Source organism: Pseudomonas sp. CC11G, from assembly GCF_056174845.1.
Genome location: NZ_JBWBZC010000005.1, coordinates 115,343 through 346,028, shown reverse-complemented (window position 1 = coordinate 346,028; position 230,686 = coordinate 115,343). Strand labels below are relative to the sequence as shown.

Sequence of the window (230,686 nt, the reverse complement as noted above, 5' to 3'; positions counted from 1 at the left end):
CCAACAGCACCAGCAGCGAGGTGGCGATGGCTTCGGACAACCGCAGCCCCACCAGAAAGTAACCCGCCATACACACCAGCAGCAGGCCTTCGTAGGGGTAAGTGGTATCGACCGTATGGGCGATGGCCACCACCGCCGCCGCGCCCAGACCGAGGCCCCCGATGCAGGTGAGGCTGAGCGGCACCAGCAGGTGCACATGCTTGCGTTGCACCACCAGAAAACCGCAGATCAGCAGCATGGCCAGCACGCTAAAGCGCACGCCTTGCATCCACCACAATTGCGGGCCCTGAATCAGCGAGAAATCGAGCACGGCGAAGGCCAGCCAGAGCACCATGCCCACGCTCAGCGCGATACGTTTGAGGTCGAAACTGTCTTCGCTCATGTACTGGCGGTATTCGATTTCCAGCGGCCGCACGAAGCGCAGCAGGCGGAAACCTAAAGACAGTTGGTCGGCATAAGGATTGGGGCGGACATCGTCCAGCCAGGCGTGATGGAGCGGCACCCGTTACCTCTTCTCTTGGTGGGGAGGCTTTTTGACACCATAGCTGCAGTCAGTTCAGGGAACAAGTTCGGCGATTTGTTGGCGCCAAATAGATGCCGCAAGGAATTGCTCTGGCGCCTGAACGATTTATCGAGGCTGAAGCCTCTCCCACAAGGTACGGAAATCTACTGTGGGAGAGGCTTCAGCCTCGATGCTTTTGATCTGAATTAAACCTCGAACTCAGCCTGCAACGCCGCACGCACGCAGTACAGAACCCCCTCCGACACCCGCCCGGCGAACTGCTCGGCGATGGCGGCAACCGCAGGTAATTCCCCGTCGGCATCGAGGAATGCGTCCTGTATTTCGCCGAGCAATTCCATCGGCAAATCCAGCGCCTGCTCCAACGATAGCTGCTGGCGACCAATTGCTTCGGCCAATAGGCTATACACGTTTTCTCGGTGCATTTGAGCTGGCCGGCGATCTGCTGCGGGGTCATGCCGGCGCGGGCCAGGCTAACCAGTTCGTGACGGATATCGACCACCACCGGCACGATCTCCGCCGCGCCGCTGAGCACTTCGAGGAAGGCCGCACCATAACGCTCCAGCTTGCGTGCGCCCACGCCGCTGACTTCGCCCATCTCGGCCATCGAACCGGGCTGGCTGCGCAGCATTTCCAGCAAGGTGGAATCGGGAAAAATGACGTACGGCGGCACCGCATGTTCTTCGGCCAGTTTGCGCCGCAACGCACGCAGGGCTTCCCACTGGTCGCGCTCGTCCGCGCGCACCAACTGGCTGGCCGAGCTGCCGCCCGACTTGGAGCTTTTCGCCGCCAGTTGCGGTTTCAGGTCGCGGCGCAGTTCCAGAGTGACTTCGCCGCGCAGCAGCGGCCGGCACGCTTCAGTCAGGCGCAGGCCGCCGTAGCCTTCCAGGTCGACGTCAGCCAGGCCGCGCGCCACCAGTTGGCGGAACAGCGAACGCCATTCGCCTTCGCTGAGCGCTTTGCCCATGCCGAATACGGACAAATGCTGATGGCCGCTGCTGCGCACTTTGTCGTTGTCTTTGCCCAGCAGCACGTCCACCAGATGGCCGACGCCATAGCGCTGGCCGCTGCGGAAGATTGCCGAGAGCGCCTGACGTGCCGGCTCGGTGGCGTCCCAGGTCTGCACGTTGTCGACACAGTTGTCGCAATGCCCGCACGGCTTGGGCAGTTCTTCATCGAAGTACTGCAGCAGCGCTTGGCGGCGGCAGCGAATCTGTTCGCACAGGGCCAACATGGCGTCGAGCTTGTGTTGCTCCAGCCTCTTGTGGCGCTCGTCGCCCTCGGAGCCTTGCAGCATCTGTTTGAGGGTAATCACGTCTTGCAGGCCGTAGGCCATCCAGGCATCCGCCGGCAAGCCATCACGGCCGGCGCGACCGGTTTCCTGGTAGTAGGCTTCGAGGGATTTGGGCAGATCGAGGTGGGCCACAAAACGTACGTTGGGCTTGTCGATACCCATGCCGAACGCGATGGTCGCGACCATGATCAGGCCTTCCTCATTGAGGAAGCGTTTCTGGTTCCCCGCTCGCACTTCGTACGGCAGCCCGGCGTGGTACGGCAGCGCCGGGAAACCTTCGGCACTGAGGAACGTGGCGACTTCTTCAACCTTCTTGCGCGACAGGCAGTACACGATACCGGCATCGCCTTTGCGCTCCTTGAGGAACGCCAGCAACTGCTTACGCGGCTGCTCTTTGGGCACGATGCGGTAGAAAATATTCGGCCGGTCGAAGCTCGACAGAAAGCGCTCGGCCTCCTGCAGGTGCAAGCGCGTGACAATTTCCTCGCGAGTGCGCATATCCGCCGTGGCGGTCAGGGCAATGCGCGGCACATTGGGGAACAGTTCGGCGAGTTGGCCCAGTTGCAGGTATTCCGGGCGGAAGTCGTGGCCCCATTGCGAAACGCAGTGCGCTTCGTCGATGGCAAACAGGGCGATATCCAGGTCCTGCAGAAACTCCAGCATGCGCGGCTGCACCAGGCGTTCCGGGGCCACGTACAGCAGTTTGATTTCATTGCGGCGAATACGGTCGGCAATCTGCCGTTGCTCGGCGGCGCTCAGGCTAGAGTTCAGGGCTACGGCGGCCACACCGAGCTCATCGAGGGTGGCGACCTGGTCTTCCATCAACGCGATCAGCGGCGAAACCACCACGGCCAAACCGGGGCGCAGCAAGGCCGGCACCTGGAAGCACAGCGACTTACCGCCACCGGTCGGCATCAATACCAGGGCGTCGCCGCCATTGGCCACGCGCTCGATGATTGCACCCTGACGCCCACGAAAACTGTCGTAGCCAAAGACGTCTTTAAGGATGCGCAGAGCCGGTTCGAGCATATAAACCCCAAGCTGTTGCAGAAGGTGCAGGCGGAAAAGCGCCGCAGTATACGTCAGCGCCCCACACCAAGGGACGACGCCCATCGGTGATTGCCCCGCGAAAAATCCCGCTGGCCGCGCGTCTTTGCGAAAAAAAATCAACCGAGAGCGCCGCGCCCGCAGGCTATACAGGCTAAAATCCTGCGCATTCAGTCCTATTAGGTAGTGCCGTAATGTCCTTCGCCGCGCAATTGACCCGCCTGCAAGCCTTCCTCGACGCCGATGAGCTGCATGAGGAAGCCCTGGACTACGTAGCCGCCCACGGCTTTCTGACCGCGCTGTCGATTTGCACCGTGGACGTTCCGGAGCGCGAATGGATCGATGCCCTGTTCTCCGAAGCGCCGCAATACCGCGATGACGCCGAGCGCGACGAAATCGAAGCCACCCTTATCCAGCTCAAAGCCCATATCGCCCGCATGCTCGCCGCCGACGACGACCTCGAGTTGCCGTGCGACCTGGACCTGGGTGAAGAGCCAGACGATTCCGATATCCGCGGCTGGTGCATCGGCTTTATGGAAGGCGTGTTCATGCGCGAAGCGGCTTGGTTCGAAACTGCCGAAGAAGAAGTAAGCGAGCTGCTGCTGCCGATCATGGTGGGTTCGGGCTTGTTCGATGAAGAAGCCGAGTTCGCCGATATCGCCAAAGACGCCGACCTGATGGACGACATGGTCGAGCAAATCCCGGAAGCCCTCACCGCCCTCTTCCTGCTCTGCCAAGCCCCGGACGAAAAGCCGGCGCTGCTCAAGCCACGTCATCACTAAGGTTTTAGCGTGACGCGTCACGTCCACGAAAACCGCAACCCCGCCATTCGCTACGCGCTGCTGACTCTCGGTTGGCTAAGCGTGGTGCTGGGCGTGGTCGGGATTTTTCTGCCGGTGTTGCCCACCACGCCGTTTTTGCTGCTGGCGGCGGCGTGCTTTGCGCGAAGTTCCGAGCGGTTTTACAACTGGCTGGTGAACCACCCCAAACTCGGCCCGTGGATTCGCGACTACCTGGACGGCAACGGCATTCCGCTCAAAGGCAAGGTGTACGCCATTGGCTTGATGTGGGTGAGCATCAGTTTTTCCTGCTTCCTGGTGCCGATGTTCTGGGCGCGCACGTTCATGCTCACCAGTGCGGTGTGCGTGACGATTTATATTCTGCGGCAGAAGACGTTACAGCGCTAAACCTGTGGGAGGCTTCAATCTCGATTCCTGGAAACGCAAGAGCATCGAGGCTAAAGCCTCTGCCACAAAAGCTCAGCAACACCCAACGAAAATTCTCGTTTCCCGTAAAGCAAATTCCCCCTCAACTGCCTAGAATCACTCCATCCTCGGCGGAGACGCGACATGCAGCTTCGGCAGCGCATTCAAGGACGACACAGGCGCCTGCCTCTGGCACGCGTCGGCCTGTCGTTTTTGTTTGCGTTGCTGGTCGGCATTGCCAGCGTGTATGCCAACTGGGACTTCGCCGTCATCATCAAGACCGCCGAGACCCGCTACGGCACTCTGGGTGAAGCCAAGGAACGGATCCTCGCCTGGAGCGACCTGATCAACGCCAGCGGCGACCTGCCGGAAAACGAAAAACTCACCGTGGTGAACAAGTTCTTCAACCGCCAACTGCGGTTTGTCGACGACCTGCGCAACTGGCACCAGGAAGACTATTGGGCCACGCCGCTCGAAGCGCTCATCAAAGGCGCCGGCGATTGCGAGGACTATTCCATCGCCAAATACTTCACCTTGCGCCGCCTGGGTATTCCCAGCGAAAAACTGCGCATCACATACGTTAAAGCGCTGAACTACAACCAGGCGCACATGGTGCTCACGTACTACTCCAGCCCCACGGCGCAGCCGCTGGTGCTGGACAACCTGATCGGCGATATTCGCCCAGCATCGCAACGCAAAGATCTATTACCGGTGTATTCCTTCAATGCCGAAGGTCTGTACCTGCCAGGTTCCACTGGCAAACGTAGTGACACCAAAAAGCTTTCGCGCTGGCAGGACTTGTTGAAAAAAATGAATGCCGAAGGCTTTGCCGTTGGTGAGGGTTAGGAGAATTTTATGTCGTTACTCAAGCAGCTATTTCTCGCCATCTGCCTGTTCCTGGTGGTGGCCTTTACCGGCAGTTTCATCGCCAGCGTAGAAAGCTCGCGCGAGCAATTGCTCAGCCAGTTGCGCTCCCACGCCCAGGACGCTGCCACCGCCCTGGCGCTGTCGATGACCCCGCATATCGACGACCCGGCGATGATCGAGCTGATGGTCAGTTCCGTTTTCGACAGCGGCTACTACGCCACCATTCGCGTGGTGCGCGTGGACAACAACGAAACCATGGTGGAGCGCCGCACCACGACCACTGTCGACAACGTGCCGAGCTGGTTCGTCAAACTCATCAACCTGCAACCCGAAGGCGGCGACGCCATGATCATGCGCGGCTGGGACCAGGCCGCCCGCGTCGAAGTACTCAGCCATCCGCAATTCGCCCTGGCCAAGCTCTGGGACAGCGCCGTCGGCAGCGCCGCCTGGCTGCTGCTATGCGGGATCGTCAGCTCGATTCTCGGCGGCTGGCTGCTGCGCACCCAACTCAAGCCGCTGGACAACATGGTGCAGCAAGCCCATGCCATCAGCCGCCGCGAGTTCTTCACCCTGCCCCGCGTGCCGCGCACCCCGGAACTGAAACGGGTGGTGCTGGCGATGAACCAGATGGTGGAAAAACTCAAAACCCTGTTTGCCGAAGAGGCCGCGCGCAGCGAAAAACTGCGCGAAGAAGCCTACCAGGACACCCTCACGGGCCTGGCCAACCGCCGGTTGTTCGACATCAATCTGGTCAACCAACTCAGCGCCCACGAGCAGAACGCCGAGGGTTATCTGATCATGCTGCGGGTCAATGACCTGGGCGGCCTCAACCAACGCCTGGGCGGCCAGCGCACCGACGCCCTGATCGCCGCCATCGGCGACCAACTCAAGCGCCTGCTTGAACACCCGGACCGCAGCGACTGGCTGGCCTCGCGCAGCCGTGGCGGCGAGTTCACCTTATTGGCCCCAGGCCTCTCCGGCGAAGACGCCGACCGCCTGGCCCTGCAACTGATCGACGGTTTGGAAAGCCTGCGCCAGACCGGCGCCAGCGACGTCACACCAGTCGCTCACCTGGGCGTTGCCGCCTTCCGCCCGGGCGAGGAAGTGAGCGCCGTGATCAGCCGCGGCGACCAGGCCCTGGCGCAGGCGCAAAGCAACAGCGCCAAGTTCTGGGAACGCCTGGACGACTACAACTCGGCGCCCACCCAAAGCCTCAACGACTGGCGCGGCTGGATTGACGAGGCGCTTAACAAAGGCAAGCTCGAGCTGTATTTCCAGCCGGTGGTGGACTGCGCCGACAGCCGCCACGTGCTGCACCACAAAGTGCTGGCGCGGCTGATCGATCCGCAGGGTGAAGCGATTGCCGCCGGGCGTTTCCTGCCGTGGATCGAACGCTTGGGTTGGACCGCGCGGTTTGATATCGCGATGGTGAAACATGCCCTCGCCCACTTGGCGGCGCATCAGCAGCCGATTGCCTTGAGTCTGTCGGCGGCCACCTTGCGTGAGGCCGAAGCGCAGGCGCAGTTGATTGCACTGCTCAAGGAAAACACCGCGCATGCCGCGTTGATGACGCTGGAAGTGGACGAGCGTCATCTGCCGCCACCGGCGGAGTTGGAGCGGTTGAGTCAGGCGGTGCATGCCGCTGGGTTTAATCTTGGGCTGCAGCATTTTGGTGGGCGGTTCAGTTTGATTGGCAACCTCACGCACCTTGGGTTGGCTTATCTGAAGGTGGATGGCACGTATATTCGGGCTATCGATCTGGAGAGCGATAAACGGATGTTTATTGAGGCGATGTTTCGGGCCACCAATAGCATTGATTTGCCGTTGATTGCGGAGATGGTTGAGACCGAGGGTGAGCTTACGGCGCTTAAGGAGTTGGGGATCAAGGGGGCTATGGGGCGGCTTATTGGGGCGCCGGCGCCTTGGGTTGCATGAAGGTAGTTTTTATATCGCGGTCTTATTCGTTACCGCGTGTGCTGGGCGTTTTGTTTCGCGCCTTACGCGCGAGTTTCTTTTTCCAGTCGCCGAAAAAGAAACCAAAAAGGCTTGCCCCCACCTGGGGTTTTCACTGCGTGAAAACTCCCGTCGCTACGTCGCTGCTCCAGGGGCCGGGCTGAGGGCCATCCATGGCCCCATCCCTCTGCGCGGCTCCCGGCCGCTACGACCCCTTACGCAACGACTACGCTCGGCCTGGCGCTAAAGGGGCGGGTAAATCAAAAGCGGTAGATCAAGATCAAAGGCCCCTCTCCCCCGGCCCCTCTCCCGCACGCGGGCGAGGGGTGACGTAGGGCGAAAACCACACTTCGATCAGCCCCCTCTCCCGCTTGCGGGAGAGGGTTGGGGAGAGGGGCCTTTGATCTGGCTTTTGATCTTGATCTGCCCGCCCCTTGAGCGCAGGCCGAGCGGAGTCGTCGTGGAAGGGGTTGAGCGGCCGGGAGCCGCGAAAGGCGTGAGGGCCATGGATGGCCCTTCTCGCCGGCCCCTGGAGCGGCGACGTAGCGAGGGAAGTTTTCACGCAGTGAAAACCCAAGGTGGGGGCTTGTACGAGACAACCACATGGGTAACAAAAGTGTTCAGTCACATGGGTGACACTTTCAAGGATAGATATCCATCCTTCTGCTCCCTTTCGTCCAGCCTACCGATCACTACCGGGCCGAAATGTATGGCCCAAAGATCATCGCCAATTTGCTCCAGCCCAACTAGCTCGTGCTTCAACAGGTGCCCCACATAGATGCGCATGCCGTGCCGATTGATGATTCCGCTGCAGTCGGCACGGTGTGGTTCGACATAGCCAGGATAGGCCGGCTCCGGCAACCGTTCAGGGTATGGGCGTGGCGAACTCTGGTAGTGCGATTTGGGCGTGCTCTGGTTTAGCGCTTCGTGCGGCCGCTGCTCATTGTAGTTGTGACGAAACAGGTCGAACTGCTTTTGCTGCTCTGCCATATGCGCAGAACAGGGGTGAGTGACGGCGCGTTTCAACGTGCGATGCATGCGTTCGTGGCGCCCATTCTGTTCGGGGCGACCAGGTGCTATTCGCTCAGGAATGATGCCCAGCCGTAACCACCAAATGGACAATTGGCTTAGGCCGGTTTTGCCAGCGCTGGCGAAAGGGGTTCCGTTGTCTGTTCTCAGGCGCGAAGGTAATCCGTAGCAGCGAAACAGGTGTTCAAAAGCCGACTGGGTTTCCTTCAATCGCGTGCCAGACATGCCTTCGCAAGCCAGCAGAAAGCGGCTGGCGTGATCCATCACCGTCAACGGATAACACCACTTCCCGTCCTGAGTCAGGAATTGGCCTTTGTAGTCGGCGCTCCAGAGTTCATTAGGTTCGTTGGTGGATTTAAGCGGCTTTGGATAGCTGGGCACCCGCTTACGAAGCCGGCGGGGCGTGACCAACCCCGCCTGCTTAAGGATGGTGTAGATCGTGGTCCGGGAAGGACTCTGCCCAGGGTATCGCTGCTCCACCAGTGCCTGGATCTTCTTCGGTCCCAGCTCAACGGCAGATCGGCGCCTCAGATCGAGGATGTATTCACGAATAACAAAGGGGGTGCACACCTGTTCGCGGCGGCGGCGACTTTGCTCAGCCAACCCCTCCATACCGGCTAGGTTGTAGCGTTCCACCCACTTGTAGCCGGTCTTTCGACTGATGCCGAAGTGCTCGCACAACGCAGTGAAGCTGCTGACCTGCCTGAGGTAGTCAGCAATAAACAACACTTTCTCGTCCATAGGTTTCAGTTCTCGCCACGGCATGGGGCACCCTCCTGAGGAGACCCCACTAGGTTAAAAACTGTTACCCATGTGGTTGAACTGATTTGTTACCTATGTGGGTGAGTCGTACCGGCTAGACCTTTTGGCTTCTTTTGGGGCAATGCCAAAAGAAGCTCGCGCGTAAGGCGCGAAACAAAAACTCCCAGCACACGCGGTAAAGAAGACCAATACCTATCCAAAAAAAGGCCCGCCAAAAGACGGGCCAAGTCAGGAACAACCGTCTAAACGGTATCAGTCTTCAACGCATGATCACTGATCATCCCGTTAATCACCGTAGCCGCATCAGTACTGCCGTAAGTAGTCGCCAAATTCACCCCACTCAACGTCACATCCTGCGCCGCAGGCCCACCCGCCGTCGTAGCAATATGCAACGTAGTGCTAGCCCCAAAACTGAAGCTCAGGTAGTCATCCAACGCCGTGCCGGTTTGCGTCACCCCGGAGAGCAACTGCGACAGATCCAGCACATCCGCATTGGCCCCGCCATTGGCATGGTCGACCACAAAGTCGGTGATGGTATCGGTACCACCGCCCAACCCGCCTTTCTCCCAGATGAAGGCGTCTTTACCAGCCCCACCCGTCATGGTGTCTGCACCCAGCCCACCGACCAGGAAGTCAGCCCCGCCGCCACCGTTGATAGTGTCGTTACCCGCCCCGCCATAGAGGTAGTTGCTGTTGTTGTCGCCCGTCAGGGTGTCGTTGTAGTCCGAACCAATCAGGTTTTCGATGCTGCTGAAGCTATCCGACAGCCCGCCAGATCCCACCGCCAGCCCCGGGGTTTCGGCATGGTTGGTGGTGAGGTTGGCCACCACCGCACTGTGGGCGTCGACGTAGCTCGCGGTGTCCACCCCGGCGCCGCCGATGAGCATATTGGTGCCCGAACCACCGGCAAGAATGTCGTTGCCGTTACCACCGTCCAAGGTGTCGTTGCCACCCAGGCCTATCAGGATGTCGTTGCCGTCGCGCCCTTGCAGGATGTCGTTGGCACCGTCGCGACCGAGCAAAATTTCGTCGCGGAATGTGCCCTCCAAGGTGGTTTCACCGGCTTGCCCGCGATCAATCGTTACCACCGAGGTATCCAACGCATGCACGCCATCGATGGAGGCGGTGTAGGTGAAGCTACCGCCGTCTTTGGCACTGGGGCTTTCTTCGTTGAATACCGGCACTGTGGCGTCGTGGGTGACGGTGCCGTCCACCCCGTTGCCCGAGGCGATGATCGACAACAGGTTGTGGCTCGGCCCGGTGTCATTGGCCAACAGGGCCCAGGCCGGAATGCTGATGTGGTCGATGCCGGACTGGGCATCGGCATTGGTCAGCACCAGGTCGTCACGCACCACCATCGGTGCCTGGCTGGCGCTGATGGCGATGTTCAGGGCCGCGCTGGCGGTGTCGCCATCGAGGTCGATCAGGGTGAACAGAATGCTCGCCGCAATCGCCGTGCTCACCATGCTTGGTGGGGAGTACGAGTACGCGCCGGTCGCCACATTTACCGCCAGGCTGCCGCCGGCACTGAGGCCGAAGCTGAGGATGCCGCCACTGTAGGTGTAGGTGCCGCCGCCGGTGGCCGTCACGCTGTTGAGGGTTTTGTCGTAGGTGTAGGTTTTGCCATCCACAGTCAGCGAGCGCACATAACCGCCGTCAGCGCCGAAGCTGCCGCCGGTGGTGAGGTTGCCGTTGAGTGGTGAGGCTTGAGCGGTGCTCACCAGCACTTGAGTCAGGTTGTTGAGATCCGTCACCACGGTGCCGTTGGTGTTACCACCGCCAGCTGTTCCGTTATAGGCAATCGGGTTCAGCTCGGTGAGGCTCACGTTGGTGCCCATGCCCAAGGCATACGCCCGCACGTTGTTTGCGGTGAGGAAGTTGATCCACGCCTGCTCTTCGGAAATCCCGGCGCCCCCGGTCGGCCAGTTGCCCGAGCTGTTGGGGCCTGTGGAAATACCCGAATCATTGGTTGGCGCATTCGGCGCACCGTCGGAAAGGAAGTACGCCACGTTCTGCACATTGGCGCCGGCCACCTTGCCGCCGTCACTGCCGGTCTGGCCATAGGCGGCAATCGCCTTGATCAGCGCGTCATCGTAGTTGGTGGTATCGGTCGGCTGCAGCGCCAGAATGGCGGCCTTCGCGTCGGCGATGTTCACCCACACTTCCTGCACGGTGGCGGTGGTCGAGAACGACACCACACTCACCTTCACCTCACCCAGCGCGTCGTACTGCTCGAACACTTCCAGCAGCGCGTTTTTCGCGATCTGCATGCGGGTCATGGTGCCGACCCCGGCGCTTTCACCCATGCTCCCGGAGTTGTCCAGAATGATCATCAGGTTGGTATTCAGCGCCGTGGACGCCTGGCCGCTCTGGCTGATGTTGGCCGCCGTTGGCGCATCGTCGCGGAAGCTGATGGAGTTGCCCAGGTTCAGCGTGGTGCTGGCCGAGTCACCGTCGTGGTCGATCACGGTGGCCACCAGTTGCACTAGGTTGGCAGCACTGAGGCCAACCGCCTGATCCGGCCCGGCATTGGGCAGGTGCAGAATAGAGCGGTCCTGATTGAGCGTGACCTCGCCAGTGGTGGCATTCACCGAGAGGGTGAACGACACCGCCCCGCTGCTGCTGCCCACTTTGCCGACGATGTTGTTGCCATCCTGGTACAGCAGAATAGTGCTACCGGTGGCGGAGTCTTTCAGGCCGCTGTCGGCACCTGTGCCGCTTACTTTCAAGCTGTAGCTGGTGGAGCCCGCGCCATCGGCGCCGTACTGGCTGGTGAAGGAGCTGGCGAAGCTGCCGCTGCCGTTGAGGCTCAGGTTGCTTTCGTCCACTTGCACCAGCGCTGGTGTGGCGTTGCTCAGCGACACCGTTGGTACATCGTCTTCGATCTGCACCAGGAAGTTGCCGGCCAGGGTCAGCGGGTTACCCGCCCCCGCGCCGCTGGCTTGCAACAGGCTGGCGAAGTTGAGGGTTAGCGCTTCCGTGTCGTCGCCATTGGCCAGTGGGTGGTCCAGTGGCGCCTTGAGGGTGAAGGTGTAATTGCCGCTGGCCTCCACTTTCAGGGTGAACACCTCGGTGCTGCCGGCCTTGGCGGTCAAGGTGTCGCCCACCACGCTGTACACCACTGCCACGCCGTGCGAGGTCGCCGCCGCCAGACCGCTGGTGTTGGTGCCCAGGCTGAACACGCCGGTAGCCGGGCCAACGACCAGATCGTTGAGGTTGCCGGTGGCCACGGTGTTGAAGGCATCGCCATCGGTCACGCCGCCAGGCAGTTCGTCTTCGTCGACCCGCGCAATAACCGGCGCGGAGTCTTCCACGAAGACCGTAAGGGTGGCCGAGGATGGATCGCCGTCATGGTCGATGATGGTGTATTTAAAGCTTTCCACCTTGTCGCCCACCACCGTGGTGGGTGCGATGTAGCTCCAGGCGCCGGTACTGAAGTTGAACGACAGCTTGCCGCCTTCGGCCGTGGCGATATTGCTCAGCGAGTTGCCACTGATGTTCGTGCCCGAGCCGCTTGGGTCGATGGTGTTTACCCCGTCCCAGGCGTAGGTGATGCCGTTGATTTGAATCGACTGGATATGCCCCGGGCCGTCGGCGCCGTAGCCGTCGTCATCGCCACCGCCCACGGCGTTGTCATTGCCCAGCAGCACATTGCCAGTGATCAGGCCACCCGTGACTTGCGCCACCAGGGTGTTCACCAGGCTGCCGAAGTCGGCCACCAGAATCGGCGAGCCGCTGCCATCGACATCCACTTGCTGCAGGTGGGCCGTATCAATGCCGTCACCGATACCGATGGTGGTAACCGTGAGGTGGTTGCTGTTAACGAATGCATTCCACTCGGCGGCACCGGCCGTTGTCAGCGAGTTGCCGCCAGGCCCGGTGTTTTCGGTGGGGTTGCCGTCACTGATAAAGAACACCTGGTTGCTGGCCCCGGCAAGCGGGGTGAAGTCGGTAACCACCCGGTGCACCGCCTCGGTGAAGTCGGTGTTGCCGCCATACGGCCGAGTGCCGCCGGTAGCCGGGTTGAGCTGGTCGATCTTGGTCGCGAAGTCGGCGTAGTTATCAAAGCTGGGGAACGCCGACGCGCTGCCGGAGAACGCCACGATCTGCGCATGCACATCGCCGCTGGTGCCGTTAAACAGCGCTTGAGCAGCAGCCTTCACCGCCACCAGCATCTGGTTCAGCTCGGTGTCACTGATGCTGCCGCTGAAGTCGAGCACAAACACGGTGTTGAAGTTTTGCCCCTGGGCTTCCTGCACCACGGCCTGATCGGATTTGGCCAGCGGGGTGTCATCGTCGACGTTGATATTCAGGCTGCCGGTGGCCTTGTCGCCGTCCTTATCGGTGACTTGATACGTCAGGGTAAAGGGTTGATTGTTTTCGCTGTTGCCATCGGCATGGTCGATGGGTGCGTTCTGCACCACGTTGTACGCACCGGTCGCGCTGTTGAGGTTCACGGTCAATACCGTGGTCGCGCCCTGTTTTACCAGCAGGTTGGTGCCGGAGGTTTCATAGGTGAAGCCGCTCGGTGCGCCGTTGGTGAGCCAGGAAACCGACCCTGTGCCATCGGCACCAAAGCTGTGGCCGAGGGTGCCGGAGGCATTCGCCGAATCCACGTCATCGCCAATCCCGCTGGCGTTGCCGCCGGCCAGCGCGTCGTCGTCGAGCAACACGGTCGCGTTGCTGGTAACGGCCGGGCCGTCGTCTTTGAAGCTGATGGCGTTGCCCAGATTGAGGCTCGCGCTGCTGCTGTCGCCGTCACCGTCGGTCACGGTCGCCACCAGTTGCACCAGGTTCGCGGCACTCAGGGTCGCGGCCTGATCGGCGCCGCTATCGGGGGTGTGCAAGATGGCGCGGTCCTGGTCCAGGGTGACCACACCGCTGGCATCGACACTGACGGTAAAGACCGTCAGGGCGCCGACCTTGCCGACGATGCTGCTGCCTTCTTTGTACAGCAGGATGTCATTGCCGGTGGCGCTGTCTTTGAGCCCGCTATTGGCGCCGCTGCTGCTGATATTCAGGCTGTAGGTGGTGGTGCCTGCGCCGTCAGCGCCGTACTGGCCGGTGAATGAACCGGAGAAGTCATGGGTGGCGTTCAGCGCCAGGTTGGTTTCGTCCACCTGCAAAGCGGCCGACGTCGCATTGCCGACCGCGACGGTCGGAATGTCGTCCTCGATATGCACCAGGAAATTACCGGCCAATGGCAGCGGATTAACGCCGTCGGTGGCCTGCACAATGCTGGCGAAGTTGAGGGTCAGCAGTTCGTTGTCGTCGCCACTGTGCAGTGGATGGTCCAGCGGGCCTTTGAGGGTGAAGGTGTATTCGCCGTTGCTGTTCACCTGCAAGGTAAACACCTGCGCTCCGCCGGCACCGGCCGTGGCCGTCAGGGTGTTGCCTACCACGCTGTACACCAGCGCTACGCCATGGGACGTAGCCGCGCCGAGGCCACTGGTGTTGCTGCTGAGGCTGAACTGCGCGGTGCTGCCGGCAGCGCTAAGGTCGGCCAGGCTGCCGGTGGCGATGGTGTTGACGCTGTCGCCGTCGGTAATACCGCCAGGCAACTCGTCTTCGTCCACCCGCGCCACGATCGGCGAGGCGTCGTCTACGTACACCGTGAGGCTCGCCGACGACGGATCGCCGTCATGGTCCACGATGGTGTAGGTGAAAGTTTCCACCTTGTCGCCTGCGGATTCGGGCGCGCTGTAGCTCCAGGCACCGTTGCTGAAGTTGAACGAGAAGCTGCCGCCCTGCGCGGTGGCCACGTTAGTCAGCTGGCTGCCGCTGGCACTGATGCCGTCCCAGCTGTAGGTGACGCCATTGACCACGATGGACTGGATATGGCCCGCACCATCGGCGCCATAACTGTCGTCGTCGCTGTTGCCGGCCACCCCGTCGCTGCCGCTGAGTACGTTGCCGTTCACGAAGCCGCCGGTTACCTGATCCACCAGGGTGGTGATCAGCCCGCCAAAATCGTCCACCAGAATCACTGTGCCCTTGCCATCCACATCCACCTGTTGCAGGTGAGCGGAGTCGATGCCGTCACCGATGCCGATGGTGGTCACGTTGAGGTGGTGGCTGGCGACAAACGCATTCCACTCGGCCGCCCCGGCGCTGGTCAGCGAACTGTCCCCAGGCCCGGTGTTTTCGGTGGGGTTGCCGTCACTGATAAAGAACACCTGATTGCTGACCCCGGCAATCGGGGTGAAGTCAGTGACTACGCGGTGCACGGCTTCGGTGAAGTCGGTGTTGCCGCCATACGGGCGGGTGCCGCCGGTGGCCGGGTTGAGCTGGTCGATCTTGGTCGCGAAGTCGGCGTAATTATCCACGCTGGGGAACGCCGACGCGCTGCCGGAGAACGCCACGATCTGCGCATGCACATCGCCGCTGGTGCCGTTAAACAGCGCTTGAGCAGCAGCCTTCACCGCCACCAGCATCTGGTTCAGCTCGGTGTCACTGATGCTGCCGCTGAAGTCGAGCACAAAGACGGTGTTGAAGCTCTGGTCCTGCGCCACTTGCACATGGGCCACGTCGTTTTTCGCCAGCGGGGTGTCGTCGTCGACGTTCACCTGCAACGTGCCATTGGCCTTGTCGCCGTCCTTGTCGGTGACCTGGTAGTTGAAGGTAAAGGCCTGGTTATTTTCGTTGTCGGCGTTGGCGTGATCGATGGGGGCGTTCTGCACCACGTTGTACGCGCCGGTGCTGCTGTTCAGGCTCACGGTCATCACCGTGCTGCCGCCCTGCTTCACCAGCAGGTTGGTGCCCGAGGTTTCATAGGTGAAGCCGCTAGGCGCACCCGTGGTCAGCCACTGGATCGAACCTGCGCCATCGGCGCCGTAGTTATGCGCCAGGGTGCCGGCAGCATTGACCGAGTCGGCGTCGTCACCCACTCCGCCAGGAATGCCATGGGCCAGGGCGTCGTCATCGAGCAGCACCACGCCATTGCTGGACACACTGGGGCCGTCGTCTTTGAAGCTGATCACCTGGCCGAGGTCTACCGAAGCGGTGGCAGAGTCGCCGTCGCCATCCACCACGGTGGCACCCAGGCTGATATGCCCAGCCCCCAGATAGGCAGCTTCGTCAGGGTCCAGGGTTGGATGCACGATGCTGCGGCTCTGGTCGAGCGTCACGGTGCCGCTGGCATCCACGGTCACGGTGAAGGACACAGCACCGGCAGCGCCGCCGACACGGCCGACCACCGCACTGCCCTCTTTGAACAGCAGGATCGCCTGCCCGGTGGCGGTATCCAACAGGCCCGAATTGGCGCCGGTCACGTTTAGCCCGTAAGTCTGGCTGGCCAGGCCATCGGCGCCGGCCTGCACGTTGAACACGCCGCTGAAGCTGGCGTGGGCATCAACCGCGAAGTTGCTTTCATCCACCTGCAATTGCACCGACGAGCCCCAGGTGACATTGGTGGCCACGTCGTTGTAGTCGTAGTCAGACGCCAGAGTGAGGTCTTCCCAGTTCTGGTTGCCGGCGTTGCCGGTGTCCTGCAGGTGCGAGCCGCCCGGATTGAGGGTGGCGTCGTTGAACAGCACGTTGGCACCGTCCGAACCCACCAGCGGCACGCCGCCTACGGAGGCGACCCAGGCGGTGCCCACCTGGCTGAAGGTGACCGTCGCGCCGTTGATGAGGCCGGCGTTATTGGTCGCGCCATTGGGGATGATAAAGAAGCCGGTGTGGGCCGGGTCCAGACCGCTGATATCGGCGGTATCGCCCACGCTCTGGTTGTGCACGTTGGCCCAAATGATTTTGCCGTCTACCGGCGTGCCGTCATCGGCCTTGATGTAATAGCCGTAGCTATTGCTGTAGCCGGCGCTGGTGCCTTCGAAGGTTACGAACGAACTGCCGCCCAGATCAGAGGCCTGAATGGTCGGGCTATCGTCGTCGATGTTCACCGCAATGGTGCTGGAGACGGCGTCGCCATCCTTGTCGGTGACGGTGTAACCGAGGTTGAGCTGGATGTTGTCTTCGGTCGTGGTGTCCGGGTGCATCAAGGGCTGCAGCAGGCTCACCACGTAGGCGCCGGTGGCCGGGTTCAAACTCACGGTCATCAGGTCGCCACGGGCGGAACTGATGGTCAGCGTATTGCTGCCGGCATTCCACACCGAGCTGACGGTTTCCGTGCCCAGGGTGGTCGGGCCGGTCAAGGCAATGCTTTGCAGGCCATCGGCGCCGGCGTTATAGCTCAGGGTGCCAGTGGTGCTGGTGTTGGCCCCCGCCACATCGCCTGGGCCGCCGTTGATGCCGCCTGACAGCCCTTCATCGTCGAGCACCGCAATCGCCGTGCTCGGCGCCGCCGTTGGTGCGTCATCGTGGAAGCTGATGGCATTGCCCAGATCAAGGCTGGCGCTGCTGCTGTCGCCGTCTTTGTCGGTGATGGTCGCGGTCACCTTGATCAGGTCGGCGGCCAGGCCGGAGTCCTGATCCGGCCCGGTGTCCGGGCTATGGATAATTGCCAGTTGCTGGTCGAGGGTCACCTCGCCAGTGGCGCTGTTGATCGACACCACAAACGACGTAGCGCCAGCGGCCCCGCCTACCTTGCCGACAATATCGTCGCCCACTTTGAACAGCAGAATATCGCTGCCGGTGGCGGTGTCTTTCAGCCCGCTGTTGGTGCCATCAGGTGCCGCCGTGAGGGTGTAGGTCGTGCTGCCGGCGCCATCGGCACCGTAGTTGCCGGTGAAGTTGACGCTGTAATTGGTATGCGCATCGATGCCCAGGTTGGTTTCATCCACCACCAGGCTGCCCACGGAACGCTCGCCGACACTGATGGTCGGCGCATCGTCGAGGAAACTGATGTGATCGCCGATATTCAGGCTGGCCGTGCTGGTGTCGCCATCCTTGTCGGTGATGGTGGCACTCAGTTGAATCAGGTTGGCCACCAGACCGCCGGTGGACTGGTTCGGGCCGGCTTCCGGGGTGTGCTCGATAGCGCGTTGCTGGTCGAGGGTCACAGTGCCGGTGCCGGCATCGACGGTGACCTTGAAGGAGATGGCACCCGAGGCGTCGCCGACCCGGCCGATAATCTCGCCGCCTTCCTTGAACAGCACAATGGCCGTGCCCGTGGCCGTGTCCACCAGGCCGCTGTCGGCACCGGCGGCGCTGACGTTGAGGTTGTAGACGATGGCACCGGGACCGTCGGCCCCAAAACTTTCGCTAAACGCGCCACTAAAATCGGCACTGTTGTCGGTGGCCAGGAAGGTTTCGTCCACTTGCAAGAACGGCAGCTGGCCTTCGCCGGGGGTGATAACGGGCGCATCGTCATTGAAGGTGATCGCGCTGCCGATATTGAGCGAGGCGGTGCTGCTGTCGCCGTCCTTGTCGACGATGGTGGCGCTGAGCTGAACGAGGTTGGCGACCAGGCTGCCGCTCGGCTGGTTCGGCCCGGTATCCGGGCTGTGTTCCAGGGCGCGTTGCTGGTCGAGGGTGACCACGCCGGAAGCATTCACCGACACGGTGAAAGAAACGGCACCAGCCTGGCTGCCTACGTGGCCGACGATTAGACCGCCCTCTTTGTAGAGCACAATCGCATCACCACTGGCAGTGTCCACCAGGCCACTGTTGGCCCCGGCAGCGCTGACATTCAGGTTGTAGGTGATGGTGCCGGCGCCATCGGCACCGAAGCTCGACGTAAAGGCGCCGCTGAAATCACCCGAGGCATCCACCCCCAGGTTGGTTTCATCGACCACCAGGGTCACCCCTTCGAAGCTGCCGGCGCTGATGCTCGGGCCGTCATCACGGAAGCTGATTACGCCACCCAGATCGAGGGTGCCGGTTGCGGTATCGCCGTCGTTATCGGTGGCGGTCGCCACCAGATTGACGTGGCCAACGCCAAGGAAATCGACATCGTCGGGGTTGCTGCCATCGGCATGCACTACGGCGCGAATCTGATCGAGGGTCACCTTGCCCGTGGCGTCGACAGCCAGAGTAAACACCAGGTCGCCAGTACCGTCGGTGCGGCCTTCAATCACCCCGCCGTTGAGGCTGAGCAGCACGCTTTCACCGGTGGCGGTATCCACCAGACTGGTGGTGGAGGTCGTGCCCAGCGCCAAGTCGTAGGTCAGGCTTTGCAGGCCATCGGCACCCGGCTGCACGTTAAATGCGCCGCTGAAGTCGGCTGAGGCATTCACGTCGAGATGGGTTTCATCGACCTGCAACTGCAGGCCCGAACCGAAGGTGACATTGGTGCTGACGTCGTTGTAATCGAAGTCGGAGCCGTTGGTGAGGTCTTCCCAATCCTGGTTGCCAGGCCCGGAACCGTCGGCCAGATGCGAACCACCGGGGTTGAGCGTGGCATCACTAAAGAGCACGTTGGCACCATCGGAACCCACCAGCGGCACGCCGCCCACCGAGGCAACCCACAGGCCGCCCACTTGGCTGAAGGTGACTTCCGCGCCATTGGCCAGGCCCGCGTTATTGCTGGCGCCGTTGGGGATGATAAAGAACCCGGTGTGGCTGGGGTCTACGCCGCTGATATCGGCGGTCTCGCCTGCGGTCTGGTTATGTACGTTGGCCCAGATGATCTTACCGTCGACTGGCGTGCCATCGGCGGCTTTGACGTAGTAGCCGTAGCTGTTGTTGTAGCCGGCGCTGCTGCCTTCGAAGGTGACGAAGGAGCTGCCGCCGAGGTCAGCGGTCTGGATGGTCGGGCTATCGTCGTTGATGGTGACAGTGAGGTTGCCGCTGGCTTGGTCGTTATCGCCATCGGTAACCGTGAAGCCGACATTGAGGGTGATGTTGTCCTCGGTGTTGGCGGTTTCATGCATCAGCGGTTGCAGCAGGTTCACGGAATACGCGCCGGTGGCGGTATTGGTGAGTTCCACGGTCATCAGCGCGCCACGGGCGGAGCTGATGGTCAAGGTGTTGGTGCTGGCATCCCAGGTGGACGTGACGGTCTCGCCGCCTAGGGTGGTGGGGCCAGTGAGGGCCACGCTTTTCAGGCCATCGCCGCCGGCGGCGTAGTCGAGGTTGCCGCTCACGGTGGTGGCTGCGCCCGGCACATCGCCAGGGCCGCCGTTGATGCCGCCGCTCAGGCCATCTTCGTCGAGCACCACAGCAGCCGTGACGTTTCCGGCCACTGGCACATCGTCTTCGATGTCGATGGTGAACAGCCCATTGGCCGTATCAAAACCCACCACCGGGTCGCCGTCGAAATCGGTGGCGGTCAGCAGGTGGGTGAAGTCGATGCCGAGAATTTCGCCGTCGCCAAAGAGCTCGCCGTCATTGCCGTCGGCAATCGGGTGGTCGAGCGGGCCTTGCAGGGTAAAGCTGAAGCTACCGTCGGCGCCTACCTGCAACGTGAATACGTCATAGCCGGGCACGCTGGCGGTAAGCGTGGTGTAGCTGCCATCGCCTGCCACGGTAACTGTGAATTCCAGTGCCACGCCGCCGGAGGTCAGGCCTTGGGCCTGCATCAGGGTATTGGCGGTGGCGGTATTGACCAGGCCGAAACTGCCGATGCCATCAGCACCGAAATTCACCAGGCTGGTGAGCGAGCCAGGACCGGCTTCAAAACTGGCATGCACGGTTTGCGCTGGGTCGTTATCGGAACCTTGCGGATCGCTGTCTTCGTTGTTGCCCTCGTAGGGCGCGTTCAGTGGCGGCTCGGCCGGCAATGCCAGCAGCGTGGGGCCGTCACCTTCGCCTTTTGGTGTTTGGGTCAGGGCATCTTCATGCACGGTGCCGCCTACATGGGGGAACGCCTGCACGCTGACTTGGTCGCCATTGCCCTCGCCTTCGCCTTGGAAGTTCACCAGCTCCGGGCTGTCGTCGTTGACGCTCACGGCCAGGTTGCCGGTGGCCGGCGTGCCGTTGCCATCGGTGATGGTGTAGCCGAGGTTCAGGTTGAGGGTGTCTTCGGCGCCGGCTACCGGGTGGTCCAACGGCAGCTCAAGCTGGAAGTTGTACTCACCGGTAAGCGGGTTGGTGTTGGTGGCGGTAAACACCACCGGGCCATCGGCGCTGCCCTGGTGGGCAGTGAGGGTCAGGCCATCAGCGCTGATCACCGCAATGAGTGGCAGGCCGTGGGAGCTGAGGGCGGACAGATCCACCGCATTCCAGGCAAAAGTGCCGGGGCCATCCAGGCCGTAGTTGTAACCCAGATTGCCGCTGAGGCCGGTAGGCACACCCAGCACGTCGTCACCGTAGGCGCTGCCTTCGATGCTGCCCGGCAGGCCGCCGTCTTCGTCCAGGGCAATGGCCGTGGAGCCAGCAGCAGGGGCGTTGTCGACCGCGGCGGCTACCCGGTTGGCAGGTGGCTCGGGGTCTGGGAATTCTGGGCCGCGTTGCAGGCCTTCGGTAGGGAAACCAATCGTGGGGTCGACCGCACCACCGACCTCGGTCAGCAGCACAAAGGAGCGACCGCCACCGGCGCCGCCCGCGCCACCCGCACCGCCGGCACCTGGGCCTGCAGCAGTGGCTTCACCTTCTTGGGTCGGGTCGACGCCCGCCTCGATGGCGGCTTGCAGTTTTTCGACGTCGGTCAGTTCTTGCTGGCTGGGGGTCGCGGGCGCAGTGGGGTCTGCGGGGACGGGCGTGGCGCCATCGGAGTGGCCGGCCAGCAAGGTGGTATCCAGATTCAGGCTGCTGTCGCGGCCCAAGGTGAGTTCACCGCCGTTGGTCAAGGCCACGGCCACGGCGCCTGTCGCGCCCGTATCCAACTGCTCGCCGGCGTAAAGCCGGTCACCTTCGCTCAGCGCGCGTCGCGATCCATCGCTCGCTACCGCAAAGACCTCGCCGATTACCTTACTGACGACACCGATCAACGTAGCCATGATTCCTTCCTCACTACCGCGGCCGACCCATGTCGACACGCTATTTCAAAAGGGCCAAAAGCCTTTCAAAACCTGAGGAATACCGTGAACCCGCCGAAAGTTAGGCAGTGATGATTTACATCAAAAAGCCATGACGTCAAAAAAATATCGCCCTAGCCTGCTCGAACTACCAGCAGAATTCACCCCGTTCCAAACGCTCTAAATCAGCAATCAGCCATACTTGACAAGTCCCGCCGTGGTCAAAGACCCCGCAAAACGTGACCTGCAGGCAAAAACAATGTGCTCGTTCTCACATCTTGCATAAGATTGTTTATTCATAAGTCTTGTTCCAAAAATTTCTTAGCTTTGTCTAAAGATGTTCTTAGCTGGAATGTTACAAGCCTGAAACGGTCTAGTAGGCGCATAAGCCAATTTATTGGCATACACAACACAACACACACATCTGGAGAAGTACCCATGCCTGCACTAACGCCCCTGTGGAGTAGCGTGCTGCTGGCCTTGGTCTGCGCGAACGCGCAGGCCATGAGCCTGTCCGAAGCTATCCAAAGCACCATCGATACGCACCCCGAACTCCAAGCCAGCATCAATGACCGTCGTTCCAGCCTTGAACAAGTGGGCGTGGCCAAAGGCGGCTACCTACCGGCTGTCGATGTGATTGCCGGTTACGGCCGTGAGGAAACCGATAACCCCACCACCCGGGGGCTGACCGGCCACAACAAAGAACAGCTCACCTACGGCACCTCGCAACTGCGGTTGCGCCAGATGATTTTCGATGGCTTCAACACCCCAACGAAGTGGCCCGCACCGAAGCCGTGGTCGACTCGCGTGCGTATTACATTCAAGGCACCGCCGAAGACCTGGCCCTGCGCACCATCGAGGTGTACCTGGACGTACTGAAACGCCGCGAGATGGTGGCGTTGGCGAAAAACAACCTGCAGGCCCACCAACGCATGGGCGACCAGATTGGCCTGCGCAGCGAACGTGGCGTCGGCAGCGCGGCCGACACCGACCAGTCCGCCGCTCGCGTGGCCCTGGCTGCCAACAACCTGTACACCGAAGAAGTGAACCTGGCAGACGCCGAAGCCAACTTCTTCAGCGCCGTGGGCCGCATGCCCGACGAGCTGGAAGCCCCCGCTTCGATCAAAGGCCAGATTCCCGAAGACCTTCCCTCCGCGCGGCAAGTCGTGATCGACAACAACCCGCTGCTGAAATCGGCGCAGTCGGATGTGAACGCCGCCGAGAAACAATACGAAGTGGCCAAGTCGCCCTTCTACCCACGCTTCGATGCCGAGCTGGCCGCCAACGCCAACAACAACACCGCCGGCGAAGAAGGCCACGACAACTCCTGGCGTGCCGGCGTGGTGATGACCTACAACCTGTTCAACGGCACGCGCGACAAGCACAACCTGCAATCGGCGGCCTACAAGATCAACCAGTCGATGGACATCCGTAACAACGCCCTGCGGGTGATCAACGAAAACCTCTCACTGGCCTGGAACGCCCTGCAAAACGCCCGCCTGCAAACCCCCAAAGCGCGCGACTACGCCGACTACACCAAGCGCGTACGCATGGCCTACCAAGACCAGTTCGGCCTTGGCCAACGCACCCTGCTCGACTTGCTCGACAGCGAAAACGAGCTGTTCACCGCCAACCGCCGCTACGTAGAAGTGCGCTACACCGAGGAGTTCTCGATGTACCGCCTGCAATCGGCCATGGGCGACCTGCTGCGCCACCAAGGCACCGTGCTGCCGGCCGAAGCGACCGCCCTGAACGACGTGAAAAGCACAGCGCAACTGCCTGCGATGAAATAGCAAAGAGTTAGCCCACGGACCGAGGTCCGCCTTCGAGATACTGGATCCCAGCCTTCGCTGGGATGACGGAGTTGGACTGAGTTCCTCCGTCATCCCAGCGAAGGCTGGGATCCAGAAGATCCAGTCGAACGCGTACCTCCAGCAACCGTGAGGCGCATGCCTAGGCTGTATCAGCCCCAACAGTAGAAGTCCGGCGAAAAGATTGTCTGAACGCGTCTATAACGGCGTGTTCACACAGCAGTCAGCCGAGTTCTCAAGGTCTGAATCAGGAGTAGCGAGACTGTGACCACCATGGAAAGGACCGGCCCCTCCGGGGACCCGCGCTTGGACCACGACGACCCGTTGCTCGACGGGCTGTTGATTCTCTGCAACCTGCACAATTGCTCCGCCAGCCGCGGCAGCCTGAGCGCCGGTTTGCCCCTGCCCGAACAACGCCTGAGCCCTGACCTGCTCGCCCGCGCCGCCGCCCGCGCCGGCCTGCAAGCGCGCTTGCTGCGCCGCGAACTCAAGGCTATTTCCGGGCTAAACCTGCCGGTGCTATTGCTGTTCAAAGGCGGCCGCTGCGCCGTGCTGCGCGAATGGGGCCCGGATAACAAAGCGCTGATTCTGCCCAGCGAAGCCGAAGGCGGCGAGCAATGGGTGACGCGCGAAGAACTGCAAGAGGAATACGCCGGGCAAGCCCTGTTCGCCCGTCCCCGGCATGAACTCGAAGACGTCCGCAAACCGCTGGTTCCCCGTGTAGAAGCCTGGTTTCGCGACACTCTGAAACTGTCGCGCTGGCTGTACGCCGACGCCATTCTCGCCAGCCTGCTGATCAACATCCTGGGCATGATGGTGCCGCTGTTCGTGATGCAAACCTACGACCGCGTGGTGCCCAACCAGGCCACCGCCACCTTGTGGGTGCTGTCCATCGGCTTGCTGCTGGGCACCATTTTCGAACTGCTGCTGCGGGTGCTTCGCTCGCACCTCTTGGACGTCGCGGGCAAGAAAACCGACGTGGTGCTCTCGGCCACCCTGTTCGAACGCATCACCGGCATGGCGATGATCGCCCGCCCCGCCAGCATCGGCGGATTCGCCCAAAGCATTCACGACTTTCAGGGCCTGCGCGAGTTCCTCACCGCCGTGACCCTCACCAGCATCATCGACCTGCCCTTTGCGCTGCTGATGATCGTGGTGATCGGTTTGCTCGGCGGCTGGATCGTGATCATTCCGCTGCTGGCCTTCCCCATCACCATCGGCTTCGCCTTCATCATCCAGTCGCGGCTGCGCGACACCGTGCAGAAAAGCCTGGCCCTGGGCGCTGAACGCCAGGCACTGCTGATCGAAACCCTGAGCGGCCTGGAAACCCTGAAAGCCTGCAGCGCCGAAAGCGAGCGCCAGCACAAATGGGAAACCACCCACGGCGCCCTCACCCGCCTCGACGCCCACGCCCGCAACCTGTCGGCGCTGGCCACCAACGGCACCCTGTTTCTGCAACAGTTCTCCGGCATGGCCACCATCATCGCCGGCGTGTACTGCATCATCGACGGCAACCTGAGCGTCGGCGCCCTGGTGGCCTCGTACATGCTCGGCAGCCGGGTAATGGCGCCGCTGGGGCAGATTGCCGGGTTGATCACCCGCTACCAGCAAGCGCAGATCACCATGCGCAGCACCGACGCCATGATGGCGATGCCCCAGGAACGCCAAGCCAAACAGCGGCCCCTGGAACGCACCCACCTCAAGGGCGCGCTGGACATGCACAAAGTCAACTTCACCTACCCCGGCGCCAGCGCACCCGCGTTGGTCGGTGCCAGCCTGCATATGCACGCTGGCGAGCGCATCGGCATCATCGGCCGCAGCGGCTCGGGCAAAAGCACCTTGGCGCGGTTGGTGATGGGTTTCTACACCCCCGAAGAAGGCCAACTGCTACTCGACGGCCTCGACCTGCGGCAACTCGACGTTGCCGACCTGCGCCACCAGATCGGCTATGTCGCCCACGACCTGCCGCTGCTATCGGGCAGCCTGCGCGACAACCTCACTCTGGGCGCGCGTTACGTGAGCGATGCCCGCATGCTCGAAGTGGCGGAAATGACCGGCGTAAACGAGCTGGCCCGTTCCCACCCACAAGGCTTCGACCGGCCGGTGGGCGAACGCGGACAACTGCTTTCCGGCGGCCAACGCCAAGCCGTACTGCTGGCCCGCGCGCTGCTGCTCGACCCACCGATTCTGGTGCTCGACGAACCCACCAGCGCCATGGACAACGCCAGCGAAGAAGCCCTTAAAGCCAAGCTGCAACCCTGGGTACAAGGCAAGACCGTGCTGCTGATTACCCACCGCACCTCAATGCTCAGCCTGGTCGACCGCCTGATCGTGCTCGACAACGGACAAGTGATGGCCGACGGGCCGAAAGAAGCTGTCATCGACGCCCTGCGCAAAGGCCGTATCGGCCAGGCCTCGGTGTGATGTTCCCGCAGATTGCCTAACGGAAAAACCATGGACCTGAGCCAACCCCCACGCGGCTACTTCTCAAGCCTGCGGCAGAAAAAACAAGACACCGAATTTATGCCCGAGGTCGAGGGCACGGTGCGTGAAGACTCGCCCTGGCTGTCGCGCCTCACCTTGTGGGTGACCTGCGCCCTGCTGCTCACCGCGCTCGGCTGGGCGAACTTCGCCGTGCTCGACGAAGTGACCACCGGCGAGGGCAAAGCCATTCCCTCGAGCAAAGTGCAGGTGATTCAAAACCTCGAAGGCGGCATCGTCACCGAGATCTTCGTGCGCGAAGGGCAAATGGTGAACAAGGGCGACAAACTGATGCGCCTGGACGACACCCGTTTTCTCTCCAACCGCGGCGAAACCGAAGCCGACCGCACCGCGCTGGTGGCGCGAGTAGAACGTCTTTCCGCCGAAGCCGAAGGCCGCCCCATGCAGTTGTCGCCCGACATTCTGGAGAAAGCCCCACAGCTGGCCGCCGACGAACTGGCGCTATACAGCTCGCGCAAAAAACACCTGGAAAGCGAACAGCGCACCCTCAACGAACAGCTGCGGCAGAAGACCCAGGAGCTGGCCGAATTCCGCTCCAAGGAAGCGCAATACCGCTCCAGCCTGGGCCTGTTGCAACAGGAACTGAACATGTCTGAGCCGCTGGTGGGCACCGGGGCAATTTCGCCGGTGGAAATCCTCCGTCTGCGCCGCAGCGCCGTGGAAATTCGCGGCTCCATGGACTCGACGTCGTTGGCCATTCCCCGTGCGGTCGCGGCCATCGACGAGATCAAAAGCAAGATGCAGGAATCGGACTTGGCCTTTCGCTCCGACGCCTCGAAAGAACTCAACGAAAAACGCACCGAGCTACAGAAAATCACCGCCACCAGCGTGGCCATCGACGACCGCGTGACGCGTACTACGGTCGTCTCGCCGGTGCATGGGATTATCAAGACGCTGAAGATCAACACCATCGGCGGCGTGGTGCAGCCGGGCAGCGATATGCTCGAGGTGGTGCCGTTGGAAGACAACCTGCTGATCGAAGCCAAAGTGCGCCCGCAAGACGTGGCGTTTTTGCATCCGGGGCAGAGTGCGATGGTGAAATTCACGGCGTATGACTACACGATTTATGGCGGGCTAAAGGCCAAGCTGGAGCTGATTTCGGCGGATACGGTGACGGACGACAAGGGAATAGTTTTTATCTGATTCAGGTGCGGACCGATAAAAACCACCTGGGGACGGATGAGCATCCGTTGTTGATTATTCCGGGGATGGTGGCGAATGTCGGGATTGTGACCGGGCATAAGAGCGTGTTGGATTATTTGCTTAAGCCGGTGTTGAAGGCGCGGTCGGAGGCGATGCGGGAGCGGTAGGTTTTTCTTACGTAGGGTGAACGTATTCATTACCGCGTGTGCTGGGCGTTTTTGTTTCGCGCCTTACGCGCGAGTCACTTTTCTCAATCGCCAGAAAAGTAACCAAAAGCGCTTGCCCCTACCTGGGGTTTTCACTGCGTGAAAACTTCCCTCGCTACGTCGCCGCTCCAGGGGCCGGGCTGAGGGCCATCCATGGCCCCATCCCTCTCCGCGGCTCCCGGCCGCTACGACCCCCTACGCAACGACTACGCTCGGCCTGGCGCTAAAGGGGCGGGTAGATCACAAGCGGTAGATCAAAGGCCCCTCTCCCCCGGCCCCTCTCCCGCAAGCGGGCGAGGGGTGACGTAAGGCGAAAAACCCACTCCGATCGGCCCCCTCTCCCGCATGCGGGAGAGGGTTGGGGTGAGGGGCCGTTGATTTGCTGTTGATCTGGCTTTTGATCTTGATCTGCCCGCCCTTTGAGCGCAGGCCGAGCGGAGTCGTCGTGGAAGGGGTTGAGCGGCAGGAGCCGCGAAAGGCAAAGACGGGCCATGGATGGCCGCGTTTTGCCGACCCCTGGAGCGGCGACGTAGCGAGGGGAGTTTTCACGCAGTGAAAACCCAAGGTGGGGGCTAGACCTTTTGGTTACTTTTAGGGCAATGCTAAAAGTGACTCGCGCGTAAGGCGCGAAACAAAACGCCCAGCAAACACGGTAAAGAAGAAAAAACGCCAGCTTAAAACCCCTCAGCCACCAACGCCTGCTTAACCGCCGCCCGCTCTTTAAACGCCTCACGAAACTTAGCCAAAGCCTGCAGCTCGTCAAGCTTGCCCCCCACCCGCCCAGCCCACCCGGCGAACACACCGAGGTACGCATCAGCAATGGTGTACCGCTCCCCCACCAGAAACGGCGATCCCTGCAAGTGCCGATCAATATGCGCAAACGCCGCATAAAGCTGCTCCAACGCCTGCGCACGAATCCCAGGGTGGGCCCCCTCATCCGCGCTATACCGCTCCGGCCGATTCAACGGCCGAAACCCACCCACATGCACCTCAGACGCCAAATACCCAATCCAACTCTGAATCTGCGCCCGCTCCACACTGCCCACCGGAGCGAACAACGAAGTGGCCGGCTTCAGGTCCGCCAGAAACGGCAAAATCGCACTGTTCTCGGTAATGATCCGCCCATCATCCAACTGCAACACCGGCACCCGGCCCAGCGGGTTGATCTGGTGAATCGGCGAATCCGCCGAGCGCAATGCCACACGCTCCACCTGAATCGGCAAATCCAGTTCATGTACAACAACATGGGCCGCAAACGAACAGGCGCCGGGAGAGATGTAGAGGGTGGTGGTCATGGGGGGAGTTCCGAGGACTGTTCTAGGGTCCGGGCCCCGTGAAACGTAGCGAGCGAAGGGTAGGCAAGGCGAAAACGGGTGAACAAGCGGAGTTGGCTGTAGCCAATGAGCATTGTGAAGCCGTTTTCAACGCCGCCTAACCGAGCGCAGTAGTTTCACGGGGTCCGGGGACGAATAAAAGTGGCCGCCCTGCCCCTGCCTGAAGAAGGGCGACCGAAACTGGTTTCTAGCGCGCTGTAATCACCGACAACTTGGTAATCCCCGCCCGCTCAATCGAGGCCATGGCCTTGGCCACCTGGCCGTAGTCCACTTTCTCGTCGGCTTGCAGTTGCACGCGCAGCTCGGCGTCTTTGGCCTTGGCGGTTTCCAGGTTGCTTTGCAGCAGATCCAGTTGCACCTCGTCCTTGTTGATAAAGAACTTGCCGTCGCCGTCGATGCTCACCACCAGCGGATCTTTCTGCTCGACCGGCGCCACGGCTTCGGTCTTGGGCAGGTTGATCGGGATGGCGTTGGTCAGCAGCGGCGCGGTGACGATAAACACCACCAGCAGTACCAACATCACATCCACCAGCGGCGTTACGTTGATCTCGCTAAGGACTTCATCGCTGTCTTGTGTGGAGAAGGCCATTACGACGCCTCCTTCACTTTCTGCGCAGGGGCCGCTTTGCCGCCAGGCAGTTGAATCAGTTTGAACGCCGACTTCTGCGCCAGGCTGTAGAAGTCATGGGCGAAATCGTCGAGGTCGGCCGAGTTCAGTTTCAGGCGACGCAGGAAGTAGTTGTAAACCAGCACCGCCGGTACAGCGACAGCGATACCTACACCGGTGGCCACCAGAGCTGCACCGATAGGACCAGCCACAGTTTCCAGGCTGGCGGAACCGGCGGCGCTGATGCCTTTCAGGGCTTCCATGATGCCCCACACGGTGCCGAACAGACCGATAAAGGGCGAGGTGCTGCCGATGGAAGCAACCACGGCCAGGCCCGATTCCAGCGAACGGCGCTCACGTTGAATCTGCTGACGCAGGGCGCGTTCCAGACGGTCTTGATGGTTGATCGCCTGGCTCAGGTCTTGAGCGTTTTCGTTTACTTGAATGGCACCGAAACCGGCTTGGGCCACACGGGACACGGCGCCGGGCTGGGCATTTACCAACTCGGCGGCGCCGTCGAGGCTGGAGGCGCCCCAGAAGAGCTTCTGAAACTTGCGGTCCTGGGCCTTCAGGCGGCCGAACTGCAGCGCCTTCAACAGGGCCAGGCCCCAGGTCAGGACGGAAAAGCCAACCAACAGCCAGATAACCGCGGCTTCAATGGATTCGAGGGGGGATGTGGCCAGTAAGCTCATGGTTCGACTCTCTCTGTAAATTTGTAGTGACGCTTAATTCGTAAAATGTGCGGTTAACGGGGCATCTTGAATTCAATGGGTACGCTGACCCAGCCATCAATCGCATTGCCGCCCTGTTTCGAGGGCACAAACTGCCAGCGCTTAACCGCCTGTAGTGCCGCGTTATCCAACAGGTCGCGGCCGCTGGAGGTTTGAATCTGAATCTCTGCCGGGCTACCGCTGGCCAGTACATGCACCCGCAACAACACCGTGCCTTCCCAACCGCGACGCTGGGCCAACGACGGGAATTCCGGCGCCGGGTTTTTCAAATACGCCGCGTTGGCGGACGGCGGTGTAACCGGTGCCGGCGCCGGAGGTGCTGGCGGTGCTACGGGAGCGGGTGCCGCTACCGGCGGTGGTGCTGGGGCCGGTGGTGGCGGCTCTACCGGTTTGGGTACCGGCTTGGGCGGCGGTGTCGGCTTGGGTTTGGGAATCGGTTTCGGCGCCGGCTTGGCCGCCAACTCATCCACAACCGGTGGTGGCGGTGGTGGCGGCTCGACCACAGGTGGTGGCGGCGGCGGAGGTGGCGGTTCCACCACCGGCGGTGCCGGACGGGTGAACTCGATTTCCATCGGCGGAATTTCCGGCGGCACTACCGGCAATGCCGGCGTCGGCTGCTGGTTCAGCCAATAGATCAGGCCACCGTGGGCAACCACGGCCAGAATGGCCAGCAGCACTTTTTCGCGACGACTCAGTGCCCCTACGGGCGCCACGTGATGCCGACGGCTGTGGGCCAACGGCTCGCGATGGCGATGACCGAGGTCAACCAGGTCGGCGCTGGCCGGTACCTGCCACTGCCGCTGCGATGTCGCCGCGGTTTGTACATTGCCCATTAAAAACTCCTTGGAATTACTTGCTCCCGGTGGCCTGAAGCGTTGGCCAGCGAGTACTCAACAGGGCAAAAAGGCCATTGCAGAGCGGTCTTCGGTGTTGGGCGCAATGATTGGGGAATGGGCTTATCTAAAAAAGTAACTTTTAAGCATTTTTTAATAACTTAAAAGAATTTTAAAATCTATCTTGTTGATATTTAAAGTATTTTTATTTTTTAGGATGTGAAAGGCATAAAAAACATGCTTTTTAGGCATCACCCTTAGGATGGGTAGAGCAACTGTTATGCAAACAGTGCGTTTGGCCGGGCAACTGCTGTGTTGATGTTCTCCAACTCTGTACGGCAGACCGGCGTGGTAGTCGGTAAATACTGGCGCCTTCGCCACTCTCCGCCCGGAACCTGTATGACCGAACTCGACCTGCTCGCCGCCGCCGACACGCGCGCCCTTAGCTACACCGCCAGCGTGGCCACCCGCCGGGTGTTTCCCGACGCCGAAGCGTTAGCCGGGTTGGCGGCGTTCGATGAGCCATTGCCCGAGCAGGGATTGCCGGCCGAGCAGACGTTGCAGCTACTTGATGAGCGCGGCTCGGCCGCGACGGTGGTCTCCAACGGGCCGCGCTATTTCGGTTTTGTGATCGGCGCGTCACTGCCCGCCGCCGCAGCCGCCGAACGCCTGATGCTGGCGTGGGACCAATGCGCCTCAAGTTTTGATAATTCGCCGGTGGCCGCCACGGTCGAAACCACCGCCGCCCGCTGGGTGTTGGAGGCACTGGATTTGCCGCGCGAAAGCGCCGTAGGCTTCGGCACCAGCGCCACCGCGTGCACCCTCGCCTGCCTGGCCGCCGCTCGCCGCGCACTGCTGGCTCGCCATGGCTGGGACTTCGACCGCGATGGGCTGATCGGTGCGCCAGCGATCAAGGTGGTGGTGTCCGAGTTGGTGCATATCACCGTTAAAAAAGCCCTGCGCGTGCTGGGTTTTGGCACCGCAAAAATCATCTACGCGCCAGTGAATGCGCTCGGCCAAGTCGACCCCACTCGACTTCCCGCCCTGGACGACCACACCATCCTCTGCCTGCAAGCCGGCGAAGTGAACACCGGCGAGTTCGACCCCTTCGCTCAGCTCATCCCCATGGCCAAAGCAGCCGGCGCCTGGGTGCACGTGGATGGCGCCTTCGGCCTCTGGGCGCGCGCCTCCAACCTGGCACCGTTAACGGCCTGTGTGGAGTTGGCCGACAGCTGGACCACCGACGCGCACAAATGGCTAAACACCCCGTACGACTGCGCCATGGCTATCTGTCGCGACGCCGATGCGTTAGCCAGCGCCATGAACAGCGACGCCGCGTACTCCAGCGCCAGCGCCGATGCGCAGAAAAACCTCACCCTGGAATTCTCCCGCCGGCCGCGTGGCATTCCGGTGTGGGCGGCATTGCGCAGTTTGGGCAAACAGGGCGTGGCGCAGCAGGTGGAACGCCATTGCCGGCAAGCGCGGCGCGTGGCGGACGGGTTACGCGCAGCGGGGTATGAGGTGCTTAACCGCGTGGTGCTGAACCAGGTGCTGTTTCGCGCAGGCAGCGATGAGCAGACGGTGGCCGTGCGCGAGGCGCTGCAAGCTTCGGGGGAAGCGTGGTTTGGTGGCACGGTATGGCAAGGGCGGCCGGCGATGCGGATCAGTGTGTCGTCGTGGCGGACCGGGGATGAAGATATTGAGGCGTTGCTGCGTTTGATGGGTGAGCTGCGCGGGTAGACCGAGGCGCCTTTGCCCCCTCACCCTAACCCTCTCCCCGCTGGGGCGAGGGGCCTGAATCGAAGTACGCTTTGGCTCCCCTCTCCCGCGCGCGGGAGAGGGGCCGGGGGAGAGGGTTAGCAGCAACGCCCTACTCCGTCCGCCACCGCTTACGCGCATGCAAATACGCGGTCAAATCGCTATACCCCAACTGCCCCGCAATATCCGCCCGACTCTCCCCTTGCAGCTGCAGATACTGCTCGATATCCGCCCGCACCAAATCGAGCAGCTGCCGAAAACTCATGCCCTCATCATCCAGCCGCCGGCGCAACGTGCGCGGGCTTTGGTGCAGCAGTTCGGCCTGGCTATCCAGGGTCGGCACTTGCCCCGGGCGAAGCTGTGGCGAATGCTTTGCGCCACCTTGGCCGACCAGCCGCCCAGGCGTTGCTGGCGAGCAATACAACGGTCCAGTTCCTGTTTCAACACAGCCAGCATGCCAGCGTGGCGATTGCGCATCGGCACAGTGAGGCTCGCGTGGTCGAGGTACATACGGGTGCGCTCGCAGTCAAAACTCACATGGCTGCCAAACAACTCGGCGTATTGGCTGTGGTAGACGGGCTTGGGGTACGCCAGCTGCACACGCGCCGGCACCACCGTTTGCCCTGAACCTTGGGTGCACACGGTCAACGCCATGACGAAGTAATGCTCGGTGAGGTAGCGCACCAGGTTGATCGGCGCATCGATATTCAGCTCAACGCCAATGCCATTGGCGTCCTCGATCACGCTCACGGCGTCCATGTCCGACGCCAGCCCGGCATAACGCGCCCAGTTCTCCATGGCGGCCTGCACGTTCTCGCAGTACTGGCCGATCAGGGCGATCACGTGCCAGTCCTGCGGGGTAAAGGTGGCGAACAGGTGCAGGCCGATGGCTGGGTCATGCGTGGCGGCTTCTTCCCACAATTGCTCCAGGGCCAGGGCGCTGTAGTCCGCCTTGCCCTGGCGTGAATGGCTGCTGAGGTAGCGCTGCAGCACATTGCCCAATGGGCCGCGGTGAAAGCGCTGGATGGGCGTGGCTTTCAAATTGGCCACTTCTCCCAGGTTTCTGTCCGGTTCGCGCATGTCGTTGGTTGCAGTCATGGTTTCTCATAGTCGGGCATTGGCCTTAAGGGGCCTGAACGAGAGAGTGCCATGAATATAACAATGATCGCCAATAGCCCCATCGCCGTCGTCGCCCTGATCTTCCTTGGTTTTATCCTGCTGGAACTGGCCTGCGCGTGCTTCCGCCAACCGGCCGGTGGCCGCCGTGATGTGATGATTGAAATCATCGGTTCCAGCCTGTTGCTGGGGGTGACCTTCCCGCTGGTGATGTTCCTCACCAACACCCTGCTCGACCACCTCGCGCCGCACACCAAAGACAGCCTCGCCACTCTGCCCTGGTGGGCGGGCCTCGGTCTGTTCCTGCTGTTCGATGACATGACCCAATACTGGTGGCACCGCCTGACCCACAAGGTGCCGTTCCTTTATGCCCTGCACCGTGCCCACCATTCGGCGCCGTATATGAGCATTCGCATCGTGTACCGCAACAACAGCTTCTACTACCTGCTGATGCCGGGCCTGTGGTTCGCCGGCATGCTCATCTACATGGGCCTGGCGCAAATCTACTACCCGTACCTGATCGTAAAAATGCTGGTGATTTTCGGCGCCCACAGCAGCGTGCTCTGGGATGCCAAGCTGTACAAAATCAAAGCGCTGCGCCCGCTGATGTGGGTACTGGAACGGACTATCTCTACGCCGTCCACGCACTCGGCCCACCACGGCCTGAACGCCACCGACGGCGTGACGCACTACAAAGGCAATTTCGGCAATTTGCTGTTCCTCTGGGACGTGATTTTCGGCACCGCCAAGATCACCCGCCGCCGCCCGGAAACCTTCGGCATCGAAGACCTCAACCCCGTGAGCTGGCAGGAAGAACTGTTCTGGCCAGTCGTGCGCAACCGCGCCCCCGCCCTCCAACAAAAGCCTGAAAACGAGTTAGCTCAATGACCCTGCCGCACTCCAACCTGAACATTGCCTTGATCGCCGGCTCCAGCCGCGCCAATAGCCAGACCGCCAAGGTCGCCGCCTTCCTCGGCCAGCGCCTGCAAGCCCTGGGTATCTGTGCTGCGCCGCAAGTGATCGACCTGGCCCGCTCGCCCCTGCCGCTATGGCCGGGCGAAGACCAAAACGGCGTCTGGGCCGACCACGCCCAAGTGCTGCGCGACGCCGACGCGGTGATCGTGCTCGCGCCGGAATGGCACGGCATGGCGGCACCAGCGATCAAGAACCTGTTTATGTTTGCCGGGTACAACGAGGTGGGCCATAAGCCCGCCTTGCTGGTGGGCATTTCGTCAGGCCAGGGCGGGGCGTATCCGCTGAGCGAATTGCGCGCCTCCAGTTACAAGAACAACCGCGTGTGCTATCTGCCCGAGCACTTGATTGTGCGGTACGTGGAGACGGTGATGAACAGCGGCGAGTCGCAAAACAGCGATGACTTGCGCATTCGTCAGCGGGCGGATTGGACGTTGGAAACGCTGGGCCATTACGCCAGGCGATGCGGCCGTTGCGGGGGTTGATTGCGATGGATAATGCGGAGTTCGCTAACGGGATGTGAGGTTTTATCACTCCCCCCACCACTCACCGTCATTCCCGCGTAGGCGCGGTCGGACGATTCGGAATCCAGACTTTCGAGGGTTATTTGAAGATCGAGCCTGGCGCCGAATTCTGGATCCCGCCTTCGCGGGAATGACGGTGTTGGGGGTGATGTGTCGGGTGTTGGCGATGGAATCACCTAGCCCTCAACTCCCCTGCGGCACTTCCCCCGCCGCCAACCGGCGATTGATATCCGCCACCACCCCCGGTAACTCGGCAATCGTGTCGATCAAATAATGCGGGCGGCTCGGCGCAAACATCTCGCCAATCCGCTGCCGCTCAGCCGTCAACTGTGCCGGCGTCAGCGCCAGGTATTGCTCATACGTCAGCCCCAGCGCATTGCCCGAGCAGGTCAAGGCCACCGTCCACATCCCGGCACTGCGCCCTTCCAGAATACCCGGCCAGGTGTCGTCTACTTTTACGCATGCCGCCACATCATCAATGCCCAAGGCAATCACGTTGGCCAAACTCTGCGCCGGATACGGGCGGCCATTGGGCACTTCATCGGTCGCCACCACGTGGTCCGCGACATAGCCGTTCTGCTTGGCCAACTCCACCACCTTGGCCATCACCACCGCCGGATAACCGGAGCACGAGCCGATTTTCAGACCCTGTTCACGCAAGGCACTGATGGCCTCCAGCGCACCAGGAATCAGCGAAGAATGCACGGCAATCTTTTCGATCTGCAGCGGCATAAGCGGTTGTAGATGGCGGTGACATCGTCGTCGCTCGGGCGCTTGCCCAGCGCACGTACAAAGCGCTCGGCAATGGCCGGCTGGTCGCACAGCGTGCGGATATGGTCCCACTTGCCCATACCCATCGGGCCGCGGGCTTCTTCCAGGGAAACCTCAACGCCGAACTCGGCGAAGGCTTCGACAAAAATCTGTGTTGGCGCGAAGGAGCCGAAGTCGACCACAGTGCCGGCCCAATCGAGGATCGCGGCTTTGAGTTGGCGGGGCGATTGATAGTGCATGGCAAAACTCCTACGGGGCGGTAATAGCAGTGGTGGAGCCGATAAATTCTGCCCGCGCGCGCCTTTGATGGCGTCGTCGAGCAACGTTTGCGCTTGTTCGGCACTCACGCCGTAGTCGGCGAATTCGGTTTTTACCGAGAGGCTATGCAGGAACGTGCGCAGCCATGCCTGGGCCTGGTTAAGGTCGCTGCCAAATACGCGTTGCAAGGTGCGGTCGCGTTCAGCGTCCTGGCCCCAGGCCAAGCCCAATACCAGCGGCAAGGTGAACGAGCAGGCGATGCCGTGGGGCACGCCGTGGCGCAGGGTCATTTCGTAGGAAATGGAATGGGCCAGTGCCGTCTTGGTATTGGAAAACGCCATGCCGGCCTTTAGCGCGGCCAGCGCCATGCGGCTGCGCAGTTCGCGGCTACCGAGGTCGTGCTGCAGCTTGGGCAGGCACTCCAGAATGTCTTCGATGGCGGACACGGCAAAGGTGTCGGAAATCGGATTGGCGTTGTGGTTCCAGATCGCTTCCAGCGCGTGGGACAACGCGTCCAAACCGGTGGACACCGTCACGCCCTTAGGCACTGTCACCATCAACTCGGGGTCGATTAACGCCACGCTGGGCCAGGTGCAATCCAGATGCAGCGAGTATTTCTTCTGCTGCTCGGTATCCCAGATGGTCGCCCACGGCGTGACTTCGCTGCCGGTGCCGGCTGTGGTCGGCGCGGCGATCAGGCATTTGCAGCGCGCCGGCACAAAGGGTTTGCCGCTGGCGAGCAAGGCCAGCAGGTCATCAAAACTACCGCGCTCGGTGCCGACGATCAGCGCCTTGGCGGTGTCGATGGCGCTGCCGCCGCCGACCGCAATCACCGTGTCGCACTCACCGACTTGCTGCCAAAACTGCTCATAGGTACTGCGCAAGTGCGCCACATCGGGGTTGGGCTGCACGTCTTCAATCACATACACCAGACGCTCGCCGAGCAACGCTTGAATACGGTCCACCAAGCCCAGGCCGCGGGCTTCGGGAAAGGTCACCAGGGCTACACGTTGGCCTTCGGTCAGGCTGGCCAGCTGTTCAAGGCTGCCCCAACCAAAGCGGGTGTCGACCGGGTTAAAAAAACGGGAAATCATGGCAACTCCTGACACACGGGCGAGCACCGCCCTGCCCGGCCTGCGCCGGGCAAAAAAAGAATGAAACGAACTAGTGGCTGGTGCCGCGCTGAATCGCATTGCGCAGGCGGCTGGAGATCGTGTCGGCGGCGACCACCATCACGGTGATCACGATGATGCAGGTGGCTGTCTCGGTGTACTTGAACAGCTTCAGGCTGCTCACCAACTCAAAGCCCAACCCGCCAGCACCGACCATGCCGAGCACCGTGGCCGAGCGCAGGTTCACTTCGAAGCGGTACAGCACCACGGCAATCCAGGCGGTGAGTACCTGCGGCAGTACGCCGAACACAATCACCTGCAACGGCCGGGCACCGGTGGCCTGCAAGGCTTCGATCGGGCCCTGGTCGATTTCCTCGATGCTCTCGGCGAAAAACTTGCCGAGCATGCCCAGGCCATGGATGGCCAACGCCAGCACACCGGGGAACGGCCCCAAGCCCACGGCCGACACAAAAATCAGCGCAACAATCAGCTCGTTGATGCTGCGGGTAATGTTCAAAAACTGCCGGGTGCCGTGGTACAGCACCGGGTTGCGGCACAGGTTGCGCGCCGCCAGAAACGACAGCGGCACCGCCAGAATCACCCCGAGCAACGTGCCCCATAAGGCAATCTGCAGCGTCTCCACCGCCGGCCCCCACAGGCGCGGCAGAATGCTCAGGTTCGGCGGCATGGTGCGGCTGAGGAAGTCGGCAATCTGCGGCAGGCCGTTGGCCAATTCGCTGAGGCTCAGCTGCGCGCCCTGGGCGCTCCAGTGCAGCACCATCACCACGGCCAGTACCAACGCCGCCGTGCCCAACCAGCCACGGGCGCTTTGTGGCGTGTCGACGGTCCAGAGGTATTTACGCGCCTGCATGGCGTCACTCCTGTTAATTGGCATAACGCACCTGCAAGCCCGCCGTTGCCGGCTCGCCTTCTGCCTCGGGCTCTTGGCCGGGGTAGATGCGGTGCAGTACGTCGTCGGTCAGCCCATCCGGGCCGCCGTCGTACACCATGCGCCCATGGGCCAGGCCCACGATGCGGTCACCAAATTCGCGGGCGTAGTCCACCTGGTGCAGGTTGCACACCACGGTGATGCCCAGTTCGCGGGTTGCATCGCGCAGGTATTGCAGCACCAGGCGCGAGGTTTTCGGGTCCAGGCTGGCCACCGGTTCGTCGGCCAGAATCACCTTCGGCCTTTGGGCCAGAGCGCGGGCAATGCCCACGCGCTGCATCTGCCCGCCCGACAATGAATCGGTGCGTTGCTGGGCTTTGTGCGCCAGCTCCACACGTTGCAAACACTCCATCGCCAGGTCGATATCTTCGCGGCGAAACAGTTGCAACACCGACGCCAGGGTGCTGACCGCGCCGAGGCGGCCGGTCAGCACGTTCTTCAACACCGACAAGCGCGGCACCACATTGTGGTGCTGGAAAATCATCGCCACTTGTTGGCGCAGGGCGCGGGTGTCGCGGCAAGCGATGGCATCCATGCCGGCGACCGTCAACGTGCCGGCATCGGCCTGCACCAGGCGGTTCATGCAACGCAGCAAGGTGGATTTACCGGCGCCGGACTGGCCGAGAATCACCACAAATTCACCCGGTGCGATGTCGAGGTCGATGCCGCGCAGCACGGCATTACTGCCGTACTGCTTGGTCAGTTGACGGACGCTGATCATTTCATGCCCTTCAGATCAAGGTTCAGCACCTTGGCGGTTTCACGCACCACGTTGTAAGCGGCGTCGTCGGTTTTCTGGAAGCCGTCGAGCTGGCCCTGGTCGCCCCATGGCACGTCTTTCATGCCAGCCAATGCGGTGGCGATTTTCTTCTTCAGCTCAGGGTCCAGCGCCTTGCGCCATACCATCGGCGACTCAGGGATTGGCTGCGAAGTCCACACCACGCGGAAGTCGTCTTGCTTGACGATATCTTTGGCGATAGCGCCGGCCAGAATGCGGTCCGCGACGGCGGCGGCGTCGACCTTGCCGTTGGCGACAGCGAGGATGCTGGCGTCATGCGAGCCGGAGAAAATCACCCGCGAAAACAGTTTTTCCGGGTTGTAGCCGGCTTTCTCCAGGCCCGCTTTCGGGAACAGGTGGCCGGACGCCGAGCTTGGGTCTACGAAGGCGAAGGTGTGGCCCTGCAGGTCGGCGAGGTCTTTGATGCTGCTGTCTTTGCGGGTGATGATCAGGCTCTTGTACGCGCTCTGGTGAGTCTTCTGGGTAACGGCTACGGCGAAGGCTTCAACGTCTGCTACCGAGGTGGCCAGCACATACGAGAATGGGCCGAGGTAGGCGACGTCCAGCTTGCCAGCGCGCAGTGCCTCGATGATGCCGTTGTAGTCGGTGGCCACGAACGGCTCGACCGGCATGCCGACTTGTTTTTCAAGGTTATCGAGCACCAGCTTGCTGCTCTCGATCATGGCTTGGGAGTCTTCGGACGGGATCAGGCCGATGCGCAATTTATCCGCCGCTTGGGCGTTACCAATGCACAGCAACGGCAACAACGCGAAACCGGCAATACGGAGGAGCGAGGCAATGGAGGTCATGACATTTCCAGCAGTTGTGGTTGGAGTACGCACAATTTAGAAACGTCACGTGACAGTCATACGATCAATTCAATATGGGTTTTATCGAATGACTATTGATAGGACCTATGGATGTCGACCGCCCGTATTCGCGCCTTTCTCGCCGTAGCCCGGCACGGCAGCTTTAGCGCCGGCGCCCGCGCCCTGGGCCTGAGCCAGCCCACCCTGACCACCCAGGTGCAACAGCTGGAGCGCCAATACAACGTGGAGCTGTTCCACCGCAAAGGGCGGCGCATCGAGCTTTCGGATGTTGGCCAACAACTTCTGCCGATTGCCCAGCGCATGGCGCTGCTGGAACTGGAAGCCAACAACCTGCTGCACGACTCCGGCCGGCTCGACAGCGGCCAACTGAAGCTCGGCGCCGTGGGGCCGTTTCATGTGATCGAGATGGTCGACCACTACCGCCAGCGCTACCCGCGAATCGACGTTTCCATTCGCGTCGGCAACTCCGCGCAAGTGCTGGCCGACCTTGAGCAATACGCCACCGATATCGCCGTACTCGCCGGCCGCCACGACGACCCCAGCCTGTGCGCCGTGCACTACGCCCGTCACGCCATCATTCTGTTTACCAACGCCGACCACCCCTTCGCCAACCGCGAAAGCGTGCGCCTGCAAGAGCTGGAAAATCAGCCGCTACTGCAACGGGAAACCGGCTCCACCACCCGCCTCGCCCTGGAGCGCGCGCTGGCCGATGCCGGCGTAACGCCGCGCAAAGCGATGGAGATAGGCAGCCGCGAAGCGCTGCGTGAGGCGGTGGTGCGCGGAATAGGGATTGGCGCCGTGTCCGAAGCCGAATTTATCGCCGACCCACGGCTGCGGGCGATTCGGATTGAGGGGGAACCGGTGCATACGGAAACGTATTTGTACTGCTTGGCGGAGCGGCGTAGTAGTCGATTGATTTCGTCGTTTTTTGATATCGCGCAAGATCAAGAGCATCGAGGCTAAAGCCTCTCCCACAATGGACGGTGAGCCCTTGTGGGAGAGGCCGGTCCGGCGCTCCGGTTAGCCTCGATTGGCCAGACCTGCAAACGCATCAACTCGCTTGCGGCATTTCTCCCGCGGCCAACCGCCGATTGATGTCGGCGATCACTTGCGGCAAATCGTTGATGGTGTCGATCAGGTAATGCGGCTTGGAGCCGGCAAACAACGCCTGAATACGCTTGCGCTCGGCCGCCAACGTCTCCGGCTCCAACGCCTGATACTGCTCATACGTCAGCCCCAGCGCATTCCCCGAACACACCAGCGCCACTGTCCACATGCCGGCGCTGCGCCCTTCGAGAATGCCCGGCGTGGTGTCGTCCACCTTCACGCAACTGGCCACATCGTCGATGCCCAAGGCAATCACGTTAGCCAGCGCCTGCGCAGGATACGGCCGGCCATTGGGCACCTCATCGGTCGCCACCACGTGGTCCGCGACATAGCCATTCTGCTTAGCCAACTCCACCACCTTGGCCATCACCACCGCCGGATACCCCGAGCACGAGCCAATTTTCAACCCCTGCTCACGCAGCCCGGTAATGGTTTGCAGCGCCCCCGGAATCAACGCCGAATGCAGCGCAATTTTCTCGATTTGCAGCGGCATAAACCGGTTGTAAATCGCCGTCACGTCATCATCAGTAGGCGTGCGGCCAAAGGTTTTTTTATAGCGCGCGCTGATCGCCGGGATATCGCACAGCGTGCGGATATGGTCCCACTTGCCCATGCCCATCGGCCCACGGGCTTCTTCGATCGTCACCTGCACATCGAACTCGGCAAAGGCCTCGACAAAAATCTGCGTCGGCGCAAACGAGCCGAAATCGACCACGGTGCCAGCCCAGTCAAGAATCACGGCCTGGGTTTTTTGCGGGGTGTTGTAGTTCATAAAAAGGCTTCCGAATTAAAGGTCGATTTACAGCGCATTCATCTCGTGCAGCGCTTGGCCGATCGCATCCACGGCGCCTTGCATCCCGTGGCTATCCACGCAGCCAATGCAGCCCACGCGGAAGGTTTCCACCTGAGTCAACTTGCCCGGATACAGAATGAAACCCTTGGCCTTCACCCGCTCGTAGAAGGCCTTGAACTCATAGTTCGGGCTGTCTGGCGCATGAAAGGTGACGATGATCGGCGCCTGAATCGCTGCCGGAATAAAGCTGCGCAAACCGAGTTGCTGCATGCCTTCGAGCAACGTCTGGCAATTGCCCTGATACCGCCCCTGGCGAGCGGCCAACCCGCCCTCCTCGGCGTACTGCAACAGCGCCTCGTGCAAGGCGGCCACCACATGGGTCGGCGGGGTAAAGCGCCACTGGCCGGTTTTGGCCATGTACACATGCTGGTCGTAGAGGTCCATGGCCAGCGAATTGCTGTTGCCTTCGGCCAGGTCCAGCGCCTGCTTTTTCGCAAACACAAAGCCCATGCCCGGCACGCCTTCCAGGCATTTGCCCGAGGCGGCAATCAAGGCATCAAACGGCACTTCCCGGGCATCGATCGGCAAGGCGCCGAACGAACTCATGGCATCGATGATCAAGCGCTTGCCATGGCTGGCCACCACCTGGGCGATGTCCGCCAGCGGGTTGAGAATGCCCGTGCTGGTTTCGCAATGAATCAACGCCACATGGGTAATGGCGCTGTCGGCGCTAAGCAGACGGTCCACATCGGCGCCGGTGGTGGGCTGGTCTTCCGCTGTTTCAAAGGTGCTGAACGCACGGCCCAACACCTTGCAGATTTTCGCCAGGCGCTGGCCATACGCGCCGTTCACCAACACCAACACCTTGCCGTCGCGCGGCACCAGGGTGCCGATGGCCGCCTCCACTGCAAAGGTGCCACTGCCCTGCAACGGCACGCAGTAATGGCTGGCCTGGCCATGGATGATGGCCAGCAATTGTTCCCGCACGCTGGCGGTCATCTGATTGAAATCGCGGTCCCAGGAGCCCCAATCCATCAGCATCGCATTGCGGGTGCGGGCAGAAGTAGTGAGTGGGCCTGGCGTGAGCAGGATTGGCGCAGTCGGGTTCATAACGTTCTCGCGGCGGTGGCTGGAAGCGAGGCACAGGTTGCAATCGGGCCAACCATCAATCAAATTGTTTGTTGTTATCCCAGCCATAAGTGCCGCCGATATGAACCTGTTCCAACTCCGCGCCTTCGACGCCGTCGCCCGCGAAGGCAGTTTTACCCGCGCCGCCGCCCGCCTGTTCATCAGCCAACCGGCCGTAACCGGGCACGTAAAAATGCTCGAAGAGCACTACCAGATCACCCTGCTACGGCGCACCGCGCGCCGCGTAGAACTCACCGAAGAAGGCACCCGCCTGGCCGCGATCACCCGCGCCATGTTCGGCCTGGTGGAAGAAGCCCAGGTGCTGCTCGAAGCCAACCGCCAACTGCTCACCGGCCGCCTCGAAGTAGCCGCCGACGGCCCGCACCGGGTAATGCCGATGATCGCCCGCCTACGCGCCAAATACCCCGGCGTAGTCGTAAACCTGCGCCTGGGCAACGCCCAGGAAACCCTCGCCGCCCTGCTCTCCGAACACGCCGACGTGGCCGTGATGACCGAAGTGGAACCGCGCAAAGGCCTGCACCTGCAAGAGATGTCTCCGTCGCAGATCTGCGCACTGGTGCCTGCCGGGCACCCGCTGGCCGGCAAGCGCATCGACCTCAAGCAACTCGATCAACAAATCATGGTGCTGCGCGAACCCAGCTCGATTACCCGACGCACATTCAACCAGGCGTGCGAACAAGCCGGCGTGCAACCGCGGGTGTTGTTGGAACTGGATAGTCGGGAAGCGGTGACCGAGGCAGTGGCTGCGGATTTGGGGATTGGGATTGTGTCGTCAGTAGAGCTAAGCCACGACCCACGGGTGGTGGCGGTGCCGCTGGTGGGCGATGGGCTGACGAATCGGCATATGTTGGGGTGTTTGGAGAGAAGGGTGGAGTCGCGGTTGATTGCGGCGTTTTTGGGGATGGGTGGCTCGGAGAGTTGAACACAGATAGAAATTTTATTTCTGGCGCCACTGGCCAGTCTCTCGACGTTGCAAAGATTAATCTTGCAACTTATATTCGACAAAGGCTCTAGCCAAATATAACAACATTAACTTGCTTCAAAGGTGAAACTTTGACTATCCCCACATACTCCGAACGCGTTGATGAATATTTCAAGAAGAAAGCAGACTCCGCCCAGCAGTATTTTGACACTACAAATCAAATCTTGGGAGTGCTTGGCTTCTCTCTTGGCCTAGGGTCTCTGGGCACCAAAAATCCGACGCAATTCGCTTTGATGAGCTTGATCCTGATATCAATATCTTGGGGATCAAGCATAAAAAGACTTAAAGGTGACTTAGATGAACTTAGGTATGTGAACCACCAGTCTGTTAGACCCTCTAACATTATAAAGAACACTTGGCAAACCGTAGCTTCTTTGCTTTTTCTAGTAGGGGTGGCTACAGGCCAATTGACTAGTCACGGAATCTCCTTTTGAAAGAAATAATTTTTCTGCTTTTCGCTCTGCGTCTTTTTGCTCGCTAAACCAGTTGAATGCCACTTCTATGCAACCGCCAAAAACACATAAAATTAATACATCAAAACGCCATCACTTTATCCCTGAGTTTTATCTCAAGAGCTGGACAAAAGAAAGTGGAAAACTCTTCATCTACCACAGAAATAAGATCGGAGAAATCAACCACAGAAGAGGCGCTCCGAAATCAGTCGCTTTTGAGTTTAACCTGTACTCCTTAAGAGCCGCTGCAGACTGGCTAGGTGCGGAGTCTGACGAAATCGAAAGCCAATTACTCTCCAAAATTGACAATGACGCAAAACTTGTTTATGAGATAATTTTAGAAAAAGGTGCATCCTCGCTAAGCGTAGATGACAAACTAACATTCTCTTTATTTATTAACTCTTTAATTGAGAGAAACCCCAAACAACTGGAAAAATATAGAAAAATCGTAAACGATATCGACATGACCGAGAATCTAATACTTATCAAAAATCTAGAAGCCACCGGAATAGATTTTGATACCCTTAAGCACAATGAAATACTTAGCCTCATGGCACGGAGATTACTTGACAAATCCCTAGCCACAGAGCTTTCAAAAATGCTGTGGACCACTATAAGTCTAAACAATATCCCAAATGACCACTATATTATCGGCGACTCTCCACTATGGATCAACGGTGATAATTGGAATGATGAACCCATAGCTATGCTAGCTCTAGCACTATCACCGAAATCCTTGCTAATCATATATAAAGACTCATCGTATTATGACAAGGATTTTTTTAATAAGATCGCAATCATGTACAGTATTTCTACAATTAAGCGTTCTAAGAAATACATAATTTCGCACACCCCAATAGAGGACAGCCATTACATAAAATACTCGAAAGCCATGCAACACTTTCTCTCGAGTCAATAGGGGAGGAAAAGGGGACAGGAAAAGGGGATAGACTTATTTAACCGCTGTAATTCAGAGCCTAGTAATAAACCCTCCCCTTTTCTGTGCAGAAAAAGCGAAGAAACACATCTCAGTCCCGTACGAGCTCCGCATACTGATCGTCAAACGAAATCCTTGCTTCCAATCGATAACTCGCACCGTCCACCGCAATTAATTTCCCGGTGCTGCGAATCTCATATATCCAGCCGCTATCAACCGTACCAGTGATCTCATAGTTAACCGCACCTCTGGGGACCGTAACTTTTAACGTGCGCTCGGTCGCCCCCGACGGGAGGTCAATCGTCCCCCCTGGAGTACCATCGAACCTCAGAGTCCAGTGTTCAGAGGCAGTAGCAGATAAAGCGGTACGCCGCACCAGTAAAGCTGCTTCATCAGCAGTAGGCCTAACATTTCTGCCGTCACTGCCTAGCATCCAAAGCCCAAGTAAAGCAGTACCAGCGAAACCAGCTATAACGCGAGGAGCCCCTGTCACCGGAGGGATACTCCCGAGCTTGGTTTTTATATCGCCGCCCAGAATTGCCACGATGAGCAGCAATACACCTCCGCCCACCAATATGATGTCTACTGATACCCCTTCCACTCCCCCCTCCTTGAGCAACCAATGCGTTACCGACTGGAGCTTATATAAGCAGAGCGTACTCACTCCCGCTTTTGCCACTCCAACAAAGACTACGACTTCGTCCAGGCAATCTATGGGTTTCGCCTTCGGCTCTACCCATCCTACGAATTCTCCTCTAGTGCGTTTCGAGCCAATTTCACGGCATACATCCTTCGCATTTCCCCGCCGCAGCCGACATTTTTAATCCCGCTCCTGGCCTACAGTTTCCCTCGCTGAATCTTCAGCGACGCCGGCTTGGCCGCCGGTTTATGACACAAGACGCGTCAGCGTCAGCTATAAGGGTTAGGCGCTTTTTTTATGCCTGCTTTATGGCGGCTGTGCGCGGGACACCTTCGGGTGTGCCGGGTTTCTTGTGTCCGGTCGGCCAACCTGCGTACAGCTGCCTCCCTTCTGCTTGGCCGCGGAGGGAGGTAACTCTTCAATCACACAAGAGATTTAACTTATGAACAAAGCAACCGCTGTAACCACCCGCCAAACCTTCGACAACGTCGAAACCGCCCCGCTGTTTTCCGTTAACCCTGGCGTGCCCATCGATGAAGCATTGGAACGCGCCGCCGACCTCACGCTGTACGTCGAGTCGCTGGCCGCTGCAGATGCGTTTATCAATAAAAGCCTGGAGGCGGCCATCATTCAGACCCTGAGTGAAATGGCCAAGGCGTTGATCAACTCGGCTAAGCAGGGAGCTGGTGGCGCCGCGTCTTAAGGGCGATTTGTCTGGCGTGCAATGAAGGGGGCTTATGAACTGGTCAAGTAATAGTGGACACCAGTTAAGGTTTCACGCCGCGAGTTTTTCTCTCATGACTGGCGATTGATATCCGTTGTAGCTGTGGAGCCTGGCGGTGTTGTAGCGAGTAACGTAGCGCTGCACATCTAACCGGGCTTCGTATTCTGTTGCGTAGCCTGCTTCGGGCACCCACTCGGACTTCAGGCTTCCAAAAAAACGTTCTATCGGAGCGTTTGTCCCAGCATTCGCCTTTACGACTCATGCTTTGTCGGTGTCCATACCTTGCCAGCTCATTTCTGAATTTATGACTGGTGTATTGGCAACCCTGGTCTGAGTGAAACAGTACGCCATCAGGACGGCCTCTTAGGTCTGCCGCCATTCGCAAGGCCTCGCATACCAACTCGGCGTCGGAAACCATCGAGAAGGACCAGCCCACAATCCGGCGAGCAAACAAGTCCATAACCGCTGCAAAGTACATCCAGCGCTTCCCCACCTGGATGTATGTGACGTCACCACACCACACTTGGTTGGCCGCCGAAACGTCAAATGCTCGCTTAAGTACATGCGGTGCCACCAACGACTCCACACCAGATGATGTGTACTTATGACGTCGGCGTTGCCGGCTCACAATGCCTGCTTCTCTCATCAGACTGCGAGCCATAAAACGGCCCACACGATGACCTCTGGCTTGAAGCTCCTTGGCCAAGGTTCGAGCGCCTGCCGACGCTCTGGAGGCTCGGTGATGATTGATCAGCAAGGATTTGAGCTTTTCTCGTCTGAGATTCACCTTGGTCTGCCGCCTACGCCACGCGTAAAAACCACTACGACTGAGCCCGAACACCCGACAGCAATCCTTTACGCAAAAACGCTCACCCAACTGCTCGATCAGCGCGAACGACCGTTGGTGTCCCGCAGCAGGAGAGCGCCAGCCTTTTTTAGGATTTCAATATCCAGGTCTTTTTGCCTAAGTAAGGCTTTGAGCTGTTGGATTTCGAGCTGTTCCGCCGTAATCGCTTTGGCCCCAGACGGGGTCGAGCCTAAACGCTCTTGGCGGACCTGATCGATCCAGCGACGCAATGCGGTGGGCCCAATATCTAGGCTTGTACAGACATCGGGGACGCTCTGGCCTTCATCCAACACCATGCTGGCAGCCTTGAGCTTGAACTCACCTGAATAGGATTTACGCATTCAAAACACCTCAGATTTGGGCGCCATCATAGCGCCCGAGTGAGGTGTCCAAAATCATTAGGCCAGTTCATTATGCCTCCTTCTTTATGGACGTTGTTTCGTGGATGCCTTCGCGAACTGAGGCGCCCTCCAGATTCTGGGTCCCCGCCTACGCAGGCACGACGGTGGAGGGTTTACGTTCTCTGTCCAACTACGCCTCCACCCTATTCCTACCCCCCTCCTTCGCCCGATACAAACGCTCATCCGCTTGCTTAAGCACCGCCTCGGCCGTTTCTGTTCCTGGCTGCTGACACGCCACTCCAATCGACACCGTCAACCGCCCAACCGTCGGCACTTCTCGCACTTCAATACTCGCTCGTATGCGCTCGGCAATGGCGGCTGCCGTGGCTTGCTCGGCATCGGGCAATATCAGGGTGAATTCTTCCCGCCGGCACGGCAGGCCAAATCTCCGCTGCGGGAGTTTTCTTGCAGGATGGCGGCGATCTCGCGCAGGGCCACGTCGCCGGCGTCGTGGCCGAAGGTATCGTTTACGCGTTTGAAGTGGTCGATGTCCAAGGCCAGCACGGCGTAGGGCTGGCCGGTTTGTTCGAGCAGTTCCAGCAACTGGGTCATGGCGCGGCGGTTGGCCAGGCCGGTGAGGGGGTCGCTTTGTGCTTCTTTGCTCAGACGGCCGAGTTTTTGTTGCAGCAGTTGCACGCTGCTGAGCAGGGCCTGGCGAATGGCCGCGGCGTCGCGGTACCAGGCGTTTACGTGTTGCAGCTGCTCGGTGGTGTGCGGGGCGGCCAGGTGTTCGGCAATGGTGCTGAGTTGGTGCAGTGGCCGGGCGATGTACAGGGTGCCGGCCCAGATGGCGATCAGGCCGACAAGGCCGGCGGGGAGCAGCCCCAGGAGCATTTCCAGGCGCAGTTTGCGCAGCGGTTCCAGGGCGATGTTGCGCGGTTGCTGGGCCACCACGGCCCAGTTGGCTTCGGGCACGAAGGCGTAGCCGGCGAGCATGGCGATGCCTTTGTAGTTGGGCACCACCATGGCGCCACTTTCTTTGCGCAGTGCGGTGTCGACGGTTTTGCTCCAGTCGAGGGTTTCGCCGATCCGTTTTTCGTCGGGGTGGTAGAGCAGTTGGCGTTTGCTGTCGGCGACAAAAGCGAAGGTACCTTCGTGGTAGAAGTGGCGGCCGATCAGGGTGTGCAGTGCGCTTTCTTTGCGCAGGTAAACCGAGCCGCCGATAACGCCGAGAAAGGTGCCGGCGGGGTCGAAAACGGGTTGCGAGACGAACACCACCAAGTTGCCGGCTGACGACATATAGGCCGAGCTGACGAAGGGCTGGCGGGCCTTCAGCGCGTACTCGATGCCTTCGGTGTGTGGGCTTGAGCGGGTGATTTGCGCCGCATCGGGGTAGGCCTCCAGTACTTGGCCGGAGGCGTCGACAATGGCGATGGAGTTGAAGTCGTCGTCTTGGCCTTGCAGGCGTTCGGCTTCGGCGCGTAGCCAGGCGGCGTCGGTCCAGTGGTGCCCTAACTTGTCGGCGCTAAAGGCCAGGCGGCGTTGGGCGGACTGGAGAAACTCGCCGATGCTGGAGGCCACTTTCGCGGCGTAGGCGCGGTTTCTTTCCAGCGCTTGTTCGATAAGCGTATCGCGCTGCACGAGGTTGGCCACCATCAGGCTGTTGCCCAACGTCGCCAGTACCGACAGCAGTACAAACCCGAGAATCAGCCAGCGCAGATCAGGGCGAAAAGCTTTGAGCCGTTGCGATCGGGTCGGTTTTTCCAAGGGCTACTCCTGTCGGTTCAGTGCAGTGCCTTTGCCGGCACTTCACCGGCGTCGTCGAGCAGTTCCAGGGCGCGGTCGAAGTCGAACTGGTCGACCTGCTCTGCCACCAGTGACAGGCGCTTGGCCAGGGCCGAATCAAGCGGCAGGTTACGCAGTTCGTTTAGCGCGTCGAGGGCGGCGGTGTCGCTGTCGGCTAGCAGGGCTTTGAGCCGTTTTAGTTGCGCGGTTAATTCGGGGCCCTGCTGGCGGTTCTCGGCTGTGGGTTTCGGCGCGGTGGTGGTCAGGCCGGCCAACGCGGCCAAGGTTGGCTGCAGGCACAGGTCCACTTGGGTCATCAGGCTGTGCAGCACGGCAGTTGCCGCGCCGGCTTTGCAGGCCTGTTCCAGCTCGGCGGCGGCTTGGGCCACGGCCTTGGCGCCGATGTTGCCGGCGGTGCCGCGCAGGGTGTGGGCCAGGCGTTCGGGGGCGGTGCGGTCGGGGTCGGCCAGGGCGGCCTTGAACTGGGTGGTAAAGCCGGTTTGTTTGTCGCGGAATTTGCCGAGCAGGCGCAGGTAGAGGTCGCGCCGGCCGATGCAGGTGGCAAGGCCGGCGGCCATGTCGATACCGGGCAAACTGGCAGGCAGGCCGTCTGCCGATAGCTCGATCGCTACCGGGGCGACGGGCTGCGCGGGCGTTTGCGGTTTGATCCATTTGGCCAGCGTGGCGAACATGTCGTCGACGTTGAGCGGCTTGGAGATGTGGTCGTTCATGCCGCTGTTCAGGGCGCGCTCGCGGTCGCCGTCCATGGCGTTGGCGGTCATGGCGATCACGGGCATGGCGTCGAATTTGGCCTGCTTGCGGATGTTTTCGGTGGCGGTGTAGCCGTCCATCACGGGCATTTGGCAGTCCATCAGCACGCCGTCGAAGCGGTCGTCTTCGGCCAGAATGTCGAGCGCTTCCTGGCCGTGCCAGGCCACGCGCAGTTCAATGCCGACGCTGCCGAGCAGTTCGGTGGCCAGTTCCTGGTTCAGTTCGTTGTCTTCCACCAACAGCAGCCGCGCGCCGTTCAGGCCGGCCAGGGCGTTGGCGCTGTGTTGCGAGCGTTCGTCGGCACGGGTGTCGGTTTGCGGGCCCTTGCCGAGCACGGCGCCGATGGCTTCGAGCAGTGAAGACGGGGTAACGGGTTTGGTCAGCACCACGGGCAAGGGAATGCCTTGGCGCTCGGCTTCTTCACGGGCTTCTTCGCGGCCGAAGGCGGTCACCATGATCACCGGCGGAGTGTGCCGCAGGCTGGCTTCGTGCATTTTGCTGACGGTTTCCATGCCGTCCATGCCGGGCATGCGCCAGTCCATCAGCACCAGGTCGTAGGGCAGGTGTTTGTCTTCGGCTTCGTCGAGTAGGCGCAGGGCTTCGTTGCCGCTGGCCGCTACGTCTACTTCCAGGCCGAAGCTGCGCGCCATTCCGGAAAGGATTTCGCGGGCGCTGGCGTTGTCGTCCACCACCAGCACACGGGTGCCCAGTAGCTCATCCGCTTTGAACATGCGCCGGGGTTGCACGCCGACCTGCACGCCGACGTGGATCTGGAAGTGGAAGGTGGAGCCTACGCCCGCCTCGCTTTCAACCCAGATGCGCCCGTCCATAAGCTCGACCAGTTTTTTCGAGATGGACAGACCCAGACCCGTGCCGCCGTATTTGCGCGTGGTGGAGCTGTCGGCCTGGCTGAAGGATTGGAAAAGGCGCGTGCATTGTTCGGCGGTCATGCCGATGCCGGTGTCGTGTACCCAAAAGTGCAGTTCGACGTTGTCGCTGACGGTGCCGACCGCTTCCACGCCGACCACGATCTCGCCGCGCTCGGTGAATTTGGCGGCGTTGTTGCCGAGGTTGATCAGGATCTGGCCCAGCCGCAGCGGGTCGCCGAGCAGCGCGGTGGGCAGGTCGGGTTGGGTTTGAAAGAGCAGTTCCAGGCCTTTGTCTTCGGTTTTCAGGCCGATCATGGCCGATCATGGCGGCGAAGCTGTCGAGCACGTCTTCCAGGCGGAACGGGGTTTGCTCGAGGGTCATGCGGCCGGCTTCGATTTTCGAGAAGTCGAGGATGTCGTTGATGATGCCCAGCAGGTTCTCGGCCGAGCGGTGCACTTTCTCGATGTAGTTACGCTGGCGGTTGTCGAGGTCGGTGCGCAGGGCCAGGTGGCTCATGCCGATGATGGCGTTCATGGGGGTGCGAATTTCGTGGCTCATGTTGGCGAGGAATTCGCTCTTGGCCTGGGTGGCCTCCTCGGCTGCGGCGCGTGCCTGAATCAGCGCCGTAAGGTCGATATTCACGCCCGTGGCGCGCAACGGCGTGCCGTCTGCGGCGCGGGTAAAGCGGCTTAGGGATTTGAAGGTGCATACGGCGCCGTCGCCTTTGCGCACGATGCGGAAGTCGAATTCCACGCGGTCGCTGCCGTTGTTGATCGCGTCGTCGAATACCTTGCTGGCGTACGCCAGGTCATCGGGGTGCACCAGCGCTTCCCAGTGCGCCAGCGTGCCACCGAATTCACCGGGTTCGAGGCCGAACATTTTTTCCAGCTGGGGCGTCCAGTAGTTGGTGCCGTTGACCAGGTCGACGTCGAACAGGCCGATGTCTCCGGCTTCCTGGGCCAGGGTCAGGCGGTCGCTGGCGGTGCGCAGTTTGCTTTCCATGGCGCGCCGTTCGCTGACGTCGCGCACCGAGGCGCACACGCACACGCCACGCCCTTCCAGACGCGGCAAATGGGACAGACCGATTTCGACCGAGAACAAGCTGCCGTCTTTGCGCACGCCGAGCAGGTCGTCGGCGTCGCCGCCCATTTGCCGAGTGCCGCCATTGGCGATAAAGCCGTTGCGCAGTTCCACGTGGCGGTCGCGGGCGCCTTGCGGCACCAGGCGTTCGATGCTGGCGCCGATCAGCTCGCCGGGCTGGTAGCCAAACAGGCTGTCCAGTTGCGGGTTGGTCATCAGAATGCAGCCGTCGGCGCCGAGCACCAGCATGCCGTCGGGCGCGGCTTCGATAATGCCGCGGTACCAGGCTTCGGTGGCGCGCAGGGCCACTTGCTGGGCTTCCAGTTCATGGGCCTGGTGTTCCAGTTGCAGGGCCTGCGCGCCCATTTCGTCGGCTTGGCGGCGGGTTTCCTGCAGCAGGGTGTGGGCCGCGTCGCTGCGCTCCATGATGGCGATAGCACCGGCCAGGCGCGGCAGCACTTCTTGCAGCAGCAGGGCCTGGTGTTCTTGCAATGGATGAAAGCCGGCCATTTCCAGCACGCCGAGCAGACGGTCGCCGCGCAGCACCGGCTGCACCAGCACGTGGCTGGCCGGCGCGGCGCCGAGTTGCGCGCGCACGTGCCAGAAGCCTTCGGGCAGGTCGCTGAGCTGGCGCGGTTGGTGGTCTTGCGCGCATTGGCCCAGCAGCCCTTCGCCGAGTTCAAGTTCGGCTGGCAATGGGCGTTCGCTGTCCACGGCGTAACCGCCGAGCAGGTGCAGGCGCGGTGCGCCTTCGTAGAGGGCGTAGAGCGCGCCTTGGCACATGTCGAGTTGCGGGGCGATATGGCTGAAAAAGGCTTGCGCCAGCTCTTGCGGGGTTTCGGCTTGCTGCAGGTCGATTTGCAGCGCGGCGGTATGGGTTTTGACCCAGCGCTGGCGCTCTAATTGCCGGGCTTCCAGTTGCAGCAGCGCGATGGCGCGGGCCAGGTCGCCGGTTTCGTTGTTGAGGTCGGTGTGCGGGATTTGCCCGTCGAGTTGCCCGGCCGCCAGTTCGTCGACGGCGGCACGCACGCGGTTCAGCGGCACGCGAATGGAGTGGCTGACCAGCCAGGCGAGTATCAGTGCCAGGGTCGAGCCGCCGAGCAGCAGCGTGTAGGTGCGGCTGGTACTGCGTTGCGCATATTCGGCGAGGTTTTTTCGCCGTGTCGTAGATATCGGCTTCCTTGTTTTTCTCTATATGCAGCAGCTGTGCATCGCAGTCCTGTTGCTGGGCGAGAAATTCGTCGCTGTTGAGCAGCGTAATGGCTTGGCCCAGATAGCCTTTGCCGGCTAGCTCCAGCGCATCGTCACCGTTCTTCAGCAGACGCTGCAGCACCACTTCGAACGTGGCCAGGCTGGTCAGGCTGCTTTCACGCCGCAGCGTGGGGCGCACCAGCTCCAGGGCTTGGTGCAGCCGCTGTTGGGCGTCGTCCATCTGCGCGCGGGCGCTCACGCGGGTGTTCACGTTGCTGGTGGCCACCGCCCGTTGCATGGCTTGCACCAAGTGCGGCAGCTGCACCCGCGCCTCTTGCACGTGCTGAATACCCACCAGGTCTTGCAGGTAGAGCTGCTGCATTTCGTTGCGCAGCGAGTATTGGGTGCGCAGGCTTTGCAGGCCCAGCAGCAGAATAAGCGCCAGCAACGCGGCAAAGCCGATGATGAGTTTGCTGCGCAGGGACAGCCGTTCAATCAAGGCGAACAGTCTGTTCATTTACCGCCTCGCTTTAGCGATGGATGCAGGTGGGTGCGACACGAAGAGGTTGGCGCCTCAGGGCGTTTCTGCGATGTGTTCGAGTGCTTCGCGCTGTTTGGCCATGTCCTGATCGGTGTCAGCGAATTTGTCGGCGATGGCTTGGAAGCGTTCGGCGTTGGCCAAAAAGGTGTCGCACACGTCCGGGTCGAAGTGCACGCCGCGGCCTTCACGGATGATGGCCACCGCCTGCTCGTGGGGCATGCCGGGTTTGTACACGCGGCGGCTGATCAGTGCGTCGTACACATCGGCTACGGCCATCAGCCGGGCGCTGATGGGAATGGCGTCGCCGGCCAGGCCTTCGGGGTAACCGCTGCCGTCCCATTTTTCCTGGTGGCCGTAGGCGATCTCTTTGGCCAGGCTAGGAAGTCGACGCCGATACCTAGCTGGTCTTCGGCGTGCTGAATGGCGTCGCGACCCAGGGTGGTGTGGGTTTTCATGATTTCGAATTCTTCGGGGTAAAGCGCCCCGGCTTGAGCAGAATGCGGTCGGGAATGCCGATCTTGCCGATGTCGTGCAGCGGCGCCGATTTGAACAGCAGCTTGATGGTGTCGTCGTCGAGAAACTGGCGAAAGCGCGGGTGGTCGCGCAGCGCCTCGGCCAGCAGCTTGATGTAGTGCTGGGTACGGCGAATGTGGTTGCCGGTTTCGTTGTCGCGGGTTTCGGCTAGCGAGGCCATGGCGTGGATGGTGACGTCTTGGATGGCGGTTACTTCGCGGGTGCGGCGTTGCACTTCCTGTTCGAGAAAGTCGTTCTGGTCACGCAGAAAATCGGCGGCGGCTTTTACTTTGATTTGTGTCTCTACGCGGGCCATCAGCACGGGTGGGCTGATGGGCTTGGTGATGTAGTCGGCCGCGCCCAGGCTCAGGCCGCGAATCTCGTCTTCGGTGGCGGCCATGGCGGTAAGAAAATGATGGGGATATCGCGGGTGCGCGTGTCGTGCTTGAGCTGCTCGGCCACGTCGTAGCCGGACAGGCCGGGCATCATGATGTCGAGCAGAATCAGGTCGGGAAGCGGGTCGCCTTGCAGCAGGCGCAAGGCTTTTCGCCGCTGTTGGCGGCTTTGACCCGGTACAGGTCTTTGAGCAGGTCGGCGATCAGCATCAGGTTGTCGGGCGTGTCGTCGACTACCAGCACCGTCGCGGCGGGGCGAACACTCTGCTGGCTCTCCATTCGGCTACCTCCCTGGTTTTTGGTGTAGGAGCGCCTGCACATGTCCGCTCCCTTGGGGGCAGCGTAGCTAGAAAATGGGTGAGTGCTGGGAGGAAATACAAACGATAGGCGCAGCGGCCGAATCGCTTGAACAGCGCAGCGGTGTCGGTGCACATGAGCGTTAGCCCACATGGCTCCGCCGGTATCGCGCTCGCTGCCCGGCGCCTTGCAGTATCCTGACAGCCCGATGATTTCAGGTAGAGGTGAGCTGTGGCCAAAATGACGTTTGCGTATGGGTGCGCACGCTTGAAGGAATATTTCTACCCGATGGGTTTTGCGGCTCAATTGGATACGCCTGAGTCGATCACGGCCCGCGTCTTCGATACGAAAACCGGCGAAGACTTCGCCGTCGTAGCCGGGCTGCCCTGGAGCGCGTCGGCGACCGACGCTGACCTCGCCGAGATCATCGACGCGTTGGAGGAGGAAATGCATGTGCAGGAGTTTGTGCATGTGCCGATGACGAAGGACACCGAGGATGACTAGCTGCCCAGACGTCACCCCTCTCCGTTTGCGGGAGAGGGGCTGGGGGTGAGGGGCTGTTGATCTGGCTTTATGCAGCACTCCCCCACTCCGCTCACCCCTTACTGGGTCCCTTACTTGGGCTCCGACTTACCGTCATACCGCGAACGCCATTTATCCAGCACGGCGGCACGCTGAGCGCCGGCCTTGTCGAAGTCTACGGTGATCAATCGCTCGTAATAGGCATCCGGCATTTCTTTCATTTTCACGTTGAACTCAGGCCGAGCCAGTGCGGCAGCGTCCGGCTGGTACAGCAGGAAGGCTTGATCGCTCACGGCGAAGTCTTCGAGCTTTTTCGCCGCTTCCAGGTTTTTACTGCCTTTGATCAGGGCGACGGAGTTGATGTCCAGGCCCAGGCCTTCGGTCGGCAACACGATTTCCAACGGCGCGCCTTGGCGTTTCAAGGTCACGGCGCGGAAGTCGAGGGAGATACCGATGGGTATTCACCCATGGCGGCCTGGGTGCAAGGCTTGGAGCCGGAGTGGTGTACTGGCCGATGTTGACGTGCAGTTTGTCCATAAAGGCCCAGCCTTTTTCCTCGCCCATGATTTGCAGCCAGGCGTTTACGGCGGAGTAACCGGTGCCGGAAGACGCCGGGTTGGGCATCACGATTTGCCTTTGTAGACGGGCTTGGTCAGGTCTTCCCAGCTGGTGGGAATGGGCAGGTTCTGCTTCTTGGCTTCGACGGCGTTAACGCAGATGGCGGTAGCTTCCACCCCGTTACCGACCCACAGCGGCGGGTTGCGGGTGTCGCGGAACTTCGCGTTCACTTTATCCAGCCCGGCCGGTGCATAGGCTTCCAACATGCCCTCTTTGCCCATCAAGGCGACGCTGGAGGCATACAGGCCCCAAATCACATCAGCGCGCGGGTTGTCTTTTTCGGCCAAGAGCTTGGCGGTGATGATGCCGGTGGAGTCGCGTACCCATTTGATTTCGATATCGGGGTTTTTCGCTTCGAAGGCTTTTTTGTAGCCGGCCAGTTGTTCGTTTTCCATGGCGGTGTACACGGTCAGTTCGGTGTTGGCGAACACAGTGCTGACGACGCCGAAGCTGAGCACAGTGGCGGCGAGGGTTTTCCAGGCGTTAATCATCGTTTGCCTCATGCAATGAAGTGGAATGTTGGTTTAAGTAGGAAGAGCGGCAGTTTTAAGCGGGAGTGGATCGCCAATGCTGGGTGTGCCTTAGCAATCCACGGGAACCAGGAACAGCACCAGCGACACGCAGGCTGAGGTGACCAGAATCAGGCTGGCCAGCGCGGCAGCCGCGCCGACGTTGCCGGAGTCGTCGAGGTTCAGCACGGCGACGGCGGCCAGCACGGTGTCGGGGCTGTAGAGGAAAATCAGCGCCGATACCGAGGTCATCGAGGAGACGAACAGGTAGCGAACACCTCGATAAGCGCCGGCAGGCAGATCGGCACGGTCACCCGGCCAAACGTGGTCAGCAGCGGTACTTTCAGCGACAGCGAAGCGGCTTCGATTTCATCGTTGAGCTGGCGCAGCGCGGTGGTGGCGGTCATTTGTGCGGGGGTAAGAAAGCGCACGATGCAGCACACCACCATCAAGGCGATGCCGCCGTACATACCGCCCAACGGGTTGCCGGGGTGGTTGAAGAAAAACACGTAGCCCAGGCCCATCACCAAGCCGGGCACAGCCATCGGCAACAGGCACAGCAAACGCAGCACGCCGTCGAGCCAGCCGCCGCGGGTTTTCTCCATCAGGTAGGCGCAGGTGAAAATCACCGGGGTGCCGATCAGCGCGGTAAGGCTGGCCAGGGTCAGGCTGTTGCGGTAAGCCAGCCAGCCTACGTCGCCACTGGCTTCAAAGTCGTAATGGCGCAGGGACAACGACAGGTCGTAGGGCCAGAAGTTGATCAGCGAGGCGGCTACGGCCACCACCACCAAACTCAGCAGCGCCACGCCGATGGTGCCGGCGATGATCAACAGGATGGCGTCACGGGAGCGGTTGCGCGGTGCGACATAGGTAGCCGCCTGGCTGCTGACCTGGCTGCCGCGCAGGCGACGCATCCAGGCATCTACTGCAAAGCTGATCAGCGCCGGCCCAGCAGAATGCTGCCGATAAGCGCGCCTTCGGAGAACTTCTGCTGGCCGACCACCGACTTGTAAGCCTCCATGGCCAGCACCTGATAGTCGCCGCCGATAACCACGGGAATACCGAAGTTGGTGATGGTTTGGGTAAACACCAGGCAGCAGGCGGCAAACACGGCGTAACGGGTGCCCGGCCAGGTGACGTTGACGAAGGTTTTCCAGTGGTTGGCGCCCATGCTGATGGAGGCGTCGTACAGGCGCGCATCGGCCATGCCGAGGGCCGACACGAGAATCATCAGGGCCATGGGAAAGTTGTAGAACATCTGCCCCAACACGATGCCGGAAAGCCGTAGATGCCGTCGGCAAACCAGGATTTGAGCATGCCCTGGTTGCCGAACAGGTAGATGAGCGCAATGGCCGACAGCATGGACGGCGCCATCAGCGGCAATAGCGAAATGCTGCGCAGCAGGCGTTTGCCGGGAATCCAGCTGCGTTGCAGGGCGTAGGCGAATACATAGGCCAGCGGCACCACCAGGGCCACGGTGCTGAGCGACACGTTTACGCTATTGCCCAGCAGCCACAGAAAACGCTCGCTGGACAGGTACGCCCACACGCCGGCCAGGCCGTTCTCCACGCCCACCACTTTGCTCAGCATGGCCAACAGCGGCAGCGCCAAACCAAGCAGCAGCAACAAGCCCATCAGCAGTTTTACGCCGCGGGTAAACAGCAGGTCGAGCAAGGCGGCCTGCGGGCCGCGCGGTTCGGTGTGGGCCACGTCGCTGGCCGGGCGCGCGATAGGCATGCTGGTCATAGCCCCGCTCCTGGAAACGCTTGCAGGCTATGGGCCGGAAAGGTCAGCCAGACGCGGTCGGCGTCCAGTGGGGCGGTCATCAGGTCGGCACTGATATCGGCCACCAGCGACTGGCCTTGCAGCTGGTCCAGCTCCATGGTCAGGCGGTAGCGGTTGCCGAGAAACAGCTTCTCTTTAATCTGCGCGGCCACGCTATTGGCAGCTTGCGCCTGGCCATCCACCCGCAAGGCTTCGGGCCGGCAGAACAGGCGGCCGGGGCCACCGGGTGCGACGTTGTGCAACTGCAGGGAAATGGGCCCCAGGTGCACCTGGCCGTCGCTCACGCTCTGGTAGTCGAGCCAGTTGGCCTGGCCAATGAAGTTGGCGACAAAGGGCGTGGCTGGGTAGCGGTAGATGGCTTCGGGGGCGTCGAACTGTTCGATGCGGCCCTGGTTCATCACGGCGATGCGGTCGGCCATCACCATGGCTTCGTCCTGATCGTGGGTAACCATCACGGTGGTGATGCCCAGCTGCTTTTGCAGCGAACGCAGTTCGTGGCGCAGGTGTTCGCGCACTTTGGCGTCCAGTGCCGACATGGGTTCGTCCAGCAGCAACAACGAGGGCGACGGCGCCAGAGCACGGGCCAGGCCGACGCGCTGCTGCTGGCCGCCGGACAACTGGCCGGGGTATTTGTCCGCGATGGCGGTGAGCCCGACCAGCTCGAGCATCTGCTCGACCCGCTCACGTATTTGCGAGCGCAACAGGCTGCGGGTGCTCAGGCCGTAGCCAATGTTCTGGGCAACGGTAAGGTTGGGAAACAGCGCGTAGGACTGAAACAGAATGCCGTAGTCGCGCTCTTGCGGGTGGGCTTTGGAGATGTCGCGTGGGCCGATCAGCAGGCGGCCGCTGTCTTGTTTTTCCAGGCCGGCAATGATGCGCAGCAAGGTGGTTTTGCCGCACCCAGAGGGCCCGAGCAAACACACCAGCTCGCCCGCTTCGACGTGGAGCGACACATCATCGAGCACGCCGATGTTGCCGAAGGATTTACCAATGCCATGCACCGAAAGCGGCAGGGGCGAAATGGGACCGGTTGTAGAAGCCATGAGGTATTCCTATGCAATGCCAGCCGCCAGAACCAACCGACGACGCGATGTAAACGGTAAAAAGCCAACGTTTTACTGGGCAGACAGGAAACAGCGAGCGCTAACACTCTGACGGCGTTGTGGGCGGTGAACCTCGCTGGGTTTTTGGTGTAACACGCATGAAATGCACCGGCAAAACAAAAACCGGGAAATTGTGAAAAAACACCTAAACAGAGGCTGATCGGTAAGTTTTACTAGCGGGACAAAAAACATATTTACCTTATTAACCAAATACTTATATGACTCTAGCGCGATCATTCCGGGTCTCGATGGGCTGCGCAAAAATGGCTATGAATCCATAGGGGTTTGTTGGGTTGCAGCACAATCGACGCTCTAGCAGACGGGTTTTATCGCGGCCCACCGCGACCGGGATGAATAACTTCCACTGATACCTACGCAACCTACAACCGATTGGATTGATGGCCCGTGGCTTGGCATGCTGGCCGCCTTCTTGATGCGAGCGCACTTATGTCGGATGCCAACCTGGCCACTCTGCTGGTATTGATTTCGGCGTTTATGCACGCCAGTTGGAATGCGGTGGTGAAGTCCAGCAACGACCGGGTGTCGTCGATGGCGGTGGTTGATGGCGTGGCCTTTCTGGTCGCACTCGCCGCCCTGCCCCTGGTGCCGTTGCCGTCGCTGGAGGTGTGGGCAGTCATCGCGCTGTCCACGGTGGTGAACCTGTTCTATCGCTACTTTCTGATTCGCGCTTACCACTTTGGCGACTTCGGCCAGGTGTACCCATTGGTGCGTGGTTTGCCGCCGTTGCTGGTGGTGGTGTTTGCCGCGTTGTGGCTGGGCGAGTGGTTGCCGTGGTTGGGCATTGCCGGCGTGGTGGTGTTGTCGGCCGGGGTGTTGAGTTTGCTGCATGTGACTGAAGAATGGCGGGCGCCGCGCAATGCCCTGGCCGCGGGTGTGTGCGTGGCGTTGTACACGGTGATCGATGCCCATGGCGTGCGCAGCAGCGAGGACGTATTGCAGTACCTGGTTTATTTCACCCTGGTGCTCAGTGTGCCGATTCCGTTGTTCGCTGCCTGGCAGCGCGGCCCGGCCCTGGCGCGGCATATTCGTAAGTACGGCGGCGTGTCGGTGTTTGGCGGGCTGACGTATTGCGCGGCTTACGGCCTGGTGTTGTGGGCGATGACGATGGACAACGTGGCGAAGATTGCGGCGCTGCGCGAAAGCAGTGTGATCATCGGTGCGGTGATTGCCACGCTGTTGTTCAAGGAGCCGTTTGGTCGGCGGCGATTGGTTGCGGCGGTGACGGTGACTGCGGGCATTGTCTTGATCAAGTGGGCGAACTGAACACCCCCTACAAAAACGTAGTTTTTGTTAGCCAAAACGTTTTTGCGCCACCTGCAGGAAGGCATCGATCAGGCGGGTATTGCGCCGCTCTTTCAGGCAGTACAGAAACTCGTCGAGCAAGGTCGCCTGGTTGATGGTGACGATGCGCAGCTCCTGGCTATCTGGCACTTCATGACGGGCAATGATGCTCACCCCGATATTGCGTAGCACCGCCTCGCGAATCGCCTCCCGGCTACCAATTTCAATCACGTTTTCCAGCTTGAGCTGGGCGCGGTTCAGCATGTCTTCGGTAAGTTGCCGGGTATGCGAGCCCTGCTCGCGCATCAGTACGCAATGGCCTTCGATGGCGCTCAGCTGAATACGGCTTTGATTGGCCAACGGGTGACTGCGGTGCACCACCAGCACCAGCGGGTCTTGGCCCAGCGGCAGGCAAAACAGGCGGGCGTCGGTGAGGCGTTGCGATGAGGTCACGAGGTCGAGCCGGTATTCGTCCAGGGCTTCGATCATTTGCTGAGAGTTGCCCAGCTCCAGGCTGATATGCCCGCCGTGCTGTTCGCGAAAGCCTTTGACCAGGTCGAGGATGTAATACGGCGCGGTGGCACCGATGCGCAGCTTGCCGGCATTGGCGCCGGCGTTGTTAAGGAAGAATTCGATATTGAGGCTGTGGGACAGCATCGGTTTGATAAGCGGCAGCAGGCGTGTGCCGGTTTCGCTGAGGGTCAGGCGGCGGCCGCCACGGTAGAACAGTTCCAGGGCGAACTGGCTTTCGAGCTGGCGAATCTGGTTGGTCACGGTGGGCTGACTCAAACCCAGTTTTTTCGCGGCCAATGTCACGCTGCCCAGTTGGGCAACCATGTAGAAAGCCTTGAGTTCCGATTCCAGCATGGTGTCCTCGCTTAGCCTGGGCGCAGGCCATCTTAATGGCTCACCGGGGAATATGCATGCCTCTGTTTTCGGTACGTGCAGGCCTGCCGCGATGCTGTTCGCGCCACTGTGACGGGGCTATGCCATGGTGGTTTTTAAAGGCGCGGGAAAACGCCGCCAGGTCGTTGTAGCCCAGGGCATCGGCCAGGCGCGTGAGGTCCATGGCCGAGGCATGCAGGTGCCAGCTGGCGAGCTGCATTTTCACCTCCAGCACCAGCTGTTTGAAGCTCAGGTTTTCGGCCAGCAGGCGGCGTTGCAGGGTGCGTGGATGCAGGCCGAGTAGCGCGGCGATGTGCTCAAGCGAATGCAGATGCAGGCCGAGGGTTTGCGTGATCAGGGTGCGCACCTGCATTTCCAGGCTGTCGTGCAGGCTGGCCAGCAGCTCGCGCAGGTAGCCATCGATACGCGCCTGGGCTTGGGACGAAAGCGGCTTTACTGGCAGGGTCATGACGCTGTCGGCAAATACCAGACAGTCGTGCTCCTGATTGAACAGCACCTCGCAGCCAAAGTGCTGGCGGTAGATTTTTTCACTGGCCAACGGGCTGTGGCTGAACTCTACGCGCAGCGGACGCACATCTGGATTGGCGCAAATTTCCCGCGCCAGCCGGGCACAGGCGGTCACGGCCATTTCCCGGTATTGCTGGGCTTGCTCGGCGCCATAGAAGTGCTCGATGCGTTGCACATACACCCGGTCGCCGTGGCGCTGCAGGCGCCAGTGTTCGGCTTTGTTGTGCAAGGCCATATAACGCTGAGCAGCTTCGAAGGCGGCTTGCAGATTGGGCTCGGCGCACAGCAGGTTGCCAAGCAGACCGAGCATTTCGATACCTTGGTGACCGGCCACGCGCATGCCCAAGTCAGGGCAGTTGAGGCGTTCGGCGCCGCTGGCCAAAAGTTGAATCACTTGATGGCTGGCCAGCAGAAAATCGGCGTCGCGCAGCTGTGCGAGCGTCGTACCGGCATCGGCTAGCAGCGCCGCCAGGTCGCCACCCAAGCGGGTGACTTCGGCTTCAAAGCCGATAAGGCTGGCACTGCGAATCTCGTACACGATGGTCATCACGCCCTCCTCCCGCTCGGTCAGACAATGCCGAGTTTGTCGTGTTATGACAAGGCGAAGGGTCTCAGGCGCCCTACTCTTGTCCTACAAAAACAAGATGAGGTGCACCATGGCTACGTACGACATCGTGATTCAGGGCGGCCGTTACTTCGATGGCACCGGCGCACCAGCGGCTATTCGCAGCGTGGCGGTGAAGGATGGCAAGGTGGCGTTGGTTAGCGCTACCCCCATTGATGAAGGCCTGGCCGAGCGCGTGATCGCCGCCCAGGGCAAATGGGTGACGCCAGGCTTTATCGACAGCCACACCCATTACGACGCCGAACTGATTGTGGCGCCCAGCCTGAGCGAGTCCGTACGTCACGGCGTGACCACCGTGCTGGTGGGCAGTTGCTCGCTGTCCATGGTGTGCTCCGAGGCCGAAGACGCCTCGGATATTTTCACCCGCGTGGAAACCGTGCCCCGCGACAAAGTGCTGCCGATTCTGCGTCAGCACAAAACCTGGAATACGCCGCAGCAGTGGGTGGACTTTATCCGCGACCAACCCATGGGCCCGAACCTGGTGAGCTTTCTCGGCCACAGCGATTTGCGCGTCGGCGTAATGGGCCTGCACCGCGCCACCGACCGTGCGGTACGGCCAACCGAAGTAGAAATGCAGCAGATGGAAAACGTGATGGAGCAGGCGCTGGACGCCGGCTTTCTGGGCCTGTCCACCATGAGCCTGAAGTGGGACAAAATCGACGGCGACCGCGAGTGGTCGAAAAGCCTGCCGAGCACCTATGCCCATTGGAGCGAAGTACGCCGCCTGAATAATCTGCTGCGCAAACGCGGCCGCGTGCACCAGGGCGCGCCGAATGCGGCCAATCCGTTGCAGGTGCTGCAGTACCTCGGCCAGGCCATGGGTGTGCTGCGCAAACCGCTGAAGACCACGCTGATTTCGATGCTGGACCTCAAGGGCAACCGCACCATTGCGCCGATGGCGCGCCTGTCCGCCTGGTTTACCAATCTGCTCGGCGGCGACTTCCGCTGGCAGCTGTTGCCGACGCCTTTCATGATTTACGCCGACGGTATCGATGTCGTGCTGTTCGAAGAATTCGGTGCTGGCGAAATGGCCCTGGACCTTAAAGACGCCGTGGCTCGCAACACCTTGCTCAAAGACGAAAATTACCGCCGCACGTTCCGCAAGTTCTACGCCGAAAAACTCTCACCACGCGTATGGCAGCGCGACTTTGGCGATGCAGTGATTCTGGGTTGCCCGGAGAAGCAATTGATCGGCCGCAACTTCGCCGAAGTTGCCCTGGAGCGCGGGCTGCATGTGGTCGATTTTTTCCTGGATATGGTGGTGGCCTACGGCACGCAACTGCGCTGGCACACCGTGATCGGCAATCACCGCCAAGACGTGTTGCGCAAGATGGTGTGCAACCCCAACACCCTGATTACCTTCTCCGATGCCGGCGCCCATTTGCGCAATATGGCGTTCTACAACCTGCCGCTGCGGTTATTGAAGCTGGTGCAGGAAAGCCATAACGAGGGCCGGCCCATCATGACTATCGAGAAAGCCGTCCACCGACTGACGGGTGAGCAGGCCGATTGGTTAGGGATTGATGCCGGGCGGATTCGTGAAGGGGATCGGGCCGATATCGTGGTGCTGGACCCACGCGGATTGCAGCAAGACCTGGAGCGTGAAGCCTGGGCGGATATGGAGGGCTTCGATATTCCGCGTATGGTCTGCCGCAATCCTGGGTGTGTTTCGCATGTGCTGATCAACGGACGCCTGGCCGTAGACGACGAACAGGTAGCACCGCAACTAGGACGGGAAAGAGGCTATGGGCGCTTTCTCGCTGCCCGCTAACGGCGCGGCTAACGGCCCGGTTATCGGTGCAGAAATGGGCAACGGCGGCTCATCGCCCAAATGGGCCTCGTTATCCAGGTCGATAAAGTTATGCAGTTTTACCGACCCCTCCGGAAAGCGCACCAGCACCTGCAATTGCCCGCCCATGGCTTCGATGTGTTGACGCAAGGTGGCGATGTAGATGTCGGTGTGCCGCTCCATTTTGGCCACGGCCAAAGGCGGCATTTTCAGCTGCTGTACCAGGGACTGATGGGACTGGCTGATGGCAAGCACGATCCTGGCTCTGGCCTCGGCGCGAGCCTGCGAGGGCGGTAGTGGCTTGGGCCGGCGGATGGAATATTTGCTGGTCATGGGAGTGGGCTCGCAGATAAATGAGTAGAGACGCGAGCCTAGCCGAAGGCCAGGGGCAAACATGAGCGCTCAACGCCGGGCGTTTAGTGGGATTGGACGGGGCGTTTTGTATGAATGGGCTTCGGACCCTGGAAGTTGGCGATGCTTTCAAGCTTGCTGTGGCGCTTTGTCGTCCAGGTCGGCGAAGTTGCTGATTTGCACGGCGCCATCCGGAAACCGTGCAATCACTTCCAATCGCCCACCCATTGCCTCGATATGGTTACGCAGGGTGGAAATGTACATATCGGTGCGGCGCTCCATCTTGGCGATGGAGGGTTGTTGAACGTTGAGGAGCTCGGCCAGGGATTGTTGGGATAGACCGCGCGCTTGGCGCAGCTCGTGGAGAGGCATTTGCGCGAGATTCTCCTGCACCTTTGCGTCAACCCGCTCGCGGGCCTGCGGCGACATTTTTTCCCATAGCGTGGAAAAGTTATTGGCCATTTATCGGTCGCTCCCTTCGTAGCTGTATCAAGTGTTCATCGTAAAGTCTGTCGGCTAGCCGAATGTTGTTTGGATACCAGCGCTTATCGCCGGTCTTATCTCCGCCCAGTAGCAGAATTGCCGTACGTGTCGAATCAAATGAATACAACGTACGAAGGGGTCGACCCGCGTGTTGAGTACGCAGCTCTCGCATGTGACGGTGACGGGAACCACCCACTCCACTGCTATGGGGAAAGGCGAGATCAGGGCCGAACATCTTCAGCAAACGCACCGAAAAACTCACTGACTCTTGCTCGGGCTCGGAAAGCCTGTCCCACCAACGACCAAATTCATCCGTGTACTGAATGTCCCATTCCATCGCCAATATAGCCTCAACAAACATTCCGTCAATGGAATATTTATTCATCAGGTAAGAAAACGAAAATCGCCTGAAGAGGCTATGCCAATGCTCTGCACTGCTTCGAGAGCACGGTGCTTACAGCTCGGTGGGAGGCTTGTTACTAGCGCGTGCGACGTGATGACGAAAAATCACCACACAGCAGAACGCCTCCCTAAGGAGGCGTTCTGGTTTGAGCGTTTACTGCGTGGTTAGCCGTGCAAGTCAAACCGGTCGAGGTTCATCACCTTGGTCCAGGCGGCCACAAAGTCTTTGACGAACTTGCCCTGCCCATCGGCGCTGCCGTACACCTCGGCCACTGCACGCAATTGCGCGTTGGAACCGAACACCAGATCCACGCGGGTACCGGTCCATTTCACCTGACCAGTTTTGCGGTCGCGCCCTTCGTAGGTATCGGCTGCTGCCGACGTTGGCTTCCACTCCACGCCCATATCCAGCAGGTTAGTGAAGAAGTCATTGGTCAGCGCCCCCGGCCGCGTGGTGAACACACCGTGTTTGGCATCGCCAGCGTTGGCGCCGAGCACCCGCAGGCCACCCACCAGCACGCTCATTTCTGGCGCACTGAGGGTCAGCAGTTGGGCCTTGTCGACCAACAGTTTTTCCGCTGACACGGTGTATTTGCCTTTGAGGTAGTTGCGGAAGCCATCGGCAATTGGCTCGAGGAAACCAAACGACTCCACGTCCGTTTGCTCTTGGGAGGCGTCCATCCGGCCCGGCGCAAATGGCACGGTGATGGTTTGCCCGGCGGTTTTCGCCGCTTGCTCCACCCCGGCATTACCGGCCAGCACGATCAGGTCGGCCAGGGAGATTTTCTTGCCACCGACCTGGCCTCCGTTGAACTCGCCTTGAATACGCTCGAGCGTGCTCAGAACCTGCGCCAGTTGCGCCGGCTGGTTGGCTTCCCAGGATTTCTGCGGTTCCAGACGCAGTCGGCCACCGTTGGCGCCGCCGCGTTTATCGGAGCCGCGGAAGCTCGAAGCGGCAGCCCAGGCGGTGGACACCAGCTGCGCCACGCTCAGGCCCGAGGCCAGCACTTTGGCTTTGAGGGCGGCCACGTCGCTGTCGTCTACCAACGGGTGATTGAGCGCCGGAATCGGGTCTTGCCAGAGCAGTTCCTCGCTTGGGGTTTCCGGGCCCAGGTAGCGGGTGAGCGGACCCATATCGCGGTGTGTGAGTTTGAACCAGGCGCGGGCGAAGGCGTCGGCTAGTTCAGCGGGGTTTTGCAGAAAACGCCGGGAGATTTTTTCGTAGATCGGGTCGAAACGCAGAGCCAGGTCCGAAGTAAGCATGGACGGTGCACGGCGTTTGCTCGGGTCATGGGCATCGGGAATCTTGCCGGCCCCGGCACCGCCTTTGGGTATCCACTGATGGGCACCGGCCGGGCTCTTGGTCAGTTCCCATTCGAAGCCGAACAGGTTTTCGAAGTACTCGTTGCTCCAGCGTGTGGGCGTAGACGTCCAGGTGACTTCCAGGCCGCTGGTGATGGTGTCGCCGCCTTTGCCGCTGCCGAACTTGTTGCGCCAGCCCAGGCCTTGCTCTTCCAGGCCGGCGGCTTCCGGTTCCGGGCCTACGTTGTCGGCCGGGCCAGCGCCGTGGGTTTTGCCGAAGGCGTGGCCACCGGCGATGAGCGCTACAGTTTCTTCATCGTTCATGGCCATGCGGCCAAAGGTCTCGCGGATATCGATGGCCGAGGCCAGGGGATCGGGATTGCCTTCCGGGCCTTCGGGGTTTACGTAGATCAGGCCCATCTGCACGGCAGCCAGCGGGTTTTCCAGGTTGCGTTCCAGCTCACGGCCCTCTTCTTCCGGGCGCTTGGCCGGCTCGGCCACCAGGTCACCCTGCCCCGGCGCTTCCACTTCTTTGCTGGCTTTGCCGTAGCGCTTGTCGCCGCCCAGCCAGACGGTTTCAGTACCCCAGAACACGTCTTGGTCCGGCTCCCACACATCGGGGCGGCCACCGGAGAAGCCGAAGGTTTTAAACCCCATGGACTCCAGAGCCACGTTGCCGGTGAGCACAATCAGGTCGGCCCAGGAAATGGCATTGCCGTACTTCTGCTTGACCGGCCAGATCAGCCGCCGCGCCTTGTCCAGGCTGACGTTGTCGGGCCAGCTGTTCAGCGGGGCAAACCGTTGCTGGCCGGAGCCCGCGCCGCCACGCCCATCGCCGGTACGGTAGGTGCCGGCACTGTGCCAAGCCATGCGTACGAAGAGTGGGCCGTAGTGACCGAAGTCGGCTGGCCACCAATCCTGGGAGTTGGTCATCACGGCTTCGAGGTCGCGTTTGACCGCTGCAAAATCCAGGCTCTTGTAGGCTTTGGTGTAATCGAAGTCGTCGCCCAATGGATCGGACAACGAGGAATGTTGGTGGAGAATGTTCAGGTTCAGTTGCTCAGGCCACCAATCCCGATTGGTGGTGCCACCGCCAGCGGTGTGGTTGAACGGGCATTTAGCTTCAGTCGACATGTTGTTCTTCCTTAAGGTCGCTTCATCCAGCTATCCGGCACGCAATGGGCGGCCAGCAGCAATGGTTGAGTTCACGGCATGTGGGACGGGCCTGGGGTCGTTACCGCATCTGGGCGCAATAGCGAGGCTCTGGGTCCCCTCATCAGGCGCCAAGAGGTATCGGCGTCAGAGCAAGACTAGACGCCTCTGCCCAGAGGTCTAATAGAGCGAATGTGCTGACTTGATAGCCTGAGTCTGTCGGCGGCCGAAAACCGTCACCTGATGCGACCGCGCCAACGCGTGATCGCACAGATGACCGACGGCAGGTGAATCAGAAGCTGAGGCGCCACTGCGCTTGCACGCCATGGTTGCGACCATTGCTGCCCACTTCCCCGGTGTAGCCCAGGCCCAGGCTCTGGGTGCGGCTCACGCCGAGGTCAAGACTGCCCTCAAGCATCAGGCGGTCGCGGTCAAGGTTGCTGCCGTACACTTCAAAGGTATCGCCGCCGGATAGAAAGGCCTGGCTGGTGCTGACATCCACATCCCCATAGGTTCGACGCCAGCCAAGACTGGCCCGAGGCGTGAGGCTCATACCGTTATCAAGCTGCCGCAAGCTCGCTACACGCAAGCCCAGCGTAGAGGTCAAATTGTTTTGGTCCTGATGGTCGACCTGCAACGAAGCCGCACCACCTTTTTCCGCATAAGCGTCACGTTGGTAGCGCTGATAGCTGAGGTTGATAAAGGGCTCTTTGAGCAGTTGGCCATTGACGCTCTGGTAGGCAAACTCGACAAAGGCTTGCTGGCCGCTGGCGTCGTAGCTCCCGCGAGGGGTGTCGTGGAACTCGTTGAAGTCGATAGTACGTTTGCTGCTGCCGTCGTGACCGCTGTAGATGAACCCCAGACGCGTGGCCAACGGACCAGAATAGCGCCAGGCGTAAGCCCCCAAGTGATAGCTCTTCACCGCGCCCCTCAGATAATCGCCGGCGTCCAGCTCGGTACGCGAGTATCCGCTAACTACGCCCAGGCGCCACGCTTCACCCATCGCCCAATCAGCACCGAGCAAGCCGCCGCTGGTACGTTGTTGCAAATCGCCAGCACTGTGAGCACTTTCAAAGTTGCCCTGGCTACCAAGGGCTTGCACCCACACCTGCCCGTCTGCCCGAGTGTCATGCAACCCACGCGCAGCCGCTGGCACCTCGTTGCTTACTAGCAAAGGCCCGTCGTTGTTCAGCCCCGCCATTTGCAAACTATTGCCGCGGCTATCGCGCTGTTCCATAGCTTTGAGCACGCTGCTGCTCACTTGCGCCGTACTAGCCAGCATGGCTGCCACGCGACTGGCGCTAGCCGCGCCGCCGAGTTGCTCAAGCGCGCGGCCTGCGGTGGCGTAATCGCTAGTCAGCAAGTGGTTGACCAGCGACGTACCCTGCCGGTCCAAGCTATGGCCGACATTGGCCGCACTAGGACTTTGTGCCGCCGAAGCAATAGTTTTGTCGTTGCGTTCGAGTTCCAGCTCAACCGAGTTGGCGTTATAGAACAACTTGGGCGAGAGGAAATACAACGTGGTTCTGGCGGAATCGAACGTGCCGTTTACGCCACCGTCTGCGGTGAGGATGGTGTAGCGCGAATTGGGCGCATAAGCGCCGGCGCCAGCAGCCACATAAACGTAGGCGAAATTCAGGTCGGCTTTGCCCTTGACCTCAACTAGCCCTGCCTGCGCGTCCGGTCCTGTGCTGACGTAAAGGGTTCCGAATTTGGAAAAAGTCAGATCGCCGTGGACCTTGAGCCGGTCAGTAACGTTTTCAGTGCCAATTACTCCAGAAGCCGCCACTTGCGCTGAGCCTATGCTGCCGCCGCCGGCCAGCGTGCCGCCGGCGTTAATGCTCACGCTGGAATTGGATAAGTCACCGTTCACCGTCAACTGCCCACCGTTTACAGTGGTAGTACCCGTCATCCCACTGCCGTCGCCGTTGAAAATCCACTCGCCGGTGCCTTGCTTCACTAGATTGAGTTTGCCCAAGCGATTTCCGTCAGCCAGTGACCCCGCGAAAATGGAACTACCCAACTTGCTGGTATCCAGAGTCAATGTGCCTGAACTGTTGCTGTCGTTAACCACACGACCCGTGCCTTCAAGTATCCCCAATAGAGCTTTCTGACCGAGAATCCAAAACTTGGTGTCGGCACCCGCCAAATTGAACGCCAAGTTATTGTCAACCAAGTCGACGCCCGCTAAGTCTATATAACTCCGATCGTAGAAGTTCTGCCGACCACCACTTATTGCGTTAGTAGCCGCGACCGTCAGGTAACTGTTATCACGAAAGTTCTGTACGCCACCGCTAATGGAATTATTAGCTACCGCCAAAAGACTACCGGAGCCTATAAAATCTTGCTGACCGGCGCTAACCGCACTTTCCACTTCAGCAAACAGCCAACTGTAACCATCGAAAACGGTATGAGTGCCTGGTTTAAAAGAGTTACTTCCATTAGCGAAAACCTGATCAAGACCTGTAAAAACATAGTCCGCCTCAATCACGCCATCTGTAGTGACATTGTAGTTTGCAGCGGACACAGATGCTGCAATTGCCTGCGAAACCAACACACAAGCCAACGTTAATTTGAACTGCTTCATAAACACCCTCAGCAATACGCCGATATTAAGAAAACAAATAAACTGACTCGACACGAAAGGCGTCAAAACCAGAAAGTCTGATGAGCAAAACTCTAGAAGCGGCAATATAACGAGGCATAAAGCCCACCGTCTATGCGAAGGAAATTTCACACAGAACTTTGAGATATATATAAAACTTAAACTTTCTTATTTAAAACACTCCATCAGAGATAACGCGTAAATTTCTGGAGCTTTCAAACAAACGCCTACGAATCCCCTTACAACTTTATTCTCTAAGCGCAAATCCAATGTCACTGGCCGCCTCACGTTATATTTCGTAACATCCGGCCCCCGTTTAGCGCTCTGAAGCCATTTGCCATGAAACCCATCCGCCTTCGCGCCGACTTTCTCGCCGGTCTTACCACCTCTTTTGCTCTGGTACCCGAGTGCATTGCCTTCGCGCTGGTGGCGCACCTCAACCCTCTTATGGGTTTGTATGGCGCGTTTATCATCTGCACGCTTACCGCCCTGTTCGGTGGGCGGCCGGGCATGGTGTCGGGGGCAGCGGGATCGATGGCAGTGGTGATCGTCGCGCTGGTGGTGCAGCACGGCGTGCAGTATTTGCTGGCGACGGTGTTGCTGGGCGGGTTGATCATGGTGCTGTTTGGCCTGCTGCGCCTGGGCAAGCTGGTGCGCATGGTGCCGCATCCGGTGATGCTGGGGTTTGTGAATGGCCTGGCGATCATCATTGCCCTGGCCCAGTTGGAGCATTTCAAAAGCGGTGAGCAATGGCTGAGTGGCGCGCCACTGGCGTTGATGCTGGGCCTGGTGGCGCTGACCATGGCCATCGTCTATCTGCTGCCACGCCTGACCCGCGCCGTGCCGCCGGCCCTGGTGGCGATTCTGGCGATCGGCCTGGCGGTATACCTGTTCAATCTGCCGACCCGCACCCTCGGCGATATGGCGCATATCGCCGGCGGCCTGCCGACCTTCGCCCTGCCCGACCTGCCGTGGACGCTCGGCACCCTGAGCATCATCGCCCCCTATGCGCTGCTGATGGCCATGGTCGGCCTGCTGGAAACCCTGCTGACCCTTAACCTCACCGACGAAGTCACCGAAAGCCGCGGCTACCCGGACCGCGAGTGCGTGGCGTTGGGCGCGGCGAATATCGTGTCCGGTGCATTTGGTGGCATGGGTGGCTGCGCGATGATCGGCCAGACCGTGATCAACCTCAGCTCCGGCGGCCGTGGGCGGCTGTCGGGCGTGGTGGCCGGAGTGATGATTCTGCTGTTCGTGCTGTTTCTCTCGCCGCTGATCGAGCGGATCCCGCTGGCGGCGCTGGTGGGCGTGATGTTCGTGGTGTCGCAGCAGACCTTCGCCTGGGCATCGCTACGGGTACTGCACAAGGTGCCGGTGAACGACATGCTGGTGATTCTGGCCGTGACGATCATCACCGTGTTCACCGATCTGGCCACCGCCGTGCTGCTGGGCATCATCATTGCCGCGCTCAACTTCGCCTGGCAGCACGCCCGCGAGCTGTATGCCGACGCCCACTTGGAGGCCGATGGCAGCAAGTTGTATCAGGTGCATGGCACGCTGTTTTTCGCCTCGGTTACGCCGTTTCTCAACCAGTTCAATCCGGCCGACGACCCCGAACACGTCACCTTGGACTGCGCGCATTTGAGCTTTGTCGATTATTCGGCGATTGCAGCGTTGAAAACGCTGCGCGAGCGGTATAGCAAGGCGGGCAAACATGTGCGGGTAGTGCATTTAAGCGAGCGCTGTAAAAAGCTGCTAAAGCGAGCAGGGGAATAGCAAGTCCCCTTCAATAGTCTGGATCCCCGCCTTCGCGGGGATGACGGTGTTTTTTGACCAGCCCTCCGTCATTCCCGCGCAGGCGGGAATCCAGAGTTTTGGCACCTTGCGCGGTCACGCAGACAACGACCAGTCGCCCCGTACGCGTAGCACACCCTCGCGTGAGCTACTGGCTACCAAACATGGCGGTCCAATAAATCCCCGCATCGCTTTTCGGGTCCAGCGCATACGCGGCGCCCAGTTCGCGGTACTGCGGGTTCATCAGATTGGCGCAATGGCCGGGGCTAGCCAGCCAGCCGTCGAGCACTTTGCGTGGGCTGTCGTTGCCGGCGGCGATGTTCTCGCCAATGGCCTGCCCGGCATAGCCGGCCAGTTCCGCGCGGTCGCCGGGGGTGCGGCCGTCGCGATCTTTGTGATCGAAGAAGTTGCCGTTGGCCATCGCCCGGCTGTGGGCTTCGGCGGCGCCGGCCAACGTGTTGTTCCAGTTCAATGGCGCGGCGGCGGGGTAGGCTTGCGGGCCGCATTGGCGGGCCTGACTGCGGGCAGTGTTGATCATGGTCAGCAACTGCTGGCCCTGGCTCTGCCAGTCACCCATGCGCGCGGTGAGCATTGGCCGGGCCAAGGTGATGCGCCACAAATCCCCTTCGCGGCGCACGCCGATATCGACGAATTGCGGGTCGAGAATCACCCGGCAAAAGCTTTCCTGGACCGCTTTCATCGCTGCATCGCTATCGCGGGCGCCGGCCAGGCTGATGGCCTGCACGTTTACCATCGGGTAGCCATTCTTGGCCAGCGCAGTTTGAAGGCCGCCAAAACTGTCGGAACGCAGGCGCAGACGCGGGTCATCCGACAGCGGCGGCAGCTCCGGCGAGGCCTGGCCTTCGCAGCGCTGCACCTGGCCGCGGTAGGCGTTGATCGCTTGCACCAGCTGGGCCTCGTCATCGGCAAACACCGGTGTAGCGGTGAGCACAGACAACGACAGCAAAACAGCCGGTGCAACGGTTGAACGGACGCGCATTTATCTCTCCCTTGAACGGCCTTTATTGAGCGGCCTGCCCCCATGGTCAGCGGTTTTTACCCGCCTGTGGCAATTCAGTATTGCCAACTTATGCGTCAGACGCATAAGCGCATGCGGGTTTATATGACTAATCAGAGCCCGCTTGAGCGGCTAAGGTTCACCCACGCTACGTTTGCCGAAGTGTCGGCGAACCGGACGCCACGCGCTACTGGAGGATGAAATGAAAACACGTACTTTGGGTAATAACGGCCTGCAGGTCTCTAGCATCGGCCTTGGCTGCATGGGCTTGAGCTTCGCCTACGGCCCGGCGGCGGAAAAATCCGATGGCATCGCCCTGCTGCGCGCTGCGGTTGAACGCGGGGTCACGTTCTTTGATACCGCCGAGGTTTACGGCCCTTACACCAACGAAGAACTGCTGGGCGAGGCGCTGGCCCCCGTGCGAGACCAGGTAGTAATCGCGACCAAGTTCGGCTTCAAGAACGGCAAATCGGCCGACGGCGTGGACAGCCGCCCCGAGAACATTCGGGCCGTGGCCGAAGCCTCGCTCAAGCGCCTGAAAACCGACCGCATTGACCTCTTCTACCAACACCGCGTCGACCCCGCCGTACCGATTGAAGAAGTCGCCGGCGCCGTCAAGGATTTGATCGCCGAGGGCAAAGTCAAACACTTCGGCCTGTCCGAAGCCGGCGCCGATATCATCCGCCGCGCCCATGCCGTGCAGCCGGTGGCCGCCTTGCAGAGCGAATATTCCCTGTGGTGGCGCGAACCGGAAACTACCGTGCTGCCGGTGTTGAAGGAACTGGGTATCGGCTTTGTGCCGTTTAGCCCGCTGGGCCGCGGCTTTCTCACCGGCGCCATCGACGCCAGCACCACCTTTGATAAAAACGACTTCCGTAACCAGCTGCCGCGTTTTGCCGAAGAAAACCGCAAAGCCAACGCCGGCCTCATCGACCTGCTCGGCCGTATCGCCGACGGCCTGGGCGCCAGCCGCGCGCAAGTCGCCTTGGCCTGGCTGCTGGCTCAGCAGCCATGGATTGTGCCGATTCCCGGCACCACCAAACTGCACCGTCTGGACGAAAACATCGCGGCTGCCGATCTCCAATTGAGTGCCGCCGACCTGGCCGCCATCGAAAGCGCGCTGCAGCAAATTCAGGTACTCGGCGAGCGTTACCCGGCCAGCCTCTCGCAGCACGTCAATCGTTGAAGCCAATGCGCCCTGCAAAACGGCTACAGTGAACGCCTCGGTTTGCCTCGGGAGCCAACGGTTAAAAACCGTTGTCCCAACCCTTCAGCCTCAACCGGAGTGCCCTAGATGCTCACCATTGGTTACGCCGCACAAACCGCCAAGTCGCCCTTGGCGCCTTTCAAATTCGAACGCCGCACGCTGCGCCCCAATGACGTCGCCATGGAGATTCTCTACTGCGGCGTCTGCCACTCCGACCTGCACCAGGCTCGCGATGACTGGGGCTTTAGCAGCTTCCCCATCGTGCCGGGCCACGAGATTGTCGGCCGGGTTACCGAGGTTGGCAGCGCGGTAAAACGCTACAAGGTCGGCGATGCCGTGGCCGTCGGCTGCATGGTCGACTCCTGCCAGGAATGCGACCAGTGCCGTAAAGGCGAAGAACAGCTGTGCCGCAAAGCCAACACCCAGACCTATAACAGCCGCGACCGCATCACCAAGGAACCTACTTACGGCGGCTATTCCAAGCACCTGGTGGTGCGTGAAGAGTTCGTGCTGCGTGTACCCGATGCGTTGGACCTGGCCAAGGCCGCGCCGCTGCTGTGCGCCGGCATTACCACCTACTCGCCGCTGCGCACCTGGAACGTCGGGCCGGGCAGCCGCGTGGGTGTGATCGGCCTCGGTGGCCTGGGCCATATGGCGGTGAAACTGGCCGCGGGCATGGGCGCGCAAGTCACGGTGTTGAGCCGTACTCCCGACAAGGAAGCCGATGCCCTGGAGTTGGGTGCCGACAACCTGCTGGTGTCGTCCGATAAAGACGCGATGAAAAAGGCCGCGTCGAGCTTTGATCTGATCATCGACACCGTGCCGGTGCGCCACGACGTGACGCCATATATGTCGCTGCTGGATGTCGACGGCACCTTGGTAATCGTTGGCCAGATCGGCCCAATCGACCAAACCATGACCATGCCGTTCGTGCTGGGCCGTCGTCGTTTGGCTGGTTCGCCTATTGGCGGCATTGCCGAAACCCAGGAAATGCTCGATTTCTGCGCCCGGAAAAACATCTTGCCGGACTGCGAGATGATTCGAATGGACGAGATCAACGAGGCGTTTGAACGCATGGAGCGTTCGGATGTGCGTTATCGGTTTGTGATTGATATGGCCTCACTGAGCGCCTGATCAACAACGTTCAACGGGAAATTCTGGATTCCCGCCTGCGCGGGAATGACGGAGATATACCTTAAAACTTCCGTCATCCCCGCGAAGGCGGGGATCCAGAATGATCCGTCATGCTCCTCACTGCGGACCGCCAACAATGCACGGCGAATAAAACAAATTCCCCCGATACGCCCCCGCCGCCGTTTTGCTCGCCACCAGCAGCCACATCAACGCCAGCAGCATCACCAACCCCGTCCCCAGCCAGGCAAAAAATGCCAGGTGCAGCACCGCTGCCAGTTTCAGCGTGGCCAATGCATACACGCCCAACGGAAAGGTAAACCCCCACCAGCCCAGGTTGAACGGGATACCGGCCTTGAAATACCGCACGGTAATCAGCAGTGCCAAGAGCATCCACCAGGCGCCGAGCCCCCAGAACAGCACCCCGCCAATCACCCCAAGCCCCTGCGCGACTGCACCGATACCGGCCATGCCTTGCGCGGCAAAAATCGCCGGCGCATTAGTGCCCAGCACCAGCAGACCAAGCGCGCCGGTGCCAATCGGGCCGAGGGATAACCAGCTGGACGCCGCCATGCTGTCGTGGGGCAACTTATGCAGGGCCATACGCAGCAGCAGAATCACCAGAATGCTTAACGCCACCGGCACCGAAAAAGCCCACAGCACGTAGCTGGCGATCAGCACCTGAAATTGCCCAGCCGCATCCGGCAGGTGCGGAGCCAGCAAGCCGCCGGTGACTGCCGCCACCTCGGCGGCGACCACGGGCAGCAGCCACACCGCTGTCATCTGCTCGATGCGGTGCGCCTGGCGGGTAAACATCATGAAGGGAATCAACACCCCGCACGCCACGGCCATGACCACGTCGAGCCACCACAGCGCTTCGGCCAGCGGCACCACGGCCTCGCCCCAGCGCCGCAGGCCGAACAGCAGCAAACCGTTGATCACCGTGGCCAGCCCCATGGGAATGGTGCCGATAAACATCGACACCGTGGCATGGGCAAACACTTGCTTGGCCTCGTGAAAAAACAACACCCAGCGGCAGGCATACAACACGCTGAACAGCACAACAGCGCCACCGTCAGCAGCCACAGCGACTCACCCAGGTGAAACACCCACGGCCGCGCCGCCGGCAATTGGCCCAAGGTCAGGGCAAGGATGCCGGTGCCCATGGTGGCGGCGAACCAGTTGGGGGTGAATTGGCGGATAACCTCGCGCGGACTGGCCAGGGCGGTCAGCGGGCGGCGGCAAGGGATGGCAGTTGTGCGCATGGCGTGGCTCCAACGTCATTCGATAGAGCCCTAGGCTACGGCGCGCCAATCAAGCAAACAAACGGGTAATATCGGTTTCTCTTACCCATTTTTCAGGTAACTAGCATGAAGCTCAGCCTGCGCCAGTTGCATCTCTTCTGCGCCGTTGCCGAACACGGCAGCACCACCAGCGCGGCGACGGCCGTGGCGTTGTCGCAATCGGCGGTCAGTGCCGCGTTGAATGAATTGGAAAGCGCGCTGAACACCCGCCTGTTCGACCGGGTGGGTAAACGGCTGGTGCTCAACGACAACGGCCGCGCCCTGCTCCCTCAGGCCAAACGCATGCTGGAAGCGGCGCAGCAGATTGAAGCCGGTTTTGCCGCCCCCGATGCCAGCCTGCCCACGCGCCTGCGCATCGGCTGCAGTACCACCATTGGCAACCACGTGCTGCCGCACATTCTCGGCGGTTTACAGTACAGCGCGCCGTGGCTGCGGGTAGATGTCGACATGGGCAATAGCGCCCTGATAGCCGCCAAGGTGGCCAACTTCGATATCGACATGGGGCTTATTGAAGGGCCTTGCCACTTGCCGGAAGTAACCGCGCACCCGTGGCTGGTGGACGAATTGGTGATCGTCTGCGGCCGCACGCACCCGTTGGCACAGAAGACGGACGCCAATCTGGGCGACCTGCAAAACGCCCAGTGGTTGCTGCGCGAGCCCGGCTCCGGCACCCGCGAGGTGGTGGAGCAATCGCTGCTGCGTCATCTGCATCAACTCAGCGATACCAGCCAGATCGGCAGTTCAGAAGCCATCACCGCCACCCTCGCCCAGGGCATCGGCGTGAGTTGCCTGTCGCGCTGGGTGGTGGCAGACAAACTGGCACGTGGCGACCTGTGCACCCTGGACGGCATTCTGCCGGCCCTCACCCGGCGGTTTTTCCTGATTCGCCACCGCGACAAATTCGTCTCCGCCGGCCTTGAACGGTTCTGGGCCAGCTGCGGCGACTTCTCAACCGCTGCCGGCTAAGCGCAACGGTATAAATCGCCATTCAATCTAAGCCCGACTGTGGCCCGAACTAGAATCACGTAACCCCCGTCACGCAGGAGACCTCTATGCAGATAACCAGCACCAGTAGCGCCCTGCCCCTGTCCACGCAAGTGATCAAAAAAGCTGGGGACGCCGCGCAAGATCCAAACTCACCCGTGACCCCGGAACAGGTGAATACAGCCGTCGACCGCGGTGCTGACCGCGTCACCCTGAGCCAGCAAAGTGCTGATGCGAGCCAAGCGAATCGTCGCGACGCCGCCTCCGAGGTGTACAGCAACAGCAGCCAGCAGAAGCAACTCGATACCTACCTCGCGGTAGCGACCGAGAGCGACGTTGACAGCGAACCCACCCCACTGGAGGTCGCCCAAGCGGTGAGCCAACAGCAACCCCGCCAGCCTCTCAACCAGGCCGGCGACTATAGCGACATCGCAGGCCTGGCTTCGCCCGGGCAACTTCCGGCTTCATTGGAGCCGACTATCTCTGTACGGGCTTGAGGGCACATACAGAGTCAAACCAGGCCGCCCTAAAGCGGCCTTGTTTTTTTCCAGGGCCAATCAACCTTCACACCCCTTCTTCGGCAATCCATCAAACGCCCGCTCCAACAGCTCAGCCGCGCGCCGGCTTTGCAGAATGCTGGTATGGGTGTCGTTGAGCAGATACAGGTGCGTGGCTTCGTCCTGCGCGGCGTTGCTCAACTGGCTGGCCAGCGGCACTACGCCGTCGTTGGGCTCCTGCAGCAGGCGGCTGTTGCCGGCGTAGCTCACCAACAGCCATTGGCGGATATGCGCTGGCAACGGCGTGGCGAATAGTTGCTGCAAGTACGGGCTACCCGGCGCCAGATCCTTCCAGACCGGCACGTCTACCGGCATCCGCTTCAGACCCGTCGCCGCCGACGGATGTCCATCCCAAGGCGTCGACAGGGTAATAAACAGGCACAGGTTGCGGCTGTCTTCGGCGTTCAACATCTGCAAGGCACGCCGCGCCACCAGGCCGCCCATGCTATGGGCCATCACATGAAAACGCGGGGCGTTGAAGCGGCGCTGCACATCGCGAATGCCCAGGCTGAGCATATAGGCGCTGTTGTTCAGCGGAACGCCGCTGGGAAAGTGGAACAACAGCAACTGGAAATGCTCGGTGTCCAGGCTGGCCGCCAGGTCTTGCCAATCCCGTGGTGAAGAATTAATGCCGTGCACCAGAAACACCGGTTCCTTGTTAGGGTCCCACGGCGCCAGCAGGTACAGGCCATAACCAATTTGGTGGAGAAAGGTCAGCGGCTGCCAGGCACCCAGCTCGATAGTGGCCTGGTCGAAGCGCGGGTCGGCAAAGGTGACCGGTTGCAGGTAATTGCGCTGCAACTGCGGCTGCTCGCGGTAAAGCACTTCAAGGTTGAGGTCCACGGCCGGCGCGCTGGCCAGATCGGTCCGGCCCAGGCGGATAGGATTGAGCTGGGCCAGCCGCTCACGGGCGGCAGCGTCGGGTTGCACATGCAGCGTCACGCTTTGCGCGTTGGGCAAAAACTGGCGGGGCTCGTCGGGGTCGAGGGAAAAATTGCCGTTCTGGTCGTCGAACACCAGCAGTTGATACCGCCCCGGCGCCTCGGTGAAATAGAACGTCTCGTGCAGCGCCGCGATGCGGTAACGCACCAGCTTGCCCTGCGCGTCCAGCAACGCCACCAGTGCATCACGGCCCGACTCGGTGCTGTCCAGCCGCCCGGCGACAAGCACCAGGTCCTGCTGGGCCTGCTGCATTTCCTTGTCGAGCTTGAACAGAGCGCAGCCGCCCAGCACGCTTAGCAACAGAACCAGCAGACCAACCCTCGCGACCATAACGGGCGCCTCATCCCTGACCATGACCCGCTAGAGCCTAGTGGGTAATTTCAGCGGTGCATTACGCCGGTTGCGAACGGGTGAGTTGCTCCAGCAATTCCAGGTCGGTGTTCATGCCGGAAGTCTCACGGATACGCGCCAGAATCTCGCGTTTAAGGCCGAGAAATTCGGCCGATAGCTTCATGTCCTGATGGCGCTCGGCCGGCAGCGGCACGTTGTAGATGGTGTCGATCCGTCCGGGGCGCGGCGCCATCAGCACCACGCGACCGCCGAGGTAAATCGCCTCTTCCACGTCGTGGGTGACGAACAGAATCGTGCTCTTTTCCAGGCGGTGCACATGGCGAATCAGGTCGTGCATCACCTCGCGGGTTTGCGCGTCCAGCGCACCAAAGGGCTCGTCCATCAGCAACGTCGCAGGCTTGGGCATCAACGCCCGGGCAATCGCCACGCGCTGCTGCATACCGCCGGATAGCTGATTGGGATACGCCTGGCTAAAGGCTTTCAGCCCCATCAAATTGAGCAAGGCATCGGCACGGCCACTGGCCAATTCAATATCGCCGTCGCTGTGCACAGTGTCGGAAACCACCTTGAGCTGCCGGCAAAATTTGATGTTCTGCATCACGTTCAACCACGGGTACAGGCTGTAGTGCTGAAACACCATGGCGCGGTCGATACCCGGCCCGGCAATGGCCCGGCCATCGAGCAGAATCTCACCGCTGCTGTGCTGCTCCAGGCCGCCGATGCTGCGCAGCAAGGTGGATTTGCCGCAGCCGGAGGCGCCGACAAAGGTGATGAATTCGTTGGCCTGGATCTCCAGGTTGACGTCCTGCAAGGCCTGCACCTTGCGGCCCTGGCTGTTGAAGACCTTGCTCACATCGTGAATCCGGATTTTGGCGTCGGTCATCGTCATTACCTCTTCAACCAGGGGAAGGCCGCACGGCCGAGCCAGCGGAATGCCTGGTCGGTAAGCAGGCCGATCACGCCGATCAGGATGATGCCGGCGAAAATCTTGTCGGTTTGCATATAGCGCTGGGCTTTGAGAATCGCGTAGCCAAGGCCTGAGCTCGCAGCCACCAGTTCGGCCACCACCAGGTAGGTCCAGGCCCAGCCGCAGGTGATGCGCAGGGTGTCCAGCAGCGCTGGGCGCGCCGACGGCAGAATCACCAGCTTGATCACTTCACTGCGGCTGGCACCCATGGTTTGCGCCGCTTCAATCTGCGCCATGGGTACGCGACGCACGTCTTCGGCCACCATCAACACCATCTGGAAAAAGGTGCCGATAAAGATGATCAGAATCTTCGAGCCTTCATCAATACCCACCCAGAGCATCACCAGCGGGATAAACGCGGCCGCCGGCATATAGCGGATAAAGTCGGTGAGCGGTTCCAGAAACGCCTGCACCGGGCGGTAGGTGCCGATGTACAAACCCAGCGGCAACGCCAACAGCGCCGACAACAAAAAACCACTCATAACCCGGTACAGACTGATGCCGATATCGGTGAACAAACCTTCGTCATGCAGCCAGTGGCCAAGGCGCGCCAGCACCGCATCGGGGCCGGGCATAAACAACGGATTGCTCAGCCCGGTGGCGCTGTAGGCCCACCACAGCAACACGGGCAACACCAAGCCGCTGACGGCCAATGCCCAGCGCGCAGTGCGCGGTAACTCGGCGCGAATACGCCACCAGCTTTGCCGCGCCGGCCGGTTTGCCGCGCGCGTTGGCAGAGGTTCAAAAGCAGTCATGGCAGAGGCTCCTGCAGGGGGGAATCGGGCATGGCGAGAGTGCGTTGCATGCCCACATCACGCTGGTGGGCTTGCTCGTACATGGCGCGGTAATACGGCATCAGTTCCTGGGCGGCCGCTTCGGTGGCGGCATGTTGGGCGTGCAGGGTTTCGCCGAGCTGGCGAATTTCCCGGCGAATGGCGCGTACATCGAGGCCGGGAAATTCGCCGTTGGCATACACCACCCGGCCATTGACCAACGTGTAGCGCACCGAGCTGCCGTCTTCGCAATAAATCAGCTGGCGTATCAGGTCGTTCAGGGGGGTGAAGGCCCAGGTGTCCATGTCCAGCAAAATCACATCTGCCAGCGCGCCGACCGTGAGCTGCCCCAGTTGGCCGTCCAGGCGCAGCGATTTGGCGCCGCCACGGGTCATGCATTGCAGCACTTCCATGGCTTGCGGCCATTGGTCGTAGTCGCTGCTGGCAAGGGTATGAATGAGCGCGGCGGTCTTGCCGGCAAACCACAGGTTGGCGGTGTCGTCCGAGCAGAGTTCATCGGTGCCCAAGGCGATGTTCACCCCGGCATCGCGCAGTTGCCGAAACGGCATCACGCCGCTGCCCAGACGCAAGTTGCACACCGGGTTATGCGCCACAACACAGCCGGAATCGGCGAGCAGGCGGACGTCTTCCTCGTTTACCCAGATGCTGTGGATGATCTGGCAGCGCTCATCCAGCACGCCGCGCTCGGCCAGCAGCTGTACCAGCGATTGACCGTACTTCTCCTCGCCCAGCACGCGCTGCAATTTGGTTTCCAGCACATGGATATTGAACGGCAGATTCAAGCGCCGGCTCAGCTCGCTCAGGCCTTGCAGATACGCCGGCGTTACCCGCTGCGGCGCCGAGCAAGACACCGCCGCCGCCAGGCGCCCGTCTTCACTGCCATGCCAGCGCTGGATCAGATAGTCATACAGCGCCAGCAGCTCTTCGTCGGTCTGCCGGGGCGCGTCGCGCATCTGCTGGCGCAGGTGCTCGGGGAGCAGGTCATGCAGGAACGGGTATTTGTCGTACTCGATGACATTGGGCTGATCGATCGCCACCGTGGCGCGGATACCGGCATCGCGATAAGCCTGCATCACCACGTCCAGGCTTTGCTCGGTCACGCGCGGTACGTGGTAGGCGTCGTCGTGCACAGCGGTAATGCCGCGTTGCAGCATCTCCAGCGCGGCCAGCAGGGTACGCAAATAGGCCAAGCGCTCGGCGCTGCCTTCGCTGGCCATCGGCGGCACTTCATAAAGCATAAAGATTTCCAGAGGCAGGCTGTCGAGCTGGCCCTTGAGCAGGTTGCCGGGGGAATGGAAGTGGGCGTTGATCAGGCCCGGCATCGCCAGCATGCCGTTGGCATCGATCACTTGCGCATCGGCCGGGGCAACGAGGTCGGTGCCGATGGCGGCGATGCGGCCGTCGACAATCAGCAGATCGGCCTGCGGCAGGCGGGTGTCGGCATCGTCCAGGCACAACACGCGGGCCTGGCGAATAAGAAGGGAGGTGGACATGGGCTCTCGCTAACAGGGCGGCTAATGCCCTGCTCCATCGCAAAAGCCAGGCCAATCCGGGGCATTTCCCGCAGCAGGCCCGTGGCTGCTGGGTCGCCCTTAAATGGCCCTTCAGTTTCGTTAACAATCTTCAAATTATTTCGTTAACAATCGCACCAAAATAGTTTGCGATGCGCTATTTAAGGTCAACGAAATCGGCGTCAGCGAAAGCCAAGCTCCAGCTATTAAATTCATAACCTATTGATTAATAGCTAAATAATCATAAAAACAAACAGTTGGCCCGCTCCCTGCTCTATGGCTTGTGCCGAGCATTGATAGCGAGCCGATATGCGCATCCAACTGATCAACCCCAATACCACCCAGGCCTTTACCGAGCGCCTGCAACGCAGCGCCACGGCAGTGGCCGCAGCGGGCACCGAGGTGGTTGCCACCCAGCCGCGCCTGGGCACGCCGTCGATTGAAAGCCACAGCGACGAAGCCTGGGCCACCCTCGGGGTGATGGCGCAAGTGCAGGCCGGCGAAGCCGCTGGCATGGACGCCTATGTAATCGCCTGCTTTGGCGACACCGGCGTGGCCGCCGCCCGCGAAGTGGCCCGTGGCCCGGTAGTCGGCATGACCGAAGCGGCGCTAATGAGCGCCTGCCTGGTGGCCGCCACCTTCAGCATCATCACCCTGCCGCCGCGCACCCTTATCCATTCGCGCCGCGTGCTGCATGAGCTAGGCATGCAGCACCGCTGCGCCGGCCTGCGCGCCATTGATGTGCTGGTGGACGACTGCGCCGAAGAAGACAACCAGGCGCTCTACGACGCCCTCTTGAAAGAAGCGCAAATCGCCCTGCGCGAAGACCGCTGCGAAGCCTTGGTGCTCGGTTGCGCCGGCCTCAGCGAATTGGTGGCGCCGCTGCAACAGGCCCTCGGCATTCCGGTGATCGAGGGCGTGAACGCGGCGCTGAAGATGGCCGAAGGGTTGGTGAGCCTTGGCCTGAACACCAGCAAACACAACAGTTTTGCCTTCCCCCCACGCGACCTCAGCCAACAATGGCCCGAGCTGTTCGCCTGATGGAGTTCCCCATGCTTACCAGCCAGCAGCGTTACCGCTACAGCCCGATCACCACGCCCAACCCGCGCACCTGGCCCAACGGCGCGCGCCTTGCGGTGTACTTCGTGATGGGGGTTGAGGAATACAACTTCGGCCCGGGTTTGACCGAAGACCTGATGGCCGGCATGGCCAAACCGGACTACGCCAACACCTCGTGGCGCGACTACGGCAACCGGGTCGGCGCCCTGCGCCTGCAACAGCGCTTCGCCGAGTACGACCTGCCGCTGGCCGTGCTGCTCAATACCGCCGTGTACGACCATGCTCCCGGTCTGGTCGAGCAACTGCACGCCGCCGGCTGCGAGCTGATCGGCCATGGCGTAAGCAACTCCGACACCCTCGCCGGCCGCGAGCGCGACAACGAGCGCGCCTACCTGCAACAAGTCAGCGATGACATCCGCAAACACAGCGGCCATGCCCCCAAAGGCTGGTCCAGCCCGTGGCTGACCCACACCGACAACACCATCGAACTGCTCGCCGAAACCGGCTACGGCTATGTGCTGGACTACGGCATGGACGACCGCCCGGTATGGCTGAACAGCGCCGGCGGCCGCTTTCTGCATATTCCCTACGCCCTGGAATTGAACGACAGCTCCACCATTATCGGCCGCCAGGCTTCGGCCAGCGATTTCAGCCAGATGATCATCGACCAGTTCGACGAACTGCTGTTGGCCGCCCACGACCAACCGCTGGTGATGCCGGTGGTGATCCACTCGTTTATCAGCGGCCAACCGTTCCGCCTGCGCCAGTTGAGCAAGGCGCTGGCGCATATCGCCGAGCACCGCGACCAGCTCTGGCTGACCACTCCGGACCGCATTTTTCAAAGCATTCAGGCCGACCCTGAACTGGCCGTGTGAAAGGACGCCCCATGACCAAGAAAACCGTAACCAGCGCCGATAACTCCGCCGCCGAACGCATGTACCAGGAGATCTTCCGCGCCATCAGCGAACAGCGTTTGCAGCCCGGTACCAAGCTCGCTGAAGAGCAGTTGGCCGAAGCCTTCAATGCCAGCCGTGGCACCACGCGCCTGGTGTTGCAGGCGCTGTCGCGGGACAAGGTGGTAACGCTGGAGCCCAACCGCGGCGCCTTTGTCGCCAAGCCTTCGCCGGCCGAAGCGCGCGATGTGTTCGACGCCCGCAAAGTGGTGGAAGTGGCCCTCGCTGCCCAAGTGGTGCAGCGCATCGACAGCGCCGGTATCGCTCGCCTGCGCGCCCATATCGACAAAGAAACCGACGCCGAGGAAGGCGACGACCGCAGCGCCGAGCTGCGCACGTCCCACGACTTTCATGTGCTGCTCGCCGAGCTGTACGGCAACAGCGTGCTGCACGAAGTGATCCGCGACCTGATGGCGCGCTCGGCGCTGATAACGGCCATCTACGAACGCCCGCAGAGCGAGGTGTGTTCGCACTCCTGCCATGGCGAATTGGTGGACCTGCTCGAACACGACAAAACCCAGTTCGCCCCGGCGATGCTCAAACACCTGGAAGAACTCGAAGCCCAACTGCTGCTGGTGGAACCCAAGCACGAGCAGGTAGACCTCAAAAGCCTGTTTGCCGCACCTGCCAACCCTCACGCCAACCACAAACACTGATAACGATTCGGAGCCTTATATGACCCTTGCATTCTCTTTGCGCAAAGCCGTTCTCGGTGTATGCCTGGCCTCCATGGCCGCCGTACTGCCCTTCACCGCCCAGGCGGTAGAAACCCTCAAAGTCGGCACCGTGGTGTGGGTGGGCCAGGCGCCCTTCTATGTCGCCGACAAGCTCGACCTGTTCAAGGCTCACGGCCTGAAAGTGGATTTGCAGTTCTTCAGCGACCCGACGCTGATCCCCACCGCGATGGTCGGCAACGCCCTGGATGGCGGCACCCTGACCTACGACCAGGTGGTGATGTCGGCCGCCCGTGGCTTGCAGCAGAAAGTGGTGATGCCCATCGACTTCTCAAACGGCGGCGATGCCATCGTGGCGGATAAATCCATCACCTCAGTCAACGACTTTAAAGGCAAGAAGGTCGGCTTCAGCGCCCTCTCCACTTCCGACTTCCTGCTCGCCTACGCCCTGAAAAGCCACGGCATGACCGCCGCCGACATCACCGCAGTGAGCATGAGCCCGGAAAACGTGCCGAGTGCCATGGCGTCCGGCAGCCTGCCGATTGGCGTGACGTACGAGCCCAATGTGTCGCAGACCGTGAGCCTGCCAGGCAACAAATTCCACGTGGTGTATTCGTCCAAAGAAGCGCCAGGGTTGATCACCGATGTGCTGGTGTTTGACGAGAAAGTCATCGCCAAACGCCCGGCCGCGATCAAGGCGTTGATTCAGGGTTACCTCGACGGCCTGGCGTATATCCATAGCCACCCGGACGAGTCGGCGAAAATCATCGCCACCGTACTCGGCACCACCCCGGAAGACGCCAAGGTGCAACTGGAGACCGTGTACAACATTCCGCTGAACGAGATGAGCAAGAACTTCGAAAAAGCTGACGCCACCACATCGTTCTTCGGCAGCGGCCAGTTGATTGCCGAGCTGCTCAAAGCCAACGGTCAGATCAACAGCATTCCGGACTTTGCTCAGACCTTCGACACCCGGTTTGTCGACGAACTGAACAAGTAACCGGCCCTGCGCCCTGGCAGCTGGTCGCCGGGGCAAAAAAGCCAGTGGGCAACGCGCATGCCCGCTGGCTATGATCAGGCCCCATGAACAATGCCCTTCCCATTCGCCAACAATGCCCACCGGGCGCCTGCATTTGCGGCTTGGAAGAATTGCGCACGGCAGTCGATGCCGACTTACGCATCGTGCGGCTAACGCGAATGGAAGAACGCAAACTGCTCGACCGCCTGGAGCGCATTGAAAGCCTGGCCGACCTTCAGCACATGTGCCGGCGCATGGAAGAACAGCTAGGCATTCGCCTGGAAATCGGCCCCGGCTTTAATGAAGTGCGGACCATGCGCGGCATTGCCATTCAAGTGCACGACCTCCCTGGTCTGTGCCGTAAAACCCGCCAAGCCATTCCGGCCGCGATTCGACGTGGGCTGGAACAGACGCCGCAGATTGCGTTCGATCTGCTCAATGCCAACGACTTGTTGCGTGATGCTTGAGCCCAACGACACCGCCATCACCTACCACGACCCGACGGCGTTAACGCCGCTGCCAACGTCTCCAGCAACGCGCTCACCTTGGGCAACGCCTCGCGGCTTTTCAGCCACACCAAATTCATCGGCAACCCATCCATGGCCAATTGCGGCAACACTTGCACCAGGCTGCCGGCTTGCAGTTGATCTTTCACCAACCACATCGGCAACTGGGCGATGCCATGCCCGGCCTCCACGGCAATCACCTGGCTCTCGCCGTCACCCACGGCAATACGCGCCGGCAATACACGGCGCTCACGGTCGCCGGCATGTTCGCCGGAGAACAACCACGGGTTGACGCCGCCATCGCTGCGGCCGTAGACGACGCAACTATGCAGTTCCAGATCCTCTTCGCTTTGCGGCTCGCCATGCTTGGCCAGATAGCTCGGCGCCGCGCAGAAAATCAGCTGTTCGGCGCCCAGGTAGCGGTGCCCCAACGCCGCCGGCCAAACGTCCGAGCCGCCGATGCGCACGAGAATATCGATGCCCTCTTCCACCGGGTCGACAAAGCGGTCGGAGAACGACACATGGGGTTGCCACAGTTCGTGCTCGGCGACGAAATCTAGGATCACCGGCAGCACATGCAAACGCCCATAGGACGCCGGCAAATCAATGCGCACCTTGCCGCACGGCTCGCCATGCTGGGTATGCAGCGCCTGCTCAGCCTCTTCCAGTTCGGCCAATACTGCCGTGCAGGTGCGGTAGAAATCGCTGCCCGCTTCGGTGAGCGCCAGACGCCGGGTGGTGCGCTGAAACAGCCGCGTGTTCAGGCGCGCCTCAAGCCGGGCAATGCCTTTGCTCACGGCTGAACTGGTGAGATTCATGCGCTCGGCGGCCGCCGTAAAACTGCCGGCGTCGGCTACGCAAACAAATACATCAATGCCTTTCAATCGCTCGGAAGCAAACATGGCGCGCTCGCATTAAGGAATTCAGTTCACAGCACTTTGGACAAAGTACCGCAAATCGGAAGCTGATTCGCCAATAAGCTTGCCGTCTGAATTTCTGTTGAGCAATGAGCCATGGCCACTTCCACCCTTGCCGCCACCGACGTGGCTGCGCCGCGCGCGGGTCTGTCGATTCTGATTCTGGCGGTCGCCGGTTTTATCATCCTGACCACCGAGTTTCTGATCCTCGGCCTGCTACCGGCCCTGGCGCGGGATCTGGATATCTCCATTCCGCTGGCTGGCCAATTGGTCACCTTGTTTGCCTTTACCGTGATGCTGTTCGGCCCGCTACTCACCGCCAAGCTCGCCCATCTGCCACGCAAGCCGTTGTTCGTGTTTGTGCTGGTGGTGTTTGTGGTCTCCAACGCAGTAGCCGCCTTGGCCCCCAATATCTGGGTATTGGCAGTGGCGCGGTTTATCGCGGCGCTGTTCTTGCCGGTGTTCTGGAGCACCGCCAGCGAAACCGCCGGGCAACTGGCCGGCCCCGGCAATGCCGGCAAGGCCGTGGCGCAGGTGTATATGGGCATTTCGGCGGCGTTTGTATTCGGTATTCCGCTGGGCACGCTGGCCGCCGATTCGCTCGGCTGGCGCGGCAGTTTCTGGCTACTGGCCGGGGCTGCGTTAGTCATCGCCGTGCTGATTCATTTGCTGCTGCCGACCATGCCCGCTGCGCCCAAGCAAGCGGCAGGGGAAAACCAGACCGCGATCCTCAAACAACCGCGCTTTCTCGCCCATGTACTGCTGTCGACGCTGGCCTTTACTGCGATGTTCACCGCCTACACGTACCTCGCCGACACCCTCGAACGCCTGGCCGGCATTCCGTCCAGCCAGGTGGGTTGGTGGCTGATGGCCTTTGGCGCCGTAGGCATGCTCGGCAATCACCTGGGCGGGCGCATGGTCGACCGCAATCCGCTGGCCGCCATGGTGCTGTTTCTGCTGATGCTCGCCGCCGGCATGCTGGCCACCGTGCCGGCCGCCCCCCATACGCTGTGGTTGATCGTCGCGCTGACGGCCTGGGGCATCGCTCACACGGCCTTGTTCCCTATCTGCCAGGTGCGCGTGATGCAAGCCGGCGCCAGTGCTCAGGCCCTAGCGGCGAGCATGAATATCTCCGCCGCCAATGCCGGCATTGGCCTGGGGGCTATTTTTGGTGGGTTGGGCATTCGCCATTTCGGCCTGGAAAGCCTGGGCGTGTTGGCCACGCTGGGCGCAGCGGCCGCCGTGGTAGTGGCTCTGCTGATGATACGGCGCAAGGCCTAGCCCGGCTCGCCGGCGCTCGCATCCTTTTTACCCGGTGTTTTACGCACCGCCACCACATCGACAATGACCACGCCCATGCGCTTGAGCAGGGCATCAAGAAAGTGGTGGCCTTCCATACTCGGCAGCGTGTCGCCCTCTTCGACTTCCTGGGCGATTACCGCAAACTTCACCGCGAGCATATTGGGCACCAGGCGCGTGGATATATACGCGGTGCGCGGGTTGCCGTAGCGGGTATAGAGAATCTTCGAGTCCACAGTTGCAGCTGTCCTTAAGCGGGCGTCCTGCCTGCTACGTCTGAAGCCAGATGGAAACTACACGCCCAAGGGCCAGGGCGACGGGGGAAGATTAGCAGCAGATTATTAGAAGCCACTAGCGCCGTGCTTGACGTTGTCAGGCGGCGACTCGGGCCTTCACTTTAACCTCAATCTGCAAATCGGCGCCCGCCAGCATATTCACCAATGCATCCAGGGAAAACTTGCCGACTTTGCCTTTGAGCAAATCATTGAGACGAGGCTGGGTGATCTGCAAGCGCTCGGCGGCTTCTTTTTGGGTGATGTCCCACGTGTTCACCACACCCGACACGGCGCGGATAAGCAGCGCACGCAAACGCAGGTTTTCAGCCTCTTCGGGCGAGTCGGCCAGCGCGTCCCAGACGCTTTCGAAACGTTCATCTGTCATGGGTAATTCCTCTCGTTTTTACGTTCCACGCCAGGGAGCTCGTGCGCTCACAATGGCTCCAGAGACTTCAGCCTGACTTTCGCCAGGTCTATATCGCGTTTTTCAGTCTTTTGAGTGGTCTTGCGAAAGGCATGCAATACGTAGATGGCCTCTGCACGGTTAACCACATACAAAACGCGAAAGGCGCCTTGCGTACACGCCACCCGAATTTCCTGAACACCGAGCCCAACCGCTTTCATAGGCTTCCAGTCATTCGGCTTGCCACCGAACTGCAGCGTTTCCAATTGATATCCCGCTTCCAAACGTGCATTGGAAGGAAACGCCCTGAGATCGGCCTTGCTGGTAGCCACGAACACAATTGGCCTCATCCGCTGACGCTGCATACACACTCCATCGCCTTTCGACGCACCACACGCAGGCGAAACGTCGAAGCAGCCAGATAAATATATCTGTTTTGATATAATTTTCAAGGTTCGACGCCGGTATTGCGACGTCAGGCGATAACGCTACGATCTGCTGCTCAATGCGTATGCCGGCCCTGGCCGGATCAGCTGTGTGAAAGAAAGCCTGATGACAACGGTTGGCTTCATGCGATTTGCAAGGCCACCCAAACCCAATCGTGCAATTTGCTAATGGCAGCTTGATTGCAAAATCGCTGGAGCCCGCGATTTCTCTGGAAGTGGCTGCAACTCAAAAATTGGCACGCTCGCTGCTCTATCTCCAACAACGATTAAAAACCCGACGGAGCGGTGAAAATGAAATATCCAGTCAAGCATCTGTTCAATGCCTTCCCAACCTACGAAATCACTTTCAGCCCGCGTCCCGACACCTCGGTGTTGCTGACCCTGAAAAATGCCCGCGAAACCTTCAGCAAGGTGATCGAGCCGGCGATGATTTTTAACGAGAAGATGGTTGGCCGACTGATTCGCGAGCTGCGTCGCGATATGAGGATTGCCAACGGCTCGTTGACGCTGAATGTTGAACAGGGTGCTTTCCTGGCCAACCGTGCCAATGAAGCGGCCCGTGCGCAGCAGCAAGCGCCTAAGCAGTGGCTGAGCGCGTAAGCCTTTTTGCCCCGCCGGTGCTCACACGCCGGCTCGCTGTCACGGATGAACAGGCCGCTCAGGGACGAGCGCGATGTTGGCCCTCCCCTGCGGTTTTGCCGCGCGCCAGACCGTATTCGCTGCACCTTCTGCATTGAACCTGAACTTAAATTTCCAGCCATGCTCTACGCGTTAGCGCAGCATGTGCCAACAGGCGCTTGCGGCCCGGCCAAGGCTTTAATTCGCACGCCTATTTACCGAATGAGCGCCGTGCTGTATCTCGTCATTGCCACGCACTAGAGTGAAGGCAGCTCGCCGTGAATTGAGCTGCCAACGCCATATCTGCCTTACCTAATTAAAAAGAAAAATTCAGCCACGTACAGGAGTTCCAGCATGGCCGCATTGGGTCAACACGCCGTTTCGAAAGTCAAAAGCGCCGAGTCTCAACTGTTGCAAGAATGGATCGCCGCCCTCGAAGCCTCGGGCGCCACGCGCAACCTGAAAGCCGATGAGATCAAAGCCGACACCAAAGAATTCCTCCAACTGATCACCTCCTCCCTGGAGAACGGTGCCGGTACCGCCATTGGCACCGCGCAGTGGGAAGACACCCGCCAGTTCCTCGAACGCCTGTCGCGCAGCCGTGCGCAGCTGGGCCAGGACTCAAGCCAGACCGCCAATTTCATCTTCGCCCTCAAAGGCCCGTTCTTCGCACTGCTGCAGAAAGAATTCGCTGACGAACCGGCATTGCTGGCCGAACAACTGCTGCAAGCCTCCGAGCTGTTTGATGCCCTGGGCCTGCATACCATCCGCACCTATCAGGCTTCGCGTGAGTCGGTCATCCGTCGTCAACAAGAAGAGCTGCTGGAACTGTCGACCCCGGTGGTCAAGCTGTGGGACGGCGTACTCGCCCTGCCCATGATCGGCACCCTGGATTCGCAACGCACCCAGGTGGTGATGGAATCCTTGCTGCAGCGCATCGTGGATACCGGTTCGGAAATCGCCATTATCGACATCACTGGCGTGCCGACCGTGGACACCCTGGTCGCCCAACACCTGCTGAAAACCGTCACTGCCATTCGCCTGATGGGCGCCGACTGCATCATCAGCGGCGTGCGTCCGCAGATCGCGCAAACCATCGTGCACCTGGGCCTGGACCTGCAAGGTGTCGTCACCAAGGCCAACCTGGCCGATGCCTTGGCTCTGGCCATGCGTCGTCTGGGTGTCACCGTCACCAAGGCGCAGTGATATGGAACGCATCCCCATTTTGCAGATGGGCCAATTTCTGCTGGTCACCATTCAGGTGGATATGCACGACCAGTTGGCCATGACCCTGCAAGACGATCTGTCCGAACGCATTAGCGCCACCTCGGCGCGCGGTGTGCTGATCGATATCTCGGCGCTGGATATGGTCGACTCGTTTATCGGCCGCATGATTGCCACCATTTCCGGCCTGTCGCGCATCATGGACGCCGAAACCGTGGTGGTCGGCCTGCAACCGGCAGTGGCCATCACCCTGGTGGAACTGGGCCTGACCTTGCCGGGCGTGAGCACGGCGCTGAACGTTGAGCGCGGCATGAAGCTGCTGCGCGAACGAGTAGCCGCGCAATGAACGTGCGCAGTAGCGGTAGCCAACCGGTACGCATCGAGCAGGACGTGGTCATGGCGCGGCAGACGTCGCGCAAGCTGGCGCAGGAATGCGGCATGCGGTTGATCGATCTGACCAAGCTGGTGACCGCTGTCAGTGAGCTGGCGCGCAACACCATGGTTTACGGCGGTGGCGGCGATATGGATTGGCAGATACTCGACGACAACGGCCGTACCGGCCTGCGCCTGACGTTCCGCGACGAAGGCCCGGGTATCCCGGATCTCAAACTGGCGATGACCGATGGCTGGACTTCCGGTGGCGGTCTGGGCTTGGGCCTCACCGGCGCCAAGCGTCTGGTGGACGAGTTCGAACTGGACACGGCGCCCGGAGCTGGTACCCGCGTGACGATTACCCGATGGGCCTGAACCTCAGCAGCTCGCTCACCCAGGTGCTGCACGTTGACGACGAGAGCCAGGTGGGCCACGCCCGCCGCGTGGTGCAGAAACTTGCCAGCGACAATGGTTTTGACAGCAACGACGCCGGCCGCGCGGCCCTGGTGACCACCGAATTGACCAGCAATCTGCTCAAACACGCCGGCCGTGGCGAGCTGCACGTGCGCGTGTTGCCCCATGGCGACGTGAGCGGTATCGAGCTGCTGGCGATTGATCGTGGGCCGGGTTTCAACCTGCAGGATTGCCTGGCCGATGGCTTTACCACCAGTGGCACGCAGGGCATAGGCATGGGCGCGGTGGATCGGCAGTCCGACGTGTTCGATGTGTTCGCCGACGACCGCGGCGCGGTATTGATGGCGCGTTTGTACCCGCGCGGCAGCAAAACCGCCGATGTGCGTTTTGGCGTCTCTCAGCACTCACTGCATGATGATCCGGCGTGCGGCGACTCCTGGCATCTGACGGTCGACAACAATAACTTCAGCGCCTTGATCATCGATGGCCTCGGCCATGGCGACGCTGCCGAGGAAGCTTCCCGGGCCGGCGAAAAGGCGTTCGCCGCAGCGCCCTTCAACTCGCCCACGCTGCTGATTGAAGACCTGCACCGCGCCATGTGCGGCACCCGTGGCGGCGCCGGCGCGGTGGCGCAATACAACGCCAGCACCGGCCACCTGCAATTCGCCGGCATCGGCAATATTGGCGCTACGCTGATTACAGCGGAAAAAAGCCGTGGGCTGGCCTCCCACCCCGGCATTCTGGGCGCGCAGTTTCGCAAGGCGCAGGCATTCGACTTTCCTGATTCCACGGGGCAACTCTTAGTGATGTACAGCGATGGACTGCAGTCGCGCTGGAACCTGCACGACTACCCGGGCCTGGTGCACCGTCACCCGGCCGTGATTGCTGCCGTGCTGCACCGCGACTTTTGCCGCGGGCGCGATGACGTAACCGTATTGGTCGTACCTCTGGAGGCAGCCAATGGCTGATACCGACATCCAGGCCCAGCTGGACGCTGCCCTGGCCGAAAACGAAGCCTTGCGCGCCGAGCTTGATGAAACCAATCAGGGCGTATTGGCGTTGTATGCCGAGCTGGATATCCAGGCTGAAGAACTGCGCCAGGCATCCGACCTGAAAAGCCGTTTTCTGTCGTATATGAGCCACGAATTTCGCACGCCGCTGGGCTCGATTCTGAGCATCACCAGTTTGCTTGGCGACGAACTCGACGGCCCGCTAAGCCCAGAGCAGCACAAGCAGGTGGGCTTTGTGCGCACCTCGGCCAGCGAGCTCAGCGATATGGTCGACGACCTGTTGGACCTGGCCAAGATCGAGGCCGGGCGCATCACCATTTCACCGGCCTGGTTCGACATGTTCGACCTGTTCTCGGCCCTGCGCGGCATGTTCCGCCCGATTGTCGAAGGCGGCACGGTGGACCTGATTTTCACCGAGCCAGTCGATATGCCGCGGCTGTATACGGACGATAAAAAGCTCGCGCAGATTCTGCGTAACTTTATTTCCAACTCGCTGAAGTTCACCCAGCGCGGTGAAGTGCGGGTGTCGGCGCGGCTGGAAAGCGACAACGAAGTGCGCTTTGCTGTGAGCGACACGGGCATCGGCATTCCGGCCGAAATGCATGGCGCGCTCTTCGAGGACTTCTCTCAGGTAGACTCCCCGCTGCAAAAGCGTTTGCGCGGCACGGGCCTTGGGCTATCGCTGTGCAAACGCTTTGCCGAATTGCTCGGCGGGCGGGTCGGTGTAGAAAGCGAACCCGGCGTAGGTTCGACGTTTTACGTGATCATTCCTTTTGCCATTGGCCAGGACACACCTGATGAAAAGTGACATTCGCCTGCTGATCGTCGACGACAACGTAGCCACGCGCTATGCCCTGCGTCGTCGCTTCGAGCAGCAAGGCTATGTCATCGATGAGGCCGGCACGGGCACCGAAGGCTTGGCATTGATCGCCGAGACCGAATACGACGCGCTGATTCTCGATGTGAACCTGCCGGACATGACGGGCTTCGATATCGTGCGACAGATCCGCCAGCAACCGCGTACCGCGCTGGTGCCGGTGGTGCATGTGTCCGCCGCGTCGATTCAGCCGCACGACATCATCACGGGCCTGGAAACCGGCGCCGACGCCTACCTGACGCACCCCATCGACCCGGAAATTCTGATGGCCACCCTGCGCACGTTGCTGCGGGTGCGCGACAGTGAAAATGCCCTGCGCGAAAGCGAGGCACGTTTTCGCGAAATTTTCCTGCATGTGTCGGCGCCGATTGCGGTGATCGACGAACACCTCAAAGTCATCGAAAGCAACCAGGCCTTCGCCGAACTGCTGCAAGGCTGCACCCAGGACGACCGCTTGCTGCAATGCATCGCCCCGGGCCAGGAATCGCGCCTGGTGCAACTGCGTACCGCGCTATTGGACGGCCAACGCTGGAATGGCAGCCTGACGTTGCTGCTGGCTGGCGAAGAGCGCGAAACCGAATGGCAGACTTCGCCGTATCGCCTGCCGGGGCACAGCCTGGTATTTGTTGAAGACGTGACCGAGCACCGCGAGCGCGACCGCTCGCAACGCAATCAACTTGACAAGGCGCATACCCGCATCGCCCAGGAAGTGGCCGAACGCGCGCGCACCGAAGAGCAACTGCTGCAGGCGCAGAAGATGGATGCCCTGGGCAAACTCACCGGCGGCATCGCCCACGATTTCAACAACATGCTTACCGGCATCATCGCCGCCATCGAACTGATGAAGCGCCGCGTCGAAGACCAGCGCTACGACACGCTGATGCGCTACGCAGACGCCGCGCTGAGCTCGGCCAACAGCGCCGCCGCCCTCACCCACCGCCTGCTCGCCTTTGCCCGTCAGCAGCCGTTGGATACGCGACCCATCGATATCAACAAACACGTGCTGTCGCTGGAAGAACTGCTGCGCCGCACCATCAGCGAACGTATTTCCCTGACCCTGGAACTGACCTCCGGCACCTCGGTGGCGATGGTCGATCCGTTCCAGTTTGAAAGCTCGTTGCTCAACCTGATCATCAATGCCCGCGACGCACTGCCCAACGGCGGCAGCATTCGTATTGCCACATACGCGACGGTGGTGGCGGGCAATCCGAAAGTGGAAGACGGCACCTATATCGCGCTGTCGGTACGCGATGACGGCGTCGGCATTGAGGACTCGGTGATCGGCAAGGTGTTTGATCCGTTCTTCAGCACCAAACCGGTTGGCCAGGGCACGGGGCTGGGGCTGTCGAGTATTTACGGCTTCGCGCGTCAGTCTGGCGGCGATGTGAGCATTCGCAGCGTGGTGAACAAAGGCACCGAAGTGGTGTTGCTACTGCCGGCGGGCAATGAGTTGCCGAGCAGCGAGGAAACGCCAATCGACGCGCCAAAGAACGGCACCGGCGAGCATGTGCTGATCGTGGAAGACATGGTGTCGGTTAGCGCGCTGATAGCGGAAATCCTCAGTGACGCGGGCTATCGCTCGACCCAGGTTTACGACGCCGAAGGCGCGGTACATGCGCTGAAAACCGACCCCTCCATCGACCTGTTGCTGACCGATATCGGCCTGCCGCGTATGGATGGTCGCGATCTTGCCGCACTCAGCCGCACCATGCGCGCAAGTTTGCCGGTGCTGTATGTGTCGGGCTATGCGGAGAATGCGCTGGATCGTCAGGATCTGGCCGGAACCGGTATGGACATGCTCAGCAAGCCGTTCAACAGCAGCGAGCTACTGGAGCGCATTCGTACCTTGCTGGATAACCCGCCCGCGTAAGAGCTAGCTTGCTCGCGAAGCGCTTGAATCGGCGTTAGCAGAGTTCGCGAGCAAGCTCGCTCCTAGGTAACTGTGCATCGGCTCGTCATTAAATCGCAGGCAATAAAAAACCCCTGAATCTTTCGATTCAGGGGTTTCGTATATGGCGCAGCGGACGGGACTCGAACCCGCGACCCCCGGCGTGACAGGCCGGTATTCTAACCGACTGAACTACCGCTGCGTGTCGGTGGACTTTCGTCCGGTACAGCTTTAAACGGTTTAGCGTCTGATCTTCAAGCCCTGGTTGGCTTTCCAATCTCAAGTCCGAAACATCGAACCTGGCAAATAATGGCGCAGCGGACGGGACTCGAACCCGCGACCCCCGGCGTGACAGGCCGGTATTCTAACCGACTGAACTACCGCTGCGCGTCGGTGGACTTTCGTCCGGTTTCACAAGTGGTGGGTGATGACGGGATCGAACCGCCGACCCTCTGCTTGTAAGGCAGATGCTCTCCCAGCTGAGCTAATCACCCCTTGCTTGCGAGGCGCGAAATTTACGCGGGGGCCGCACCTAAGTCAACACCCCATATAGAAATTTTCTGAAATTAACGGTTTTTTGTTTTTCGCGGATTGCCTTAAAGGGACGTAATCCCCTGTCGGAGCGGCGTAGGTTGGGTTGAGCGCAGCGAAGCCCAACGATACGGTGATTGCCCCCTCAACGTTAAAGCCAAACAGAACGCTGCGACTGTGCTGGTCCTCATTGATAACGTCTTTGGGGCAACAGGTACCGTATCGTTGGGCTTCGCCTGCGGCTCAACCCAACCTACTGAACGACCCGCAACGTCAAACGCGACGTCACCAACCCCTCTTCATTGCGATCCAACCCGGCTTCATCAATCCGCACGCCCTGGGCTTCCAGATCCTTGAACCAGCTCAGCAGCAGGTTGAACGCCACCGGCTGCAGGTTCACTTGCAGACTGCCGTCGCCCTGGTTGTCGATGCGTTCGATGGTCAGTTGCGCCGCTGCTGCGCTGGCGGTGACCAGGCCTTGCAGTTGCTCGGGCGCCACGCTGCTGGTCGGACGCTCCACCAGTGCACGCGCTTGCGGCGCCCTGGCTTGCAGATAGCCGCTGAGTTCCAGTTGCTGGGCCAGCGCTTCGCGCGCGTTGTGCAAGCGGTGCTGGGCGGGCTGCCAGAAAGCGATGTACAGCAATGCGCCGACCACGAAGACCAGCATCAACACCAGCATCAGACGCTCACGCGGCACCAGCGTTGCCCACCGGCGTTGCAGCGGTGAGCGCTGCCAGCGCTCTGTGAGTTGGTTTTTCAAGATTGCGGTATTCATCCCTGCCCTCCGACTACCAGGCGTGCGCTGACGCCATTGCTTTCACGGCTGGCCGAACCCAGTTGCACGGGCAGGCCCGCGTCCGCCATGCGCTGGCGCAAGCGCTCCAGCGCGCCGAAATCGGGCGCTTGTAGTTGCAGGGCAAGGTCGCCGCGGGTATCGCTGAAATCCAGCTGCTGCACGCGCACCAGGCCGCCATCGGCCTGCACGGCGGTGCTGGCCAGCTCCATGAGGGCAAGCAAACGACTCTTGCCGCCGGCGGCGCCTTGGCTCAGGTGTTCATCCAGTTGATGGCGCAGGTTGATCAGCTTGGTGTCCTGCGGGAACAGCTCGTGGTACAGCGCGCTATTGGCCGCAGCAATAGCATCGCTCTTGTGCTGCAACTGCCAGGCCTGCGCCAGGTTGAATCCCCATTGCAGCACCAGCCACAAGCCCACCAGACCGAGTACCGGGCGCCAGCGTTTCAAGCCCTGGCTGCCTTCTTGCCTGGCCAGCTCGCCTTGAGCCAGGTTGCAGCCGGCGGTTTGTGTGGCCAACCACAGATACGGGTCTTCTTCACGCTGCGCGGTTTCGATCCCCTCGGGCAGCGCCTGGTTAGGCGGTGCAATCGCATGCAATGGCAACGGACAATGCCCAGCCAAAGCCGGCCAATCGTCGACGGCCAGCGCCATGCGCGTGGGCACCTGGCCGCCGAGTAACCAGCGCTCACCGAGCCAACAGAGTTGGGTGCCCTGCTCGGGCAGCAGATCGGCGTCGATGTGAATGCTGCTCGGTGGCACCGGGCACAGATCCAGCCAGCCCTGCAGCCACGCCTGACGCACTGCATAAACACGGTGGCGACCATCTGCCATGGACGAGCCAAGAGCCAGGTGGAACAGCTCTACCTCTTCGGCCAGCAACTCCTCCACCGCAAACGGCAGCGCCTGCCGCAGCCAGCGGGCTTTTTGCGTAGGCAGTTGCACGGCACAGGTGGTGACTGCCTCCACCGGCACAATCAAGCGCCAGGAGCCATCCAGCTCCGCCATGGCCTCGGCCAACAACGGTTGGTCGTGCAGGCCCGCCCGCACCCGGTGAATCGGTACGCTGCCATCAACGGCCGCCGCCGCAACGGGCGGCAAAAATAGTGTTACCAGGCTCATGGTGCCTGCTCCTCATTGGTCGCTGACGCGCCTGTGTCGGTCTGCGGCTGGGCGACTTGCACCAACCCGTCCTGACCCAGATCGCGCGCCAGTACACGTACACGCCCCTGGGCATCGCGGTGCATGCTACTTACCACCACCTGACGGCGATCGCCCATACGGACCTCACTGATTACTTGAAAGTACTGAGTGGCTATCGCCAGCCCTTGCCCATCAATGCCCTGCCCGGCCAGCGCCGGCTGGCTGGTAAACGCCTCCACCGAGGCAAACCCGGTACTGCCGCGTGCCAGCACCACGCCTTGCGCTACCGACGGTGCCAGGCCATCGGCCAGGCACGACAACACCATGGCCCCGGCGGTATTGACGTTAAGCGGCGCGTCGGCCGGCAGCGCACTTACATACGGCAGCAGGCGACGATAGTCCGCCTCGGTCATGCCCAACACTAACCGTAGTTCGGAGACGTCCTGCAGGCGTCGGTTCGCCGCGCGATACGCCGGTTTGGCTAGCAGGTATTGGTTGTCTTCTGCGCCTTCACTGCCGGTGGGTTCCTGATTGCTATCCAACCAATCGACCAGGCGTTCGGCATACGGCGCCACAATGCCCAGACGCAACAGCAACCTGCGAAACCGGGTGACGGCCAGTTCATTCACCTGCTGCTGTTGCACCAGGCTGTTGAGATTGAAACGGCTGCTGGCATCTTCAATACGCACATTCAGCACGCCACCTTCGTCCAGCGCAAACGGCTGCATGGGCCGCGCCCAGGCTTCACCCAGGTGGTCGCCAGTCTGCCCCGGCGCCCCGGCGCGGGCGTCACGCTTGAGTACCGCTTTGGCCAAGGTTTCCCCGCCCAGGGCGTACTGCCATGCGCGGCGGGTGTCGAGCACATTCGCGCTACTGCGAATGGATACCTGCTGGCGGGCAATCATGCCCGCGCAGACGATGGTGACCACCGCCACCACCAGCAGCACGGTAATCAGCGCCACGCCCTGTTGGCGCTTCATTGTTCCACCTGCCCATCGCTTGGCGATTCCGGCTGGCCGTCCGGTGTTTGCCCAGTGCTCTCGGCCGGCGTATCCGGCAGGCGCAGCACGCGACGTATCTGGCCGTAACGGCGATGTTCCAATACCAATTCCAACGCCCGGGGCAATTGTTCCAGCCGTTGACTATCGGTGCCATCGTTGGGCGGCCAGCTGGGTTGCCATTGGCCTTGGCGGTCCATGTAGCGCAGCTTGAACGAGGTGACGCCATCAAGTACCGCCTGCACCTGCGGCTGACTGTCCTGGGCCTGATCGAGCACGTTCCAATAACGCCGCTGCCATTGCTCGCCACTCAGCTCCCAACGCACCCGCTGCAGGCGCGAACGTGCAGCGCCCAGCGGGTTGCGCCAACCGGTGCGGGTAAACTCCAGGGCCGTGGCATCGCCGTCTTCGCCCAGCAGTGCGGAACGTGCTTCGCCAAACGGATCGCGCACCGGGCGCGAGGTTACCTGCAACACATCGCGCTCAAAAGCCGCCATCGCCCGCACCAGTTCGCGCAGCTGCTGTTCATGTTCGCGGGTAGCGGTATCGGCCTGCATCACGCTGCTGAGCATTCGGTAGGTAGCCAGTGCCAACAGGGCGAAAATGGCAACGGCTATCAGCAGTTCCAGCAAGGTAAAACCACGCTCTCGGCGTATCGCATGGTTCATTGCGCTGGCTCGACCGGCTCGGTGCTGAGAAAGCCCACCAGGTAGGCGGCGGCGCGCTCTTTGGGCTCACCACTGCGACCACGCTCATCGCGGGTCGCCACCCAGATGGTGACGCGGCGCATCGCCGGCTCGCTGGTGGTTTCAACCGTGCTCTGCCACAGCCATTGGCGGTTGGCGAAGTCTACCTGGCCTTGCTGATTGCCCACGCTGGGCACTTCCGGGGCCAGCTGCATCTCGCTGAGCTGATTGTCGGCGACCCACATGGCCATGGTTTTGTCTTCAAGCTTGGCGGCCGTTTGCAGGCTGCGGGCACTGACGCCGAGTACGCTGGCCGCCACCAACGCAAAAATCGCCAGCGCAACCAGCACCTCCAGCAGCGTAAAACCGCGCGCACGTCTCATTTGCCCGGCCTCTTGTCATCCGCGGCTTCCACTTTGGGCAGGCGAAAACCATCAGTGGCCATCTGCAGCCGGGCACCCTGTGGCTTGCGCTCGGCCATCAACAGGCGAAAGGGGCTGAGTTCACCGCTGGACAGAATCAACACTTGCGGGCTGCGCTCACTGGCTTTCTCATCATCTTCAGCATTGGCGCTGGGCAATTTCATGGCCGCGCCTTCCAGTTCCAGGGTTAGCACAGCCCAGGGCGGCAACTGATGGGGGGCACGATCAACCGCCTGCCATTTGGCTTTGGCCGAGTCATAACGCAGCACCTGATAGGACGCCGCATCAAACCACAGGCCGTATTCACGGTTATCCAGCACGGCCTCGTCGGCCAGCACCCCGATCAAGCCGCTCAGCCGTTCGGCCTCGTTGCGCAGCTCGCGCGACGGCCCGGCAATGCCGGTACTCAGCACCGCCAGACCAATCAGAACGCCGAGAATCACTAACACCACCATGATTTCGATCAGGGTGAAGCCGGTCTGGCGCGCCGCCCGCATGGGGATCACTGATCCCAGTTACCGATGTCGGCATCGTTGTCGGTGCCGCCTTCTTGCCGTCGGCGCCGAACGAGTACAAATCGAACGGACCTTTGCTGCCTGGCGCCAGGTATTGATACGGGTTGCCCCACGGGTCGACCGGCAGACGCTTGAGGTAACCGTCAGCATTCCAGTTTTTCGCCGGCGGGTTGCCGCTGGGCTTTTTCACCAGTGCTTCCAGGCCCTGCTGGGTATTCGGGTAGGAATGGTTGTCGAGTTTGTACATGTCCAGGGCGGCACTGATGCCTTTGACGTCGCCCTTGGCCACGGTGATCTTGGCCTGGTCGGGCCGGCTCATTACCTGCGGCACGATCAGCGCCGCGAGAATGCCGAGAATCACCACCACCACCATGATTTCAATCAGGGTAAAACCCGACTGTCGACGTCCTGTTTTCATGGCTATCTGTTGCATTGCTATCACCCCACTAATTGGTTCAAAGACAGAATCGGCAGAAGAATCGCCAGCACGATCAGCAGCACCACTACGCCCATAAACACCAGCATAAAGGGCTCGAAGAGGCCGACCATCAAGGCGATCTGGGCGGCCAGGTCGCCCTCCTGATTGCGCGCGGTACGAGCCAGCATCTGGTCCAGCTCACCGGAGCGTTCACCGCTGGCGATCATATGCAGCATCATCGGCGGAAACTGGCCGCTGGCTTCCAGCGCGCGAGTCAGGCTGCCGCCCTCGCGGACTTTCTGCGCTGCCAGCACCACATCGGCACGAATTACCCGATTGGAAATCACCTGAGCGCCAATGGCCAAGGCTTCCACCAACGGCACACCGCTGCGGGTAAGAATGGCCAGCGTGGACGCAAACCGCGCGCAATCCGTGGCCCGCACCAGCCGGCCGATCAGCGGCAAACGTAACTGGAAGCCGTGCCAGCGGCGCCTGACCTTGTCGTCACGCAGCGCCCAGCGCGCAGTAAACCCACCCGCTACCGCCAGCAGCACAAACAGCCAGCCCCAGCTTTTCACCAGATCGCTCAAGGCAATCAGGCCGCGGGTAAGCGCCGGCAGCGTTTGCCCGGAATCGATAAACACGCGCACCACATCCGGCACCACATAGCCGAGCAGAAAGCCGACGATGATCAGCGAGGTAACCATCAGCACCAACGGATACAACAACGCCAGCTGCACCTTCTGGCGCGACTGTTGACGTTGTTCGGTGTAATCGGCCAATTGCTCCAGCACCGGCCCCAGGTGCCCGGCATGCTCGCCTGCGGCGACAGTGGCGCGGTACAACTCGGGAAACGCCGCCGGAAACTCTTTTAGCGCCGCCGCCAGGCTATGCCCTTCCAACACCCGCGCGCGCACGGCCAGCAACATGGCCTGCACCCGCGGCGCCGAGGCTTGCGCTGCAGCGGCGCGCAGGGCTTCTTCAATCGGTAAGGCGGCCTGGATGAGCGTGGCCAGTTGGCGGGTGAGCATCGCCAGGTCGCGTGCCGACAAGCCGCGTACAAAGGTGAAATGGCCGTCGTTGCTGGCTTGCTCGCGGGTGCGGGTGGCGTTGACCTCCAACGGCGCCAGCTGTTTCTCGCGCAGCATCTGCCGCACCTGACGTGCGCTGTCGGCCTCCATCACGCCTTTTTGCTGGCGCCCTGCGTTGTCCAGGGCCAGGTATTCGTACGCCGCCATCAGTGTGTGCCCAACCGGTGGGTTGCCCAGGTGCGGGCGACTGCGTCAGTGATGCTCAACGTCTGTCGCCCCTACGTTGGTGTTGAGTCGGCGATGACGAAGATAGTTCGCGCCGCTGGGCGCCTGTGGTGGGCGCTTCGTCTTCGCGGGTTACTCGCAGCACTTCTTCCAGGCTGGTGATGCCTTCGAGCACCTTGCGGCGGCCGTCGTCGCGAATGCTCGGGCCGTTGCTGCGGGCGTGGCGGGTCATTTCCTGCTCGCCGGCGCCGCTGTGGACCAAGCTGCGCATATGGTCGTCGAATATCACCAGTTCATAGATACCGGTCCGGCCGCGATAGCCCTGCTGTTTGCATTCCGGGCAGCCACGGGCGTGGTGAATCAACGGCGTTTCGCCGCTTCGCACACCCAGCACCTGGGCCTCGGCTTCAGTAACCGGCAACGCTTCTTTGCAATGCGGACACAGCACACGCACCAGACGCTGGGCTAACACGCCGAGCAAGGAAGACGACAGCAGAAAGGGTTCGACACCCATATCCACCAGGCGGGTAACCGCGCCGATGGCGCTGTTGGTGTGCAATGTGGAGAGCACCAGGTGCCCGGTGAGCGAGGCCTGCACGGCGATCTGAGCGGTTTCGGCGTCGCGGATTTCGCCGACCATCACCACGTCCGGGTCTTGCCGCAAAATGGCGCGCAGGCCGCGGGCGAAGGTCATGTCGACCTTGGTGTTCACCTGGGTTTGGCCAATGCCTTCGAGGTGGTATTCGATCGGGTCTTCGACCGTGAGGATATTGCGCGTGCGGTCGTTGAGGCTGACCAGGCTGGCATACAGCGTGGTGGTTTTCCCCGAGCCGGTGGGGCCGGTGACCAGGATGATGCCGTGGGGTTTGCGTACGCTGGCTTCCATCAGCTGGCAGTCGCGGCTGGACATGCCCAGGTGCTGAAGACTCAGGCGCCCGGCCTGTTTGTCGAGCAACCGCAACACCACTCGCTCGCCGTTGGCCGACGGCAAGGTAGACACCCGCACATCCACCTCGCGCCCGCCCACGCGCAGGGAATACGGCCATCCTGCGGCACGCGTTTTTCGGCGATATCCAGGCGCGCCATCACCTTGATCCGCGACACCAGCAGTGCCGCCAACTCCCGTTTCGGTTCCAGCACTTCACGCAATACGCCGTCGACGCGAAAGCGCACGACCAGCCGTTTTTCAAAGGTTTCGAGGTGGATATCGGAGGCATTTTCCTTGATCGACTCGCCGAGGATGGCGTTGATCAGGCGGATGATCGGCGCGTCGTCTTCCTGCTCCATCAGGTCTTCGGTTTCCGGCACCTGATCGGCCAGTGCGGCGAGGTCCAGACGTCCGCCGATATCTTCGGCCAGCTGCATGGACGCCGAGTCGTGCTGGTAGGCCGAGGCCATGGCCAGGTCAAAGGCCGCTGGCGTCAGGGCCCGCAATGGCAGACGGCGGCCGACAAACCGCTGGGCTTCGGCCAGCGCCACCATATCGACAGCGGGCCGAAAACCCAGGCACACCTGGTCTTGATCAAGCATCAGCACCACGCCATTGCGCTTGGCGTAACTGAACGGTAAACGGCGTGGAAGTGTTTCCACCGATGAGATGTTCATCTGTAACCCAACCCTGGCATCGTGGCGGCGCAGCCCTTGTGAAGGCGCATGTTCAAGATAAAGGATGACGATTGCACGCCATGCAGCTGTTTTTTTAACGATTTTGTGGGGTGCGACTCGTAGAAATCGCAGCGGGCGCTATCTTTAACACACTGCCGAATGAACACGTCGCCCCGCCTACAACAAACAGAATAGGACTACGGCGCGAAGTGGATGCGTAAAAACACTTGGCTGCTCTATGATCGGCCGCCAGTTAATTTGACAGTAGCGAGTAATTTCATTGTCCGTCCCTGAAACTCTACGCAGGCTGCTTCACAACGCCCCTACCGTGCTGGGCGTGTTGTTGATCCTGCTGATCAGCCTGAGTTTCGCGACACAAACCATCGATTGGTTACAGCTCAACCGCACCCAGGCTACGGTGCAAAGCAGTGAAACCAGCGAGCTGGCCAATGAGCCGGCGCTCGATAGCATTCAAACCCTGTTCGGCCCTGCCCGTGTTACCCAAGACTCCGCGCCACCGGCCACCAATCTGCGCCTGACATTGCGCGGCAGTTTTGTGCACAACGATGCGGGGCGCTCCAGCGCCATCGTCCAACGCGAGGGCAACAAGCCGCAGCGCTATGCCATTGGGACCGAAATCGACAAGGGCATCCGCCTGCACGCGGTGTACCGCGACCGAGTGGAAATCGAACGTAATGGCCGCCTGGAGACGCTGATGTTCAGCAAACACAGAGGCGTACAAGGCGGCTCACAACCCAGTAACGACAACGCGGTGGACCAACTCTCCACCCTGCAGCAGCAAGACGAGGAACAAGTACGCGAGCGCATGGAAGCACTGCGCCAACAGATGGAAAACGCTGGCGGGCAAACCGAGCAGAACGCGGAGCCAATCAATGAGCCCGAGCCGCCGGCAGCGCCGCAGTCAAACGAACCTATTCCTATCGAACCGCCTACGGAAAGCGACTAAACCGATGCCACTCACCCTTTCACGCCTGACCATTGCCCTGCTGACCTGCAGCCTTCTCGGCTTCAGCATGGCGGCCACCGCGGCGATCACTCCGGCGACCACCAGCGCTGGGGAAAATCAGCAGCAGGACCAGGAACGCTGGACGATCAACCTAAAGGACGCCGACATCGGTGAGTTCGTCGACCAGATCGCCGATATCACTGGCGAAACCTTTGTGGTCGACCCACGAGTGAAAGGCCAGGTGAATGTGATTTCCAAGGCACCGCTGAACCTCAGCGAGATCTATCAGCTGTTTCTCTCAGTAATGGCCACCCACGGCTTCAGCGTAATCACACAAGGCGATCAGGCGCGCATCGTGCCCAACGCAGAAGCCAAGGCCGACGCCGATGGCGGCCGCGCCGCACCGGACCGTTTGGAAACCCGTTTGATTCAGGTGCAACACGGCAACGTGGCTGAGCTGATTCCGTTGATTCGTCCGTTGATTCCGCAATATGGGCACTTGGCGGCAGTGACGTCGGCCAACGCGCTGATCATCAGCGACCGCAGCGCCAACATTGCCCGCATTGAAGACCTGATCCACCAACTGGACCAGAAGAGCGACAACGATTACAGCGTGGTCAACCTGCAATACGCCTGGGTAACCGATGCCGCCGAAGCACTCAACGCCAGCCTGGGCCGGGGCCAGGCCAAAGGGACCGCCGGCGCCCAGGTGATTGCCGACACGCGCACCAACCGCCTGATTTTGCTGGGCCCGCCGGCAGCCCGTGCGCGCCTTATCGGCCTGGCCAAGTCCATCGACACGCCCAGCACCCGCTCCGCCAACACCCGCGTGATTCGCCTGCGCCACAACGACGCCAAGGCTCTGGCTACCGTGCTCGGCGAGATTACCGAAGGCCTCAAAAACCCGGCTGGCGGCGCTCCCGAAGCAGGCGGCGGTAAACCACAGACCATTCTGATTCGCGCCGACGAAAGCCTGAACGCCCTGGTGTTGCTGGCCGACCCGGACACCGTGGCGATGCTGGAAGACATCGTGCATCAACTCGACGTGCCCCGCGCCCAAGTGATGGTCGAGGCGGCCATTGTCGAGATTTCTGGCGATATCACCGACGCCCTGGGCGTGCAGTGGGCCGTGGATGCACGCGGCAGCACCGGCGGCCTGGGTGGGGTCAACTTCGGCAACACCGGGCTTTCCGTGGGCTCGGTGTTGAACGCCATTCAGAACGAAACGGTGCCGGAAACGCTGCCCGACGGCGCCATCATCGGCGTCGGCACCAAGAACTTCGGTGCGCTGATTACCGCGCTGTCGGCCAACAGCAAAAGCAACCTGCTGTCCACGCCAAGCCTGCTGACCCTGGATAACCAGAAGGCCGAAATTCTGGTAGGCCAGAACGTACCCTTCCAGACCGGCTCCTACACCACCGCCACCGACGGCGCGAGTAACCCGTTTACCACCATCGAACGCAAAGATATCGGCGTCACCCTCAAGGTCACCCCGCATATCAACGACGGCGCGTCACTGCGCTTGGAAATCGAGCAGGAAATTTCCTCGATTGCACCCAGCGCTACGCTGTCGGCCCAGGCCGTGGATTTGATCACCAACAAGCGCTCGATCAAAAGCACCATTCTGGCCGAAGACGGCCAGGTGATTGTGCTGGGTGGGCTGATTCAGGATGACGTCACCATGACCGACTCCAAGGTGCCGCTGCTCGGCGATATTCCCTGGCTGGGCCGCCTGTTCCGCTCCACCAAGGAAGCCCATACCAAGCGCAACCTGATGGTGTTTCTCAAGCCCAGCGTGATTCGTGACAGTGCCGGTTTGGCGGCGCTGTCCGGCAAGAAATACAGAGACATTCGCGTACTCGGCGACGGCGCCGACAACGCACGGCCAAGCATCCTGCCGCCGAAGCCGGGGCAGTTGTTTGATGGTCAGGGGGATTCGGCTATCGATCTGCGGCCGCAATAAAAAAGCATCGAACATCAAAAACTCGAGGCTGAAGCCTCTCCCACAAGGGACGGTGTTTCTCTGTGGGAGAGGCTTCAGCCTCGATGCTTTTGCAGCGGAGAATTACGCGTAAATCATCTTGCGGGTCATGCCGCCGTCTACGACAAACTCCTGGCCGGTCACAAACCCGGCACTCGCCGACAGCAGCCACGCCACCTGCGCCGCCACATCTTCCACGCCGCCTACTCGCCCTACCGGGTGCTGATCGTGATCGGCATCGCTGAGGGGCGCTGCACGGCGCTCTGAAGGGTCCCGGGCATCGATCCAGCCAGGGCTTACGGCGTTTACGCGAATATCCGGGCCAAGGCTGACGGCAAGCGCATGGGTCAACGCCAACAACCCGCCTTTACTCGCCGAATAGGCTTCGGTGTCAGGTTCGGCCTGATGCGCACGCGTAGAGGTGATATTGATGATGGCGCCGTAATGCGCGCGCAGATAAGGCGCGCAATGTTTGGCAAGCAGCAACGGACCGGTGAGATTCACCGCCATCACCCGATTCCAGTGCGCCAGGTCGAGGCTATCCAATGGCGGGTTATGCGGGTCGGCAATGGCGGCGTTATTGATCAGCGCGTCCAGCCGGCCAAACTGGCCCAGCACGTTGGCAACGCCCTCCACCACCTGACTTTCCTGGCTCACATCCATGGCCACGAACCAGGCATTGTCGCCGAGCACCTTGGCCACTGTGGCGCCGCGCTCACGCTCGGTGTCCGCGAGCACCACTTGCCAGCCCTCGGCGATCAGCCAGGCGGCAATGCCCAGGCCAATGCCGCGCGCGGCGCCGGTAACCAGCGCCACCTTGCCGTTGCTGGCTAGTGGGCGCTCTACCTCAAGTTCTATCACAGCGCTGCGAGACCACGCGCCAGGTCGTTCTGCAGGTCCTGCACGTCTTCCAGACCGACCGCGACGCGGATCAGGCTGTCACGAATGCCGGCGGCTGCACGCTCTTCCGGGCTCAGGCGCCCGTGGGACGTAGTGCTCGGGTGGGTGATGGTGGATTTACTATCGCCCAGGTTGGCGGTGATCGACAGCAAACGGGTGGCGTCGATAAAGCGCCAGGCGCCCTCTTTGCCGCCCTTCACTTCAAAGCTCACCACCGCGCCGAAGGCACGTTGCTGACGCTTGGCCAACTCGTGCTGCGGGTGGCTCGGTAAGCCGGCGTAGTGCACTTTCTCGATGCCCGGCTGCTGCTCCAGCCACTCGGCCAACTGCTGCGCGCTGGCGCAGTGGGCTTGCATACGGATACGCAGGGTTTCCAAGCCTTTGAGGAAAATCCAGGCGTTGAACGGGCTGAGGGTCGGGCCCACGGTCCGTACGAAGCCGACGATTTCCGCCATCAATTTCGCGCTGCCGGCCACTACGCCGCCCAGGCAACGGCCTTGACCGTCGATAAACTTGGTCGCCGAATGCACGACGACGTCGGCACCCAACGCCAGCGGCTTTTGCAGCACCGGGGTGCAGAAGCAGTTGTCGACCACCAGTTTGGCGCCGTGGGCGTGGGCCACTTCGGCGAGCGCAGCGATGTCCACCAACTCGGCCAGCGGGTTGGACGGCGACTCGACGAAGAACATCTTGGTGTTCGGCTTGCAGGCTTCGCCCCAGCCGGCGACGTTGGACAGCTCGACGTAGTCGACCTGCACACCGAAACGCTTCAGGTATTTTTCGAACAGGCTGATGGTGGAGCCGAACACGCTGCGCGACACCAGTACGTGATCGCCGGCGCTGCAAAAAGCCATGACCACACCCATGATCGCCGACATGCCGGACGCCGTGGCGACCGCCTGCTCAGCGCCTTCCAGGGCGGCCAGGCGCTCTTCGAAGGTACGCACGGTGGGATTGGTGTAACGCGAATAGACGTTGCCCGGCACTTCGCCGGCAAACCGCGCGGCGGCGTCGGCGGCGGTACGGAACACATAGCTGGAGGTGAAGAACATCGCCTCGCCATGTTCGCCTTCGGGGGTACGGTGGTGCCCGGCGCGTACCGCCAGGGTGTCAAAGCCTACGCCTTCGAGGTCACTGTCCAGCCGGCCGGCATCCCATTCCTGCGTCATGCCCTTTCTCCATCAAATTCTGTAGCACTGGAAACATACAGCCCGCCGAAGCGGGCTGTGGTCAGCAAGCATTGCTCATCAATTGTTGTACAGATCGATGATCGCGCTGACTACGTTGGTCTTGAGTTTGGACGAGTCGTTACGCGCCTGCTCGATCCTGTTCAGGTACGCCTCGCTCACATCGCCGGTCACGTACTTGCCGTCGAACACCGCGCAATCAAAATTATCGATCTTGATCTTGCCGCCGCCAACCGCGTCGATCAGGTCGTTGAGGTCCTGATACACCAGCCAGTCGGCGCCGATCAGCTCGGCCACTTCCTCGGTGGTGCGGTTGTGGGCGATCAGCTCGTGGGCACTTGGCATATCGATGCCGTACACGTTCGGGTAACGCACCGCCGGTGCTGCCGAGCAGAAGTAGACATTCTTGGCGCCGGCTTCACGGGCCATCTGAATGATCTGCTTGCAGGTGGTGCCGCGTACGATGGAGTCGTCCACCAGCATCACGTTCTTGCCGCGAAATTCCAGTTCGATGGCGTTGAGCTTCTGGCGTACGGATTTTTTCCGCGCGGCCTGGCCCGGCATGATGAAGGTACGGCCGATGTAGCGGTTCTTCACAAAGCCTTCGCGAAACTTCACGCCCAGGTGGTTAGCCAGTTCCAGTGCCGAAGTGCGGCTGGTGTCCGGAATCGGGATGACCACGTCGATGTCGTGATCCGGGCGCTCGCGCAGAATCTTGTCGGCCAGCTTCTCGCCCATACGCAGACGCGCCTTGTAGACCGAGATGCCGTCCATGATTGAGTCCGGACGCGCCAGGTAGACGTGTTCGAAGATGCACGGCGCGTACTTCGGGTTGGTGGCGCACTGGCGGGTGGAAATCTTGCCTTCTTCGGTGATGTACACCGCTTCGCCCGGGGCCAGGTCGCGAATCAGGGTGAAACCGAGCACGTCCAGCGAGACGCTTTCCGAGGCGATCATGTATTCCACACCTTCGTCGGTGTGACGCTGGCCGAATACGATCGGACGAATGCCGTTGGGGTCGCGGAAACCGACGATGCCGTAGCCGGTCACCATCGCCACCACCGCATAACCACCGCTGCAACGCTTGTGCACGTCAGTGACGGCGGCGAATACGTCGTCTTCGGTGGGCTGCAACTTGCCGCGCACCGCCAGCTCGTGAGCGAACACGTTGAGCAGCACTTCGGAGTCGGAGTTGGTGTTGACGTGGCGCAGGTCAGACTCGTAGATCTCCTTGGCCAGCTGCTCGACGTTGGTCAAGTTGCCGTTGTGGGCCAGGGTGATGCCGTACGGCGAGTTGACGTAGAACGGCTGCGCCTCGGCGGAGGTGGAGCTGCCTGCGGTGGGGTAACGCACGTGGCCGATGCCCATGTGGCCGACCAGGCGCTGCATGTGGCGCTGGTGGAACACATCGCGCACCAGACCGTTGTCTTTGCGCAGAAACAACCGGCCGTCATGGCTGGTCACGATACCGGCAGCGTCCTGGCCGCGATGCTGGAGTACGGTAAGCGCGTCATACAGCGCCTGATTGACGTTCGACTTACCGACTATACCGACGATGCCACACATGCGACCAACCCCTATCGAATGGAAACTACTGCGCTCGGTTATGCTGCGTTGAAAGCAGACTCAAAATGCTCATTGGCTAGAGCCAACTGCGCTTTTTCATCTACTTTCGCCTTGCCTAACCTTCGCTCGCTACGTTTCTTGATACCGCGTTTAAAAGCGTGAACTGCTTCCTACAGTGACTTTGGCTGCAGAACGTCTTTGAACGACAATTCCGCCGGCCCACTCACACCACTGGCCAGCCATTGGCTGGCCAGGGTCAGAATCAGATTTTTGGACCAATCGGCAACAATCAGAAAATGCGGAACCAGCACCGACTGTTGCCACCAGGAATCTTGGGTCACCGGTGCCAAACTCAAGAGGCCGACCAGCAATACCACCAGCAAACCGCCCCGCGCTGCACCAAATACCATGCCCAGCACGCGATCGGTGCCTGATAGTCCGGTAACGCGAACCAGCTCGCCAATAAGAAAATTAAATAGGGCACCCACTAAAAGTGTGGCGACAAACAGAATGGCACAGCCGGCGATAACGCGGGCCGAAGGGGTGTCGATGTAGTCCACCAGGTGCTGGGAAAGCGCGCCGCCGAACATCCAGGCAACGACTCCAGCAATGATCCAGGTCACCAGCGACAGGGCCTCTTTGACGAAGCCGCGTTTCAAGCTGATTAAACTGGAGATCGCGATAACGGCGATGATCGCCCAATCGACCCAGGTAAATGGCACGTTGCAGGCCTACCGACGGAAGAGGCGCGGGATTTTAGCAGAGCGTTCGGCAAGGAGTAAGCCGCGTTTTAGCTAACTCGGATTAATTCATTGCCGGCGGGCTGGAAAGCTTCGCGAGCAAGCTCGCTCCTACGCCGGTTGTAGGAGCGAGCTTGCTCGCGAAGCGTTCGCGGACGTATCAGCCACTTTCCGGCTGAAAGCGCACCACAAACCCTTTGAGCTTCTGCTGCTTGGTCAACTGATCACGCAGGCGATCGGCTTCAGCACGCTCGATCAGCGGCCCGACAAATACCCGGTTCATGCCTTCGGCACTGCGGATATAGGCGTTGTAGCCCTGACTGCGCAGGGTCTTTTGCAGCGTCTCGGCGCTGGCACGACTGGACAGACTGGCCAGCTGGATAGACCAACTGATTGGCAGGCTGTTGGCGTCCAGGCGGCTTGGTGCGGCGGGTGTGGCTGCCTGTGCGCTGGCAACGGGTGGCTTGGTGGCCACCGGTGCAGCAGGTGCCGGCGAGATGGGCATGGTCGGCGCGCTGGCAATCGGCGTGGCAGGCAGCGGCGCTGGCGTGGTGGCGGGCTGATCGGTCGGCACCGGCTCTTCCGGCAGCAACTCCGGCTCAGGCACCGATACCGGCTCCTGCGCCACTTGCGGCATGCCCGGTGCTTGCGGCATCGCCGGCGCATCGACCACTACGTGGCGGGATTCGTCCTGACGCGACAGCAGCATCGGCAAGAAAATGATCGCCAGCGCCAGCAGCACCAACGCGCCCACTATCCGCTGCTTCAGTCCTTTATCCAGCAAAGCCATTCCCCACTTCTCCCATGGCATGGCGGGCCAGCCATTCCAGGGCCTCGGCCACGCAGTAAAAAGATCCAAACAACAGAATTTCGTCGTCTGTCGTCGCGCGTTCCAGCTGTGCTTCCAGCGCTGCGGCGATATCGCCGTAGGCTTCCACGCTGGCGCCGTGGTTCAGCAAGGCGGCCTGCAGCTCGGCAGCAGGTCGTGTACGGGGCGTCGGCAATGGTGCGACAGCCCAACTGGCAACCTGAACCACCAACGGCGCGAGCACGCCAGGCAAGTCCTTGTCGGCCAGCAAACCGAACACCGCCAACCTCCTGCCCGCCACCGGCTGACTCGCCAAACGCTGCGCCAGATACTCGGCGGCATGGGGATTATGCCCAACATCCAGCAGCAGCGTGAGTGCCTTGCCCTGCCAATTTACCGCTCGTCTATCCAGGCGCCCGGTAACGCGGGTGCGTTGCAACGCGGTGACCAACTGGTCAGCCTGCCAAGGCAGGTCAAGCAAGGCATAAGCTTGCAGGGCCAGGGCAGCGTTTTCCATCGGCAGATCGAGCAGTGGCAGATCGTGCAACTGCAGGTGCTCGCCCGCGGTGTTGATGCCGCGCCAATGCCAGCTGTTTTCGCCAAATGCCAAGTCGTAGTCGGGGCCGCGCAGCAGCAACGGGCATGGCAACGCGCGGGCGTTGTCGCGAATCGGGGATGGCGGATTCAGGTCGCCGCAAATAGCCGGAACGCCGGCGCGGAAAATACCGGCTTTTTCGTACGCGACGGACTCGCGTGTATCGCCCAGGTAGTCGGCATGGTCCAGACCGATGCTGGTGATCAGCGCCAAATCGGGGTCGATCAAGTTGACTGTATCCAGCCGCCCGCCCAGGCCGACTTCCAGCACGGCCGCATCCAGGCCGCTGCGCTGGAATAACCAGAACGCGGCCAGTGTGCCGACTTCAAAATAGGTGAGGGATGTTTCGCCGCGCGCCGCTTCAACGGCGGCAAAGGCTTCGCACAGCTCGGCGTCGGTGGCTTCCACCCCGGCGACCTGCACGCGCTCGTTATAGCGCAGCAGGTGCGGCGAGCTGTAGACGCCGACCTTGAGGCCTTGCTCAGCCAGCAGCGAGGCGAGGAAGGCACAGGTCGAGCCCTTACCGTTAGTGCCGGTTACGGTGATGACCTTGGCGGCCGGCCGGCCCAGACCGAGGCGGCTGGCCACCTCGCGGGTACGGTCCAGGCCCATGTCGATGGCCACTGGATGTAGCTGCTCCAGATAGCTCAGCCATTCGGCAAGGTTGCGCTGAATCATGCGCTGATAGGTGTCGGCACAGCGACGGGGGTCGGCAGGTTTTGCATTTGCGCCAGCAGGCGGGCCAAACGTGGACGCAGTTCCTGACGGGAAATGATCATGTCGATGGCACCGTGGGCCAGCAGGAATTCACTGCGCTGGAAGCCTTCTGGCAGTTTCTCGCGCACGGTTTGCTCGATAACGCGCGGGCCGGCAAAGCCGATCAGGGCTTTGGGTTCGGCAACGATCACATCGCCGAGCATGGCCAGGCTGGCCGAGACACCGCCGTATACCGGGTCGGTCAGCACGGAAATAAAGGGCACGCCCTCTTCACGCAGACGGGCCAGCACGGCGGAGGTCTTGGCCATCTGCATCAGCGAGATCAGTGCTTCCTGCATACGCGCACCGCCGGAAGCAGCGAAGCACACCAGAGGGCAGCGTTCTTTCAGGGCGACGTTGGCGGCCTGCACAAAACGCTCACCGACGATGGCGCCCATCGAGCCGCCCATAAAGGCAAATTCGAAAGCACAGGCCACGATCGGCATTTCTTGCAGGGTGCCGCGCATGGCGATGAGTGCGTCTTTCTCGCCGGTCTGCTTTTGCGCAGCGGTCAGGCGGTCTTTGTATTTTTTGCCGTCACGGAATTTCAGACGGTCTACCGGCTCCAGGTCGGCGCCGATTTCGCTGCGGCCTTCGCTGTCCAGAAAGATATCCAGACGGGCGCGGGCGTCGATGCGCATGTGGTGGTTGCACTTGGGGCAAACATCCAGGGTCTTTTCCAGTTCGGGGCGGTACAGCACCGCTTCGCAGGACGGGCACTTGTGCCACAAGCCCTCGGGAACGGAGCTCTTTTTCACCTCGGAACGCATGATCGATGGGATCAGCTTATCTACCAGCCAGTTACTCATGCACTCATTCTCCAAAGCTGTTGGCTTGTACAGGCCACGACCTGTCGCAAAGCAAAAATTCAGGGTTGCTACCCGGGTGGCGGCTTGTACGCACCTGCCCCGGACTCGCTACTGCCGTTAACCGCTGTATGGGTTTAACCGCAAGGTTGCTGCGAAGTTCATCTCGCCGCTGCAGCGACAGGCTTATGGACGGCCCGCGATGGCCTGCCGTCACATGCCCGCCCTCGCCCTTCAGGCGCCCTTTACTTCGCGGATAAACGCACGAACCTTTTCCGCACTCTTGATGCCCTTGCTCTGTTCCACGCCGCCGCTTACATCCACAGCGTAGGGTTGCACCTGCTCGATGGCGGCGCGCACGGTCTGCGCGGTCAAACCGCCGGCGAGGATAATGGGCTTGCTCGGCGCTTTCGGAACCAGGCTCCAGTCGAATGCCTCGCCCGTACCGCCCGGCACGCCGGCGACAAAGGTGTCGAGCAGAATGCCTGAAGCCTCAGGATAAAGCGCGATCATCGCCGCCACGTCATCACCGACCTGCACGCGCAGCGCCTTGATATATGGGCGCCCATAGCCGGCACAGTCAGCGGCCGTTTCATCACCATGAAATTGCAGCAGGTCCAGCGGCACCTGTTGCAGCAGCGCACTTAGCTCGGCCCGCGGCATATCCACAAACAAGCCCACGGTGGTCACGAACGGCGGCAGCGCGGCAATAATGGCGCGCGCCTGCTCAGCGGTAACAGCGCGCGGGCTTTTGGCGTAGAACACAAAACCGATGGCGTCAGCGCCCGCCTCGATTGCCACCAGGGCGTCTTCGAGTCGGGTAATGCCACAGATTTTGCTACGAACGACAGACACGGCATGCACCTAAATTGAAAAGCTCAGCGATGGTAGCAAAGGCCGGCAACAGGCGTTAGCCAAGCTCCGGCCACCCGGTAAGGAAATGCGGGCCAATGTAGCGCTCGGGCAAAACGAACTCCGCCGGGTACTCGACCTGCACCAAGTAAAGGCCAAACGGATGCGCCGTCACCCCGCCGGTGCGGCGAATGCGTGATTCCAACACTTCTTTCATCCACTCCACCGGGCGCTCGCCGGCACCGATGGTCATCAGCACGCCGGCGATATTGCGCACCATATGGTGCAAAAAGGCGTTGGCGCGCAGGTCCAGCACAATCATCTTGCCGTGCTGTGTCACCCGCAGGTGATGCATCTTCTTGATCGGCGATTTGGCCTGGCATTGCCCGGCGCGGAAGGCACTAAAGTCATGCTCTCCGACCAGATACTGCGCGGCTTCGCGCATGCGCTCGACATCCAGCGGCCGATGGTTCCAGGTGATCTCTTCACCCAGGTGCGCCGGACGGATCTGGTCGTTATAGATGACATAGCGATAGCGCCGCGCCACAGCTTTGAAGCGCGCGTGGAAATGCGCGGGCATCACCTGGGCCCAGGTAACGCTGATGTCGTGCGGCAGATTGATATTGGCGCCCATCACCCAGGCTTTGAGGCTGCGTTCTGCCTGGGTGTCGAAATGCACCACTTGCCCGCAGGCATGCACACCGGCATCGGTGCGCCCGGCACAATTGAGAATGACCGGTGAATCGGCCACGCGGGACAGGGCTTTTTCCAGCTCTTCCTGAACGGTTGCCACGCCCGAGGCCTGGCGTTGCCAGCCGCGGTAGCGCGAGCCTTTGTATTCCACGCCAAGAGCGATTCTGGAAAAGCCAACGGCGGCCATTTCGGCCGCCGCTGTAGGTGTTGCTTCAGTCATGAATCAGACGATACGGGCGATCAGCTCGCGCGCTTCCTGTTGTTGGGCGTCGGTACCTTCGCTGATCACTTCATCGAGGATATCGCGGGCGCCTTCGGCGTCACCCATGTCGATGTAGGCGCGAGCCAGATCGAGCTTGGTGGCAGTTTCGTCGGTACCGGACAGGAAGTCGAAGTCGTCGTCGGCGTCCAGGCTGGCAGCAGCTGGGCTGCTGGCCGGGGCGATCAGCGAGTCGAAGTCGTCTTCTTCCGGCAGGTCCAGTTTTTCGCTCATCTGATCCAATTCGGCAGTCACTTCATCCAGTTTGGCCGCGAAGGTTTCATTGGATACCGGCGCGCTTGGGGCGTCGTCGGCCAGCGACAGATCAAAGTCGGCCGGCAGTTCGTGCTCGGCATCCAGGCCTGCGTCCAGTTCCGGCGCTGCATCCGGTTCCAGGCTCAGGTCGGCGAAATCGTTGCTGCTGGTGGTGGCGCTGAGGTCATCGTCCAGGCTCAGCAGGAAGTCGTCTTCCTCGCTGGTGGCGGTGGTTTTCGGCTCGTCCAGATCCAGGCTGAAATCGGCCAGGTCGTCGCTCAAGGCCGAGTGGCTGCTTGCCGCGCTCGGGGTGTCGTCCAGGCTCAGATCGAAGTCCAGATCGCTCATGCCGCTGGCGGCTGGCGAAGTGGTCGACGACAGTTCCAGCTCGTCGTCCAGGCTCAGATCACCGAAGTCATTCAGCGAATCGTTGCTGCCGGCGCTCAGGTCGCGGTCCAGTTCGGCTTCGAGGTCGTCGAGGCTCAGGTCCATTTCATCGACCGGGGCAGCGGCTTGCGGCTCGTCCAGGGTCAGGTCGTCGAGGCTGAAGTTGTCCGCATCGTTATCCAGTGCCGAAGCTGCAGCGGCGCCAGCAAAACCGGCGAAGGCCGCAGCGGCCATGCCTGGGTAACGGGATTTCAGTTGCTCGACTTCGCTGTGGGCGCCGCCGATTTCGTTCAGTTCGCGTTCCTGGCGAGCAAAGCCTTCCTGGTCGCCCAGTTCGGCCTGCACTTCCATCAGCTTCAGGCGCAGATCGGCGCGCTGCGGCTCGTTATTGATGGCGTCCTGCAACAGCTCGGCAGCCTGGGTGAAGCGGCCGTAGGCGATGTAGATATCGGCCTCGCCCAGTACGTCGCCGGTTTGCGCGGTAACGCGCTCTTCTTTGGCTGGCAGCGGGGCCAGATCGGCGTCGTCGTCCAGACCGGCAAAGCTGGTGTCCGGAGTGTCCAGGTCGTTGTCGAACGGGCTTGGTTCTTGCGGGTTATTCAGGTCGATGTGCAGCTCGGCTTCTTTCTGCGCATTGCGGCGCGACAGCACCATCAAGCCAATCAGCAGCAGCAACAGCGCGCCGCCGCCGGCCACACCCAACAGCATCGGGTTGGCCATCAGATCGTCGACCAGGCTGGTTTCAGCAACCGGCTCAGGAGTAACGACAGGCGCTGGTTTCGGCTTGGCAGCTTCTGCAGGTTTCGGCGCCGGAGCTGGCGCGGGAGCCGCTTCAGCTGGAGTTTTTGCCGCTTCAGCAGCAGTTTTGTCCGCCGCCTCTTCGCTGTAGTTGTAATCCGGTGCAGCTGGCTTGTCGCCGACTGGCGCTGGCGTTGCAACCGGAGGAGTTGCTTCCGGCGCGATAGCTGGCTTGGCCGGTTCGGTGCTGGCGGCTGGCGGCGTGGCAGGTTTTTCCGCCTTGGCTACGACAGCAGGATTGGCCGGGGCCGGTGTAGCGGCCGGCGCGGCAGCAGCTGGCTGTTTGTCTTTGGCGGCGATATCGGCCTGCAGCTTGGCCATCTGGCTGTCTTTGAGCTGAATCAGGCGATTGAGCTTGTCGAGCTGGCTTTGCAGATCGCCCATACGGCTCTTCAGCTCGTCATTTTCACGGCGAGTGGAGTCCAGGCTTTCCTTGGTGACGGACAGCTTGTCGTTCAGCGCCTTGGTGTCGGCGCCAGTGCCTTTGTCGCCGCCTTTGGTGGCTTTACCGGCATCGCCAGACACCAGTTTCAGGCTGTCTTTGTCGTCGGTTTTGGCAGGGGCATCACCGGCAGTGGCGCGTTTGGTAGCGTCCAGTTGACGGGCACCGCTGGCCGCCAGGCCACGGCCTTCACGCCAGGCGGCGTTTTGCGCAGCAACCTGGGCGATGGCGTCGCTTTGCGAGCGCGATTTGATTTGCTGGTCATCGGGCAGGCGCAGAACCTGGCCGCTTTTCAGGCGGTTGATGTTGCCATCCACGAAGGCATCCGGATTGAGATCCTGAATCGCCAGCATGGCCTGGTGCACCGAACCCGTGGCACGGGTGCGCTGCGCCACTTCCCAGAGGGTGTCTGCGGAGGTGGTTTTGTAAGTGTCGTCAGGCGCTTTGCCAGCCGGCGCTGCGCTTGGCGCAGGGGCAGCTGGACGTGCAGTCGGCGCAACCGGAGCGGGCTCGGCGGCGACTGGCGCCGCAGGGCGTGCGGTTGGCGCTACAGGCGCAGGCTTGATAGCTGGCTTGGGTGCCGGCGCAGCAACGGGCGGTTTAGGCGCAGCAGCGGCAGCGACTTGCGGCGAGTACAGCGGCGGGTCGAGCAGCAAGGTGTATTCACGCAATACGCGGCCGCTCGGCCACAGCACTTCCACCAGGAAGTTCACATAGGGCTCACGCACCGGCTTGGTGGAGGTAACGCGAATAACGCTTTTGCCATTGGGCTTGATGACCGGCGTGAACTTGAGGTCAGTCAGGAAGAACTGACGATCAATGCCTGCCTTATTGAATTCTTCCGGGGATGCCAGATTAGGGATCACCTCGTTAGAAGCCAGATCTCGAACTTCGACCAAGTCGATTTCTGCGTCCAACGGCTGATTCAGCGCCGACTTCAGGGTCACTTCCCCGAGCCCCAACGCGTGCGCCATACCGGACGTCAGCGCCGAAGCAGCCGCGATTGCCAGCACCAGTTTGCGAACCCGAGCCATAGCGATATCCCTTGTTTTATCTTTTCTTCTCGAACTGCGAGAGGGTCTTCATGCAGTTGCTGCCTGTTCCGCCGAATGGCGGCTCCCCAACCAACAACAACTCGGCCCCCGGATGTACCAAGATAGGCCAAGCTAGAATGATTCTTCAAATTTCTAGGTAAGTATCTTTTACAGATAGTGTTTTATCAATAACTCAGCAATTTGCACAGCGTTCAGAGATGCGCCTTTGCGCACATTATCAGACGCAATCCACAAATTGAGTTCGCACAATTCGTCCAATCCAACCCGAACTCGTCCGACATAGATCACATCCTGGCCAACAGCATCCCCGACCACGGTCGGATAATCGCCATCTTCTACCAGTTCAATACTGTCGGCCGCTTCCAATAAGGCATTAACGGCAGCCAGGTCGACGGCTTCGGCGCACTGCACAGAAACACTCAGGCTGTCGCCAAAAAATACCGGCGCCAGTACGCACGTGGCCGACACTTTAAGACTCGGCTGGGCAAGTACCAACTTGAGCTCTTCGACCAGACGTTTTTCCACGCGGCTATAACCGGTGGCGTCCGGCTTGCCCGCCTGGGCCAGTACGTTAAACGCTACTTGGCGATCAAAAAAACGCGGTTCCAGCGGGCGCACATTGAGCAACTCCGCTGTTTGCCGGGCGAGTTCCGACACACCTTCGCGACCGACGCTGGAAATCGCCAGACATGCCGTCGCGGTAACCCGCTGAATGTTCAACACGGCTCGCAGCGGGGCCAGCGCTACTGCCAGGGCAATGGCGCACGGGCTCGGGCTGTTGATCTGGAACGGCGCCTTGAGGGTGGCCAACACATCGGCATTGGCTTCAGGTACCAGCATCGGCGCCTGGTCGGTCGGCAGTGCGCCGGACAAGTCGATCAGATGGCAGCCCGCCGCCTGGGCGCGAGGCGCAAAGCTATGGGTAACCGCTTCAGCCGCCGCAAAGAACACGATCTGCACCTGACTGAAGTCGAACTGCTCCACTTCCCGCACGCGCACATTCTTGCCGCGAAATGGCACCGAGGCGCCGGCCGACTCGATACTGGCCAGCAAATGCAGGGCACCAACGGGGAATTCACGTTCTTCCAGCACTTGCACAAGGGTTTCGCCGACGGTGCCGGTGGCGCCAATGATGGCGATATCGAAGGTCTGGCTCATGCTGTTACCTCTGGAAAACGGGGGGTGGAACGCGGGGAGCGGCACTGTACCCGCCCGGGCATAAAAAAACAGCCTTGGAGTTTGCCCCCAAGGCTGTCTTTTATCAGCAACCGCCCTTCTATAAAGAAGCGCGAGCCCGAATCAACGCTCCAGCAGAATCCGCAGCATGCGACGCAGCGGTTCAGCCGCGCCCCACAGCAGTTGGTCGCCAACGGTGAAAGCGCCCAGGTATTGCGAACCCATGTTCAGCTTGCGCAGACGGCCAACCGGAACAGTCAGGGTGCCGGTGACGGCAGTCGGGGTCAGTTCCTTGATGCTCAGCTCGCGCTGGTTCGGCACCAGTTTTACCCACGGGTTGTGCTGACTGATCAAGCCTTCGATATCGCTCAACGGCACGTCTTTGTTCAGCTTCAGGGTCAGCGCCTGGCTGTGGCAACGCATGGCGCCGATGCGCACGCAAATACCATCAACCGGGATCGGGTTCTTGAAGCGACCGAGAATCTTGTTGGTCTCAGCCTGGCCTTTCCACTCTTCGCGGCTCTGGCCGTTAGGCAGTTCCTTGTCGATCCACGGGATCAGGCTGCCGGCAAGCGGTACACCGAAGTTCTCAGTGGGGAACGCGTCGCCGCGCATGGCTTCAGCCACTTTGCGGTCGATGTCGAGAATGGCGCTGGCCGGGTTGGCCAGTTCGTCAGCCACGGCCGCGTGGGTGGCGCCCATCTGCTTGATCAGTTCACGCATGTTCTGCGCGCCGGCGCCGGAGGCGGCCTGGTAGGTCATGGCATTCATCCACTCCACCAGCCCGGCTTCGAACAGACCGCCCAACGCCATCAGCATCAGGCTGACGGTGCAGTTGCCGCCGATGTAGTTCTTCGTGCCGGCGTCCAGCGCCTGGTCGATGACCTTGCGGTTGACCGGGTCGAGCACGATGACCGAGTTGTCGTCCATGCGCAGCGACGAGGCCGCATCGATCCAGTAGCCATTCCAGCCCGCTTCGCGCAGCTTGGGGAATACTTCGCTGGTGTAGTCGCCGCCTTGGCAGGTCAGAATCACATCGAGACTTTTCAGCTCTTCAATGCTGTAAGCGTCTTTCAGCGGAGCAATGTCCTTGCCCACGGCAGGGCCTTGGCCACCGACGTTGGAGGTGGTGAAGAACACCGGTTCGATCAAATCGAAATCCTGCTCTTCGAGCATCCGCTGCATGAGTACGGAACCGACCATCCCGCGCCAACCGATCAGACCTACACGCTTCATCGCAACTACACCTTAAAAAAACATGAATACGAACCCCCGCTTTCGAGGGGGCCGCAGAGAGTAACCGACTTGTTGTCGCTCTTGCGACCCCTGAAAGCGGTTCTTATAACGCTGTTGCTTTACAGCGCTTTTAGCGCTGCTACCACTGCATCACCCATCTGCTGGGTGCCAACCTTGGTATTGCCTTCGGACCAGATGTCACCGGTACGCAAGCCCTGATCCAGCACCACGCCAACGGCTTTCTCGATGGCATCGGCCGCAGCGGCCTGGTTGAAGGTGTAACGCAGCAGCATGGACACCGACAGAATGGTCGCCAACGGGTTGGCAATGCCCTGCCCGGCGATATCCGGCGCCGAACCGTGGGACGGCTCGTACATGCCCTTGTTGTTGGCATCCAGCGAGGCGGACGGCAGCATGCCGATGGAACCGGTCAGCATGGAAGCCTGATCCGACAGAATGTCGCCGAACATGTTGTCGGTCACCAGCACGTCGAACTGCTTGGGCGCACGCACCAGTTGCATGGCGGCGTTGTCGACATACATATGGCTCAGTTCGACGTCCGGGTAATCCTTGGCCACTTCTTCAACCACTTCGCGCCACAGTTGGCTCGAGGCCAGCACGTTGGCCTTGTCGACCGAGCAGAGCTTTTTGCCGCGCACGCGGGCCATATCGAAACCGACACGGGCGATACGGCTGATTTCGCTCTCGCTGTACGGCAGGGTGTCGAAGGCGAAACGCTCGCCGTTTTCCAGCGTCTTGGTGCCACGCGGTGCGCCGAAGTAGATACCGCCGGTCAGCTCACGCACGATCAGCACGTCCAGACCCGCCACGATTTCGCGCTTGAGCGACGAGGCGTCAGCCAGTTGCGGATAGAGGATGGCCGGGCGCAGGTTGGCGAACAGACCCAGCGCGGAACGGATTTTCAGCAGACCGCGCTCGGGGCGAATATCACGCTCGATCTTGTCCCATTTCGGGCCGCCCACGGCGCCCAGCAGAATGGCGTCAGCGGCCTTGGCGCGCTCCAGGGTTTCGTCGGCCAGCGGCACGCCGTATTTGTCGATGGCAGCGCCGCCGATGGCGTCTTCGCTGAATTCAAAACCGAGCTGAAACTTATCGTTGGCCAGCTCCAGCACTTTGACCGCTTCGGCCATGATTTCCGGGCCGATACCGTCACCGGGAAGAATCAGAATCTGCTTGCTCATACGTCCTCAATTCAATCAATGGACGGGCCTGCGAGGCACGCCGTACAAAAACGCAAATCTTAAGTCCCCGTCATCCCGGCGCAGGCCGGGATCCAGAATGTCACGGCAAACAGCGTTGCCTGATCAAGTCTGGATCCCGGCCTTCGCCGGGATGACGGTGGAGTTTGGAAAACTGCCGTTATTACTTCTCGGCCCACAGCACCAGCACATCGGTACTGAACGTGCCGTCTTCACCAATCTCGAAATACTCGCGCACTTCTTCGCCCATGGCCTGCTGCAGTTCGCGAATGGCAACCCGCAAACTTGGCGGGGTGCGCATACGTTCCACCCAGGAGCTGTACTCCAACTGCAACCGCTGACGGCTGTAGCTGCGGGTCTGCAACCCGGCGTCGCTAACAAACCGCAGCCATTCGCTGGCCGAGTAGTCGCGCACGTGGCTGGTGTCGCGCAGCACTTCCACGGTTTGCAAATAGGTGTCCAGCAGCGGGCTGCCCGGCGACATCACGTCGATAAACGCCGCCACACCGCCCGGCTTGAGCACCCGACGCACTTCGCGCAGGGCCTGGCCGACGTCGCTCCAGTGGTGCGCCGAATAGCGGCTGAACACGAAGTCGAACTCGCCATCGGCAAACGGCAGGCGCTCGGCGGCGCCATGCTGGGTGCGGATATTGGCCAGACCACGGTCGGTGGCAGCAGCGCTGACTACATCGAGCATTTGCTGCGACAGGTCATACGCCACCACTTCACCTACCAGCGGCGCGACATGGAAGCTCACATGCCCGGCACCGCAGCCCAGGTCCAGCACACGCGCCGTTGCATGCCCAGCCAGCTCCGCCTGTAGCAGAGCGAATTCAGTACCTTGGGCGTGCACAGCACTGCTCAGGTAGGCGGCAGCCTGTTCACCGAATTGTTTCTGTACCACTTGGGCGTGGGCGTTGCTGGTCATGGTGACGTCCTCTTTGGGGGTAAATCAGTCGCGGAACAACCACGGTTGCGACGCGCGATGCTTGGTCTCGAAGGTGCTGATCGCGCCTGCGTCCTGCAGGGTCAAACCGATATCGTCCAGACCGTTCAACAAGCAGTGCTTGCGGAAAGCATCCACGTCAAAGCCAATCACTTTGCCGTCGGCACGGGTGACGGTTTGCGCCGCCAAGTCCACGCTCAACTGGTAGCCGACATTGGCTTCCACCAGGTCGAACAATTCGTCCACTTCAGCTTCCGGCAAGATGATCGGCAGCAAGCCGTTCTTGAAGCTGTTGTTGAAGAAGATGTCGGCATAGCTCGGCGCGATGATGGCGCGGAAACCGTACTCTTCCAGCGCCCACGGCGCGTGTTCGCGGCTGGAGCCGCAGCCGAAGTTCTCGCGGGCCAGCAATACGCTGGCGCCTTCGTAGCGCGGGTGGTTCAGTACGAAGTCTTTGTTCACCGGACGCTTGGAGTTGTCCTGGTTGGGTTGCCCCACGTCCAGGTAACGCCACTCATCGAACAGGTTCGGGCCAAAGCCGGTGCGCTTGATCGACTTCAAGAACTGCTTGGGAATGATCTGGTCGGTGTCGACGTTGGCACGGTCCAAAGGAGCGACCAGGCCGGTGTGTTGGGTAAACGCTTTCATCTATCTGTCCTCAGGCCTGGGTCAATTCGCGAACGTCGATAAAACGGCCGGTTACCGCAGCGGCGGCAGCCATGGCCGGGCTTACCAGGTGAGTACGCCCACCGGCGCCCTGACGGCCTTCGAAGTTGCGATTGGAGGTGGAGGCGCAATGCTCGCCACTGCCGAGTTTGTCCGGGTTCATCGCCAGGCACATCGAGCAGCCCGGCTCACGCCATTCAAAGCCGGCTTCCAGGAAGATGGTATGCAGGCCTTCTTTCTCGGCTTGCTCTTTCACCAGGCCCGAGCCCGGCACCACCATCGCCTGCTTGATGGTCGAGGCCACTTTGCGGCCTTTGGCGACCACGGCCGCAGCGCGCAAGTCTTCGATGCGCGAGTTGGTGCAGGAGCCGATAAACACGCGATCCAACTGGATGTCGGTGATCGCCTGGTTGGCGGCCAAGCCCATGTATTTCAGGGCGCGTTCGATGGAGTCTTTCTTCACCGGGTCGGACTCTTTGCTTGGGTCCGGCACGTTGGCGTCAACCGGCAACACCATCTCAGGCGAGGTGCCCCAGGTGACTTGCGGCTGAATTTGCGCGGCGTCCAACTCGACGATGGTGTCGAACACGGCGTCCTCGTCGGAAACCAGGTCTTTCCAGGCTTCAACGGCAGCAGTCCAATCCGCGCCTTTCGGGGCGAACGGACGGCCTTCGATATAGGCCACAGTTTTTTCATCCGCAGCCACCAGGCCGACACGGGCGCCGGCTTCGATGGACATGTTGCAGATGGTCATGCGGCCTTCGATCGACAGGTCGCGAATGGCGCTGCCGGCGAATTCCAATGCATGGCCGTTACCGCCCGCGGTGCCAATCTTGCCGATCACGGCGAGCACGATGTCTTTAGCAGTGACGCCGAACGGCAATTGGCCTTCGACGCGCACCTGCATGTTTTTCATTTTCTTGGCCACCAAGCACTGGGTCGCGAGCACATGCTCCACTTCCGAGGTGCCGATACCGTGGGCCAACGCGCCGAATGCACCGTGGGTGGAGGTGTGCGAGTCGCCGCACACCACGGTCATGCCCGGCAAGGTAGCGCCCTGCTCCGGGCCCACCACGTGCACGATGCCCTGACGGATGTCGTTCATTTTGAATTCGAGAATGCCGAACTCGTCGCAGTTGTCGTCCAGGGTTTGCACCTGAATGCGCGACACCTCATCGGCGATGGCCGCGATGCCGCCCTTGCGCTCGGTGAGCGTGGTCGGCACGTTATGGTCCGGGGTGGCGATATTGGCGTCGATGCGCCACGGTTTGCGGCGGGCCAGACGCAGGCCTTCAAACGCTTGTGGCGAGGTCACTTCATGGAGAATGTGGCGGTCGATGTAAATGAGCGACGAACCATCGTCGCGGCGTTTAACCTCGTGCGCTTCCCAGAGTTTGTCGTAGAGCGTCTTGCCGGCCATCAGATTTATCCTCATCAGTATTTCTATGCTTCAGGCCCCATTCCTCGGCACATTCAGCCTGCCCGGAATAACCTTTTCGCTTGTGGGGTGAATCGTAAGGACTTGCTTTAAATAACTCAAATTCATATTTTCATACTTTGGATAACCAAGTGGAATCCCAGTATGGATCTGGCCAACCTCAACGCCTTTATCGCGATCGCTGAAACCGCCAGTTTTTCCGGCGCCGGTGAGCGGTTGCACCTCACTCAGCCGGCGATCAGCAAACGCATCGCCAGCCTTGAGCAGCAATTGAATATGCGTTTATTCGACCGCCTGGGTCGTGAAGTGAGCCTGACCGAGGCCGGCCGCGCCCTGCTGCCGCGTGCTTATCAGATTCTGAATGTGCTGGATGATACGCGCCGTGCCCTCTCCAACCTCAACGGCGAGATCAGCGGCCGCCTCACTCTGGCCACCAGTCACCACATCGGCCTGCACCGCCTGCCGCCGCTGCTGCGCGCCTTTACCCGCGCCTACCCGCAGGTGGCGCTGGATATCCAGTTTCTCGACTCTGAAGTGGCATACGAAGAAATCCTCCATGGCCGCGCCGAACTGGCGGTTATCACCCTGGCGCCGCAAACCCATGCGCCGGTAAAAGCCGTGGCCGTGTGGGACGATCCACTGGACTTTGTGGCCGCGCCCGAGCACCCGCTGGCGCGCCTGAAGAAAATTGACCTCAAGGCCATCGCCCAGCACCCGGCGGTGTTTCCCGGCGAAAATACCTTTACCAACCGCATCGTGAGCAAGCTGTTTGCCGAGCAAAGCCTGACGCCCAATATCGGTATGAGCACCAATTACCTGGAAACTATCAAGATGATGGTGTCCATCGGCCTGGCCTGGAGCGTTCTGCCGCGCACCATGCTCGATGACCAGGTGGCGCGCCTGCCGATTCCGGGCATTCAACTGCGCCGCGAACTGGGCTACATCCTGCATACCGAACGAACCCTGTCGAATGCGGCCAAAGCCTTTATGGCCCTGCTGGATGCACAACGGCCCGCCCTGCCACCGGAGCATCTTGCGTAAGCGCCCAGGCTGACGCTAACGTGCTACACATAATGATAAGAAGGGCTAGCCGATGACCCCACCGCGCACTCGCAACAAGCCGCCGCACCCCAACCTGCCGCACTTCCCTATTGAATGGGCCGTCTATGCCCAAGCCGTCTGATCACCTGCCGCCGCGCCCGCATATTCCGGTGTCTGATCCCGTAGAGCGGGAAAGCACCTGGCAAGACGCGCCGCGCCTGCTCGCCGCCCTCAACGGCGCACGCCTGGGCGCCTGGCATTGGGAACTGGAGACCGGCCGGGTGAACTGGTCGCGCGGCGCCCAGGCCATTTTCGGCCTGGACCCCAATCGCCCGATCCGCACCCAGGTCGACTACTTCTCGCTGATTCCCGAAGAAGAACGCGACACCGTGATGCAGCTGTTTCAGGACGCCATCAGCGGCCTGCCCACCACCCGCGCCTTTCGCCATCGCATTCGCTGGCCCGACGGCAGCCTGCATTGGCTGGAGGTTTCCGGCAGCTTGCAGTGCGATGAGCGTGGCAAGCAAAGCATCATGGGCGTGGTGCGCGACGTCACCGAGCAACAAGAACGCGAACACGCCCTGCGCTCTTCCGAGCAACGCTTTGCCAGTCTGTTTCACCTCAGCCCCGACGTGATTCTGTTGGTGCGCTACGAAGACAACGTGCTGATCGCCGCCAACCAGCATTTCGAAACGCTCTTCGGCTGGACCCCAACCGAGTGCATCGGCCGCTCGGTAATCGACCTCAACCTGTGGGCCGACTCGATCACCCGCGAGCAATACCTGCTCGACCTGACCCAGACCGTGGAGCCGGTGCTGCACGACGTGCAACTGCTAACCCGCGAAGGGCACGCGCTGGACGGCCGGCTGTCCAGCCAACTGATTGAGCTGGAAGACCAGAACTACATCCTCAGCACCTTTCTCGACCTCAGCGAACATAAGCGCCGCGAAAACGCCATGCGCGCCAGCGAAGAAAAATTCGCCAAGGCCTTTCGCAACACCCGCGACGTGGTGGTGATTACCGACTACGAAAGCGGCGAGTTGATCGAGACCAACCCGGGCTTCGAAGCGCAGTTTGGCTGGAGCTCGGCTGAAGCCAAGGGCCGCACCTCAATCGAGTTGGGCTTGTGGAACAACGCCGATGACCGCCGGCGCATGCTCGAAGACCTCGAACGCCATGGCCGCATCGACCAGATGGAAGTGATACTGCGCAACCGCGCCGGGCAGAAAACCGTCAACCTGGTGTACGGCGGCAAGATCGAGCTCGACGGCCGCGAATGCCTGGTGTTGTCGATGCGCAACATCACCCAGCAGCGCGAACAGGAACAGGAGTTGCGCGACAGCCGCGAACGCCTGTCGCTGGCCCTGGAGTCGGCGGAACTCGGCACCTGGGACTGGCACATTCCGAGCAACATGCTCTACGGCTCGCCGCGGGCTTCGCAGTTGCACGGCATGGCAGCCGAGCCCTACCACGGCAGCTTTGCCAGTTTTTTCGACAGCGTGCCGGAGGTGGAACAGCTCGCCATGCGCCAGGCCTACCGCGACGTGGTCGACGGCGAGCGCAAGGATTACCAGATCACCTACAGCTCGCGGTTCGCCAACGGTGAAATGCATTACCTGGAAAGCACCGCCAAGCTCTACCGCGACGACGAAGGCCGCCCGCTGCGCATGGTCGGCATCCTGATGGACATCAGCGAGCGCGTGCAGCGGGTGCAGCGCCTGGCCGCCTCGGAAGAAAAATTCTCCACCCTGTTTCAGGCCAGCCCCGATCCGATTTGCGTGTCGCGCGTCGACGACGGCATGTTTATCGAGGTGAACCCCAGCTTCTGCCGCACCTTTGGCTGGGCCGCCGAAGACATCACCGGCAAGAGCGCCAAACAGATTCGCTTCTGGGCCAGTCAGGAACAGCGCGAACACCTGGGCGCGCAGCTGCGCCACGACAAGAATTGAACAACGTAGAAGCCCATTACCTGACCCAAAGCGGCCAGGAGCTGACGTGCGTGGTGTCCAGCCGCTATATCACCGTGGACCACCAGCGCTGCATCACCACCACGTTCCGCGATATCACCGAGCGTCAGCAGGCCCAGGCCGCGCTCAAGGCCAGCGAAGAGAAATTCGCCAAGGCGTTTCACTCCAGCCCAGACGCCATCACCATCACCGAGCGCGAGAGCGGCCGCTATATCGAGGTCAATGAAGGTTTCTACCGCCTGACGGGATTCCGCCCTGAGGAAGTGATCGGCCGCACCCCGGACGATATCGCCGTATGGGCCACGCCCAGCGAGCGCGAGCGCCTGGTCGAGTTGGTGAAACGCGACGGCCGTGTGCATCACCTGGAAATGCTCGGCCGCCACCGCGACGGCACGTTGAAGCAAGTGGAAGTGTCGGTGGAACCCATCGACCTCAACGGCCAGAGCTGCCTGCTGCTCACCGCCCGCGATATCGACGAACTGAAAAAAGCCCATGCGCAGATTCAGCACCTGGCTTACCACGACCCGCTGACCAACCTGCCCAACCGCGCACTGCTGATGGACCGCCTGACCCAGCAGATCGCCCTGCTCACCCGTCACGACTTGCGCGGCGCGTTGCTGTTTCTCGACCTTGACCACTTCAAGCACATCAACGACTCGCTCGGCCACCCGGTTGGCGACTCGGTATTGAAGATGGTCACGGCGCGCCTGGAAGCCAGCGTGCGCCAGGAAGACACCGTGGCACGCCTGGGTGGCGACGAATTTGTGGTGCTGCTTTCCGGCCTGGAGGGCAAACGCTCGGAAGTGATGCGCCAGGTGCGGCAGATCGCCGACAAGCTGCGCAAGCTGCTGGCCGAACCGATGCTGCTCGACAACCACCGCCTGCAAGTGACACCGAGCATGGGCATCGCCCTGATTCCCGACCACGGCAACACCCCAGCCGACCTGCTCAAACGCGCCGACATTGCCCTGTACCGCGCCAAAGACTCCGGGCGCAACGCCATTCAGATGTTCCGCAAAAGCATGCAAGAAGCGGCCAGCGAACGCCTGCGCCTGGAAAATGACTTGCGTCAGGCGCTGATCCGCGGCGAATTCGACCTGCACTTCCAGCCGCAAGTGGACGCCCGCAGCGGCGCGATCATCGGCGCCGAAGCACTGCTGCGCTGGCACCACCCCACACTCGGGCCGCAATCGCCGGCGCACTTTATTCATGTGCTGGAAGAAAGCGGGCTGATTCTGGAAGTTGGCGGCTGGGTAATGGCCGAAGCCTGCCACGCCTGCGCGCAACTGCTCGCCGATGGCCTGGTACAGCAAGACAACTTCAGCCTGTGCGTAAACATCAGCCCGTTGCAGTTCCGCCAGAACAACTTTGTGGAGCGGGTTTCCAACAGCCTGCGCGACAGCGAACTGCCCCACTCCATGCTCAAGCTGGAAGTAACCGAAGGCATCGTGATTCAGAACATCGACGACACCATCGCCAAGATGCTGCGCCTGAAAAAGATCGGCGTGACCTTTGCCATGGACGACTTCGGCACTGGCTATTCGTCGCTCACCTACCTCAAGCGGTTGCCGGTGGATGTGCTGAAGATCGACCAATCGTTCGTGCGCGACGCCACCAACGACCCCAACGATGCCGAGATCATTCGCGCCATCGTGGCCATGGCCCGCAGCTTGGGGCTGGAAATGATTGCCGAAGGGGTTGAGCAGCAGGATCAGCTGGATTTTCTGCTCAAGGAAGGTTGCCACTTCTACCAGGGTTATTTGTATAGCCGGCCGGTACCGCTTACCGAGTTCCGCGCCTTGCTGGCGCATGCGGTGCAGCGGCCGGCGAGTTAAACGGTAGAAACGACACAAGGGCGCTTACGCGCCCTTCTACATTACTTGCCCACTCCACCGTCATCCCAGCGCAGGCTGGGATCCAGACTTTCAGAACGAACGACGTCGCCTGAAAGATTCTGGGTCCCAGCCTGCGCTGGGACGACGGTGATGGGGTGAAGTTACCCGATCAGCTATTCAACACCGGACGCGCCCCATTGATAGGAATGCGCTTGGCTTTGGCCTCTTCCGGCACGATACGCACCAGGTCGATATTCAGCAGTCCATTGGCCAATTGCGCCGCCTTGACCTCGATATGGTCCGCCAGACGGAACGACAACTTGAACGCACGCTGGGCGATGCCCTGATGCAGGAAGGTGACGTCTTTGCCGGCATCGGCACGCTTGCCGCCGGTAACCGTCAGCACGCCGCGTTCAACTTGCAGGTCGAGGTCCTCGTCCTGGAAACCGGCGGCCGCGACCACGATGCGGTACTGGTCATCGCCGTGTTTTTCGACGTTGTAGGGCGGGTAGGAGCTGCCCTGTTCATTGCGTGCAGCGGCTTCGAACAGATCATTGAAACGGTCGAAACCAACGGAGCTACGGAACAGTGGCGCGAGGGAAAATGCAGTGCTCATGAAACTCTCCTGAAAATCAGCAAGTGGTTAATTCCGGGACCCGACTTCGGCATCCCGTAACCCCTAGATAGGGCCCAGCCAAATCTTTTCAAGAGTGCTTTTTAAAAAACTTTGTGATCATTGCTGATGATTACGCTGAAAGGTCTCTTCACCCATCGCCTGAATCTGCCCCTCGATCAACGCGTCAAACGGCTTGAGCAACGCCTCGAACGTTCGCGGCGAATCCAGAATATCCAGCGCCTGAACAATGGCCTCAATCGTAGAAAGCGCGCCCTCCATCGGCGCTTTGCGCAGGCGATAGCGGGAGGCATTGCCGGCCGGCAATGTCACCCGTGGCAAGGCGGCCAATAGCGGGTTCAGGTGCAGCATCTTGCTTGCTTTACGCCAGGTGCCGTCGGGTACCACCAATTGCATCGGCAATGCATCGGTTGCCGTTTCGAGCCCCCCGGCGCCCTCCCCCGGAAACAACAGACAGCTGCGATAGCCCGGCCGGTCCAGCTTCTCGTGCAGGTCATCAAACTGCTCGCCCACGCACAGCTCGGCGTTGGTCAAACCCAAGGCCGCCAGACGCGCAGTGTTAAGGGCATGTTTGACTTCACTGGGGTGCTGCAGGATGAGCACGCGGGTACGGCTATCCAGGTTCGGGATCAGCGCACACAGGCAATGGCTGAGCGGGCGGCAGCAACGGGGGCATAGCGGGCGGGACATGGGCACTCCTTGGGAGCGCCAAGTTTGCCAGATAGACGGCCGGACTTCCCTGTCCGACCTTTGGGGAACACGGGGTTATTTGTTGAAACGTTCGGCGAGGCTGTGCAGGTAATCGGCCATATGCTCCAAGTCCTGGCTAATGACCACCCCTTCCTGGGCCTGCCCGGCACTGCGGTCAGACAACTGAGCGATACGGGTAATCTGCTGGCTGATGTCCTCGGCCACATGGCTTTGCTGCTCCGACGCCGTGGCCATCTGCTGGCTCATGCCGGTAATCCGGGTAACGGCCTGGCTGATGCCATCCAGCGCCTGGCGTACGGCCTCCACGCTGTGCACGCTTTCCCGGGAAATGTCTTCGCCCTTGCTGGCAGTGGCCACAGCACGGTCGGCGCCACTGCGCAGCGCAGCGATGATCTGGTGAATCTGCTCCGTGGACTCACGGGTACGCGAGGCTAGCGAGCGCACTTCATCGGCCACCACGGCAAACCCTCGCCCCTGTTCGCCGGCGCGGGCCGCTTCGATGGCTGCGTTCAAGGCCAGCAAGTTGGTCTGCTCGGCAATCGAGGTAATCACGTCGGCCACACTGCCAATCGATTGGGTGGAATCGGCCAGGTCTTTTACCGCCTGGCCAATCTCGGTGACGGCGTCGGACATATGCTGCATCGCGCCCAGGCTGTCGTTGGCCAGCCCACGGCCTTGCTGGGCCAATTGGTCGGCCTCCTCGGCGGCATGGGCGGTGTTGGCGACGTTATGGGCGACTTCCTGAATGGTGGCGGCCATCTGGTTGATGGCGGTGGCGGATTGATCGGTTTCGCTGCGCTGTTTTTCCAGCAACTCGGCGCTGGAGTTGGAGAGTTTCGACGACTCGGCCGCGCGCAGTTTTACGCTCACCCCGGCATCTTCCAGACGCGTCAACGCCGTTTGCAGGCGCGCCTCTTCACTGATCATTGCCAGATCGAGCAAGCCTTGCGGGCCGGGGTTGTCCGAGTAGGTCAAGGCGACCAGCGCACTGGTGAACGCTTTCGGGTGCTCGGCCAGCGTGTGGCGCACCTCCGTGCGCTTGCTGATGATCAGCGAGACCGCCAACACGGCCATCACCGCCATCGACAAGGCGGTCTCGACCCAGCCGGATGTGAGCAGGTCACTGGCGAGAATTGCCAGGGCCGCGAGGATCACCGGCCAGGAATGCACGATGTCTTGCGTCCAGTAGGCCATGCGCGGCACCGCGGGCTTGCCGGCGCGCAGGCGGGCGTAGAGTTTGTCGGCGCGCGCCACCTGTTCGCGGGTGGGCAGCGAGCGCACCGATTCGAAACCGGACATCTGGCCGTTTTCATACACTGGGGTGACGTAGGCGCTCACCCAATAGAAATCGCCGTTCTTGGAGCGGTTTTTCACCAGCCCCATCCACGGTTTGCCCTGTTTGAGCACGTCCCACATATGGCCGAACACCGCCGGCGGCATATCCGGGTGGCGCACCAGATTGTGGGGTTGGCCGATCAATTCTTCGCGGGTAAAACCGCTGATTTCGACGAAGGCGTCGTTGCAGTAAGTGATCTTACTGTTGAGGTCGGTGGTGGAAATCAGGCGTTCGTGCTCAGGAAAGGTTCTTTCCCGCTGGGTAACAGGCAGGTTCTGGCGCATCACTTCAATCCCTGGTTGATAGGAGCATCCGAACTTCCTTGCTCATAGGGATTAGGTGTAGCACAGCGATGGCATGGCGCCAGCAGGCGTTGGCGCGACCGTGCCCTATACACTCCTCGGCTGGGTCAGCTGGGTTTTCAACAAATCGCGAAAGGTCTGCAACAGCGGCTCACGGGAACGACCCCGGCGATAGGTCAGGGAAAACGGCGCCTGGTAGCCAAACGTGGTCGGCAGCAGCGGGCGCAAACGTTTCTGGTCGACCCAGGACTGCGCGTAGTGCTCGGGCAGGTAGCCGATATAGGCGCCAGACAGCACGAGAATCAGCTGCGCCTCCATACTTTCCACGGTCGCCGCGCTGTGTTTGAAACCGTGACGGGCGAGCTCCGCCTGGCTCCAGTAACTGCGCCCGACCATCCGCTGCTGGGTAATCAGCTCCGGCGGAATACGCCGCTCGCCGAACAGCGGGTGGCGGTCGCTGCAATACAGCCAGTGCTGCTCGCGGTACAGCGCCTGGTACAGCAGGCCATTCATGCGCGTGGAGAACGAGCCGATGGCCAGGTCCAGACGGTTTTCCAGCACGCCCAGTTGCAGTTCGTAGGGGCTGAGTACCGACAAGTGCAAATGCACGGCGGGGTGTTCTTCGCTGTAGGTGCCGATAACTTCGGCGAACGGCAGGGCCCGGTCGCTTACCGTGGAATCGATCACGCCGAGGTTCAGGGTGCCGCGCAGCTCGCCCTTGAGTGCGGCGGCGTAGCGTTCGAAGCCCTCCATTTCGCCGAGCAGGCGCAGGGTTTCCTGGAAGAACAGCTCGCCCTTGCTGGTCAGGCTGAACCCGCCACGCCCGCGATGGCACAGGCTCAGGCCCAGTTGACCTTCGAGCTGGCTCATATAGGTGCTGATGGCCGACGTAGAGAGGTTGAGCTCCTGCTGGGCGGCGGCAAAACCCTGGTGGCGCACCACGCTGACGAAGATGCGGAGGAGTTTCAGGTCGGGTAGGACTTGGGACATGGGGGCTCCGGGCAAGATCAAGGGCTTCGCGAGCAAGCTCGCTCCTACGGGGGACGTTGCGATGCCGTTGTAGGAGCGAGCTTGCTCGCGAACCTACTGGAAGCATAACCATTAGTTTAGAAATCTCTGAACTAAGAATTTGCCCACACCGGATTTTTATCCTGCCTACCCCTGCGCAGAATCGGCCCACTCCTAAAACCATAAGATCCGTGAGGCCACCCCGTGGACAACAAGCTTCATCAACCCCTGGGCGGTAATGAAATGCCGCGCTTTGGCGGCATTGCCACCATGATGCGCCTGCCGCATATCCAAACCGACATTGAACTCGATGCTCTGGACGCCGCCTTCGTCGGCGTACCGCTGGACATCGGCACCTCCCTGCGCTCCGGCACCCGCTTCGGCCCGCGTGAAATTCGCGCCGAATCCGTGATGATCCGCCCGTACAACATGGCCACCGGCGCCGCGCCGTTCGATTCGCTGAACGTGGCCGATATCGGCGACGTGGCCATCAACACCTTCAACCTGCTGGATGCCGTGCGCATCATTGAAGAGTCGTACGACAAAATCGTCGGCCACGGCATTCTGCCGCTGACCCTCGGCGGCGATCACACCATCACCCTGCCGATTCTGCGCGCCCTGCACAAAAAGCACGGCAAGGTCGGCCTGGTGCATATCGATGCCCACGCTGATGTGAACGACCATATGTTTGGCGAGAAAATCGCCCACGGCACCACCTTCCGCCGCGCAGTGGAAGAAGGCCTGCTGGACTGCGACCGCGTGGTGCAGATTGGCCTGCGCGCCCAGGGTTACAGCCCGGAAGACTTCAACTGGTGCCGCCGCCAGGGTTTCCGCGTGGTGCAGGCCGAAGAGTGCTGGCACAAATCGCTCGCCCCGCTGATGGCTGAAGTACGCGAGAAAGTCGGCGGTGGCCCGGTGTACCTGAGCTTCGACATCGACGGCATCGACCCCGCCTGGGCGCCCGGTACCGGTACCCCGGAAATCGGCGGTCTGACCACCATTCAAGCCATCGAGATCATCCGCGGCTGCCAGGGCCTGGACCTGATTGGTTGTGACGTAGTGGAAGTGTCGCCACCCTACGACACCACCGGCAATACCTCGCTGCTGGGCGCTAACCTGCTGTACGAAATGCTCTGTGTACTGCCAGGCGTCTCCCACAAATGAGTGCCGCACAAATGAGTGACGCCCTGAAAGAACAGCAAGTGCTGAATGCCGCCGAACGTCTGGTCGCGGCATTTGCCAGCACCAACACCGACGCCTATTTCGCCGCGTTTACCGAAGACGCCAGCTTTGTATTCCACACGCTCCCGGCGCCGCTACTGAACCGCGCGGCATACCAGAAGGTGTGGGCCGAGTGGCTGGCCGGCGGCTTCGAAGTACTGGAATGCACCTCAAGCAAACAATTCGTAAGCCTGCAGGGCGATGTGGCGATTTTTGTCCACGACGTGCGCACCCAACTGCGCATCGCAGGCGAAGAAAGCACCAGCTACGAGCGCGAGACCATTGTGTTTCGTCAGGTAGAAGCCGGCCGCTGGTTGGCCTGCCATGAGCATTTGTCTGCTGTACCCAACTAAAAATAACGAAAGCCAAAGCCTAGTGATGCAATGCTCCCGGGGAGGGGAACATGAATAACAACAACGAAAATTCGCTCACGCGTATTGAAACGTTTGGCGTCGAGCAGATTCCAGACAGCGAACGCAGCGCCAAACCGCTTGACCTGTTCCGCATGATTTTCGGCGGGGCCAACACCTTCGCCACCGCCGTACTCGGCAGCTTCCCGGTGCTTTTCGGCCTGTCGTTCCAGGCCGGCGTCTGGGCGATTTTGCTGGGCGTGCTGGTGGGCTCGGTGATCCTCGCCCCCATGGGCCTGTTCGGTTCGCTGAACGGCACCAACAACGCGGTTTCGTCCGGCGCGCATTTTGGCGTGCACGGCCGTATCGTCGGTTCGTTCCTATCGCTGCTCACCGCCATCGCGTTCTTCTCCTTGTCGGTGTGGAGCTCCGGTGACGCCCTGATCGGCGGCGCCAAGCGCCTGATCGGTCTGCCGGAAACCGACCTGACCCTGGGCCTGGCCTACGGGCTGTTCGCTCTGCTGGTGCTCACCGTGTGCATCTACGGTTTCCGCTTTCTGCTGTGGGTGAACAAGGTGGCGGTGTGGAGCGCCAGCGTGCTGTTCCTGCTGGGCATCTTCGCCTTTGCCAGCACCTTCGACAGTGCCTATGCCGGCAGCGTCAACCTGGGTACTGAAGGCTTCTGGGCCGCCTTTATCGGCGCCGCGCTGGTGGCCATGAGCAACCCGATTTCCTTCGGTGCGTTTCTCGGTGACTGGGCGCGTTACATCCCGAAAGAAACCTCCAAGGGCCGCATCATGCTGGCGGTGATCTTTGCCCAGCTGGCGACCCTGATTCCGTTCCTGTTTGGCTTGGCTACCGCGACCATCGTGGCAATCAAGGCACCGGAATACATCACCGCCAACAACTACGTCGGTGGCCTGCTGGCGGTATGCCCCACATGGTTCTTCCTGCCGGTGTGCCTGATTGCGGTGATTGGCGGTATGTCTACCGGCACCACCTCGCTGTATGGCACCGGGCTGGACATGTCCAGCGTGTTCCCCCGCGTGCTGTCGCGCGTTAAAGCCACACTGCTGATTGGCGTGCTGTCGATCGCCTTTATCTTTATCGGCCGTTTTGCCGCCAACCTGGTGCAGAGCGTGTCCACTTTCGCCGTGCTGATCATTACCTGCACCACGCCGTGGATGGTGATCATGATCCTCGGCCTGATCATCCGCCGCGGCGTTTACCACGCCGACGACCTGCAGGTATTTACCCGCGGGCAGAAAGGCGGCAGCTACTGGTTCACCCACGGCTGGAACTGGCGCGGCATGGGCGCCTGGGTACCGAGCGCATTGATCGGTCTGTGCTTCGTCAACCTGCCAGGGCAATTCGTTGGCCCGCTGGGCAACCTGGCCAATGGCATCGATATCAGCTTGCCGGTGACGCTGGGTCTGGCCGCTGTGCTGTATCTGGTGCTGCTGGTGCTGTTCCCGGAACCGGCTGAGGTGTATGGCGCAGAAGGTCCGCGCTGGATGCCGTTGCCCAAGGATGCCGAGGTAAAAGGCACGACAGAAATCGCCTAAAGGTTTCAAACCCGACACCGTCATTCCCGCGCAGGCGGGAATCCAGAATTATCGACACACCGGAGATTCTGGGTCCCCGCCTTCGCGAGGACGACGGAAGTTTGGTTAAGGATGTACGCAGTAGCTCTGCCCAGCTCCAACGCTTTTGCATAACAAAAAACGGCTGCACCAGGCCCTCGCTGGCCTGTTTCTTGAACTGCCAATAACAGATGCACTTAAGCCTCTTAAGGAGTCACCCGATGCGCACTCGCTCGTTCGCCCTTCTCGGCCTGCTGGCCGCCGCCCTCAGCACTTCGCTGCAAGCAGCCGACAAACCGTCCTTCGTCAGCGGTGGTAGCTTCAATGTCTGCTCCGACCCCACCTTCCCGCCGCTGGAGTTCTTCGAAAAAACCGGCGACCGCGAGCCCAGCGGCTTCGACGCCGACCTGATCCGCGCCATGGCCAAAACCTGGGGCGTACCGGCGCGTTTTATCGTCACCGAATTCACCGGCTTGCTGCCGGGTCTTGATGCCAAACGCTGCGACGTGGTCATCAGTGGTGCACTTATCACCCCGGAACGCACCCAGAAACTCGACGCCGTGCCGTATCTGGCCAGCGCCACCATCGTGTTTGGCAGCGGCAAGGGCGACGTCACCCTGAGCAAGCTGGAAGACCTGTCCGGCAAAGTAGTGGCCGTGCAATCCGGTACCCGCTATGTGGCGATCATGGAAAAGCTCAACACCGAACTGAAAGCCGCCGGCAAAACCGAAGCGACTATTCAGACCTACCCCAAAGGCAGTGACGTAGCCCAGCAAGTGCTGGTCGGCCGTGCCGCCGCCGGCCTGTCGCAAGACACCGAACTGGCCTACCGCGAACTGCAAACCCCTGGGCAGTTCAAGACCCTCTACACCTTCCCTGAGAAGGACGTGTTTGGCGCTTACCTGCCAAAAGATCCAGCCAATAAAAAGGCTGTGGCAGAGGCGATCAAGGGGTTGAAAGACGATGGCACGCTGAAAGCGATCAGTGAGAAGTGGAAGCTTGATCCGGTCAATGTTGAAGGTGCTGGGGAATAGACTCAACGGCTCTGCACCCCTCTCCCGCTCGCGGGAGAGGGGCTGGGGGTGAGGGTTTGAGCAAACACCAATGTTCGCCGCGCCCCTCACCCCAACCCTCTCCCCAAGGGAGAGGGAGCTGACCGAGTTAGCAATGAACGCCTGCGCTGCGCAGGTTCTTACCGCTTCACAGGGGATACCCCCATGCATTTCGACGTTGCCGTATTTTGGGACGCGCTGTTTTCCTACCCCTTTTTCAAAGGCGCCTGCATCACCCTGCTGCTGGCCCTGCTCGCCCACTCGGTAGGCATCGCCTTGTCGGTGCCGGCGGCACTGGCGCTCGATGGCCCGCCCAACCCATTGCGGATTATTCTGCGCGCCGTGCTCAGCGTCTTTCGCGGCGCCCCGACACTGCTGCAATTGCTGTTCGTGTGGAACGCCCTGCCGCAGTTTTTCCCGATTTTTCGCGAAACCTGGTTCACCCCCTTCTTTGCTGCCTGGATCGCCCTGAGCCTGAATGAAATGGCGTACCAGGTGGAGATCAACCGCGCCGCCCTCAAGGCCCTGGACAAGGGCCAGCACGCCGCCGGCCATGCGCTGGGCCTTTCTAGCTGGCAGATCTTCCGGTACATCACCCTGCCGCAAGCCGCGCGTATCGCCATTCCGCCGACCGCCAACGAGTTCATCACCCTGCTGAAAATCACCTCGCTGGCCTCGGTGATTTCCCTGCAGGAATTGATGGCTGTGACATCGCAAACCGTGTCTACCACCTTCCAGTTTTCCGAGTACTACGCCGTGGCCTTGGTGTACTACCTGGTGATGGTTTACACCCTGACCTGGCTGCAAAGCCGCCTGGAGCGGCGCCTGTCGTGGGACCACGAGAGCCCGGCGGCGAAAAACGTCGGCCTGGTGCAGCGCACCCTTGCCCGTATGCGTCGCATCTGAGGGAACATGCCATGAACGAAGAAATCATCCGCCTCGACAACGTCGGCAAACGCTATGACGACTTCCAGGTATTGCAGGGCATCAGCCTCTCGGTGCGCCAGGGCGAGAAGATCGTGATTTGCGGGCCGTCGGGCTCGGGCAAGTCCACCCTGATCCGCTGCATCAACCGCCTGGCGCCCCACGACACCGGCACCATCACGGTGGAAAACCAGGACGTTTCCAGCAAGGCCGGCAGCGCCAATGTGCGCCGCGAAGTGGGCATGGTGTTCCAGAACTTCAACCTGTTTCCGCATCTGACCGTGCTGGAAAACTGCACACTGGCGCCGATGAAAGTGCGCGGCGTGTCGCGTGCCCAGGCCGAAGAGCAGGCGCTGCGTTACCTCAACCGCGTGCATATCGGCAGCCAGGCGCAGAAGAAGCCCGGCCAGTTATCCGGCGGCCAGCAGCAGCGCGTGGCCATTGCCCGAGCGCTGTGTATGAACCCCAAGGTGATGCTGTTTGATGAGCCCACCTCGGCGCTCGACCCGGAAATGGTCGGCGAGGTGCTGGACGTGATGACCGAGCTGGCCCTGGAAGGCATGACCATGCTGTGCGTCACCCACGAGATGGGCTTTGCCCGCAAGGTCGCTGACCGCGTGGTGTTTATGGATGCCGGGCAGATCGTGGAAACCGCGCCGCCCACGGAGTTCTTCGAGCAGCCCAAGCACCCTCGCCTGCAGGCCTTTCTGTCGCAGATCAGCCATTGAGCCAACCCCTGCCCACCGAAGCCACGCTTAAAAAATTGAAGGATTGGCCATGACCACCTGCGGCGAATTTCTGGTTAAGCAACTTGAGGCCTGGGGCGTCGACACCGTGTTCGGCATTCCCGGCGTGCACACCGTGGAGCTGTATCGCGGCTTGCCGCAGAACAGCATTCGCCATATCACCCCGCGCCACGAACAGGGCGCCGGCTTTATGGCCGACGGCTATGCGCGGGTGACCGGCAAGCCCGGCGTGTGTTTCATCATCACCGGGCCTGGGATGACCAATATCCTCACGGCCATGGCCCAGGCCTACGCCGACTCGATTCCGATGCTGGTGATTTCCAGCGTCAACGAGCGCTCGCGCTTGGGTAGCGGCAACGGCTACCTGCATGAGCTGCCGGACCAGCGCGGCCTGACCTCCGGCGTAACCGCCTTCAGCCACACACTGCTGAGCGTCGAGCAACTGCCCGAAGTGCTGGCCCGCGCCTTCGCCGTGTTCGACAGCCAGCGGCCACGGCCGGTGCATATCGAGCTGCCGCTGGACATCATCACTGCCAACGCCGACCACATGCGCGTGCAACCGCGCGCTCGGCTAAGCCGCCCTGCTCCGTCCGCCGCCTTGATTCGTGAAGCGGCGCAAAAGCTCACCGGCGCCACCTCGCCGTTGCTGCTGATTGGCGGCGGCTGCGTGGACGCCAGCGCCGAAGTGCGTGCCCTGGCTACCGCGCTGGATGCGCCTACCGCGCTGACCATCAATGCCAAAGGCCTCTTGCCGGCGGACCATCCGCTGCTGCTCGGCAGCAACCAATCACTGATACCGGTGCGCGAACTGGCGGCGGCCGCCGATGTAATTCTGGCCATCGGCACGGAACTGGGCGAAACCGATTACGACGTGGTGTTCAACGGCGGCTTTGCCCTGAATGGCGAGCTGATCCGCATCGATATCGACCCCCAGCAGCTGGTGCGCAACCACGCGCCGACCCTGGCCATTCACAGCGACGCCAAGCTGGCCATGGCGGCGCTGCTTGCCGCTTTGCCTGCTCGCGGGAGCGGCCCCGGCGCCCAACGGGCCGCCGGCGTACGCGCACAGCTTGCCGAGGAACTCAGCGGCTGGGGGCATTACCGCGAGCTGTTTGACACGCTATTGCGCGTGTACCCGCTGGCCCGCTTTGTCGGCGACTCCACGCAACACGTGTACAGCGGCAACCACCTGGTCGACCTCGACGAGCCGCGCCGCTGGTTCAACTCTTCTACCGGTTACGGCACCCTCGGCTACGCCCTGCCCGCCGCCATCGGCGCCAAACTGGCGGCACCGCAGACGCCGGTGATTTGCTTGATCGGCGATGGTGGGCTGCAATTCTCCTTGCCAGAGCTGGCCAGTGCGGTGGAGGCCAAGGTCGGCATCGTGCTGCTGCTGTGGAACAACTACGGCTACGGGGAGATCAAGGGCTATATGGAACGCCGCGATATCACGCCGATTGGGGTGGATATCTATACGCCGGACTTTATTGCGATTGCCCGTGGGTTTGGCTGTGTAGCGGAGCGGGCGGTGGATATGCGGCATTTGGCGCAGTTGCTGGAGAGTGCGCCGAGTGATCGGCCGTTGGTGATTGAGGTGGTACAGGCGCCGCCGTTTGCCCCATAAGGCTGGGATCCAGAATCGTGAATACAGATACAAACCGAGAAAGCCCATGAAAATCGTCAGCCGTGACAAATGGTTCGAGGTTCGCCACTGCTACGACGGCATCAGCCTGATCCACGAGCCCTATATCCGCCCCTTCTACCGCTGCAACCTCTGGCATATCCAGGGCCGCGACAAGGACGTGCTGCTGGACAGCGGCTCGGGCCTGGTCAGCCTGCGCGAGCAGCTGCCCTGGCTAACGGAAAAGCCATTAATGGCGGTGGCCAGCCATTGCCACTTCGACCATATCGCCGGCCACCACGAGTTCAGCGAACGCCTGGTGCACCCTGCCGAAGCCGATATCCTCGCCCGCCCCGATGGCGCCAATACCCTGAGCACGGCCTTTGTCGGCGACGATATGTTCGAGGCCCACCCCGACTGCCCGTTGTGCTACGCCGAGTACCGTGTAAAAGCGGCGCCGGCCACCGGGTATGTCGAGGATGGCGACGTGCTGGATCTGGGTAACCGCGTGCTGCAGGTGCTGCACACGCCGGGGCATTCACCGGGCGGCATCAGCCTGTGGGAAGCCAAGACCGAAACCCTGTTCAGCGGCGACATCATCTACGACGGCCCGCTGATCGAAGACGCCTACCACTCCAACCTCGAGCACTACGCCGACAGCCTGGAACGGCTGCGCCGGCTGCCGGTGCGCACGGTGCATGGCGGGCATTTCGAGAGTTTTAGCGGGGAGCGGTTGCGCGGGATTATTGATGAGTGGATGAACTCACACCCGTAGAAACCAAAAGCAAAAAAAACCGCAGCTCTTGGCTGCGGTTTTTTTATTGCGGTTGCGGCTTAGTGAGCCAGCAGCGAACCGCCTTTCTTGCCTGCCAACTTCTCAGGCTTGATCAGGAAACGAGCCAGCGCAGGCAACAGCCACAGCGCGCCGAACATGTTCCAGAGCAGCATGAAGGTCAGCATCAGGCCCATGTCGGCCTGGAACTTGATTGCCGAGAAGATCCAGGTGCACACGCCAATGGCCAGGCACAGACCGGTGAACAGTACCGCTTTACCGGTGGACTTCAGGGTCTGGTAGTAGGCCTCTTGCAGCGGCATGCCGGCACGCAGGAAGCTTTCCAGACGGCTGTAGATATAGATGCCGTAGTCGACCCCGATACCCACACCCAGCGCGATCACAGGCAGCGTTGCCACCTTCACGCCGATACCCAGGAAGGTCATGAGCGCGTTACCCAGCACCGAGGTGAGGATCAGCGGCAACACGATACACAGCGTCGCGGCCACGGAGCGGAAGGTGATCAGGCACATCGTCGCTACGCAGATGTAAACGAGGATGAGGATGGTCAGCTCGGTTTCCTTGATCACTTCGTTGGTCGCGGCCTCGATACCGGCGTTACCTGCGGCGAGCAGGAATTGCAGGTTCTCGTTGTCGTGGTCCTTGGCGAAGGCTTTCACGGCGTTAACCGCGCGATCCAGGGTTTCGGCTTTGTGGTCGTTGAGGAACACCAATACCGGGGCCAGCGAGCAGTCGTTGTTGAACAGGCCATCGGCGCGGGCGATGGAGTTGTTCAGCACGTCTTTGTTGCGCGACAGGGTTTCCCATTTCAGGTTGCCCTCGTTCATGCCCTTGATCATCTGCTTGGACACAGTGACCAGCGAGATGGCCGATTGCACGCCCTCGGTGTTGCTCATGGTCCACATCAGCTCGTCGATCGGCTGCATGGTGTCGTAGATCGAGCAGCCTTCGGGCTTGCTCTTCACCATGACCACCAACACGTCGGAACTCGTCGAGTAGTTGTTGATGATGAACGCGTTGTCCTGGTTGTAGCGCGAGTCTGGACGCAGCTCCGGCGCACCTTGGTCAAGGTCACCGATTTTCAGGCCGTGGCCGTACCACAGACCACCACCGAAGGCGGCCAGGGCGATCACTACCGAAATCGGTGCAACCACCGGGTGAGCGAAGTTCGACAGCAGGCGCCAGAACGGATGTTCACGCACCGCGTCTTTCTTGCTGCGCTCGATGGCCTTCTTGCTGATGCCGACATACGAGATGGCAACCGGCAGCAGAATCAGGTTGGTGAAGACGATAACGCCCACACCAATCGACGCGCCGATAGCCAGCTCGCGGATCACGCCGATGTCGATGATCAGCAGGGTGATAAAGCCCACGGCGTCAGCCAGAATCGCGATGGCGCCCGGCAGGAACAGTTGGCGGAAGGTCAGGCGTGCAGCAGTAAGCGAGTTGTCCGCTTCACTCGATTGCAGGGCGATACCGTTGATTTTCTGTACGCCGTGGGAAATACCGATGGCGAAGATCAGGAACGGCACCAGCATCGAGTACGGGTCCAGCCCGAAGCCCACGGTGTGCATCAGACCCAGCTGCCAAACCACGGCTACCAAGGTGGTGACCAGTACGGCGATGGTGCTGCGGATGCAACGGGTGAACCACATCAGCAGCACGAGGGTGATCAGGAACGCGATGGCGAAGAACGCAACCACCATCACCAGACCATCAATCAGGTCGCCGACTTTCTTGGCGAAGCCCACGATGTGAATTTCCACATTGGGGTTCTGCGCTTCGTACTTGTCGCGAATCTTCTCTTCCAGCTCATGGGAGAACTGGCGGTAGTCGAGTTTCAGAAGGGTGCCCTGGTCTTGCGGGTCCGGGTAGGACTCAAGCAATGGCACGTCGACGATGCTCGACTTGAAGTTGTTCGCCACCAGGCGGCCGATCTGGCCCGACTTGAGCACGTTGTTACGCAGTTCGTCGAGGCTGTCTGGCGAGCCATCGTAGGTTTGCGGAATCACTTCACCGCCGGCAAAACCTTCTTCGGTCACTTCGGTCCAGCGAACGCTCGGGCTCCACAGCGACTTCAGACCGGAACGGTCCACGCCAGGAATGTAAAACACCTCGTCGTTCACCTGACGCAGGGTTTCCATGTATTCCTTGCTGAAGATATCGCCGTCTTTGGCTTCCACCGAGATACGCACGGTGTTGCCCAGGTTGGCCAGATCATTGCGGTGCTCGAGCATCTTCTGAATAAACGGATGCTGCAGCGGAATCATCTTTTCGAAGCTGGTGGAAGGACGCACCTGCAACGCCTGGTAGAACAGGAAGATGCTGACCAGCAGGCAGATAAGAATAACTGCGGGCCGGTTGTTGAAGATCAGGCGTTCGAGAAAGGACGCCTTATCCTGATGATGGTTACTCATCGTACTCATACCTCAAAGCCACGGCTTATTGTTTTGGGCTAGCGTCTTCGCCGGTAGGCGAAGTGACATGGACGCCACCTTGGCCGACCAGTACCAGGTCACCTTTGTCGTCAGCGGTAACGCTGGACAAGGACAGGCGATCGGGACGGTTGATCAGGCTGAAGGTCAGGCCGTTATCGGTGCTTTTAAGTACGCTGCCGCCGTGCCCAACGATGACCACAGCGCCATCTTTAAGCACAGCACCACCGGACAGACCGAAGTCGAGTTTGCCGCGAGGCGACTTGACCTTGATGGGTGTCCAGGTAGTACCGAAATCGGTGGAGCGGAACAGATTGCCGCGCAGGCCGTAGGCCAGAACGGTGCCAGGCTCGTTGGTGCCGAGCACGCCGAACAACGACCCCTCGTAAGGGCCCTTGAGGGTTTCCCAGGTTTCGCCGCCGTCTTTGCTGCGGAACATGCTGCCCATTTCACCGACTACGAAGAGGCCCGAGCCTTTGACTTCGGTGATGGCATTGAGGTGGTAGCCGTCGGGGTTGTCGAGACGGTCACCGGCATCCTCCCAGTTCTTGCCGCCGTCGGTGGTGGCGAACAGCGCGCCATAAGCACCTACGGCAAAACCGGTGGAATCGTCTTTGAACCAGACGTCGAGGAAAGGCGCGCCCTCCTCCCGTTCCTGGTCGCTGAACTGTTGAGTCCAGGTGGTACCACCGTCGGTGGTCGCAAGGATCAGTGCATCGTGGCCAACCGCCCAACCGTGCGTGTCATCACCGAACGCCACGGCGGTCAGCATCATCCGGCTTGGCACTTTGGCCTGCACCCAGGTTTTGCCTTCGTCGTCGGAATACAGGATGTGGCCACGATCACCCACAGCCACCAGACGTTTGCCGGCGTTGTCGATATCGAGCAACAGAGCATCTGCAGCCTTGGCGGATGGGATCGAGTAAACGGTGGCCGACGCGTCGGTCGCCGCTTGCACCTGGAACGGTGCAACAAGACTCAGAACAGACAACACACTACACAGCGAAAGCACGTTAGCCAGCGGCGAGTGGAAGCGGAACGCTGATGTGCGCAACTGCTTGGCATCACCAGACTGGGTGCGCCGCATGACGGGCTCACTCATACACCTTTCCCCTTTATTGTTATGGGACATCAGCCTTTTATCAGGCCGCCTATCCTATCCAGCTTTCGAAAGGTCTGACAATCAACGTGACGTTATGTTTTGTTAAGGCAAACCCGCGTGATTGACGCGTTATAGGCACCTCTGATGCACCGGGATAGATACCCCTGATGCACAAAAGCCGCTACGACTGTAGCGGCCTTTGCCGAACACTACACAACCTGCGTTGTGTTGCCTATGGTCAACCTCGACCGCAGCGTATGTTTGTCGATTGCGTCGGGCTTCGCTTCGCTTAACCCAACCTACCCCATGACGCGTAGGTTGGGTTGAGCCGCAGGCGAAGCCCAACTATTCAACCAATCAACGAGTACCGCGACGACGCAGAGCGGCTGGCTTGAAGTAGCCGTCGTCTGGCATCGGCTGGCTGAAGTCGATGGTGGTCGGCTCTTCGTTGTCCAGGTTCTGTACGTGGTAACGACGGGCTTGCAGGTCGTGGAACACGTCCAGTGCAGACCAGGTGGTCGGCAGCTCGTAGAAGTTTTTCAGGTAAGCCAACGATACGCGCCACAGTTCACCACGGCCGTCGTACTGGTCGACTTCAGCTGCTTGCCAGCTGTCTTCGTCGAGGAACAGAACGCGCTTGGAGTAGATGTGACGAGCGCCAGCTTTCAGAGTGCCTTCTACAACCCATACGCGGTGCAGCTCGTAACGGGTGTAAGCCGGGTTCAGGTGGCCCACTTTCAGCAGGTCGGCGTATTTCACGTCGGGGCTGCTGACTTTGTAGTTGTTGTACGGAATGTAGATTTCTTTCTTGCCGACCAGCTTCCAGTCATAACGATCTGGCGAGCCGTTGAACATGTCGGTGTCGTCTGCGGTACGCAGGCCGTCAGCGGCAGCGATCGGGGTGTCGTAAGCCAGGTTCGGCGCGCGACGTACGCGACGCTGGCCGGCGTTGTAGCCCCAGGCCTGACGCGGCTCTTTAACCTGATCCAGGGTCTCGTGTACCAGTACCGCACCACCGGCCAGACGGGCTGGGCTCTTGGTGAAGGACAGGTAGTAGAACAGGATGTTGTTCAGGTCGGAGTAGTTGCTTTTCGGATCGTAGAAACGGAACAGCGCTTCTTGCTGCGAGGTCACCAGGGTGAAATCGCCATTGCGCTGCACAGCCACTTCCGAGGCGCGACGCACAATGTAAGTACCACGGTAGCGAGCGATGTGGTTCCAGACCGCTTCAACGCCGTTCTGTGGAACCGGGAACGGGATGCCGCCGAAAGCGTCAGCAAAACCGTTGCCGCCGTCCAGCAGTTTGGCGGTGGTGGCGTTCTTCACAGTGTTGTCGTAAACCCACTGCGGCGCGGAGCCGGAGCGACGGGTCTGGTACACCGGCAACTGGTAGTCAGTTGGGTAGGCGTTGAACAGGGCGATCTGACCTGGGGTCAGGTTGGCCTTGTACTGGTCCAGGTTGGCCTTGGTGATGGTGAACAGCGGCTTGTCGCCGGCGAACGGATCAACGTGGTGCTGGCCTGGAGTTTTGTACTCGGCCGGCGCCTTGGTGATACCGCCAGTCCAGGCCGGGATGGTGCCTGCAGCGTTGCCGGCTTTCTCGGCGCCGAACGGCGTCAAGGTGGTGCCCAGCTTGGCGGCTTCGGTTGGCGAAACAGCGGCCAGCGCGCTACCGGCGGTAAACGCCAGCGCGATAGCGGCACTAATCAGCGTGTGCTTTTTCAGCATCTTGATTCTCCGTGGTCAATCATGTCCGAGCGCCCGTAGGCGCCCGGCTTCTTATATAGAGGGAGTTAGAACGAGTACTTGACGTTGACGCCGATATTGTCGCGGTCGCGGCTGGAGTTGTTCTCGCCACCGCCAGAGAACTCGGTGTAGGCGAGTTCGCCTTCCAGGCTGTTCAGGTAGTTGGCTTTCAGGCCAACGGTGTAAGCCTTGCGACCTTCGATGAAGTTACCGGTCTGGTAGGAGTTACCCTCGAAGTCGTCCTTGTAGACAACGTACGGAGACAGGTTCACGCCGGCGTATACGTCGTTCCAGGTACCCGAGAGCACCAGGGTGTAGCCGTAGGCGTTCTTGTTGACCTGATCGTCACGGTCAGCGCCGGTGATGTAGTCGTTGTTGCCACGGCCGGAGTAGTAACGAGTAGAACCGTCGAATGCGGTGTACTTCAGGTCGCTACCGCGCAGGTGCTCGGATGCCAGCTCAGCCACACCGAACAGCGAGTCGAAGCTCAGCGCGTTGCCGAAGTTGTAGATGGTGCCCAACGAGGTGTTGAAGGCTTCTACGCGCTCGGAGTTATGAATCGAATCGCCCAGCGTCACGGTTTTGCCGGCAATTTGCGCAGTACCGTTCAGACCGCCAACAGCGGCAGAAATAGGGCCGGTGTTAACCAGTTTTGCCGATTGCTGGATCAGGTCGCCCAACAAGTCGTTGGTGGTGGCGATGCCGATTGGAAGGTTCGGGCGATAAGCCAACTCACCGAATACCGACGCATTGCCTACGGTGGTGTTGAAGCTGAAGCCGTACATGCGGATGTCTTCAGCGTATTCACGACGCGCCTGCACGTTGCCCACGGTGTCGAGAGTTGCCAGGCCGCCGGCCGCTGCAATAGTGGTCGGGTTGAGACCGCCCAACGAAGTAGCCAGCTGGTCGATGTTTACGCCCTGATAGCTACCCAGGTCAGCGTAAATGGTTGGCTCTTTGGAGTGGTAGTTGACGAAGTAGGCACCGAACTCGGTGGAGTTCAACTCTTCAGCGATGTACTTGAAGTTGATCCCGTACTGGCCGTCGTTCTTCGCATTGATATCGCTGCCGACGTTGGCTACCCGAGCAATGCGGTTTTGGTAAATGAAGTCTTTACCGCCAGCACACAGACCGCCCACACCGCAGCGAGCGCCGCTGTTGTAGAACTGAGTCAGAGAAGCGCCGCCCAACGCTGCTTGCGGGTTGGTCAACGAGGCCGGCAGGTTGGTGTAAGCGGTATTGCCGCCGGCAGCGAACAGGTCGGTTTCTGAGAAGTAGGTGCCAGCTGGGTCGATAGCCGACTCTTTCCAGTTGAACTGGTAGAAGGACTCCATCGACAGGTTGTCGGTAAGGCCAACGTTGAAGCTAAGCGCCTCAACCGGCACCAGCACTTCTTTGAGCTCGGAACCTGGCAGGCGGAATTTGGCAGCATCGACTGGGTTGGTGGTGTTCACGCCACCACGGTAGAACAGACCTTCACCCCAGTTGAATACCTGATTACCCAGGCGTGCGCTAACTGGATGTTCTGCGACGTCCCAGCTGCCATAAATGTAGGCATCGAGAATCTGAGCATCACGACCGGCCTTGTGGCGCGCATCGGTAGTCAGGCTGCGGTTGTCAGGGTAGTTCTGACTTGGCTGGCTTGGGTTTACGTCGTCGAAGTTGGTGCGCTTGTCCATGATCTGAGTGTCATAGAAAGCAGTACCACGCACGAACACACCGTAGTTTTTGTAGGTCGCTTCCAGGTCGGAAGTGATCTTGTAGACCTCGGAAACCAAGCCGGTATCGAAGTTACGGTTACCGTCGTTGGCGTTGATGTCGTCGTTGTTCTTGTCCTGGCCCTGTACGCGCCACAACTGGCCGTAGGACACGGTGGTATCGAGGGAACCGGCGATTTCGTTGTCGGCAAAGCTGAATTCCACCGCTTGGGCTTGTACAGCAACCATCAACGGCAGGAGACCGGCCAAAGCAAAACCTGCTTTGGTAGGCGCGAAACGCAACATAGGACTACGGGACTTGAATTCCATCGAGACTTTACTCCGTGGACAGATCGTTATTCTTATTGGCCTCCTCTAGTGAGGAAGCTCATTGGTTCGGTACTGCCGCTGGCTCAAGCTAAAAGCAGGCGGTCTTTTTAGTTGATTGGAAGACTGACTTCCAACGCGTCTAGCACGCACCCCCGAGCATTGCATGCACCATTGCGGGGCCAATTACTAACGAGCAATGCAACCATGGTGCCAAACAAGCGTTTCAATCCAATTTAATGGCGTCAACGTTTTATGGTTTGCCGGGCGAAACGTGACTGGTCATTCATTGACCAACTCCACCAACATTCAGGAAACTTTTGCGCGCTTTGTCCTACGATCTGGCGCGGATAGTCAGTCGGGCGTTTTTTGCTGGTTTTTCCTGGCCGCACAATCAGAAAACAGTCAAGAGCAAACCCCCAACCTAGTAAGGGTTTTCTAATAAGAAGTGGGCGACTTATTTCGACAAGTAACAAAAAAGTGTTACCGGCAGATGGCCAGTAACACTTTTCGCTTGGGGCGGGAGGGATGAAGCCAAACGTTAAGCCAGGCTTTTGCTTACCACTTCATATACGTCGGAAGACAGCTCGCCAGACGCGAGAATCCGCTCTAGCTCGGCCTTCATCAGCGCCTGACGACTGGCATCGTACTTGCGCCAGCGGGTCAGCGGCGCCAATTGGCGCGACGCGATCTGCGGGTTGAAGCCATTCAGGGTAATCACCAGATCAGCCAGGAAGCGGTAGCCCGAACCATCGGCGCTGTGGAAGTTGACCAGGTTCTGCCCGGCAAAAGCGCCAACCAGTGCGCGCACCTTGTTGGGGTTTTTCAGGGTAAAGGCCGGGTGCTCCATCAGTGCTTTAACGCGCGCCAAGCCGCCAGGTAGAGCGCTCGCCGCTTGCACGCTAAACCACTGATCCATGACCAGCGGGTTGTCTTTGAAGTGCTCGGCAAAGGCCGCGAGAGACTTGGCCTTCTCGGCTTCGAACGGGGAATTGACCAACACGGCCAGCGCGGTGAGGCGTTCGGTCATGTTGTCGCACGCGTCGTACTGCTCCAGGCACGCGGCCACTACTTCCGGTTTGCCACTCAGCATTAAGTATGACAGCGCGATGTTTTGCAGGCTGCGGCGGGCGAAGTGGTCGGCCTGGGCCACGTACTCACTGTTACGGGACACCTCGCGGTTCTGCTGATAACGCTGCCACAGCGGCGCATACAGCGCTTCTGCCAGCTGCTGGCGGGCGAATTCGCGGGCGGTGTGAATGGCGTCGACGTCGGCCACTTCGCTGATTTCGGTGAGGTACGCCTCACTCGGCAGCGACAGCATTTCCCCGACCATCGCCTGGTCCAGGCTGTCATCGGTCAGCAAGGTTTCGAACGCGGTCACCAGACGCTGATCGAGCACCAGCGCTGCGCCGCTCTGGTGTTGGCCAATCAGCTCTTGCAGCACCTGCACCGACAATTGCTGACCGGCTTCCCAGCGGTTGAAGCCGTCGGCGTCGTGCTGCATGAGGAACATCAGTTGGTCGCGGTTGTACGGGAAGCTCAGTTTTACCGGCGCCGACAAGCCACGCAGCAAGGACGGCAGCGGCTTCTCGGCCACGTCAACAAAGGTAAAGCTCTGCTCGGCTTCGGTGACGGCGATCACGGTGGACTCACCGCGCGCGGCGCCCTCGCCTGCCAGCTTCAGGGTCAATGCCTGGCCTTTGGCGCCGAGCAAGCCCAGCTCCACCGGAATCACGAATGGCAGCTTCTCGGTTTGCCCCGGCGTCGCTGGGCAGCTTTGGCGGAAGGTCAGCGTGTAGGTTTTTGCGGCGGCGTCATACGCCTCGCTCACTTGCAGGCGCGGCGTGCCGGCCTGGCTGTACCAGCGTTTGAACTGGGTGAAGTCGGCGCCGTTGGCGTCTTCCATTGCCTTGATAAAGTCATCGCAGGTCACGGCCTGGCCGTCGTGGCGCTCGAAGTACAGGTCGCTGCCTTTACGGAAGCCTTCGTTGCCCAGCAAGGTGTGGAGCATGCGCACCACTTCCGAACCCTTCTCGTAGACGGTCAGGGTGTAGAAGTTGGAAATCTCGATAAAGCTGTCCGGGCGCACGGCGTGAGCCATGGGGCCGGCGTCTTCGGCGAACTGGTGGGTGCGCAGGTAGGCCACGTCTTCAATGCGTTTCACCGTGCGCGAGTTCATGTCGGCCGAGAACTCGGCGTCGCGGTACACGGTAAAGCCTTCCTTGAGCGACAGCTGGAACCAGTCGCGGCAGGTAACGCGGTTGCCCGACCAGTTGTGGAAGTACTCGTGCGCGACCACGCCTTCAACACGTTGGTGCGCGGCGTCGGTGGCGGTGTCGGCCTTGGCCAGCACGCAGCTGGAGTTGAAGATGTTCAGGCCCTTGTTTTCCATGGCGCCCATGTTGAAGTCGTTGACGGCCACGATCATGAAAATATCCAGATCGTATTCGCGGCCGTACACCTCTTCATCCCAGCGCATGGATTTTTTCAGGCTGTCCATGGCGTGCTGGCATTTGTCGATGTTTTCCGGCTCGACATAAATACGCAGCGCCACTTCGCGTTTGCTCATGGTGTCGAAGGTGTCTTCGATGGCCCAGAGGTCGCCGGCTACCAGGGCAAACAAGTAGGCCGGTTTCTTGAACGGGTCTTCCCAGGTCGCCCAGTGACGACCGCCGTCTTCCGGGCCGCTGGCAATCGGGTTGCCGTTGGACAGAAGCACCGGGTACTTGTGCTGCTCGGCGCTCACCGTGGTGGTGAACGTGCTCATCACGTCCGGGCGGTCGAGGTAGTAGGTGATCTTGCGAAAAACCCTCGGCCTCGCACTGGGTGCAAAACATGCTGCCGGACTTGTACAGGCCTTCCAGCGCCGTGTTGCTCTCCGGGTGGATGCGCACGCTGCTGTCGATCACAAAGGTTTCCGCGGCCGGTTGCAGGGTCAGGTGGCTGTCGGTGAGCTGATAGTCACCCTCCTCCAGCGCCTTGCCGTCGAGGCTCAACGACACCAGTTCCAGCTCCTGGCCATCCAGCACCAGGGCCGGTAAACCGGCACCGCGCGCCGGGTTGCGGCGCATCACCAGTTGCGCGTGGACCAGCGTGTGGTCCTCGAACAATTCGAAAGTCAGATGGGTTTCGTCAATCAGGTAGTCCGGCGCCTGATAGTCCTTCAGGTAGATCATCTTCGGTTGTTCGGTGCGCATGACGGGTTCCCTTCACGTTCAGGAATGCACGGCCAACTGGTAGGCCGTGTATTTGCGAATATTGATAACGCCGGTATCGAACATCAGGTACTGACCCTTGATGCCGAGCAAGGTGCCTTCGGCCACCGGGTCTTTATCCAGATTAAAGCTGGTGATCTTGGCCGGGTAGGCTTCGATCGGATATGTAATTTCAATCGGCTCGACGTCAGTGATCGGCTGAATCGCCTGCAAGCCGAAGCGCTGCTGCAAACCAAGCAGGCCGTCGGCGCAGGTGGCGAACAGCTCCTCACGCACAGCCTTCAAGTCCACCGGTGCGGCATGGCTTTTCAGCAGTGCGCGCCAGTTGGTTTTATCGGCGACCTGGCTGCGCAGCACGTCTTCCACGAAACCGGATTGCTGACGGGTGCTCACGCGCATGATAGGCAGCGCCTGACTGGCGCCCTGGTCGAGCCAGCGGGTGGGCACTTGCGTGGCGCGGGTAATGCCGACTTTCACGCCCGAGGAGTTGGCCAGGTAAACGATATGGTCGGTCATGCAGAACTGCGCGGCCCACTCCGGCTCACGGCAGGTGCCGGCCTCGTGATGGCAACGCTCGGGGCTCATCATGCAGGTGTCGCACTGGGCCAGCTTGGTCATGCACGGGTAGCAATACCCCTGGCTGAAACTGGTTTTGGTTTTGCGCCCGCAGTGGCTGCAATGAATCGCGCCGAGGTATTCCAGCTTTACGGTCTGACCGATCAGCGGATTGACCGGCACTTCTTCGTCGCCCAACCGAAACGCGTACTGCACCGGCGCGCCCAAACGGGCGGCCATTTTGCTCAAGGCACCGCGACCCAATTCACTCAATGGATCGCATCCGACTTGAACAGAATATTCGGCACGGGCTTGGACTTGGAGCTGCACTCCTGCAATTCCATATAGCCGGTGCGCTGGTCTTCCGGCAGGTTTTGCAGTTCCCAGGCGATAACGGCTTGCAGGCTCAGTTCTTTCTGTTCCTGCGTCAGCTTGCGGCCGTCCGACCATTTGCCGATCTCTACGGCCAATTTCAGGCTTTCGTAGATGTCCGGGGTGATGTTTTCGATCATTTCAACAAAGGACGACATAGACGCCTCCAAAAACAAAGTCGCAGTTTAACGGCGACGGCGCGCCAGTGCACCGCCCAACAGACCGGTGAGGCAGCCCGCCACCAGCCCGCCGGTGTGCGCGCCATTGGCAATCGCCGCGCCGGCCAGCTCAGTCACGCCGCTCATGCAGATAACCCACCAGATCAGCATCATCACCACCACGCCCTTGGGCAGTTGGTAGGCGCGATTGGGGGCCAGCAATTGATAGATCCAGCAATGGCCGAGCAAACCGTAGAGCACACCCGACAGCCCGCCGAAAATCGACGGCCCGGCCCACCAGAACTGCACGGCGTTCGATACCAGGCCAAAAAACAGGGTGAGCCCCAGCAGCAGCCACTTGCCCTGATAGAACTCGATGCGCCGGCCCAGCTCCCAGTACCACATGCTGTTCATGGCCAGGTGCAGGATGCCGAAGTGAATAAAGATCGGCGTGATCAGCCGCCAGTATTGGCCAGCGGCCATGGTGTCGGACCACGGCACGAAATACGCGTAATCACCCTGCACGCTGTAGTCGAACCAACTTAACCAGCGAATGGTGTCGTGGTTGTCGCCCAGCAGGGTGATGCCCGCCACGATCAAGGTGAGCAGCAATACGCCCGCCGTCAGCGGACTGTCGCGCAGTTGCTGCACAAACCCGGCAGCCTTGGGCTGCACGGCCGGCGGCAGTTCCAGACGCTGCTCCGGGTCGCCCTCGGGATACTGCTGATACAGGCCCCGCACATGCTCGGCCAGCTCCTCGCCGGGCACCCACAGCACCTGCTCGCCCGACTCCTCGCTCACCCGGTGCGGCACCTGCATGCGCTGCAATAGCTGAATAAAACCGGCCAGATTGACGCCGACCGGCAACCGCAACACTTCAACGGGGTTCATCGCGCTATTACTCAATGGGAAGCTCCGGGCGCTCGACGTCCACCCAGGCAAATTTATTCGGATCGATGCGGGTTTCCTGGTCCATGCGGTAGGCCACCAGCTTGCCGTAGAGCACGGCGCTGTAATCCAGGCACGCCAGGTTCGGCCGGATCGGCGCCGGGCGGCCTTTGCGCCAGTAGTGGCCGACAAACAGCGGCGGCTCTTTCGGCCCGTAACGCAGCAGTTCGGTTTTCTCCCGTGGCGTAAGCGGCGTGCGCGCCACGCTCTCGGGCAAAGCGTCGGGCTGGAAGACGATATCGCCGTAGGTCTGCGGGTCTTCTTCCCAGAACTTGGTGCGGAAAAAGGCGCGGGTGTAGCCGTCGTCGCTCGTCAGGGTCAGGCCGTCCGGCAGGCGCATATCGGTGCCGCGCAGCAGGCGGCTGAACACCCGACTGGCAAAACTGCCGGACACGGCGGCCGCCTGCACAAACGCTTCATCCACTCGGCCATCAGGGTGTTGAGTGCGCAGCGAGTCGATCAGGCCGGCATCCCAACAGGCATGCACCACACGAAAATGCCCGGCGTCGATAAACAGCGGCAACTCGTAGAACCAGCGCTGGAACTCGCGCCATTCTTCGGGGTACGCATCGAACTGGGCCAGGCTTTGGGTAATCAGGCGGGCGTTGCGCGGCGTGTGTTCACGCACAAACTGGCGGCCACTGCCGGGCGGCGCCGGCGTACTCCAGCCGAGGGCGTCGAACTCGTGGTTGCCCATGATGCACAGCGCCTGCTCGGCCTCGACCATGTCACGCACGATATGCAGCGCCTCGCGAATGCGCGGGCCACGGTCGACGATATCGCCGAGAAACAGCGCCATGCGCCGCGGGTGGCGCCACACGCCGCCCTTGCGCTGGTAACCGAGGCCATCGAGCAGGCGCGCCAGGGTGTGCGCACAACCGTGCACATCCCCAATCAGGTCGTAACCGCGCGCCGGGTCGAGTTCCATCAGTCGTGCCCACTGCCCAGACGGCTGCCCCAGCCGAGTTTGGTGCGGCAGACTTCGTAGTAGTTGTGGTCCAGCGGGTGAATCAGGCGCAGCTTCTGCGGCTTTTTGCTGACGATCAGCGTGTCGCCCGGCGCGCAGGTGAAATGGTTCTGGCCGTCGCACGACACCTGCGGATAAATCTGCATGTCCTTGGAGGCGACGATTTTCAGCTCGCTATTGCCGTCCACCACGATGGGCCGGCTGGACAAGGTGTGCGGGTACATCGGCACCACCACAATGGCGTCCAGTTTGGGGTGCATGATCGGCCCGCCGGCGGACAGCGCGTACGCGGTGGAGCCGGTCGGCGTCGCCACGATCAGGCCGTCGGCCTTCTGGCTGCAGACGAATTGGCCGTCGATATGCAGCTCGAACTCGATCATGCGCGTCGACTTGCCGGGGTGCAGCACCACGTCATTCAGCGCATCGCCCTGGCCGATCACCTCGGCATGGCGGCGCACTTCGGCTTGCAGCAGAAAGCGGTTTTCCACCAGAAATTGGCCGTCGAGCACTTCGGCGACTTTGGTTTCCAGTTCATCCGGGCGGATGTCGGTCAGAAACCCCAAGCTGCCGCGGTTAATGCCCAGCACCGGCACATTGAACTGCGCCAGGGCGCGGGCGGCACCGAGCATGCTGCCGTCGCCGCCGACCACAATCACCAGGTCGCACGCTTCGCCGAGGCTTTTGCGCGACGAGGTTTGCAGGCCGTGGCCGGGAAGCACTTCAGCGATGGTGTCCTCGAGGATCACGTGCAACTGGCGCTCGATAAGCAGTTTTTTCAGGCGGCGGATGGTGTCCAGCACCTGTGAACTGCCCAAGCGGCCAATGATGCCGATATTGCGAAATTGCTCCATGAGGCTCCTGGGAGACGCTGGCAGAAATTGAAAATTGCCCTTTATCCAGACAGGCCAATTCGGGTGAAGGTCCCGATTATGGGCCAAGGGCGCCAAGCAAACCAAGGCGCACATTGCGGGGCTGACCCGCTATGCTCGCAGAATGACGCTTTTCCCACCCTCACCGCCCTGCCTCAGCATTTGCACCAGCCCGCCGTGCGCGATCTGGCCTGGGTGCTGCTGTCGCCGCCGCTGCTCGACCCGGCCCACTGCCCGCAACGCCACCCGCTCACCGCGAGCGCCTGGGCGGCTGCGCCGCAGCAACTGGCCGACTGGCTGCACCAACTCGACCACAATCCGGCTCCGCTCAGCGCCTGGCTCGCGAAACACAGCATCCGCCGCCTGGGCCTGTACTACGAACGCCTGTGGCAGTTCGCCCTAATGGCCGCGCCCGGCGTACAGCTGCTGGCCGCCAACCTGGCGATTCGCCAGGGCGGGCACACCCTTGGTGAGTTGGATTTGCTGCTGCAAGACGAGTGCGGCGTGCACCACCAGGAACTGGCGATCAAGCTCTACCTCGGCCCGCAGGCTGGCGATGGCAGTGATGCCGGGCAATGGCTGGGGCCCGGCAGCCAGGACCGTTTGGCGCGCAAGCTCGACCACCTGTTAAACCACCAGTTGCCGCTGTCGGCGCGGCCCGAAGCGCAGGCTGCGTTGGCAGAGCTGGGCATTGAGCAGGTGCAGCCGCAGTTGTGGCTGGCGGGGTATTTGTTTTATCCGTGGCCCGGGTTAAGTCAGCCGCCGGCCGGGGCGCTGGATGAGCATTTGCGTGGGCGTTGGTTGCATCGCAAGGATTGGGCGGCGTTTCAGAATGGCAGCGGCCGTTGGCAGCCTATTCCACGACAAACGTGGTTGGCGCCGGCGCGGGAGCAGGAGGAAACGTTGTGGTCGGCGGCACAGTTCGAAGAGTGGTTGAGTGATCTGGAAGCCGACGCACAAGCGCAGCTGTTGGTGCGGTTTGAGCAGGACATGGAAGGCGCATGGCAGGAAGCAGAGCGGGTGTTTTTGGTGGCCGACGCGTGGCCGCAGTGGAATGGCCAACGATATCCGTAACAGCCAAAACTCTGGGTCCCGACTCGTCGGACCGCCGCCTGCGCGGGAAGACGGGAATAAACCTGAAAACCTCCGTCGTCCCAGCGCAGGCTGGGACCCAGGATGGGTCAGAAGAATGCATTTTCATCCGACACTCTGGATTCCAGCCTGCGCTGGAATGACGGAGTCTCATGCAACGGTTGCCGATCCGCAGTTAGCGACTACGCTCGGTCCGCCCCCCCGACCGCGCCAAATACCCCGACCCACTCTCACACAACAACCCATCGCGCAGCACCGCCGGCAAGCCATTCACCCCGTCGCGCAACGCATAGGCGTTGTAGCCCAGCTGCGAGAGTAAAAACACCGCGCTGTTGCTGCGGTTGCCGCTGTCGCAATAACACAGATACGTGCGGCTTTTATCCAGCAACCGAGCTTTCAACCGCAACAGCTGCAGCGGCATATTCAGCGACTCCAGCGCATGGGCGCGCTCGTATTCTTCCTGCAGGCGCACGTCCAGCCATTGCGCGCCGCCGGAGAGCAGCCGCGCCGCTTCGCCAAACGACACCTCGTCCACAATCGGCGCTTTAAGCAGGGCGAAAAAGTCTTGCCGGTCGAGGCGCAGCACCACGCCATCTTCCAGCATGGTTACCGTCGCATTGCGCGGCTGGTCGGCGAGCAGTGCTTCTTCACCAAAACAGGCGCCCTCCTCCAGCTCGGCCAGCACCTGGCGTTCGCTGCCTTCGCTGCGAATGACTTCCGCACGACCACTGTTGAGGAAGTAGCAGCAATCACCCGGCTCGCCTTCGCTCAGCACCGTGGTGCCGGCTTTCAGTTCCATCCGCTGCAAACGGTCGAGCATGGCCCGTACATTCGGCGATGGCACCTTGGCGAATAGCGGGTTTTCCAGCAGGCGTTCCAGCCACTCCACGTCGCCGCCGCGCTGGCCCAACTCCAAGAGCAAATCCTGATAAGCCAGTCGCCAAGTGAGCAGGCGCGTGAGCGTGGCGCTGTCGAGCACCAGCAGGCTGATATCGGTAAGGGCGCGGGCTTCCTGCAATCTGGGCAGGCTCGGCGACAGCGGGTGGCAACTGGCTTCGCTGCCGGCCTGCAAGCGTTGTTGCTGGCCGTCAACGGAGGTCAGCAACAGCTCGCCGGCCAACAGGTAATAGGTGACGCGGGCCTGGTCGCCAGGGCGGAACAACAACTGCCCGGCCAGCATCGGCTGGGGCACCAATTGGCTGCGCAGTTCGCGCCATTGCTGTTCGGATAACACGTTGAGCGGCGTCAGGCTGCGCAGTTGCTCAAGGCTTAGTGGGTCACTCATGAAAAGGGTCAGACTCCAGCCAGATGCAGATGAGTGGCCCGTCGCCCCTGCAAACCGCCCGTGTGGACGAAGAGCAGGCGCGTGCCGCGAGCCACGTTACCGGCCGCCACGTACAGGCGCAACGCCATAAGTGCCTTACCGGTATAAATCGCTTCCAGCGGCAACTCGCCGTCCTGCTCAGCCTGGCCTACAAACGCCGTTAGCGCTGTATCGACCTTAGCAAAGCCACCGCGGCTCGCCGCCAGCAACCTGTACCCCTGATCGGTTTGTCTGGCCTCGGCGAATATCTGCCGCAGGTTTTCTTCCACGCCATGGTTGGGCGGAACGGCGCTGGCGCCATACACCAATCGGCGCCCCGCTTCGGCCAGCACCAGCCCGGCCAGCGTGGTGCCGGTGCCAACGGCCAGCCACCAGGCATCGAAATCCGTCCAGCCAATGCCGGCCAACTGGGCTTCGGCCATTGCCCGCAATTCCACGCAACCCAGCGCACCGGGAAGGCCGCCACCGCCTTCGGGCACGGGATAAAAATCGGGGTAACGAGCTAACCACGGCTGCCAGAAATCTGCCTGATGACGCTGACGGTAGCCGCCATAACCGAGCCAGTGCAGCTCCATGCCCCAGGCTTGCAGGTCGCGGGTGGTGGGCGTGTCTTGCGCGTCGCCGCGCAGCAGGCCGACGGTGGCAAAACCGAAGCGCTGGCCGGCGGCAGCCAGGGCGTGCAGGTGATTGGAATGGGCGCCGCCGAGGCTGATTACGCCTTCGGCGCCTACCGCTTCAGCGGCGGCGAGGTGATGGCGCAGCTTGAACCATTTGTTGCCGCTGATCAGCGGGTCGATCTGGTCGAGGCGCAGCACGGCCAGTTCGACACCCGCCTCTTCCAGCCACGCAAACACCAGGCGCTGTAACGGCGCCTGGGGAGACCACTGCGGAACACGGACGGGCAAGGTTTAACTGACGGTGCGCAGGCGGGAAATGGTCTTGTGCCGGGCGCAGCAGTTGGAGTCGCCGATGACAAAGCGGCTCGGCGTGTCGATGCGGTCCAGGGGAATGGCGCAGCGATCGCCGTTGGGCAAGCTGGCATCGCAGCTGGGTTTTTCGTAGTGGGCCAGCCATTGGCGGTATTGCGGCTCGGCGACAAAGCACTTGGCCGCCGCGTAGGCCATGGGATTGTCCTGGTAGCGGGCGATATCTTGCAGCGGAATGGTCAAGTGGCCGGCGCCTGGGTGGTACACCACAAACACCACGCCCATCTTCGACAAGCGCTCAAGAATCTGCTCGCCGCCCTGACTGGCAAACGCATCGCGCTCTTGCTTGAGGCGCTCCACTTCCTGATCCAGCTGGGTATCCAGTTCATTGCGGTACGCCAGCTCGACGTCACGGATGGCGATCTGCTCTTTGTACTCGACCACGGCCGAGGCAATACGCGCCTGCAATTCGCTGTCGAACTGGGCCCGCAGAATATCGGTTTCGGTGCGGCCATGACGTTCGATGGCGCGCAGCTGCTCGGTCATTTCTTCGCGGTTTTTCTGGAAGGTGTCGGCCTGGGCTGCGAGCTGGCCTTTGAGGCTGACGTTCAGGTCTTCCTGCTGGCGCAAGGCTTGGTGCAGGGTCTGGATCTGCGCCAGCATCTTTTGCGTTTCTTCGGCGCTGGCCATTTTCAGCTTGGCCAGTTCCTCTTCGTATTGCTGGGTCTGGCTGCTGATGCGCAGGCGTTGCTGCTTGATCAGCTGGGCGGTTTTCACCCGGTGTTCCTGTTCGATTTTTTCCGCCAACTGGTCGGCGGCTTCCTTGGTCGGGTCCGGTGCGTGCCACTGATCTTCCGGCGCCAGTTGCAGGCGCTCCGGCGCCACGCTCTGGCCGGCATCGTCATCCACCAGCAAGCCGAGCTGGTTGCGTTTGACGGTGTCGCGCAGCAGTACCAGGTCGTTTTGCCCTGGAACAAGGCTTGGGTCCCACAGGTGCATCTGATGCCAAGACACCGGGCACTGGCTGCGGCAGGCCAGACGAATCGGGCCGGCGCCCAGGTCCGGGCCACGGCCGGAGCGTTCGGCCAGGTGACGCAGGGGAATATTCCAGCCGCTGTCGGGCGAGCCGCGCTCGTCGAAGTCGAGGTAGAAGAACACGGCGGCGCGCACCAGCAGGCGCGGGTTGATCAGCACGTACGCCACGCGCATCTGCTGGTCTCTGAACTCCGGCATATTGACGACGCCGTCGAGCAAGGCCTCGAACTCGGGAAACAGCATTTCCTTGCAGATGCCGCGTTCACTGAAGAACACCACGGCCTCAACCATTTGCGGCTTGATCTGCATGCTCATCAACGGACCCCTAAGCCTGACCACGGCGACTTTCGTGCTTACGAATAACGCTCGACTTTCTCTGCACGCACAGCCAGAAAGTAGGCGTATTCCTACAATTGGCTCAAGTCTAGGGTAAAAAGGCTAGCCGGCAATGTGACTGGGTTGGCAGTCGCCCGTGGTCAGCGCCCTGGAACCGGGCGCTGGGATAAAAGTGTGACGGAATTGGTACAACGGTCAGCTTTTGTTGCTTAGGCGGGAACTTTCTACGTTTACGCTGAGGCTTTGGCCAAAAACGGCGCCAAGCGCTTGCCCATCTCATCGCCCAGCGCCTGCAGGCCGCTCATGGGGCGAATCATCACCTCGAAATCGACAATCTTGCCTTCGGCATTGAACTGCACCATGTCGATGCCCTTCAGCTGGCGGTCACCGACGGTGGCGCTGAACTCCAACACCACGCTTTGGCCATCGGCGCTGACCAATTGGCGGTGGTACTCGAAGTTTTCGAAAACCTGAATCACGGTGTTCAAAATCACGTTAACCATCTGCGCGCCTTCGTACGGCTTGTAGGCCATGGGCGAACGGAACACAGCCTTGGGATCGAGCAGCTCAGGCAAGGCCTTGAGGCTTTTGCTGGTGATCATCGAATGCCACTGTTCGAGGGTGGCGGTGACAGCGGGGTTGGTCGAGAGAGAGGAAATAGACATTGGCGATTCCTTATTATTGTTGTCGAAAACACCGTCATCCCCGCGCAGGCGGGGATCCAGAATTTTGTGGGAGACGGACATCGCTGCCCTCACCCCAGCCCTCTCCCGCACGCGGGAGAGGGGGCAGATCCAGGCGAATTAGAGACCTGCGGCCAGGCGCGAACCCTGGTTGATGGCACGCTTGGCATCCAATTCGGCGGCCACATCGGCACCACCAATCAAATGCACCAGTTGCCCAGCCGCTTCCAGCCCTTCCTGCAGCTCACGCAACGGATCCTGCCCAGCGCAGACAATGATGGTGTCGACCGGCAGCACCTGCGGCTCGCCTTCGCCAATGCGGATATGCAGGCCGGCGTCGTCAACGCTGAGGTACTCAACGCTGTTGAGCATCTGCACGTTCTTGTTCTTCAGGCCGGCGCGGTGGATCCAGCCGGTGGTTTTGCCCAGGCCGTCGCCCACTTTGGTTTTCTTGCGTTGCAGCAGGAACACCTGACGCGCCGGTGCATGCACTTCAGCCTTGATGCCGGCGATACCGCCACGGGCTTCCAGTGCCTTATCAATGCCCCACTCTTTCCAGAACGCATCGCGATCCTGGCTGGTGGCATCGCCCTGGTGAACGATAAATTCCGACACATCGAAACCAATGCCGCCGGCGCCGATCACGGCCACGGTCTGGCCAACCGGTTTGCGCTGCAAAATGGCGTCCAGGTAGGTGATCACTTTCGGGTTTTCGATGCCCGGAATGGCCGGGGTACGCGGAGCGATACCGGTGGCCAGAATGATTTCGTCGAAGCCACCTTTAACCAGATCATCCACGCTCACACGGGTGTTCAGTTGCAGGTCCACCCCGGTGGTTTGCAGCTTGCGGCCGAAGTAGCGAATGGTTTCGTAGAACTCTTCTTTGCCCGGCACGCGCTTGGCCACGTTGAACTGGCCGCCGATTTCGCTGGCCGAGTCGAACAGGGTCACGCTGTGGCCGCGCTCGGCGGCTACGGTGGCGGCGGACAAACCGGCAGGGCCGGCGCCGACCACGGCGATTTTCTTCACGGCGGCGGTCGGAATGTAGTTCAGCTCGGTTTCGTGGCAGGCGCGTGGGTTCACCAGGCAGCTGGTGAGCTTGCCGCCGAAGGTGTGGTCCAGGCAGGCCTGGTTGCAGCCGATGCAGGTATTGATTTCGTCGCTACGGCCTTCAGCGGCCTTGTTGACGAACTCGGGGTCGGCGAGGAACGGACGGGCCATCGACACCATGTCAGCGTCGCCGTCGGCCAGCACTTGTTCGGCCACTTCCGGGGTGTTGATGCGGTTGGTGGTGATCAGCGGAATGCTCACTTCGCCGCGCAGCTTGGCGGTGACCTTGGTGAACGCAGCACGCGGCACCTTGGTGGCGATGGTGGGGATACGCGCTTCGTGCCAGCCGATGCCGGTGTTGATGATGGTCGCGCCGGCTTTTTCGATGGCTTTGGCCAGGGTGACGATTTCGTCCCAGGTGCTGCCGCCTTCCACCAGGTCGAGCATCGACAGGCGATAAATAATGATGAAGTTCGGGCCTACGGCTTCACGCACGCGGCGCACGATTTCCACTGGCAGGCGCATGCGGTTTTCGTAGGTGCCACCCCAGCGGTCGGTGCGCTGATTGGTGTGGGCGGCGAGGAACTGGTTAATGAAGTAACCCTCGGAACCCATGATTTCCACGCCGTCGTACTCGGCGACTTGCGCCAAGGAAGAGCAGGTGACGAAATCGGCGATTTGTTTTTCGATGCCCTCTTCGTCCAGCTCATGCGGTTTGAACGGGTTGATCGGCGCCTGAATGGCGCTCGGGGCTACCGATTTCGGGCTGTAGGCATAACGGCCAGCGTGGAGAATCTGCATGCAGATCTTGCCGCCCGCTTCGTGCACAGCCTTGGTAACGATGCGATGGTTTTCAGCTTCTTCCGGGGTGGTCAACTTGGCCGCGCCGGCGTACACGCCGCCTTCCACGTTCGGGCCAATACCGCCGGTGACCATCAGGCCGACGCCGCCCAGGGCGCGCTCGGCGAAGTAGGCCGCCATGCGCTCGAAGCCGCCCGGCTTCTCTTCCAGCCCGGTGTGCATGGAGCCCATCAGGGTGCGGTTACGCAGGGTGGTAAAACCCAGGTCCAGCGGGGCCAACAGGTGCGGGAATTGAGCGGCGGTCATAGATAGCTCCACATCGAACGGTTAATGCACGGAATGCCAGCTGCCTCAACGTTCACCAGAACCGGGCAGCGGTCAGTTATGCAGCGAACGATAAAGAGCGCGCCCCTGCCCCTCAATGATCCAAAGTGACAACTTATTGATCCAATTGCGCAGTGCGACTTGGCAAGTGCCCAACGGCCCCCTACCCTTACGCCTTCACTCCGCACGCCCAAGACCATGCGCAGACTATTTCGCTACACCCTCGCCTCCACCGCCCTGATCGTGCTCGGCGCCTATGCGCTGTGGACCGACTTGCCCACCGACGCCCATTACCTGTCCGACCTGCGCAGCGAAGTGGTGCTCAACCAGGGCCTGCCCGGCGACAACGGCAACCTTCTAGGCATTCAGCCGGAGATGTTTTCCGGCGACTACCACACCGTGGAGCTGCTGCGCCTGAAGCTCGGCGCGTACCTGCACAAAGCCCGTGACGAAGGTTTGCTGAACGGCAAAACTGTCGCCGTGCTGCCCGAACATATCGGCACCTGGCTGGTGATCAGCGGCGAAAAAGCCGAGGTGTACCAGGCCGAGACCATCGACAACGCCATGGCCTGGCTCGCCGCCAGCAACCCGCTAAAACTGAGCCGCGCGTTGCTGGCGGCGAAAGGCGAAGACCGCCTGCAAGACGCCCTGCTGCGGATGAAAAGCGCCGCTATGGCCCGCGATTACCAGGCGGTGTTTGGCGGGCTGGCGAAAGACTTCGGTATTACCTTGGTGGCCGGCTCCATCGTGCTGCCCGATCCGCGGGTGGAAGCCGGCCAGTTAGTCGTTGGCGATGGCCCGCTCTACAACGTCAGCCTGGTGTTTGGCAGCGACGGCGCGCCGTTGGGCCAGCCGCAGCGCAAGGTGTATCCGATTCGCGATGAACAAACCTTTACCGCCGCCGCGCCGTCCAGCGATTTACGGGTGGTCGACACCCCGGCCGGACGTTTGGGCGTGCTGATCTGCGCAGACAGCTGGTACCCGGCCGGCTATGCCGAGCTGAGCAAACAGAACGTGAAGCTGCTCGCTGTGCCGGCTTTTTTGACCGGCAATGGCAACTGGTCGAAACCCTGGGGCGGCTATAACGGCGCGCCCACACCCAGCGACGTCGCCCTGCAACCGGGTTCCGTCACTGAAGGCCAGGCCTGGCAACAACTGGCCATGGCCAACCGGCTGGGCAGCAGCGGTGCGCAGCCGGTATGACGGTGTTTATGCGTGGCCAGTTGTGGAACCTGGGCAGCGATGGCCAGAGCCTGCTGGCCAATGGGCAGGATGTGACCCTGGTGAACGAACGCGGCGGCCATGGTGGCCGGCTGCTGAATATCTGGCTGTAACCGATGAAACCGGTGCGGGTACGGCTCGGGGATCTGTCGGTGGGCTTTGTTCATGGCCTGGCCGACGCCGTGCGCGCGGCCGGGCAAGATCCCCTGCCCCTGCTGGAACAATATGGTCTGGACGGCGCGCGGTTGGCCGAGCCCCGTGCGCGGCTGTCCATCCCCCGTTATATGCGCCTGGGCCATGCCGCCATTCAACTGACCGACCAGCCCGGCCTGGGCCTGAGCATGGGCGTGCATACGCGCTTGAGTCAGGTCGGCCTGGCCGGTGTGACGGCAGCGCAGGCGCCTACGGTGCGCGAGGCGGCGCGGGCGCTGATCCGTTTTGAACCGTTGTATGCCTACAACTACCGCGGCCAATCGAGCTTCCACGAAGACGCCCGTGGCGCCTGGCTGCGTTTCTACTCCATCAGCCCGTACAACACGTACAACCGCTTTGTGGTCGACTCGGTGCTGGCCGGCTGGGCCGCGCAACTCGCCGCCCTGGCCGGGCAACCGGTGCCGGTGGAAAAGGTGGATATCGAGTTCCCCGCCACCGGTTACGCCGAGCACTACGGCGCGTTATTTGGTTGCCCGGTGGAGTTTGCCTGCGAGACCAATCAGCTGCGTCTTAACCAGGCAAGCCTGGCTCTGCGCAACCCCGAGCACTGCCCGAGCACCTGGCGGCATCTGCTGGAAATCTGCGAGCGCGAGCTGGAGCAACTGACCCGCACCCGCAGCCTGCGCGAGCGCATCAGCCAGTTACTTGGCCCGCTGTTGAATGGCCGCGAGCCGGACCTTGAAGAAGTGGCCGCGCGCCTGCAACTGCCAACCTGGACGTGCGGCGCAAGCTCACCGAAGAAGGCACGCAATACCGCGCCATCCTCAACGACACCCGCCGCGACCTGGCCATGGCGTATATCCGCGATACCGAGTTGGCGTTTGGCGAGATTGCTTACCTGTTGGGGTTTGCCTCGGCCGAAGCGTTTCAGCGCGCGTTCAAGCGCTGGAGCGGGCAAACGCCCGGCGAGTTCAGAAAGGCGCAGCGTAAAGCGGGCTGATGCGTTTAAAGGCGGCCGGCCAGACCAAATTTCTTCTTCAAGACCCATTCCAGAACGCCCTGCGGCACCAGCGCTGCCAGCAGCGGCAAGGCGCGCCCACCATTGCCCAGGCGCAATAAACGCGGGGGGTTGGTTTGTTGCACGGCGGCGAGAATGTCCCGTGCGACATCGGTGGCGGGCGTCGGGTTGTCTTGCGAGGCGCGCGCCCGGGCGCGTATCCCTTCGCGGATTGGCCACCAAGGCGATTCCTCTGCAATCAACTGCTCCGCTTCGCGCGTGGCATTGGCGCCAAAACTCGAGGCAATCGCCCCCGGCTGCACTTCCAATACGCGAATACCAAACGGCGCCAACTCCATGCGCAGGCCGTTGCTCAGTGCATGCACAGCGGCCTTCGAGGCGCAGTAGGCGGCGGCAAACGGCGTGACCAATACGCCGGAAACGCTGCCGATATTCACCACCACACCTTGGCTGCGGCGCAGCAGGGGAAACAGCGCGCCAGTGACGTCGAGCAGGGCAAACACGTTGGTGTCGAACTGCCGTTGCAGCGCATCGCGGCCGCCGTCGAGCAACGGGCCCATGGCGCCGTAACCGGCGTTGTTGATGAGCACATCCAGCCCGCCGATTTCGGCCGTTAATTGCGCAGCCAATTGCGCGACGGCGGTGGTGTCGTTCACGTCCAGCGCTACGGCGTTAAAACCGGCGGCAGACAGGGCTGCCAGATCATCGGGTTTGCGCGCCGTGGCCCACACGCGGTAACCGGCGGCCTGGAAGGCGTCGGCGAGTGCGCGGCCAATGCCGCTGGAGCAGCCGGTGATCAAAACGGTTTGGACATGGGACTTCCTTAGTGGCGTGGCCGAACGGCGATGCGTAATCGTAAGGGAGTTTGTGGGTGTTATTGCGGAATTTTTTATCGACCTATCTATGTCGGGTTATTACCACTTACAAACAATATATTTGCTGACAAACAAAAGGGACTTTTTAAGTATAAGAAAAGTACCTCTACCGCATCAAAAACATGCCGACCTAGTTTTAAACCCAATACTTCCCGCCCCAACCACTTTCGATACATCGCCTGCCCAGCCTCTCCCGGAGGCCCGTCTTGGTAGCGGCTGATAATCAAAAGTGTCTGTAGGGGGATTCTTACAAAGCCACTGACATTTCCTCACCACGCTTGTAAGCCTTCCCTAACTTTATTTCTTTTGCGCAGGGTTAATTTATTAACCGAAGTCGTCTCCGTTGTTGTTTTTAGTTTGTTGGCCGTCGCTCTCTGAGGACTCTCTAGCTCCTGCAGTTATTACGGCCAATAAGATACTTGAGGATTTATCATGGCTAACAATTGCTCACTCAGAACCAGCAGCGGCAGACGCGCCAGTTTTCGGGCCCGCCGAAATCCGCTGGCACTCGCGATAGCGCTGATCGTCGCGCCTACCTTCGCAGTCGCAGACTGCATCTGGGATAGTCAAACATTGACGACTACTTGCGACGCTACCGGGCAAAATCCATGGACAACAATCCTTGGAGACGGCCCTACTACCTCCGGACTTACATTGAACGTATTATCAGGAAGCCACATCTTGAACAGTGTTGGTCCGGCAATAAGTTATGGCGATAACAACGTGATAGTTCTCCATGCCGATTCAACCGTGCAGAGCGATATTACTAAAAATGGCCGGTCCGGCACATGGAATACCGGCCCAAACACGATTGAATTTGGTTCGAATAACACACTGAAAATTGCAGCCGGCGCGAGAGTTTTGGCGACCGGCCTGGCCGGTGAAGCGATCAATGCAATGGGTTCGGACAACACTGTTATTAATCGTGGCCTTATTAGGGCTAACAAAGGCGCAGCCATATGGTTCGACGCCAACTCGAGAAATAACACAATCGACAACTATGGAAACATTGAAACCGGTAGCGGCTCGTCGGCTAACGTAATTGGCAGCTCAAGTAACAACTCCGTGAACTTCATTAACCGTACGGGCGGGAGCCTTCTGGGCAGCTTATATTTGGCGGGCGGGGATGACCTGCTCACCTTGGAAGCCGGTTCCATTATCACCGGAAACTTCGACGGTGGTGGCGGTTCGAACACCCTCACGCTTGGCGGGGCCGCTGGCTCCAGCGACGTACTTAACGGCAACATCAAAAATTTTTCGACCTTGGATAAAACCGGTGCTGGCCGCTGGACCTTGAACGGTCTGGTGGGCAACTCCAGTGGTGCTGCCCTGCTGGTCGAAATCATGGACGGCACCCTCGCGCTTACTGACGACAACACCTCATTTCACGGCTCTGTAACCATCTCGCCAACAGGCACGCTGGAGGCACGTGCACAGAGCCTCCCGCTGTGGCTGAAAGACAACCAGGGGCTGGTGCGTTTTGCGCAAACCGACAACGGCAACTACACCGGTATCATCGAGGGCGTGGGCGGTGTTGAAAAAACCCAGGCCGGGGCACTGACGCTTTCCGGGGCCAATACTTACTCGGGCGGCACCACCATCAAAGAAGGCGTGCTCTCCACTGCCTCCGATGCCGCACTGGGCGCCGCAGCGAGCTACCTGAAGCTTGACGGCGGCTCCTTCAATTTCGCTAACAGCTTTACCCTCGACGCCAGTCGGGACGTATCCGTGACCGGCAACAACGGTGCGTTTGATACGGGTAGCGGTGTGACCGGCACTGTCGGGCAAACCATCAGCGGCCTCGGCCAGCTGAGCAAAACCGGTACCGGCGCACTGCTGCTCAGCGGTAACAACACCTACCGCGGGGCCACACGCGTCCAAGCCGGCACCTTGTACGTAAATGGCGACCAATCGGCCGCAACCGGCGCAACCGACGTTGCCAGCGGCGCCACCTTGGGCGGTACCGGCACGCTGGGCGGCTCGGTGAGCCTGGTGGACGGCGCGACCTTGTCGCCCGGTATGGCCGGTGCAAAGCCTGGGACGCTGACAATCAACGGTGATTTGGGCCTGAGCGCAGGCACCAACCTTGACTACCGCTTGGGTGAGGGGGTGTGGCAGGTGGTTTGCTGAATGACCTGGTGAATATCAACGGCGATCTGGTGCTCGACGGCTTGCTCAACGCTTCCGTAACCCCTGGCGGCACCTACGATCCTGGTCTTTACCGGTTGATGAACTACACCGGCACCCTGACCAACAATGGCCTCGCGCTGGGCGTAATGCCCGCGGGTACCAATTACGTGCAAACCTCGGTTGCCAACCAGGTAAACCTGATTAACAACGCTGACCTCAGCCTGCGCTTTTGGGATAGCCCGAATGGCGCTAAAAACGATGGCGTCATTACTGGCGGCACCGGCATCTGGCAGAGCTTTGCAGGTAACGACGACTGGACCAATGAAGACGGCGCCGCCAACGCGCCGTTCGCTGACCGAGAGTTTGCCGTGTTCACCGGCGCTGCGGGCACCGTGACGGTAGACCCGAGTCTGGGCGATGTCGCCGTATCGGGTATGCAGTTCGCCGTGGATGGTTACAAGGTTCAAGGCGGGCCGATCACCCTGGCTGGCAGCGCCAGCAACCCGGCTTATACAACTATCCGCGTAGGGGATGGCACCGCCGATGGCGAGGGCTACACCACCACCATCGATAGCGAACTGACAGGGACATCCGGCCTGGCTAAAAAAGATGCCGGCACCCTGTTGCTCAATGGCACCAACACCTATACCGGCGGCACGTTGATCGCCGGCGGCACCGTACAAGTACGTGAAGACGCCAACCTTGGCGCCGCAGCCGGCGCATTGACGTTCGATGGCGGCGTCCTGAGCAATAGTGCCGATCTGACCACTGACCGCTCCGTTACCTTGAACGCGGGTGGCGGCGCATTAGCCCCATGACCGGCACCACCTTGACCCTCACCCATGATATCGACGGCAGCGGGGCCCTCTCCCTGATCGGCCAGGGCGATACCGTGCTCACCGGCAACGCCGCCCACACCGGCGGCACCACGATCACTAGCGGCAGCTTGCACATCGGCAACGGTGGGACCACCGGCAGCCTGATCGGTGATGTACTCAACGATGGCGAAGTGTTCTTCGACCGCTCCGACGCGTTGACCTTTGCCGGCGTCATTTCCGGCAAAGGCAGTGTTGAGCAGAGCGGCACCGGCATGACGTCACTGACCGCAGAAAACACCTACACCGGCGGCACCACCATCAGTGCTGGCACCCTGCAACTCGGCGACGGTGGCACCTCGGGTAGTCTGGTAGGCGATGTATTCAACAATGCACAACTGGCGTTCAACCGCGCTGACGAGCTGACCCTCAATGGCGTGATCTCCGGCACCGGTTCGCTGGCGCAACGGGGCACCGGTGCTACCCGCTTGTTCGGCGCCAATACCTACTCCGGCCCGACCACCATCAACGCTGGCAGCCTGTATATCAACGGCGATCAGTCCGCTGCCAAAGGGCTGACCACCGTCAACAATGGCGGCACACTGGGTGGCACAGGCACCATCGGCGGCTCGGTTCAGGTAGCCGATGGCGGCACTTTCGCCCCAGGCGACAACAACCCCCGTCCGGGCACATTGACGATCAATGGCGATGTGACCTTGAGCTCCGGCGCTTTCCTCGACTTCAGCCTGGGTCAAGCCGGTGTACCTGGCGGCCCCCTCAATGATCTGGCGCAAATCAACGGCGACCTGACCCTGGACGGCACGTTAAACGTACAGACTTCACCGGGTGGCGTGTTCGCTCCCGGGCTCTACCGCCTGATGAACTACACCGGCGCGCTGACCGACAACGGTCTGGCTATCGGCACTATTCCGTCATCGGGTTACTTCGTGCAGACCAGTGTCTCCAATCAGGTCAACCTGCTGAATACCGCAGGCATGACCCTGGAGATCTGGGATGGCCAAGCCGGCGGCAAAAACGACGACGTAATCAGTGGCGGCGATGGCATCTGGCAAGCGGTTACCGGGAACGACAACTGGACCACCCGAATGGCGATATCAACGCAGCATTCACACCCCGTGGTTTCGCGCTGTTTATGGCGGCGCCAGGTACCGTGTCGGTCGATAACTCCCTGGGCGACGTAACGGTGGCGGGCATGCAGTTCGCCAGCGATGGCTATCGCATCAAAGGCGATGCCATCACGCTGGCCGGCAGCGTGGCTGATCCAACGCGTTCGATTCTGCGCGTCGGCGACGGCACCTCAGTGGGCGCCAATTACAAAGCCACCATCGATAGCGTTCTGGCGGGGGACTCTACCCTGGTCAAAATGGACGGCGGCACCCTGGCGCTCACTGGCACCAACACCTACACCGGTGGCACCTCCATTGAAGGCGGCACCTTGCAAATCAGCCGTGACGAAAACCTCGGCGATGCGGCCGGCGCGTTGGCGTTCGATGGCGGCGTATTGCACACCACCGCCGACCTGAGCACCGATCGAGCAATTACCCTCAATGCCGGCGGCGGCACCCTGGTAACGGACGCCGACACCCTGTTGACCCTCAACGACGGCATCGACGGCACCGGCTCGCTGACCCACAACGGTAAAGGCACCACTGTGCTCAACGGCGTAAACACCTACACCGGCACCACCACCATCGAGCAGGGCACCTTTATTGTTGGCGATGCCACCCATACCGGCGCGGCGCTCGCTGGCGGTGCTGAAACCATCGTTGCCCAAGGCGCCACACTGGGCGGTTACGGCTCTATCAACGGTACGGTCACCAACCGCGGCACCTTCGCCATCGCCGATGCACTGCCGGGTCTGGCGGGTGGTCCGATCGGCAGCTTCTCCGTGAACGGTTTGCTGGATAACAGCGGTACGGTCGCTTTGGGCGGTGCCTCCGCAGGCAATACCCTGAAGGTACACAGCTATACCGGGCACAACGGCTTGCTGAGCATCAACACCGTGCTGGGCGGCAATGACTCGGTAACCGACCGCCTGATCATTGATGGGGGCCAGGCCACCGGCACGTCCCGTATGCAGGTGAACAACGTCGGCGGTCTGGGTGGGTTGACCGAAGGCAGCGGCATTCAAGTGATCTCCGCGATCAATGGCGGGACCACCTCTAAAGATGCGTTTACCCTGGGCAACCGCGTGGTAGCTGGTCCGTACGAATACCGTCTGTTCCGAGGTGCTGTAGATGGTAGCGCGGAGGACGACTGGTTCCTGCGCTCCCGCGACCCTAAAGCGATTGGACAGGACGGTTGGGTCGATAAACCCGAATACCGCCGCGAAGTGTCCGACTACACCGCGCTGTCTTCGATGATGCTGCAGTACGGTCGTCAGACCCTCGGTACCGTGGACGAGCGCGGCGGCCAAACCGTCGACGGCAACGTACAGAGCAATTCGCAAGATCGTAGTTGGGTGCGCACCTTTGGCCAGAACAGCCAGTGGAATGCCAAACGTGGCGGTATCGAAAATGAAGGTCCGTCGTTCGACCTTAACGTAGGTGGCGTTCAAGCCGGCGTAGAGCTGCTGCGCACTGAACAGGCCGATGGTTCCAGCGACCGCGCCGGCGTGTTCGGCGTGGCTGGGCAAGGCAACGGTTCGGTCGAGCATTACGACGGCAACAGTGCCGGCAGCAACAGCTTCAAGGCGGTCTCGCTGGGCGGCTACTGGACGCACCACTTCGCTAACGACGCCTATCTGGATGGCGTGGTTCAGAGCACCTGGTTCTACGACGTTGAATCGGGCACCAAGGAAGTGGGCAAACTGAAAACCAAAGCCACCGGTGTGGCGGCGTCCCTGGAAGCAGGCAAATCGTACAAGCTCGCCAACAAATGGGCCGTTGAGCCACAAGCGCAAATCGTGGCCCAAGGCATCAAAGTAGACGACGGCCGTGACCAGGCTGCCAAGGTTGATTTCGGCACCGCCAAATCGTTTGCCGGTCGCGTAGGCGTCAAGGTCAGCAAGGACGTAACCCTGGATGGCGGCCGCACCTTGTCGGCCTGGGTTCGCCCAAGCGTATGGCATGAGATCAACGCCAATCCTCGGACCTCTGTATCGTCGGCCGACGGTGACGTGGCTTTCCACTCTGACCAACGCGGCACCTGGACCGACGTGACCGCCGGCTTCAATGCCCCGGTCTCGAAGAACACCGCAGTCTTCGCCACCGTTGGCTATCAGAAGGCCGTGGACAGCGGCATCGCTGGCACCACCGGCAGCGTGGGCATCCGCGTGAACTTCTAACCTGGCAGTCAGTAAAAAGCCCCGCATGGGCGGGGCTTTCAGGACAGAACCATAAACCTACGAAATAAGCGGATGAGTCGGGCCGCTGTCTTTGATCACCACCGGCTCAGCGTCCGGTTTGCCATCCGGCTTGGCCAGCAAGCTGTACACGCACGGCAGCACAAACAAGGTGAACAACGTACCCACCGACATACCGGTGGCAATCACCAACCCGATGTCAAAGCGGCTGACCGCGCCGGCACCGGTGGCGAGAATCAGCGGCACCATACCGAACACCATGGCCGCGGTGGTCATCAGTACCGGGCGCAGACGAATCGCCGCCGCTTCTTCAATCGCCGCACGACGGGACAGGCCCTGCTCGCGACGCAACTGGTTGGCGAATTCGACGATCAGGATGCCGTGCTTGGTAATCAAACCAATCAACGTCACCAAGCCCACCTGGGTGTAGATGTTCATGCTGGAGAAGCCGAGGAACAACGGAATCAACGCCCCGCAGATCGACAACGGTACCGTCACCATGATCACCAGCGGGTCGCGGAAGCTTTCGAACTGCGCCGCCAGCACCAGGAAGATCAACGCCAGGGCCAGGGCGAACGTCACGTACAGCGCGCTGCCTTCCTGCACGTATTGCCGCGATGCGCCGGCGTAGTCGAAGGCGAAGCCACGCGGGGCTTCTTGTTCGGCAATGGTGCGCACCGTTTCAATGGCTTCGCCCATGCTGACAATCGGGAAGCCCTGGATAATCGCCGAGTTAAGCTGCTGGAACTGGTTGAGCTGCGTCGGGCGCGCGCTGTCGTGCACCTTGATCAGGGTGGCCAGCGGCACCATCTCGCTGCGGTTGTTTTTCACGTAGTAGTTGCTGAGCCAGTTGGGGTTGTCGCGGTAAGCGCGCTCCACCTGGGCAATCACCTTGTAGCTGCGCCCGTCGATGGTGAAGCGGTTGATCTCGCCCTCCCCCAGCAACGTCGACAAGGTACCGCCAAGGTCTTCCATGTTCACGCCCATCTGCGCGGCTTTGGCGCGGTCGATATCGACGACGATTTCCGGCTTGTCGAACGCCAGGTCCACATCGACAAAAGCGAACTTGCCTGAGGCTTCCACACGCTTTTTGATGCGCTCGGTAACCTGCAGCAGCGACTCGTAGTCGTTCGGCGTGTTGATCACAAACTGGAACGGCAAGCCCTCACCCGTACCCGGCAACGACGGCAAGTTGAAGCCGAAAATCTGCAGTCCGGGAATTTCCCCCAGCTTGCTTTGCACGTCGTGCAACAACTCCATCTGCGTGCGGCTGCGCTCGTCCCACGGCTTTAACAGAAAGCCGCCGATACCCGCCTGCACACCGTTGTAGCCGTTGATCTGGAACGAGGAGTAGTACTCGGGGAACTCCTTGAAGATCTTCACGAACTGCTGCGTGTAGGCGTTCAGGTAGTTCAGGTTGGTTGGCTGCGGCGCGCTGGCCATCATGAACACGATGCCCTGGTCCTCATCCGGCGCCAGTTCGTTCTTGGTCATTTTCAGCAGGATCGGTATCAGGCACAGCACCAGGATGGCAAACACCACGACCACCGGCCGGGTGTTCAAGGTGCCGTGCAGCATGCGCTGGTAGCGGACCTTGAGGCTGTCGAAAATCGAATCCAGCTTGTGCGCCAGCCCCGTGGGGTTTTCTTCGTGGCGCAGCAGTTTGGAGCACATCATCGGCGACAGGGTCAGCGCCACGATGCCGGAAATGATCACCGCGCCCGCCAGGGTCAACGCGAACTCTTTGAACAACGCCCCGGTCAGGCCTTCGAGAAAGCCGATGGGCGCGTACACGGCGGCCAGGGTGATGGTCATGGAAATCACCGGCACGGCAATTTCGCGAGCGCCATCGATGGCAGCGTCATATGGCGTTTTACCTTGCTCGATATGGCGGTGAATGTTCTCCACCACCACGATGGCATCGTCCACCACCAGGCCGATGGCAAGCACCATGGCCAGCAGGGTCAGCAAGTTGATCGAGTAACCCATCAGGTGCATGAAGAACATCACGCCGATCATCGACAGCGGAATGGTGATCACCGGGATCAACACCGACCGCAAGGCGCCGAGGAACAGGAATACCACCACGATCACGATCAGCACCGCTTCGAACAGGGTTTTCACCACCTCGTCGATGGACGCCTGAATGAACTGCGTAGCGTCGTAGGCGATGGACACTTTCAGGTTCGGCGGCAGCTGCGCTTCCAGGTCCGGCATGGCGGCGCGCACGTGTTTGATCACCTCCAGCGGGTTGGCGCTGGGGGTGGCCTTGATGCCGATATACACCGAGGGAATGCCATCGAACGAGCTGATGGAGTTGTAGTTCTCTGCGCCCATTTCCACCCGGGCGATATCGCCAAGCAGAACCCGGCTGTCGCCCTGGGTTTTCACCGGAATGGCGGCAAACGCTTCGGCCGATTTCAGGTCGGTGCTGGCGTTTACGCTGGTCACCACATACTCGCCCTTCGTCTCGCCCGCGGCGGAGAGGAAGTTGTTTTTGCGCACCGCGTCGTTCACGTCCTGGGCAGTGATGCCGTAGGCCGCGAGTTTCACCGGGTCCAGCCAGATGCGCATGGCGAACACCTGATTACCGAGAATCTCCGCTTCGGCCATGCCCGGCAGCGTGGCGAGCTTGGGCTGGATAACGCGTGAGAGGTAGTCGGTGATCTGCGGGTTGCTCAGCTCATCGCTGTAGAAACTCACGTACATCAGCGCCGAGGAATCCGCCGCTTCCTTGCTCAACACCGGATCTTCGGCGTTTTGCGGCAGCTGGTTTTTCACCTCGTTGGCCTTGGCCAGCAGCTCGGTGAACAGGCGGTCGCTGTCTGAGCCGATACGCGCGTAAATCGAGATCACCGAGTAGTTCTGGCGGCTCACCGACGTCATGTAGTCGATGCCTTCGGCACTCGCCAAACTTTGCTGCAGCGGCTGGGTGATATAGCCCTGAATGGTTTCAGCGTTGGCCCCGGGGTACGAGGTGGTCACCTGGATCAGGGCGTTTTCCATCTGCGGGTATTGGCGGATGGTCAGTTTGCTGAACGCCTGGAAGCCCAGGAGGATGATCAGCAGGCTGACCACGGTGGCCAACACCGGGCGACGGATGAACGGGTCTGTAAAAGCCATGAAGTACTTCCTGTGCGCGCGGCGGCCGGTTAGTTGGCAGCCGGGCTGTTCATGAGGGCGTCATCGGTAACCACGGCCACGTGGGAGCCGTTGTCCAGCTTGAGTTGGCCGGCCGTCACCACGTTCTCACCGGCTTTCAGGCCTTTGAGCACGATCACCTTGCCATCGCGGCGCTCGCCGGTTTCCACAAAGCGGCGCTCGACCACCAGCACGGGTTGGCCCTTGTCGTCTTTTTCCTCGACGCCCTTCTCGTCCTTCTTGTTGCCGATCACGTACACCGAGTTGCCGTACAGCGTGTAAGTCAGTGCCGTTTCCGGCACCACCACGCGAGCATCTTCGCTAGGCAGCAGCACTTCCAGGTTGGCGAACATGCCCGGCAGCAGCTTGCTTTCCGGGTTGCTCAGAATGGCGCGCACTTGCACGTTGCGCGTGCTGTCTTCCACTTTCGGGTTGATGGCGTTGATTTCGCCTTCGAAGCTCTGGTTCGGGAACGCCGCTACCGAGAAGCGCACGCGCTGGCCGAGCTTGAGTTGCGGTACCGATTGTTCCGGCAGGAAGAAATCGACATACAGGCTGCTGACATCCTGCAACGTGGCAATGATGGTGCCGCTGGACACGAAGTCGCCGACATCTACCTGACGAATACCAATGGTGCCGGCAAACGGCGCGAGGATGCGCTTCTTGGCCATGATGGCTTTGAGCTGCGCTACGCGGGTGTTGGCCTTAAGCAACTCGGCGGCCAGGCGGTCGTATTCGCTTTTGGACAATGCTTGGCGAGTCAGCAGGCTGCGCGCACGGTCGAACTCGACCTGAGCCAGGTCACGCTCGGCTTGCGAGGTAGCCAGCGTGGCGGATTCCACATCGCTGTCGAGCTGAATGATCGGCTGATGCAGGCTGACTTTCTCGCCGGAGCGGAACAGCACGTCCTGCACGGTGCCGCTGGATTCCACGGTGAGATCGATGCCCTGCAGGGCCTTGAGAGTGCCGATGGCGGGCAGACGGTTCTGCCACTGCACCTGCTCGCTGTTGGCGGCAGACACACTGATGGCGGGCTTCGGCGCGCTGAATTGGGCGATTTGCTTGGTGAAGGATTGGTATTTCAGACCAGCCAGTGCTGCAACAACGAGCACGACTACACCGATCATGAAGAGCATACGGCGGAGCAACATATTCCGGTTCCTTGGCAGGGAAAATGGGCCTGTGGAATAGGCAAGGCGCGTACCTTAGTCCCACTGCTGCCGCCAAGTCAAAAGCCTGGGTTTGCAAATGATTGCGGGAAAGTGACAGTTGCTTTTCAGCGATAAGCGCACGGGACAGCGCCTTGGCAGACACAGCGGTGCGCACCGCGTAAGGCAGTAGGTGATCGTGCGGGAGGGGGTTTGCCGTGGCAGCGGGCTGACGGGTCGTTAAAGCTCGGTGGCGTCTTCGACCAACTCCGCCGGCTCTTCTTGCTCGCCTGCGCGGTATTCGAGAAGTTCTTCCTGGTATTCGTCCATGTGTAAGTGCTCGCTCATCTGCTTGTCGTGTGGTCTGGAAACGAGCCTAGCGTTCCCAGATGACTAACAGATGAACGAGCCAACCCAGCCGAACTTTACTTGCTGTTTTGGCTGTAGCTCTGCATCAGGTTGGCGTAGGCCGGCAGGTGGCCGCCGAGAATGGCGCCGAAGCCTTCGATATCGTTGCGCCAATCGCGCTGCAACTCGCAGCCCACGGCGAACCAGTTCATCAGTTGCGCACCGGCTTCAACCATGCGGCTAAGGGCCGATTCACGCACCAGCGGATTGAACGTACCGGAGGCATCGGTCACCACGAACACGTCGAACCCCTCCTCCAGTGCGGCCAGCGTCGGGAATGCCACGCATACGTCGGTCACCACGCCAGCAATGATGATTTGCTTACGACCCGTTGCCTTCACGGCCGCAACGAAATCGGGGTTGTCCCACGCGTTGATTTGCCCTGGGCGCGCGATATACGGCGCATCCGGGAACTTGGCTTTCAGCTCCGGCACCATCGGGCCGTTCGGGCCGTTTTCGAAGCTGGTGGTGAGAATGGTCGGCAGTTTGAAGAACGCGGCGATATCGGCCAGGGCCAACACGTTGTTCTTGAACTCGTCGGGGGTGAAGTCGCGGACCAGGGAGATCAGGCCGGCCTGGTGGTCGACCAGCAGAACCACGGCGTTGTCTTTGTCCAAGCGGTTGTATTTCTTGCTCATGATGACTCCTTGAAATGCCAGGCCCGAATTCGGGCCTGGGGGCTAAAAACCGAATTCAGAAGGCAAAGCAGGAACAGCCAAAGGCGCCCCAGAAACCCTGGAAGTCGCTGACCGGCGCCGACGACAAGCGCGCCTTTTCATGGCTGTGGGCATGCACGCCGCACGGCCCTGCACACTGGTGCACGGCGGCGGCCAATGCGGTTTGCTGGCGCCAGTGGCCGGGCACTTTCACGACCGGCGACCAGTCTGGCGTTACCGGCAGCGCTGGCGGGGCCAGTTTGTCGAAGTCGCCGGTGCCGTAGACGACCTTGCCGTCGACCACGGTGAGCACCGACTCAATCCACTTGATGGCTTCTTCTTCCACGCTGAAGAAATCCGCCGACAACGCGACCAGGTCGGCGAGCTGGCCAACCTTGAGCTGGCCCTTCTTGCCCTGCTCGCTGGAAAACCAGGCGCTGCCGTGGGTGTACAACTGCAGCGCGGTTTCCCGCGGCAAGCCTTCGGGGTACAGCGCCAGGCCGCCCACGGTTTTGCCGCTCACCATCCAGTACAGCGAGGTCCACGGGTTGTAGCTCGACACCCGCGTGGCATCGGTGCCCGCCCCTACCGGCACGCCTTCGCTGAGCATGCGTTTGATCGGCGGCGTGGCCTCGGCGGCCTTCTTGCCGTAGCGGTCAACGAAGTACTCGCCCTGGAACGCCATGCGGTCCTGCACGGCAATACCGCCGCCGAGGGCGCGAACGCGTTCGATGTTTTTCGGCGTGATGGTTTCGCAGTGGTCAAAGAACCAATGCAGGCCGTTGAACGGAATGTCGCGGTTAACCTTTTCGAACACATCGAGCATGCGCGAAATGGATTCGTCGTACGTGGCGTGCAAACGGAACGGCCAGCGGTGCTCCACCAGGTGGCGCACCACCGGCTCCAGCTCTTCTTCCATGGTTTGCGGCAGATCCGGGCGCGGCTCCAGGAAGTCTTCGAAGTCGGCCGCCGAGAACACCAGCATTTCGCCGGCGCCGTTGTGGCGGAAGAAGTCGTTGCCGTCGCCCGGTTTGATCTGGGTGGTCCAGGCTTTGAAGTCGGCCAGCTCTTCCTTGGGTTTCTGGGTAAACAGGTTGTAGGCGATGCGCACGGTGAGCTGGTTATTGGCGGCCAGCTCACGCACCACTTGGTAGTCATCCGGGAACGCTTGATAACCGCCGCCGGCATCGATGGCACTGGTCACGCCCAGGCGATTGAGCTCGCGCATAAATTGGCGGGTGGAGTTCACCTGGTATTCCAGCGGCAGCTTCGGCCCCTTGGCCAGGGTGGAATACAGAATCATCGCGTTGGGGCGCGCCACCAGCATGCCGGTGGGTTCGCCATTGGCGTCTTTGACGATCTCACCGCCCGGCGGGTTGGGCGTGTCGCGGGTATAGCCGACCACCTTGAGCGCGGCGCGGTTCAGCAGTGCGCGGTCGTAAAGGTGCAGCACAAATACCGGGGTATCGGGCGCGGCCTTGTTCAGCTCGTCGATGGTGGGCAGGCGCTTTTCGGCAAACTGGAATTCGTTCCAGCCGCCCACCACGCGCACCCATTGCGGCGCGGGGGTTCGGTCGGCCTGGTCCTTGAGCATACGCAGCGCATCGACCAGCGACGGCACACCTTCCCAGCGCAGTTCCAGGTTGTAGTTGAGGCCACCGCGGATCAGGTGCAGGTGCGAGTCGTTGAGGCCGGGAATGACGGTGCGCTTTTGCAGGTCGACCACTTGCGTGGCGCTGCCGCGCAAGGCCATGGCTTCGGCGTCGCTGCCCACGGCAATGAACTTGCCGTCTTTGATGGCCACGGCGGTGGCGGTGGGGTTTTCCCGGTCGACGGTGTGCAGACGGCCATTGAAGAGGATCAGATCGGCGTTCATCGGTGCTCCAGATGAGGTGGCGTAAGCGGAAAAAGGCAGGGCAGACCACAGCGCGCCCGCCGCGCCCAGCACGGAGCTGGCAGCAAGAAAGTGGCGGCGGCCGGCGGCCTTGGGATCGGTGTCATCGGTCATGGGCAGACCTCAGGCTTTGTTGAGCCACGGCGCGAACAGGCGCGTTACCCGCGGCATAAAGACGTACACCACCAACAGCACAATGCTCAGGGTGATCAGCACACTGCTGGCCAGGTAACCCGATAAAAATGGCAATTGTGCGAACAGCGGTTTCCACAGCAACGGCACGCCCATGCTCAGCGGCAAAATCACCAGAAAAGTGACGCAGGCCTGCTTCCAGCGCGGCGGTGGCTTGCTCGTGGTGTTTTCGGTGGGGGTAAACCAGAACTCGCGGTCGGCGTTGATTTCGGTCTGGTCGCCGTCGGCCAACAGCGGCTGCGCCTCCGCCACCAGGCGGTGACGGTCGTCGGAATCGAGCCAGGCTTGCAGCAAGTCGGTGGAGGTAAAACGCAGCACGCAGGTAAAGAGGGTCAGGCCGCCGCTATGCCCGCGCATCACATCGATGCCCAGATGCCCGGGCCAACTGCGCGCCGTGGCAATCGTGCGGCGCAGCCATTCTTCATAGGCCGCATCCTGGCCGGCTTTTACCCGGTGGCGGACCAAAAGGGTCACCACCTCATCGAACAATTCCACACTCGTCATGGTGCGACGTTCCCTTTGCAAGTAAATGACAGGCCGTCACTGAAGATAGACCACCGCTGGCAAACGCCGAGAAAGCGCGATGCGCCCCGGGCCGCCGATCAGCACGGTGCTGAACACCAGCGCCAGCAGCCAGGCGAATTGGCCCTCGGCCAGGCTCCATTCGGGGTGCACAAACACCACGGCCACCAGCAGCACGGCGAGAATCGGCAGGCAGGCCAGGCGCGTGAAAATGCCGAGGATGATCGGCAGCGGGCACAGCACCTCGGCGAAGATCGCCAGGCTCAGCGTGAGCTTGGCGCCCAGGTGCCAGGGGTCTTCGATCAGGCTTAGTTGTTCAGTGAAATGCAGGAGTTTGGGCAGGCCATGGACCTGCAGCAGCAACAGCGAGCCGGCCACGCGCAGCCACAACAACGCCCAGTCGCTGGCGGTGAAGGGAGTACGAATTTCAGGCGTAGCCATGGGGCGCTCACTAGCAGGTACGGAGAGCCTGATAGTGGGAGATGGGGATAGGAATAACTTGTATCGCTGTGCTGGATTTGTGGCGGGGGTGTTTCAGGGCAATTGAAGGCAATGTAGGTTGGGTTGAGCAAAGCGAAGCCCAACGGTACGCAAAGAACCACTCCTAACCTGCAACCAATCAGGACGGTAGGAATGAAAACCGCGCGGGCCAGGCCTAGCGGCCTGCCCAGATGGTGCACCCATCTTTTGGCGCATTGTTGGGCTTCGCCTGCGGCTCAACCCAACCTACCCCGGGTCGCACCGACCCAAAAGGGTATCAGCCCCTTAACGCCCAGCGCGGGATTCGCTGATATAGAAGCGCGCTTTCTTGGCGTTCTTGGTGCAGCTTTCATAGCCTTCGAATTGCTGCGAGGTTTTTGCCCCGGTCAGCAGGGTCAGGGCTTTGGAGTAGCTCACGGTGCCGGAGAACCCTTCGGCCTTGGCCAGATCAAGTTCGCGCCAGGCGGCATTGGATTGCTCCGCGCAGCTGTCGCGGTACGCCGTTTTTGCCGCGCAACCGGATAACGCCAGCACCATCAGAGGTAAGCAGATCCAGGCTTTCATCAATATTCTCCAAGAGGAAAGAAACAGCAGATACAGGGTAGTAATGCTCAGACGCCTGTCGCCGCAAAAAGTGCGACAAAGCGAAACGGCAACTGCCCCCGCCTTGGCGCCGCCCTTCGGCGCGCGTATGGTCGGGAAACGCCGGTGAACACGGGGCGGCGATAGTATCAGGGGACGGTGATGACTAAACGTGTGGCGTTAGTACTGGGGGCCGGTGGCGCACGGGGTTATGCCCATATCGGTGCCATCGAGGAGCTGGAACGACGCGGCTATGAAATCGCCTGCATCGCCGGTTGTTCCATGGGCGCCGTGGTGGGTGGTATCTACGCCACCGGCAAGCTGCCGGAATACCGCGCCTGGATTGAAAGCCTGGATTATCTCGATGTGCTGCGCCTGCTCGATGTGAGCTTCCGGCTGGGCGCCATTCGCGGCGAAAAAGTGTTTGGGCGCATTCGCGAGATGGTCGGCGAGATCAATATCGAAGACTTGCGTATCCCTTACACGGCCGTAGCGACCGACCTCACCTTTCAGCAGGAAATCTGGTTTCAGCAGGGCAATCTGCACCAGGCCATGCGCGCTTCGGCGGCCATTCCCAGTTTGTTTACGCCAGTGATTCAGGGCAAACGAATGCTGGTGGATGGCAGCCTGCTTAACCCATTGCCTATCGTGCCGGTAGTGGCCAGCCACTGCGACCTCATTGTGGCGGTGAACCTCAATGCCAATGGCCAGCGCCATTACCAATTGCCGGTGATCGAGCGGCCGGCTGCGTTCAAGAACAAGCTGGATGGGTTGATGGGCTCGCTGGGGTCGCGGATGCCGTTTCGGCGCAAGTTGCCGGAGCCTGGGGAAGTAAACGCATTGTTGGAAGTGGCTGCTGTTGCCGAGCCGAACCCATGGCTCGATCCGCCGGCGGCGGCGCCTTCACCGCGCCCGGAGGAAAGCCCTACGCCCAACTCGGCCAGTGGGTCGCGGGTGGCTGAAACGGGCAGCCCTGCTTCGTTGCTGGAGTTGGTGAACCAGAGTTTCGAGGTAATGCAGACGTCGCTGGCGCAGTACAAGATTGCCGGGTATCCGCCGGATATTCTGGTGAATATTCCGCGACGGGCGTGTCGGTTTTTTGAGTTTTATAAAGCGCCGGAGTTGATTGAGTTGGGGCGGATTATTACCAGTGACACGCTTGATCGCTACGAAGAAGAAAACGGCTGAATTCTTCGTTTCCCCCTTTACCCCCTCACCCTAACCCTCTCCCCCACGGGGGCGAGGGGACTGGATCGGAGGTGGCCAAACGAGCCCCGATTAAGCTCCCCTCTCCCGCTCGCGGGAGAGGGGCCGGGGGTGAGGGAAAAGCATCACACCGACTGCAACCGATACCCTACCCCTGCCTCGGTACTGATAAACCGCGGGTTCGCCGGATCATCCGCCAGTTTCGCGCGTAAATGCCCCACCACCACTCGCAGGTAGTGAGTGTCTTCGGTATGCGTAGGCCCCCAGATATCCTTAAGCAATTGCTGCTGCGTCACCACCCGCCCGGCATGCTGGGCGAGCTGCGCCAGCACCGCATATTCCTTGCGCGTCAAACTCACCTCGACGCCATCCAGACTCACCCGGCGAAACGCAAAATCCACCGTTAACGGCCCCACACTCACCGAGGCCGGCGCACTTTCCCCCGCCTGCCCCTGGCGCAACAACGCCCGCACCCGAGCGAGAAATTCCTGAATGCCAAACGGCTTGGTCACGTAGTCGTTGGCGCCGCTATCCAGCGCCTTGACCTTCTCCCCTTCGCTCGCCCGCACCGACAACACCAGCACCGGCACCTGCGACCACTCGCGCACCTCGCTGAGTACCTGCTGGCCATCCATACCCGGCAAGCCGAGGTCGAGCACCAGCAGGTCCGGCTTCGCCAATGCCGCTTGCGCGAGGCCTTCGCTGCCGGTGGCGGCTTCAATCACTTTGTAGCCTTGCGCGGTAAGGCTGATGCGCAGGAATTTGCGAATCTGCGGCTCGTCGTCGATCAATAAAATGGTGGCGGCATTGCTGGTCATAGCGGGTCGGTATCGCCTGGCGGTTGGGGGTGCAGGGGCAAGTGTAGAGTCAAGCTGGCGCCGCGCCCATCCAGACCTTCGCCCACCGTCACCCGACCACCGTGGGCGCCGAGCATGCCTTGGCAAATAGCCAGGCCCAAGCCGGTGCCTTGGCCGCCGCGATCACCGCGCGCGGCGGTGTAGAACATATCGAAAATCTTAGCCCGCTCGGCCTCGGGAATACCCGGTCCCTGGTCGCTGACGATGATGCGCAGCTCTCCATCATCACTCTCCACCGCCACGCGCAGTCGCCCCTGCACTGGCGAAAAACGTGCGGCGTTTTCCAGTACGTTGATCAGCGCCTGTTCGATCAGCGCGGCGTGCACGTAGAGCAGCGGCAGTTCGGCCGGCACCTGGGTTTCCACCTGCAACGGCGCCAGCAAGGGCCGCAGGCGTTGCAGTGCGCTGGCGACGATATCGACCGGCGCCACCCAGTCGCGCGCCAGCTTGAGGCCGCCGTGGCCGAGGCGAGTCATGTCCAGCAGGTTCTGGATATAGCGGTCCAGGCGTTCGGCTTCGTCGCGGGTGCTTTCCAGCAGCTCGATGCGGTCGCTATGGGGCAGTTGGCCGTCGAGGGTCAGCAGGCTGTCGATGGCGCCGCGCATGGCGGTCAGTGGCGTGCGCAGGTCGTGGGAAACCGAGGCCAGCAAGGCGCTGCGCAGTTGCTCGGTTTCGCCGTGCAGGCGCGCAGCTTCCAGGTCCTGCGCCAGTTGCGCGCGGGCCAGGGCCTGGGCCAAGGGTTGGCCGAGGGCCGCCAGCAAACGCCGACGTTCCAGCGCGAGCGGCTGCTGGTCTTTGGGGCTTACGCCGAGTAACAGCAACGGGCCGTCTTCGGCACTCAGCGGCCACCACCACCAGCGGCCGCTGGGCAAGGTGTCCGTGCCCTGGCCGGCGGCCTGGTCGTGCTGCCAGGCCCACTCGGCGGCCATTCGTTCGGCATCGCTCAATGGTCGGGTGACCCCGCCCTCCACTTTCCAGCCGCCTTCGGCGTCGCGACCGAGCAGGCAGATGTCGATGTCCGTCCAGGTCGCCAGCTGCTGGCTGGCGGCCTGCACCACGGCCTGGCGATCGGTAGCGGCGGTGAGTTTTCGCGACAGTTCGAGTAGGGCCGCCGTCTCGCTCTGCGTATCGCGCAGGGCGCGCAACTGGCGACGCTGGCGCGCGGCGAGGTTGCCGGTAAGCGCCGCCATCAGCAGGAAAAACAGCAGCGTCAGCACATCTTCGTGGCGGTGAATGGCCAGGGAAAAATGCGGCGGAATAAAAAGAAAGTCGTAGGCCAGAAACGACAGCACGGCACTCAACAACGCCGGTCCCGAACTGGTACGCACCGCCACCAGCAACACCGCCGCCAGCAGCACCAGCGAGATGTTCGGCAGCGGCAACACCTGCGCCACAGCCCAGGCGATTGCCGAAGCCACCACGGTTGCGGCGACCGCCAGCCAGTAGTCGGCCCGTTGCAGCGGATGGCGGCCCCGTGGGGCACGCGGTTGGCGCTCGGCGTCGTTATCCAGCACGCCGATTTCCAGGCCCTCGGCATGCCGTAACAGGCGTTGCGCCACCCCGGCACCCAACCAGCGCGGGCGGCTGCGGCCGACCAGAATCACGCTGGCCCGACGTTCGATGGCGTGTTGAATCAAGGTTTTCGCCACCTCGCCGGCACGCAGGCTGACGACTTCGCCACCCAGGCGCTCGGCCAATTGCTGCGCCGCCTGCAACCGCAGCCGCGCGGGCTCGTCACGGGCGCCGCCGGTGTCCACATACACCACGCTCCACGGCAGATGGCGCCGCTCGGCCACCCGGCAGGCATGGCGTACCAGGCGCTCGGCCTGCTCGTCGCCGTCGATACCCAGCAGCAGACGGCCGCGCACCGTCGGCGCGTCCTTACCCAGTTGGCGGTAGCGTTGGTTGAGGTCGGCGTCCACCCGCGCGGCGGCAGTTTGCATCGCCAGTTCGCGCAGGGCGGTGAGGTTGGTCTGGCTGAAAAAGGCATCGATGGCCGCACGCGCCTGCTCGGGCACATACACCTTGCCGTCACGCAGACGCTCCAGCAGTTCGCGCGGTGGCAGGTCGATCAGCAGCAGTTCGTAGGCTTCCTGCAACACCCAGTCCGGCACGGTTTCGCGCACCTGTACGCCGGTGATGTCTTGCACCTGGTCGTTGAGGCTTTCGATGTGTTGCACGTTGACGGTGGTGTACACGTCGATGCCGGCGGCGAGCAGGTCTTGCACGTCCTGCCAGCGCTTGGCGTGACGGCTGCCGGGAGCGTTGGTGTGCGCCAGTTCGTCGATCAGCGCCAGTTTCGGCGGCTTGGCTAACAGGCCGGCGAGGTCCAGTTCGCTGAGCTGCATGCCGCGGTATTCACTGCGCAGCAACGGTTGCTGCGGCAGGCCCACCAGCAAGGCTTCGGTTTCTGCGCGGGCATGGGTTTCCACCACCCCGGCGCGCAGGTCGACGCCCTGACGCAATTGCGCCTGGGCGGCCTGGAGCATGGCGTAGGTTTTACCCACGCCGGGCGCGGCGCCCAAAAACACCTTGAGCCGCCCTCTTCCGTTGCGGCTATCCACCTCCGCCAGGAGGGCGTCGGCGCGTTCGCTATTGCTCATGTTGCTCCGTTCACTTCAATCCGAATCTCACACTGTCATCCCAACGCAGGCTGGGATCCAGAATTGTGTGGCGAACGCATTCCCCTGAAAAACTCTGGATCCCAGCCTGCGCTGGGATGACGGTGGTTGGTGAGAAAGTTTGGTATAGCGCAGCACCCTACGGTTATTGCGGTTGTTCTGCCAGAGCGAGGTTGAGGGCCAACACATTCACAACCTCCGGCCCAATCAATGGCCGTTGGGCGTTCTGCTCGATCAAACGCTGCAACGCCGCCACCTCGATATTGCGCGCCTCGGCAATCCGGCTGATCTGGTACTGCGCTGCCGCCACCGGCAAGTCCGGGTCCAGCCCGCTGCCGGACGTGGTCACCAGCGCCATCGGCACGGCGCCCTGCCCGGCCACGGCGAGTTTTTCACTGTCGCCGGCAATTCGCTCACGCAGCGCCGGGTTGCTCGGCGCCAGGTTGCTCGCAACGCTGGAGACGGTGGCAAAGCTACCGGCCGACGGGCGCGATTGGAACCATTGCGCGCCGTCAAACGGTTGGGCAATCAAGCTGGAGCCACGCAGGTGGCCCTGGTTGTCGCGAATCAGGCTGCCGTTGGCTTGGTCATTGAAGGCAAGCTGGGCGACGCCGGTAATGGCCAGTGGATACGCGACGCCGGTCAACACAGTCATCAGTGCAATCAGGCTTACCGCAGGACGTAGATAGCTGTTCATTTCACACTCCTCACGCCAGACCGATGCTGGTCAGTAACAGGTCAATCAACTTGATGCCGATAAAGGGCGCGGCCAAACCACCTACCCCATAAATCAGCAGGTTGCGGCGCAGCAGGCTGGCGGCATCCACGGCTTCCACGCGCACCCCACGCAGGGCCAACGGCACCAAGGCAATGATGATCAACGCGTTGAACACGATGGCCGACAGAATCGCGCTCTGCGGGCTTTGCAGGTGCATCACGTTAAGCACGCCCAGTTGCGGGTAAATGCTGGTGAACAGCGCCGGCAGAATGGCGAAGTACTTGGCCACGTCGTTGGCGATGGAAAAGGTGGTGAGCGCACCGCGCGTTACCAGCAATTCCTTGCCCACCTGCACCACGTCGAGCAGCTTGGTGGGGTCGGAATCCAGGTCCACCAGGTTGGCCGCTTCACGCGCCGCCTGGGTGCCGTCGTTCATGGCCATGCCGACGTCGGCCTGGGCCAGCGCGGGTGCGTCGTTAGCGCCGTCGCCGCACATGGCGACCATCTTGCCGTCGGCCTGTTCGGCCCGAATGCGCGCCAGTTTTTTCTCGGGTGTAGCTTCGGCAATCACGTCGTCCACGCCGGCTTCAGCGGCAATCGCGGCGGCGGTCAGCGGGTTGTCACCGGTGACCATCACGGTGCGAATGCCCAGTTGGCGCAGCTCGGCAAAGCGTTCGCGAATGCCGGGTTTGACCACGTCTTTCAAGTGGATGGCACCCAGCAGTTGACCATGGGCACACACCAGCAAGGGCGTGCCGCCGCTCTGGGCGATCTTGTCGATTTCCCGCGACAACACGGCCGGCACTTCCCGGCGTTGCATGCCGATAAAAGCGAGCAACGCATCTACGGCACCCTTGCGGTAGACCTGGCCATTGAAGTCGACACCGGACAGACGGGTTTCCGCGCTGAACGGAATCGCCTGCACGGCATCACGTGCCGGCTCGTCCATCGGGTGCAGGCCGCGCAGGTATTCGACGATGGATTTGCCTTCCGGCGTGTCGTCGGCCAGCGAGGCCAGCAAGGCGCCCTCGGCCAGTTCTTTGCCGCTCACACCGGGCGCGGCATACAGCGCGCTGCAGCGGCGGTTGCCGAAGGTGATGGTGCCGGTCTTGTCGAGCAGCAGCACATGCACATCACCCGCTGCTTCCACCGCGCGACCGGATTTGGCGATAACGTTCAAACGCACCAGGCGGTCCATGCCGGCGATGCCGATGGCCGATAGCAGGCCACCGATGGTGGTGGGAATCAGGGTCACCAGCAGCGCCACCAGAAACACCAGCGGCAAGGCGCCGCCGGAATAAATGGCGAATGGCTGCAGCGTGACGACCACCAGCAAGAAGATCAGCGTCAGGCCGATCAGCAGAATATCCAGCGCCACTTCGTTGGGGTTTTCTGCCGTTTGGCGCCTTCCACCAGGGCGATCATCCGGTCGAGGGTCGACTCGCCCGGGTTGACGCTGATGCGCACCAGTAGCCAGTCCGACACCACCTGAGTGTTGCCGGTGACGGCCGAGCGATCACCACCAGACTCACGAATCACGGGCGCCGATTCACCGGTAATCGCCGCTTCGTTAACGGCGGCAATCCCTTCGATCACCTCGCCGTCGCCGGGAATCATCTCGCCGGTTTCCACGCGCACCACTTCGCCTTTGCGCAAGGACGCAGCGGGCACGGTTTCAAACGTGCCGTTGTGCAGACGGCGACGGGCAAACAGCCCCACTGCGCCGGCACGCAGGCTGTCGGCGCGGGCCTTGCCACGGCCCTCGGCCAGCGCCTCGGCAAAGTTGGCGAACAACACGGTGAACCACAACCACAGCGCGATTTGCACGGCGATAAAGGTCGGTACCGGTTGGCCCGGCAAGCCGCACAGCACGGTGGTGAAGATGGCAGTGAGTTCCACCACCAGCATCACCGGCGAGCGCACCAGCTGGCGCGGGTCGAGTTTGACGAAAGCCTGAATCATCGCCGCTTGCCACTGGTTACGTGGTTTGGCCGGCACGGTTGGGACTTCAGTTTTAGCGTTCATGCAAATCCTTCTTAATGACCGAGCAAGCCTTAATGACCAAGCAAACTGAGGTGCTCGGCCACCGGCCCGAGGGCCAATACCGGCAGAAAGGTCAACCACCCACCAGCAAAATGGTGATGGTCAACAGGCTGACAAACAGCGGGCCGTGGGTGGGGAAACTGTTCTGCCCACCGGCACCCGGCGCTTGGCCGCAGGCTGCCGGCAATGGCCAGCACCGGCAGGATGTAGCCGAAACGGCCGAGCAACATGGCCAGCGCGATCATCAGGTTGTGGTACGGCGTGTGGAGCTGAAGCCGCCGAACGCCGAGCCGTTGTTGGCCGTGCCCGAGGTGTAGTTGTAGAGAATCTGGCTCAGGCCATGGGCACCGGGGTTGCTGACCGAGGCGTTGGCAAATGGCATGACAGCCGTCAGCGCGCCGAGCACCAGTACGCCGATTGGCATCACCAACAACGTCAGCACCAGCAGGCGCACTTCGCGGGCCTCGAGTTTTTTGCCGAGGTATTCCGGGGTACGACCGACCATCAGGCCGCAGAGGAATACGGCAATCAGCACGAACAGCAACATGCCGTAGAGGCCGGCACCCACGCCGCCGAAGATCACCTCGCCCACCATCATGTTGAACATCGGCACCAGGCCACCCAGGGCGCTGAAGCTGTCATGCATGGCGTTGACAGAACCACTCGAAGCCGCCGTGGTAGCCACCGCCCAGAGCGCCGAGGCGCCGATACCGAAGCGGCTTTCCTTGCCTTCGAGCGAACCACTCTGCTCGATGTTCAGGCCGGCGAGCGCCGGTTGGGTTGCAACTCGCTGTACATCGTCACGCCCACACCCAGCACCAACAGAATCAGCATGCAGGCGAGAATGGCGCGGCTCTGACGCAGGTCTTTCACGTAGTGGCCGAAGGTGAATACCAACGCTGCCGGAATCAACAGGATGGAAGCCATCTCGAAGAGGTTGCTCCACACCGTCGGGTTCTCGAACGGGTGCGCCGAGTTCAGGCCGAAGAAACCGCCACCGTTAGTGCCCAGTTGTTTGATCGCAATCTGGCTCGCAGCCGGGCCGAGCGGCAGGCTTTGTTCGCCGCCTTGCAAGGTGATGGCGTCCAGGTAATGGCTGAAGGTTTGCGGCACGCCCTGCCACACCAGAAACAACGCCAACGCGATGCACAGCGGCAGCAGGCCGTAGAGGGTGCCACGGGTGAGGTCTACCCAGAAATTGCCCAGCGTTTGGCTGGAACGGCGGGAAATACCGCGACACAGCGCAACGAGAACGGCCAGGCCGGTGGCGGCGCTGACAAAGTTCTGCACGCCCAGGCCGACCATCTGGCTGAAGTAGCTCAGGCTGGCTTCGCCGCTATAGGCCTGCCAGTTGGTGTTGGTGACGAAGCTGACAGCGGTGTTGAAGGCCAGCGTCCACTCCAGACCCGGCATATGTTGCGGGTTGAGCGGCAACACGCCTTGCAGCATCAGAATCGCGAACAACAGCACCAGGCCGGCGAAATTGAACGCCAGCAGCGCCAGGGTGTAGCTTTTCCAATCCTGCTCCTGTTTCTCATCGACACCGGCAACCCGATAACTGAACCGCTCCACCGGCTGCAATAGCGGCGAAAGCCAAGTACGCTCGCCTTCCATCACCCGGTAATAAAAGCGCCCGAGCCAAGGCGCCGGTAACAGCACCAAAGCGAAGAAGGCCACCAACAACAGCACCACATGACTGTCCATTGCCGGCGCCTCAGCTACGGCCGGCGCGCAATAGCGCGACCAGCAGGTAAATGAACAGTCCGCTGGCCAACAGCAGGGACAACCCGTCCAGAAGATGCATGGGTATTTCTCCGTCATACGGCACGTGCCGCTTGTGGAGAATTGTCGGGATTAGGGGTGTAAAGGGGCGAGATGCAGAGGCTGGGGTTGGCGTAAAGAAGGTGTAAAAAACCTGGCCCATCCGCGGTTCCATGGCCACCATCGTGCCCACCCCGAGATTCTGGATTCCCGCCTGCGCGGGAATGACGGTGTTCTTAGCTAAATCCTCCGTCATCCCCGCGCAGGCGGCGGTCCGACGATTCGGATTCAGAATTGCAAGGCAAACGCCGATCCGTGCGCAGAAGCACATCCGTCTACGCTTTGTATCGAGGCCGATACATTAACGACATGTTGTCGATACGCCCGCCCCTCAGCATGGCGGCCGCTTGCCACCTGCCCCACGAATTACGGAGCTCACGCCCGATGGAAGCCCTAAACGAACGGGACGTCCGCTCTCGCACCACCCGCGCGCTGATCGTCGACGACAATATCGAGCTGCGTGAGCTGCTCAGCGGTTATCTGACCCGCTTCAATATCGCCAGCGAAGCCGTTGGCGATGGCACTGGCATGCGCAAGGCGCTGGCCGCCAGCCGTTTCGATGTGGTCATTCTCGACCTGATGCTGCCCGGCGAAGATGGCCTGGAGCTGTGCCGCGAGCTGCGCAGCACTTCGGATATCCCGATTCTGATGCTGACCGCGCGTTGCGAGCCCACCGACCGCATCATCGGCCTGGAGCTGGGCGCCGACGATTACATGGCCAAGCCCTTCGAGCCGCGCGAGCTGGTGGCGCGCATCCAGAGCATCCTGCGCCGGGTGCGCGATGACCGCGACGCGCCGCGTCCCGACGAGCGCTCCAGCATCCGTTTCGATGACTGGCAACTGAACGGCGTACTGCGCCAGTTGCAGGCCCCCGACGGCCTGGTGGTGCCGCTGTCCAACGCTGAATTCCGCCTGCTCTGGGTGTTTCTCGAACGCCCGCGCCGGGTGCTGAACCGCGAGCAATTGCTGGACGCCGCCCGTGGGCGCTCCATCGAGGCATTCGACCGCAGCATCGATTTGCTGGTCTCGCGCCTGCGGCAAAAACTCGGCGACGACCCCAAGTCGCCACGCCTGATCAAAACCGTGCGTGGTGAGGGCTATCTGTTCGACGCACGTGAGATTGGTTGATGCGCTCTGCCGACACCCTGTTCGCTCGCCTGTTTGGCATGTTGCTGCTGTCCATCGTGCTGGCGCACCTGCTCGCCTTTGCCTGGTTTAGCCAGTACGGCGGCCCGCGTCCGATGGGGCCAGAGGGCGGCCCACCGCCTGGGCAGGAGATGACCGGCCCACGGCCCGATGGCGAACACCTGCGCCCCGGCCAACCGCCCATGGACGGCCGTCAACCGCCGCGCCCTGGCCCTGGGCCGTTGAGTGGCCCGTTGGTGCCGCTGATGTTCCAGATGTTCACCCTGGTGATTGCTGGCTGGTTTGGCGCCAAGTTGCTGAGCCGGCCGATTCAGCGATTGTCGGAAGCCGCCGAACGCCTGAGCGAAAACCTCGACGCCCCGCCGCTGCCCGAAGAAGGCCCGCTGGAAGCGCGCAAGGCCGCCCGCACCTTCAACACCATGCAGCAGCGGATTCGCGAGCAGGTGAAACAGCGCGGGCGCATGTTGGCAGCGGTGTCTCACGACCTGCGCACGCCGCTGTCGCGCCTTAAATTACGTCTGGAACAGGTGCCCAATGCCCACTTGCGTGAACGCATGGGCCAAGACCTGTCCGAAATGATCGACATGCTCGACGCCACCCTGCGCTACCTGCACGAGCAGCGCGCCACCGAGGCGTTGCAGTGGTTCGATGTGCAGGCGCTGGTGGAGTCGCTCACCGAAAACGCCCAGGACCAAGGCGCCGACGCTACCCTACAAGGCCACTGCGCGCCGCTGCGCGTACAGCCCTTGGCGCTGCGTTCGGCCATCAGCAACCTGCTGAACAATGCCCTGCGCTACGCCGGCCATGCACGCATCGAAATGCACGACCACCACGATTTTATTGAAGTGCACGTGTGCGACCACGGGCCGGGCATTGCGCCGGAGCAGCGGGAAAGCGTGTTCGAACCCTTCTTCCGCGTGGAAGGCTCGCGTAACCGCAATTCCGGCGGTGTGGGGCTGGGGCTGACCATTGCGCGGGAAGCGGCGCAGCGTCAGGGCGGGGATATTTTCCTGCGTGAGACCAAGGGTGGTGGGTTGACCTGCGTGTTGCGGTTGCCGCGGCAATAAGGCTCTTCGGGGTGTGTTACCGATGCATCTGCGCACCTGGATCCCAGCCTGCGCTGGGATGACGGTGAAGGAGGCAAAAACCTCCGTCGTCCCAGCGCAGGCTGGGACCCAGGATCTTGCCTGTTTACACCTTCTCACCCAAAACGAGCCCGCCGCATTTTGTAGAGGTAACGATACAAAATGCACACACCCTCGACATACAGCCCCCGGAATCTGGCATCACCGAAGAAACCCTCTTCGGGTTCCAACTTCACAGGAGCGACTCCCATGATAAGTGGTGTCAGCGGTTACTCGAGCTACTCCTATAGCTCGACGGCCAGCTCACGTAGCAGCAGTTCGAGTAGCAGCAGTGCTACCAACGTGGGTGGGTCGACGAGCCCTCAGGAGAAATTGTTCAAGCTGCTTGATAGCAACGACGACGGCAGCGTTGATAAAGATGAACTGACGACGGCATTGAACAAGGCGACCGAAAGCGATTCGAGCCTTGGCGATATCGATATCGACGACTTGTTCGCGCAACTGGATGCCAACAGCGACGGCAGCATCAGCCAGGATGAAACCGCCGCATTGGCTCCCCCGCCTCCACCACCAGGTGGCCCGGGTGGCCCAGGCGGTCCCAACCCTGAAGAGCTGTTCGCGAGTCTGGACAGTGACGGCGACGGTAGCGTCAGCCAGGACGAACTGACCACCGCCATTGGCAGTGACAGCGGCCTGAGCAGCGACGACATCACCAACCTGTTCGCCACGCTCGACAGCGACGGTGACGGCAGCCTGAGCGTCGACGAAACCAAAGCCCTCGGCGGCCCGCCACCACCACCGCCACAAGCGGCCAGTGACAGCGACAGCAGCAGCGATGGTTTGAGCACTTTGCTCAGCAGCACCGGCACCAGCAGCACCTCGACGTCCAGTGACAGCGACAGCGACAAGAACGCGCTGTATGCCAGCCTGGTGCAGGCGTTGATGAAGCAGTATGAAACGGGGGCGGGCTACACCGCTTCCAGCGTGGGAAGCCAGATCAGCATCGCGGCGTAAGCGGCGGTTCTGGACAAACAACAAGGGCGCCTTCGGGGCGCCCTTGTTGTTTTGCCGTATCGTTTTTTTGTAGGAGCTAGCTTGCTAGCGAACCCTGCAAACGGTGCTCTGAAATCAACAGCTTCGCGACCAAGGTCGCTCCTACGCAGAACAGATCAGCGGTGAGCCTGTTACCGGGAAGCCTTGCGCCGCAACGCCGCCGGGCTGAAGTTCGAATCATCCGGCGACGGCTTGCTGAAGTCCGCCGTGCCCGGTTCCTCGTTATCCAGCCATTGCACGCTGTAACGGCGTGCCTGCAGGTCGTGGAACGTATCCAGCGCGGTCCACACCGCCGGCAGCTCGTAGAAGCTCTTCAGATAAGCCATCGACACCCGCCACAGATCACCGCGGCCGTCGTACTGGTCAACCACGGCAGCGCCCCAGCTGTCTTCGTCGAGGAACAGCGTGCGCTTGGAGTAGATATGCCGCGAGCCCGCTTTCAGCTTGCCTTCCACTACCCACACACGGTGCAGCTCGTAACGGGTGTATTTCGGGTTGATATGGCCGGGCTTGAGCAGGTCGTCGTATTTCACTTCCGGGCTGGTGAGCAGGTAGTTGTTGTACGGGATGTAGATTTCCTTTTTGCCCACCAGGGTCCAGTCGTAGCGGTCCGGGGCACCGTTGTACATGTCGGTGTCATCGGCGGTTTTCAGGCCGTCGGAGGCTTCGATCGGGGTGTCGTAGGCCAGGGTCGGCGCACGGCGCACGCGACGCTGGCCGGGGTTGTAGCCCCAGGCCTGACGCGGCTCTTTCACCTGGTCGAGCATCTCCTGCACCAGCGCACCGTTACCGGCCAAACGTGCCGGCGCGGTGGTGAACGTCATGTAGTAGAACAGCGTGTTGTTCAACTCGCTGTAGTTGCTCTTGGGGTTGTAGAAGCGGAACAGCGCTTCGTCTTGCGAGGTCACCAACGAGTACTGGCCGTTGCGCTGTACGCCGGCCTCGGCGGAGCGACGGATCACGTACGTACCGCGATAGCGCACGATATGGTTCCACACCGCTTCCACGCCGCTTTGCGGAATGGGGAACGGGATGCCGCCATACGCATCGGCAAAGCCGTTGCCGCCGTCGAGCACCTTGGCGGTGGTAGCGTTGGTGAAGGTGTTGTCGTAGATCCACTGCGGCGCCGAGCCGGTGCGGTGGGTCGGATAGATCGGCATCTGGAAGGTGTCGGGGTAGGCATTGAAGAGCGCGATCTGCCCCGCCGTCAGGTTGGCTTTGTATTGCTCCAGGTTGGCCTTGGTAATGGTGAACTGCGGCTTCTCGCCGGCAAACGGATCCACATGGTGCGAGCCCGGGCCTTTGTAGCCGGCCGGGGCCTGGGTCATGCCGCCAGTCCAGGCGGGGATGGTGCCGGCGGCGTTGCCGGCCTTCTCCGCACCGAACGGCGTGAGGGTGGTTTTCAGCGTGGCCGCTTGCTGCGCAGAAACGCCGGCCAGGCTTTCGGTGGTGCCCAGGGCCAACAGAATGGCCGCGAGCAGCAGTGAGTTTTTATTCAACATGCACGGTTCTCCAGAATTCTGTCAGGCATCAAAACGAGTACTTGGCGCTTAACGACACGTTGTCGCGGTCGCGCAGCGAGTTGTTCTGGCCAGCGCCGTAATACTCGGTGTACTGCAGACCTACTTCGAAGGCGTTCAGGTAGCTGGCGTCCATCCCGAGGGTGTAAGCCTTGCGCCCTTCGATAAAGTTGCCGGTACGGTCGGAGTTGCCCTGGAAGTCATCCTGGTACACCACGTACGGCGACAATTTCACCCCTGCGTAGACGTCGTTCCAGCTGCCGGAGAGCAGCAAGGTGTAGCCGTAGCTGTCGCGGCTGATTTGGTCGGAATCGCTGTTGCCGCCGACGTAAGCCTTGTCGGTGGTGCTGGCGAATTTGCGGCTGCTGCCGTCATACGCGGTGTATTTCAGGCTGCTGCCACGGATATGTTGCGAGGCGACTTCTGCCACGCCCATCACCGAGTCGAAGCTCACCAGCGGACCGAAGTTGTAGATGGTGGAGAGGGAAATGTTGTAGGTTTCGGCGCGTTCGTAGTTTTCGAAAATCTGCGAGCGGCAAAGTTGTTTGCCTGAGACGGCGGCACAGGCTTGGTCATTGGATACCCCACTGCTAACCAGGGGAGAACCGCCGATACCTTGGATCAGCAAGTCGCCAAGCAAATCATCGGTGGCGGCAATGCTGATGGGAGCGTTCGGACGGTAGGCCAGCTCACCGGAGAATGAGGCATCGCCCACCGTGGTGTTGAAGCTGAAACCGTACATGCGGATATCTTCCACATAATCGCGACGGGCCTCGGCATTGCTGGCCAGATCAAAGGTCGCCAGCGACCCGGAAGCCAGCGCAATTTCAGCCGGATCGGTTATCCCCAAACCTGGTAAGACGGCAGCTAGCGTATTCAGATCGACACCATCGTAGCCACGTAGATCGACGGCAATTTGCGGTTCCTTCGCATGGTAGTTGACGAAGTAAAACCCGAATTCGGTGGAGTTCAGTTCTTCGGCTACATAGCGAAACGACACACCGTACTGTCCACTGTCATCTGCTTTGATGTCTTTGCCGATACTCGCCACCTTGAACACCCCGGTCTGGGAGTTTAGGTAGGAATTGGGTCCACTTGGGCCATTACCTAACAAACCAAAACCTGCCAGAACCGGGTAGGCATCCATTAGCGGAGCGAGCGCCGTCTCGGTGGTGTACGCCGTGTTGCCGCCCTCAGCGAACAAGTCGGTTTCCCCAAAATACGTACCCGCCGGATCCAGCTGGGTCTCTTTCCATTTCCACTGGTAGAAGGCTTCCATCGACAGATCGTCGGTCAGCCCGACGTTGAAGCTGAACGCTTCCATCGGCACCAGCACTTCTTTCAGCTCGGAACCCGGCAGGTGGAATTTGGCCGCGTCCACCGGGTTTACGGTGTTCACACCACCGCGGTAGAACACGCCCTCGCCCAACTGATGACCTGACGGCCGACTTTGGCGGCCAGCGGTTTTTCGTAGATGTCCCAGTTGCCGAACAGGTAGGCGTCGAGAATCTGCGCCTTGCGCCCGGCGTTATGGCGGGTGTCTTCGGTGAATTCGTTGTCGTTGGGGAAGTTCTGGCTGGGGCGTTCAACACCGTCGGTAGTGCTGTAGTAGTCGTTGCGCTTGTCCATGATCTGCGTGTCGTAGAACGCAGTGCCGCGCACGAACAGGCCGTAATTCTGGTACTTGGCCGAGAGGTCGGAGGTGGCTTTGTAGACTTCGGAAACCAGGCCGGTGTCGAAGTTGCGGTTGCCGTCATCGGCGTTGATGTCGGTGATGTTGCTCTTGTCGCGGCCCTGCACGCGCCACATCGAGCCGTAGGAAAGCGTGGTGTCCAACGAGCCGGTCACCTCGTTGTCGGCAAAGCTGAATTCAGCCCCTTGCACCGTACCTGCCACCAGCAATGGCAGCAGCGCCAAGGCTGCCCCCGCCTGCCATGGGCGCACTTTCAACCTGGAAAAGCACACACGTGTGTTCATCGACAACGCTCCTTATTGGCCAAGATTATTCGGGCAGCTGCTTACGGCCACCCTGTTTTTATTCGTCTCTCGGCTGCTGAGAGCAGGCGTGCACGTCGCCTTTTATTGCCCTCAACAGAAACTCCATCGCCCCATACAGCGGCACTCGGTCGGTGCGCCTTTATGTTCAATTGGTACGATAGTGCAGGCAAAGTAACAAAGTGTTGCCCCGCTGCCAACCGGTGCAAAGAAATTAGCAGGCGCCGGGGAATTGGCGAGGAAGGTAAACCGCGCGCAACAAAAAGCCCGAGGCGCATAGCGGCTCGGGCTGGGTGCAGCGGGAAGACTTACTGAACGGTAAAGCTCTTCTGGGCTAACAGGCGGTCGCCTTGAAACACCATAAAGCGCCACTCGCCTTTGGCCATTTCGCTGTATTCGCTGAATTCGTAAGCCATCACGTCTTGCGGCGCGCCGACCACCAGTTTCTGTTCAACCACCAGCTTGTCGTGGCGGCCATCGGCGGACTGGATGCCAGGGGTGAGGTACAGCAGGGTCAGCGGGACGTCGTCCGCTGTTTTGTTCAGCAGCGTGTAGCGAATGCCGAACTTGGTGCCGAGCTTGGCCGGAATCACATCCGTGTTGTGGATGGTTTGCTGGGCACGGGTTAGTACGCGCTCGCCGGGCTGCAGGTCTTTGGCGGAAGTTTCAAAAATACCGAATTCCACCGGGCCATCGACGCGCACTTCGGCTACGGCCACTTGGCTCAAACCACACAGCAGCAATGCCGCCAGCGAACTCATACGGATGACTTGCATATCGCGCTCCTTGATTGGGGATCGCGAGAGCTTATGACGCGGCGATGACAGGTTAATGACAGTGCAAAAACATCAGTTTTTGAGATTACGCGGCAGCACATTCAGAAAATTATCCCGCGCCACGTTCTGCGCCACGTCGGTCGGCAGCGCATCGAGAAACGGATCGAAGCCATGCATCTGCGCACCGATATTCTCGAACTTGCCCACCACATCGGAGCCCAGCATAAAGCGGTCGGGGAAGCGTTTTACCAGCGCTACCCACTCGCTATCGGGCTTGCCATCGTCGTTCAGCAAGTACGGTTTCAATACGCTCCAGGACAGGTCGATATACAGATTCGGGTACGCCTCGAGCATGCGTTCCAGCGTCGGCCGCACGAAATCCAGTTCAGTCTGATGGCGGTGCAACTCCACGCTGGTGCCGGCATGCGCCCAGATAAACCGGGTGTGCGGATGGTTGCGCAGCGGCTCTTCCACTCGGCCAGGTACAGCGGATTTTTCTCGCGCTTGGAGGTGATATTGCTGTGCAGCAGCACCGGCATATCGTGCTCGGCGGCCAGGTGGTAAACGCGCGCCATGGCCTCGTTATTGGCCCGTGGCGTATCGCCGGAGGTGATGGCGGTCAGGTCGTCGTGGCGGGTAAAGACCTCGCCGATGCCCTGCCATAAACCGGGATAGAGCTTAAGCAGGCGCTCGATATGGGCGTCGGCGTTTTTGTCGACGGGGTTGAAGCCGGAAATAAACGGGTGGAAGCGTTTGCGCTCTTGGTCGTTCAAATCGCCAAGCGCGGCGGCCACGTAAAAATCGGTGGCGCTGTACCAGTACGCATCGGCATCGTCGCCGGCGTAGTAGCGCGGACGTTTGGGTTCGTCTTCGTGCCATTTCTTGGCGAGCGGAATGCCGGTGATCATCGCGTGGTCCACGCGGTTGGCATCCATCTGTTTGATCAGCACTTCCATGCCCTCGGTTTCCTGAAAGAAATCGACGTAGTGCAGGTGGCCATCGGTGTAGTGGTAGTCGCGGGCCTGGCTGAGGCTGGCGGCGGTCAAGCCGGTGAGAAGTACGGCAATGCGCGTGAGAAAAATAGACAACGGTTCGCTCCCTGAAAAAGCCTGCCAAGCATAGACCCTAAGCTAGTCTTGCAGGTTCACGCTACGCCAAGCACGATGCTCTACCCCGCCCTTTGCAACCAGAGAGTTGTCATGACCATCACCGTCACCAGCCAGTCCGCCACCAGCTACCGTCACACCATCCAGATCGCCGAACTGGCGCCGCTGGCTACGGATATGCCAACCGCGCTCGGCGGCGAAAGCTCGGCGCCGGATCCGCACGATTATTTCGACACCGCGCTTGGCGCCTGCAAGGCCCTGACCGTTACCCAATACGCCCGCGCGCGGAGCATCCCGCTTACCGACATTGAAGTAGCTGTGAGCCGCGACAACAGCAAGGAACGCGAAGGCCATTACACCCTGAACGTCACCCTGACCTTGCAAGGCGACCTCAGCGAAGAACAGCGCGCCAAGCTACTGGCGATTGCCGATAAATGCCCAGTGCACAAGTTGATGACCAGCACCGAAATCCACGTTGAAACTCACCTGGGTTAAGCGACCATGGCCAGCCCGATTCTGATTCGCCCACGCCCGGAAGATGTCGAAGGCCAACCGATTCTGCGGCCCCTGCCCTCGGCCCAGTGCCGCAGCGTCGGGCCGTTTGTGTTCTTCGACCATATCGTCAGCAACCGCTATGCGCCGGGCACTGGCATGAACGTGCGCCAACATCCGCACATTGGTTTGTCGACCTTGAGCTATCTGTTCGAAGGGGCGCTGATACACAAGGACAGCCTGGGCTCCGACCAGCGCGTGGCGGCCGGCGATGTGAGCTATATGACGGCAGGCTCAGGCGTCGCCCATGTGGAGCGCACGCCGGCAGACTTGTGGCAAAGCGGCTCGCCACTGCACGGCCTGCAACTGTGGTTGGCGCTGCCCAAACACCTGGAACAGGGCACGCCGAGTTATAGCCACCACGCGGTGGCGGAGCTGCCGGAAAGTGAGGGGTTGGGCGTGCATATTCGGCTGGTGGCTGGCGAAGGGTTCTGTTTGAAATCCCCGGTGCCGGTGCCCACCCCTACCCTGCTGGCCGATATCCATATGAGCACCGGCGCCGCGCAGTTTATTGCGGCCGAACATGAGCAGCGGGCGTTGTATCTGGTGAATGGCGAAGCGCGGTTGGAAGATGAGCCGCTGGCGGTGCACAGCATGTTGGTGTTGCCGGCCGGCGTGACCTACACCTTGTTCGCCGAGAGCGATTGCCAGGTGATTGTGGTCGGCGGTGAAGCGCTGGATGGGCCGCGGCGGATGAACTGGAATTTTGTGGCCAGTGATTCGGCGCTGATTGATAGAGCGCGGGAGAAATGGGCGGCGCGGGATTGGCCGACGGTGGCGGGGGAAACAGAGAGGATTGAGTTGCCGCGTTAGAGCGTGGGCTTGGCCAAAACCTACGATCCATCGAAAATTCTGGATTCCCGCCTGCGCGGGAATGACGGAGGTCTTTCATAAAACTTCCGTCGTCCCCGCGCAGGCGGGGACCCAGAATTTCGCGGCGAACCGGCCTTGTTTTACAGCACTTCTTTCAACAAATGCGCCATGGTGTTAAACGCCCGCTCGGTCACCACGGGGTTGTATTTCATCATCGGCATATTGTCGGCCTTGGGGTCGGTGAACGAGTGCACGGCGCCGCCGTAGCTCACCAGCTGCCAATCCACACCGGCCGCATCCATCTCGGCTTCGAACGCCGGCAGTTGCTCTTTCGGCACCAGCGGGTCAGCCGCGCCGTGCAGCACCAGCACCTTGCCTTTGATGTTGTTGGCATCAGCGTTGTTCGGCGTATCCAGGGTGCCGTGGAACGACACCGCCGCTTTCACCGGCGCGCCATCGCGGGCCAGTTCCAGGGCGCAGCAGCCACCAAAACAGAAACCGAACACCGCCAGCTTGGCGCTATCAACCGCCGCGTGCGTTTGGCTTTGCAGGGTCGCTAGGCTCGCTTGCATGCGTTTGCGCAACAGCGCACGGTCGTTCTTCAACGGCATCATGGCGGCGGCCGCTTGTTCGTGACCGTTGGGGCGCACTTCGGCGCCGTAGATATCGGCGACCAGGACGACGTAGTCCTTGCCGGCGGTTTTCTTCGCCAGGTCGATGGCGCCGTCGGTAACGCCCATCCAGTTCGGTGCCAACAACAGGCCCGGGCGGGCGCTGGTGATGCTGGCATCGAATACCAGCTGGCCTTCGTAGGCTTGGCCATCAACGCTGTACGCCACGGGAATAACGCTGAATTCGCTCATTACTCACTCCTATTGGTTGGGGATTTGTAGGCGGTGAAACAGGAAAAGACAAAACCCGCCGAAGCGGGTTTTGATTTCACTCTAGTCGTTAAACCGAGAGCTCGACGAGCAGCTTGTTAAGCCGGCGCACATAGGCGGCCGGGTCTTTCAGGCTGTCGCCGGCGGCCAGGGCCGCCTGGTCGAAGAGGATGTGCGACAGGTCGCCAAACCGTTCTTCGCTCTGCTCGTTGTCGAGTTTTTCGATCAGCGGGTGCGCCGGGTTGAATTCGAAGATCGGCTTGGAGTCCGGCACCTTCTGCCCGCTGGCTTCGAGGATCTGGCGCATTTGCAGGCCCAGGTCCTGTTCGCCGATGGCGAGAATCGCCGGCGAGTCGGTCAGACGGTGGGAAACCCGCACTTCGCTCACCGAACTACCCAGCGCCGCTTTCAGGCGTTCCACCAGACCTTCTTTGGCCTTGGCAGCTTCTTCCTGGGTTTTCTTGTCTTCGTCCGAATCCAGGCTGCCGAGGTCGAGGTCGCCGCGCGCGACGTCCACGAATTGCTTGCCGTCGAAGTCGGTGAGGTAGCTCATCAGCCACTCATCGATACGGTCGGTGAGCAGCAGCACTTCGATGCCTTTCTTGCGGAACACTTCCAGGTGCGGGCTGTTCTTCACCTGGGCGTAGCTTTCGCCGGTGAGGTAGTAAACCTTGTCCTGGCCTTCTTTCACGCGGGAGAGGTAATCGGCCAGGCTAACGCTCTGCTCGCCGCTGTCATCGCTGGTGGAGGCAAAGCGCAGCAGACCGGCGATTTTCTCTTTGTTGGCGAAGTCTTCGGCCGGACCTTCTTTGATCACTTGGCCGAAGTTTTTCCAGAAGCCTTTGTATTGTTCAGGCTCGTTCTTCGCGAGTTTTTCCAGCATGTCGAGAACGCGCTTGGTGAGCGCCGATTTCATCGAGTCGATGATCGGGTCTTTCTGCAGAATTTCACGGGAGACGTTCAGCGACAGGTCGTTGGAGTCGACCACACCTTTGACGAAACGCAGGTACAGCGGCAGGAACTCGTCGGCCTGGTCCATCACGAACACGCGCTGCACGTAGAGCTTCAGGCCCTTCGGTGCTTCGCGGTGGTAAAGGTCGAACGGCGCGCGGCCCGGCACGTACAACAAGGAGGTGTATTCCAGCTTGCCTTCGACCTTGTTGTGGCTCCAGCTCAGCGGGTTTTCGAAGTCGTGGGCGACGTGCTTGTAGAACGCCTGGTATTCCTCGTCCTTCACTTCGGTGCGCGGACGGGTCCACAACGCTGAAGCGCGGTTGACGGTTTCCCATTCGGCCTCAGTAGAGGCTTCTTCGCCTTCCTGCTCTTTCGGCAATTCGATCGGCAGGGCGATATGGTCGGAGTACTTGGTGATGATATTGCGCAGACGCCAGCCATCGGCGAACTCGCTTTCGGCGGCCTTGAGATGCAGCACAATGCGGGTACCGCGCTCGGCTTTTTCGACGGTGGCGACTTCAAATTCGCCCTCGCCTTTGGAGGTCCAGTGCACGCCTTCGCTGGCCGGTGCGCCGGCACGGCGGCTGAACACTTCAACCTGGTCGGCAACGATAAAGGCCGAGTAGAAACCCACGCCGAACTGGCCGATCAGGTGCGAATCTTTTTTCGCATCACCGGACAATTGCTTCATGAAGTCGGCGGTGCCGGACTTGGCAATGGTGCCCAGGTGGGTGATGGCGTCTTCGCGGCTCATGCCGATACCGTTGTCCTCGAGGGTAACGGTGTTGGCGGCCTTGTCGAAGCTGACGCGGATACGCAGGGCGTCGCCACCTTCCAGCAGGGCTGGATTGGCCAGCGCTTCAAAGCGCAGTTTGTCGGCGGCGTCGGAGGCGTTGGAGATCAATTCGCGAAGGAAGATTTCCTTGTTGGAATACAGCGAATGGATCATGAGGTGCAGCAGTTGCTTTACCTCGGTCTGGAAGCCCAGGGTTTCTTTTTGAGTTTCCACACTCATGGTCGTTTAACTCCAAGCAGATGGCAGAGGCCGTAAAACGGCGATGTCCAACAGATGGGGGGCAAGGAGTTGGATTTCAAGGGGTTAGGGATAGGTGTACGGCATGCCATTCTGGATCCCAGCCTTCGCTGGGATGACGGAGTTCTCCCAAACACCACCGTCATCCCAGCGCACGCGGGGATCCAGACTCTCGCAAGCGCCGGAGATTAAGGCTCTAACAACTCAATAGAAGTGATCTGCGCCGGCACCACCGCAAACGTCGCCCCACCCTGCCCGTTAAGGATGCGCTGCACGACGATCTGGCCGTCGGTATCGATGCCGTTGAAGCGGCCTTCCACCATGCTGCCGCGCTCGGTAAGGATGCGCATCTTCAGGTTCTGGTAGCGACTGGGGTTGCTTTGCAGGCGCTCCAGGCTAAAGCGCTGGCGGCGGTCGAGCGAACTGTTGGGCACCGCGCTGGCAGCGGCTGGCAACGACTTGTCTGGCGTGGCCGCGGTAATGGCCTTGGGTTTTTCTTCAACCTGATAGCGATCGCCCACCACGATCCAGCCGCGACTCGGGCTCTTGCGCAGCACGACGGGCAGTTGCTGGTTCTGGTCGTTGATGCGCGCGTCTACGTTCAGGCTCATGTTCGTGGCGGGGAACTCCACCACCGGCAAAATGCCCAGCTCAACACGCTGCGTGGCGTAGCGGCGCTTGAGGTAATCCTCGATCACGTATTGCAGGGTTTCGCGGGAGTCGTAGCGGGTATCGACCTGGTCACCGACATAGCGCAGGTGGTTGGTAAACACCTCGACGGTGCCGCTCAACGTGGTTTTGAACGGCGGCGGCAGCACCAGATGGAAGTCGCCGGCCAACTTGTTCGGGCCTTGCGGGTCGAGTTTCAGGTGCAGCGTGTAACCATGGTTCAGGCGCCGCGCTTCGGGCAGTTCCTGCTCGGGCAACAGCCAGCTCAGCTGAATTTCGGGGAGGTTGCCGTTGTCTTGCGGCAGCACGTCGACGCGTACCGGGCCGTTGCCGGAGGTGGCCAGACTGGGCATGCGCAGGGTGACCTCGCGGCGGGCGAATACATCTTCGCCTTCGCGCAGGGTGAGCACGCCATCGATCAGCTCGCCTTGCTGCGGTGCAAACGGTTGGCCGTTGAGCTTACCGCGCAAGTGAATGGCCAGTTCGGCCGGCGCCTGCACGGTCGGGCGCGCCCAGTCGAGGCTGAGAATGGCCTGTAGCCGCTGGGCATCCTGGTTAGCCAGCAGGGTCAGGCCGACGATCAGCGGAATAAAGCCCAGCGCGCCCAGCACCACGGCCTTGCGCGCCACACGCCAGTGGCGCAGCACGAACGCTAGGGTCATCGGCGGCAACAGGCTGCCCAGGCCCCACAGCAGGCTGGTGTCAAACGCGATCATCACCAACCAGACCAGCCCGACCAGAATCAGCAGCAAGCCGCCGAGGATCAGCAACGCATCCATCTATTAATCCTTAATTGAACGGCCTACCGGGTTCTGCTCTACGTTCTGCGATTCAAGACTCATCGACTTTAAAATGCGCCCGCGCCGTGGCGATCGGCTCGCTGCGGGTGGTTTGCCAGGCGGTGATCGCCACGTTGGCTACCCGCCGCCCCTGCCGCCAGACCTGGCAGGAGGCGAAGGTGTCACGATAGTGGCCGGCGCGCAGGTAATCTATCGAGAAGTCGATGATTTTGGGAAAGTGTGGCGCGCCCATAAACATCAGCAGGTGGAGCATGGCGCTGTGCTCCATAAAACCTGCGATCACGCCGCCATGAATGGCCGGCAGAATCGGGTTGCCGATGCTGTCTTTATTGGCCGGAATGCGGAACACCATGTCATCGCCCAGGCGCAGGCATTCGATGCCCAGCAGCTTGGCGTAGGGGGTCAGTTCCAGCAGTTCGTCGTAGTTGTTTTTCTCGTGCGCGGCCTGCACCAGTTGGTTCAGGTTGAGCGGCTGATGTGCGTCACTCATGCCTTGCCTCCGTCAATCGCGCCTTTCAACTGCTCGGGTTTGACCGCCGTACTTTTCAGCTCGGTGTCGCCCTGCCCGCCTTTGCCCATGCGCATAAAGGTGCCGACCACATTGGCGATGGGCTGCTCGGGGTCGTCCTGGTAGGCGTAGCCGCGGGTGAAGATGATATTGGGCGTGACGCGGTAGCACTCGGCCACGCCGAACACGTCTTTATTGGGCTCGGCCGGGCGCATGTAGTCGATGCGCAGGTCCAGGGTTGGGCAGATTTCGAAGTCTGGCAGCACGCAGATGGTGGAGATGCCGCAGGTGGTGTCCATCAGGGTGGTGATGGCGCCACCGTGAATCACGCCGGTTTCCGGGTTACCGATAATCTGCCGGCTGTAGGGCAGGCGCAGGGTGAGGCGCTGGCTGTCGATGGCGTGTACGGTCAACCCCAACACCTGACAGTGGCGCAACGCCGACAGGAAGCGCTGGGCGCGCTCTAGAATGAGGCTATCGCTCATGTTCAAGGCCTATCTTGTTGATCCATAAGGGCCGCATCATACCTGCCCGGCCAGCGGTTGGGAGCCGTTGGGCAGTCGCAAGGGCGACTTTGGTTGGAACTTCGCGCAGCAGGTCACGCTCCAAAAGCGCAGCGATGAGAAAAATCGCCCCGATAAAGCGAAAAAGGACCAAGCCCATGAAAAACCCAATTGCCTATGCCCTGCTGCTCGCCGCCACCATGACCATGGCCGCCTGCGATAAAACCCCGGAAGACAAGCTGGAGTCCGCCAAGGAGTCCGCCCAGGACTCGGCCAAATCGGCCCAAGACGCCGCTGAGAAAACCAACGAAGCCATGCAGCAGAAAGCTGAAGAAGCGCACGACGACGCGGCCAAGTAATTCGTTGCTGCGTAATGCACAAAGGCCCACAGATGTGGGCCTTTGTTGTTTTCGGGAGATCAAAAGCATCGAGGCTAAAGCCTCTCCCACAGAGATGCAGGTTCCTTGTGGGAGAGGCTTCAGCCTCGATAGCCGTTACGCTATCTCAACGTTGGGCTCAGCATGATGAGCAACGTGCACACCAACCCGATGATCCACACCAGCGAACGCTGCCAATGCAGGTCGCCCCAGTACAAAAACAGATACAGCACCCGGCAAACCACGAAGATCACCGCCAGGGTGTCGACAAGCCAGCCCGCGGTCTGCGTGACCGCCGCCATCAATACAGCGGCGGCGAACAGCGTGAACGCCTCGAAGGTGTTTTGATGCGCCGCATAGGCCCGCGCACCCAATCCCGTTAGCCGCGCCTGTTGCGCGCGCGGATGGTGGTTGTCATACCCGCCACCCTCCTTGTTCATTTCCCTGGCCAGTGGAATCTTCGATACGAAGATCAAAACGGCCGTGATAAACACACACCAGAACGGCAAGCTCATTGGTTGTTCTCCTTGTTATTGGGCTGCGTTTGGAGTGTAGCGCAGCGGCGTCGTTCATCTTTTCCAAGGATCGCGGCTGACGCCTTGATGGTTTCAGCATTTGATTTTTGTGGCCTTTACTCGGTAAAGAGCTACAGATCGGCGGGGCAAAAAAAAACCGCCCGAAGGCGGTTTTTTTAGCCAAAACGCTTAAGCGTTTTTGGCGGTCCAGCCGGTCAGCTCAGCGAGTGCCTTGCCGATATCAGCCAGCGAACGCACGGTTTTAACGCCGGCGTCTTGCAGGGCGGCGAATTTCTCGTCCGCAGTACCTTTACCACCAGAGATGATGGCGCCGGCGTGGCCCATGCGCTTGCCTGGAGGGGCAGTCACACCAGCGATGTAGGACACCACTGGCTTGGTCACGTGGGCTTTGATGTAAGCAGCAGCTTCTTCTTCAGCCGAACCACCGATTTCGCCGATCATTACGATGGCTTCGGTTTTCGGGTCTTCCTGGAACAGCTTCAGGATGTCGATGAAGTTGGAGCCTGGGATCGGGTCACCGCCGATGCCAACGCAGGTGGACTGACCGAAACCGGCGTCAGTGGTCTGCTTAACAGCTTCGTAGGTCAGGGTGCCGGAACGCGAAACGATGCCGACTTTGCCTGGCAGGTGAATGTGACCGGGCATGATGCCGATCTTGCATTCGCCCGGAGTGATCACGCCTGGGCAGTTCGGGCCGATCAGGACTACGCCCAATTCGTCGCACTTGACCTTGGCTTCCAGCATGTCGATGGTCGCGATGCCTTCGGTGATGCACACGATCAGCTTGATGCCGCCGAAAGCAGCTTCCAGGATCGAGTCTTTGCAGAAAGGAGCCGGAACGTAGATCACGCTGGCGGTAGCGCCAGTTTTGGCTACAGCTTCAGCAACAGTGTTGAACACTGGCAGGCCCAGGTGAGTGGTGCCGCCTTTGCCCGGAGTCACGCCGCCAACCATTTTGGTGCCGTAGGCAATGGCTTGTTCGGAGTGGAAAGTACCCTGCGAGCCGGTGAAGCCCTGGCAGATAACTTTGGTGTCTTTATTGATCAGGACGCTCATTACTTGCCCTCCGCAGCTTTGACGACTTGCTGAGCAGCGTCGGTCAGGCTGGTTGCCGCGATGATGTTCAGGCCGCTTTCTGCCAGTACCTTGGCGCCCAGTTCAGCGTTGTTGCCTTCAAGGCGCACAACCACCGGGATTTTCACGCCCACTTCTTTCACTGCGCCGATGATGCCTTCGGCAATCATGTCGCAACGAACGATGCCGCCGAAGATGTTCACCAGAACAGCCGCAACGTTGGTATCGGACAGAATGATTTTGAACGCTTCGGTAACGCGCTCTTTGGTTGCGCCGCCGCCTACGTCGAGGAAGTTGGCTGGCTTGCCGCCGTGCAGGTTGACGATGTCCATGGTACCCATGGCCAGGCCAGCACCGTTGACCATGCAGCCAATGTTGCCTTCCAGGGCTACGTAGTTCAGTTCGAACTTGGCAGCGTGGGCTTCACGTGGGTCATCTTGCGACGGGTCATGCATAGCGCGCAGTTTTGGCTGGCGGTACATGGCGTTGGCGTCGATGTTGATCTTGGCGTCGAGGCAGTGCAGGTTGCCGTCAGCTTTGATTACCAGCGGGTTCACTTCCAGCAGAGCCAGATCGTAGTCCTGGAACAGCTTGGCCAGGCCAACGAAGATGTGGGTGAACTGCTTGATCTGGTCGCCTTGCAGGCCCAGTTGGAAGGCCAGGTCGCGACCTTGGTACGGCTGAGCGCCAACCAATGGATCGATAGTGGCTTTGAGGATCTTCTCAGGGGTGTCGTGAGCGATCTTCTCGATGTCCACGCCGCCTTCAGTGGAGGCCATGAACACGATGCGACGGCTGGAGCGGTCAACGACTGCACCCAGATACAGCTCTTTGGCGATATCGGTGCAGGACTCAACCAGAATCTGGTTGACCGGCTGGCCATTGGCGTCGGTCTGGTAGGTCACCAGACGCTTGCCCAGCCACTGAGCGGCGAAGGCCTTGGCCTCTTCCTTGCTCTTGACCAGTTTCACACCACCAGCTTTACCGCGACCACCTGCGTGGACCTGGGCTTTGACAACCCACTCGGTACCACCGATTTTGTCGCAGGCCTCAGCGGCCGCTTCCGGGGTGTTTACTGCGAAGCCTTTGGATACGGGCAGGCCGTACTCAGCAAACAGTTGCTTACCCTGATACTCGTGAAGATTCATGCTTGTCTACCGTCTTCGTTAGGTATTGCGCATTCGACGCTGCGTGAAAATTGCCGCGCCACCTGTGACCGTTTTCGAGAAACGATCCGCCTGGGCATTCCGCAGTACGTCTTCGAAAGAAGACGCACGAACGGGCCGCCCGGCGTGGTTCTTGTTGTCGCTGTGTTAGCGCTTCTTGCGGTTGGCGATGTGGATGGCGCCGCCATTCACTGCCAAGGCCGCTTCGTGCAGCGCTTCGGACATGGTTGGGTGCGAGAACACCATCATGCCCAGGTCTTCGGCACTGGTGCCGAATTCCATACCGATTGCACCTTGTTGCACCAGCTCGGCAGCAGCCGGGCCGATTACATGGACGCCCAGCACGCGGTCGGTCTTGGCATCAGCGATGACTTTGACGAAACCGGCGGTGTCGTTGGCTGCCATGGCACGGCCACTGGCGGCGAACGGGAAGGTGCCGACGTTGACAGCAACGCCTTCAGCCTTGAGCGCCTGCTCGGTTTTACCGACCCATGCGATTTCCGGGTGGGTGTAGATAACCGATGGGATCAAATCGTAGTTCATTTGCGCTTTGTGGCCGGCGATACGCTCGGCAACCATTACGCCCTCTTCCGAGGCTTTGTGGGCGAGCATGGTGCCACGTACCACGTCACCGATGGCGTAAACGCCCGGAACGCTGGTGGTGCAATGGTCGTCAACGAAGATGTATCCGCGCTCGTCGAGGGTGACACCGCTGTCGGAAGCCAACAGGTCGGTGGTTACCGGGCGACGGCCTACGGCCACAATCAGCTTGTCGAACACCTGCTTCTGCTCGCCTTCGGCGTCAGTGTAGGTGACGGTGACTTGCTTCTTCTTCACGGCCGAACCGGTCACGCGAGCACCCAGTTTGATCTTCAGGCCTTGCTTGGTGAGGATCTTCAGGGCTTCTTTGGACACGGCGTCGTCAGCGGCTGGCAGGAACTTGTCCAGCGCTTCGAGCACGGTTACTTCCGAACCCAGACGCGCCCAGACCGAACCCAGTTCCAGACCGATAACGCCAGCGCCAATCACGCCGAGGGTTTTCGGTACGGCCTGGAAGTCCAGCGCGCCGGTGGAGTCAACGATCACGTCCTGGTCGACTGGAGCCGGTGGAATGTCCACTGGGCGCGAGCCGGAGGCCAGAATCACGTTTTCAGCTTCGTACACAACGGCTTTGCCGTCGGAGCCGGTTACTTCGACCTGCTTGTTAGCCAGCAGCTTGCCGTGGCCTTCGAGCAGGGTGACACCGTTGGCCTTGAACAGGGTGGCAACGCCGCCAGTCAGGTTCTTAACGATGCCGTCTTTACGGGCAACCATGGCTTTCACGTCGATGGTGACGTTCGGCGCGGTAATACCGTGGATGGCGAAGCCTTCGTGGGCTTCGTGGTACTTGTAGGAGCTGTCCAGCAGCGCCTTGGATGGAATGCAACCGACGTTCAGGCAGGTACCGCCCAGGGCAGTTTTGCCCTCCTTACCCTGATACTTCTCGACACAGGCAGTTTTCAAACCCAGTTGAGCGGCCTTGATAGCGGCTACGTAGCCCCCTGGGCCAGCACCGATAACTACCACGTCAAATTTTTGCGTCATAACTCATTCCTTATCGGATGAAACCGGCCAGCCCCTTGTGGGGGCCGCCGTGATCAGAGAACGGATTAGATATCCAGCAGCAGACGCGCCGGATCCTCCAGCAGGTTCTTGATCGTTACCAAGAAGCTCACGGCCTCCTTGCCATCGATCAGACGGTGGTCGTAAGACAGCGCCAAGTACATCATCGGACGGATGACAACCTGACCATTGATTGCCATCGGACGCTGAATAATGTTGTGCATGCCAAGGATGGCAGCTTGCGGTGGGTTGACGATCGGGGTCGACATCATCGAACCGAAAGTACCACCGTTAGTGATGGTGAAGGTGCCACCGGTCATTTCGTCGATGGACAGCTTGCCCTCTTTAGCTTTCTTGCCGAAGTTGGCGATGCCGCCTTCGACTTCGGCCAGGTTCATGAGCTCTGCGTTACGCAGAACCGGAACCACCAGACCACGGTCGCTGGAAACGGCAACGCCGATGTCCTGGTAGCCGTGGTAGACGATGTCGGTACCATCGATCGAGGCGTTGACGGCCGGGAAGCGTTTCAGCGCTTCAACCGAGGCTTTGACGAAGAACGACATGAAGCCCAGGCGCACGCCGTTGTGGGTCTTCTCGAACAGGTCTTTGTACTTGCTGCGCAGAGCCATCACTTCAGTCATGTCGACTTCGTTGAAGGTGGTCAGCATGGCCATGGTCGATTGAGCTTCAACCAGACGCTCGGCAACCTTGGCACGCAGGCGGGTCATCGGAACGCGTTTTTCCACGCGGTCGCCAGCGGCGAATACCGGTGCAGCGGCAGCCGGAGCAGCAGCGGCTTTGGCTGGAGCGGCAGCCGGAGCGTTTTTCTTGGCTTCGATGGCAGCTACTACGTCTTCTTTGGTAACGCGACCACCTTTGCCACTGGCGGCGATGGTGTTGACGTCGATGCCGTTCTCTTCAGCCAACTTGCGCGCGGCTGGAGCGAGGATCACGTCTTCTTTGGCAGCAGCCGGTGCAGCAGCCGGAGCGGCGGCTGCGGTAGCAGCAGGTGCAGCGGCGGCTGGAGCAGCAGCGGCGCCAGCATCACCCAGCTTACCCAGCAGTTCGCCGCTGAGTACGGTGTCGCCTTCATTCTTGACGATTTCGGCCAGAACGCCGTCGGCTTCAGCCAGTACTTCCATGACCACTTTGTCGGTTTCGATGTCGACGATCAGGTCGTCGCGCTTGACGGCGTCGCCCGGCTTCTTGTGCCAGGTAGCGACGGTGCCGTCAGCAACCGATTCCGGAAATTGCGGGGCTTTGATATCGATAGCCATTGTGTACGGTTCCTTAAATTCGGGTTCTTCAGCAAGCCGGCGGCAGGATCGCTGCAGCCGGCTCTTGGACGAAGGCGTTAAACAGTAAAGGCGTCCTGCAGCAGTTTTTCCTGCTGTTCGGCGTGCATCGATGCGTAACCACAGGCCGGAGCAGCAGAACCTTCACGGCCGGCGTACTCGAGGAACAGACCTTTCTTATGCGCGCTGGTGACACGACGCATGTGGTGCTGGCTGCAATACCAGGCGCCTTGGTTCATCGGTTCTTCCTGACACCAGACCACGTGCTCGAGGTTCTTGTACGGAGCAAGCACTTCGGCGAGGTCTTCTTCAGGGAACGGATACAGCTGCTCGATACGCACGATGGCGATATCTTCGCGGCCTTCGGCGCGGCGTTTTTCCAGCAAGTCGTAGTAGACCTTGCCGCTGCACAGCACCAACCGTTTTACCTTCTTCGGATCGAGGGTATCGATCTCTGGAAGTACTGTCTGGAACGAGCCTTCGGCCAAGTCTTCCAAGGTCGAAATGGCCAATTTGTGGCGCAACAGCGACTTCGGTGTCAAGGCAATCAACGGCTTGCGCAGCGGACGGATCACTTGACGACGCAGCATGTGGTAGACCTGCGCCGGGGTCGTCGGTACGCAGACCTGAATGTTGTGCTCAGCGCACAGCTGCAGGTAACGCTCCAGACGCGCCGAGGAGTGCTCAGGCCCCTGCCCTTCATAACCGTGCGGCAGCAGCATGGTCAGACCGCACAGACGGCCCCACTTGTGCTCACCGCTGGTGATGAACTGGTCGATCACCACTTGTGCACCGTTGGCGAAGTCGCCGAACTGGGCTTCCCAGATCACCAACGCATCCGGCTTGGTGGTCGAGTAGCCGTATTCGAAGGCCAGTACGGCTTCTTCCGACAGCAGCGAGTCGTACAGGTCGAACTTCGGCTGACCGTCGTACAGGTGCTGCAACGGAATGTAGGTGCCAGCGTCCTTCTGGTTGTGCAACACCGCGTGACGGTGCGAGAAGGTGCCGCGACCCACGTCCTGACCGGTCAGGCGGATCGGGTGCTTATCGAACAGCAAGGTGCCGTACGCCATGGTTTCGGCGAAGCCCCAGTTGATCGGCAGGCCGCCAGCGGCCATTTTCTGACGATCTTCGAGGATCTTCGACACCTGACGCTGAACCACGAAACCGTCCGGAATTTCCAGCAGTTTGCCGGCCAGTTCCTGCAGAGTTTTCAGCGGTACGCGGGTGTCGTGACGGGCAGTCCAGGTGTGGCCCAGGTACGGACGCCAGTCCACGAACAGCTCTTTGTTCGGCTCTTTAACCAGGCTTTTTACAACGTGCAGACCGTTGTCCAGCGCGTTGCGGTAGTCGTCGACCTTGTGTTGAACGCTTTCAGCGTCAAGGCTGTTGGACTGAGTCAACACGTCGGCATACAGCTCACGGGTGGTGCGCTGTTTGGCGATCTGCTGGTACATCAAAGGCTGGGTGCCGTTCGGCTCGTCGGCCTCGTTGTGGCCGCGACGACGGTAGCAAACCAGGTCGATCACCACGTCACGCTTGAACTGCATGCGGTAGTCGATGGCCAGCTGGGTCACGAACAACACGGCTTCCGGGTCATCACCGTTCACGTGCAGGATCGGCGCCTGAATCATCTTGGCGACGTCGGTGCAGTATTCGGTGGAACGGGCGTCTTCCGGGTTGCTGATGGTAAAGCCAACCTGGTTGTTGATCACGATGTGAATGGTGCCGCCAGTCTTGAAGCCGCGGGTCTGCGACATCTGGAAGGTTTCCATGACTACACCTTGGCCGGCAAATGCCGCGTCGCCGTGCAGGGAAACCGGCAGTACCTTGTCACCGGTGGTGTCGTTGCGACGGTCTTGACGAGCGCGTACCGAACCCTCGACCACTGGCGAAACGATCTCCAGGTGGGACGGGTTGAACGCCATCGCCAGGTGCACTTCGCCACCACGAGTCATCACGTTGGAGGAGAAACCCTGATGGTACTTAACGTCACCGGAGCCCAGCTCGACCAACTTCTTCTTGCCTTCGAACTCGTCGAACAGGTCGCGCGGGTTTTTGCCGAAGGTGTTGACCAGCACGTTGAGACGGCCACGGTGGGCCATGCCGATCACGATTTCTTTGGTGCCGTAGGAACCGGAACGCTGAATCAGCTCGTCGAGCAGCGGGATAAGACTCTCGCCACCTTCCAGACCGAAACGCTTGGTGCCCGGATACTTGGTGCCCAGGTATTTTTCCAGGCCTTCAGCGGCGGTGAGACGCTCGAGCAGATGGCTCTGCACCTCAGGGGAAACCGTCGGACGACCGCGCACGCTTTCCAGACGCTGCTGGAACCACTTGCGTTGCTCGGAATCGACGATGTGGGTGAACTCGGCGCCAATGGTGCGGCAATATGTCTGCTGCAAGGCCACGTAGATCTCGCGTAAGGTCGCCTCCTCTTTGCCGATGTAAAGCTCACCGGTGCGGAAGGTGGTGTCGAGATCGGCGTCTGTCAGGCCGTAATGATTGATCGCCAAATCAGCTGGTGCCGGGCGCTGCCACAGACCGAGCGGATCGAGTTGAGAGGCTTGATGGCCCCGCATCCGATACGCCTGAATCAGTCGCAAGACTTCGACCTGCTTCTTCTCGTGCTCACTGCTCACGCTGCCGGCAGATACCGGTTGAGCGCGACGCTGGTTCTTGGCCAGCAGCACGAAATGATCGCGTACCGTCGAGTGGGAAACGTCATTGGTGACGTTGCCATCGGCCGGTAGCTTCTGGAAGTAGGTGCGCCACTCTTCTGGCACAGCGTTGGGATCGTGCAGGTAGAGCTCGTAGAGCTCTTCCACGTAGGCAGCGTTACCACCGGATAGGTGGGCACTGTCCCACATGCGCTGCATCACGCTTTCTTGCATGCTTGGTCACCCTCGGTAAGGGGACACCACCGGCGTGGAAACCGCATGACATTACCGCGCCTAACCTCGACCAGGTAAAGCCACTTCGGATCCCGCAGATAGTCCGGGTACCAGCCCGGATGCCCCTGCTGGTCGTCATTTTTCAAATGAGAGTCGCCGCCTTTTGGGTAGCGACTCGTTCTTAAACTGCGGCGCCGAATAGTCGGCGCCGCAGGTACAGCTGACAAAGCTTTAGATCAGATACCGCTCTGCAACAACATGCTGCGTACGTGGCCGATTGCCTTGGTCGGGTTGAGACCTTTAGGGCAAACGTTCACGCAGTTCATGATCCCGCGGCAGCGGAATACGCTGAACGGGTCATCGAGTGCAGCCAGACGCTCTTCGGTATGTGTGTCACGGCTGTCAGCCAGGAAACGATAGGCTTGCAGCAGTGCCGCTGGACCGAGGAACTTGTCCGGGTTCCACCAGAACGAAGGGCAGGACGTCGAGCAGCATGCGCACAGAATGCACTCGTACAGACCGTCGAGCTTTTCGCGCTCTTCGGGAGTCTGCAGACGCTCGATAGCCGGAGCCGGGGTATTGTTCAGCAGGAAAGGTTTCACCTTTTCGTACTGCTTGTAGAAGATGCTCATGTCGACGACCAGGTCACGGATTACCGGCAAACCTGGCAGAGGACGTACGACCAACTTGTTGCCCTTCACCACCGCCGACAACGGGGTGATGCAGGCCAGGCCGTTCTTGCCGTTGATGTTCATGCCGTCGGAGCCACAAACGCCCTCGCGGCAGGAACGACGGTAGGAGAAGCCTTCGTCCTGTTCTTTGATCAGAGCCAGAACGTCCAGGATCATGATGTCTTTGCCATCAGTATCGATCTGGAAATCCTGCATGAACGGAGCAGCATCCTGATCCGGGTTGTAGCGATATACGCTTACTTGCAGCAGTTTGGCATTGGACATTGCAGCCACCCTTAGTAAGTACGGATCTTGGGTTCGAACGCCGGTACAGTCTTCGGCGCGAAGTTGACGGCACGCTTGGTAACGCGCTTATCCCCTGGGAAGTACAGGGAGTGGCAGAGCCAGTTTTCGTCATCCCGATCTTCGTAGTCTTCACGAGCGTGAGCACCGCGCGATTCTTTACGAACCTCGGCGGCGATAGCCGTTGCTTCAGCCACTTCAAGCAGGTTTTGCAGTTCCAGCGCTTCGATACGAGCGGTGTTGAATGCCTGGCTCTTATCGTTGATTTTCACGTTGGCGATGCGAACGCGCAGATCGGCCAGCTGAGCAATACCCTTCTGCATGTATTCGCCAGTACGGAATACACCGAAGTAGTTCTGCATGCAGCTTTGCAGTTCTTTACGCAGGCTTGCGACGTCTTCACCTTCAGTACGCGAGTTCAGACCGTCCAGACGCGCCATGGCAGCGTCGATGTCGGACTGGCGAGCGCGTGAGTAGTCGACGCCTTCTTTCAGGGTTTGTTCCAGGAACAGACCAGCAGCACGACCGAACACCACCAGATCGAGCAGCGAGTTGCCGCCCAGACGGTTGGCACCGTGTACCGATACGCACGCCACTTCGCCTACTGCGAACAGGCCTGGAATGATCTGGTCAACGCCTTCAGCGTCTTGGGTGATCGCCTGGCCATGAATGTTGGTGGCAACGCCGCCCATCATGTAGTGGCAGGTTGGAACAACCGGAATCGGCGCAACAGCCGGGTCAACGTGGGCGAAGGTCTTGGACAGTTCCATGATCCCTGGCAGACGGCTGTGCAGAACTTCTTCACCGAGGTGATCGAGCTTCAGCATTACGTGGTCGCCATCCGGGCCACAGCCGTTACCGGCGATGATTTCTTTAACCATAGAACGGGCAACAACGTCGCGACCAGCCAAGTCTTTGGCGTTCGGAGCGTAACGCTCCATGAAACGCTCGCCGTGCTTGTTGATCAGGTAACCGCCTTCACCGCGGCAGCCTTCAGTAACCAGTACACCAGCGCCGGCGATACCGGTCGGGTGGAACTGCCACATTTCAATGTCTTGTACCGGCACGCCAGCACGCAGCGCCATACCAACGCCGTCACCGGTATTGATCAGGGCATTGGTGGTGGACGAGTAGATACGGCCTGCACCGCCAGTTGCCAGAACAGTGGCGTTGGCGCGTACATAAGAGGTTTCACCGGTTTCGATGCAGATGACGATCATGCCGACAAAGGCACCGTCTTCGTTCTTCACCAGATCGACGCCGTAGTATTCGTTGAGGAATACGGTGCCGGCTTTCAGGTTGGCCTGGTACAGGGTGTGCAGCAGTGCGTGACCGGTACGGTCAGCAGCAGCGCAGGTACGAGCAGCCTGGCCACCTTTGCCGAAGTCTTTCGACTGGCCACCGAACGGACGCTGATAGATGCGGCCTTGTTCGGTACGGGAGAACGGCAGCCCCATGTGCTCGAGTTCGAACACGGCTTCCGGGCCAACGGAACACATGTATTCGATAGCGTCCTGGTCACCGATGTAGTCGGAGCCCTTGACGGTGTCGTACATGTGCCAGCGCCAATCGTCGTTCGGGTCGGCCGATGCGATTGCGCAGGTGATACCGCCTTGTGCCGACACAGTGTGCGAGCGGGTCGGGAACACCTTGGTCACTACTGCAGTTTTGTGGCCGCCTTGGGCCAGCTGCAGTGCGGCGCGCATCCCGGCACCGCCACCACCAATAATGATGGCATCGAAGGAAAGCGTATTAATGTTAGCCATGAATCAGATACCCCAAAGAATCTGCACGCCCCAGACGAAGTACGCGAACATGGCAATGCCACACGCTGCCTGGAACAGAAAACGCACACTGGTCGCCCACTTGCCCAACGCCATCGGGGTCAGGTAGTCAGTGGAGATCGTCCACATACCAACCCAGGCGTGAACACCCAGAGCAACCAAAGCCAGAAGGCTGAAAATGCGCATCCAGTTCTGCGAGAACAGACCATGCCAGACGGTGTAGTCCAGGCCTGGGTGAACCACGAGGTATCCAATCAGGAAGAGGAAATAAGCCGCGAGTACAACCGCAGACACGCGCTGGGCCATCCAGTCATATAGCCCGGAGCGCGAGAAGTTCGTGACGTTAGTTACCATATCCATACTCCCGCCAGCACAATCACTACCGCCGAAACGACGAGTACGATTTGCGAGCCCAGCTTGCCGCCTTCCAGCGTCTCACCGACACCCGCGTCCATAATCAGATGGCGCACACCGGCCACCAAGTGATACAGCAGCGCGGAGAGCAGGCCCCAAATCACAAACTTGGCCAGAGGGCTGGCCAGGCACGCGGCCACCTGCTTGAAGCCATCCTCAGATTCGAGGGACTTGTCGAGTGCATACAACAGCACCGCCAAACCCACAAAGAGGATGACACCGGAAATCCGGTGCAAGATGGACGTGTAAGCAGTGACTGGGAGTTTGATCGTCCTTAAGTCTAGGTTTACAGGTCTTTGGCTATTCACGGCTTTTTTCACACGGAAGGGCCCCTAACAATCAGGGCAAAGTTGTCGGGAAGTGCACTGGTCAGACCCACTGCCCCGGGAGTGACAACCACCAGAATAAAGGCTTTAAGGCCCCTGGCGGTCGGTGGGGGAGTATAGACAGTTAGGTTACTAATGACAACGAAAAGGCCTACCCCAAACCGCTCATTGCGCTTACCCAATAAAAGGCGTAAATAGCGCGAAATTCAACGGGAAAAACCTCTGCAACCCTTCTGGCATATGGGTTCTCGCAAATTGACTTTGGGATTTATCTCTCTATAGTGTGGCGGGCCCTGCGTGGGGGGCAGTCTGGTGATTTCAAGCATAAATAGGAGGCCACACATGGCTGACAAAAAAGCGCAGTTGATCATCGAGGGCGCAGCCCCCGTCGAGCTGCCCGTTTTATCCGGCACCGTTGGTCCCGATGTTGTAGATGTACGGGGCTTAACCGCCACGGGCCATTTCACTTTTGATCCTGGCTTTATGTCGACCGCTTCGTGCGAGTCGAAGATCACCTATATCGATGGTGATAAAGGCATCCTGCTGCACCGCGGCTACCCGATCGAGCAACTGGCCGAGCAGTCCGATTACCTGGAAACCTGCTACCTGCTGCTCAACGGCGAACTGCCTACCGCTGAACAGAAAGCCAAGTTTGTCGGCACCGTCAAGAACCACACCATGGTTCATGAACAGCTGAAAACCTTCTTCAACGGCTTCCGTCGCGATGCTCACCCGATGGCCGTCATGTGCGGTGTAGTGGGCGCCCTCTCGGCCTTCTACCACGACTCGCTGGACATCAATAATCCGCAACACCGCGAGATTTCGGCGATTCGCCTGGTCGCGAAAATGCCGACCCTGGCCGCCATGGTTTACAAGTACTCCATGGGTCAGCCGATGATGTATCCGCGCAATGACCTGACCTACGCAGAAAACTTCCTGCACATGATGTTCAACACCCCGTGCGAGATCAAACCGATCAGCCCGGTACTGGCCAAGGCAATGGACCGGATTTTCATCCTCCATGCCGACCACGAACAGAATGCCTCCACCTCTACCGTGCGTCTGGCCGGCTCCTCGGGTGCCAACCCGTTCGCCTGTATCGCTGCCGGTATCGCTGCGCTCTGGGGCCCTGCCCACGGCGGCGCCAACGAAGCCGTGCTGACCATGCTGGACGAGATTGGCAGCGTCGAGAACATCGACAAATTCATCGCCAAAGCCAAAGACAAGAACGATCCGTTCAAGTTGATGGGCTTCGGTCACCGCGTTTACAAAAACCGTGACCCGCGCGCCACCGTAATGAAGCAGACCTGCGACGAAGTGCTGAAAGAACTCGGCATCAAGAACGACCCGCAGCTGGAACTGGCCATGCGCCTTGAAGAGATCGCCCTTACCGATCCGTACTTCAAGGAACGCAACCTGTACCCGAACGTCGACTTCTACTCGGGCATCATCCTCAAGGCGATCGGCATTCCGACCAGCATGTTCACCGTGATCTTCGCTCTGGCGCGGACCGTTGGCTGGATCTCGCACTGGAAAGAAATGCTGTCCAGCCCGTACAAGATTGGCCGCCCGCGCCAGCTGTACACCGGCTATCCACAACGCGACATCGCTCCATTGAAAGACCGTAAATAAGCGTTACGCGCTAACAAAAAGGCCACCCCAGGGTGGCCTTTTTTATTGCAAGGGCGCACGAGACATCGATCTCGTAGGATGGGTAGAGCGCAGCGAAACCCATCGTTACGTGAATCGATGGGTTTGGGCTTTGCCTCTACCCATCCTACGACTCAGCGTTACTTCTTCTCCGCTCTCTCTTTCATACCCTTAAGGGTATTAAACGGCGCATCCACCACAAAACTGTTCGCCAACCACGACGGCACGCTGCCACCCGGCTCCGTGGTCACCTGATACACCACTTCCACGCCATCGGCGCCTTTAGGCGTCAGTTTCCAGAAGCCATCCACCTTGGCCACCCGCACATAGCCCTTCTCTTCCGGCTGATAAGTCGGCACGCCTTCAAGCTTGCGCAGCACGCTGCCGTCGGCTTCTTCGGTGGTGGTGACGTGGATGATCGAATCCCGTGCGGTTACCGGCCAGGGCGGGCTGAAGCGGGTGTAGGTCCAACTATCCGCACCCTCGGTTTTCAGCAATTTCTGCTCGCTGCATTCAAAAATCCATTTGCAGGAGCCGCTGACGTCTTCCTGCAGTTTGCGCAGGGTGGCGATGTCGGTCTTGATGGTGGTGACACCACGGTAGGCTTTGTACTGCGACCCCGGCACCTCACTGAGGGATACCTTGATGCCGTCTTCGTCTTTGGCCACTTTCCAGTCTTCGGCTTGCGCCACGGCGGTTGCCAACAGGCTTACAGCGCACACACCGGCCACTTTACTTAGCAAACCCATCACGAACTCCTTACTGATGATGCTCAAGTTGCCCGGTGGGCCCTTGAACTTTTATTGGATAGCGGCGCCCGCGCCTGTGGAGGTGGCCTGTTCCAGCCAACCCAGCAGACGAATCGCCTCGTCACGACTGTCGCCGCAGACGTCGGCGTCGGCAGCAAACGCCGAGCACACAGGTGGGCGTTCGGGTGAACCGAACAGCGCACACAAATTATCGACCGACAGATGCAAACAACGTTCGCCGGCCCGCTTGCCATTGGGCAAACCGGGAATCGGCGAACTGATGGAGGGAGCGATGCAACAGGCACCGCATCCTGCGCGGCATTTCATGACGATCTACCTCGAAGCGTGAGCCCGGCCAGCCCAAAGGGTGCCGGTAACGGGCGGCGATTCTACCTGTGCCGCCACACGCCGCAAAGCCGCTACTGCGCTACGTTCAGGCTATTTCAGACGAGTAATCAGGCTGGATGTATCCCAACGTCCACCGCCCTGCCCCTGCACATCGGCATAGAACTGATCCACCAGCTGCGTCACCGGCAACTGCGCGCCGTTGCGCTGGGCTTCTTCGAACACGATGGCGAAGTCTTTGCGCATCCAGTCCACGGCAAACCCAAAGTCGAATTTGCCCTCCAGCATGGTCTGGTAGCGGTGGTCCAGCTGCCAGGATTGCGCCGCGCCCTGACTGATGATTTCCATCGCGCTCTGCACATTGAGCCCCGCTTTACGGGCGAAATGCAGCGCCTCGGCCAGACCTTGCAACAAACCACCGACGGCAATCTGATTGACCATCTTGGTCAACTGCCCGCTGCCCACCGGCCCCATCAGTTTCACCAACTTGGCGTAGCTTTCGATCACCGGCGCCGCCCGCTCATACAGCGCTGCGTCGCCCCCGACCATCACCGTCAACATGCCGCTTTCCGCGCCAGACTGGCCGCCCGACACCGGCGCATCGAGAAACCCCAGTTCGCGCTCGGCCGCCAACGTCGCCATTTCCCGGGCGATATCGGCCGACGCCGTGGTGTGATCCACCAGCACGCTGCCCGCCGCCATTCCGGCAAACGCGCCACTTTCGCCCAGCAACACCGCACGCAGATGCTGGTCATTGCCCACGCAGGTCATCACCAAGTCCGCGCCTTGCGCCGCTTCGCGCGGGGTCTCGGCGCTTTCGCCGGCGAATTCGTCACACCACAGCTCCGCCTTGTCTGCCGAGCGGTTGTACACGGTCACCTGGTGCCCCTCACAGGCCAGGTGACCAGCCATATGAAATCCCATGGTGCCGAGCCCGATAAATGCCACAGTCGCCATTGCTCATCTCCTTCATTGGGTTACCACAAGCGTAGAGCGCCCTGACGATTTGGCCGGGAGAAAATCCCCGCCAATGCCTGTCATAACCCACGCAGGCGCCTGGAATGGGGTTTGCGGGCCGGCAAAAGGCCTTCCATACTCCTGCGCAACGGATGGCCTGAAAGGGATGAAGAGCACGATGGGACATTGGTTGGTGATCGACCTGGAGGCCACGACTGAAGAAGGTGGCTGGCCGGTTACAGACATGGAAATCATCGAAATCGGCGCCAGCCTGGTGAACGCGGAAGGTCGCGAAGTCGACCATTTCCAGCGCTTCGTCCGCCCGCTGCGGCGTCCGCACCTCACCAGTTTCTGCAAACAACTCACCCATATCAGCCAGGCCAACGTCGACTCCGCCTCGCCGCTGTCTGCCGTGTGGCCGCTGTTCGAACGCTGGCTGGCGGCGCATCAGCCGCGCCTGGCGGGGTGGGCCAGCTGGGGCGATTACGACCGCAAACAGCTGGAACAGGACTGGCAACAGCACCAGCTCAGCAGTTTGCTCAGCCAGGTGCCGCACCTGAACCTCAAGCAGCGCTTCGCCAAAGCGCGGCAGTTGCAGAAACCGGTGAGTTTGAATATGGCGCTGCAATTGGCCGGGCTGACTTTTCAGGGGCAACAGCATCGGGCGCTGGAAGATGCGCGCAATACCGCAAGGTTGTTGCCGTTGGTACTGCCGCTGTAACGGCCCCTCTCCCCAACCCTCTCCCGCAAGCGGGCGAGGGGGCTGATCGCGATTTTTGGCATGTATACGTCACCCCTCGCCCGCGTGCGGGAGAGGGGCCGGGGGAGAGGGGCCTTTGATGTTAAAGGCATACGTGACGAGCCCCACTCCCTTGGGCATACTGGCCGACCCTTTTTTCGTCCCTTTAAGGAAACCTCCATGTTCAAGGTCAACGAGTACTTCGACGGCACCGTCAAATCCATCGCCTTCGGCATGGCAGAAGGCCCGGCCACCATCGGTGTCATGGCCGCTGGCGAATACGAATTCGGCACCAGCCAACTGGAAGTGATGCACGTTGTGGCCGGCGCCCTGACCGTGAAACTGCCAGGCACCGACGCCTGGGAAACCTTCGAAGCAGGCACCAAGTTCACCGTACCGGCCAACAGCAAATTCCAGCTGAAAGTCGCCGTCGATACCGCCTACCTGTGCGAGTACCGCTAAGCTTTACGCTGTAACGCTACACCGCCGGCCAGGCTCGAACCTGGTCGGTGCAGAGCGGTAAAAACCGCCCGCTTCACCGAACACCTCTTCACTGCCACGCTCCAACTGGACACTCCCGATGCCTGGGTCCAAGCCTGCTGTTTCCATTGCCATCCCCATTCTGTTGCTGATCATCGCCATGAGCTCGATTCAAGGCGGCGCCGCGCTGGCCAAGGGGATTTTCCCGGTAGTGGGTGCTGAAGGCGTATCGGCCCTGCGCCTGAGCCTGGGCGCGATCATTCTGTGTCTGGTGATGCGCCCATGGCGCACTCCCCTTAACCGCAGCGGCATCAAGTCACTGATCGGCTATGGCGCTTCGCTGGGCATCATGAATTTGATGTTCTACATGTCGCTGAAAACCGTGCCGCTGGGCATTGCCGTGGCCTTGGAATTCACCGGGCCGCTGGTATTGGCCATGCTGTCGTCGCGGCGGTTTATCGATTTTGTCTGGATCGCTCTGGCCGTGGTCGGCCTGGGCTTGCTGCTACCGGTGAACCCGGCCAACGCCGACCTGGACCCCACCGGCGCCGCCTTGGCCCTGGGTGCCGGCGTGTGCTGGGCGCTCTATATCATCTTCGGCCAGCGCGCCGGCGCCGAGCACGGCAACCACACCGTGGCGCTTGGCACCGTAGTGGCGGCGATTATCGTGTTTCCGATTGGGGTGTATTCGGCCGGCAGCAGCATGTTCCACCTGAGCCTGGTGCCCGTGGCTATTGGCGTGGCGATTCTGTCCACCGCCCTGCCCTACAGCCTGGAAATGTTCGCCCTGACCCGCTTGCCAGCGCGCACCTTCAGTACGCTGATGAGCATGGAGCCGGCGATTGCCGCCCTCTCCGGCCTGATTTTCCTGCAGGAAAAACTCAGCAGCAGCCAGTGGGTCGCCATCGGCGCAATCATCGTGGCGGCCATTGGCGTGGCCTTAACGGTAAAACCGCAGCCCGCCAAGAACGCGCCACGGGATATCAAGCTGGCTGAGTGACCTCGTCGTCGACCGAGCTGTCCGCCGAGCTATCCGCCGAATTGAATTGCAACTCGGCGAGGCGGCGATACAGCGGGTTGCTGCTCACCAACTGCGCGTGAGTGCCCAAGGCCACCAGTTGGCCCTTGTCGATCACGGCAATGCGGTCCGCGCTTTTCACCGTCGCCAGGCGGTGCGCAATCACCAGCGTCGTGCGCCCGGCCATCAGGGTCGGCAGCGCCTGTTGAATCAAGTGTTCACTTTCGGCATCCAGCGCGCTGGTGGCTTCGTCCAGCAGCAGAATCGGCGCATCTACCAGCAAGGCCCGGGCAATCGCCAGACGCTGCCGCTGGCCGCCGGATAACCCCAAACCACCATCGCCCAGATGGGTTTTATAGCCTTCAGGCATCGCCATGATGAACTCGTGGGCATGGGCGGCGCGGGCGGCGGCTTCAACTTCCGCCTGACTGGCCGAGGCGCGGCCGTAGCGGATGTTCTCCTCCACGCTGCCAAAAAACAGTGCGGGGTTTTGCGACACCAGGGCAAAGCTGCGGCGCAGATCGCTGGGGTCCAACTGCTCAATCGGCAGGCCTTCCACGCGAATCTGCCCTTCCTGCGGGTCGAAAAAGCGCAGCAGCAAATCGAACAACGTCGACTTACCGGCGCCGGACGGCCCGACCAGCGCCAGAGTTTCACCCGGTTCTACTTGCAGGCTGATGCCATCCACGGCGAAGCGATCCGGCCGCGTCGGGTAGGAAAAGCGCACCGCCTCCAGCTCGATACGGCCACTGACCCGCTCCGGCAGCACCAGCAAATCGCTTGTCGGCGCCTTGATTTCACTGCGCGCCTGAAGCAATTCGGCGATGCGCTCGGCAGCCCCGGCGGCACGTTGCAACTCGCCTAGCACCTCGCTCAAAGTGCCGAATGCGGTGCCGACGATCAGGCTGTAAAACACAAACGCCGCCAGTTCGCCGCCGCTGATGCGCCCGGCAATCACATCCATACCGCCGACCCAGAGCATCACCCCGACGGCACCCAGCACCAGCAGAATCACCACGCTGATCAGCCAGGCGCGCTGGGAAATCCGCTTGCGCGCGGTTTCAAAGGCGTCTTCCACCGTGGTACCGAAGCGGGTTTTGTCCTGCTCCTGGTGGTTGTAGGCCTGCACGGTCTTGATTTGCCCAAGGCTTTCGCCGACATAGCTGCCGACGTCGGCAATGCGGTCCTGGCTCAGACGCGACAGCCCGCGCACCCGGCGGCCGAAAATCAGAATCGGCGCAATCACCAGCGGCAGTGCGGCAATCACGATCAGTGAGAGTTTGGGGTTGGTGACAAACAGCAGCACGATGCCGCCCACCAGCATCAGCACGTTGCGCAAGAACAGCGACAGCGAGGAGCCGATCACCGATTGCAGCAGCGTGGTATCGGCAGTGAGCCGGGACTGAATTTCGGAGCTGCGGTTGCTCTCGTAAAAGCCCGGGTGCAGCGTAATGAGGTGGTTGAAGACCTTTTTGCGGATATCGGCGACAAAGCGTTCGCCGATCCACGACACCAGGTAAAACCGGGTAAACGTGCCGACCGCCAAGGCCACCACCAGCACCATAAACAGCGCGATGGACTGGTTGAGCATATGCGGCGACTGCGTGGCGAAACCCTTGTCCACCAGCAGCTTCACCCCCTGCCCCATAAAGAGCGTGATACCGGCGGTAAATGCGAGCGCAAACAACGCGCCGATCACCTGCCACCGATAGGGCGCAACAAACTCGCGCGTCATGCGCAGCGCCTTGCGCTGGCGGGAAGACAGAATGGAGATCATGCGGGGCTCGCAGAGAGAGAGGGGCTAGCGGTAGATGGGGACGGTTGGGGCGGACCTCAAGCGGCAAACACATAAATAGAACACTCCGCGATCTGGCCCCCTCTCCCTGAGGGAGAGGGTTGGGGTGAGGGGGAGGCTTGAGCCGAACATCCGCGTCACGCCCTGCCCTCACCCCCAACCCCTCTCCCGCGCGCGGGAGAGGGGAGCTAGAGCGTGGACAGCGGATACAGCAACTCTTCCTTGTACCCCGCCCACACCTTAGCCACATCGGCAAAGCTGTCATCCAGCGTGGCATCGCCGCTGTCCACCAACAGCGGCCGCCCTTCAAGCGTGGCGAGCTTGCGCTTGGTCGCCACCACCCGCAGGTTATCCAACCCAATGGCTCGCACCACACGCGGGCTCACCTGCTGATTACCCCGCCCGAGAATATGCCCCTGCCCGCCAATAGCCGTCACCAGCAATACCGCCGCCTTGCCGTCCACCAGCTCAAACAGCTGCGCCTCGGTAACATCCAGCGCCAGCACCCGGCCGTT

The 230,686-nt window shown here is 60.9% G+C and carries 167 protein-coding genes, 3 tRNA genes and 24 pseudogenes (2 of these 194 cut by a window edge); 65 read left to right on the top strand and 129 right to left on the bottom strand.

Going from position 1 to position 230,686, the window contains the following annotated elements; all coding sequences use genetic code 11:
* Both AC0V2S_RS09800 and recQ read right to left on the bottom strand, forming a co-directional pair.
* Positions 1-502: the 5' end (the start) of a GGDEF domain-containing protein gene (locus tag AC0V2S_RS09800; RefSeq protein WP_475509555.1), read on the bottom strand. Its footprint begins 659 nt before the window's first position; the window shows 502 of its 1,161 coding nt (coding positions 1-502); its start codon is at positions 500-502; its stop codon lies beyond the left edge, outside the window.
* Between the two features lie 206 nt (positions 503-708).
* Positions 709-2,843, bottom strand: a pseudogene (gene recQ, locus AC0V2S_RS09795) (DNA helicase RecQ).
* 212 nt (positions 2,844-3,055) lie between these two features.
* Here recQ and AC0V2S_RS09790 point away from each other — a divergent pair.
* From AC0V2S_RS09790 to lapD, 4 genes are all read left to right on the top strand, one after another.
* Complete coding sequence (locus AC0V2S_RS09790; RefSeq protein ID WP_475509554.1) at positions 3,056-3,643, top strand: UPF0149 family protein; 588 nt, start codon at positions 3,056-3,058, stop codon at positions 3,641-3,643.
* A 9-nt stretch (positions 3,644-3,652) separates the two neighbouring features.
* On the top strand, positions 3,653-4,048 hold the full coding sequence (locus AC0V2S_RS09785) for a YbaN family protein (protein WP_475509553.1): 396 nt from the start codon (positions 3,653-3,655) through the stop codon (positions 4,046-4,048).
* Positions 4,049-4,210: 162 nt separating this feature from the next.
* Positions 4,211-4,912, top strand: a complete 702-nt coding sequence (lapG, locus tag AC0V2S_RS09780) for a cysteine protease LapG (RefSeq protein ID WP_475509552.1) — start codon at positions 4,211-4,213, stop codon at positions 4,910-4,912.
* A 9-nt stretch (positions 4,913-4,921) separates the two neighbouring features.
* Entirely contained in the window at positions 4,922-6,868 is a 1,947-nt protein-coding gene (lapD, locus tag AC0V2S_RS09775) for a cyclic di-GMP receptor LapD (protein ID WP_475509551.1), read from the top strand.
* Positions 6,869-7,510: 642 nt separating this feature from the next.
* On the opposite strand, the gene AC0V2S_RS09770 is transcribed toward lapD, so the two are convergent.
* Both AC0V2S_RS09770 and AC0V2S_RS09765 read right to left on the bottom strand, forming a co-directional pair.
* Positions 7,511-8,680, bottom strand: a complete 1,170-nt coding sequence (locus AC0V2S_RS09770; RefSeq protein WP_475508601.1) for an integrase core domain-containing protein — start codon at positions 8,678-8,680, stop codon at positions 7,511-7,513.
* Positions 8,681-8,919: 239 nt separating this feature from the next.
* Entirely contained in the window at positions 8,920-21,450 is a 12,531-nt protein-coding gene (locus AC0V2S_RS09765) for a retention module-containing protein (RefSeq protein ID WP_475509550.1), read from the bottom strand.
* 456 nt (positions 21,451-21,906) lie between these two features.
* Here AC0V2S_RS09765 and AC0V2S_RS09760 point away from each other — a divergent pair.
* The 3 genes and pseudogenes from AC0V2S_RS09760 (at position 21,907) to AC0V2S_RS09750 (ending at position 27,091) form a co-directional block, all read left to right on the top strand.
* A pseudogene (locus tag AC0V2S_RS09760) lies at positions 21,907-23,261 on the top strand (TolC family outer membrane protein).
* Between the two features lie 291 nt (positions 23,262-23,552).
* Positions 23,553-25,703 carry a type I secretion system permease/ATPase gene (locus AC0V2S_RS09755; protein WP_475509586.1) on the top strand — a complete coding sequence of 717 codons (2,151 nt, stop codon included), beginning with the start codon at positions 23,553-23,555 and terminating at the stop codon, positions 25,701-25,703.
* A gap of 30 nt (positions 25,704-25,733) precedes the next feature.
* Positions 25,734-27,091, top strand: a pseudogene (locus AC0V2S_RS09750) (HlyD family type I secretion periplasmic adaptor subunit).
* A 713-nt stretch (positions 27,092-27,804) separates the two neighbouring features.
* Here the strand turns inward: AC0V2S_RS09750 and AC0V2S_RS09745 are convergent.
* The 4 genes from AC0V2S_RS09745 to AC0V2S_RS09730 all read right to left on the bottom strand — a co-directional run bounded on the left by AC0V2S_RS09745 (position 27,805) and on the right by AC0V2S_RS09730 (position 30,635).
* Positions 27,805-28,425, bottom strand: coding sequence for a glutathione S-transferase C-terminal domain-containing protein (locus AC0V2S_RS09745; protein WP_475509549.1), 621 nt, complete (start codon positions 28,423-28,425; stop codon positions 27,805-27,807).
* A 226-nt stretch (positions 28,426-28,651) separates the two neighbouring features.
* Positions 28,652-29,053: an ExbD/TolR family protein gene (locus AC0V2S_RS09740; protein ID WP_475509548.1), complete on the bottom strand. Its 402-nt coding sequence runs from the start codon at positions 29,051-29,053 to the stop codon at positions 28,652-28,654.
* Positions 29,053-29,763, bottom strand: a complete 711-nt coding sequence (locus tag AC0V2S_RS09735) for a MotA/TolQ/ExbB proton channel family protein (protein ID WP_475509547.1) — start codon at positions 29,761-29,763, stop codon at positions 29,053-29,055. Before AC0V2S_RS09735 ends, AC0V2S_RS09740 begins: the two co-directional genes overlap by 1 nt.
* 53 nt (positions 29,764-29,816) lie before the next feature.
* Positions 29,817-30,635, bottom strand: coding sequence for an energy transducer TonB (locus AC0V2S_RS09730; protein ID WP_475509546.1), 819 nt, complete (start codon positions 30,633-30,635; stop codon positions 29,817-29,819).
* Positions 30,636-31,034: 399 nt separating this feature from the next.
* Here AC0V2S_RS09730 and AC0V2S_RS09725 point away from each other — a divergent pair, with 399 nt between their 5' ends.
* The gene (locus AC0V2S_RS09725; protein ID WP_475509545.1) at positions 31,035-32,375 is read left to right on the top strand and encodes a pyridoxal phosphate-dependent decarboxylase family protein; all 1,341 of its coding nucleotides are present in this window, start codon (positions 31,035-31,037) and stop codon (positions 32,373-32,375) included.
* Between the two features lie 130 nt (positions 32,376-32,505).
* On the opposite strand, the gene AC0V2S_RS09720 is transcribed toward AC0V2S_RS09725, so the two are convergent.
* Positions 32,506-32,658: a hypothetical protein gene (locus tag AC0V2S_RS09720; RefSeq protein WP_475509544.1), complete on the bottom strand. Its 153-nt coding sequence runs from the start codon at positions 32,656-32,658 to the stop codon at positions 32,506-32,508.
* Positions 32,655-33,491, bottom strand: coding sequence for an AraC family transcriptional regulator ligand-binding domain-containing protein (locus AC0V2S_RS09715; RefSeq protein WP_475509543.1), 837 nt, complete (start codon positions 33,489-33,491; stop codon positions 32,655-32,657). The genes AC0V2S_RS09720 and AC0V2S_RS09715 overlap by 4 nt, the downstream gene beginning before the upstream one ends.
* Positions 33,492-33,542: 51 nt before the next feature.
* Between AC0V2S_RS09715 and AC0V2S_RS09710 the strand changes: the two genes are divergently transcribed.
* Positions 33,543-34,397, top strand: a complete 855-nt coding sequence (locus AC0V2S_RS09710; RefSeq protein WP_475509542.1) for a sterol desaturase family protein — start codon at positions 33,543-33,545, stop codon at positions 34,395-34,397.
* Positions 34,394-35,004, top strand: a pseudogene (locus tag AC0V2S_RS09705) (NADPH-dependent FMN reductase). Before AC0V2S_RS09710 ends, AC0V2S_RS09705 begins: the two are co-directional and overlap by 4 nt.
* A 184-nt stretch (positions 35,005-35,188) precedes the next feature.
* Here AC0V2S_RS09705 and phnX (AC0V2S_RS09700) read toward each other — a convergent pair.
* The 5 genes and pseudogenes from phnX (AC0V2S_RS09700) to phnD all read right to left on the bottom strand — a co-directional run bounded on the left by phnX (AC0V2S_RS09700) (position 35,189) and on the right by phnD (position 39,682).
* A pseudogene (gene phnX / locus AC0V2S_RS09700) lies at positions 35,189-36,015 on the bottom strand (phosphonoacetaldehyde hydrolase).
* 45 nt (positions 36,016-36,060) lie between these two features.
* Positions 36,061-37,128, bottom strand: a pseudogene (psrA, locus tag AC0V2S_RS09695) (iron-containing alcohol dehydrogenase PsrA); the annotation flags it as partial.
* 70 nt (positions 37,129-37,198) lie between these two features.
* The gene (gene phnE / locus AC0V2S_RS09690; RefSeq protein WP_475509541.1) at positions 37,199-38,017 is read right to left on the bottom strand and encodes a phosphonate ABC transporter, permease protein PhnE; all 819 of its coding nucleotides are present in this window, start codon (positions 38,015-38,017) and stop codon (positions 37,199-37,201) included.
* A gap of 13 nt (positions 38,018-38,030) precedes the next feature.
* Positions 38,031-38,816, bottom strand: coding sequence for a phosphonate ABC transporter ATP-binding protein (phnC, locus tag AC0V2S_RS09685; RefSeq protein WP_475509540.1), 786 nt, complete (start codon positions 38,814-38,816; stop codon positions 38,031-38,033).
* Entirely contained in the window at positions 38,813-39,682 is an 870-nt protein-coding gene (gene phnD, locus AC0V2S_RS09680) for a phosphonate ABC transporter substrate-binding protein (protein ID WP_475509539.1), read from the bottom strand. Before phnD ends, phnC begins: the two co-directional genes overlap by 4 nt.
* Before the next feature lie 111 nt (positions 39,683-39,793).
* Here phnD and AC0V2S_RS09675 point away from each other — a divergent pair, with 111 nt between their 5' ends.
* Entirely contained in the window at positions 39,794-40,666 is an 873-nt protein-coding gene (locus AC0V2S_RS09675) for a LysR substrate-binding domain-containing protein (protein WP_475509538.1), read from the top strand.
* 88 nt (positions 40,667-40,754) lie between these two features.
* Here AC0V2S_RS09675 and phnX (AC0V2S_RS09670) read toward each other — a convergent pair whose 3' ends face one another.
* Both phnX (AC0V2S_RS09670) and AC0V2S_RS09665 read right to left on the bottom strand, forming a co-directional pair.
* Positions 40,755-41,582: a phosphonoacetaldehyde hydrolase gene (phnX, locus tag AC0V2S_RS09670; RefSeq protein WP_475509537.1), complete on the bottom strand. Its 828-nt coding sequence runs from the start codon at positions 41,580-41,582 to the stop codon at positions 40,755-40,757.
* 27 nt (positions 41,583-41,609) lie between these two features.
* A complete protein-coding gene (locus tag AC0V2S_RS09665; RefSeq protein WP_475509536.1) occupies positions 41,610-42,713 on the bottom strand; it encodes a 2-aminoethylphosphonate--pyruvate transaminase in 1,104 nt (367 codons plus the stop codon).
* A gap of 100 nt (positions 42,714-42,813) precedes the next feature.
* Here AC0V2S_RS09665 and AC0V2S_RS09660 point away from each other — a divergent pair, with 100 nt between their 5' ends.
* From AC0V2S_RS09660 to AC0V2S_RS09650, 3 genes are all read left to right on the top strand, one after another.
* Positions 42,814-43,674, top strand: coding sequence for a LysR substrate-binding domain-containing protein (locus AC0V2S_RS09660; RefSeq protein ID WP_475509535.1), 861 nt, complete (start codon positions 42,814-42,816; stop codon positions 43,672-43,674).
* 561 nt (positions 43,675-44,235) lie between these two features.
* Positions 44,236-45,105, top strand: coding sequence for a DUF4238 domain-containing protein (locus tag AC0V2S_RS09655; RefSeq protein WP_475509534.1), 870 nt, complete (start codon positions 44,236-44,238; stop codon positions 45,103-45,105).
* 1,100 nt (positions 45,106-46,205) lie between these two features.
* Entirely contained in the window at positions 46,206-46,466 is a 261-nt protein-coding gene (locus AC0V2S_RS09650) for a DUF3077 domain-containing protein (RefSeq protein WP_475509533.1), read from the top strand.
* Positions 46,467-46,538: 72 nt separating this feature from the next.
* On the opposite strand, the gene AC0V2S_RS09645 is transcribed toward AC0V2S_RS09650, so the two are convergent.
* The 6 genes and pseudogenes from AC0V2S_RS09645 to AC0V2S_RS09620 all read right to left on the bottom strand — a co-directional run bounded on the left by AC0V2S_RS09645 (position 46,539) and on the right by AC0V2S_RS09620 (position 55,100).
* Positions 46,539-46,712 carry an integrase core domain-containing protein gene (locus tag AC0V2S_RS09645; protein WP_475509585.1) on the bottom strand — a complete coding sequence of 58 codons (174 nt, stop codon included), beginning with the start codon at positions 46,710-46,712 and terminating at the stop codon, positions 46,539-46,541.
* 70 nt (positions 46,713-46,782) lie between these two features.
* Positions 46,783-47,364, bottom strand: a pseudogene (locus tag AC0V2S_RS09640) (IS3 family transposase); the annotation flags it as partial.
* An 8-nt stretch (positions 47,365-47,372) separates the two neighbouring features.
* Positions 47,373-47,675 (bottom strand): transposase, encoded by a 303-nt coding sequence (locus AC0V2S_RS09635; RefSeq protein WP_475509532.1) that lies wholly within the window; start codon positions 47,673-47,675, stop codon positions 47,373-47,375.
* A gap of 190 nt (positions 47,676-47,865) precedes the next feature.
* Positions 47,866-49,442: pseudogene (locus tag AC0V2S_RS09630) on the bottom strand (sensor domain-containing diguanylate cyclase).
* A 17-nt stretch (positions 49,443-49,459) separates the two neighbouring features.
* Positions 49,460-53,889, bottom strand: a pseudogene (locus AC0V2S_RS09625) (response regulator).
* A 57-nt stretch (positions 53,890-53,946) separates the two neighbouring features.
* Positions 53,947-55,100: pseudogene (locus tag AC0V2S_RS09620) on the bottom strand (HD-GYP domain-containing protein).
* Between the two features lie 258 nt (positions 55,101-55,358).
* Here AC0V2S_RS09620 and AC0V2S_RS09615 point away from each other — a divergent pair.
* Positions 55,359-55,622 carry a DUF1652 domain-containing protein gene (locus AC0V2S_RS09615; RefSeq protein ID WP_475509531.1) on the top strand — a complete coding sequence of 88 codons (264 nt, stop codon included), beginning with the start codon at positions 55,359-55,361 and terminating at the stop codon, positions 55,620-55,622.
* A 110-nt stretch (positions 55,623-55,732) separates the two neighbouring features.
* Here AC0V2S_RS09615 and AC0V2S_RS09610 read toward each other — a convergent pair.
* From AC0V2S_RS09610 to AC0V2S_RS09600, 3 genes and pseudogenes are all read right to left on the bottom strand, one after another.
* Positions 55,733-56,749: pseudogene (locus tag AC0V2S_RS09610) on the bottom strand (putative 2-aminoethylphosphonate ABC transporter substrate-binding protein).
* A gap of 55 nt (positions 56,750-56,804) precedes the next feature.
* Positions 56,805-58,504: pseudogene (locus AC0V2S_RS09605) on the bottom strand (putative 2-aminoethylphosphonate ABC transporter permease subunit).
* Between the two features lie 5 nt (positions 58,505-58,509).
* Entirely contained in the window at positions 58,510-59,595 is a 1,086-nt protein-coding gene (locus AC0V2S_RS09600; RefSeq protein ID WP_475509530.1) for a putative 2-aminoethylphosphonate ABC transporter ATP-binding protein, read from the bottom strand.
* A gap of 507 nt (positions 59,596-60,102) precedes the next feature.
* Between AC0V2S_RS09600 and AC0V2S_RS09595 the strand changes: the two genes are divergently transcribed.
* Positions 60,103-60,939, top strand: coding sequence for an EamA family transporter (locus AC0V2S_RS09595; protein ID WP_475509529.1), 837 nt, complete (start codon positions 60,103-60,105; stop codon positions 60,937-60,939).
* 27 nt (positions 60,940-60,966) lie between these two features.
* Here AC0V2S_RS09595 and AC0V2S_RS09590 read toward each other — a convergent pair whose 3' ends face one another.
* Positions 60,967-61,824 carry a LysR substrate-binding domain-containing protein gene (locus tag AC0V2S_RS09590; RefSeq protein ID WP_475509528.1) on the bottom strand — a complete coding sequence of 286 codons (858 nt, stop codon included), beginning with the start codon at positions 61,822-61,824 and terminating at the stop codon, positions 60,967-60,969.
* Positions 61,825-61,864: 40 nt separating this feature from the next.
* The gene (locus AC0V2S_RS09585; protein ID WP_475509527.1) at positions 61,865-62,917 is read right to left on the bottom strand and encodes an AraC family transcriptional regulator; all 1,053 of its coding nucleotides are present in this window, start codon (positions 62,915-62,917) and stop codon (positions 61,865-61,867) included.
* A 109-nt stretch (positions 62,918-63,026) separates the two neighbouring features.
* On the opposite strand from AC0V2S_RS09585, the gene AC0V2S_RS09580 reads away from it, so the two are divergent.
* Entirely contained in the window at positions 63,027-64,766 is a 1,740-nt protein-coding gene (locus AC0V2S_RS09580; protein ID WP_475509526.1) for an N-acyl-D-amino-acid deacylase family protein, read from the top strand.
* Here the strand turns inward: AC0V2S_RS09580 and AC0V2S_RS09575 are convergent.
* The 5 genes from AC0V2S_RS09575 to AC0V2S_RS09555 all read right to left on the bottom strand — a co-directional run bounded on the left by AC0V2S_RS09575 (position 64,722) and on the right by AC0V2S_RS09555 (position 71,061).
* Positions 64,722-65,039 (bottom strand): hypothetical protein, encoded by a 318-nt coding sequence (locus tag AC0V2S_RS09575; RefSeq protein ID WP_475509525.1) that lies wholly within the window; start codon positions 65,037-65,039, stop codon positions 64,722-64,724. The genes AC0V2S_RS09580 and AC0V2S_RS09575 overlap by 45 nt on opposite strands.
* A 225-nt stretch (positions 65,040-65,264) precedes the next feature.
* Positions 65,265-65,597: an XRE family transcriptional regulator gene (locus AC0V2S_RS09570; protein ID WP_475509524.1), complete on the bottom strand. Its 333-nt coding sequence runs from the start codon at positions 65,595-65,597 to the stop codon at positions 65,265-65,267.
* Positions 65,587-65,955 (bottom strand): type II toxin-antitoxin system RelE/ParE family toxin, encoded by a 369-nt coding sequence (locus AC0V2S_RS09565; RefSeq protein WP_475509584.1) that lies wholly within the window; start codon positions 65,953-65,955, stop codon positions 65,587-65,589. Before AC0V2S_RS09565 ends, AC0V2S_RS09570 begins: the two co-directional genes overlap by 11 nt.
* A 230-nt stretch (positions 65,956-66,185) precedes the next feature.
* Positions 66,186-68,456 (bottom strand): catalase/peroxidase HPI, encoded by a 2,271-nt coding sequence (gene katG / locus AC0V2S_RS09560; protein ID WP_475509523.1) that lies wholly within the window; start codon positions 68,454-68,456, stop codon positions 66,186-66,188.
* A gap of 310 nt (positions 68,457-68,766) precedes the next feature.
* Positions 68,767-71,061 carry an autotransporter family protein gene (locus tag AC0V2S_RS09555; RefSeq protein WP_475509522.1) on the bottom strand — a complete coding sequence of 765 codons (2,295 nt, stop codon included), beginning with the start codon at positions 71,059-71,061 and terminating at the stop codon, positions 68,767-68,769.
* A gap of 357 nt (positions 71,062-71,418) precedes the next feature.
* Between AC0V2S_RS09555 and AC0V2S_RS09550 the strand changes: the two genes are divergently transcribed.
* Positions 71,419-72,855 carry a SulP family inorganic anion transporter gene (locus tag AC0V2S_RS09550; protein WP_475509521.1) on the top strand — a complete coding sequence of 479 codons (1,437 nt, stop codon included), beginning with the start codon at positions 71,419-71,421 and terminating at the stop codon, positions 72,853-72,855.
* Between the two features lie 166 nt (positions 72,856-73,021).
* Here the strand turns inward: AC0V2S_RS09550 and AC0V2S_RS09545 are convergent, their stop codons facing one another.
* Positions 73,022-73,873: a CAP domain-containing protein gene (locus tag AC0V2S_RS09545; protein WP_475509520.1), complete on the bottom strand. Its 852-nt coding sequence runs from the start codon at positions 73,871-73,873 to the stop codon at positions 73,022-73,024.
* A 220-nt stretch (positions 73,874-74,093) separates the two neighbouring features.
* Between AC0V2S_RS09545 and AC0V2S_RS09540 the strand changes: the two genes are divergently transcribed.
* Both AC0V2S_RS09540 and AC0V2S_RS09535 read left to right on the top strand, forming a co-directional pair.
* Positions 74,094-75,077, top strand: a complete 984-nt coding sequence (locus tag AC0V2S_RS09540; RefSeq protein ID WP_475509519.1) for an aldo/keto reductase — start codon at positions 74,094-74,096, stop codon at positions 75,075-75,077.
* 108 nt (positions 75,078-75,185) lie between these two features.
* Positions 75,186-76,232: an NAD(P)-dependent alcohol dehydrogenase gene (locus AC0V2S_RS09535; protein WP_475509518.1), complete on the top strand. Its 1,047-nt coding sequence runs from the start codon at positions 75,186-75,188 to the stop codon at positions 76,230-76,232.
* 117 nt (positions 76,233-76,349) lie between these two features.
* Here AC0V2S_RS09535 and AC0V2S_RS09530 read toward each other — a convergent pair.
* Positions 76,350-77,494, bottom strand: a pseudogene (locus AC0V2S_RS09530) (TDT family transporter).
* A 105-nt stretch (positions 77,495-77,599) separates the two neighbouring features.
* Between AC0V2S_RS09530 and AC0V2S_RS09525 the strand changes: the two are divergent.
* Together AC0V2S_RS09525 and AC0V2S_RS09520 are read left to right on the top strand one after the other, a co-directional pair.
* The gene (locus AC0V2S_RS09525) at positions 77,600-78,499 is read left to right on the top strand and encodes a LysR family transcriptional regulator (RefSeq protein WP_475509517.1); all 900 of its coding nucleotides are present in this window, start codon (positions 77,600-77,602) and stop codon (positions 78,497-78,499) included.
* An 86-nt stretch (positions 78,500-78,585) separates the two neighbouring features.
* Positions 78,586-79,014, top strand: a complete 429-nt coding sequence (locus AC0V2S_RS09520) for a hypothetical protein (protein WP_475509516.1) — start codon at positions 78,586-78,588, stop codon at positions 79,012-79,014.
* A gap of 60 nt (positions 79,015-79,074) precedes the next feature.
* Here AC0V2S_RS09520 and AC0V2S_RS09515 read toward each other — a convergent pair whose 3' ends face one another.
* The 4 genes from AC0V2S_RS09515 to AC0V2S_RS09500 form a co-directional block, all read right to left on the bottom strand.
* Complete coding sequence (locus tag AC0V2S_RS09515) at positions 79,075-80,346, bottom strand: lipase family alpha/beta hydrolase (protein ID WP_475509515.1); 1,272 nt, start codon at positions 80,344-80,346, stop codon at positions 79,075-79,077.
* A 61-nt stretch (positions 80,347-80,407) separates the two neighbouring features.
* Positions 80,408-81,250, bottom strand: a complete 843-nt coding sequence (locus tag AC0V2S_RS09510) for an ABC transporter ATP-binding protein (protein ID WP_475509514.1) — start codon at positions 81,248-81,250, stop codon at positions 80,408-80,410.
* 5 nt (positions 81,251-81,255) lie between these two features.
* Positions 81,256-82,089: an ABC transporter permease gene (locus AC0V2S_RS09505; protein WP_475509513.1), complete on the bottom strand. Its 834-nt coding sequence runs from the start codon at positions 82,087-82,089 to the stop codon at positions 81,256-81,258.
* Positions 82,086-83,621 carry an amidohydrolase family protein gene (locus AC0V2S_RS09500; protein ID WP_475509512.1) on the bottom strand — a complete coding sequence of 512 codons (1,536 nt, stop codon included), beginning with the start codon at positions 83,619-83,621 and terminating at the stop codon, positions 82,086-82,088. The genes AC0V2S_RS09505 and AC0V2S_RS09500 overlap by 4 nt, the downstream gene beginning before the upstream one ends.
* A 327-nt stretch (positions 83,622-83,948) precedes the next feature.
* Here AC0V2S_RS09500 and AC0V2S_RS09495 point away from each other — a divergent pair, with 327 nt between their 5' ends.
* From AC0V2S_RS09495 to AC0V2S_RS09475, 5 genes are all read left to right on the top strand, one after another.
* On the top strand, positions 83,949-84,680 hold the full coding sequence (locus tag AC0V2S_RS09495; RefSeq protein ID WP_475509511.1) for an aspartate/glutamate racemase family protein: 732 nt from the start codon (positions 83,949-83,951) through the stop codon (positions 84,678-84,680).
* 11 nt (positions 84,681-84,691) lie between these two features.
* Positions 84,692-85,573 carry a polysaccharide deacetylase family protein gene (locus AC0V2S_RS09490; RefSeq protein WP_475509510.1) on the top strand — a complete coding sequence of 294 codons (882 nt, stop codon included), beginning with the start codon at positions 84,692-84,694 and terminating at the stop codon, positions 85,571-85,573.
* 11 nt (positions 85,574-85,584) lie between these two features.
* On the top strand, positions 85,585-86,307 hold the full coding sequence (locus AC0V2S_RS09485; protein WP_475509509.1) for a GntR family transcriptional regulator: 723 nt from the start codon (positions 85,585-85,587) through the stop codon (positions 86,305-86,307).
* Positions 86,308-86,326: 19 nt separating this feature from the next.
* The gene (locus tag AC0V2S_RS09480; protein WP_475509508.1) at positions 86,327-87,325 is read left to right on the top strand and encodes an ABC transporter substrate-binding protein; all 999 of its coding nucleotides are present in this window, start codon (positions 86,327-86,329) and stop codon (positions 87,323-87,325) included.
* An 83-nt stretch (positions 87,326-87,408) separates the two neighbouring features.
* On the top strand, positions 87,409-87,810 hold the full coding sequence (locus AC0V2S_RS09475) for a hypothetical protein (protein ID WP_475509507.1): 402 nt from the start codon (positions 87,409-87,411) through the stop codon (positions 87,808-87,810).
* 17 nt (positions 87,811-87,827) lie between these two features.
* Here AC0V2S_RS09475 and AC0V2S_RS09470 read toward each other — a convergent pair whose 3' ends face one another.
* The gene (locus tag AC0V2S_RS09470) at positions 87,828-88,751 is read right to left on the bottom strand and encodes a LysR family transcriptional regulator (RefSeq protein ID WP_475509506.1); all 924 of its coding nucleotides are present in this window, start codon (positions 88,749-88,751) and stop codon (positions 87,828-87,830) included.
* Positions 88,752-88,862: 111 nt separating this feature from the next.
* On the opposite strand from AC0V2S_RS09470, the gene AC0V2S_RS09465 reads away from it, so the two are divergent.
* The gene (locus AC0V2S_RS09465; protein ID WP_475509505.1) at positions 88,863-90,047 is read left to right on the top strand and encodes an MFS transporter; all 1,185 of its coding nucleotides are present in this window, start codon (positions 88,863-88,865) and stop codon (positions 90,045-90,047) included.
* Here the strand turns inward: AC0V2S_RS09465 and AC0V2S_RS09460 are convergent.
* The 3 genes from AC0V2S_RS09460 to AC0V2S_RS09450 all read right to left on the bottom strand — a co-directional run bounded on the left by AC0V2S_RS09460 (position 90,044) and on the right by AC0V2S_RS09450 (position 91,108).
* On the bottom strand, positions 90,044-90,301 hold the full coding sequence (locus AC0V2S_RS09460; RefSeq protein WP_475509504.1) for a hypothetical protein: 258 nt from the start codon (positions 90,299-90,301) through the stop codon (positions 90,044-90,046). The genes AC0V2S_RS09465 and AC0V2S_RS09460 overlap by 4 nt on opposite strands.
* A gap of 136 nt (positions 90,302-90,437) precedes the next feature.
* A complete protein-coding gene (locus tag AC0V2S_RS09455; RefSeq protein WP_475509503.1) occupies positions 90,438-90,725 on the bottom strand; it encodes a helix-turn-helix domain-containing protein in 288 nt (95 codons plus the stop codon).
* A 47-nt stretch (positions 90,726-90,772) separates the two neighbouring features.
* Complete coding sequence (locus tag AC0V2S_RS09450) at positions 90,773-91,108, bottom strand: type II toxin-antitoxin system RelE/ParE family toxin (RefSeq protein WP_475509502.1); 336 nt, start codon at positions 91,106-91,108, stop codon at positions 90,773-90,775.
* 372 nt (positions 91,109-91,480) lie between these two features.
* Between AC0V2S_RS09450 and AC0V2S_RS09445 the strand changes: the two genes are divergently transcribed.
* The 7 genes from AC0V2S_RS09445 to AC0V2S_RS09415 all read left to right on the top strand — a co-directional run bounded on the left by AC0V2S_RS09445 (position 91,481) and on the right by AC0V2S_RS09415 (position 97,574).
* Complete coding sequence (locus tag AC0V2S_RS09445) at positions 91,481-91,789, top strand: DUF3509 domain-containing protein (protein WP_475509501.1); 309 nt, start codon at positions 91,481-91,483, stop codon at positions 91,787-91,789.
* A 372-nt stretch (positions 91,790-92,161) separates the two neighbouring features.
* On the top strand, positions 92,162-93,013 hold the full coding sequence (locus AC0V2S_RS09440; RefSeq protein WP_475509500.1) for an STAS domain-containing protein: 852 nt from the start codon (positions 92,162-92,164) through the stop codon (positions 93,011-93,013).
* Position 93,014: 1 nt separating this feature from the next.
* The gene (locus tag AC0V2S_RS09435; RefSeq protein ID WP_475509499.1) at positions 93,015-93,377 is read left to right on the top strand and encodes an STAS domain-containing protein; all 363 of its coding nucleotides are present in this window, start codon (positions 93,015-93,017) and stop codon (positions 93,375-93,377) included.
* A complete protein-coding gene (locus AC0V2S_RS09430; RefSeq protein ID WP_475509498.1) occupies positions 93,374-93,778 on the top strand; it encodes an anti-sigma regulatory factor in 405 nt (134 codons plus the stop codon). The genes AC0V2S_RS09435 and AC0V2S_RS09430 overlap by 4 nt, the downstream gene beginning before the upstream one ends.
* Positions 93,769-94,785, top strand: coding sequence for an ATP-binding protein (locus tag AC0V2S_RS09425; protein ID WP_475509497.1), 1,017 nt, complete (start codon positions 93,769-93,771; stop codon positions 94,783-94,785). Before AC0V2S_RS09430 ends, AC0V2S_RS09425 begins: the two co-directional genes overlap by 10 nt.
* Positions 94,778-95,635 (top strand): sensor histidine kinase, encoded by an 858-nt coding sequence (locus tag AC0V2S_RS09420; protein WP_475509496.1) that lies wholly within the window; start codon positions 94,778-94,780, stop codon positions 95,633-95,635. Before AC0V2S_RS09425 ends, AC0V2S_RS09420 begins: the two co-directional genes overlap by 8 nt.
* Complete coding sequence (locus AC0V2S_RS09415) at positions 95,625-97,574, top strand: response regulator (RefSeq protein ID WP_475509495.1); 1,950 nt, start codon at positions 95,625-95,627, stop codon at positions 97,572-97,574. Before AC0V2S_RS09420 ends, AC0V2S_RS09415 begins: the two co-directional genes overlap by 11 nt.
* Positions 97,575-97,717: 143 nt before the next feature.
* Here AC0V2S_RS09415 and AC0V2S_RS09410 read toward each other — a convergent pair.
* The 12 genes and pseudogenes from AC0V2S_RS09410 to gspE all read right to left on the bottom strand — a co-directional run bounded on the left by AC0V2S_RS09410 (position 97,718) and on the right by gspE (position 105,958).
* A tRNA-Asp gene (locus tag AC0V2S_RS09410) sits at positions 97,718-97,794 on the bottom strand.
* Positions 97,795-97,902: 108 nt separating this feature from the next.
* Positions 97,903-97,979 (bottom strand) — tRNA-Asp (locus tag AC0V2S_RS09405).
* A gap of 31 nt (positions 97,980-98,010) precedes the next feature.
* Positions 98,011-98,086, bottom strand: a tRNA-Val gene (locus tag AC0V2S_RS09400).
* Positions 98,087-98,376: 290 nt separating this feature from the next.
* Positions 98,377-98,898 (bottom strand): type II secretion system protein M, encoded by a 522-nt coding sequence (locus AC0V2S_RS09395; protein WP_475509494.1) that lies wholly within the window; start codon positions 98,896-98,898, stop codon positions 98,377-98,379.
* Positions 98,895-100,037, bottom strand: a complete 1,143-nt coding sequence (gene gspL / locus AC0V2S_RS09390) for a type II secretion system protein GspL (protein WP_475509493.1) — start codon at positions 100,035-100,037, stop codon at positions 98,895-98,897. Before gspL ends, AC0V2S_RS09395 begins: the two co-directional genes overlap by 4 nt.
* The gene (gspK, locus tag AC0V2S_RS09385) at positions 100,034-101,038 is read right to left on the bottom strand and encodes a type II secretion system minor pseudopilin GspK (RefSeq protein WP_475509492.1); all 1,005 of its coding nucleotides are present in this window, start codon (positions 101,036-101,038) and stop codon (positions 100,034-100,036) included. Before gspK ends, gspL begins: the two co-directional genes overlap by 4 nt.
* Entirely contained in the window at positions 101,035-101,712 is a 678-nt protein-coding gene (gene gspJ / locus AC0V2S_RS09380) for a type II secretion system minor pseudopilin GspJ (RefSeq protein ID WP_475509583.1), read from the bottom strand. The genes gspK and gspJ overlap by 4 nt, the downstream gene beginning before the upstream one ends.
* A gap of 8 nt (positions 101,713-101,720) precedes the next feature.
* Complete coding sequence (gspI, locus tag AC0V2S_RS09375; RefSeq protein WP_475509491.1) at positions 101,721-102,125, bottom strand: type II secretion system minor pseudopilin GspI; 405 nt, start codon at positions 102,123-102,125, stop codon at positions 101,721-101,723.
* A complete protein-coding gene (gspH, locus tag AC0V2S_RS09370) occupies positions 102,122-102,661 on the bottom strand; it encodes a type II secretion system minor pseudopilin GspH (RefSeq protein WP_475509490.1) in 540 nt (179 codons plus the stop codon). Before gspH ends, gspI begins: the two co-directional genes overlap by 4 nt.
* Positions 102,662-102,666: 5 nt before the next feature.
* A pseudogene (gene gspG, locus AC0V2S_RS09365) lies at positions 102,667-103,112 on the bottom strand (type II secretion system major pseudopilin GspG).
* Between the two features lie 5 nt (positions 103,113-103,117).
* Entirely contained in the window at positions 103,118-104,335 is a 1,218-nt protein-coding gene (gene xcpS / locus AC0V2S_RS09360; protein ID WP_475509489.1) for a GspF family T2SS innner membrane protein variant XcpS, read from the bottom strand.
* A 55-nt stretch (positions 104,336-104,390) separates the two neighbouring features.
* Positions 104,391-105,958, bottom strand: a pseudogene (gspE, locus tag AC0V2S_RS09355) (type II secretion system ATPase GspE).
* Positions 105,959-106,295: 337 nt separating this feature from the next.
* Between gspE and AC0V2S_RS09350 the strand changes: the two are divergent.
* Both AC0V2S_RS09350 and gspD read left to right on the top strand, forming a co-directional pair.
* The gene (locus AC0V2S_RS09350) at positions 106,296-106,925 is read left to right on the top strand and encodes a type II secretion system protein N (RefSeq protein WP_475509488.1); all 630 of its coding nucleotides are present in this window, start codon (positions 106,296-106,298) and stop codon (positions 106,923-106,925) included.
* Between the two features lie 67 nt (positions 106,926-106,992).
* Positions 106,993-108,888: a type II secretion system secretin GspD gene (gspD, locus tag AC0V2S_RS09345; RefSeq protein WP_475509582.1), complete on the top strand. Its 1,896-nt coding sequence runs from the start codon at positions 106,993-106,995 to the stop codon at positions 108,886-108,888.
* A 102-nt stretch (positions 108,889-108,990) separates the two neighbouring features.
* On the opposite strand, the gene AC0V2S_RS09340 is transcribed toward gspD, so the two are convergent.
* From AC0V2S_RS09340 to leuC, 16 genes are all read right to left on the bottom strand, one after another.
* Positions 108,991-109,764, bottom strand: a complete 774-nt coding sequence (locus AC0V2S_RS09340; protein WP_475509581.1) for an SDR family oxidoreductase — start codon at positions 109,762-109,764, stop codon at positions 108,991-108,993.
* Positions 109,764-110,975 (bottom strand): O-succinylhomoserine sulfhydrylase, encoded by a 1,212-nt coding sequence (locus AC0V2S_RS09335; RefSeq protein WP_475509487.1) that lies wholly within the window; start codon positions 110,973-110,975, stop codon positions 109,764-109,766. Before AC0V2S_RS09335 ends, AC0V2S_RS09340 begins: the two co-directional genes overlap by 1 nt.
* 78 nt (positions 110,976-111,053) lie before the next feature.
* Positions 111,054-112,559 (bottom strand): amidophosphoribosyltransferase, encoded by a 1,506-nt coding sequence (gene purF, locus AC0V2S_RS09330; protein ID WP_475509486.1) that lies wholly within the window; start codon positions 112,557-112,559, stop codon positions 111,054-111,056.
* 170 nt (positions 112,560-112,729) lie between these two features.
* A complete protein-coding gene (locus AC0V2S_RS09325) occupies positions 112,730-113,281 on the bottom strand; it encodes a CvpA family protein (RefSeq protein WP_475509485.1) in 552 nt (183 codons plus the stop codon).
* 178 nt (positions 113,282-113,459) lie between these two features.
* A complete protein-coding gene (locus tag AC0V2S_RS09320) occupies positions 113,460-114,089 on the bottom strand; it encodes an SPOR domain-containing protein (protein ID WP_475509484.1) in 630 nt (209 codons plus the stop codon).
* Complete coding sequence (gene folC, locus AC0V2S_RS09315) at positions 114,073-115,380, bottom strand: bifunctional tetrahydrofolate synthase/dihydrofolate synthase (RefSeq protein WP_475509483.1); 1,308 nt, start codon at positions 115,378-115,380, stop codon at positions 114,073-114,075. Before folC ends, AC0V2S_RS09320 begins: the two co-directional genes overlap by 17 nt.
* Positions 115,377-116,267 carry an acetyl-CoA carboxylase, carboxyltransferase subunit beta gene (accD, locus tag AC0V2S_RS09310; RefSeq protein ID WP_475509482.1) on the bottom strand — a complete coding sequence of 297 codons (891 nt, stop codon included), beginning with the start codon at positions 116,265-116,267 and terminating at the stop codon, positions 115,377-115,379. The genes folC and accD overlap by 4 nt, the downstream gene beginning before the upstream one ends.
* A 231-nt stretch (positions 116,268-116,498) precedes the next feature.
* Positions 116,499-117,119 carry a phosphoribosylanthranilate isomerase gene (locus AC0V2S_RS09305; protein ID WP_475509481.1) on the bottom strand — a complete coding sequence of 207 codons (621 nt, stop codon included), beginning with the start codon at positions 117,117-117,119 and terminating at the stop codon, positions 116,499-116,501.
* 55 nt (positions 117,120-117,174) lie between these two features.
* A complete protein-coding gene (truA, locus tag AC0V2S_RS09300; protein WP_475509580.1) occupies positions 117,175-117,996 on the bottom strand; it encodes a tRNA pseudouridine(38-40) synthase TruA in 822 nt (273 codons plus the stop codon).
* Between the two features lie 36 nt (positions 117,997-118,032).
* Complete coding sequence (locus tag AC0V2S_RS09295) at positions 118,033-120,984, bottom strand: motility hub landmark protein FimV (protein ID WP_475509480.1); 2,952 nt, start codon at positions 120,982-120,984, stop codon at positions 118,033-118,035.
* A 168-nt stretch (positions 120,985-121,152) separates the two neighbouring features.
* Positions 121,153-122,163 (bottom strand): aspartate-semialdehyde dehydrogenase, encoded by a 1,011-nt coding sequence (locus AC0V2S_RS09290; RefSeq protein WP_475509479.1) that lies wholly within the window; start codon positions 122,161-122,163, stop codon positions 121,153-121,155.
* 141 nt (positions 122,164-122,304) lie between these two features.
* Entirely contained in the window at positions 122,305-123,417 is a 1,113-nt protein-coding gene (gene asd / locus AC0V2S_RS09285; RefSeq protein ID WP_475509478.1) for an aspartate-semialdehyde dehydrogenase, read from the bottom strand.
* Positions 123,418-123,536: 119 nt separating this feature from the next.
* Positions 123,537-124,619 carry a 3-isopropylmalate dehydrogenase gene (gene leuB, locus AC0V2S_RS09280; protein ID WP_475509477.1) on the bottom strand — a complete coding sequence of 361 codons (1,083 nt, stop codon included), beginning with the start codon at positions 124,617-124,619 and terminating at the stop codon, positions 123,537-123,539.
* Between the two features lie 181 nt (positions 124,620-124,800).
* A complete protein-coding gene (locus tag AC0V2S_RS09275) occupies positions 124,801-125,565 on the bottom strand; it encodes a class I SAM-dependent methyltransferase (RefSeq protein ID WP_475509476.1) in 765 nt (254 codons plus the stop codon).
* Positions 125,566-125,589: 24 nt separating this feature from the next.
* Positions 125,590-126,231, bottom strand: a complete 642-nt coding sequence (gene leuD, locus AC0V2S_RS09270; protein WP_475509475.1) for a 3-isopropylmalate dehydratase small subunit — start codon at positions 126,229-126,231, stop codon at positions 125,590-125,592.
* A 10-nt stretch (positions 126,232-126,241) separates the two neighbouring features.
* Positions 126,242-127,669 carry a 3-isopropylmalate dehydratase large subunit gene (gene leuC, locus AC0V2S_RS09265; protein ID WP_475509474.1) on the bottom strand — a complete coding sequence of 476 codons (1,428 nt, stop codon included), beginning with the start codon at positions 127,667-127,669 and terminating at the stop codon, positions 126,242-126,244.
* A gap of 162 nt (positions 127,670-127,831) precedes the next feature.
* Between leuC and AC0V2S_RS09260 the strand changes: the two genes are divergently transcribed.
* Together AC0V2S_RS09260 and AC0V2S_RS09255 are read left to right on the top strand one after the other, a co-directional pair.
* Positions 127,832-128,728: a LysR family transcriptional regulator gene (locus AC0V2S_RS09260; protein WP_475509473.1), complete on the top strand. Its 897-nt coding sequence runs from the start codon at positions 127,832-127,834 to the stop codon at positions 128,726-128,728.
* A gap of 125 nt (positions 128,729-128,853) precedes the next feature.
* Positions 128,854-132,530: pseudogene (locus tag AC0V2S_RS09255) on the top strand (sensor domain-containing protein).
* A 169-nt stretch (positions 132,531-132,699) separates the two neighbouring features.
* On the opposite strand, the gene AC0V2S_RS09250 reads toward AC0V2S_RS09255, so the two are convergent.
* The 5 genes and pseudogenes from AC0V2S_RS09250 to AC0V2S_RS09230 all read right to left on the bottom strand — a co-directional run bounded on the left by AC0V2S_RS09250 (position 132,700) and on the right by AC0V2S_RS09230 (position 136,503).
* On the bottom strand, positions 132,700-133,146 hold the full coding sequence (locus tag AC0V2S_RS09250) for an Hsp20 family protein (protein WP_475509472.1): 447 nt from the start codon (positions 133,144-133,146) through the stop codon (positions 132,700-132,702).
* A 117-nt stretch (positions 133,147-133,263) separates the two neighbouring features.
* Positions 133,264-133,854 carry a tRNA-uridine aminocarboxypropyltransferase gene (locus AC0V2S_RS09245; protein ID WP_475509471.1) on the bottom strand — a complete coding sequence of 197 codons (591 nt, stop codon included), beginning with the start codon at positions 133,852-133,854 and terminating at the stop codon, positions 133,264-133,266.
* A 75-nt stretch (positions 133,855-133,929) separates the two neighbouring features.
* Entirely contained in the window at positions 133,930-134,958 is a 1,029-nt protein-coding gene (locus tag AC0V2S_RS09240; protein ID WP_475509579.1) for a methyl-accepting chemotaxis protein, read from the bottom strand.
* Between the two features lie 255 nt (positions 134,959-135,213).
* Positions 135,214-135,495 (bottom strand): annotated as a pseudogene (locus tag AC0V2S_RS09235) (PAS domain-containing protein); the annotation flags it as partial.
* A 105-nt stretch (positions 135,496-135,600) separates the two neighbouring features.
* Positions 135,601-136,503, bottom strand: coding sequence for a LysR family transcriptional regulator (locus AC0V2S_RS09230; RefSeq protein WP_475509470.1), 903 nt, complete (start codon positions 136,501-136,503; stop codon positions 135,601-135,603).
* 222 nt (positions 136,504-136,725) lie between these two features.
* On the opposite strand from AC0V2S_RS09230, the gene speB reads away from it, so the two are divergent.
* From speB to AC0V2S_RS09190, 8 genes are all read left to right on the top strand, one after another.
* Complete coding sequence (gene speB / locus AC0V2S_RS09225; RefSeq protein WP_475509469.1) at positions 136,726-137,685, top strand: agmatinase; 960 nt, start codon at positions 136,726-136,728, stop codon at positions 137,683-137,685.
* 11 nt (positions 137,686-137,696) lie between these two features.
* Positions 137,697-138,095, top strand: a complete 399-nt coding sequence (locus tag AC0V2S_RS09220) for a YybH family protein (RefSeq protein ID WP_475509468.1) — start codon at positions 137,697-137,699, stop codon at positions 138,093-138,095.
* A gap of 50 nt (positions 138,096-138,145) precedes the next feature.
* Entirely contained in the window at positions 138,146-139,657 is a 1,512-nt protein-coding gene (locus AC0V2S_RS09215) for a purine-cytosine permease family protein (protein ID WP_475509467.1), read from the top strand.
* A 239-nt stretch (positions 139,658-139,896) separates the two neighbouring features.
* The gene (locus AC0V2S_RS09210) at positions 139,897-140,709 is read left to right on the top strand and encodes a transporter substrate-binding domain-containing protein (RefSeq protein WP_475509466.1); all 813 of its coding nucleotides are present in this window, start codon (positions 139,897-139,899) and stop codon (positions 140,707-140,709) included.
* 183 nt (positions 140,710-140,892) lie between these two features.
* Entirely contained in the window at positions 140,893-141,633 is a 741-nt protein-coding gene (locus AC0V2S_RS09205; RefSeq protein ID WP_475509465.1) for an amino acid ABC transporter permease, read from the top strand.
* Between the two features lie 11 nt (positions 141,634-141,644).
* Positions 141,645-142,379, top strand: coding sequence for an amino acid ABC transporter ATP-binding protein (locus AC0V2S_RS09200; RefSeq protein WP_475509464.1), 735 nt, complete (start codon positions 141,645-141,647; stop codon positions 142,377-142,379).
* 49 nt (positions 142,380-142,428) lie between these two features.
* Entirely contained in the window at positions 142,429-144,021 is a 1,593-nt protein-coding gene (locus AC0V2S_RS09195) for a 5-guanidino-2-oxopentanoate decarboxylase (protein WP_475509463.1), read from the top strand.
* A 46-nt stretch (positions 144,022-144,067) separates the two neighbouring features.
* A complete protein-coding gene (locus tag AC0V2S_RS09190) occupies positions 144,068-144,793 on the top strand; it encodes an MBL fold metallo-hydrolase (RefSeq protein WP_475509462.1) in 726 nt (241 codons plus the stop codon).
* 59 nt (positions 144,794-144,852) lie between these two features.
* Here the strand turns inward: AC0V2S_RS09190 and AC0V2S_RS09185 are convergent, their stop codons facing one another.
* The 10 genes and pseudogenes from AC0V2S_RS09185 to AC0V2S_RS09140 all read right to left on the bottom strand — a co-directional run bounded on the left by AC0V2S_RS09185 (position 144,853) and on the right by AC0V2S_RS09140 (position 159,187).
* Positions 144,853-147,237, bottom strand: coding sequence for an efflux RND transporter permease subunit (locus AC0V2S_RS09185; protein ID WP_475509461.1), 2,385 nt, complete (start codon positions 147,235-147,237; stop codon positions 144,853-144,855).
* Positions 147,238-147,253: 16 nt separating this feature from the next.
* Complete coding sequence (locus AC0V2S_RS09180) at positions 147,254-148,348, bottom strand: WD40/YVTN/BNR-like repeat-containing protein (RefSeq protein ID WP_475509460.1); 1,095 nt, start codon at positions 148,346-148,348, stop codon at positions 147,254-147,256.
* 357 nt (positions 148,349-148,705) lie between these two features.
* Positions 148,706-150,076 (bottom strand): DUF1329 domain-containing protein, encoded by a 1,371-nt coding sequence (locus AC0V2S_RS09175; protein WP_475509459.1) that lies wholly within the window; start codon positions 150,074-150,076, stop codon positions 148,706-148,708.
* Positions 150,077-150,141: 65 nt separating this feature from the next.
* Positions 150,142-152,121, bottom strand: coding sequence for a DUF1302 domain-containing protein (locus AC0V2S_RS09170; RefSeq protein ID WP_475509458.1), 1,980 nt, complete (start codon positions 152,119-152,121; stop codon positions 150,142-150,144).
* 538 nt (positions 152,122-152,659) lie between these two features.
* Positions 152,660-155,318: pseudogene (pepN, locus tag AC0V2S_RS09165) on the bottom strand (aminopeptidase N).
* An 18-nt stretch (positions 155,319-155,336) separates the two neighbouring features.
* The gene (locus AC0V2S_RS09160; protein ID WP_475509457.1) at positions 155,337-156,164 is read right to left on the bottom strand and encodes a DUF2797 domain-containing protein; all 828 of its coding nucleotides are present in this window, start codon (positions 156,162-156,164) and stop codon (positions 155,337-155,339) included.
* The gene (locus tag AC0V2S_RS09155) at positions 156,161-156,421 is read right to left on the bottom strand and encodes a YeaC family protein (RefSeq protein WP_475509456.1); all 261 of its coding nucleotides are present in this window, start codon (positions 156,419-156,421) and stop codon (positions 156,161-156,163) included. Before AC0V2S_RS09155 ends, AC0V2S_RS09160 begins: the two co-directional genes overlap by 4 nt.
* Before the next feature lie 27 nt (positions 156,422-156,448).
* Positions 156,449-157,312: a rhomboid family intramembrane serine protease gene (locus AC0V2S_RS09150; RefSeq protein WP_475509578.1), complete on the bottom strand. Its 864-nt coding sequence runs from the start codon at positions 157,310-157,312 to the stop codon at positions 156,449-156,451.
* Positions 157,313-157,319: 7 nt separating this feature from the next.
* Positions 157,320-158,297 (bottom strand): metallophosphoesterase, encoded by a 978-nt coding sequence (locus AC0V2S_RS09145; RefSeq protein ID WP_475509455.1) that lies wholly within the window; start codon positions 158,295-158,297, stop codon positions 157,320-157,322.
* Positions 158,297-159,187 (bottom strand): NAD(+) kinase, encoded by an 891-nt coding sequence (locus tag AC0V2S_RS09140; RefSeq protein WP_475509454.1) that lies wholly within the window; start codon positions 159,185-159,187, stop codon positions 158,297-158,299. The genes AC0V2S_RS09145 and AC0V2S_RS09140 overlap by 1 nt, the downstream gene beginning before the upstream one ends.
* A gap of 195 nt (positions 159,188-159,382) precedes the next feature.
* Here AC0V2S_RS09140 and AC0V2S_RS09135 point away from each other — a divergent pair, with 195 nt between their 5' ends.
* Positions 159,383-160,279, top strand: a complete 897-nt coding sequence (locus AC0V2S_RS09135) for a DUF1853 family protein (RefSeq protein ID WP_475509453.1) — start codon at positions 159,383-159,385, stop codon at positions 160,277-160,279.
* A 193-nt stretch (positions 160,280-160,472) separates the two neighbouring features.
* Here the strand turns inward: AC0V2S_RS09135 and AC0V2S_RS09130 are convergent, their stop codons facing one another.
* The 5 genes from AC0V2S_RS09130 to AC0V2S_RS09110 all read right to left on the bottom strand — a co-directional run bounded on the left by AC0V2S_RS09130 (position 160,473) and on the right by AC0V2S_RS09110 (position 166,758).
* Positions 160,473-161,582, bottom strand: coding sequence for a cyclic nucleotide-binding domain-containing protein (locus AC0V2S_RS09130; protein WP_475509452.1), 1,110 nt, complete (start codon positions 161,580-161,582; stop codon positions 160,473-160,475).
* Between the two features lie 8 nt (positions 161,583-161,590).
* Positions 161,591-162,526 carry a 1-aminocyclopropane-1-carboxylate deaminase/D-cysteine desulfhydrase gene (locus AC0V2S_RS09125; RefSeq protein ID WP_475509451.1) on the bottom strand — a complete coding sequence of 312 codons (936 nt, stop codon included), beginning with the start codon at positions 162,524-162,526 and terminating at the stop codon, positions 161,591-161,593.
* 3 nt (positions 162,527-162,529) lie between these two features.
* Entirely contained in the window at positions 162,530-163,897 is a 1,368-nt protein-coding gene (locus tag AC0V2S_RS09120; protein WP_475509450.1) for a chromosome partitioning protein ParA, read from the bottom strand.
* 251 nt (positions 163,898-164,148) lie between these two features.
* Positions 164,149-164,577: a nuclear transport factor 2 family protein gene (locus tag AC0V2S_RS09115; RefSeq protein ID WP_475509577.1), complete on the bottom strand. Its 429-nt coding sequence runs from the start codon at positions 164,575-164,577 to the stop codon at positions 164,149-164,151.
* Between the two features lie 144 nt (positions 164,578-164,721).
* Entirely contained in the window at positions 164,722-166,758 is a 2,037-nt protein-coding gene (locus AC0V2S_RS09110) for an oxidoreductase (RefSeq protein WP_475509449.1), read from the bottom strand.
* Between the two features lie 216 nt (positions 166,759-166,974).
* Here AC0V2S_RS09110 and AC0V2S_RS09105 point away from each other — a divergent pair.
* Together AC0V2S_RS09105 and AC0V2S_RS09100 are read left to right on the top strand one after the other, a co-directional pair.
* Positions 166,975-168,110, top strand: a pseudogene (locus AC0V2S_RS09105) (carbon-nitrogen hydrolase family protein).
* Positions 168,111-168,113: 3 nt separating this feature from the next.
* A pseudogene (locus tag AC0V2S_RS09100) lies at positions 168,114-169,150 on the top strand (AraC family transcriptional regulator).
* 5 nt (positions 169,151-169,155) lie between these two features.
* Here the strand turns inward: AC0V2S_RS09100 and AC0V2S_RS09095 are convergent.
* Positions 169,156-169,968, bottom strand: coding sequence for an SDR family oxidoreductase (locus AC0V2S_RS09095; RefSeq protein ID WP_475509448.1), 813 nt, complete (start codon positions 169,966-169,968; stop codon positions 169,156-169,158).
* Between the two features lie 756 nt (positions 169,969-170,724).
* Between AC0V2S_RS09095 and AC0V2S_RS09090 the strand changes: the two genes are divergently transcribed.
* From AC0V2S_RS09090 to AC0V2S_RS09075, 4 genes are read left to right on the top strand one after another with little or no spacing between them, the layout of a single operon-like run.
* Positions 170,725-172,173 carry an autotransporter-associated beta strand repeat-containing protein gene (locus AC0V2S_RS09090; protein ID WP_475509447.1) on the top strand — a complete coding sequence of 483 codons (1,449 nt, stop codon included), beginning with the start codon at positions 170,725-170,727 and terminating at the stop codon, positions 172,171-172,173.
* Complete coding sequence (locus AC0V2S_RS09085; RefSeq protein WP_475509446.1) at positions 172,155-172,991, top strand: autotransporter-associated beta strand repeat-containing protein; 837 nt, start codon at positions 172,155-172,157, stop codon at positions 172,989-172,991. The genes AC0V2S_RS09090 and AC0V2S_RS09085 overlap by 19 nt, the downstream gene beginning before the upstream one ends.
* Entirely contained in the window at positions 172,988-174,190 is a 1,203-nt protein-coding gene (locus tag AC0V2S_RS09080; RefSeq protein WP_475509445.1) for an autotransporter-associated beta strand repeat-containing protein, read from the top strand. Before AC0V2S_RS09085 ends, AC0V2S_RS09080 begins: the two co-directional genes overlap by 4 nt.
* On the top strand, positions 174,160-176,295 hold the full coding sequence (locus AC0V2S_RS09075; protein ID WP_475509444.1) for an autotransporter family protein: 2,136 nt from the start codon (positions 174,160-174,162) through the stop codon (positions 176,293-176,295). The genes AC0V2S_RS09080 and AC0V2S_RS09075 overlap by 31 nt, the downstream gene beginning before the upstream one ends.
* Positions 176,296-176,352: 57 nt before the next feature.
* Here the strand turns inward: AC0V2S_RS09075 and AC0V2S_RS09070 are convergent, their stop codons facing one another.
* The 7 genes from AC0V2S_RS09070 to AC0V2S_RS09040 all read right to left on the bottom strand — a co-directional run bounded on the left by AC0V2S_RS09070 (position 176,353) and on the right by AC0V2S_RS09040 (position 185,318).
* Positions 176,353-179,436, bottom strand: a complete 3,084-nt coding sequence (locus AC0V2S_RS09070; RefSeq protein WP_475509443.1) for a multidrug efflux RND transporter permease subunit — start codon at positions 179,434-179,436, stop codon at positions 176,353-176,355.
* A 29-nt stretch (positions 179,437-179,465) separates the two neighbouring features.
* On the bottom strand, positions 179,466-180,605 hold the full coding sequence (locus AC0V2S_RS09065; RefSeq protein ID WP_475509442.1) for an efflux RND transporter periplasmic adaptor subunit: 1,140 nt from the start codon (positions 180,603-180,605) through the stop codon (positions 179,466-179,468).
* Positions 180,606-181,027: 422 nt separating this feature from the next.
* Positions 181,028-181,648 (bottom strand): isochorismate family cysteine hydrolase YcaC, encoded by a 621-nt coding sequence (ycaC, locus tag AC0V2S_RS09060; RefSeq protein WP_475509441.1) that lies wholly within the window; start codon positions 181,646-181,648, stop codon positions 181,028-181,030.
* 55 nt (positions 181,649-181,703) lie between these two features.
* Positions 181,704-183,542 (bottom strand): amidohydrolase, encoded by a 1,839-nt coding sequence (locus tag AC0V2S_RS09055; RefSeq protein ID WP_475509576.1) that lies wholly within the window; start codon positions 183,540-183,542, stop codon positions 181,704-181,706.
* A 141-nt stretch (positions 183,543-183,683) separates the two neighbouring features.
* On the bottom strand, positions 183,684-184,256 hold the full coding sequence (locus AC0V2S_RS09050; RefSeq protein WP_475509440.1) for an antibiotic biosynthesis monooxygenase: 573 nt from the start codon (positions 184,254-184,256) through the stop codon (positions 183,684-183,686).
* A 36-nt stretch (positions 184,257-184,292) separates the two neighbouring features.
* Positions 184,293-184,715: a DoxX family protein gene (locus tag AC0V2S_RS09045; protein WP_475509439.1), complete on the bottom strand. Its 423-nt coding sequence runs from the start codon at positions 184,713-184,715 to the stop codon at positions 184,293-184,295.
* 324 nt (positions 184,716-185,039) lie between these two features.
* Positions 185,040-185,318, bottom strand: coding sequence for a hypothetical protein (locus AC0V2S_RS09040; RefSeq protein ID WP_475509438.1), 279 nt, complete (start codon positions 185,316-185,318; stop codon positions 185,040-185,042).
* Positions 185,319-185,498: 180 nt separating this feature from the next.
* Here AC0V2S_RS09040 and AC0V2S_RS09035 point away from each other — a divergent pair, with 180 nt between their 5' ends.
* Positions 185,499-186,524 (top strand): patatin-like phospholipase family protein, encoded by a 1,026-nt coding sequence (locus AC0V2S_RS09035; RefSeq protein WP_475509437.1) that lies wholly within the window; start codon positions 185,499-185,501, stop codon positions 186,522-186,524.
* Between the two features lie 143 nt (positions 186,525-186,667).
* On the opposite strand, the gene AC0V2S_RS09030 is transcribed toward AC0V2S_RS09035, so the two are convergent.
* The 6 genes and pseudogenes from AC0V2S_RS09030 to kdpF form a co-directional block, all read right to left on the bottom strand.
* Entirely contained in the window at positions 186,668-187,360 is a 693-nt protein-coding gene (locus AC0V2S_RS09030; protein WP_475509436.1) for a response regulator, read from the bottom strand.
* Complete coding sequence (locus tag AC0V2S_RS09025) at positions 187,357-190,002, bottom strand: DUF4118 domain-containing protein (RefSeq protein WP_475509435.1); 2,646 nt, start codon at positions 190,000-190,002, stop codon at positions 187,357-187,359. The genes AC0V2S_RS09030 and AC0V2S_RS09025 overlap by 4 nt, the downstream gene beginning before the upstream one ends.
* Before the next feature lie 163 nt (positions 190,003-190,165).
* Complete coding sequence (kdpC, locus tag AC0V2S_RS09020; RefSeq protein ID WP_475509434.1) at positions 190,166-190,717, bottom strand: potassium-transporting ATPase subunit KdpC; 552 nt, start codon at positions 190,715-190,717, stop codon at positions 190,166-190,168.
* Between the two features lie 10 nt (positions 190,718-190,727).
* Positions 190,728-192,763: pseudogene (gene kdpB / locus AC0V2S_RS09015) on the bottom strand (potassium-transporting ATPase subunit KdpB).
* A gap of 29 nt (positions 192,764-192,792) precedes the next feature.
* Positions 192,793-194,485 (bottom strand): annotated as a pseudogene (gene kdpA / locus AC0V2S_RS09010) (potassium-transporting ATPase subunit KdpA).
* A 10-nt stretch (positions 194,486-194,495) separates the two neighbouring features.
* Positions 194,496-194,585 carry a K(+)-transporting ATPase subunit F gene (gene kdpF, locus AC0V2S_RS09005; protein ID WP_108097287.1) on the bottom strand — a complete coding sequence of 30 codons (90 nt, stop codon included), beginning with the start codon at positions 194,583-194,585 and terminating at the stop codon, positions 194,496-194,498.
* Positions 194,586-194,986: 401 nt separating this feature from the next.
* Between kdpF and AC0V2S_RS09000 the strand changes: the two genes are divergently transcribed.
* From AC0V2S_RS09000 to xopAW, 3 genes are all read left to right on the top strand, one after another.
* Entirely contained in the window at positions 194,987-195,730 is a 744-nt protein-coding gene (locus AC0V2S_RS09000; RefSeq protein WP_475509433.1) for a response regulator, read from the top strand.
* Positions 195,730-196,815 carry a sensor histidine kinase gene (locus AC0V2S_RS08995; protein ID WP_475509432.1) on the top strand — a complete coding sequence of 362 codons (1,086 nt, stop codon included), beginning with the start codon at positions 195,730-195,732 and terminating at the stop codon, positions 196,813-196,815. Before AC0V2S_RS09000 ends, AC0V2S_RS08995 begins: the two co-directional genes overlap by 1 nt.
* A gap of 267 nt (positions 196,816-197,082) precedes the next feature.
* On the top strand, positions 197,083-197,847 hold the full coding sequence (xopAW, locus tag AC0V2S_RS08990) for a XopAW family type III secretion system calcium-binding effector (protein WP_475509431.1): 765 nt from the start codon (positions 197,083-197,085) through the stop codon (positions 197,845-197,847).
* 170 nt (positions 197,848-198,017) lie between these two features.
* Here xopAW and AC0V2S_RS08985 read toward each other — a convergent pair whose 3' ends face one another.
* From AC0V2S_RS08985 to AC0V2S_RS08970, 4 genes and pseudogenes are all read right to left on the bottom strand, one after another.
* Entirely contained in the window at positions 198,018-199,388 is a 1,371-nt protein-coding gene (locus tag AC0V2S_RS08985) for a DUF1329 domain-containing protein (protein WP_475509430.1), read from the bottom strand.
* Positions 199,389-199,416: 28 nt separating this feature from the next.
* A pseudogene (locus tag AC0V2S_RS08980) lies at positions 199,417-201,383 on the bottom strand (DUF1302 domain-containing protein).
* Positions 201,384-201,709: 326 nt separating this feature from the next.
* Positions 201,710-202,177 carry a DUF3859 domain-containing protein gene (locus tag AC0V2S_RS08975; protein WP_475509429.1) on the bottom strand — a complete coding sequence of 156 codons (468 nt, stop codon included), beginning with the start codon at positions 202,175-202,177 and terminating at the stop codon, positions 201,710-201,712.
* A gap of 72 nt (positions 202,178-202,249) precedes the next feature.
* Positions 202,250-203,259 (bottom strand): annotated as a pseudogene (locus AC0V2S_RS08970) (amidohydrolase family protein).
* Between the two features lie 117 nt (positions 203,260-203,376).
* On the opposite strand from AC0V2S_RS08970, the gene AC0V2S_RS08965 reads away from it, so the two are divergent.
* A complete protein-coding gene (locus AC0V2S_RS08965) occupies positions 203,377-203,778 on the top strand; it encodes an OsmC family protein (RefSeq protein ID WP_475509428.1) in 402 nt (133 codons plus the stop codon).
* Between the two features lie 6 nt (positions 203,779-203,784).
* Positions 203,785-204,648 (top strand): pirin family protein, encoded by an 864-nt coding sequence (locus AC0V2S_RS08960; RefSeq protein WP_475509427.1) that lies wholly within the window; start codon positions 203,785-203,787, stop codon positions 204,646-204,648.
* 140 nt (positions 204,649-204,788) lie between these two features.
* Here the strand turns inward: AC0V2S_RS08960 and AC0V2S_RS08955 are convergent, their stop codons facing one another.
* The 5 genes from AC0V2S_RS08955 to AC0V2S_RS08935 all read right to left on the bottom strand — a co-directional run bounded on the left by AC0V2S_RS08955 (position 204,789) and on the right by AC0V2S_RS08935 (position 209,978).
* On the bottom strand, positions 204,789-205,511 hold the full coding sequence (locus AC0V2S_RS08955; protein ID WP_475509426.1) for a dienelactone hydrolase family protein: 723 nt from the start codon (positions 205,509-205,511) through the stop codon (positions 204,789-204,791).
* Positions 205,512-205,599: 88 nt separating this feature from the next.
* Complete coding sequence (htpG, locus tag AC0V2S_RS08950) at positions 205,600-207,498, bottom strand: molecular chaperone HtpG (protein WP_475509425.1); 1,899 nt, start codon at positions 207,496-207,498, stop codon at positions 205,600-205,602.
* Positions 207,499-207,704: 206 nt separating this feature from the next.
* Complete coding sequence (locus AC0V2S_RS08945) at positions 207,705-208,964, bottom strand: MFS transporter (RefSeq protein WP_475509424.1); 1,260 nt, start codon at positions 208,962-208,964, stop codon at positions 207,705-207,707.
* 52 nt (positions 208,965-209,016) lie between these two features.
* Positions 209,017-209,475, bottom strand: a complete 459-nt coding sequence (locus AC0V2S_RS08940) for a PaaI family thioesterase (protein WP_475509423.1) — start codon at positions 209,473-209,475, stop codon at positions 209,017-209,019.
* Positions 209,472-209,978 (bottom strand): PaaI family thioesterase, encoded by a 507-nt coding sequence (locus AC0V2S_RS08935; RefSeq protein ID WP_475509422.1) that lies wholly within the window; start codon positions 209,976-209,978, stop codon positions 209,472-209,474. The genes AC0V2S_RS08940 and AC0V2S_RS08935 overlap by 4 nt, the downstream gene beginning before the upstream one ends.
* A gap of 176 nt (positions 209,979-210,154) precedes the next feature.
* On the opposite strand from AC0V2S_RS08935, the gene AC0V2S_RS08930 reads away from it, so the two are divergent.
* Positions 210,155-210,355 carry a hypothetical protein gene (locus AC0V2S_RS08930; RefSeq protein ID WP_475509421.1) on the top strand — a complete coding sequence of 67 codons (201 nt, stop codon included), beginning with the start codon at positions 210,155-210,157 and terminating at the stop codon, positions 210,353-210,355.
* A 140-nt stretch (positions 210,356-210,495) separates the two neighbouring features.
* Here the strand turns inward: AC0V2S_RS08930 and AC0V2S_RS08925 are convergent, their stop codons facing one another.
* From AC0V2S_RS08925 to sdhC, 10 genes are all read right to left on the bottom strand, one after another.
* Entirely contained in the window at positions 210,496-210,888 is a 393-nt protein-coding gene (locus tag AC0V2S_RS08925; RefSeq protein ID WP_108097302.1) for an MAPEG family protein, read from the bottom strand.
* A gap of 189 nt (positions 210,889-211,077) precedes the next feature.
* The gene (gene sucD, locus AC0V2S_RS08920; protein WP_108097303.1) at positions 211,078-211,965 is read right to left on the bottom strand and encodes a succinate--CoA ligase subunit alpha; all 888 of its coding nucleotides are present in this window, start codon (positions 211,963-211,965) and stop codon (positions 211,078-211,080) included.
* Positions 211,965-213,131, bottom strand: a complete 1,167-nt coding sequence (gene sucC, locus AC0V2S_RS08915; RefSeq protein ID WP_108097304.1) for an ADP-forming succinate--CoA ligase subunit beta — start codon at positions 213,129-213,131, stop codon at positions 211,965-211,967. The genes sucD and sucC overlap by 1 nt, the downstream gene beginning before the upstream one ends.
* Before the next feature lie 165 nt (positions 213,132-213,296).
* Positions 213,297-214,733 (bottom strand): dihydrolipoyl dehydrogenase, encoded by a 1,437-nt coding sequence (lpdA, locus tag AC0V2S_RS08910; protein WP_475509420.1) that lies wholly within the window; start codon positions 214,731-214,733, stop codon positions 213,297-213,299.
* 65 nt (positions 214,734-214,798) lie between these two features.
* A complete protein-coding gene (gene odhB, locus AC0V2S_RS08905) occupies positions 214,799-216,028 on the bottom strand; it encodes a 2-oxoglutarate dehydrogenase complex dihydrolipoyllysine-residue succinyltransferase (RefSeq protein ID WP_475509419.1) in 1,230 nt (409 codons plus the stop codon).
* Positions 216,029-216,105: 77 nt separating this feature from the next.
* The gene (locus AC0V2S_RS08900; protein WP_475509418.1) at positions 216,106-218,940 is read right to left on the bottom strand and encodes a 2-oxoglutarate dehydrogenase E1 component; all 2,835 of its coding nucleotides are present in this window, start codon (positions 218,938-218,940) and stop codon (positions 216,106-216,108) included.
* A 236-nt stretch (positions 218,941-219,176) separates the two neighbouring features.
* On the bottom strand, positions 219,177-219,881 hold the full coding sequence (locus AC0V2S_RS08895; protein WP_475509575.1) for a succinate dehydrogenase iron-sulfur subunit: 705 nt from the start codon (positions 219,879-219,881) through the stop codon (positions 219,177-219,179).
* Positions 219,882-219,907: 26 nt separating this feature from the next.
* Positions 219,908-221,680, bottom strand: coding sequence for a succinate dehydrogenase flavoprotein subunit (sdhA, locus tag AC0V2S_RS08890; RefSeq protein WP_475509417.1), 1,773 nt, complete (start codon positions 221,678-221,680; stop codon positions 219,908-219,910).
* A gap of 3 nt (positions 221,681-221,683) precedes the next feature.
* Positions 221,684-222,052: a succinate dehydrogenase, hydrophobic membrane anchor protein gene (sdhD, locus tag AC0V2S_RS08885; protein ID WP_108097309.1), complete on the bottom strand. Its 369-nt coding sequence runs from the start codon at positions 222,050-222,052 to the stop codon at positions 221,684-221,686.
* Positions 222,046-222,432, bottom strand: a complete 387-nt coding sequence (gene sdhC / locus AC0V2S_RS08880; RefSeq protein ID WP_178086468.1) for a succinate dehydrogenase, cytochrome b556 subunit — start codon at positions 222,430-222,432, stop codon at positions 222,046-222,048. The genes sdhD and sdhC overlap by 7 nt, the downstream gene beginning before the upstream one ends.
* A gap of 348 nt (positions 222,433-222,780) precedes the next feature.
* Between sdhC and gltA the strand changes: the two genes are divergently transcribed.
* On the top strand, positions 222,781-224,070 hold the full coding sequence (gltA, locus tag AC0V2S_RS08875; protein WP_475509416.1) for a citrate synthase: 1,290 nt from the start codon (positions 222,781-222,783) through the stop codon (positions 224,068-224,070).
* A 158-nt stretch (positions 224,071-224,228) separates the two neighbouring features.
* Here the strand turns inward: gltA and AC0V2S_RS08870 are convergent, their stop codons facing one another.
* The 3 genes from AC0V2S_RS08870 to AC0V2S_RS08860 form a co-directional block, all read right to left on the bottom strand.
* The gene (locus AC0V2S_RS08870; RefSeq protein WP_475509415.1) at positions 224,229-224,837 is read right to left on the bottom strand and encodes an START domain-containing protein; all 609 of its coding nucleotides are present in this window, start codon (positions 224,835-224,837) and stop codon (positions 224,229-224,231) included.
* A 51-nt stretch (positions 224,838-224,888) separates the two neighbouring features.
* Positions 224,889-225,164 carry a YkgJ family cysteine cluster protein gene (locus AC0V2S_RS08865; RefSeq protein WP_475509414.1) on the bottom strand — a complete coding sequence of 92 codons (276 nt, stop codon included), beginning with the start codon at positions 225,162-225,164 and terminating at the stop codon, positions 224,889-224,891.
* Between the two features lie 111 nt (positions 225,165-225,275).
* Positions 225,276-226,139, bottom strand: coding sequence for an NAD(P)-dependent oxidoreductase (locus AC0V2S_RS08860; RefSeq protein ID WP_475509413.1), 864 nt, complete (start codon positions 226,137-226,139; stop codon positions 225,276-225,278).
* Between the two features lie 178 nt (positions 226,140-226,317).
* On the opposite strand from AC0V2S_RS08860, the gene AC0V2S_RS08855 reads away from it, so the two are divergent.
* The 3 genes from AC0V2S_RS08855 to rhtA all read left to right on the top strand — a co-directional run bounded on the left by AC0V2S_RS08855 (position 226,318) and on the right by rhtA (position 228,358).
* Positions 226,318-226,860 (top strand): 3'-5' exonuclease, encoded by a 543-nt coding sequence (locus tag AC0V2S_RS08855; RefSeq protein WP_475509412.1) that lies wholly within the window; start codon positions 226,318-226,320, stop codon positions 226,858-226,860.
* 198 nt (positions 226,861-227,058) lie between these two features.
* Positions 227,059-227,340, top strand: a complete 282-nt coding sequence (gene ppnP, locus AC0V2S_RS08850; RefSeq protein ID WP_475509411.1) for a pyrimidine/purine nucleoside phosphorylase — start codon at positions 227,059-227,061, stop codon at positions 227,338-227,340.
* Between the two features lie 118 nt (positions 227,341-227,458).
* Positions 227,459-228,358, top strand: coding sequence for a threonine/homoserine exporter RhtA (rhtA, locus tag AC0V2S_RS08845; RefSeq protein WP_475509410.1), 900 nt, complete (start codon positions 227,459-227,461; stop codon positions 228,356-228,358).
* On the opposite strand, the gene AC0V2S_RS08840 is transcribed toward rhtA, so the two are convergent.
* On the bottom strand, positions 228,342-230,153 hold the full coding sequence (locus AC0V2S_RS08840; RefSeq protein WP_475509409.1) for an ABC transporter transmembrane domain-containing protein: 1,812 nt from the start codon (positions 230,151-230,153) through the stop codon (positions 228,342-228,344). The two genes, rhtA and AC0V2S_RS08840, sit on opposite strands and share 17 nt — an antisense overlap.
* Before the next feature lie 206 nt (positions 230,154-230,359).
* Positions 230,360-230,686, bottom strand: partial view of an ATP-NAD kinase family protein gene (locus AC0V2S_RS08835; RefSeq protein ID WP_475509408.1) — the final stretch only. Its footprint extends 792 nt past the window's final position; the window shows 327 of its 1,119 coding nt (coding positions 793-1,119); the start codon falls outside the window, past its right edge; its stop codon occupies positions 230,360-230,362.

What these genes read in the sequence shown, in the direction of transcription:
- AC0V2S_RS09790 (WP_475509554.1), top strand. Translation starts at nt 3,056, where the DNA reads ATGTCCTTCGCCGCGCAATTGACCCGCCTGCAAGCCTTCCTCGACGCC.
- lapG (WP_475509552.1), top strand. Translation starts at nt 4,211, where the DNA reads ATGCAGCTTCGGCAGCGCATTCAAGGACGACACAGGCGCCTGCCTCTG.
- lapD (WP_475509551.1), top strand. Translation starts at nt 4,922, where the DNA reads ATGTCGTTACTCAAGCAGCTATTTCTCGCCATCTGCCTGTTCCTGGTG.
- AC0V2S_RS09770 (WP_475508601.1), bottom strand. Translation starts at nt 8,680, where the DNA reads ATGCCGTGGCGAGAACTGAAACCTATGGACGAGAAAGTGTTGTTTATT.
- AC0V2S_RS09765 (WP_475509550.1), bottom strand. Translation starts at nt 21,450, where the DNA reads ATGGCTACGTTGATCGGTGTCGTCAGTAAGGTAATCGGCGAGGTCTTT.
- AC0V2S_RS09755 (WP_475509586.1), top strand. Translation starts at nt 23,553, where the DNA reads ATGGAAAGGACCGGCCCCTCCGGGGACCCGCGCTTGGACCACGACGAC.
- AC0V2S_RS09745 (WP_475509549.1), bottom strand. Translation starts at nt 28,425, where the DNA reads ATGACCACCACCCTCTACATCTCTCCCGGCGCCTGTTCGTTTGCGGCC.
- AC0V2S_RS09740 (WP_475509548.1), bottom strand. Translation starts at nt 29,053, where the DNA reads ATGGCCTTCTCCACACAAGACAGCGATGAAGTCCTTAGCGAGATCAAC.
- AC0V2S_RS09735 (WP_475509547.1), bottom strand. Translation starts at nt 29,763, where the DNA reads ATGAGCTTACTGGCCACATCCCCCCTCGAATCCATTGAAGCCGCGGTT.
- AC0V2S_RS09730 (WP_475509546.1), bottom strand. Translation starts at nt 30,635, where the DNA reads ATGGGCAATGTACAAACCGCGGCGACATCGCAGCGGCAGTGGCAGGTA.
- AC0V2S_RS09725 (WP_475509545.1), top strand. Translation starts at nt 31,035, where the DNA reads ATGACCGAACTCGACCTGCTCGCCGCCGCCGACACGCGCGCCCTTAGC.
- AC0V2S_RS09720 (WP_475509544.1), bottom strand. Translation starts at nt 32,658, where the DNA reads ATGAGTTTTCGGCAGCTGCTCGATTTGGTGCGGGCGGATATCGAGCAG.
- AC0V2S_RS09715 (WP_475509543.1), bottom strand. Translation starts at nt 33,491, where the DNA reads ATGACTGCAACCAACGACATGCGCGAACCGGACAGAAACCTGGGAGAA.
- AC0V2S_RS09710 (WP_475509542.1), top strand. Translation starts at nt 33,543, where the DNA reads ATGAATATAACAATGATCGCCAATAGCCCCATCGCCGTCGTCGCCCTG.
- phnE (WP_475509541.1), bottom strand. Translation starts at nt 38,017, where the DNA reads ATGCAGGCGCGTAAATACCTCTGGACCGTCGACACGCCACAAAGCGCC.
- phnC (WP_475509540.1), bottom strand. Translation starts at nt 38,816, where the DNA reads ATGATCAGCGTCCGTCAACTGACCAAGCAGTACGGCAGTAATGCCGTG.
- phnD (WP_475509539.1), bottom strand. Translation starts at nt 39,682, where the DNA reads ATGACCTCCATTGCCTCGCTCCTCCGTATTGCCGGTTTCGCGTTGTTG.
- AC0V2S_RS09675 (WP_475509538.1), top strand. Translation starts at nt 39,794, where the DNA reads ATGTCGACCGCCCGTATTCGCGCCTTTCTCGCCGTAGCCCGGCACGGC.
- phnX (WP_475509537.1), bottom strand. Translation starts at nt 41,582, where the DNA reads ATGAACTACAACACCCCGCAAAAAACCCAGGCCGTGATTCTTGACTGG.
- AC0V2S_RS09665 (WP_475509536.1), bottom strand. Translation starts at nt 42,713, where the DNA reads ATGAACCCGACTGCGCCAATCCTGCTCACGCCAGGCCCACTCACTACT.
- AC0V2S_RS09660 (WP_475509535.1), top strand. Translation starts at nt 42,814, where the DNA reads ATGAACCTGTTCCAACTCCGCGCCTTCGACGCCGTCGCCCGCGAAGGC.
- AC0V2S_RS09655 (WP_475509534.1), top strand. Translation starts at nt 44,236, where the DNA reads ATGCAACCGCCAAAAACACATAAAATTAATACATCAAAACGCCATCAC.
- AC0V2S_RS09650 (WP_475509533.1), top strand. Translation starts at nt 46,206, where the DNA reads ATGAACAAAGCAACCGCTGTAACCACCCGCCAAACCTTCGACAACGTC.
- AC0V2S_RS09635 (WP_475509532.1), bottom strand. Translation starts at nt 47,675, where the DNA reads ATGCGTAAATCCTATTCAGGTGAGTTCAAGCTCAAGGCTGCCAGCATG.
- AC0V2S_RS09615 (WP_475509531.1), top strand. Translation starts at nt 55,359, where the DNA reads ATGACGTTTGCGTATGGGTGCGCACGCTTGAAGGAATATTTCTACCCG.
- AC0V2S_RS09600 (WP_475509530.1), bottom strand. Translation starts at nt 59,595, where the DNA reads ATGGCTTCTACAACCGGTCCCATTTCGCCCCTGCCGCTTTCGGTGCAT.
- AC0V2S_RS09595 (WP_475509529.1), top strand. Translation starts at nt 60,103, where the DNA reads ATGTCGGATGCCAACCTGGCCACTCTGCTGGTATTGATTTCGGCGTTT.
- AC0V2S_RS09590 (WP_475509528.1), bottom strand. Translation starts at nt 61,824, where the DNA reads ATGCTGGAATCGGAACTCAAGGCTTTCTACATGGTTGCCCAACTGGGC.
- AC0V2S_RS09585 (WP_475509527.1), bottom strand. Translation starts at nt 62,917, where the DNA reads ATGACCATCGTGTACGAGATTCGCAGTGCCAGCCTTATCGGCTTTGAA.
- AC0V2S_RS09580 (WP_475509526.1), top strand. Translation starts at nt 63,027, where the DNA reads ATGGCTACGTACGACATCGTGATTCAGGGCGGCCGTTACTTCGATGGC.
- AC0V2S_RS09570 (WP_475509524.1), bottom strand. Translation starts at nt 65,597, where the DNA reads ATGGCCAATAACTTTTCCACGCTATGGGAAAAAATGTCGCCGCAGGCC.
- AC0V2S_RS09565 (WP_475509584.1), bottom strand. Translation starts at nt 65,955, where the DNA reads ATGGAATGGGACATTCAGTACACGGATGAATTTGGTCGTTGGTGGGAC.
- katG (WP_475509523.1), bottom strand. Translation starts at nt 68,456, where the DNA reads ATGTCGACTGAAGCTAAATGCCCGTTCAACCACACCGCTGGCGGTGGC.
- AC0V2S_RS09555 (WP_475509522.1), bottom strand. Translation starts at nt 71,061, where the DNA reads ATGAAGCAGTTCAAATTAACGTTGGCTTGTGTGTTGGTTTCGCAGGCA.
- AC0V2S_RS09550 (WP_475509521.1), top strand. Translation starts at nt 71,419, where the DNA reads ATGAAACCCATCCGCCTTCGCGCCGACTTTCTCGCCGGTCTTACCACC.
- AC0V2S_RS09545 (WP_475509520.1), bottom strand. Translation starts at nt 73,873, where the DNA reads ATGCGCGTCCGTTCAACCGTTGCACCGGCTGTTTTGCTGTCGTTGTCT.
- AC0V2S_RS09540 (WP_475509519.1), top strand. Translation starts at nt 74,094, where the DNA reads ATGAAAACACGTACTTTGGGTAATAACGGCCTGCAGGTCTCTAGCATC.
- AC0V2S_RS09535 (WP_475509518.1), top strand. Translation starts at nt 75,186, where the DNA reads ATGCTCACCATTGGTTACGCCGCACAAACCGCCAAGTCGCCCTTGGCG.
- AC0V2S_RS09525 (WP_475509517.1), top strand. Translation starts at nt 77,600, where the DNA reads ATGAAGCTCAGCCTGCGCCAGTTGCATCTCTTCTGCGCCGTTGCCGAA.
- AC0V2S_RS09520 (WP_475509516.1), top strand. Translation starts at nt 78,586, where the DNA reads ATGCAGATAACCAGCACCAGTAGCGCCCTGCCCCTGTCCACGCAAGTG.
- AC0V2S_RS09515 (WP_475509515.1), bottom strand. Translation starts at nt 80,346, where the DNA reads ATGGTCGCGAGGGTTGGTCTGCTGGTTCTGTTGCTAAGCGTGCTGGGC.
- AC0V2S_RS09510 (WP_475509514.1), bottom strand. Translation starts at nt 81,250, where the DNA reads ATGACCGACGCCAAAATCCGGATTCACGATGTGAGCAAGGTCTTCAAC.
- AC0V2S_RS09505 (WP_475509513.1), bottom strand. Translation starts at nt 82,089, where the DNA reads ATGACTGCTTTTGAACCTCTGCCAACGCGCGCGGCAAACCGGCCGGCG.
- AC0V2S_RS09500 (WP_475509512.1), bottom strand. Translation starts at nt 83,621, where the DNA reads ATGTCCACCTCCCTTCTTATTCGCCAGGCCCGCGTGTTGTGCCTGGAC.
- AC0V2S_RS09495 (WP_475509511.1), top strand. Translation starts at nt 83,949, where the DNA reads ATGCGCATCCAACTGATCAACCCCAATACCACCCAGGCCTTTACCGAG.
- AC0V2S_RS09490 (WP_475509510.1), top strand. Translation starts at nt 84,692, where the DNA reads ATGCTTACCAGCCAGCAGCGTTACCGCTACAGCCCGATCACCACGCCC.
- AC0V2S_RS09485 (WP_475509509.1), top strand. Translation starts at nt 85,585, where the DNA reads ATGACCAAGAAAACCGTAACCAGCGCCGATAACTCCGCCGCCGAACGC.
- AC0V2S_RS09480 (WP_475509508.1), top strand. Translation starts at nt 86,327, where the DNA reads ATGACCCTTGCATTCTCTTTGCGCAAAGCCGTTCTCGGTGTATGCCTG.
- AC0V2S_RS09475 (WP_475509507.1), top strand. Translation starts at nt 87,409, where the DNA reads ATGAACAATGCCCTTCCCATTCGCCAACAATGCCCACCGGGCGCCTGC.
- AC0V2S_RS09470 (WP_475509506.1), bottom strand. Translation starts at nt 88,751, where the DNA reads ATGTTTGCTTCCGAGCGATTGAAAGGCATTGATGTATTTGTTTGCGTA.
- AC0V2S_RS09465 (WP_475509505.1), top strand. Translation starts at nt 88,863, where the DNA reads ATGGCCACTTCCACCCTTGCCGCCACCGACGTGGCTGCGCCGCGCGCG.
- AC0V2S_RS09455 (WP_475509503.1), bottom strand. Translation starts at nt 90,725, where the DNA reads ATGACAGATGAACGTTTCGAAAGCGTCTGGGACGCGCTGGCCGACTCG.
- AC0V2S_RS09450 (WP_475509502.1), bottom strand. Translation starts at nt 91,108, where the DNA reads ATGCAGCGTCAGCGGATGAGGCCAATTGTGTTCGTGGCTACCAGCAAG.
- AC0V2S_RS09445 (WP_475509501.1), top strand. Translation starts at nt 91,481, where the DNA reads ATGAAATATCCAGTCAAGCATCTGTTCAATGCCTTCCCAACCTACGAA.
- AC0V2S_RS09440 (WP_475509500.1), top strand. Translation starts at nt 92,162, where the DNA reads ATGGCCGCATTGGGTCAACACGCCGTTTCGAAAGTCAAAAGCGCCGAG.
- AC0V2S_RS09435 (WP_475509499.1), top strand. Translation starts at nt 93,015, where the DNA reads ATGGAACGCATCCCCATTTTGCAGATGGGCCAATTTCTGCTGGTCACC.
- AC0V2S_RS09430 (WP_475509498.1), top strand. Translation starts at nt 93,374, where the DNA reads ATGAACGTGCGCAGTAGCGGTAGCCAACCGGTACGCATCGAGCAGGAC.
- AC0V2S_RS09425 (WP_475509497.1), top strand. Translation starts at nt 93,769, where the DNA reads ATGGGCCTGAACCTCAGCAGCTCGCTCACCCAGGTGCTGCACGTTGAC.
- AC0V2S_RS09420 (WP_475509496.1), top strand. Translation starts at nt 94,778, where the DNA reads ATGGCTGATACCGACATCCAGGCCCAGCTGGACGCTGCCCTGGCCGAA.
- AC0V2S_RS09415 (WP_475509495.1), top strand. Translation starts at nt 95,625, where the DNA reads ATGAAAAGTGACATTCGCCTGCTGATCGTCGACGACAACGTAGCCACG.
- AC0V2S_RS09395 (WP_475509494.1), bottom strand. Translation starts at nt 98,898, where the DNA reads ATGAATACCGCAATCTTGAAAAACCAACTCACAGAGCGCTGGCAGCGC.
- gspL (WP_475509493.1), bottom strand. Translation starts at nt 100,037, where the DNA reads ATGAGCCTGGTAACACTATTTTTGCCGCCCGTTGCGGCGGCGGCCGTT.
- gspK (WP_475509492.1), bottom strand. Translation starts at nt 101,038, where the DNA reads ATGAAGCGCCAACAGGGCGTGGCGCTGATTACCGTGCTGCTGGTGGTG.
- gspI (WP_475509491.1), bottom strand. Translation starts at nt 102,125, where the DNA reads ATGAGACGTGCGCGCGGTTTTACGCTGCTGGAGGTGCTGGTTGCGCTG.
- gspH (WP_475509490.1), bottom strand. Translation starts at nt 102,661, where the DNA reads ATGCGGGCGGCGCGCCAGACCGGCTTCACCCTGATCGAAATCATGGTG.
- xcpS (WP_475509489.1), bottom strand. Translation starts at nt 104,335, where the DNA reads ATGGCGGCGTACGAATACCTGGCCCTGGACAACGCAGGGCGCCAGCAA.
- gspD (WP_475509582.1), top strand. Translation starts at nt 106,993, where the DNA reads ATGGCGGCCACCGCGGCGATCACTCCGGCGACCACCAGCGCTGGGGAA.
- AC0V2S_RS09335 (WP_475509487.1), bottom strand. Translation starts at nt 110,975, where the DNA reads ATGACGCAGGAATGGGATGCCGGCCGGCTGGACAGTGACCTCGAAGGC.
- purF (WP_475509486.1), bottom strand. Translation starts at nt 112,559, where the DNA reads ATGTGTGGCATCGTCGGTATAGTCGGTAAGTCGAACGTCAATCAGGCG.
- AC0V2S_RS09320 (WP_475509484.1), bottom strand. Translation starts at nt 114,089, where the DNA reads ATGGCTTTGCTGGATAAAGGACTGAAGCAGCGGATAGTGGGCGCGTTG.
- folC (WP_475509483.1), bottom strand. Translation starts at nt 115,380, where the DNA reads ATGATTCAGCGCAACCTTGCCGAATGGCTGAGCTATCTGGAGCAGCTA.
- accD (WP_475509482.1), bottom strand. Translation starts at nt 116,267, where the DNA reads ATGAGTAACTGGCTGGTAGATAAGCTGATCCCATCGATCATGCGTTCC.
- truA (WP_475509580.1), bottom strand. Translation starts at nt 117,996, where the DNA reads ATGGCCGCCGTTGGCTTTTCCAGAATCGCTCTTGGCGTGGAATACAAA.
- AC0V2S_RS09295 (WP_475509480.1), bottom strand. Translation starts at nt 120,984, where the DNA reads ATGGCTCGGGTTCGCAAACTGGTGCTGGCAATCGCGGCTGCTTCGGCG.
- AC0V2S_RS09290 (WP_475509479.1), bottom strand. Translation starts at nt 122,163, where the DNA reads ATGAGCCAGACCTTCGATATCGCCATCATTGGCGCCACCGGCACCGTC.
- asd (WP_475509478.1), bottom strand. Translation starts at nt 123,417, where the DNA reads ATGAAGCGTGTAGGTCTGATCGGTTGGCGCGGGATGGTCGGTTCCGTA.
- leuB (WP_475509477.1), bottom strand. Translation starts at nt 124,619, where the DNA reads ATGAGCAAGCAGATTCTGATTCTTCCCGGTGACGGTATCGGCCCGGAA.
- AC0V2S_RS09275 (WP_475509476.1), bottom strand. Translation starts at nt 125,565, where the DNA reads ATGACCAGCAACGCCCACGCCCAAGTGGTACAGAAACAATTCGGTGAA.
- leuD (WP_475509475.1), bottom strand. Translation starts at nt 126,231, where the DNA reads ATGAAAGCGTTTACCCAACACACCGGCCTGGTCGCTCCTTTGGACCGT.
- leuC (WP_475509474.1), bottom strand. Translation starts at nt 127,669, where the DNA reads ATGGCCGGCAAGACGCTCTACGACAAACTCTGGGAAGCGCACGAGGTT.
- AC0V2S_RS09260 (WP_475509473.1), top strand. Translation starts at nt 127,832, where the DNA reads ATGGATCTGGCCAACCTCAACGCCTTTATCGCGATCGCTGAAACCGCC.
- AC0V2S_RS09250 (WP_475509472.1), bottom strand. Translation starts at nt 133,146, where the DNA reads ATGAGCACTGCATTTTCCCTCGCGCCACTGTTCCGTAGCTCCGTTGGT.
- AC0V2S_RS09245 (WP_475509471.1), bottom strand. Translation starts at nt 133,854, where the DNA reads ATGTCCCGCCCGCTATGCCCCCGTTGCTGCCGCCCGCTCAGCCATTGC.
- AC0V2S_RS09240 (WP_475509579.1), bottom strand. Translation starts at nt 134,958, where the DNA reads ATGGCGGTGATGGCCGTGTTGGCGGTCTCGCTGATCATCAGCAAGCGC.
- AC0V2S_RS09230 (WP_475509470.1), bottom strand. Translation starts at nt 136,503, where the DNA reads ATGTCCCAAGTCCTACCCGACCTGAAACTCCTCCGCATCTTCGTCAGC.
- AC0V2S_RS09220 (WP_475509468.1), top strand. Translation starts at nt 137,697, where the DNA reads ATGAGTGACGCCCTGAAAGAACAGCAAGTGCTGAATGCCGCCGAACGT.
- AC0V2S_RS09215 (WP_475509467.1), top strand. Translation starts at nt 138,146, where the DNA reads ATGAATAACAACAACGAAAATTCGCTCACGCGTATTGAAACGTTTGGC.
- AC0V2S_RS09210 (WP_475509466.1), top strand. Translation starts at nt 139,897, where the DNA reads ATGCGCACTCGCTCGTTCGCCCTTCTCGGCCTGCTGGCCGCCGCCCTC.
- AC0V2S_RS09205 (WP_475509465.1), top strand. Translation starts at nt 140,893, where the DNA reads ATGCATTTCGACGTTGCCGTATTTTGGGACGCGCTGTTTTCCTACCCC.
- AC0V2S_RS09200 (WP_475509464.1), top strand. Translation starts at nt 141,645, where the DNA reads ATGAACGAAGAAATCATCCGCCTCGACAACGTCGGCAAACGCTATGAC.
- AC0V2S_RS09195 (WP_475509463.1), top strand. Translation starts at nt 142,429, where the DNA reads ATGACCACCTGCGGCGAATTTCTGGTTAAGCAACTTGAGGCCTGGGGC.
- AC0V2S_RS09190 (WP_475509462.1), top strand. Translation starts at nt 144,068, where the DNA reads ATGAAAATCGTCAGCCGTGACAAATGGTTCGAGGTTCGCCACTGCTAC.
- AC0V2S_RS09185 (WP_475509461.1), bottom strand. Translation starts at nt 147,237, where the DNA reads ATGAGTACGATGAGTAACCATCATCAGGATAAGGCGTCCTTTCTCGAA.
- AC0V2S_RS09180 (WP_475509460.1), bottom strand. Translation starts at nt 148,348, where the DNA reads ATGAGTGAGCCCGTCATGCGGCGCACCCAGTCTGGTGATGCCAAGCAG.
- AC0V2S_RS09175 (WP_475509459.1), bottom strand. Translation starts at nt 150,076, where the DNA reads ATGCTGAAAAAGCACACGCTGATTAGTGCCGCTATCGCGCTGGCGTTT.
- AC0V2S_RS09170 (WP_475509458.1), bottom strand. Translation starts at nt 152,121, where the DNA reads ATGGAATTCAAGTCCCGTAGTCCTATGTTGCGTTTCGCGCCTACCAAA.
- AC0V2S_RS09155 (WP_475509456.1), bottom strand. Translation starts at nt 156,421, where the DNA reads ATGTCGTCCTTTGTTGAAATGATCGAAAACATCACCCCGGACATCTAC.
- AC0V2S_RS09150 (WP_475509578.1), bottom strand. Translation starts at nt 157,312, where the DNA reads ATGAACCCCGTTGAAGTGTTGCGGTTGCCGGTCGGCGTCAATCTGGCC.
- AC0V2S_RS09145 (WP_475509455.1), bottom strand. Translation starts at nt 158,297, where the DNA reads ATGGAACTCGACCCGGCGCGCGGTTACGACCTGATTGGGGATGTGCAC.
- AC0V2S_RS09140 (WP_475509454.1), bottom strand. Translation starts at nt 159,187, where the DNA reads ATGGAGCAATTTCGCAATATCGGCATCATTGGCCGCTTGGGCAGTTCA.
- AC0V2S_RS09130 (WP_475509452.1), bottom strand. Translation starts at nt 161,582, where the DNA reads ATGAGTGACCCACTAAGCCTTGAGCAACTGCGCAGCCTGACGCCGCTC.
- AC0V2S_RS09120 (WP_475509450.1), bottom strand. Translation starts at nt 163,897, where the DNA reads ATGAGCATGCAGATCAAGCCGCAAATGGTTGAGGCCGTGGTGTTCTTC.
- AC0V2S_RS09110 (WP_475509449.1), bottom strand. Translation starts at nt 166,758, where the DNA reads ATGACCGCCGCTCAATTCCCGCACCTGTTGGCCCCGCTGGACCTGGGT.
- AC0V2S_RS09080 (WP_475509445.1), top strand. Translation starts at nt 172,988, where the DNA reads ATGACCGGCACCACCTTGACCCTCACCCATGATATCGACGGCAGCGGG.
- AC0V2S_RS09070 (WP_475509443.1), bottom strand. Translation starts at nt 179,436, where the DNA reads ATGGCTTTTACAGACCCGTTCATCCGTCGCCCGGTGTTGGCCACCGTG.
- AC0V2S_RS09065 (WP_475509442.1), bottom strand. Translation starts at nt 180,605, where the DNA reads ATGTTGCTCCGCCGTATGCTCTTCATGATCGGTGTAGTCGTGCTCGTT.
- ycaC (WP_475509441.1), bottom strand. Translation starts at nt 181,648, where the DNA reads ATGAGCAAGAAATACAACCGCTTGGACAAAGACAACGCCGTGGTTCTG.
- AC0V2S_RS09055 (WP_475509576.1), bottom strand. Translation starts at nt 183,542, where the DNA reads ATGAACGCCGATCTGATCCTCTTCAATGGCCGTCTGCACACCGTCGAC.
- AC0V2S_RS09050 (WP_475509440.1), bottom strand. Translation starts at nt 184,256, where the DNA reads ATGACGAGTGTGGAATTGTTCGATGAGGTGGTGACCCTTTTGGTCCGC.
- AC0V2S_RS09045 (WP_475509439.1), bottom strand. Translation starts at nt 184,715, where the DNA reads ATGGCTACGCCTGAAATTCGTACTCCCTTCACCGCCAGCGACTGGGCG.
- AC0V2S_RS09040 (WP_475509438.1), bottom strand. Translation starts at nt 185,318, where the DNA reads ATGAAAGCCTGGATCTGCTTACCTCTGATGGTGCTGGCGTTATCCGGT.
- AC0V2S_RS09035 (WP_475509437.1), top strand. Translation starts at nt 185,499, where the DNA reads ATGACTAAACGTGTGGCGTTAGTACTGGGGGCCGGTGGCGCACGGGGT.
- AC0V2S_RS09030 (WP_475509436.1), bottom strand. Translation starts at nt 187,360, where the DNA reads ATGACCAGCAATGCCGCCACCATTTTATTGATCGACGACGAGCCGCAG.
- AC0V2S_RS09025 (WP_475509435.1), bottom strand. Translation starts at nt 190,002, where the DNA reads ATGAGCAATAGCGAACGCGCCGACGCCCTCCTGGCGGAGGTGGATAGC.
- kdpC (WP_475509434.1), bottom strand. Translation starts at nt 190,717, where the DNA reads ATGAACAGCTATCTACGTCCTGCGGTAAGCCTGATTGCACTGATGACT.
- kdpF (WP_108097287.1), bottom strand. Translation starts at nt 194,585, where the DNA reads ATGCATCTTCTGGACGGGTTGTCCCTGCTGTTGGCCAGCGGACTGTTC.
- AC0V2S_RS09000 (WP_475509433.1), top strand. Translation starts at nt 194,987, where the DNA reads ATGGAAGCCCTAAACGAACGGGACGTCCGCTCTCGCACCACCCGCGCG.
- AC0V2S_RS08995 (WP_475509432.1), top strand. Translation starts at nt 195,730, where the DNA reads ATGCGCTCTGCCGACACCCTGTTCGCTCGCCTGTTTGGCATGTTGCTG.
- xopAW (WP_475509431.1), top strand. Translation starts at nt 197,083, where the DNA reads ATGATAAGTGGTGTCAGCGGTTACTCGAGCTACTCCTATAGCTCGACG.
- AC0V2S_RS08985 (WP_475509430.1), bottom strand. Translation starts at nt 199,388, where the DNA reads ATGTTGAATAAAAACTCACTGCTGCTCGCGGCCATTCTGTTGGCCCTG.
- AC0V2S_RS08975 (WP_475509429.1), bottom strand. Translation starts at nt 202,177, where the DNA reads ATGCAAGTCATCCGTATGAGTTCGCTGGCGGCATTGCTGCTGTGTGGT.
- AC0V2S_RS08965 (WP_475509428.1), top strand. Translation starts at nt 203,377, where the DNA reads ATGACCATCACCGTCACCAGCCAGTCCGCCACCAGCTACCGTCACACC.
- AC0V2S_RS08960 (WP_475509427.1), top strand. Translation starts at nt 203,785, where the DNA reads ATGGCCAGCCCGATTCTGATTCGCCCACGCCCGGAAGATGTCGAAGGC.
- AC0V2S_RS08955 (WP_475509426.1), bottom strand. Translation starts at nt 205,511, where the DNA reads ATGAGCGAATTCAGCGTTATTCCCGTGGCGTACAGCGTTGATGGCCAA.
- htpG (WP_475509425.1), bottom strand. Translation starts at nt 207,498, where the DNA reads ATGAGTGTGGAAACTCAAAAAGAAACCCTGGGCTTCCAGACCGAGGTA.
- AC0V2S_RS08945 (WP_475509424.1), bottom strand. Translation starts at nt 208,964, where the DNA reads ATGGATGCGTTGCTGATCCTCGGCGGCTTGCTGCTGATTCTGGTCGGG.
- AC0V2S_RS08940 (WP_475509423.1), bottom strand. Translation starts at nt 209,475, where the DNA reads ATGAGTGACGCACATCAGCCGCTCAACCTGAACCAACTGGTGCAGGCC.
- AC0V2S_RS08935 (WP_475509422.1), bottom strand. Translation starts at nt 209,978, where the DNA reads ATGAGCGATAGCCTCATTCTAGAGCGCGCCCAGCGCTTCCTGTCGGCG.
- AC0V2S_RS08930 (WP_475509421.1), top strand. Translation starts at nt 210,155, where the DNA reads ATGAAAAACCCAATTGCCTATGCCCTGCTGCTCGCCGCCACCATGACC.
- AC0V2S_RS08925 (WP_108097302.1), bottom strand. Translation starts at nt 210,888, where the DNA reads ATGAGCTTGCCGTTCTGGTGTGTGTTTATCACGGCCGTTTTGATCTTC.
- sucD (WP_108097303.1), bottom strand. Translation starts at nt 211,965, where the DNA reads ATGAGCGTCCTGATCAATAAAGACACCAAAGTTATCTGCCAGGGCTTC.
- sucC (WP_108097304.1), bottom strand. Translation starts at nt 213,131, where the DNA reads ATGAATCTTCACGAGTATCAGGGTAAGCAACTGTTTGCTGAGTACGGC.
- lpdA (WP_475509420.1), bottom strand. Translation starts at nt 214,733, where the DNA reads ATGACGCAAAAATTTGACGTGGTAGTTATCGGTGCTGGCCCAGGGGGC.
- odhB (WP_475509419.1), bottom strand. Translation starts at nt 216,028, where the DNA reads ATGGCTATCGATATCAAAGCCCCGCAATTTCCGGAATCGGTTGCTGAC.
- AC0V2S_RS08900 (WP_475509418.1), bottom strand. Translation starts at nt 218,940, where the DNA reads ATGCAAGAAAGCGTGATGCAGCGCATGTGGGACAGTGCCCACCTATCC.
- sdhA (WP_475509417.1), bottom strand. Translation starts at nt 221,680, where the DNA reads ATGGCTAACATTAATACGCTTTCCTTCGATGCCATCATTATTGGTGGT.
- sdhD (WP_108097309.1), bottom strand. Translation starts at nt 222,052, where the DNA reads ATGGTAACTAACGTCACGAACTTCTCGCGCTCCGGGCTATATGACTGG.
- gltA (WP_475509416.1), top strand. Translation starts at nt 222,781, where the DNA reads ATGGCTGACAAAAAAGCGCAGTTGATCATCGAGGGCGCAGCCCCCGTC.
- AC0V2S_RS08870 (WP_475509415.1), bottom strand. Translation starts at nt 224,837, where the DNA reads ATGGGTTTGCTAAGTAAAGTGGCCGGTGTGTGCGCTGTAAGCCTGTTG.
- AC0V2S_RS08865 (WP_475509414.1), bottom strand. Translation starts at nt 225,164, where the DNA reads ATGAAATGCCGCGCAGGATGCGGTGCCTGTTGCATCGCTCCCTCCATC.
- AC0V2S_RS08860 (WP_475509413.1), bottom strand. Translation starts at nt 226,139, where the DNA reads ATGGCGACTGTGGCATTTATCGGGCTCGGCACCATGGGATTTCATATG.
- AC0V2S_RS08855 (WP_475509412.1), top strand. Translation starts at nt 226,318, where the DNA reads ATGGGACATTGGTTGGTGATCGACCTGGAGGCCACGACTGAAGAAGGT.
- ppnP (WP_475509411.1), top strand. Translation starts at nt 227,059, where the DNA reads ATGTTCAAGGTCAACGAGTACTTCGACGGCACCGTCAAATCCATCGCC.
- rhtA (WP_475509410.1), top strand. Translation starts at nt 227,459, where the DNA reads ATGCCTGGGTCCAAGCCTGCTGTTTCCATTGCCATCCCCATTCTGTTG.
- AC0V2S_RS08840 (WP_475509409.1), bottom strand. Translation starts at nt 230,153, where the DNA reads ATGATCTCCATTCTGTCTTCCCGCCAGCGCAAGGCGCTGCGCATGACG.